The sequence below is a fragment of the Salinivibrio sp. IB868 genome (genome assembly GCF_001995655.1).
GTDB lineage: Bacteria > Pseudomonadota > Gammaproteobacteria > Enterobacterales > Vibrionaceae > Salinivibrio > Salinivibrio siamensis.
Genome location: NZ_MUEW01000008.1, coordinates 1 through 183,569, shown reverse-complemented (window position 1 = coordinate 183,569; position 183,569 = coordinate 1). Strand labels below are relative to the sequence as shown.

General features: G+C 51.0%; 164 protein-coding genes, 6 tRNA genes, 1 rRNA gene, 1 other RNA gene and 1 other annotated feature. Of the genes, 113 read left to right on the top strand and 59 right to left on the bottom strand.

What is annotated here, in order from left to right:
• Positions 1–285: 285 nt before the first annotated feature.
• Together BZG20_RS10520 and arcB are read left to right on the top strand one after the other, a co-directional pair.
• Complete coding sequence (locus BZG20_RS10520) at positions 286–2,079, top strand: diguanylate cyclase (protein WP_077578958.1); 1,794 nt, start codon at positions 286–288, stop codon at positions 2,077–2,079.
• A gap of 9 nt (positions 2,080–2,088) precedes the next feature.
• On the top strand, positions 2,089–4,443 hold the full coding sequence (gene arcB / locus BZG20_RS10515) for an aerobic respiration two-component sensor histidine kinase ArcB (RefSeq protein WP_046074050.1): 2,355 nt from the start codon (positions 2,089–2,091) through the stop codon (positions 4,441–4,443).
• Positions 4,444–4,570: 127 nt separating this feature from the next.
• Here arcB and arcA read toward each other — a convergent pair whose 3' ends face one another.
• Positions 4,571–5,290 carry a two-component system response regulator ArcA gene (gene arcA, locus BZG20_RS10510; protein ID WP_046074051.1) on the bottom strand — a complete coding sequence of 240 codons (720 nt, stop codon included), beginning with the start codon at positions 5,288–5,290 and terminating at the stop codon, positions 4,571–4,573.
• 434 nt (positions 5,291–5,724) lie between these two features.
• Here arcA and BZG20_RS10505 point away from each other — a divergent pair, with 434 nt between their 5' ends.
• Positions 5,725–6,147 carry a DUF3293 domain-containing protein gene (locus BZG20_RS10505; RefSeq protein WP_046074052.1) on the top strand — a complete coding sequence of 141 codons (423 nt, stop codon included), beginning with the start codon at positions 5,725–5,727 and terminating at the stop codon, positions 6,145–6,147.
• Positions 6,148–6,180: 33 nt separating this feature from the next.
• Positions 6,181–6,663, top strand: a complete 483-nt coding sequence (locus BZG20_RS10500) for a putative 4-hydroxy-4-methyl-2-oxoglutarate aldolase (RefSeq protein WP_077578957.1) — start codon at positions 6,181–6,183, stop codon at positions 6,661–6,663.
• Between the two features lie 13 nt (positions 6,664–6,676).
• On the opposite strand, the gene BZG20_RS10495 is transcribed toward BZG20_RS10500, so the two are convergent.
• Both BZG20_RS10495 and aceK read right to left on the bottom strand, forming a co-directional pair.
• A complete protein-coding gene (locus tag BZG20_RS10495) occupies positions 6,677–7,150 on the bottom strand; it encodes a hypothetical protein (protein WP_046074054.1) in 474 nt (157 codons plus the stop codon).
• A 233-nt stretch (positions 7,151–7,383) separates the two neighbouring features.
• Complete coding sequence (gene aceK / locus BZG20_RS10490) at positions 7,384–9,123, bottom strand: bifunctional isocitrate dehydrogenase kinase/phosphatase (protein ID WP_077578956.1); 1,740 nt, start codon at positions 9,121–9,123, stop codon at positions 7,384–7,386.
• 165 nt (positions 9,124–9,288) lie between these two features.
• Positions 9,289–9,405 (top strand) — a sequence feature (Thr leader region).
• A gap of 24 nt (positions 9,406–9,429) precedes the next feature.
• Between aceK and thrA the strand changes: the two genes are divergently transcribed.
• The 3 genes from thrA to thrC are packed head-to-tail and all read left to right on the top strand — an operon-like array spanning position 9,430 to position 14,131.
• Positions 9,430–11,889 (top strand): bifunctional aspartate kinase/homoserine dehydrogenase I, encoded by a 2,460-nt coding sequence (gene thrA / locus BZG20_RS10485; protein WP_077578955.1) that lies wholly within the window; start codon positions 9,430–9,432, stop codon positions 11,887–11,889.
• 2 nt (positions 11,890–11,891) lie between these two features.
• The gene (thrB, locus tag BZG20_RS10480) at positions 11,892–12,851 is read left to right on the top strand and encodes a homoserine kinase (RefSeq protein WP_077578954.1); all 960 of its coding nucleotides are present in this window, start codon (positions 11,892–11,894) and stop codon (positions 12,849–12,851) included.
• On the top strand, positions 12,848–14,131 hold the full coding sequence (gene thrC, locus BZG20_RS10475; protein ID WP_077578953.1) for a threonine synthase: 1,284 nt from the start codon (positions 12,848–12,850) through the stop codon (positions 14,129–14,131). Before thrB ends, thrC begins: the two co-directional genes overlap by 4 nt.
• 96 nt (positions 14,132–14,227) lie before the next feature.
• Here thrC and grcA read toward each other — a convergent pair whose 3' ends face one another.
• On the bottom strand, positions 14,228–14,605 hold the full coding sequence (gene grcA / locus BZG20_RS10470; protein ID WP_046074059.1) for an autonomous glycyl radical cofactor GrcA: 378 nt from the start codon (positions 14,603–14,605) through the stop codon (positions 14,228–14,230).
• Between the two features lie 597 nt (positions 14,606–15,202).
• Between grcA and ung the strand changes: the two genes are divergently transcribed.
• Entirely contained in the window at positions 15,203–15,886 is a 684-nt protein-coding gene (gene ung, locus BZG20_RS10465; RefSeq protein WP_046074060.1) for a uracil-DNA glycosylase, read from the top strand.
• Between the two features lie 73 nt (positions 15,887–15,959).
• Here the strand turns inward: ung and BZG20_RS10460 are convergent, their stop codons facing one another.
• On the bottom strand, positions 15,960–16,139 hold the full coding sequence (locus BZG20_RS10460) for a DUF3545 family protein (RefSeq protein ID WP_046074061.1): 180 nt from the start codon (positions 16,137–16,139) through the stop codon (positions 15,960–15,962).
• 243 nt (positions 16,140–16,382) lie between these two features.
• Here BZG20_RS10460 and BZG20_RS10455 point away from each other — a divergent pair, with 243 nt between their 5' ends.
• Complete coding sequence (locus BZG20_RS10455; RefSeq protein ID WP_077578952.1) at positions 16,383–17,807, top strand: sodium:alanine symporter family protein; 1,425 nt, start codon at positions 16,383–16,385, stop codon at positions 17,805–17,807.
• A gap of 94 nt (positions 17,808–17,901) precedes the next feature.
• Positions 17,902–18,675, top strand: a complete 774-nt coding sequence (gene yaaA, locus BZG20_RS10450; RefSeq protein WP_046074063.1) for a peroxide stress protein YaaA — start codon at positions 17,902–17,904, stop codon at positions 18,673–18,675.
• A gap of 71 nt (positions 18,676–18,746) precedes the next feature.
• On the opposite strand, the gene serA is transcribed toward yaaA, so the two are convergent.
• From serA to zapA, 5 genes are all read right to left on the bottom strand, one after another.
• Positions 18,747–19,979 carry a phosphoglycerate dehydrogenase gene (gene serA, locus BZG20_RS10445; protein ID WP_046074064.1) on the bottom strand — a complete coding sequence of 411 codons (1,233 nt, stop codon included), beginning with the start codon at positions 19,977–19,979 and terminating at the stop codon, positions 18,747–18,749.
• 353 nt (positions 19,980–20,332) lie between these two features.
• Positions 20,333–20,992 carry a ribose-5-phosphate isomerase RpiA gene (rpiA, locus tag BZG20_RS10435; RefSeq protein ID WP_046074066.1) on the bottom strand — a complete coding sequence of 220 codons (660 nt, stop codon included), beginning with the start codon at positions 20,990–20,992 and terminating at the stop codon, positions 20,333–20,335.
• 56 nt (positions 20,993–21,048) lie between these two features.
• On the bottom strand, positions 21,049–21,648 hold the full coding sequence (locus tag BZG20_RS10430) for a 5-formyltetrahydrofolate cyclo-ligase (protein WP_077578951.1): 600 nt from the start codon (positions 21,646–21,648) through the stop codon (positions 21,049–21,051).
• 33 nt (positions 21,649–21,681) lie between these two features.
• A non-coding RNA gene (gene ssrS, locus BZG20_RS10425) (6S RNA) lies at positions 21,682–21,864 on the bottom strand.
• Positions 21,865–21,867: 3 nt separating this feature from the next.
• Positions 21,868–22,173 carry a cell division protein ZapA gene (gene zapA / locus BZG20_RS10420; protein WP_046074068.1) on the bottom strand — a complete coding sequence of 102 codons (306 nt, stop codon included), beginning with the start codon at positions 22,171–22,173 and terminating at the stop codon, positions 21,868–21,870.
• 458 nt (positions 22,174–22,631) lie between these two features.
• Between zapA and BZG20_RS10415 the strand changes: the two genes are divergently transcribed.
• From BZG20_RS10415 to gcvH, 4 genes are all read left to right on the top strand, one after another.
• The gene (locus tag BZG20_RS10415; protein WP_046074213.1) at positions 22,632–23,207 is read left to right on the top strand and encodes a UPF0149 family protein; all 576 of its coding nucleotides are present in this window, start codon (positions 22,632–22,634) and stop codon (positions 23,205–23,207) included.
• A 57-nt stretch (positions 23,208–23,264) separates the two neighbouring features.
• A complete protein-coding gene (ubiH, locus tag BZG20_RS10410) occupies positions 23,265–24,455 on the top strand; it encodes a 2-octaprenyl-6-methoxyphenyl hydroxylase (RefSeq protein WP_077578949.1) in 1,191 nt (396 codons plus the stop codon).
• The gene (locus tag BZG20_RS10405; protein ID WP_077578948.1) at positions 24,452–25,687 is read left to right on the top strand and encodes an FAD-dependent 2-octaprenylphenol hydroxylase; all 1,236 of its coding nucleotides are present in this window, start codon (positions 24,452–24,454) and stop codon (positions 25,685–25,687) included. The genes ubiH and BZG20_RS10405 overlap by 4 nt, the downstream gene beginning before the upstream one ends.
• A 159-nt stretch (positions 25,688–25,846) precedes the next feature.
• Positions 25,847–26,236, top strand: coding sequence for a glycine cleavage system protein GcvH (gene gcvH / locus BZG20_RS10400; RefSeq protein ID WP_321166657.1), 390 nt, complete (start codon positions 25,847–25,849; stop codon positions 26,234–26,236).
• A gap of 98 nt (positions 26,237–26,334) precedes the next feature.
• Here the strand turns inward: gcvH and BZG20_RS10395 are convergent, their stop codons facing one another.
• The 5 genes from BZG20_RS10395 to ygfZ form a co-directional block, all read right to left on the bottom strand.
• Positions 26,335–26,580, bottom strand: a complete 246-nt coding sequence (locus tag BZG20_RS10395) for a DUF1107 domain-containing protein (protein ID WP_077578947.1) — start codon at positions 26,578–26,580, stop codon at positions 26,335–26,337.
• A gap of 118 nt (positions 26,581–26,698) precedes the next feature.
• Positions 26,699–27,235 (bottom strand): N-acetyltransferase, encoded by a 537-nt coding sequence (locus tag BZG20_RS10390; RefSeq protein ID WP_046074073.1) that lies wholly within the window; start codon positions 27,233–27,235, stop codon positions 26,699–26,701.
• The gene (locus BZG20_RS10385; protein WP_046074074.1) at positions 27,235–28,206 is read right to left on the bottom strand and encodes a LysR family transcriptional regulator; all 972 of its coding nucleotides are present in this window, start codon (positions 28,204–28,206) and stop codon (positions 27,235–27,237) included. The genes BZG20_RS10390 and BZG20_RS10385 overlap by 1 nt, the downstream gene beginning before the upstream one ends.
• An 8-nt stretch (positions 28,207–28,214) precedes the next feature.
• Positions 28,215–28,718, bottom strand: coding sequence for a YbaK/EbsC family protein (locus BZG20_RS10380; RefSeq protein WP_077578946.1), 504 nt, complete (start codon positions 28,716–28,718; stop codon positions 28,215–28,217).
• Between the two features lie 3 nt (positions 28,719–28,721).
• Positions 28,722–29,699, bottom strand: a complete 978-nt coding sequence (ygfZ, locus tag BZG20_RS10375) for a tRNA-modifying protein YgfZ (protein ID WP_077578945.1) — start codon at positions 29,697–29,699, stop codon at positions 28,722–28,724.
• Positions 29,700–29,915: 216 nt separating this feature from the next.
• Between ygfZ and BZG20_RS10370 the strand changes: the two genes are divergently transcribed.
• The 3 genes from BZG20_RS10370 (at position 29,916) to BZG20_RS10360 (ending at position 32,498) form a co-directional block, all read left to right on the top strand.
• Positions 29,916–30,179 (top strand): succinate dehydrogenase assembly factor 2, encoded by a 264-nt coding sequence (locus tag BZG20_RS10370; RefSeq protein WP_046074077.1) that lies wholly within the window; start codon positions 29,916–29,918, stop codon positions 30,177–30,179.
• A gap of 52 nt (positions 30,180–30,231) precedes the next feature.
• The gene (locus tag BZG20_RS10365) at positions 30,232–30,540 is read left to right on the top strand and encodes a hypothetical protein (RefSeq protein ID WP_077578944.1); all 309 of its coding nucleotides are present in this window, start codon (positions 30,232–30,234) and stop codon (positions 30,538–30,540) included.
• A 125-nt stretch (positions 30,541–30,665) separates the two neighbouring features.
• A complete protein-coding gene (locus tag BZG20_RS10360; RefSeq protein ID WP_077578943.1) occupies positions 30,666–32,498 on the top strand; it encodes a methyl-accepting chemotaxis protein in 1,833 nt (610 codons plus the stop codon).
• An 81-nt stretch (positions 32,499–32,579) separates the two neighbouring features.
• On the opposite strand, the gene nadB is transcribed toward BZG20_RS10360, so the two are convergent.
• Positions 32,580–34,196, bottom strand: a complete 1,617-nt coding sequence (nadB, locus tag BZG20_RS10355) for an L-aspartate oxidase (RefSeq protein ID WP_077578942.1) — start codon at positions 34,194–34,196, stop codon at positions 32,580–32,582.
• A 332-nt stretch (positions 34,197–34,528) separates the two neighbouring features.
• On the opposite strand from nadB, the gene rpoE reads away from it, so the two are divergent.
• The 11 genes from rpoE (at position 34,529) to acpS (ending at position 43,478) form a co-directional block, all read left to right on the top strand.
• On the top strand, positions 34,529–35,110 hold the full coding sequence (gene rpoE, locus BZG20_RS10350; RefSeq protein ID WP_046074081.1) for an RNA polymerase sigma factor RpoE: 582 nt from the start codon (positions 34,529–34,531) through the stop codon (positions 35,108–35,110).
• A 32-nt stretch (positions 35,111–35,142) separates the two neighbouring features.
• Positions 35,143–35,775: an RseA family anti-sigma factor gene (locus BZG20_RS10345; RefSeq protein WP_077578941.1), complete on the top strand. Its 633-nt coding sequence runs from the start codon at positions 35,143–35,145 to the stop codon at positions 35,773–35,775.
• Positions 35,772–36,755, top strand: coding sequence for a sigma-E factor regulatory protein RseB (gene rseB, locus BZG20_RS10340; RefSeq protein WP_046074083.1), 984 nt, complete (start codon positions 35,772–35,774; stop codon positions 36,753–36,755). Before BZG20_RS10345 ends, rseB begins: the two co-directional genes overlap by 4 nt.
• On the top strand, positions 36,752–37,249 hold the full coding sequence (locus BZG20_RS10335) for a SoxR reducing system RseC family protein (protein ID WP_046074084.1): 498 nt from the start codon (positions 36,752–36,754) through the stop codon (positions 37,247–37,249). Before rseB ends, BZG20_RS10335 begins: the two co-directional genes overlap by 4 nt.
• A 78-nt stretch (positions 37,250–37,327) precedes the next feature.
• The gene (lepA, locus tag BZG20_RS10330; RefSeq protein ID WP_046074085.1) at positions 37,328–39,124 is read left to right on the top strand and encodes a translation elongation factor 4; all 1,797 of its coding nucleotides are present in this window, start codon (positions 37,328–37,330) and stop codon (positions 39,122–39,124) included.
• A 14-nt stretch (positions 39,125–39,138) separates the two neighbouring features.
• Positions 39,139–40,035, top strand: a complete 897-nt coding sequence (lepB, locus tag BZG20_RS10325) for a signal peptidase I (protein ID WP_077578940.1) — start codon at positions 39,139–39,141, stop codon at positions 40,033–40,035.
• Between the two features lie 12 nt (positions 40,036–40,047).
• On the top strand, positions 40,048–40,719 hold the full coding sequence (rnc, locus tag BZG20_RS10320; RefSeq protein ID WP_046074214.1) for a ribonuclease III: 672 nt from the start codon (positions 40,048–40,050) through the stop codon (positions 40,717–40,719).
• The gene (era, locus tag BZG20_RS10315; RefSeq protein ID WP_046074087.1) at positions 40,719–41,624 is read left to right on the top strand and encodes a GTPase Era; all 906 of its coding nucleotides are present in this window, start codon (positions 40,719–40,721) and stop codon (positions 41,622–41,624) included. Before rnc ends, era begins: the two co-directional genes overlap by 1 nt.
• Before the next feature lie 43 nt (positions 41,625–41,667).
• The gene (recO, locus tag BZG20_RS10310) at positions 41,668–42,363 is read left to right on the top strand and encodes a DNA repair protein RecO (protein WP_046074088.1); all 696 of its coding nucleotides are present in this window, start codon (positions 41,668–41,670) and stop codon (positions 42,361–42,363) included.
• Positions 42,364–42,365: 2 nt separating this feature from the next.
• The gene (gene pdxJ / locus BZG20_RS10305; protein WP_077578939.1) at positions 42,366–43,097 is read left to right on the top strand and encodes a pyridoxine 5'-phosphate synthase; all 732 of its coding nucleotides are present in this window, start codon (positions 42,366–42,368) and stop codon (positions 43,095–43,097) included.
• Positions 43,098–43,478, top strand: coding sequence for a holo-ACP synthase (gene acpS / locus BZG20_RS10300; protein ID WP_077578938.1), 381 nt, complete (start codon positions 43,098–43,100; stop codon positions 43,476–43,478).
• Positions 43,479–43,525: 47 nt separating this feature from the next.
• Here acpS and barA read toward each other — a convergent pair whose 3' ends face one another.
• Positions 43,526–46,282: a two-component sensor histidine kinase BarA gene (gene barA, locus BZG20_RS10295; RefSeq protein WP_046074091.1), complete on the bottom strand. Its 2,757-nt coding sequence runs from the start codon at positions 46,280–46,282 to the stop codon at positions 43,526–43,528.
• A gap of 146 nt (positions 46,283–46,428) precedes the next feature.
• Here barA and rlmD point away from each other — a divergent pair, with 146 nt between their 5' ends.
• The 13 genes from rlmD (at position 46,429) to rpoS (ending at position 60,208) form a co-directional block, all read left to right on the top strand.
• Positions 46,429–47,760 (top strand): 23S rRNA (uracil(1939)-C(5))-methyltransferase RlmD, encoded by a 1,332-nt coding sequence (gene rlmD / locus BZG20_RS10290; protein WP_077578937.1) that lies wholly within the window; start codon positions 46,429–46,431, stop codon positions 47,758–47,760.
• Positions 47,761–47,836: 76 nt separating this feature from the next.
• Positions 47,837–50,053: a GTP diphosphokinase gene (relA, locus tag BZG20_RS10285; RefSeq protein ID WP_046074093.1), complete on the top strand. Its 2,217-nt coding sequence runs from the start codon at positions 47,837–47,839 to the stop codon at positions 50,051–50,053.
• A gap of 50 nt (positions 50,054–50,103) precedes the next feature.
• A complete protein-coding gene (gene mazG / locus BZG20_RS10280) occupies positions 50,104–50,901 on the top strand; it encodes a nucleoside triphosphate pyrophosphohydrolase (RefSeq protein WP_077578936.1) in 798 nt (265 codons plus the stop codon).
• A gap of 151 nt (positions 50,902–51,052) precedes the next feature.
• A complete protein-coding gene (locus BZG20_RS10275) occupies positions 51,053–52,687 on the top strand; it encodes a CTP synthase (RefSeq protein WP_046074095.1) in 1,635 nt (544 codons plus the stop codon).
• Positions 52,688–52,763: 76 nt separating this feature from the next.
• Positions 52,764–54,062, top strand: coding sequence for a phosphopyruvate hydratase (gene eno, locus BZG20_RS10270; RefSeq protein ID WP_046074096.1), 1,299 nt, complete (start codon positions 52,764–52,766; stop codon positions 54,060–54,062).
• Positions 54,063–54,220: 158 nt separating this feature from the next.
• Entirely contained in the window at positions 54,221–54,499 is a 279-nt protein-coding gene (gene ftsB / locus BZG20_RS10265) for a cell division protein FtsB (RefSeq protein ID WP_046074097.1), read from the top strand.
• Positions 54,500–54,541: 42 nt separating this feature from the next.
• Positions 54,542–55,258: a 2-C-methyl-D-erythritol 4-phosphate cytidylyltransferase gene (gene ispD / locus BZG20_RS10260; RefSeq protein ID WP_046074098.1), complete on the top strand. Its 717-nt coding sequence runs from the start codon at positions 54,542–54,544 to the stop codon at positions 55,256–55,258.
• Positions 55,255–55,737, top strand: coding sequence for a 2-C-methyl-D-erythritol 2,4-cyclodiphosphate synthase (gene ispF / locus BZG20_RS10255; protein ID WP_077578935.1), 483 nt, complete (start codon positions 55,255–55,257; stop codon positions 55,735–55,737). Before ispD ends, ispF begins: the two co-directional genes overlap by 4 nt.
• Positions 55,734–56,768, top strand: a complete 1,035-nt coding sequence (truD, locus tag BZG20_RS10250) for a tRNA pseudouridine(13) synthase TruD (RefSeq protein ID WP_077578934.1) — start codon at positions 55,734–55,736, stop codon at positions 56,766–56,768. The genes ispF and truD overlap by 4 nt, the downstream gene beginning before the upstream one ends.
• Positions 56,752–57,489: a 5'/3'-nucleotidase SurE gene (surE, locus tag BZG20_RS10245; protein WP_046074101.1), complete on the top strand. Its 738-nt coding sequence runs from the start codon at positions 56,752–56,754 to the stop codon at positions 57,487–57,489. The genes truD and surE overlap by 17 nt, the downstream gene beginning before the upstream one ends.
• An 85-nt stretch (positions 57,490–57,574) precedes the next feature.
• On the top strand, positions 57,575–58,195 hold the full coding sequence (locus tag BZG20_RS10240; RefSeq protein WP_046074102.1) for a protein-L-isoaspartate(D-aspartate) O-methyltransferase: 621 nt from the start codon (positions 57,575–57,577) through the stop codon (positions 58,193–58,195).
• 34 nt (positions 58,196–58,229) lie between these two features.
• Positions 58,230–59,132, top strand: a complete 903-nt coding sequence (locus tag BZG20_RS10235; RefSeq protein ID WP_077578933.1) for a peptidoglycan DD-metalloendopeptidase family protein — start codon at positions 58,230–58,232, stop codon at positions 59,130–59,132.
• A 101-nt stretch (positions 59,133–59,233) separates the two neighbouring features.
• Positions 59,234–60,208, top strand: a complete 975-nt coding sequence (gene rpoS / locus BZG20_RS10230) for an RNA polymerase sigma factor RpoS (protein ID WP_046074104.1) — start codon at positions 59,234–59,236, stop codon at positions 60,206–60,208.
• Positions 60,209–60,334: 126 nt separating this feature from the next.
• Here rpoS and mutS read toward each other — a convergent pair whose 3' ends face one another.
• Positions 60,335–62,881 carry a DNA mismatch repair protein MutS gene (gene mutS, locus BZG20_RS10225; protein ID WP_198531476.1) on the bottom strand — a complete coding sequence of 849 codons (2,547 nt, stop codon included), beginning with the start codon at positions 62,879–62,881 and terminating at the stop codon, positions 60,335–60,337.
• Positions 62,882–63,025: 144 nt separating this feature from the next.
• Between mutS and BZG20_RS10220 the strand changes: the two genes are divergently transcribed.
• The 11 genes from BZG20_RS10220 (at position 63,026) to BZG20_RS10170 (ending at position 69,348) form a co-directional block, all read left to right on the top strand.
• Positions 63,026–63,511: a nicotinamide-nucleotide amidohydrolase family protein gene (locus tag BZG20_RS10220; RefSeq protein WP_077578961.1), complete on the top strand. Its 486-nt coding sequence runs from the start codon at positions 63,026–63,028 to the stop codon at positions 63,509–63,511.
• A gap of 132 nt (positions 63,512–63,643) precedes the next feature.
• A complete protein-coding gene (gene recA / locus BZG20_RS10215; RefSeq protein WP_046074105.1) occupies positions 63,644–64,693 on the top strand; it encodes a recombinase RecA in 1,050 nt (349 codons plus the stop codon).
• On the top strand, positions 64,693–65,160 hold the full coding sequence (locus BZG20_RS10210; protein WP_152794935.1) for a regulatory protein RecX: 468 nt from the start codon (positions 64,693–64,695) through the stop codon (positions 65,158–65,160). The genes recA and BZG20_RS10210 overlap by 1 nt, the downstream gene beginning before the upstream one ends.
• A 128-nt stretch (positions 65,161–65,288) precedes the next feature.
• Complete coding sequence (alaS, locus tag BZG20_RS10205; protein ID WP_077578932.1) at positions 65,289–67,871, top strand: alanine--tRNA ligase; 2,583 nt, start codon at positions 65,289–65,291, stop codon at positions 67,869–67,871.
• A 442-nt stretch (positions 67,872–68,313) separates the two neighbouring features.
• Positions 68,314–68,511 carry a carbon storage regulator CsrA gene (csrA, locus tag BZG20_RS10200; protein WP_046074107.1) on the top strand — a complete coding sequence of 66 codons (198 nt, stop codon included), beginning with the start codon at positions 68,314–68,316 and terminating at the stop codon, positions 68,509–68,511.
• Between the two features lie 199 nt (positions 68,512–68,710).
• A tRNA-Ser gene (locus BZG20_RS10195) sits at positions 68,711–68,803 on the top strand.
• A 24-nt stretch (positions 68,804–68,827) separates the two neighbouring features.
• Positions 68,828–68,904, top strand: a tRNA-Arg gene (locus tag BZG20_RS10190).
• A gap of 8 nt (positions 68,905–68,912) precedes the next feature.
• A tRNA-Ser gene (locus BZG20_RS10185) sits at positions 68,913–69,005 on the top strand.
• A 31-nt stretch (positions 69,006–69,036) separates the two neighbouring features.
• Positions 69,037–69,113, top strand: a tRNA-Arg gene (locus BZG20_RS10180).
• Positions 69,114–69,168: 55 nt separating this feature from the next.
• Positions 69,169–69,245, top strand: a tRNA-Arg gene (locus BZG20_RS10175).
• Positions 69,246–69,271: 26 nt separating this feature from the next.
• A tRNA-Arg gene (locus BZG20_RS10170) sits at positions 69,272–69,348 on the top strand.
• A gap of 100 nt (positions 69,349–69,448) precedes the next feature.
• Here the strand turns inward: BZG20_RS10170 and BZG20_RS10165 are convergent.
• A complete protein-coding gene (locus tag BZG20_RS10165) occupies positions 69,449–69,649 on the bottom strand; it encodes a hypothetical protein (RefSeq protein ID WP_077578931.1) in 201 nt (66 codons plus the stop codon).
• Positions 69,650–69,859: 210 nt separating this feature from the next.
• Between BZG20_RS10165 and BZG20_RS10160 the strand changes: the two genes are divergently transcribed.
• From BZG20_RS10160 to BZG20_RS10110, 11 genes are all read left to right on the top strand, one after another.
• Complete coding sequence (locus BZG20_RS10160; protein ID WP_077578930.1) at positions 69,860–70,114, top strand: OadG family transporter subunit; 255 nt, start codon at positions 69,860–69,862, stop codon at positions 70,112–70,114.
• A 32-nt stretch (positions 70,115–70,146) separates the two neighbouring features.
• On the top strand, positions 70,147–71,937 hold the full coding sequence (gene oadA, locus BZG20_RS10155; protein ID WP_077578929.1) for a sodium-extruding oxaloacetate decarboxylase subunit alpha: 1,791 nt from the start codon (positions 70,147–70,149) through the stop codon (positions 71,935–71,937).
• A 9-nt stretch (positions 71,938–71,946) separates the two neighbouring features.
• Entirely contained in the window at positions 71,947–73,077 is a 1,131-nt protein-coding gene (locus BZG20_RS10150; protein WP_046074111.1) for a sodium ion-translocating decarboxylase subunit beta, read from the top strand.
• Between the two features lie 183 nt (positions 73,078–73,260).
• On the top strand, positions 73,261–74,217 hold the full coding sequence (locus BZG20_RS10145) for an NADP-dependent oxidoreductase (RefSeq protein ID WP_077578928.1): 957 nt from the start codon (positions 73,261–73,263) through the stop codon (positions 74,215–74,217).
• Between the two features lie 93 nt (positions 74,218–74,310).
• Complete coding sequence (locus BZG20_RS10140; RefSeq protein WP_077578927.1) at positions 74,311–74,733, top strand: YqaA family protein; 423 nt, start codon at positions 74,311–74,313, stop codon at positions 74,731–74,733.
• Between the two features lie 10 nt (positions 74,734–74,743).
• Positions 74,744–77,593 (top strand): pitrilysin family protein, encoded by a 2,850-nt coding sequence (locus BZG20_RS10135; protein WP_077578926.1) that lies wholly within the window; start codon positions 74,744–74,746, stop codon positions 77,591–77,593.
• A gap of 97 nt (positions 77,594–77,690) precedes the next feature.
• Positions 77,691–79,268, top strand: a complete 1,578-nt coding sequence (gene gshA / locus BZG20_RS10130) for a glutamate--cysteine ligase (protein WP_077578925.1) — start codon at positions 77,691–77,693, stop codon at positions 79,266–79,268.
• Between the two features lie 14 nt (positions 79,269–79,282).
• Positions 79,283–79,900: a hypothetical protein gene (locus tag BZG20_RS10125; RefSeq protein ID WP_077578923.1), complete on the top strand. Its 618-nt coding sequence runs from the start codon at positions 79,283–79,285 to the stop codon at positions 79,898–79,900.
• Positions 79,901–79,929: 29 nt separating this feature from the next.
• A complete protein-coding gene (luxS, locus tag BZG20_RS10120; protein ID WP_046074117.1) occupies positions 79,930–80,448 on the top strand; it encodes an S-ribosylhomocysteine lyase in 519 nt (172 codons plus the stop codon).
• Positions 80,449–80,751: 303 nt separating this feature from the next.
• On the top strand, positions 80,752–81,798 hold the full coding sequence (locus BZG20_RS10115; RefSeq protein ID WP_046074218.1) for a substrate-binding domain-containing protein: 1,047 nt from the start codon (positions 80,752–80,754) through the stop codon (positions 81,796–81,798).
• A 3-nt stretch (positions 81,799–81,801) separates the two neighbouring features.
• Entirely contained in the window at positions 81,802–84,357 is a 2,556-nt protein-coding gene (locus BZG20_RS10110) for a LuxQ periplasmic sensor domain-containing protein (RefSeq protein WP_077578922.1), read from the top strand.
• 149 nt (positions 84,358–84,506) lie between these two features.
• Here the strand turns inward: BZG20_RS10110 and BZG20_RS10105 are convergent, their stop codons facing one another.
• Positions 84,507–85,793 (bottom strand): CNNM domain-containing protein, encoded by a 1,287-nt coding sequence (locus tag BZG20_RS10105; RefSeq protein WP_046074119.1) that lies wholly within the window; start codon positions 85,791–85,793, stop codon positions 84,507–84,509.
• Positions 85,794–85,894: 101 nt separating this feature from the next.
• On the bottom strand, positions 85,895–86,692 hold the full coding sequence (locus BZG20_RS10100; protein WP_077578920.1) for an inner membrane protein YpjD: 798 nt from the start codon (positions 86,690–86,692) through the stop codon (positions 85,895–85,897).
• A 181-nt stretch (positions 86,693–86,873) separates the two neighbouring features.
• On the opposite strand from BZG20_RS10100, the gene ffh reads away from it, so the two are divergent.
• From ffh to BZG20_RS10065, 7 genes are all read left to right on the top strand, one after another.
• Positions 86,874–88,256, top strand: coding sequence for a signal recognition particle protein (gene ffh / locus BZG20_RS10095; RefSeq protein WP_046074121.1), 1,383 nt, complete (start codon positions 86,874–86,876; stop codon positions 88,254–88,256).
• Between the two features lie 205 nt (positions 88,257–88,461).
• Complete coding sequence (gene rpsP / locus BZG20_RS10090) at positions 88,462–88,710, top strand: 30S ribosomal protein S16 (protein WP_046074122.1); 249 nt, start codon at positions 88,462–88,464, stop codon at positions 88,708–88,710.
• 28 nt (positions 88,711–88,738) lie between these two features.
• Complete coding sequence (rimM, locus tag BZG20_RS10085; RefSeq protein WP_077578918.1) at positions 88,739–89,266, top strand: ribosome maturation factor RimM; 528 nt, start codon at positions 88,739–88,741, stop codon at positions 89,264–89,266.
• A gap of 25 nt (positions 89,267–89,291) precedes the next feature.
• On the top strand, positions 89,292–90,047 hold the full coding sequence (trmD, locus tag BZG20_RS10080; protein WP_046074124.1) for a tRNA (guanosine(37)-N1)-methyltransferase TrmD: 756 nt from the start codon (positions 89,292–89,294) through the stop codon (positions 90,045–90,047).
• 28 nt (positions 90,048–90,075) lie between these two features.
• Positions 90,076–90,429 carry a 50S ribosomal protein L19 gene (rplS, locus tag BZG20_RS10075; RefSeq protein ID WP_046074125.1) on the top strand — a complete coding sequence of 118 codons (354 nt, stop codon included), beginning with the start codon at positions 90,076–90,078 and terminating at the stop codon, positions 90,427–90,429.
• Between the two features lie 230 nt (positions 90,430–90,659).
• Positions 90,660–92,084: a carbon starvation protein A gene (locus tag BZG20_RS10070; protein WP_046074126.1), complete on the top strand. Its 1,425-nt coding sequence runs from the start codon at positions 90,660–90,662 to the stop codon at positions 92,082–92,084.
• Between the two features lie 147 nt (positions 92,085–92,231).
• Positions 92,232–92,621 carry a DUF2799 domain-containing protein gene (locus BZG20_RS10065; RefSeq protein ID WP_077578917.1) on the top strand — a complete coding sequence of 130 codons (390 nt, stop codon included), beginning with the start codon at positions 92,232–92,234 and terminating at the stop codon, positions 92,619–92,621.
• 13 nt (positions 92,622–92,634) lie between these two features.
• On the opposite strand, the gene btsR is transcribed toward BZG20_RS10065, so the two are convergent.
• Together btsR and BZG20_RS10055 are read right to left on the bottom strand one after the other, a co-directional pair.
• Positions 92,635–93,351: a two-component system response regulator BtsR gene (btsR, locus tag BZG20_RS10060; RefSeq protein ID WP_077578915.1), complete on the bottom strand. Its 717-nt coding sequence runs from the start codon at positions 93,349–93,351 to the stop codon at positions 92,635–92,637.
• Entirely contained in the window at positions 93,348–95,045 is a 1,698-nt protein-coding gene (locus BZG20_RS10055) for a sensor histidine kinase (RefSeq protein WP_046074129.1), read from the bottom strand. The genes btsR and BZG20_RS10055 overlap by 4 nt, the downstream gene beginning before the upstream one ends.
• A 179-nt stretch (positions 95,046–95,224) precedes the next feature.
• On the opposite strand from BZG20_RS10055, the gene BZG20_RS10050 reads away from it, so the two are divergent.
• The 4 genes from BZG20_RS10050 to BZG20_RS10035 all read left to right on the top strand — a co-directional run bounded on the left by BZG20_RS10050 (position 95,225) and on the right by BZG20_RS10035 (position 98,548).
• A complete protein-coding gene (locus tag BZG20_RS10050; RefSeq protein ID WP_046074130.1) occupies positions 95,225–96,301 on the top strand; it encodes a 3-deoxy-7-phosphoheptulonate synthase in 1,077 nt (358 codons plus the stop codon).
• A gap of 3 nt (positions 96,302–96,304) precedes the next feature.
• The gene (gene tyrA, locus BZG20_RS10045) at positions 96,305–97,438 is read left to right on the top strand and encodes a bifunctional chorismate mutase/prephenate dehydrogenase (RefSeq protein ID WP_077578913.1); all 1,134 of its coding nucleotides are present in this window, start codon (positions 96,305–96,307) and stop codon (positions 97,436–97,438) included.
• 420 nt (positions 97,439–97,858) lie between these two features.
• Positions 97,859–97,972, top strand: coding sequence for a DUF3800 domain-containing protein (locus BZG20_RS16175; protein WP_241828697.1), 114 nt, complete (start codon positions 97,859–97,861; stop codon positions 97,970–97,972).
• A gap of 66 nt (positions 97,973–98,038) precedes the next feature.
• Positions 98,039–98,548, top strand: coding sequence for a DUF3800 domain-containing protein (locus tag BZG20_RS10035; RefSeq protein ID WP_046074219.1), 510 nt, complete (start codon positions 98,039–98,041; stop codon positions 98,546–98,548).
• 69 nt (positions 98,549–98,617) lie between these two features.
• Here BZG20_RS10035 and pheA read toward each other — a convergent pair whose 3' ends face one another.
• The 4 genes from pheA to BZG20_RS10015 all read right to left on the bottom strand — a co-directional run bounded on the left by pheA (position 98,618) and on the right by BZG20_RS10015 (position 102,370).
• Complete coding sequence (gene pheA / locus BZG20_RS10030; protein WP_046074132.1) at positions 98,618–99,802, bottom strand: prephenate dehydratase; 1,185 nt, start codon at positions 99,800–99,802, stop codon at positions 98,618–98,620.
• Positions 99,803–100,061: 259 nt separating this feature from the next.
• Positions 100,062–100,412 carry a ribosome-associated translation inhibitor RaiA gene (gene raiA, locus BZG20_RS10025; RefSeq protein ID WP_046074133.1) on the bottom strand — a complete coding sequence of 117 codons (351 nt, stop codon included), beginning with the start codon at positions 100,410–100,412 and terminating at the stop codon, positions 100,062–100,064.
• 394 nt (positions 100,413–100,806) lie between these two features.
• Positions 100,807–101,838, bottom strand: a complete 1,032-nt coding sequence (gene dapD, locus BZG20_RS10020; RefSeq protein ID WP_074213325.1) for a 2,3,4,5-tetrahydropyridine-2,6-dicarboxylate N-succinyltransferase — start codon at positions 101,836–101,838, stop codon at positions 100,807–100,809.
• A 223-nt stretch (positions 101,839–102,061) separates the two neighbouring features.
• Positions 102,062–102,370, bottom strand: coding sequence for a YebG family protein (locus BZG20_RS10015; RefSeq protein ID WP_077578910.1), 309 nt, complete (start codon positions 102,368–102,370; stop codon positions 102,062–102,064).
• Positions 102,371–102,453: 83 nt separating this feature from the next.
• Between BZG20_RS10015 and BZG20_RS10010 the strand changes: the two genes are divergently transcribed.
• The 3 genes from BZG20_RS10010 to BZG20_RS10000 all read left to right on the top strand — a co-directional run bounded on the left by BZG20_RS10010 (position 102,454) and on the right by BZG20_RS10000 (position 109,424).
• Complete coding sequence (locus tag BZG20_RS10010; protein ID WP_046074136.1) at positions 102,454–103,137, top strand: DNA-3-methyladenine glycosylase I; 684 nt, start codon at positions 102,454–102,456, stop codon at positions 103,135–103,137.
• A gap of 134 nt (positions 103,138–103,271) precedes the next feature.
• The gene (gene recC, locus BZG20_RS10005) at positions 103,272–106,652 is read left to right on the top strand and encodes an exodeoxyribonuclease V subunit gamma (protein WP_077578908.1); all 3,381 of its coding nucleotides are present in this window, start codon (positions 103,272–103,274) and stop codon (positions 106,650–106,652) included.
• A 525-nt stretch (positions 106,653–107,177) separates the two neighbouring features.
• Positions 107,178–109,424 (top strand): CehA/McbA family metallohydrolase, encoded by a 2,247-nt coding sequence (locus BZG20_RS10000; protein ID WP_046074138.1) that lies wholly within the window; start codon positions 107,178–107,180, stop codon positions 109,422–109,424.
• A 131-nt stretch (positions 109,425–109,555) separates the two neighbouring features.
• On the opposite strand, the gene BZG20_RS09995 is transcribed toward BZG20_RS10000, so the two are convergent.
• Positions 109,556–111,166, bottom strand: a complete 1,611-nt coding sequence (locus BZG20_RS09995) for a methyl-accepting chemotaxis protein (protein WP_077578906.1) — start codon at positions 111,164–111,166, stop codon at positions 109,556–109,558.
• A 247-nt stretch (positions 111,167–111,413) separates the two neighbouring features.
• On the opposite strand from BZG20_RS09995, the gene recB reads away from it, so the two are divergent.
• Both recB and recD read left to right on the top strand, forming a co-directional pair.
• Entirely contained in the window at positions 111,414–114,995 is a 3,582-nt protein-coding gene (recB, locus tag BZG20_RS09990; RefSeq protein ID WP_077578905.1) for an exodeoxyribonuclease V subunit beta, read from the top strand.
• Positions 114,992–116,830, top strand: coding sequence for an exodeoxyribonuclease V subunit alpha (recD, locus tag BZG20_RS09985; RefSeq protein ID WP_077578903.1), 1,839 nt, complete (start codon positions 114,992–114,994; stop codon positions 116,828–116,830). The genes recB and recD overlap by 4 nt, the downstream gene beginning before the upstream one ends.
• A gap of 15 nt (positions 116,831–116,845) precedes the next feature.
• Here recD and argA read toward each other — a convergent pair whose 3' ends face one another.
• A complete protein-coding gene (gene argA, locus BZG20_RS09980; RefSeq protein ID WP_046074142.1) occupies positions 116,846–118,171 on the bottom strand; it encodes an amino-acid N-acetyltransferase in 1,326 nt (441 codons plus the stop codon).
• Between the two features lie 252 nt (positions 118,172–118,423).
• On the opposite strand from argA, the gene BZG20_RS09975 reads away from it, so the two are divergent.
• On the top strand, positions 118,424–118,780 hold the full coding sequence (locus BZG20_RS09975) for a DUF2850 domain-containing protein (protein WP_046074143.1): 357 nt from the start codon (positions 118,424–118,426) through the stop codon (positions 118,778–118,780).
• A 30-nt stretch (positions 118,781–118,810) separates the two neighbouring features.
• Here the strand turns inward: BZG20_RS09975 and BZG20_RS09970 are convergent, their stop codons facing one another.
• A complete protein-coding gene (locus tag BZG20_RS09970) occupies positions 118,811–119,035 on the bottom strand; it encodes a hypothetical protein (protein ID WP_046074144.1) in 225 nt (74 codons plus the stop codon).
• 235 nt (positions 119,036–119,270) lie between these two features.
• On the opposite strand from BZG20_RS09970, the gene mltA reads away from it, so the two are divergent.
• A complete protein-coding gene (mltA, locus tag BZG20_RS09965; protein ID WP_077578901.1) occupies positions 119,271–120,350 on the top strand; it encodes a murein transglycosylase A in 1,080 nt (359 codons plus the stop codon).
• A 75-nt stretch (positions 120,351–120,425) separates the two neighbouring features.
• Here mltA and BZG20_RS09960 read toward each other — a convergent pair whose 3' ends face one another.
• From BZG20_RS09960 to BZG20_RS09950, 3 genes are all read right to left on the bottom strand, one after another.
• Complete coding sequence (locus tag BZG20_RS09960) at positions 120,426–121,397, bottom strand: TAXI family TRAP transporter solute-binding subunit (RefSeq protein ID WP_046074145.1); 972 nt, start codon at positions 121,395–121,397, stop codon at positions 120,426–120,428.
• Positions 121,398–121,539: 142 nt separating this feature from the next.
• Complete coding sequence (locus BZG20_RS09955) at positions 121,540–122,367, bottom strand: 3-keto-5-aminohexanoate cleavage protein (RefSeq protein ID WP_077578900.1); 828 nt, start codon at positions 122,365–122,367, stop codon at positions 121,540–121,542.
• Positions 122,368–122,407: 40 nt separating this feature from the next.
• Positions 122,408–123,733, bottom strand: coding sequence for an aspartate aminotransferase family protein (locus tag BZG20_RS09950; RefSeq protein WP_077578898.1), 1,326 nt, complete (start codon positions 123,731–123,733; stop codon positions 122,408–122,410).
• Positions 123,734–123,832: 99 nt separating this feature from the next.
• Here BZG20_RS09950 and BZG20_RS09945 point away from each other — a divergent pair, with 99 nt between their 5' ends.
• Both BZG20_RS09945 and tcdA read left to right on the top strand, forming a co-directional pair.
• Positions 123,833–124,750 carry a LysR substrate-binding domain-containing protein gene (locus BZG20_RS09945; RefSeq protein WP_198531475.1) on the top strand — a complete coding sequence of 306 codons (918 nt, stop codon included), beginning with the start codon at positions 123,833–123,835 and terminating at the stop codon, positions 124,748–124,750.
• Positions 124,751–124,782: 32 nt separating this feature from the next.
• The gene (gene tcdA / locus BZG20_RS09940; RefSeq protein WP_077578894.1) at positions 124,783–125,598 is read left to right on the top strand and encodes a tRNA cyclic N6-threonylcarbamoyladenosine(37) synthase TcdA; all 816 of its coding nucleotides are present in this window, start codon (positions 124,783–124,785) and stop codon (positions 125,596–125,598) included.
• A 7-nt stretch (positions 125,599–125,605) separates the two neighbouring features.
• Here tcdA and BZG20_RS09935 read toward each other — a convergent pair whose 3' ends face one another.
• From BZG20_RS09935 to BZG20_RS09900, 8 genes are all read right to left on the bottom strand, one after another.
• A complete protein-coding gene (locus tag BZG20_RS09935; protein ID WP_046074150.1) occupies positions 125,606–126,385 on the bottom strand; it encodes a transporter substrate-binding domain-containing protein in 780 nt (259 codons plus the stop codon).
• 38 nt (positions 126,386–126,423) lie between these two features.
• Positions 126,424–127,140: a transporter substrate-binding domain-containing protein gene (locus tag BZG20_RS09930; RefSeq protein WP_158010031.1), complete on the bottom strand. Its 717-nt coding sequence runs from the start codon at positions 127,138–127,140 to the stop codon at positions 126,424–126,426.
• A gap of 179 nt (positions 127,141–127,319) precedes the next feature.
• Positions 127,320–129,143 (bottom strand): class I poly(R)-hydroxyalkanoic acid synthase, encoded by a 1,824-nt coding sequence (gene phaC / locus BZG20_RS09925; protein ID WP_046074152.1) that lies wholly within the window; start codon positions 129,141–129,143, stop codon positions 127,320–127,322.
• Between the two features lie 79 nt (positions 129,144–129,222).
• Entirely contained in the window at positions 129,223–129,570 is a 348-nt protein-coding gene (locus tag BZG20_RS09920; RefSeq protein WP_046074153.1) for a phasin family protein, read from the bottom strand.
• Positions 129,571–129,628: 58 nt separating this feature from the next.
• Positions 129,629–130,840, bottom strand: a complete 1,212-nt coding sequence (locus BZG20_RS09915; protein WP_077578890.1) for an acetyl-CoA C-acetyltransferase — start codon at positions 130,838–130,840, stop codon at positions 129,629–129,631.
• Positions 130,841–130,855: 15 nt separating this feature from the next.
• Positions 130,856–131,596, bottom strand: a complete 741-nt coding sequence (locus BZG20_RS09910) for an SDR family oxidoreductase (protein ID WP_046074155.1) — start codon at positions 131,594–131,596, stop codon at positions 130,856–130,858.
• Positions 131,597–132,100: 504 nt separating this feature from the next.
• Positions 132,101–132,526, bottom strand: a complete 426-nt coding sequence (csdE, locus tag BZG20_RS09905; RefSeq protein ID WP_046074156.1) for a cysteine desulfurase sulfur acceptor subunit CsdE — start codon at positions 132,524–132,526, stop codon at positions 132,101–132,103.
• Between the two features lie 19 nt (positions 132,527–132,545).
• On the bottom strand, positions 132,546–133,757 hold the full coding sequence (locus tag BZG20_RS09900) for a cysteine desulfurase (RefSeq protein WP_077578888.1): 1,212 nt from the start codon (positions 133,755–133,757) through the stop codon (positions 132,546–132,548).
• A gap of 356 nt (positions 133,758–134,113) precedes the next feature.
• On the opposite strand from BZG20_RS09900, the gene BZG20_RS09895 reads away from it, so the two are divergent.
• The 4 genes from BZG20_RS09895 to rlmM all read left to right on the top strand — a co-directional run bounded on the left by BZG20_RS09895 (position 134,114) and on the right by rlmM (position 137,227).
• Positions 134,114–135,019: a transcriptional regulator GcvA gene (locus tag BZG20_RS09895; RefSeq protein ID WP_046074158.1), complete on the top strand. Its 906-nt coding sequence runs from the start codon at positions 134,114–134,116 to the stop codon at positions 135,017–135,019.
• A complete protein-coding gene (locus tag BZG20_RS09890; RefSeq protein ID WP_077578886.1) occupies positions 135,016–135,654 on the top strand; it encodes an alpha/beta family hydrolase in 639 nt (212 codons plus the stop codon). The genes BZG20_RS09895 and BZG20_RS09890 overlap by 4 nt, the downstream gene beginning before the upstream one ends.
• Positions 135,651–136,031: a DUF423 domain-containing protein gene (locus BZG20_RS09885; RefSeq protein ID WP_046074160.1), complete on the top strand. Its 381-nt coding sequence runs from the start codon at positions 135,651–135,653 to the stop codon at positions 136,029–136,031. Before BZG20_RS09890 ends, BZG20_RS09885 begins: the two co-directional genes overlap by 4 nt.
• Before the next feature lie 119 nt (positions 136,032–136,150).
• A complete protein-coding gene (gene rlmM, locus BZG20_RS09880) occupies positions 136,151–137,227 on the top strand; it encodes a 23S rRNA (cytidine(2498)-2'-O)-methyltransferase RlmM (protein ID WP_046074221.1) in 1,077 nt (358 codons plus the stop codon).
• 85 nt (positions 137,228–137,312) lie between these two features.
• On the opposite strand, the gene xni is transcribed toward rlmM, so the two are convergent.
• From xni to queF, 5 genes are all read right to left on the bottom strand, one after another.
• Entirely contained in the window at positions 137,313–138,104 is a 792-nt protein-coding gene (gene xni, locus BZG20_RS09875; RefSeq protein ID WP_108743037.1) for a flap endonuclease Xni, read from the bottom strand.
• 118 nt (positions 138,105–138,222) lie between these two features.
• Positions 138,223–139,578 carry a nucleotide 5'-monophosphate nucleosidase PpnN gene (gene ppnN / locus BZG20_RS09870; RefSeq protein WP_077578883.1) on the bottom strand — a complete coding sequence of 452 codons (1,356 nt, stop codon included), beginning with the start codon at positions 139,576–139,578 and terminating at the stop codon, positions 138,223–138,225.
• Between the two features lie 119 nt (positions 139,579–139,697).
• Positions 139,698–141,254, bottom strand: coding sequence for a GGDEF domain-containing protein (locus BZG20_RS09865; protein ID WP_052708027.1), 1,557 nt, complete (start codon positions 141,252–141,254; stop codon positions 139,698–139,700).
• A gap of 77 nt (positions 141,255–141,331) precedes the next feature.
• Positions 141,332–143,677 (bottom strand): hypothetical protein, encoded by a 2,346-nt coding sequence (locus BZG20_RS09860; RefSeq protein ID WP_077578882.1) that lies wholly within the window; start codon positions 143,675–143,677, stop codon positions 141,332–141,334.
• A 57-nt stretch (positions 143,678–143,734) separates the two neighbouring features.
• Complete coding sequence (gene queF, locus BZG20_RS09855; protein ID WP_046074164.1) at positions 143,735–144,583, bottom strand: NADPH-dependent 7-cyano-7-deazaguanine reductase QueF; 849 nt, start codon at positions 144,581–144,583, stop codon at positions 143,735–143,737.
• Between the two features lie 63 nt (positions 144,584–144,646).
• On the opposite strand from queF, the gene syd reads away from it, so the two are divergent.
• Positions 144,647–145,195, top strand: a complete 549-nt coding sequence (syd, locus tag BZG20_RS09850) for a SecY-interacting protein (protein ID WP_046074165.1) — start codon at positions 144,647–144,649, stop codon at positions 145,193–145,195.
• A complete protein-coding gene (locus BZG20_RS09845; protein ID WP_046074166.1) occupies positions 145,192–145,971 on the top strand; it encodes a Zn-ribbon-containing protein in 780 nt (259 codons plus the stop codon). Before syd ends, BZG20_RS09845 begins: the two co-directional genes overlap by 4 nt.
• Here the strand turns inward: BZG20_RS09845 and BZG20_RS09840 are convergent.
• The 4 genes from BZG20_RS09840 to BZG20_RS09825 all read right to left on the bottom strand — a co-directional run bounded on the left by BZG20_RS09840 (position 145,968) and on the right by BZG20_RS09825 (position 148,758).
• Positions 145,968–146,246: a hypothetical protein gene (locus tag BZG20_RS09840; protein ID WP_077578881.1), complete on the bottom strand. Its 279-nt coding sequence runs from the start codon at positions 146,244–146,246 to the stop codon at positions 145,968–145,970. The two genes, BZG20_RS09845 and BZG20_RS09840, sit on opposite strands and share 4 nt — an antisense overlap.
• A 36-nt stretch (positions 146,247–146,282) precedes the next feature.
• Positions 146,283–146,516 (bottom strand): DUF2789 domain-containing protein, encoded by a 234-nt coding sequence (locus BZG20_RS09835; protein WP_046074168.1) that lies wholly within the window; start codon positions 146,514–146,516, stop codon positions 146,283–146,285.
• A gap of 876 nt (positions 146,517–147,392) precedes the next feature.
• On the bottom strand, positions 147,393–147,716 hold the full coding sequence (locus tag BZG20_RS09830) for a DUF3301 domain-containing protein (protein WP_077578880.1): 324 nt from the start codon (positions 147,714–147,716) through the stop codon (positions 147,393–147,395).
• Entirely contained in the window at positions 147,706–148,758 is a 1,053-nt protein-coding gene (locus BZG20_RS09825; protein WP_077578878.1) for a DUF3549 family protein, read from the bottom strand. Before BZG20_RS09825 ends, BZG20_RS09830 begins: the two co-directional genes overlap by 11 nt.
• A gap of 139 nt (positions 148,759–148,897) precedes the next feature.
• On the opposite strand from BZG20_RS09825, the gene BZG20_RS09820 reads away from it, so the two are divergent.
• Both BZG20_RS09820 and truC read left to right on the top strand, forming a co-directional pair.
• Positions 148,898–149,215 carry a YqcC family protein gene (locus tag BZG20_RS09820; protein ID WP_046074171.1) on the top strand — a complete coding sequence of 106 codons (318 nt, stop codon included), beginning with the start codon at positions 148,898–148,900 and terminating at the stop codon, positions 149,213–149,215.
• Entirely contained in the window at positions 149,212–149,964 is a 753-nt protein-coding gene (gene truC, locus BZG20_RS09815; protein ID WP_241828699.1) for a tRNA pseudouridine(65) synthase TruC, read from the top strand. Before BZG20_RS09820 ends, truC begins: the two co-directional genes overlap by 4 nt.
• 46 nt (positions 149,965–150,010) lie before the next feature.
• Here truC and BZG20_RS09810 read toward each other — a convergent pair whose 3' ends face one another.
• The 3 genes from BZG20_RS09810 to map all read right to left on the bottom strand — a co-directional run bounded on the left by BZG20_RS09810 (position 150,011) and on the right by map (position 153,934).
• Positions 150,011–150,388: a DUF3461 family protein gene (locus BZG20_RS09810; protein WP_046074172.1), complete on the bottom strand. Its 378-nt coding sequence runs from the start codon at positions 150,386–150,388 to the stop codon at positions 150,011–150,013.
• Between the two features lie 78 nt (positions 150,389–150,466).
• A complete protein-coding gene (gene glnD / locus BZG20_RS09805; RefSeq protein WP_077578875.1) occupies positions 150,467–153,085 on the bottom strand; it encodes a bifunctional uridylyltransferase/uridylyl-removing protein GlnD in 2,619 nt (872 codons plus the stop codon).
• 54 nt (positions 153,086–153,139) lie between these two features.
• Positions 153,140–153,934: a type I methionyl aminopeptidase gene (map, locus tag BZG20_RS09800; protein WP_046074174.1), complete on the bottom strand. Its 795-nt coding sequence runs from the start codon at positions 153,932–153,934 to the stop codon at positions 153,140–153,142.
• A gap of 446 nt (positions 153,935–154,380) precedes the next feature.
• Here map and rpsB point away from each other — a divergent pair, with 446 nt between their 5' ends.
• From rpsB to BZG20_RS09705, 19 genes are all read left to right on the top strand, one after another.
• Positions 154,381–155,109 carry a 30S ribosomal protein S2 gene (gene rpsB / locus BZG20_RS09795; protein WP_046074175.1) on the top strand — a complete coding sequence of 243 codons (729 nt, stop codon included), beginning with the start codon at positions 154,381–154,383 and terminating at the stop codon, positions 155,107–155,109.
• Between the two features lie 132 nt (positions 155,110–155,241).
• Positions 155,242–156,084 carry a translation elongation factor Ts gene (gene tsf / locus BZG20_RS09790; RefSeq protein WP_077578873.1) on the top strand — a complete coding sequence of 281 codons (843 nt, stop codon included), beginning with the start codon at positions 155,242–155,244 and terminating at the stop codon, positions 156,082–156,084.
• Positions 156,085–156,166: 82 nt separating this feature from the next.
• Complete coding sequence (gene pyrH, locus BZG20_RS09785; RefSeq protein WP_046074177.1) at positions 156,167–156,895, top strand: UMP kinase; 729 nt, start codon at positions 156,167–156,169, stop codon at positions 156,893–156,895.
• A gap of 53 nt (positions 156,896–156,948) precedes the next feature.
• On the top strand, positions 156,949–157,506 hold the full coding sequence (gene frr, locus BZG20_RS09780) for a ribosome recycling factor (protein WP_046074178.1): 558 nt from the start codon (positions 156,949–156,951) through the stop codon (positions 157,504–157,506).
• 75 nt (positions 157,507–157,581) lie between these two features.
• Positions 157,582–158,352 (top strand): isoprenyl transferase, encoded by a 771-nt coding sequence (locus tag BZG20_RS09775; RefSeq protein WP_046074179.1) that lies wholly within the window; start codon positions 157,582–157,584, stop codon positions 158,350–158,352.
• Between the two features lie 15 nt (positions 158,353–158,367).
• Complete coding sequence (locus BZG20_RS09770; protein ID WP_046074180.1) at positions 158,368–159,219, top strand: phosphatidate cytidylyltransferase; 852 nt, start codon at positions 158,368–158,370, stop codon at positions 159,217–159,219.
• Positions 159,220–159,237: 18 nt separating this feature from the next.
• Positions 159,238–160,434: a 1-deoxy-D-xylulose-5-phosphate reductoisomerase gene (gene ispC / locus BZG20_RS09765; protein WP_077578871.1), complete on the top strand. Its 1,197-nt coding sequence runs from the start codon at positions 159,238–159,240 to the stop codon at positions 160,432–160,434.
• On the top strand, positions 160,431–161,786 hold the full coding sequence (gene rseP, locus BZG20_RS09760; protein WP_077578869.1) for a sigma E protease regulator RseP: 1,356 nt from the start codon (positions 160,431–160,433) through the stop codon (positions 161,784–161,786). Before ispC ends, rseP begins: the two co-directional genes overlap by 4 nt.
• Positions 161,787–161,819: 33 nt before the next feature.
• Positions 161,820–164,252, top strand: a complete 2,433-nt coding sequence (gene bamA / locus BZG20_RS09755) for an outer membrane protein assembly factor BamA (protein ID WP_077578867.1) — start codon at positions 161,820–161,822, stop codon at positions 164,250–164,252.
• Positions 164,253–164,272: 20 nt separating this feature from the next.
• A complete protein-coding gene (locus BZG20_RS09750) occupies positions 164,273–164,782 on the top strand; it encodes an OmpH family outer membrane protein (RefSeq protein ID WP_046074184.1) in 510 nt (169 codons plus the stop codon).
• Between the two features lie 14 nt (positions 164,783–164,796).
• Complete coding sequence (gene lpxD, locus BZG20_RS09745) at positions 164,797–165,822, top strand: UDP-3-O-(3-hydroxymyristoyl)glucosamine N-acyltransferase (RefSeq protein WP_046074185.1); 1,026 nt, start codon at positions 164,797–164,799, stop codon at positions 165,820–165,822.
• Between the two features lie 83 nt (positions 165,823–165,905).
• Positions 165,906–166,358, top strand: coding sequence for a 3-hydroxyacyl-ACP dehydratase FabZ (gene fabZ / locus BZG20_RS09740; RefSeq protein WP_046074224.1), 453 nt, complete (start codon positions 165,906–165,908; stop codon positions 166,356–166,358).
• A gap of 2 nt (positions 166,359–166,360) precedes the next feature.
• Complete coding sequence (gene lpxA / locus BZG20_RS09735) at positions 166,361–167,149, top strand: acyl-ACP--UDP-N-acetylglucosamine O-acyltransferase (RefSeq protein ID WP_046074186.1); 789 nt, start codon at positions 166,361–166,363, stop codon at positions 167,147–167,149.
• The gene (gene lpxB / locus BZG20_RS09730) at positions 167,149–168,303 is read left to right on the top strand and encodes a lipid-A-disaccharide synthase (protein ID WP_077578865.1); all 1,155 of its coding nucleotides are present in this window, start codon (positions 167,149–167,151) and stop codon (positions 168,301–168,303) included. Before lpxA ends, lpxB begins: the two co-directional genes overlap by 1 nt.
• Entirely contained in the window at positions 168,296–168,895 is a 600-nt protein-coding gene (rnhB, locus tag BZG20_RS09725; RefSeq protein WP_046074188.1) for a ribonuclease HII, read from the top strand. The genes lpxB and rnhB overlap by 8 nt, the downstream gene beginning before the upstream one ends.
• Positions 168,896–168,941: 46 nt before the next feature.
• Positions 168,942–172,421, top strand: a complete 3,480-nt coding sequence (gene dnaE, locus BZG20_RS09720; protein WP_077578863.1) for a DNA polymerase III subunit alpha — start codon at positions 168,942–168,944, stop codon at positions 172,419–172,421.
• A 55-nt stretch (positions 172,422–172,476) separates the two neighbouring features.
• Positions 172,477–173,436: an acetyl-CoA carboxylase carboxyl transferase subunit alpha gene (accA, locus tag BZG20_RS09715; protein WP_077578861.1), complete on the top strand. Its 960-nt coding sequence runs from the start codon at positions 172,477–172,479 to the stop codon at positions 173,434–173,436.
• 95 nt (positions 173,437–173,531) lie between these two features.
• On the top strand, positions 173,532–174,842 hold the full coding sequence (gene tilS, locus BZG20_RS09710) for a tRNA lysidine(34) synthetase TilS (RefSeq protein WP_108743411.1): 1,311 nt from the start codon (positions 173,532–173,534) through the stop codon (positions 174,840–174,842).
• A 190-nt stretch (positions 174,843–175,032) separates the two neighbouring features.
• Entirely contained in the window at positions 175,033–176,382 is a 1,350-nt protein-coding gene (locus BZG20_RS09705) for a sodium-dependent transporter (protein WP_046074192.1), read from the top strand.
• A gap of 69 nt (positions 176,383–176,451) precedes the next feature.
• Here BZG20_RS09705 and BZG20_RS09700 read toward each other — a convergent pair whose 3' ends face one another.
• The 4 genes from BZG20_RS09700 to BZG20_RS09685 form a co-directional block, all read right to left on the bottom strand.
• A complete protein-coding gene (locus BZG20_RS09700) occupies positions 176,452–176,640 on the bottom strand; it encodes a DUF4250 domain-containing protein (RefSeq protein WP_046074193.1) in 189 nt (62 codons plus the stop codon).
• Position 176,641: 1 nt separating this feature from the next.
• Complete coding sequence (locus BZG20_RS09695; RefSeq protein ID WP_046074194.1) at positions 176,642–176,845, bottom strand: YaeP family protein; 204 nt, start codon at positions 176,843–176,845, stop codon at positions 176,642–176,644.
• Between the two features lie 62 nt (positions 176,846–176,907).
• Positions 176,908–177,762 carry a GGDEF domain-containing protein gene (locus tag BZG20_RS09690; protein WP_077578858.1) on the bottom strand — a complete coding sequence of 285 codons (855 nt, stop codon included), beginning with the start codon at positions 177,760–177,762 and terminating at the stop codon, positions 176,908–176,910.
• Positions 177,763–177,882: 120 nt separating this feature from the next.
• Positions 177,883–179,013, bottom strand: a complete 1,131-nt coding sequence (locus BZG20_RS09685; RefSeq protein ID WP_077578856.1) for a patatin-like phospholipase family protein — start codon at positions 179,011–179,013, stop codon at positions 177,883–177,885.
• A gap of 165 nt (positions 179,014–179,178) precedes the next feature.
• On the opposite strand from BZG20_RS09685, the gene BZG20_RS09680 reads away from it, so the two are divergent.
• Positions 179,179–179,799, top strand: a complete 621-nt coding sequence (locus tag BZG20_RS09680) for a superoxide dismutase (protein WP_077578854.1) — start codon at positions 179,179–179,181, stop codon at positions 179,797–179,799.
• Positions 179,800–179,865: 66 nt separating this feature from the next.
• Here the strand turns inward: BZG20_RS09680 and BZG20_RS09675 are convergent, their stop codons facing one another.
• Both BZG20_RS09675 and tsaA read right to left on the bottom strand, forming a co-directional pair.
• The gene (locus BZG20_RS09675; RefSeq protein ID WP_077578853.1) at positions 179,866–181,581 is read right to left on the bottom strand and encodes a proline--tRNA ligase; all 1,716 of its coding nucleotides are present in this window, start codon (positions 181,579–181,581) and stop codon (positions 179,866–179,868) included.
• Between the two features lie 44 nt (positions 181,582–181,625).
• A complete protein-coding gene (gene tsaA, locus BZG20_RS09670) occupies positions 181,626–182,351 on the bottom strand; it encodes a tRNA (N6-threonylcarbamoyladenosine(37)-N6)-methyltransferase TrmO (RefSeq protein WP_046074199.1) in 726 nt (241 codons plus the stop codon).
• A 121-nt stretch (positions 182,352–182,472) separates the two neighbouring features.
• On the opposite strand from tsaA, the gene gmhB reads away from it, so the two are divergent.
• The gene (gene gmhB, locus BZG20_RS09665) at positions 182,473–183,027 is read left to right on the top strand and encodes a D-glycero-beta-D-manno-heptose 1,7-bisphosphate 7-phosphatase (RefSeq protein WP_077578852.1); all 555 of its coding nucleotides are present in this window, start codon (positions 182,473–182,475) and stop codon (positions 183,025–183,027) included.
• 413 nt (positions 183,028–183,440) lie between these two features.
• Positions 183,441–183,569: ribosomal RNA gene (locus BZG20_RS09660) — 16S ribosomal RNA — on the top strand; the annotation flags it as partial.

Sequence of the window (183,569 nt, the reverse complement as noted above, 5' to 3'; positions counted from 1 at the left end):
GAATAATATCTATTCGCAATTATGCCATTTTGTTAAATAATTATTAAATAAAAGGCGAATTCGAGTAGATATTCTAGCTTTGATGATGAATAAAGAAGGGTGCGTTATATGCTTTCTCTTTCATAGCAAAAAGCACTGTCAATTGATGTAATAAAATAACAAATGATATTCGCAAAGCTGTGAACAGGACAATCACGCGTTCTATCAAAACTGTGGCAGAATACGTCGCCGGTGAGGTAGGGCGTGAATACGGTCAAGGACAGTAATAAGGCAGACAGGAGTGGCATGGCGTTTTTTAGTTTTAGCTTGGTTTTCGTGTTAGGCGCTTTGCTTGGCTACGGTTGGCGCGCGCGTCGAGCGACATTGGCGTTATCCGATTGGCGGGTTTACATGGCCGGGTTAGACACGCCACATGCGATTGTCACGGCCGATGATGGTGATATCTTGTATGCCAATGCACCTTGTGTGGAGTCTTTTTCGCTGGTAGGTAGCCACAACCGGTTTAAAACCGCCAATGAAAAACAGCAGCAAGCGGTGCGCGCTTTTATTGTGGCGCAGCGTTGGCCTCAGCCATTTTCTAATGTTGAAGCCAAAGTCAGAGCCCCGGGCGCGAATCGGGTGCGGGTTGAGGTGACCTTATCTGGCTTGCCGATCCGCTGTCGCGGCAAGCGTGCCTGGCTCATTTCATTTTCTGCCTCTGAGTCCAACACGCAATGGCACCTGCAGCAACAAGAACAAGGTGTGCTTTTAAGCGTGATTAATTCCTTGGCGGAGCTCGTATGCTTTCAAGATGTTGAGGGAAACGTGGTGGGTACGAACGCCGCCTTTGACCGCTTCTGGCAGGGCCGAGAGCAGGAAGCAGTGCTTTGGCAAGCCGGTGAGCCGCTTTCCGAGCCGCGAACAGTACGTACCTGGGCGACACAACATCATGATCAGAGCTGCTTATTGGAAACGAATATCACAACGCTTAAAAATGATAAGCAGGAAGTGATAGGCACATTGAGTATTAGCCATGATGTGACCAATTGGCACCAGATGCAGGAGCGGTTACAAAAAGAAGCACAACAGCGTCACTCGGTTGAGCAAGTGCTGGAGCAGCGAAGTAACTTGCTCAGTGCGATTTTCCAAGCGAGTGTCGACCCTATCGGTATTTTTGATCAAGACTATTATCACCTAGCGTGTAATCAAGCGTATGCCGATGCGCTTGGTACCACCATTGAAGCGCTCGAGAATGCACCGGCGCAATATGTGGTAGATCCGGAGATATTTGATCAACACAAAGCGCGTGATAAACAGGTGCTAGAAACGGGTGGAACCATTACCTATGAAGATGTCATTTTAACGGATACGGGTGAGCAAACTTGGTATGAGGTGACCAAGTCACGCATTCAAGATCCGGTGACGTTGGCACCGGCTGTGCTGCTGATGGCTCGTGATATCACCGAACGGAAAGAGACACAACAACAGTTAGCCGATGCCATCATGGCACTGCAGGAGCTCAGCTTTGTTGATAGCCTTACTCAAGTGGCTAACCGACGCAGTCTTGACGAGCAATTGAGCACGCTGTGGCGTTCACACGCCAGAGAGCAGACCCCCCTGGCGTTTATTCTTTGCGATATAGATCATTTTAAGCTTTACAACGATCACTATGGCCACCAGCAGGGTGACTGGGCCTTACAGCAAGTGGCCAAGGCGCTAAAATCGTCCGTTCATCGCCCGATGGATATGGTTGCCCGTTATGGGGGGGAAGAATTTGCGATTGTCTTACCACAGACAGGGCTAAACGGCGCGATGGATGTGGCTGAACGGGCGAGGCAAGCGATATTAGCGGCGAACATCGAACACTTGGACGCGGCATCCACCCAGCAACTGACGATGAGCCTGGGGGCGGCGTGTATGATCCCAGCGCCGGATCAAGATTATGGCGATTTGGTACAATGCGCGGATCGTGCGTTATATCAAGCCAAGCGACATGGCCGCAATCGTGTGAGTGTGCTGCAAGGTGCCTCTCATTCTCGCCCATCAAACAAGCAACGAGCCTCGGTGGCTGAATCAATTCACTTCGAATCTGGCGGTTAATAAGCCTATATGAAACAACTTAAAGTCCTTGCCCAATATTACGTCGACTTGCTGGTCAAGTTAGGCATAGTGCGCTTTAGCATGCTACTGGCTTTGGCGCTCGTGGCGCTCGCGGTAGTGGTGCAAGTGGGGATTACCTTAGTCCTTGAGGGCACGGTTCAAAATATTGATATCATTCGCTCTGTTTTCTTTGGCCTGGTGATCACGCCGTGGGCGGTTTACTTTCTGTCGGTGGTGGTTGATCAACTGGAGGAGTCTCGTCAGCGGTTATCAAAACTGGTTTCTAAGCTGGAAGAAATGCGTGCGCGTGATATGCGCCTTAACCGCCAACTCACCGAAAATATTGAGCAACTCAACTCGGAAATAGAAGAGCGTGAGAAAGCGGAGAGTGCGCGGCAGCAGGCGATTAAAGATCTTGAAAATGAAGTTTATCAGCGTGAAAAAGCGCAGTTGGAGCTGGCGGAGCAAACCGCCTTACTCCGCTCTTTCATTGATGCTTCCCCGGATTTGATTTATTACCGCAACGCTGATGGTCAGTTCTCGGGTTGTAACCGAGCGATGGAAGAGCTAACCGGTTATGACGAGAAAACGCTCAAAGGGCTGACACCTTGGGACGTTTATCGCGAAGATATCGCTGAAAAAGTGGTCGAAACCGACCAGCAAGTGTTTGACGCCAATGTGTCGATAACCTACGAGCAATGGCTTGAATATCAAGACGGGCGTAAAGCCTATTTTGAATTGCGCAAAGTGCCTTTCTTTGCCCGAGATGGGCGGCACCTTGGACTGCTTGGTTTTGGGCGAGAAATTACCGAGCGTAAGCGCTACCAAGATGCGCTGGAAAAAGCGAGCCGAGAAAAAACAGCGTTTATTTCCACCATTAGTCATGAATTGCGCACCCCGCTTAACGGGATTGTTGGCCTAAGCCGCATGTTGCTGGAGTCAAACTTGGATGATAAGCAACGTAATTATCTGCGGACGATTTATGTCAGTGCGATCACGTTGGGCAATATTTTTAACGACATCATTGATTTAGACAAATCTGATCGCAAACGCCTTTCTCTGCATCCCACCAGTGTGGATTTAAATGAGTTTGTTACCGAAATCGACAATATTTCAGGGTTGATGGCCGAGCAAAAGGGCTTACGTTTTGAACTTGAGCGAGTGACCGAACTCCCTGACTATGTGGCGGTTGATACGACGAGGCTGCGGCAAATCCTATGGAATCTCGTCGGTAATGCGGTCAAGTTTACCAAGCAAGGCTGTGTGATCATTACAGTCAGTGCGGAAGTAGACGGTGACCAAGCCCATTTATGCTTTGACGTTGAAGACAGTGGTATCGGGATCCCCGCGGATGAACAAGACAAGATTTTTGCCATGTATTACCAAGTTAAACAGGCAGGGGAAAACCTACATGCCGTTGGGACAGGTATTGGCTTGGCGGTATCGCGCAAATTGGCCCGTTTGATGGGGGGGGATATTACCCTCGACAGTGAAGAGGGCGAGGGGAGTACCTTTACGGTTACCGTCAAGGTGCCATTGAGTGAGCCTGGAGAAGACGAAACACCGGCACTCACCCCAGTGGAAAGCAGGCTGCGTATTTTATTGGTGGAGGATATTGAGCTCAATATTACTGTTGCTACCAGCTTGCTTGAGAGTTTGGGGCACCAGGTGACCGTCGCTCGCGATGGGCAGTCGGCGTTAGATGTGTTCTCGCCAGACGCGTTTGATCTGGCGCTGCTCGACATTCAACTGCCCGATATGACCGGTTTTGATATCGCGGCTACTTGGCGAGAGCAGTATGCGCAACTGCCACCTTTAGTTGCGCTGACCGCCAATGTTATTAATGACAAAAATAGCTATCTTGCCAACGGAATGGACGATGCGATCAGCAAACCCATTAGTGTGAGTGCGCTTAACCAGGTGATTGAGCAGTATGCTTTGTCATCAAACATGGTGACAGACGTCGAGAGTGTGAATGAGCCCGCGCCGAGCCGTCCTATCGCGAATGAACAAGCAGAGCGGTTACTCGATATGGATATGCTCACTGGGTATGTGGAGTTAGTGGGTATAGACCCTGTGAAACAAAGCATTGAGATGTTTGAGTCAACCATGCCAGAGTACATCGCCATCCTCGACTCGAATATGACGGCACGAGATCAAGAAGGCATTGTTTCTGAAGCGCACAAAATTAAAGGCGCTGCAGGGTCGGTGGGACTCAAGCATATTCAAAAAGTGGCGCAAAAAGCACAGTCACCCGACCTCCCCGCGTGGTGGGAAAACATTGCGGATTGGATTGATGAAATCAAAGATGGCTATCAGCACGACCTGGATGTGCTCAAAGCGTGGTTAGACGAGCAAGCGTAGCGCTTCTGGCTGGCGAGCCCACTGAGAAACCAGCAAGCGACAAAGAGAAAAAAGGCGCCTTAATCGGCGCCTTTTTCTTGAGTTCGACACGCAGTCTTTAAACCATGCACCGTCTCTCAACGACTCTTTATTGCTCTTCGATTTCACCGCAGAAGCGATAACCTTCACCATGGATGGTCGCAATGATCTCTGGTGTGTCATTGTGCGATTCGAAATGTTTACGGATCCGGCGGATCGTGACATCCACGGTACGATCGTGCGGCTTAAGTTCACGACCCGTCATTTTCTTAAGCAGCTCAGCACGCGTCTGAATTTTGCCTGGGTTTTCACAGAAGTGAAGCAGGGCGCGGAACTCAGAGCGAGGCAGCTTAAAGGTTTCCCCTTCTGGGTTAATGAGCGAGCGACTGTTGATGTCGAGTGTCCAACCGTTAAAGACATACACGTCGACGTTACGCTTTTCTTCGCTGTCGTTGACACTGCTCATGGCACGTGTGAGCAGGTTACGCGCACGGATAGTCAGTTCGCGTGGGTTGAATGGTTTGGTAATGTAGTCGTCGGCACCGATTTCGAGTCCGAGAATCTTGTCGACTTCATTGTCACGCCCAGTGAGGAACATTAGCGCCATGTCACCTTGTTCACGCAATTCGCGCGCGAGCAACAAGCCGTTTTTACCTGGCAAGTTAATATCCATGATCACTAAGTGAACATGATGGTTAGACAGGACTTGATGCATTTCGTCGCCATCGCTGGCTTCAAACACATTGTAACCTTCCGCTTCAAAGATACTTTTCAGCGTGTTACGTGTGACCTGTTCATCTTCTACAATCAGAATTTGCGGGGTTTGCATTGGCGATACCTAATATCTAAATAGAATCCGGTTGCACTTCACAGTCTAGACCGTCTAGCCTGTGAAAAAAATTTACAAAAATGCGAGGAGTGTCTACCGCGAACCTCGCAACTAACATATGGCACGCCATCCATAGAGAAGTGTTCGTCGATGCTAGACAACGCACCGTGAGTTCCAGCTTAAGACGGGGCGTGGCAGTATGAGTGCACCACCAAGCCAATCACTCTGATATCCATTAATTATCGCCAATTGTATTCATTTAACAGCACGCTAACAATATATTAGGATAAGGGTTGATGATTTTTTTCATCCTTTATTGACCCCAATCAAAAGCATGTTAAATGTCAGTTAGCGACGCGTTTTAACTTAACTTTCTGAATAATGACGCATAATTAGTCACTAAGCATAGTATGCGTTACGAGTAGGTGTAAACAATGTGTGATCCTGATAACCAGCAAGAATTGTGGAAAACTTACCAATCTATCGCGTTTCACGCTCCTCAAGCGCCAGATGCCGAAGCATTTGCTATTCTTACCGCATTTAATCCGCGTAGCCAACCTTTATCTGAGAAAGAGAATCAATCGCGTAATGCTCAGCTTGAAAGTGCAATGACACAACAAGGGATACGCTATTGGCCAATGAATGGTGGGGCGCCGGATGGGAGTTGGTATGAGCCGGGTTTTGCGGTTGCTGTGGATAAGCACGAAGCCATGTTATTGGCGCAACAATGGCAACAAAATGCCATCTATTGGGTAGAGAATGATAGTTTATGGTTGTTGCCTGTTTTGATGGATGCGTTCACACCGCAATCACTGAACGTGCGTTTTTCATCCTTGTTTACGGCAGCCACTCGCTAACTCTTTCCCACAACGAAAAAGGAGAAAGGCATCATGGACGATAAATTGCCGGACTTATGTGACAATTACCCGGAGGTGGTGCAATGGATCCCACTGCAGTGGCAGAACTATGGCGCTCATTGCTGCTTTGAAGGCCGAGTTCGTACAGTACGTTGCTATCAGGATAATTCCAAAGTGAAGGCGATGCTGGCTACCCCAGGTGAGGGCCAGGTGCTGGTGGTGGATGGTTCTGGTGCGATGGATAGAGCCTTGCTGGGCGATCTTATCGCACAAAGCGCTGTTGATAATGGGTGGGCAGGCATCGTCATCGTTGGGCCGGTTCGTGATGCGGCGACGCTAGCGACCTTGCCGATCGGTATTAAGGCTCTGGGTGTCTGTCCGATTAAAACGCAAAAACGCGATAAGGGCGATGTGGATGTCGCGTTAGCGTTAAACGGCGTGTCTGTGAGAGCAGGTGATTATCTGTATGCCGATCTAAATGGCGTGATTGTGTGTGCAGAGCCACTGATCAGTTAATCTGGGCGGCGGGTTAAAAGTGCAATCCAACCCCGAGTTGGTAAATCGATTCGGGGGAGGTTTCGGGACGAAACTCGACATCTAGCCCGGCATTCACATCAATTGACTCACTCAACTGGTAGCGACTGCTGACGCCCCACTGATTGATCAGGGTATCGTCATTATCGCGGCTAATTTGGCTCGAAAGACGCAGCTTGTCGGTAAAACGGTATTCAATCCCGCTTAACAACCCTTGTTGCGTGGTGTGTTGGTCGTTTTCGCTTTTCAGTTGCGTGCCCATATAAACAGATACATTACTGAGTGGGTAACGATAGCCTGACTGAATGGTCCAACTGTCAAAACCTTGTGTGGCCGATGGGATAGACTGAATAAAGAAGTGATCAGCTGTCCCAGCTGGCAGCGTTTGCCAAGTTAACGGTTGGCCCCACGCAGGCGCTGCCACAGCTTGTAAGACGAGGGTCAACAGTCCTAGTTGTTTTATACTCAAATCCTGTGCCTCATTGTTCTTTTTAGGCTTAGCTCAGTCTTAGAAGACGCTGATGCGTTGCGATCAGTGTAGACAAAAAATAGATACTACTGCCGAATTTTGTCTCTCTCCTCATGCGTGCCGATAACGGTCGATAGACTAAACTGCCAATATATTGACGATTTGCCACTTTATTGGCGCACAAAGGCGGTAAATCGCCAGTGTGCGGTTAACACATGATGACTGAGCAAATATTAGGCCGTTTTTGGTGAGAGCGTCGCGTGTCCTAACCGGTTTTCTTCACTGTAGGGACGCACATCATGAAAATGCCCGGCCTTTACCTGGCTTTGCAGTTGCTGCCAATAACCAGCTTCAAACAGCTCTGGGTGGAGGCGATCAAACTCGTCGGCAACGGTACGATTAACCAGTAAAAATGTGCGAAATTCTTCTGGGAATACGTCATTGTCGCCCACGCTGTACCAAGGCTCTGCAGCCAGTTCATCTTCTGGGTAGCGAGGTGGCGGAATATGGCGAAAGTTTASCTCAGTGAGATACGCTATCTCATCGTAATCATAGAAAATGACCCGATTGTGACGACTGACCCCAAAGTTTTTAAACAGCATATCGCCGGCAAAGATGTTGGCGGCGGCTAATTCTTTGAGTGCATCGCCATATTCTTGTACGGCTTGGGTGATCGCGTCCGGCTCGGCTTTTTCGAGATAAATATTTAACGGGATCATGCGCCTTTCCATGTAGAGATGGCGAATGCGCACTTCGTTGTCGGTGACGTTAACGCAGGAGGGGGCAACCTCGAGGAGTTCATCAATTAAGGCGTCACTAAAGCGGTCACGGGGAAAAATAAAGTTACGGTATTCTTGGGTATCGGCCATGCGTCCAACCCGATCGTGTTCTTTAACCAGGCGGTACTTTTCCCTTACTTGGGCGTGGGTCATTTGCTTTTGCGGGGCAAACTTGTCTTTGATGATCTTAAACACAAACCCATAGGAAGGCAGAGTAAATACCGACATCACCATTCCTTTGACCCCAGGCGCGATATCAAACAAGTCATCCGAGTTATCCAGGTGGTAAAGAAACTCACGGTATAGCTCGGTTTTTCCGTGCTTCTGGCAACCAATCGCGGTGTAGAGCTCAGCGGGCGTTTTGTTGGGCATCAGCTGGTTAAGGAAGTCCACCAACGCCGCCGGCACAGGGGCGTAGACCATGAAGTACGAGCGGGCAAAACCAAACACGATGCTGACATCATCACTGTCGGTAATACAGGCGTCTATGTATAGCTCCCCTTGCTCGGAGATCGCGAGCGGCAGCACCAAAGGCCGGCGCTGGTTAGCCATATCGAGTCGGCCGATAAGGTAAGCGCCTTTATTACGGAAAAAAGGCTGACGAACCATTTCTAGGGTAAAGCTCATGGTAAGTTGCGGGCCAAACCGCGCTTGGAGTATTTGTGTCACACGTTTGAGATCGCCGCTTTTATCCTGCCAAGGTAGGGTAAACGGGGTGCTATCGAGCATCCGCTCTAAGGTGGCGTAAATGCCGGCTTGGGATTGGAAGCGTCTTAATAAAGGGGTTGGATATTTGGGGATCCGTCCCCCTTGGGAGCTTTGCACGAACAGCTTATCGCGACGGATATTGCGGTGTTCAAAGATCCGGCAATACACAGAGTTAAAGAAACTCTCGGCGATATCGTAACGCGGGTAGTCATCAAGCAAGGTGACATAAGCCGCTTTGACTGCCATCAAAAAGGAGCGTGTGGCGTGCGCTTTGCCGAGCATGGCTCCTAATTGTTGACTGACCAAACCAACATGATGGTCGTAGAACTGGATACGCGTTTTGAGCGCTTGTTGAACACTTTTCCAGTCTTGTTGCTCAAAGCGCTCCTGCGCACCGGAGGTGACATCGAGAAACCGGCCATACATAGCATCCGAGCCTTGTAGTATGGTATTGGCGACTAATTGGGCCATCGCTTCTTGGGTCATTCGCGCTCCTTGCGATCTGGTTGCTCCCTTGTTCAAGCTCGCAGAGTTTTGTTGAAAAAGCAATCAGGATCACTTTTTTGTTGACCTAAGCAACATGATTCGATACACCTAGAGAGAATCAAACAAAACAAATGATATACGCAACACACATGCAACTAACGATCAGCACCCAGACCACCACAACCACCATTATTATTACTGGCACATCATGTGTTGGTGCGGGCTGATACGCACAGAATTTCCAAAAAAGCCCGTACCTTCCCAGGTACGGGCTTTTTTTTATCTTAAAAGAGAGGTCCCAAACGGATGCGAGTTTTAAAATTTGGTGGCACGTCGCTGGCCGATGCTGAGCGCTTCAGTCGCGCTGCCGATATCATTGTCAGTAACCAGGGGCAGAGCGAGGTGTCTGCCGTGTTATCCGCCCCAGCGAAGGTGACAAACATCCTCGTTTCAGTGGTTGAGAACACGGTCAAACATGGTGAAGCGGAATTGCCGCTTAAAGAGCTAGAGCAGCTTTTCGTCGGCTTGTTTCATGGCCTAGCGGAGCGTCAACCCAACCTCGATACCCAGCCACTTTTCGATAAATTAACGCGCAGTCTCGGCCAGCTTCGCCAATATGTGCATGGCATGAGCTTATTGGGCTTATGCCCAGATAGCACCTATGCACGTGTCGTCAGTAAAGGTGAGCGTTTGTCGGTCGCAGCGATGCATGCACTACTCGAGGCGCGTGGGTATGCAGTGTTCGATATTGACCCGGTGGAATACTTTGCCGCGTCGGGCAGTCACTTAAGTGCTGAAGTCGACATCGAAGTTTCATCGCAACGTTTCAAACAATCGCCCATCCCAGCGAAACACATTGGTCTAATGCCAGGGTTTATGGCGGGGAATGAAAATGGCGAGCTGGTGACCCTAGGACGGAATGGCTCAGACTACTCTGCCGCGGTACTCGCAGCGTGTGTACGTGCCGAGTGTTGCGAGATTTGGACAGATGTCGATGGGGTGTACAACTGTGACCCTCGCCTCGTACCGGATGCGCGCTTGCTAAAATCGCTGAGCTATCAAGAAGCGATGGAGCTGTCTTACTTTGGCGCGAAAGTGTTACACCCCAAAACCATCGCACCGATTGCGCGCTTTCATATCCCTTGTTTAATTRAAAACGCGGCGAACCCGCAAGCAGAAGGCACCTTAATTGGTGAGGATAGCGGGGAGGACAAGCTTGCGATTAAGGGCATCACCACCTTAAGCGATTTGAGCATGGTCAACCTATCAGGCCCGGGTATGAAAGGCATGGTAGGGATGGCATCACGCGTATTTGGTGCGATGTCATCGGCGGGGGTGTCGATTGTGTTGATTACCCAATCCTCTTCTGAGTACAGCATCAGTTTTTGTATTCAAAGCCAGGACAAAGAAAAAGCCGACAAGGTGCTGAGTAATCATTTTGAGCTTGAACTGAAAGATGGTCTGCTTGAGCCTGTCGAGTTTATGGATAATTTGTCGATTGTCTCTTTGGTGGGCGATGGCATGCGCACATCGAAAGGTGTTGCCTCGCGCTTTTTCACCTCGTTGGCAGAAGTCAATGTCAATATCGTTGCGATTGCTCAAGGTTCATCGGAACGCGCTATTTCTGCGGTGGTGCCTTCAGAGCGAGTCTCTGAGGCGGTTAAAGCCTGTCATGAGAATTTATTTAATAGCCAGCATCATTTGGATGTGTTTATCGTCGGTGTCGGTGGCGTGGGGGGGGAGCTGATTGAGCAAATCCGCCGCCAACAAGCCAAGCTCCAGCAACAAGGCATTGTCATGCGGGTCTGTGGCTTAGCGAACAGCAAAGGGATGTGGCTTAACAGCCAAGGCATTGATCTAAATAGCTGGCGCGATGAACTCCCCAACCACCTGTCTACGTTCAGCTTAGCGGGGATGATCCAGCTAGTTCAGCGTAATCATATCATTAACCCTGTGTTGATCGATTGCACCGCCGATCAGCAGGTCGCCGATCAATATGCTGATTTCTTGCGTGCAGGCTTTCACGTGATTACCCCTAATAAGAAAGCCAATACCAGCAGCATGGCTTACTATCACCAGTTGCGTCAGGCGGCCCGCGCGACGCACCGCAAATTTATGTATGAGACCACAGTGGGCGCAGGCCTGCCGGTGATTGAAAACCTACAAAACTTGATTGCGGCAGGGGATGAGCTGTCACGCTTTTCTGGGATCTTATCGGGATCGCTTTCCCACATTTTCGGCAAGTTAGATGACGGCGCCAGCTTTAGTGAGGCGACCAAGGTCGCGCGTGAAAACGGTTTTACTGAGCCGGATCCGCGTGACGATCTGTCGGGTATGGACGTGGCACGTAAGCTGTTGATTCTGGCACGTGAAGCTGGCATGGAGCTTGAGCTTGATGATGTTGAGGTCGAACCTGCGCTTCCGCCTGGCTTTGATCAGTCCGGTGATGTGGAAACCTTTATGGCGCGTTTGCCGCAAGCCGATGAATATTTTAAACAATGGTCCGAGGCTGCCGCCAAAGAAGGCAAAGTATTGCGCTATATTGGTGGTATCGAAGAAGGACGCTGTTTCGTCAAAATCCAAGCGGTATCTGACGATGACCCCATGAACAAAATCAAAGAGGGTGAGAACGCATTGGCTTTTTATAGCCGGTACTATCAGCCGATTCCTTTGGTGCTGCGAGGCTATGGCGCGGGAACCGCAGTGACCGCCGCCGGGGTGTTTGCGGACTTAATGCGTACACTGGGTTGGAAGTTAGGAGTCTAGTTATGGCAGTCCGTGTTTATGCACCTGCATCGATTGGTAATGTCAGTGTGGGATTCGATGTCTTAGGGGCAGCGGTGAGTCCTGTCGACGGTAGTTTATTGGGCGATGTGGTGGAAGTGGCAGACGGTGGAAACCACGCTTTTTCATTGCGCTGCCAAGGCCGCTTTATCGATAAGCTACCCGCTAATCAGCAGGATAATATCGTTTATCAGGCGTACTTGGCCTATGCCGAGGCGCTTAAAAGCCATGACTTGGCGGTGAAACCCGTTGCCATGGTGCTTGAAAAGAATATGCCGATTGGGTCAGGACTTGGCTCCAGTGCATGCTCGATTGTCGCCGCGCTCGATGCGTTGAATCGCTTTCATGACCATGCGCTCGATGAGACTCGCATGTTAGCGCTGATGGGAGAGATGGAAGCGTCCATCTCCGGTAGCTTACATTATGACAATGTCGCGCCTTGTTATCTTGGTGGCGTGCAGCTCATGCTGGAAAGCCAAGGGGTGATCAGTCAAGCGGTGCCACACTTTGAAAACTGGTATTGGGTGATGGCGTATCCGGGCATCAAGGTGTCAACGGCAGAAGCACGCACCATCTTGCCCGCCCAGTATCGCCGGCAAGATGTGATCGCCCATGGGCGCTATCTCGGCGGCTTTATTCATGCGTGTCACACGCAACAGCCTAAGCTCGCGGCGAGTTTAATTTGCGATGTGATTGCTGAACCGTACCGACAAAAACTGCTGCCGGGGTTTGTTGAAGCGCGCGAGTATGCCGCCAGTTGTGGCGCATTGGCGACGGGGATTTCCGGTTCAGGGCCAACCCTATTTAGCATTTGTGACGATAGACAGGTGGCAGAGCGTGTCGCGCAATGGTTACGCGAGCACTATATACAAAATGATGATGGCTTTGTTCATGTATGTCGCATTGATGGACAGGGCGCGAAAGAAATAGGAAGTCAGGCATGAAGCTTTATAACATCAAAGATCACAGTGAAACCGTGTCATTCTCTCAGGCGGTCCAGCAAGGTTTAGGTCGTGGCCAAGGGCTCTTTTTTCCCGAGAGCTTGCCCCACTTCGACGACATCGAGGCATTACTGGCCATGCCTTTGGTGGCGCGCAGTAGCGAAATTTTATCTGCATTAATTGGCGATGAGCTGCCTAAACAGCAAGTGAGTGAACTGGTTAAAAACGCATTTAGCTTTGCCGCACCGCTTACCCAGGTGAAAGATAATATTCACGCGCTAGAGCTTTTCCATGGCCCGACGCTCGCCTTTAAAGACTTTGGTGGCCGTTTTATGGCGCAGTCGCTGGCAGCGGTCTCTGATGGCAAAAAGATCACCATCCTCACGGCAACATCTGGGGATACCGGGGCGGCTGTTGCCCATGCGTTCTACGGTATTGATAATATCGATGTCGTCATCTTGTACCCGAAAGGCAAAATCAGCCCGCTGCAGGAAAAACTCTTTTGCACACTCGGCGGCAATATCCATACGGTCGCGATTAATGGCACCTTTGACGATTGTCAAAGCATGGTCAAGCAAGCCTTTGATGATAGCGAGCTTCGTCAGGCCATTGGTCTTAACTCGGCTAACTCCATCAACATTAGCCGCTTAATGGCCCAGATTTGTTACTACTTCGAGGCGGTGGCGCAGCTCCCTCCGCATAAACGCGATCAGGTGGTGATATCGGTGCCAAGTGGTAACTTTGGTAACCTCACGGCCGGTTTGCTTGCTAAAGCGATGGGGCTGCCGATTAAGCGCTTTATTGCGGGTACCAATGCCAATGACACGGTACCGCGCTATTTGGACTCGGGGGAATGGTCTCCGCAGCAAACGGTCGCCACCTTATCCAATGCCATGGACGTGAGTCAGCCTAACAACTGGCCACGTATCGAAGAGCTTTTCCGCCGAGAGCAGTGGACGTTGAGTGAACTTGCCTCAGGGCGTGCTGACGATGAGGAAACGGCTGAGAGCTTAAAATCGCTCTCTCACGCGGGCTATTTGTGTGAACCGCATGGTGCGATTGCTTACCGTCTGCTGGCTGAGCAGCTTGAACCAGGAGAAGAGGGGATCTTCTTGTGCACCGCCCACCCGGCGAAATTTAAAGAGTCGGTGGATGCCATTTTGGATAAAGATATCCCCCTGCCTGGGCCGCTCGCGAAACACGCGAAAATGACGCTGCTTTCTCGTGAGCAAGAGGCGGATTTCCAAGTGCTACGAGACTACCTATTAGACATTAATGGCTAACGGGTAGAAGCAACGCACTCCAGCCTATGCCTGAAAAAAAACAGCCCGCGATAGCGGGCTGTTTCAGTGTAAGCGCTCTTGCGAAAAGCAATGCGCTTATAGTGAGCTGGTAAAGGTACGTGTAATGACGTCGCGCTGCTGTTCAGGCGTCAGTGAGTTAAAACGTACCGCATAACCGGAGACGCGAATGGTCAGCTGTGGGTATTTCTCTGGGTGCTTTGCTGCATCTTCCAGCGTTTCACGCTTCAATACGTTGACGTTAAGATGCTGGCCGCCTTCGTTGACCGCTTGTGTCTCGATATTCACCTCGCGGTAATCGAATTCACCCAAAGAAGATAGGGCAACTTCCTGATCCGCTTCAAAGCCTTGTTTAGCACAAACACAACGCGCTTGATCGGTGTCTTTATCAATCAACCAAATAGAATTAACGAGTTCATCATTGGCCGCTGAGGTTACTTGAATACCAGTGATCATGGCCTATCCCCTTTTATGATAGTGACTTTTATGATGTAAGATTTCATCATTTAGAGTGCCTATATATACCCTTTAAAGAGTGGGGTTTTATTGACCTGAATCAAGTTTACCTCATAATTAACATTATGATATTTATCTTATATCAATCTTTTTTGAACTACAGTGAGGACTGTAGCACGGCTGCTTCCGCACTGCGAGTCTCACGGGGATTTTTTGATTCAAAATGTAGTAATTAAATTACAAATGAAAGTGATGTGTGCGCAAACAAGTGTGCGTAAAAAAGAGGCAAATTTGCACCACTTGTGCTCATTGTGTGACTTAGGGTGATCAGCTTATAGGCTAACACCATGAATTTATTGCTTTTATAAAGTTGGCATTAAAATTTCATTGCTAATGATGAATCCACAATGATGAGGAATGCCCCATGATTAAGCCAACCATGACGCGTGCGAGCTTACCGACCCCTAACCGCGCGGTACAAGGCCGCTGTCAGCGTCATTACCATTCACACACCGAACGAACAAAAGATCGTTGCACACACTGATTTTGCCATGCTGCCTCGTTAGAATAGCGCCAATATAATCAAAAGGAGCAACCATGACTCAGGCGCAAACGTGGCAGCAAGTATTGGCTGATGAGAAACAACAAGCGTATTTCCGAGAAACCCTTGCCTATGTTGAACAAGCACGTGCCAAGGGGGTGACGGTTTTTCCTCCGAAGGAAGATGTGTTTAATGCCTTTCGTTACACCGAGTTGGGCGAGGTGAAAGTCGTGATTCTGGGTCAAGATCCTTATCACGGGCCGAACCAAGCTCACGGGCTGTGCTTTTCTGTGCGACCGGGTGTGAAAACACCACCGTCATTGGTCAATATCTACAAGGAGCTTGCCACCGATATTGAAGGCTTTACGCCACCTTCTCACGGTTACTTGAAAAGCTGGGCGGAACAAGGTGTGTTGTTGCTTAATACTGTGCTCACCGTTGAGCAAGGAAAAGCGCACTCACACGCCAAACTGGGTTGGGAAACCTTTACTGATCGTGTCATCGATGCGGTAAATCAGCAGTGCCAAGGCGTGGTGTTCTTATTATGGGGCGCGCACGCCCAGAAAAAAGGTAAAGCGATCGATCGTCAGCGCCACCATGTGCTCACCGCGCCTCACCCGTCACCGCTGTCAGCGCATCGTGGCTTTTTTGGTTGTCAGCACTTTTCACAAACCAATGCGTTGCTTCAGGCGCAAGGGAAGACGCCCATTGATTGGCAGCCTTATCTCGAGGCGGAGTAGGCGCAGTCGCTGAGGAGCGATGAAAAAAAGGTGCTCGGTGAGCACCTTTTAGCAATCCTATGTTGAGGGTGAGTTAATCGAGGTCCAGTTGAGAGAAATCGCCAAAAATATCGATTTCTTCCAATTCTTTTTTTAGCCGCTGTTTGTCTTTCAGCGCTTCAATTTCTCTCCATTTACGTTTGACTGGTTTCGCGCGTCCGTTGCGTTGTGGCTTGTCTTGCTCGAACAGATCGTTAAAGGCAATGTTTTCCATAGTCACCTCTTTTTCACCTTGCGGTCAGATTTTAAATACCACAGCTACCCCTAACGTAAAATTGAAGTATTTCTCATTTGTGGCAGTCCGATGAAGTTTTTATGAGACCGCAATCACTGATTTTTAAAATGAGTGACTGTTGCCCCAGCCGTGATGGGTTTGAATTGACCTAGAAGGTGGTTCACGCGAAGATTGCGCCGCATTGATCATTATCCTTACTTAATCACGACGAGGGACAGTCCATTGAGCCTACTCACTTTTATTAATGATCTGATTTGGGGGTCGGTGCTCATTTATGTGCTCATCGGTGGCGGGATCTTTTTTACCTTAAAATTAGGCGGCATTCAGTTTCGTCACTTTTCTCATATGTTTTCTGTCATGCGTCATAGCCGACGCCGTGAGGGGAGCAGCATTTCCTCTTTCCAAGCCTTGTGTACCGGGCTCGCCGCGCGTGTAGGGACGGGCAACATGGCCGGGGTGGCGGTCGCTCTGTCATTAGGTGGCCCGGGGGCAATCTTTTGGATGTGGCTAATGGCATTTCTCGGCATGGCCACGGCCTTTGCAGAGAGTACGCTGGCGCAAGTGTATAAGGTACGGGATCCGGACGGCTATTTTCGCGGTGGTCCTGCCTATTACATGGAACATGGCCTAGGAATGCGTTGGATGGGGGTACTCTTCTCCCTATTACTGATTTTGGCATTTGGGCTAGTGTTTAATTCGGTTCAAGCCAACTCTATCTCACAAGCGGCACAAGTGGCATTTTCATGGCCACCGGCCTATGTCGGCGCGGGGTTGGTGCTGGTTAGCGGGTTAATCATTTATGGTGGCTTACGTCAGATAGCGCGCACGGCAGAAGTGATTGTGCCCGTGATGGCGCTGTTATATTTGTCCTTGTCTTTGTATGTGGTGTTAACCCATCTTGATAAAGTGCCAGCGGTATTTTCTTTGATCATAGAAAGTGCATTCGGTCTCCACGAAGCGGCATCAGGCGCTTTGGGCTACACCTTGGCACAAGGCATGATTCAGGGGATTAAACGCGGATTATTCTCTAACGAAGCAGGCATGGGCTCCGCGCCTAATGCGGCGGCTTCAGCGACGCCTTATCCTCCTCATCCTGTTTCTCAGGGTTACGTGCAAATGCTTGGCGTGTTTGTGGATACCTTGGTGATCTGCACTGCTACCGTGGCGATTATTCTGCTATCAGGTGAGTACATTCCCGGCGGCGAAATCACGGGGGTTGAGTTGACTCAGCGGGCGTTAAGCGCACAAGTTGGGGAATGGGGCGAACAGTTTGTGGCGGTCGCCATTTTCTTTTTCGCTTTTACCTCGATCATTGCTAATTATTCGTATGCAGAAACCAATCTGTTGTTTATCAATCATCGGTGTCGTCCGGCATTGCCGTACTTCCGTGCCTTAGTCTTGGGTATGGTCATGTTTGGGGCGCTGGCGGAACTGCCGCTGGTTTGGACTCTCGCGGATGCGTCTATGGGAATGATGGCGCTGGTAAACATGATTGCGATTTTTTTACTTTCGGGCATCGTCAAGCGGCTGGCAAAGGACTATCACACTCAGCGCTCATTGGGGCGGGTACCTGTGTTCGACAGTCGCCGCTTTCCCGAGCTGCACAGTCAGCTTGACGATAAGGCGTGGCCGCTCCCCAAACGTTAGTCACTGATACGCATGATGTGTGGTGGCGGGCGGTGGTTTTTTTATGCGGGAATGATAGGCTTAGCAAAAGATAAATAACAAAAGGGCGAGCAACATGCTGATAGTGGTTTCTCCTGCAAAAACCTTGGATTATGAAACGCCATTGCCGACAGACCGTTATACCCAACCTCAGCTTACTGAACACTCAGAGGCGTTGATTAAGGTTTGCCGTCAGCTTACACCGGCAGACATTGCCTCGCTTATGAAAGTCAGTGATAAAATCGCCAGTCTTAATGCTGTGCGTTTTTCTGAATGGTCTCCTTCTTTTACCCCAGATAATGCACGACCTGCGGCGCTTGCATTTAAAGGGGATGTGTACACAGGGTTAGATGCCAATTCGATGTCCGAGCAAGATTTTGATTGGGCACAAGATCATTTTCGTATGTTATCAGGCTTGTATGGGCTATTGCGGCCGCTCGATCTGATGCAACCGTACCGGTTGGAAATGGGGACCAAGTTGTCGACACCACGAGGCGACAACTTATATCAGTTCTGGGGCGATATCATCACAGAGGCACTGAATGATGATTTGGCGGCACAGGGCAGTGAGCTATTAGTCAACCTTGCCTCCAATGAATACTTTAAAGCGGTCAACAAGAAGGTGCTTAAAGGCGACATCATCACCCCAGTGTTTAAAGATTATAAAAACGGTCAATACAAGGTGATTAGCTTCTATGCCAAAAAAGCCCGTGGCATGATGGCGCGGTATTTGATTGATAAGCGCGCGAGCTCAGTGGCGGACATTAAAGCGTTTAATGTGGCAGGCTATTACTTTAGTGAAGCCGACTCGAAAGACAATGAGCTGGTATTTCTGCGCGACGAGCAATAAGCGGCGCCAGTGATAAAACGCGAACAATTCGAAAAAGCCCCAACAGGGGCTTTTTTCATTTCTGGCTCGAATCAGTGCAATATCCGCGCGCGGATGGTGCCTTCGATCGCTTTAAGCTTTTTCAGTGCCTTGTAGGCATGATCACTGTCTTCAACATCAATCACCACATAACCAATTTGCGACGATGTTTGTAAGTACTGTGCGGCGATGTTGACACCTTCGTCGGCAAAGGTGGTGTTGATTTTGGTCAGCACCCCAGGTCGGTTGGCGTGTATATGCAGTAAGCGCGAGCGGCCTTGATGTTCTGGCAATGACACTTCAGGGAAGTTGACGCACGACAGCGTCGAGCCATTGTCAGAATACTTCACCAGCTTACCGGCTACTTCCAGGCCGATGTTTTCCTGTGCTTCTTGGGTTGAGCCACCAATGTGTGGTGTGAGTAACGCATTATCAAACGCTTGTAGCGGAGAGCTAAATGCGTCTTTATTGGTTTTTGGCTCAACGGGGAAAACATCGATTGCCGCCCCAGCCAAATGCTTGCTTTCTAGCGCGCCGCATAAAGCATCGATATCGACCACCGTACCGCGTGAGGCATTAATAAAGATCGCCCCTGGTTTCATGCGGGCAAAGGCCTCAGCATCAATCATATTCTGCGTGCTTGGCGTCTCGGGGACATGAAGCGAGACAATATCACTGCGATTAAGCAGTTCTGTGAGCGAGTTGACTTGAATGGCGTTCCCTAACGAGAGCTTGTTATCAACATCGTAGTAATACACTCGCATCCCCAAGTTTTCTGCCAAGATACTTAGCTGGGTGCCGATGTGGCCATAGCCAATAATGCCGAGTACCTTCCCGCGAGCCTCAAAGGAGCGATCAGCGGATTTTTGCCATTCACCGCGATGCGCTTTGGCATTTTTTTCGGGGATCCCGCGTAGGAGCAGTAGGATCTCACCTAAAACCAGCTCTGCGACACTGCGGGTGTTGGAGAAAGGTGCGTTAAAAACGGGGATCCCGCGCTTGGCCGCCGCATCAAGGTCCACTTGATTGGTGCCGATACAAAAACAGCCAACCGCGACCAACTTTTTCGCTTTTGCAAAGACGGCTTCCGTTAACTGGGTGCGAGAGCGTAGTCCCACAAAGTGTGCATCTTGGATAGCTTCTTCGAGATCCTCACCGGTGAGTGAGCCTTTATGGTACTCGATGTTGGTGTATCCGGCCTGCTTGAAGGCTTCAACAGCAGTGGGATGGACGCCTTCGAGTAATAGGATTTTGATTTTATTCTTGTCCAGTGAATAGTGTGACATGCGGGCTGTTCTCTTCCTTAGAAACAATAATGGTAGCAATGTTGCGCCTGAGTGCCGGGGCGCATCGTACCTTATTCCCGCGCACGATGGCGACGAGGAGATGCGGTTGATTGACCTGGTCATTAGGTTGATCTTTTACGTCAAAAGACCGCTGGGCATGCGATGTGCCGGTATCAGAACAGTGACCAAGATAACAAAAATTCACATAAGGGGTAAGAATTATCCGTTCTAGGCCATAAAAAAAGCACCTTAAAAAAGGTGCTTTTAACTTATTGATTACACTTAACGCAAACGTTTGGCTTTTCTGGTTACTCACCACCGCGTATAAGCCTCTGATTTGCGGTATTATGCACTCAGTTTGCTACTTTTTTCACACCGGTGTCGGTACCGGTTAACACAATATCTGCGCCGCGATTGGCAAACAGCCCAACGGTGACGACGCCAGGAATGGCATTGATGGCATCTTCTAATCCTTTGGGATCTTGGATTTTCATATTGTGTACGTCGAGAATCACGTTGCCATTGTCCGTGATCACCCCTTGACGGTAACACGGGTCGCCCCCTAGTTTGAGTAATTCACGCGCGACATAAGAGCGTGCCATGGGGATCACTTCAACGGGAAGTGGAAACTCACCCAGCACATCCACATGTTTGGTGTCGTCGATAATACACACAAACTTATCTGCGATCGCCGCGACGATTTTCTCACGCGTCAAGGCAGCACCACCGCCTTTAATCATATGATGACGCGCGTTAATTTCATCCGCACCATCCACATAGATGTCTAAGCTTGCCACCTCATTGGCATCGAGTACCTCAATGCCCAACGCTTTGAGTCGCTCGGTGGAGGCTTCTGAACTTGAGACCGCGCCTTTGATGTGCTCTTTAATGGGCGCAAGGGCATCAATAAAGTAATTAACGGTAGAACCGGTTCCCACGCCGATAATACTGCCCGGCTTGACATATTCCACCGCGGCTTCGCCCGTGGCTTTTTTCTTTTCGTCTTGGGTCATGATAACTCCTGAATCTAGGGGAATGGGCGTGATTATAGCGAAGCCAATAGATGGCGTCAGGGTTTAGGTCGCGAAATACGCGTTGGCCACTGCCAATGTTGGCTGGGGGTTAAAATATGTGGCAAAGGCACATCCCACTGTTCGGTAGGTAACGCTGGCCATTGCTGGCAGTCATGCGCGAGCCCAACCGCGACCGCATCAGGCGCACATAAGCCGAGCGTGCGATCGTAATAGCCTCCTCCCATGCCCAGGCGTTGTCCTTTTGCGTCAAACGCCACCAGCGGCGTCGCAATCACGTCCAGCTTTGCAGTTGGGATTAACGCATTGATATTGAGTGTCGGCTCGGCAATACCATAACCATTGACCCGCATTGGGGTGGTCGGGGTGTAGTGAAGAAACAGTAAGTGACCACAACTAAAGGGATGAATGACGGGCAAGTAGACATTTTTGTTCGCTTTCCAGCACGCCTCAATGACAGGCGTTGTATCTAGCTCGCCATCAAATGAGAGGTACAGGGCGATGTCCGTGGCTTGCTCAACATCAGCAAGCGCCGTAAATCGTTTGGCAACCGCGTCTGCGGCGAACGTTTGTTGCTCTGGAGAAAGCTGACGACGTGCTTCGCGAATAGCATGTCGTATTTGTTGTCTAGGCTGCATAACTGTCCTTGATGCTAGCCGAAGGGTAGAGAAGAAGACCCCGGGGTGCCGTTGGGATCGATGGCCCTTGAACCCGCTGGTTCAAGGCGGGTGGGTAGTATAAGCCGTAGGCTTCTCGGTGCATGCCGAGCTTGCTCAGTAGCCTATAACAACGCACCCTTAGTTTTGCTTATCGGCTCAGGGACGTAGATCCGCTGACAAACACCCCAGGGAATTGGGTTATTCTTGCGATCCTTGCGCTGCCATTGCTTTGTCTAGTTGTGACGTCATCAGGGCGGTCCGTTGCGTGACCTGATCTTGCAATGTCTCTAACGACTGTTTGGCATCATTTAATTCGTGGCAAACATTGAGAGCGGCAATGGCAATTAGCTGCTCTGTATTGCTTACTTTAGTGCGCTCAGCCAGCCGATGCAACCGTTGATCGAACTCGCTTGCTGCATCTTTAAGCGCTTGCTCTTGCCCGGGTGGGCAATTGACGCGAACAAGACGATCTAGAATTTTGATTTCAACCGGTTGTGTGCTCATAGTCCCACGCTGGCTCCTCATCCGGCCCGATTTGTCGAGGGCCCAGTACACAATAATATGGCGCTATTCTAGCAATTATTCTGGTGAATACACTACATCGAAAATCATCTCTGCTACTGGTGCAGGGAATTTGACCAAAACATGACAGCGACATCGCGTCTCGGTAAAGCGGTACCTAGGGCGCAGCGCTAGAGGCGTCGTGAGGTTTGCTCCTTTTCACGACCAAGCGCGCACATTTTTAGACACAAATGTGAGGCGGCTCGCTTGCGACAGTGGCTTCTCGCGGCCAGGGTTGATCCTTGTCATCGTGAGGGCGTCATCTGCACTTATACACTGTCTTGCGTCATCAGTCATGCGTGGTGGGGCATCATACCGTTTTTTATCGCGGTGATTCAGCCTGATGGTGTGAAATGCTAGACTGTGCTTCTTATTTTGATGGCACAGCAAGGGGCAAGATTGTGACTGATACCCGTTTACCCGCTTATGCGACAACAGCAGACACACTGAGGGCTGACAGTTTGGCGGTGACGCCTGCAGAGATGCACGGTTTAATCGCAGGCATGCTCAGTGGTGGACTAGAGCTGGAAGATGGTAGCTGGTTAACCATGCTTTATGATTACACCCACCAAGGGATGGGGTGGCCAACAGAGTCTAAGACGCTTGCCTTGCAAAGCTATCATCAGCTAAAAGCGCAGCTTACCGGCAGTGATCTTGATTTAGATATTTATGTCCCTGACGACGAGCAGTCGGGTGTCGTTGCCCGTGCCGAAGCGCTGGTGGAGTGGATTAACGCGTTTTTAGCGGGGGTGGGACTGATCGGAACCAAAGGGCGTACCTTATCTAAGGATGTGACAGAAGCATTGGGCGATCTCAAAGATGTTGCGCAGCTGGGTGTCGATGAAGATGGCGACATGCAAGAGCAAGCCGAATTACTTGAGCAGGTTGTCGAGCATGTACGCGTATGCAGCATGGTGGTGCACGCAGAACTTGGGGCGCGTCCGGACCGTGACGATACGCCTAAAACATTGCATTAATCTCAATGACGCGTTCAGATTGAGGCGTTAAGTGACTCAGGGTGAGGTAAAAGTGGGATGAAAGCCTATGACATAGTGATCGCAGGCGGCGCAATGGCCGGTGCGACTGCCGCATTGGCCTTAGACACATTGAGTGGCGGCACACTGCGTATTGCCGTGGTCGAGGCAATGGTGCCCGATCACCGCGAACACCCGGGTTACGATGCACGCAGTATCGCATTAGCACAAGGCAGCTGTGCAGCCTTTGCGAGCTTGGGGCTGTGGGACTCACTTGCCCCTTTTGGCACGCCGATTCAGCACATTCATGTGTCTGATCGTGGCCACGCCGGACAAACCCATATTGACGCACAGTCGCAGGGAGTGCCTTATCTTGGCCAAGTTATCGAGTTAGCGGATGCCGGTGCGGTGCTTCACCAAAAGTTACAACACCGCGAGGCGATCGATGTGTTTTGCCCAGATGCCGTGATGGCGATTGAGCGAACGCCGGCGGCGGTAACGGTGAGATTAAAACAGGGGGAGTCACTGACCGCTTCGTTACTTATTGCGGCTGACGGTGGGCGCTCGTCTTGTTGCGCGCAGTTGAAGATGCCATGCAAGCAACACGATTTTGGCCAAGTGGCGGTGATTGCCAATGTCTCGACCGCACTTCCTCATCAAGGACACGCCTTTGAGCGCTTCACGCAAACAGGCCCTGTGGCGCTGTTACCCATGTCGCAAGGACGGTGTTCGTTAGTGTGGTGTGTCACCGCGGAGCAAGCTGATGCGCTGATGCAAATCAGCGATGACGCCTTTCTTCAGCGCCTGCAGCAGGTGTTTGGCTGGCGTTTGGGCAAATTGCTGCATGTTGGAGAGCGCCATGCGTATCCATTGACGCTTAACCAAGTGGTTCGTCCGGTCAGTCATCGTGTGGCCGTGGTGGGGAATGCGGCACAAAGCTTACACCCTATTGCCGGGCAAGGATTTAACCTTGGCTTGCGAGATGTAATGACGTTAGCGCACACGCTGACGGAGGCGGCAAGGCGTGGCGATGATATCGGTGCGATGCCAACATTGATGGCGTACGCCAAACAACGAACACCAGACCGAGATGCCACAGTGGCATTGACATCAGGGTTGGTTCACCTCTTTTCCAATGATAGTCCGCTTCTGGCGGGGGCACGTAATGCCGGGTTAGGGCTGATGTCAGCATTAGAGAGTATGAAGCAACCGCTTGTGCAACGCACCATAGGATGGGTAGAACCGAGATGAAAATGATCAATGCCGACGTGGCCATTGTCGGTGGCGGCATGGTGGGGCTGACACTCGCCGCCTCCCTTGCCGACACGGATTTACGGGTGGTGGTGATAGAAGGTAAAGCGCCTGACACGACCTTAAACGACATACCAGAGAACCGCGTCTCGGCGTTGAGCCGAGCGAGTGAGAACATACTGCGCACCCTGGATGTATGGCCGGGCATCGCCTCACGTCGCGCGGCCAGTTACCAGCAGATGCGGGTGTGGGAGAAAGACAGTTTTGCCGATATTCACTTTGACGCGCAGGCGTTTGGCCAGCAAAACCTCGGCCATATTGTTGAAAACCGTGTGATTCAGTTGGCTTTGCTCGATAAAGTACAAAAGCAGGACAATGTGACTGTGTTGATGCCGGAGCAATGCCAATCCATGCTACAAGGAGAGAGCGAAACTTGGTTACAGCTCGCATCTGGGGGCGGTGTGACGGCGAAACTGGTCGTGGGGGCCGATGGGGCGCGCTCTTGGGTGCGTGAGCAAGCACATTTTCCCTTGGTACAGCGCGACTATGGCCATCATGCGGTGGTGGCGACGGTGCGCACGGTGGAGCCGCACCAGGGCGTTGCGCGTCAAGTGTTTACGCCGGACGGGCCGCTTGCATTCTTACCGCTTTCCGACTCCCATCTGTGCTCGATTGTTTGGTCTATCCCCCCAGAACAAGCGACGGATTATGTCGCGATGGACTCAGCGTCTTTTAACCGCGCCCTAACCGCTGCGTTTGATGCGCAACTTGGCCTTTGTGAGGTGGTAGGCCCACGCGCCAGCTACCCGCTTACCATGCGTTATGCTCAACACTTTGCGGCGGAGCGCCTGGCTTTAGTCGGTGATGCGGCGCACACCATCCACCCTTTGGCTGGACAAGGGGTGAATTTAGGTATGCTCGACGCGGCCGCCTTGGCGCAAACATTGGCCTCACTCGCCGACAAAGGGAAAGACATCGGGCATTATGCCGGTTTGCGCCAGTATGAACGTTGGCGCAAAGCGGAAGCGGCGCAGATGATTGCAGCGATGCAAGGCTTTCGAAGTTTATTTGCGGGCGATAATCCGGTTAAAAAGCTCGTCCGTGGCGTGGGCATGCGCGCCGTCAATCATTTGCCTGGCGCCAAGCAGCCATTTATGGCGCGTGCGCTAGGCCTTGTGGGGACGTTACCCGAGCTGGCTAAGCCGTGTGAGCGAGGCGCGACTTTTTGGTGATTGCGTGATGGCTGAATTGGCGAAAAATAGAGAATATGCTAAATACCACAAAGACCCTCGCCGAGCAGGCAATGGTTGAATGGTGAGTATGATGTTGAATTTACCGACTGACGGTGCGAGTTGTCATTGGGTGTAACAAGGAACAAGACTATGAGTGATATCCCATCTGAATTAAAATTTACCGCGACACATGAGTGGGTTCGCCCTGAAGGGGAAGGCCTATTTACCATTGGTATTTCTGACCACGCCCAGGCGCTGTTAGGGGACATGGTGTTTATCGATTTGCCTGATGAAGATGACACCTTTGATGCGGGTGACGATTGTGCGGTCGCAGAGTCGGTAAAGGCGGCGTCAGATATCTATGCGCCCATCTCTGGTCAGGTCGTGGCCGTCAATGAAGAGTTAGACAGTGCCCCTGAACTGGTTAACAGCGATCCCTACGGTGATGGTTGGTTGTTCCAGATTCAAGCGACAGATGAGTCTGAAATCGATAGCCTGCTTGATGCGCAAAGCTATGAAGAAACGTTAGGCGATCAAGACGCAGACTAAAACGGTCAGGGGTAGCACCTGTGCTATCCGTGTCTTTTTGCTCCCGATAACAAACAGGGGCCCGTCCAACGGGCCCCTGTTTGTATTGTGCGGCCAAGTCAGTAAGTGGTCCGCAACGAGCCAGCTTGTTCTGGTTCTCGCAGCCCTTCTTGATACACATCTCGAATCAAACCGTTAACTTCCTTCACGGTTTGGTAGTGACAGATAGTGGCGTGATCGGGGGCGCTTAACCAACCATTATTAAAATCAAACCGACCGCGTCCGGCGATATATAGGCGCCCTGAGAATAAGCGTGTGACATGTTTGGCGACAAGCTTGGGTGAGTAGCGATTAAAAACGCGCATAACCTCTTCTTACTAATGTTGGTGGTCGTCACCCGGTAGGGGTGTGAAAACGGCACCGATTGTGAAGTGGGTTTATGTCGCGGTGATGACAATGCCTAAAAAAACATTCACTTTATCCTTACCATAAATCCGCCTGGTTGAAGGCATCGACGCAGCACGGTTTGGAGCCTAATGCCGGCAAGTCACTGTCAGTAAGCGACTGGGCCAGCCAACCGTGTGGGTAGCTTAATGTATGTGGTGGCACGATCTCGGTAGGGTCGGCAGCGCGAAACCCTAGCTGGGTGTAGAAAGCAGGATCCCCGTAGGTCATCACCGCCTGATAACCCAAAGTGCGTAGCTGTTGCAGCCCGGCGTTGATTAATGCTTTTCCATGCCCTTGGCGCTGATAATCCGGGTGGATAGCCATCGGAGAGAGCAGCGCTATCTTATCGGTATGCGGGTAGGTCAGCCGTGAGAAAAAGACAGCGCCCACTAAGCTCTCACCCTCAAGGTATCCCCAGCCATGACAGTCTTCACTGGGCGTTTCACCGAGCAGCTTATCCACCAGTTGTCGGATGACTTCACCGGTGTCGGCCCCCTCACTATGCGTGAACGTTTCACTGACCCGTTGCGCCACGTAATCGGGATTAAGGGTCGATAGAGAGACGATGTTCATTAGGTTTCCTTTTGCGAGTGAGACAGGGTTGATGACGTTTTTAGGGAAGCCACGCGCTTGTCGACAATGGTGGTGATCTGATCAATGAGCCACTGCATTTTGGGGTGACCGCTCGCTTGATGTCGCCATGCCAAGCCAATATCAAACCCTGGCACATCAATAGGGGGAGGGCTGAATGCCAGATGGTTAGCGTCGTTAAAGGTATCTAATCGCGCCATAAGCTCTGGGACGGTACAAAGCAGCTGTCGCCCTTTGAGCAGTTGCCTCACCGTGAGAAACCGCTGCGATCCCATCACCACTTGTCGATGATAGCCGAGTGCTGCCAAACGCGCATCTATCGGGCTGGAGAGCTGGCCATATGTGCTAACCAGTGCATGTGGTGTAGCGACAAAATCGGCGAGGGTGATGGGTGTGCCGAGCCCGGTGCTGTGTGGATCAAATAAGCACACATGCTGCTCATGGTATAATACCTGACTATCAAGAATCTCGGTGTTGTCGGGGATCACGCCGATCACCGCGTCGACATCATCGTTTTTAATCGCGTCCAGACAGTGGCGACGGTCAACCGGGCGCAAGCTAAGTTGTGCTAAAGGAAGTTGCTGGTTGAGGGTGTCGAACAGTGCAGGGGCGAAGATAAGCTCAGCGTAGTCGGTGAGCCCAAGGCGGATCTGACCATCAAACAGGACAGGCTCAAAAGCGGGCGGGGTCAGCACGTCCGTGGCGAGGGTGTCGAGTAGCGCCTCAATTTTAGGGGCGATATCTAGTGCGCGAGCAGTGGGTACCATTTGGTGTCCACGCCGCTCAAAAAGGGGATCGTCAAGCATGGTACGCAGACGTGCCAAACTATGGCTCATGGCTGACTGACCCAGAGATAGGCGCTGTGCAGCCCCAGTCACGCTGCGTGTTTCCATTAAAGTGACAAAGGTCACCAACAAGTTGAGATCGTATTTCCGCCAGTGTTTTTGTGCCATCCGTTGGGTCATTCCTTCATTTGATTTGCCCGATTACGACATATCTCGGCACGCAGCGGCTGGCAAAGCGCGAGAAGATCCTTCACGCGCACCCATAATCCGGCATGGGGGTCACCGCTGCTAATAGTGACAGTTTCATAGTCCCAGATCTGCTCATCAAAGACCAAGGCCAGATCTGGTGAGAGCCCTAGTGGCGCGACAGTACCGCGTGCGTAGCCGGTAGTGCTTTGCACTTGTTGGGCACTGGCAAGTGTCATCCGTCGCCAGCCGAGTCGTTGGCGCACTTTGGGTGGGCTGACTTGCTGATCGCCTGGGACACAAGCCACTGCATAGCGCCCTCCCATATCACGCAACACCATGGTTTTGAGCATTTGAGAAGGATCAATACCACGTTGTATCGCGGTTTCCTCAATCGATTGTGTCGCGCGTGACTGCCACAGCACTTGGTAGCGAATATGGGCGCTATCGAGCGCGGCAGTCACCGGGGTTTGCCAATTAGGATCCGCGTACACGGCTCAATCATCGTCCTCAAGTGAATAAGGAAGTGGCTCACGCTGCCATGCGTACGAAGGAGACTCAGCAAGGCGGAAAGCGGTGTCGTCGTCCAAGTTGTTTGGCAGCACGGCTAACACGCTCGCATTGCCGTTAGCATCGCGATAACCAGCGATCACTGTCCCGCCTGCGCGCCAATTATCACCCACCGCACGTTCGATTTTGTCGCCTGCAACAGGTGTGTGCTCGGCGTGGCCGCTGAGCGTGTACATGGCGCGCTTATTCATGCCTCGATACTTGGCTCGTGCCACGGTTTCTTGTCCGGTATAACAGCCTTTGGTAAAACTGATCGCGTCCAGCGCCTGAAGATTTAGCGATTGCGGGATAAATTCACCGCTGGTCGCTTGCTCGATGCGGGGTAATGCCGCGTCAATATCCCACTTGTCCCAATACTCATGGGTGAGCAATGCGGCTGAGTATTGATGGGTAAGCTCTGTGGCTTTGGCCGCGTCAACCACCAGCAACCAGCGATGTGGTTCAATGTATACAGCGGTGCCTTGTTGCCCTTGGCGAACGTCACCGTGCGCGCCAAAGTGATCAGCCACTACCTTGTCTGCCTGTGTACCAATGACACCGAGCAACACGGCATCGACCTTTTCAAACGCAATCTTGGAAAAAATGGCGTACTTTTTTACTTCTTGAAGCTGGGTGGCTTCAATCGACGCCGGTTGCACCATGGCGAGCCCGTCTTGGTAATGGAAAAAACGCAGTACTGACCAAACTTTACCTTTTGGATCGCAATGGGCGGCGAGGGTCGATTTATCTTCTGCGAGGTTCGCAATATCGCAAGTGAGCTGGCCTTGTAAGTAGCTTTTCGTATCATTGCCGCTCACTTTAGTGATTGCCCAGTTATCAAGGGCAACCATCGCCAGTTCAGGTTGTGGATCACTGGGGTGTGTATCCGCAGGCTCAAAGGCTACGGTTTGATACCATTCACTCATAACACTCACGCTCTCTGTTGAGAAAACATAGACTCTGCCCCGTATACTAATAGGGAGCATAAAGCTTGTCAGCCTTTGTCTTGTCGGGCGATTGCTGTATAAACCGAATTAACGCTAGAGAGCTCTCAGATTCGTGGTTTGTTGCTCAGCAAAAGTAGTCGCCCGATAACGGCATTGATAGTATGCGAGTACTGACATCATCGATAGAGGTAAACAATGGTTAATACCGAGGATAAAGCGCGGGTTCGTTGGGCATGTCGTCGCGGCATGTTGGAACTGGATGTGTTGGTTATGCCGTATTTTGAAGCCTGCTACGACACGCTTAATGAAAAAGAAAAACAGGATTTTGTCGCATTTTTGGAAAGCGCGGATCCTGACTTGTTTGCCTGGCTGATGGGGCATGGTAAACCTGACGATCCGAAGATGAAATCTGTTGTCGATAAGGTCGTCGCTTATAACCGCAGTAAGTTACGTACATAGTCACCTACATTGCCCGCGTTATGTCACTGTCTGTCTGCTTTTGCTAGGAACGATGGTGGCTTGGCTGGCCGTGTCGCATGTTTCCCTTCCTTTGAGTGCTCGTGCTGTGCTAACCGTTTGGGCGGTACGAGACTTGCTCCGCTTCCATGCGCACCTCATCGCTAACGAAGGCCCCTTTCGCTTTTCATCTGACGCTTGGGCGGTCATGCCTAATGGGCAGTATCGAAAACTGACCTGTGTTTATGCGACCCCATGGCTGCTGGTGCTCGCCGCGCGTGCGGATGCCCAATACCTTTATATTTGGCGTTATGGCCTTCCAGACTATCATTTTCGTCTGATTTATCGGCATTGCTGTCAGTAAGGCTGGGATAGCATGTGACATATTTGTGACAAACCGATTGCGTGGCTTTACTTTTTCACGTTATCTCCGATATTCAAGGAACACGGGTTCAATCCATTCTGCTCAGATAACGCTGTAGGGTCGCTATGAATATTAAACAAAAACTCTTGTCACTCACCTTGATGTCGGTGTTGGCGCTACTTGCGGTTGCCGCCGTTGCATGGAAAGCGGAAACGCGGCTACAAAAAATGCACAGTCAGCTAACCACGGTCTCTGATCTTGAGGTGATCTTGCTCAATCTACGCCGCAATGAGAAAGACTTTCTCGCGCGCATGGACCCCAAATATCTCTCCCGTTTTGATAACAATGTCGACGCGTTCAATAAGCTGCTGAGTGATTTTCGCGCCCGCAGCGCTTCGTTGGGGCTAGAGACTGCGACCATTGATAAAGTGCAGCGAGCAATGACAGCGTATGCCAACGGCTTTCGCGATCTGGGTAAGGGTTACCAAACATTGGGGTTAACCCCTGAGCAGGGGATCCGAGGACAGATGCAAAACGCGAGCAAGAAAATGGTGGCAGCGACCAAAAATGACATTGTGCTTGAGAGTAGCGCCCGCTTATTAGCCGCAGATGCCAAACTGTTTGTGCAAAGCAGTAACCTTGACTACATCGACGAATATCAAAGCCAAATGCAAGAGCTTGAAGATTACCTTCGCGGTGACCTGCTCGCTTTATTTCAAGCGCATCAGGCGCAAGTGGACAAGATTGTCGCGCAGAAAAAGACATTAGGGCTAGCGGCAGACAAAGGCCTACTGGGGCAAATCCGAGGGAAAACCCACCAAGTTGAGGAAATGTTCGATGTGCTTAGTAAAGAGTATGAGCAGGCCATTTCGCAAGCCTTAAGACAGACCGTGATGATGACCGGATCGGTGGTGGTGATACTGGCACTGGTGATGACAGTGATTTCGTTGTGGATGAACCGTGGCATTCAACAGCGTATTTACCGATTTAGTGAGCAAATGGCCGCCATCACGCAGCAGCGGGATCTGACCTTGAGAGCTGACGAAAACGGTCGTGATGAGATTGCCTTCATGGCGAAAGACGTTAACCAGATGCTCGGCAGTATCCAAACCATGGTTTTGGATGTGAGTCGCGCCATACAAGCGCTTAATCAAAGTGCAGAGCAAGTTGAATCCCGTACTGAAGCCACTGGGGCCGCCATGGCTACCCAGTTAGATGAAACCACTCATGCCGCGACTGCGATGAATGAGATGGAAAGCACCATTCGCGATATTGCGGGTAATACCGATCAGGCCGCGGAGAATGCGCGCACCAGCTTAAGCCGTGCGGAGAACGGGCAAAAAGTGGTGGATGACACTAAAGCGATGATCATGACACTGGCAGAAACCCTCAGTAATACCAGCAACGAGGTGCTTGAACTGAGTAAGCTGTCTGAAACCATCGGCTCAGTATTAGATGTGATTAAAGATATTTCCGAGCAAACCAACTTATTGGCACTGAACGCGGCGATTGAAGCGGCGCGCGCTGGTGAGCAAGGACGTGGCTTTGCGGTCGTGGCTGATGAGGTGCGCCAGTTGGCGACCCGTACGCGTGAATCAACCGATGAAATTTCTGGCATTATTACGTCGTTGCAAGCGCAAACCCAGTCGGTTTCTGAGCGTATGGAGCAAAGCCGAGAAGACGGGGAAACATCCGTGGGTAAGGTGGAAGCGGCTTCGCAAGAGCTCTCGCAGATCATGGAAGATATGCAAAACATCATGGATATGAGCACCCACATTGCCACGGCGATCGAGCAGCAAAGCTCGGTGGCAAAAGAAGTCAATCAAAACGTGCACAATATTCAAGATATTGCGCAAAACAGTACTGAACGCGCCAACCAGAACCGCGAAGCGGCACACAAGGTGGCCGAAGAAGCCGCACACCTTGAGCGTGCGGTGAGCGAGTTTAAAAGCGAATAACCGCGATGATATCCAGTAAAAAGGCCAGCCTCGTGAGGCTGGCCTTCTTCATTTCAGGGCTGAGGGAGCAATCAAAACCCGCTAACAGGGCTGATCTGGCGTTAATACGGTGGGACCGGATTGCTCGTTAGGCTCAGGGTAATCAATGGTGTAGTGAAGGCCTCGGCTTTCTTTACGTTGCATGGCACAACGAACCATGAGCTCTGCCACCTGTAAAAGGTTACGCAACTCCAGCAGATTGTTTGAGACCCGGAAATTAGCATAATACTCATGTGTTTCTTGCTTGAGCAGTTCGATACGGCGTAGCGCGCGCTCCAACCGTTTGGTTGAGCGGACAATGCCCATGTAATCCCACATAAACAGGCGTAACTCATGCCAGTTATGCTGGATCACCACTTCTTCGTCGGAACAAATTACTTGGCTCTCATCCCAAGGGGGTAGCGCAGTATGCGGCTCGATATGGTCTGAGTGCGCTTTAATATGCTCAGCGGCTGACCATGCATAAACCACACATTCGAGTAGCGAGTTAGATGCCATACGGTTCGCGCCATGCAAGCCGGTGTAGCTCACTTCCCCAATGGCGTATAAGCCGGGTAAGTCTGTGGTGCCGTTTTTATCCACCATCACGCCACCGCACGTATAATGGGCGGCTGGGACAATAGGGATCGCCTCTTTAGTCAGATCGATGCCGTATTGCTTGAGCTTTTCGTAGATGGTGGGAAAGTGTTTGATCACAAATTCAGGGTCTTTGTGGCTGATGTCGAGATACATACAGTCGGCGCCAAGGCGCTTCATTTCGTAGTCAATCGCACGGGCAACCACATCACGCGGGGCAAGCTCGCCGCGTGAATCGAATTCCGCCATAAAGCGCGAGCCATCTGGGCGTTTAAGGTGAGCGCCTTCACCGCGCAGTGCTTCAGTGAGCAAAAAGTTGCGCGCGTCTGGATGGTACAGACACGTTGGATGAAACTGATTAAATTCTAGGTTGGCGACACGACAACCTGCGCGCCATGCCATGGCGATGCCATCACCGGATGACACATCGGGATTGGAGGTGTATTGATAAACTTTCGAGGCCCCTCCGGTGGCGAGTACCACATAGTTGGTGCGCACGGTCTCAACCACTTCTTGGTTTCGGTTCCAGATGTAGGCGCCGAGGACGTGGTTTGGACCACCTAATCCGACTTTTTTACGGGTGATAATATCCAGCGCATTGTGTCGTTCAAGCAGGGTGATATTAGGGTGTTGGCGCACATTATCTTGAAGCGAGTTTTGCACGGCCATTCCGGTCGCATCGGCGGTATGCAAGATACGGCGGTGGCTATGGCCGCCTTCACGGGTTAAATGATACCGAGGGGTGTCGTCGTCGCTATCTTCTTGATCGAACGGGACACCGCCATCAATTAACCACTGCACACAATCTTTAGCATTGCGGGCAATAAAGTCCACGACCTGGGTATCGCAGATACCTGCGCCTGCGATTTGGGTATCCTCGACATGAGATTCTACCGAATCTTGTTCGTCAAACACCGCGGCAATACCGCCCTGTGCGTAAAGCGTTGCCCCTTCGCTGAGCGGGCCTTTACTTAATACAATCACCTTGTGGGTCGGCGCTAAGCGGAGCGCCAGTGACAAGCCTGCGGCACCACTACCGATGACTAGCACGTCACATTGATGTTCCTGAGTTGTGGTCGTCATGATCCCTAATCCTCTTTCTGCGCCCCCAATGTTACACCAATTTGACGTGGCTGCGCGCGGTAAGATCAAATCCCGTCTCGCTTGGGTGAAAGTTTGCAACCATGGTATGGTTCGGGCGACAATGCCCTCAGTCAAAGAGACATTCTTTGACCATTCCGTCACAGTAATGTGATTCAACGCATAATAAAACCAACATGGTGAGGAACTTTTCGCCGGCTGGGTTATCGAATCGTGTGCGAAAGCTCGCAAGCGGGTTTAACCGCGCTCTGACAACGTCGGGCCTAGAATTTCGATAATCGGGCGGAAAGATCAACCAAGGAGTAAACGCTCGAATGGGCGAGCAGCTAACCGACCAGGTTCTAATAGAACGTGTACAGAATGGTGACAAGCAAGCTTTCAATCTGTTAGTCGTCAAATATCAGAATAAGGTATGTAACCTTATCGCCCGCTATGTCGGTACACACAGTGGTGATATTCCAGATATTGCGCAAGAGGCGTTTATCAAAGCGTATCGCGCATTGCCGGGATTTCGTGGCGAGAGTGCGTTTTATACTTGGCTGTATCGCATTGCTGTGAACACCGCGAAAAACCATTTGGTGGCACAAGGACGACGTCCGCCAGGCAGTGATATTGATGCCGACGAAGCAGAAAATTACGAAAGTGGGGGTTCTTTAAAAGAAATATCGAACCCTGAAAACTTGATGTTGTCAGATGAATTGAGACAGGTGGTATTTTCGACCATAGAAACACTGCCTGACGACTTAAGAACCGCAATTACCTTACGGGAGCTCGATGGGCTTAGCTATGAGGAAATTGCACAGGTAATGGATTGTCCAGTCGGTACGGTGCGGTCGCGTATTTTCCGAGCGCGTGAAGCGGTTGAAAAACGCATCCGGCCACTGATGAAACGGTAACGAGTTTTACTGGCTGCATGACGGTGACTTGAATGACGGATAGAGAAAAAATTTCAGCGTTGTTAGATGGCGAACTGGTGGATACGGCAGTCATCCACGAGATTGAGCGAGATGATAACGCGCAACAGGCTTGGGGGAGTTTTAGCACCATTCGCGATGTGATGCGTGGTGAGGCACCCAGCTCGTTGCAATGGAACATTGCCGATTCTGTAGCGTCCGCGCTGGAAGCAGAACCTGCTTATCAAGGCGATCACCTTGATAATAACGTGCTCCCCATGCACGAAGCACAGCCGCGTCCTGAAAAGGCGCGTCGTCACTTACCAGGGTGGCTGCAGCAGCTGACACAGGTAAGCGTTGCCGCGTGTGTCTCATTGGCCGTGATCGTGGGTGTGCAGCAATATAATCAGTCTGATGCGAGTTCGCCGGTGGCCAGCACGCAACCCCAGCCGCCAGTACTAGAAACGATTCCTTTTGCAGGGGCTGCGGAGCCGGTCAGCTTAAGCCGTGACGATCTACGTGCCACACCTTCTGAGGCCGAGTTGATGGAGCAGCGTCGCCGCGTCAATGCCATGCTCAAAGACTATGAATTGCAGCTGCGCTTGAATAAGGATAGGCTGTCTAACCATCAGACAATGGCACCGTCGACAAGCAGTAATAATCAATGAAAAAAATTCTGATCGGTGCGCTTGCGCTGGTCAGTTTGATGTCTGCGCAAGCCTCGGCCGAACCTTCTGCCGAGGCTTTGTTACATCAAATGGATACCGCAAGCGACACCCTAGATTATGAAGTGTCCTACATCTTGGTAGGTAAAAATAGTCTCGAACCCCTTCGCTTTCGTCATGCCCAAGTTGGGGATGATGCCTACGGCCACCTCATGTATTTAAGTGGCCCGCCGCGAGAAGTCATCCGTCGAGGCGGTGAAATCAGCTATTTTGAACCAGGCTACGACCCTTTCACCATTGCCAGTGATCATATGGTTGCGCCTTTGCCAACGCTTATCCAAGCCGATATCGATGTGCTGGCTAACCATTATGATTTTGTCTCTATGGGGCACGCGCGTGAAGCGGGGATGGATTGCCAAGTGGTTCGGATTACCCCGAAAGACGGAGAGCGTTATTCGTACGTATTATGGTTAGATGAGAACAGCAAACTGCCTGTCAGGGCGGATTTGCTCGACCGTGATGGCGATCCGCTTGAGCAATATCGTGCGTTGTCGTTGGTCGTCTCTTCACAAATCAGTACCTCAATGCAAAAGCTGGCTGAGCTGGCATTGCCACCGGTACTGACCTTGCCACAAACCACGCAGCGCTCCGACTTAGATTGGCAGGTCACCGCGTTACCCGAGGGGTTTGAACCTGTATACAGCAATCGTCACCGTTTGATGATGACTAAACGTGCGGTCGAGAGTCAGATGTTTAGTGATGGTCTGTTCAGCTTTTCTGTGTATCTTGCCAAAGCCGATGATGTCTCGGTGCGTAAGCAGATTGTTCGCCAAGGTCGGCGCACACTGCATAGCGTGACCAGTGGCAATGCAGAAATCACGGTGGTCGGCGATATTCCTCCTGAGACAGCTAAACGGGTGGCGGAGTCTGTCCGTATTACTGATATGCCTGCGAGCAAGTCAGAACAGAAGGTTGAACCATGATCAAAGCATTGGCAGAAGTTACCAGTTACCAAGATGGTTGGTTGTCATTGGCCTGCCAGCAGCAAACCAGTTGCGGTAGTTGCCAGTCACAAAGTCAATGTGGCACTGGTATTGTGTCCAAAGCCCTTCCTGGTAAGGTGAAACACCTTAAAGTACGTGCCCCAAAACCCCTGCCGGCCGGCACCTTAGTTGAAATCGGCTTAGGTGAGGCGACCTTATTACGCTCCGCGTTATTGGTCTACATGGTGCCTTTAGTCATGATGCTAACGGGGGCACTGCTCGGGCAATTTTTGTTCGCCACGCTCGCCGGCAGCGGGGAGGGTGGCGTTATCGCGCTAAGCCTAGGGCTGGGAGCGGTTGGCGTGGGCCTAGCGCGTCATCTTGCACCGCGTATCGGTACCCAAGAGCAGCAACAGCCTCAACTGTTACGCGTGATGGGGGAGCCCGTCTCTGACTTGGCGGTAATAAATACCACACAGCAGGATAGCGACTAGCCACTATTTTCGGTAGAATCCCGCTCACTTGATCTTAGGATCCCATTCTTATTGATAACGAGTAAGTCACACCAACACATGAAGCATATTCGTAACTTTTCGATCATCGCCCATATTGACCACGGTAAGTCGACACTTTCTGACCGACTGATTCAAGTATGTGGCGGCCTAACTGACCGGGAAATGGCAGATCAAGTTCTTGATTCAATGGATCTGGAACGTGAACGCGGTATCACCATCAAAGCACAAAGTGTGACACTGAACTACAAAGCCAAAGACGGCGAAGTGTATCAGCTCAACTTCATCGATACGCCAGGACACGTTGACTTCTCTTATGAGGTGTCACGCTCGCTCAAGGCGTGTGAAGGTGCTTTGCTGGTGGTCGATGCAGGACAAGGGGTTGAAGCACAGACGCTCGCCAACTGCTACACCGCCATTGATATGGACCTGGAAGTGGTTCCTGTCCTGAATAAGATTGACTTGCCGGCCGCTGATCCTGATCGCGTCGCGCAAGAAATTGAGGACATCGTCGGTATTGAGGCCATTGACGCCACTCGCTGTTCGGCGAAAACCGGCATGGGGGTTGATGATGTCCTTGAAGACATTGTACGCCAGATCCCGCCACCAGAAGGCGATCCTGACGCGCCAACGCAAGCGCTGATTATTGACTCCTGGTTTGATAAATACCTCGGCGTGGTCTCTTTGGTACGCATCCGTGAAGGGTCGTTGAAAAAAGGCGACAAAGTGAAAATCATGAGCACGGGTCAAGAATGGAACGTGGACAGCATTGGTATTTTCACGCCTAAGCGTAAAGAGCTCAATGGTCTGCAAACCGGTGAGGTTGGCTGGGTGATCTGTGGGATCAAAGATATCCTCGGCGCGCCAGTGGGCGATACCATCACCCATGCTAAAAACGGCTGTGAAAAGCGGATTGAAGGTTTCCAACAAGTGAAGCCGCAAGTTTATGCGGGTCTGTTCCCCATCTCATCGGATGATTACGAAAGTTTTCGTGATGCCTTGGATAAGCTGAGCCTTAACGATGCTTCCTTGTTCTTTGAGCCGGAAAGCTCTGCGGCACTGGGCTTTGGTTTCCGTTGTGGTTTCCTTGGCATGCTGCACATGGAAATCATCCAAGAGCGGTTGGAGCGCGAGTATAATCTCGATCTGATCACTACTGCTCCAACCGTGGTGTACGAGGTGACCCAAAATGATGGCGAGGTCATTTACGTCGACAGCCCATCCAAACTGCCACCTATCAATGACATAGAAACCATTGGTGAACCGATCTCGCGGTGTAATATTTTGGTGCCGAGTGAGTTTGTCGGTAACGTCATTTCACTGTGTGTGGAAAAGCGTGGTGTGCAGGTCGATATGGTCTATCACGGCAACCAAGTGGCACTGACCTATGACATTCCGATGGCCGAAGTGGTTCTCGATTTCTTTGACCGGATTAAATCGACCTCACGTGGTTACGCGTCGTTAGATTATAACTTCGAGCGCTATGAAGTATCTGACATGGTGCGGGTGGATATCCTCCTAAACGGTGAACGCGTCGATGCGCTGGCGATTATCACTCACCGTGCGCACGCACAGCCGCGTGGTCGCGAGCTGGTGGAAAAAATGAAAGAGTTTATTCCTCGTCAGCAGTTTGATATTGCCATCCAAGCTTCGATTGGTAATCACATTATTGCGCGCTCGACGGTGAAACAGCTACGTAAAAACGTGACCGCGAAATGTTATGGCGGTGACGTGAGCCGTAAGAAAAAGCTTCTGCAAAAGCAAAAAGAAGGTAAAAAGCGAATGAAGCAGGTCGGTAATGTCGAGCTGCCGCAAGAAGCCTTTTTGGCCATTTTGCACGTGGGCAAAGATAAATAACGACGGATTCCATTATGGCCAATACGTTTTCTTTGATTTTAGTGCTGGTGACCTTGGTCACCGGCATTGTTTGGGCGTTAGATAAATACCGTTGGGCACCGCGCCGCCGCCAAGCGGCAGGGGAAACCCTCAAGGTGTCAGCGCGTGAACTGGATGCCGAACAAGTTGCTAAAGTGGCGCCTCAACCGAGTTGGGTTGAAAATATGGCGTCTATTTTTCCAGTGATCGCGGTGGTACTGGTGTTGCGATCATTTATTTATGAGCCGTTTCAAATTCCATCCGGATCGATGATGCCTACCTTATTGGTCGGGGATTTTATCTTGGTGGAAAAGTTTGCCTATGGCTTACGCGATCCTGCCTTCCACACTGAAATTGTCGAAACCGGTAAACCAGAGCGCGGTGATATCGTGGTATTTAAATACCCGCCTCAACCCAATATCGATTACATTAAGCGCACGGTCGGGCTGCCGGGCGATACGGTTGTGTATGAAGATAAGCGCCTATGTATTCAGCCCAAGGGCGAATCTCAGTGTCAGCCGGTGCCGATTGACGATATTCAGCCGAGCCAGTTTATTCAAGCGGGCATCAACCTTGTGCAAGCGCAGGAGCAGTTAGGGGAGCAGTCGCATCAGATTTTGGTGCACCCTAAAAAGCAAGATAGGGTGAGCGCGTATCAGCCACGTCCGGGCGTCAACCGCTGGGTCGTGCCAGACGGGCACTATTTTATGATGGGTGACAACCGTGATAACAGCGCGGATAGCCGCTTCTGGGGCTTCGTCCCTGAACGCAATCTCGTGGGCAAAGCGGTTGCTATTTGGGTTAGCTTTGAATTTGAGCGCCCCAGTGATAGCTGGCTACCATCGTGGGTACCGACAGGCATTCGCTTTAACCGTATTGGTGGAATTGATTAATTCTGGACTATGATGACAAAACTAACAGATAAGTTGCAGCGTGATATCGGCTACCAATTTAGCAACGCTGCATTACTCGAATTGGCGTTAACGCACCGCAGTGCCAATGGCACCCATAACGAGCGTCTCGAATTTTTAGGCGACTCGATTTTGAGCTTTGTGATTGCCGAGGATCTTTACCACCGTTTTCCGAAAGTGGACGAAGGCGACATGAGCCGAATGCGTGCTACCTTGGTGCGTGGTAACACCTTGGCGGAGATCGGACGTGAGTTTTCTCTGGGCGAAGTGATGCGCCTTGGCCCAGGAGAACTTAAAAGTGGCGGGTTTCGTCGTGACTCGATTCTCGCTGACGCCGTCGAAGCCTTGATTGGCGCGATTTTTTTGGACAGTGATATCAACCGAGTGCAGGAGATTATCCTGCAGTGGTATCAACACCGCCTCGAGACCATTGAGCCTGGCGCGAGTCAAAAAGATCCGAAAACCCGACTGCAAGAACACCTACAGGGTAAACGCAAACCCTTGCCGTCTTACACGGTGATGAAAGTGCGTGGTGAGGCACACAACCAAGAATTTACGGTAGAGTGCCAAGTATCAGGACTGGAGAGTTCTGTGATTGGAAAAGGCAGCAGCCGTCGCAAGGCAGAGCAAGCGGCTGCAGAACTCGCATTACAGAAGTTAACATAATGACTGATACACAGCGCTGTGGCTTTATTGCCATTGTAGGCCGTCCGAACGTCGGCAAATCAACATTACTGAACCGCTTAGTGGGGCAAAAGCTGTCGATCACTTCGCGGAAACCGCAGACCACACGTCACCGCATCATGGGGGTGGATACCCGTGATAACTATCAAGCGGTATACGTGGACACCCCAGGGCTGCACATCGAAGAAAAGCGCGCGATCAACCGCTTGATGAACCGTGCGGCGAACAGCTCATTAACCGATGTCGAACTGGTGTTATTTTTGGTCGATGGCACCCATTGGACCAAAGACGACGAGATGGTGCTCAACAAGTTAGCGCGCTCTGGTCTGCCAACGGTCTTGTTGGTCAATAAAGTCGATAATGTGAAAGAGAAAACCGAGCTCTTTCCACACCTTCAAACCTTGTCGGAAAAGATGGAGTTTGTTGACGTGATCCCGGTGTCCGCGAAACACGGCACCAATATCGATGTGGTTGAACAGAAGGTACGCGACGCGTTACCGGAAAGTGAGTTTTACTTCCCTGAAGAATACGTCACAGACCGCTCTCAGCGCTTTATGGCCTCTGAAATTATCCGCGAAAAACTGATGCGCTTTACCGGTGAGGAGCTGCCTTACTCGGTCACCGTCGAAATCGAGCGCTTTGACTACAACCCAGAAACGGACGGGTTTCATATCAATGGTTTGATCTTGGTTGAGCGCAATGGCCAAAAGAAAATGGTCATTGGTAAAGGCGGCGAAAAGATCAAGCGCATTGGCCGTGAAGCGCGTCTAGACATGGAAGAGCTGTATGAGCGCAAGGTTTACCTTGAGCTTTGGGTAAAAGTGAAGTCAGGTTGGGCCGACGATGAACGCGCGCTACGCAGCCTCGGTTATATCGACGATCTCTAAGTGACCCACTGATTCAGGTACCCATGCCAGGAGGAGAGAGTGAGTGGACGGGTTTCAACGCGGCTTTGTATTGCATACGCGCCCTTACAGTGAATCCAGTCTGCTTTTGGATATCTTTTCTGAGCACGAGGGGCGCGTGACTCTGCTTGCCAAAGGGGCGCGTCGGCCACGCTCGGCGATAAGAGGTGCCTTGCAGCCTTTTACCCCTTTGCTGCTCAAATGGGGGGGACGTGGTGAACTGCGCACTTTACGCAGTGCCGAAGCCACAGGCCTCGCCCTGCCGCTATCAGGCAATGCCCTGTATTCCGGTTTTTACCTCAATGAGCTGGTGATGCGTGTGCTGGAGCCTCACACGCCTTACCCGGCGTTATTTCATGACTATGTGACCGCATTGACCCAGCTGGCTCGCTACAATAATCCTGAGCCAGCCCTGCGTTGTTTTGAACTCGCGTTATTAGAAGCCTTGGGCTATGGGGTTGATTTTCTTCATTGTGCTGGCAGCGGTGACCCGATTAACGATAACATGACGTACTTGTATCGCGAGCAGCAAGGCTTTGTGGCATCGATCATGAAAAGCCAACACCGACAATTTACGGGGGCCGATCTGCGTGCGTTGGCGACGCGTCACTTTGAGACGGTCGCTCAGTTACGTGCCGCAAAGCGTTTTACGCGTATGGCGCTCAAGCCATATCTTGGCCCCAAGCCGCTCAAAAGCAGAGAATTGTTTAGAAGGAAATAATCATGGATAAAATCTACTTGGGTGTGAACATCGATCACATCGCGACAGTGCGCAATGCGCGTGGCACCGTGTATCCGGATCCTGTTCATGCCGCTGAGTTGGCAGAGCGTGCAGGCGCGGCTGGGATCACGGTTCATTTGCGTGAAGATCGCCGCCACATCACTGATCGTGATGTTCGCTTGCTTAAAGAAACCTTGCAAACCCGGATGAATTTGGAAATGGCGGTCACCGATGAAATGGTCGAGATAGCCTTGGAGACGCAGCCTGAGTTTGTATGTTTGGTGCCAGAAAAGCGTGAAGAGCTGACGACTGAAGGGGGCCTCGATGTCGCGGGCCAGCTGGATAAAGTCAAAGCCGCCACGCAAACGTTGAGCGAAGCGGGGATTAAGGTTTCCTTATTTATCGATGCCGACCGCACACAAATAGAAGCCGCTCACCAATGTGGCGCGCCGTTTATTGAACTGCACACCGGGCATTACGCCGATGCCGCCAATGACAATGATCGCCAAGCCGAGTTGAAGAAAATCTCAGCGGCGGCCAGTTATGCGGTCGATTTGGGGATCAAAGTGAATGCGGGCCACGGCTTAACCTATCATAACGTCACGCCGATAGCGGCGATGCCAGAAATGCATGAGCTGAATATTGGTCACGCGATCATTGGCCGTGCCATGTTTGATGGTTTGCAAAAAGCCGTCGCGGATATGAAAGCGATCATGGAAGCGGCGCGTCGCTAAATGGCCATTGCTGGAATTGGTACTGACATTGTTGAGATTGCGCGTGTTGAAAAAGCCCTCGCGCGCCAACCACGCTTTGCTGCCAGGATCTTAACCGAGCCTGAGCAAGCCAATCTGGTGCGCCATCACGCGCCTGGACGTTTCCTCGCCAAGCGCTTTGCCGCCAAAGAAGCCGCCGCCAAGGCGCTTGGAACCGGCATTGCCAACGGGGTAACGTTCCACGACTTTATTATCACCAACCAGGCCTCGGGCCAACCTACCTTGCGCTTGTCGGGCCGAGCCGCGGAACTGGCGCAGGTGCGTGGCATTACACAGTGTTGGCTCACCCTCTCTGATGAAAAAGCGTATGCCATCGCGTATGTGGTGCTAGAAACCGCATAAGCTTACTGCTGTATGGCTGCACCTCACACGGTGTGGCGTTCGATGTTTTATGAGGTACCCAAGTATTGTGGTGCCAATTGTTCAATGTGCGCAATTTCATCTTGCAGCTCTAACAGCTCTGGCTCGATAGCAGCCATATCCGCGCCTGCTTTTAGTTGGGTTTCGAGCTCATGACACAAGCTTTTTAGCTGCGGGACACCGCTATACGCGCAACTCCCATGGAGCTTGTGAATAGCGTGCCATAACTGATCACTCTCTAACTCTCCGGCCAATGCTTGCTCAACGGCCTCTTTCACCGAGTCAAACGAGGCCAATAACATGGTTAGCATCTCTTTCGCCAGATCCGTTTTGCCTGCCGCTTGATTGAGCGCGCGCTGCCAATCTAGGTGTCGCACACTTTGATCTTGGTTGGCTGACGGGCTTGGCGATGGGACGCTTTGCGCTTGAGAGGCCGCTTCATCAAGATGCAGCCAGCGTGCGAGGGTACTCTCTAACATGGCTTCTTCAATTGGCTTGGTCAGGTAATCGTCCATCCCCGCTTCAAGGAGACGCTCACGTTCACCGGGCATCGCGTGGGCGGTCACCGCAATAATCGGTGTTTGCTGATTGAATCCCGCTTTGCGAATTTCTTGGCTAGCGGTGACACCGTCCATCTCTGGCATTTGGATGTCCATCAAAATAATATCAAACGCTTGTTGGTGGGCAAGCGCGACCGCTTTCACCCCATCTTCTGCGGTGATCACCTTCTCGACCCGTTCGGCCAGCAAGGCAGTGATCAGCTTTAAGTTGGCTGGATTATCATCGACGGTCATTACCGTATAAGGCGCTTTTTGTGATGCACTTGGCTTAGGCAAGGGTAAAGGCGTAGCCTCAGGGGACCCGATTAATGCCTCCAGCAGTTTACGTTGAGGGATAGGCTTGGCAATACAGGCGCTGACCCCGGCTTTTAATAGATGCTCAGACGCTTCTAGCTCAGTGGTTGGCAAACACACTACCACTGATTGCGCTTGCTGCTCGCAGACCTGCACCGCTTGTTGCATGGCATCAAGACTCGGCATGCTTCCCGCGTCGAAACAGAGCAAGGCAAAGTGATAGTGACGGTCCGTCAGCACATTGGTGCCAGATGCAGTGTCGACATTCAGCCCCACTTGCGTCAGCCGCTTACGCAAAATCTCGCGAGTGCGCGCATTCGGCTCAACGATCACGATGTCGCGACCCACCAAGGGTTCAATGTCGAGCGGTTGTGAAACTGGCAAATCGGTCTGCGTGAGCTGCAGGGTAAACCAGAAACTTGAGCCTTGGTGAAGGCGACTGGTAAAACCAATGTCACCGCCCATTTGTTGGACCAGTTTCTGTGTGATCACTAGGCCAAGGCCAGTACCACCATAGCGACGCGAAATGCTGGCGTCCGCCTGCCTAAAGGCTTGGAAAAGCTGTGCTTGCTGGCGTTCGGAAATGCCAATGCCAGTATCTTTAACCATTAACTGTAGCTCAACGGTTTCATCGTGAAGCTGCTTGAGATCGACACTGACATCAATATTCCCGCGCTCAGTAAACTTGGCGGCATTCCCAATCAGGTTTATCAGCACTTGTTGGATACGGAGTGGATCGCCCACGGCCCCTGCAGGAATACGCGCATCGGTCCGCAAGGTGAGCTCTAGTCCTTTCTCGTGCGCCATCGGCGCAAGCAGTCGCATCACTTCATCGAGCATGTCTTGAACATCAAACGGGATGTTTTCCAACAGCAGTTTGCCTGCTTCTAACTTAGAGAAGTCGAGGATGTCATTAATGATGGTGAGCAGGTTATTAGCCGACTTTTCAATGGTGAGCAAATAGTCACGCTGGCTGCTGCTGAGCTCGGTTTTGAGCATTTGACGCGTAAAGCCAATCACCCCGTTAAGTGGGGTACGTAGCTCGTGCGACATGTTGGCCAAGAACTCAGATTTAACCCGCGCCGCTTCTTGCGCATTTTTCTTGGCGATATCGAGTTCAACATTCTGAATTTCCAATTGCTCGAGGGTTTCGCGCAGATCACAGGTCGCCTGATCAATACTTTGCTGCATTTCTAAATGGTATTCCGACAACGAAATAGCCATCGCATTGATACCGTTTTTCAAGGTGTCGAGCTCACCGAGTAACTCACCCTCAATCCTGACATCAAGATGGCCGCGCCGAATTCTATCGACTAAGGTCACCATGTTACCAATCGGATGGGTGACATCCGCAATTAAGCGATAGGCAAAGAAGCATGACAATATTCCGCCCAAAGCAACCATCACCAGTGCGGTGATCATCTCCTGGTATTGCTTTAACCGCACCGAGCTCAAATCTAGCTCCATGGCAATATAGCCCAGCGGTCGCTCAACATTGAGGCCAGGGGTAAACCGACCAATCTCCAAAATAGGGGCGCGCAGAATCAAGGTATCCTGCTGTTGGCTTATCTGCAGTTGTGTGGGGATAGGTTGGCCACTGTTAACCGAGAGCATGGCAAGATCGCGGTGATAGTTCGAGGTGACAAATAGCTCGTTACGTCGGTCGAACACGGCAATACTGCGCACAAACTGTGAGTGCTGGCGGTGCGCAAAGCCAATTAGCCGGCGTACGTTTTCACGGCTATCATTTTTCAATCCGACTTCGCTGGCAATCGCCAGTGGCTCGATGATCGCAGAGCCGGTGACCGTCAGTTGCTGTTCAAGATCTTGGTAGCGGGTGCTGGTAAAAAACGCGCTCAGTAATAGGCCGACAATCAACGTTGGGGCAATGGTCAGAACAGAGACACGGGTGCGGAGGCCATATTTGGTCATGCTAGATAAACTATGGGAAAATAATCACGACATTTAGCCGTCAGTGTACATGATTCAATCACAAAATAGTCAGCGAACTATCACAACTCCCACTGGCAGGATCTCTTGACTGGCTTGGCGACAAGCTTTTAACACTGGAATCGATAATGGCGCGCTTTTTTAAGCCTGAGAAAAAGAAAAAGGTTGAGCAAAAGCATCAACTGCTGACCATAGAACGCTTGGACCATCATGGTGACGGAGTGGGTTTTTTGCAGAAAAAACCTGTTTTTGTCCCGGGAACCTTGCCCGGCGAACAAGCCTTGGTGCAATTGACCGAACAAAAGCGTCAATATGCTCGCGGTCAATTAATTAAGTTGGATAACCAGGCCGCGCAGCGTATTGAGCCTGGTTGTCCTCTTTACCAGCAGTGTGGGGGCTGTAGCCTTCAACACCTGGATCACCAAGCACAGGTCGCACACAAGCAGCAAACGCTCAATGAGTTGATGCAAAAATTCGCAGGTGATGAGATAACGCTGTCAACGCCGATAGAGGATGCGGCTTGGCATTATCGTCGTCGTGCGCGGATCAGCTTGCAGGTGGATAAAAAAGGGGCGTTGGCGATGGGGTTTCGAGCCCGTCAACGAAGCGCGATCATCACAGTGAATCAGTGCCCGGTGTTAAGCGCACCACTCAACCGCCTCCTGTCTAGCTTACGCCCTTGTTTAGAAAGCCTGCGTGGCCGTCGTGTATTGGGACACTTAGACGTCATTGACGCTGACAACACATCAGTGGTCTCACTGCGTACCACTAAGGGCTTGCACAACGACGATCGCCACGCGTTAATGGCGTGGGCACAGACGCAAGACTGCACACTGTATTTGTACCAAGGCGACATGGCACCGGAGCGCCTTGTCGGCCCCGCGCCCTATTATAATGTGGCAGGTTGCCAACTGGCGTTTGCGCCCAGTGACTTTATTCAAGTCAATGCGAAGGTCAACCAAGAAATGGTAGGGCAAGCACTTGACTGGCTCGCCCTTGAGCAAGACGATCGCGTGTTGGATCTTTTCTGTGGCTTGGGTAACTTTAGCGTGCCAATGGCTAAGCGTGTGAAACATGTGGTAGGCATTGAAGGTGTGCAAGCTATGGTGGACCAAGCAGCGGATAATGCGGCAAAAAACGGCTGTGAGAACGCCGAGTTTTACCAAGCTGACTTGAACAGTGACGCGCTGATGGGTGAATGGGCGCAACAGGATTTTACCAAAATCTTACTCGATCCGGCACGTGCGGGGGCTGCTGGTGTCATAGACTTTGTGGCACAATCTAAGGCTTCACATATTGTGTATGTGTCTTGTAACCCTGCCACGCTAGCACGTGATGCGCGCGTATTGCTCGATAATGGCTATCAGCTGGTCACGCTTGGTATGTTGGATATGTTTCCACAAACAGGACACATGGAGTCGATGGCTTTGTTCATGCCTGTCACCAAACGGTTGGCATAATACAAGTTTGGCCCTCGTGGCCTGTCGATACGGATACGCCTCTCTTGTCACTCGAGAGATAAGGATAGGAACGGTTATGGTTGCGGTACGAGAAGCCCACCTACACGAAGACGAAGCGTTTGATCTCAATACCTGGGTTCAACGGTTAGGGCAAGATCCCTCAACCACTCAGGCGTTGGTAGATGGTTATCAATACTGCCGAACATTGAGCGACGATGAAGCCGTGCTCAGCCAGCCACTATGGCGTGGCCGGGAGATGATTGAAATCCTCGTCACCTTGAGCATGGATGCTGATACCTTATTGGCAGCCCTGTTTTTCCCCGTGGTTGAGGCGGAGCTTATCAGCCTAGATACCCTTGCGGACGCTTACTCAACCTCTATCGTCAAACTGATAGAAGGGGTACAACAGACGGCGGCCATTCGCCACTTAAATACCCAAACAGAGACAGAAGCGACCTCGTCTCAGGTTGATAACGTACGTCGTATGCTGTTATCGATGGTGGAAGACTTTCGCTGCGTGGTGATCAAGCTGGCGGAGCGCATCTGTCATTTACGCGAAGTGAAAGAGGCGGAGGAATCTGTCCGCCAACAAGCGGCAAAAGAGAGCGCCAACATTTATGCCCCCTTGGCTAACCGGTTAGGCATTGGTCAGTTAAAGTGGGAGTTGGAAGACTACGCGTTCCGTTACCAGCATGCGCAAACCTACAAACAAATCGCCAAGCAACTCGCAGAAAGACGGATTGATCGCGAAAACTACATCACTGATTTTGTCGACGATCTGCAGCAGGCGATGGAAGCGTCCAACATCAATGCGCAAGTCTATGGTCGCCCCAAACACATTTACAGCATCTGGCGTAAAATGCAGAAAAAGAACCTGCAGTTTGACGAGTTGTTTGACGTGCGTGCGGTACGCATCATCGCTGAAGAGCTACAAGATTGTTACGCCGCGTTAGGGGCCGTGCACACCAAATTCCGCCATCTGCCCAAAGAGTTTGATGATTACGTCGCCAACCCGAAACCCAATGGTTATCAATCCATTCATACTGTGGTGCTGGGGCCGGAAGGTAAACCGGTAGAAATTCAAATCCGCACCAAACAAATGCACGATGATGCAGAGCTTGGAGTCGCCGCACACTGGAAGTATAAAGAAGGGGCGGCCAGTGGGCGCAGTGGGTACGACGAGAAAATTACCTGGCTGCGTAAACTGTTGGCATGGCAAGAAGAAATGTCAGACTCGGGTGAAATGCTCGATGAGCTGCGCAGCCAAGTGTTTGACGACCGGGTTTATGCCTTTACCCCGCGCGGCGATGTCGTGGACTTACCCAGCGGCGCCACGCCGTTGGATTTCGCTTACCATATTCACTCCGAGGTAGGGCATCGGTGTATCGGAGCGAAAGTGGAAGGGCGTATTGTCCCGTTCACTTATCACCTTCAAATGGGCGACCAGGTAGAAATCATTACCCAAAAAGAGCCCAACCCCTCGCGAGATTGGCTAAACCCCAGCCATGGCTTTGTGAATTCGAGCCGGGCACGCGCCAAAATCAATGCTTGGTTCCGCAAACAGGATAAAGATAAGAACATTGCCGCGGGTAAAGAGATTTTGGATACCGAGCTGCAAAAAATCGGTGGTACCAGCAAAGACGCTCAACTCGCGCTCAAACGCTTTAATGTGAATACACTGGATGAGCTCTACGCGGGAGTTGGTAGCGGTGATTTGCGTATTAATCAGGTGGTTAACCATATCAATGGCCTGATTAACAAGCCAAGTCTTGAAGAAGAAGAGCAACAGCTTTTAGAGAAGCTGCAACAAAGTGAGCAAAAGCCGAATACGGGCAAGGCGCACCGTGATGCTGTGGTTGTGGAGGGTGTTGATAACTTAATGACTCACCTTGCGCGTTGTTGTCAGCCATTACCCGGTGATGAGATCAAAGGTTTTGTCACCCAAGGGCGGGGTATCTCTGTGCACCGCGCTGATTGTGAGCAACTCAACGAACTGAGTCATCACGCGCCCGAGCGCATTATTGCCACGGTTTGGGGTAAAGGGCACATTGGTCAGTACCATGTGCGGATCCGCTTATCTGCCAATGAGCGTACCGGGTTGGTCAAAGACATCAATACCGTGCTCAGCAATGAAAAAGCACGCGTAGCGGGCATGCAAAGTCGCGTGGATTATAAAAAACAAATGTCTATTATGGATTTTGATTTAGAAATCTCCGATCTCGACACCCTGAGCCGCGTGGTTAACCGGCTTGAACAAGTAAAAGATGTGGTTGAGGCCAAACGTCTTCGCTAATCATCCTTCGCCCTGTCTCGACAGGGCGTTTTTTTAGAAGGAACGCTTTTATGGCTCCTATCGAGCAATTACTGACCATTATGGCGACCTTACGTGATCCCGACAAAGGTTGTGATTGGGACAACGCGCAACACTTCGCCTCCATCGTGCCTCATACGCTAGAAGAAGCCTATGAAGTGGCGGATGCCATTGAACGTGAAAACTGGTCAGACCTAAAAGATGAGCTCGGTGACCTACTTTTTCAAATTGTGTTCTACAGTCAATTGGGGCGGGAAGAAAACCATTTTGATTTTGAGGATGTGGTGCGCGGCATTTGCGACAAACTCATCCGTCGTCATCCTCATGTTTTTGGTCCCAAAGATGCGCAGGGAAAGCCTTTAATGGCACCAGATTGGGAAGGTATCAAAGCGAAAGAGCGCACCGAGAAATCGTCCTCTGTGCAACCGGAAAGTGTGCTCGATGGAGTGACACAAGGCTTACCCGCCTTAATACGAGCGTATAAATTGCAAAAGCGTTGTGCGCGTGTGGGCTTTGATTGGCCGACTGTCGCCCCTGTGATAGATAAAGTGCGGGAAGAGATTGAAGAAGTCGAGCAAGAGCTGGCGCAAACTTCTGTCAATCAGGCGCGTGTGGATGAAGAAGTCGGGGACTTGTTATTCGCGGTGGTAAATTTGGCTCGCCACCTAGGGACAGATGCCGAGCAAGCCCTACGCCGTGCCAACCAAAAATTTGAATCTCGCTTTCGTAAGGTTGAAAACCACTTACGTGATAATGAAAAAAACATTCAACAATGTCAGCTAGATGAACTAGAATCGGCATGGCAGGCCGTCAAAAAGGCGAATAAGTAAATATCCTGTAATTGGCATAATTGATTTGTGACAATTAAAAACACCAGGGTGTGTGGTAGCTTTCACATTGTGGGAGTCAATGGGGTCTGGTATCATAATGTCCCGTCCAGAACTTCATTAATTTCCTCTAAATCCAACTCTCAGGTTTAGCATGACGACGAACTACATTTTTGTTACGGGCGGTGTTGTATCCTCCCTCGGTAAGGGTATTGCTGCAGCCTCATTGGCAGCCATTCTTGAAGCGCGTGGCCTTAACGTCACCATCATGAAACTCGACCCTTATATCAACGTGGATCCAGGGACAATGAGCCCTACCCAGCACGGGGAAGTATTCGTCACGGAAGACGGCGCAGAGACCGACCTTGATCTCGGCCACTACGAGCGCTTTATCCGCACCAAAATGACCAAGCGTAATAACTTTACCTCTGGTCGTGTGTATGCGGATGTACTGCGCAAAGAGCGCCGTGGAGATTACCTGGGAGCCACCATTCAGGTGATTCCACACATCACCAATTCGATCAAAGACCGCATCATCGCCGGTGGTGAAGGTCACGATATTGCCATTGTCGAAATCGGCGGGACAGTGGGCGACATTGAGTCGCTGCCGTTTTTAGAAGCGATTCGCCAGCTGACCGTTGAAGTCGGCCGCGAACATGCCATGTTTATGCACTTGACTCTGGTCCCTTATTTGGCGGCCGCGGGTGAAGTGAAAACCAAGCCAACTCAACATTCGGTGAAAGAGCTGCTATCGATTGGTATCCAGCCTGATGTACTGGTGTGTCGTAGTGAGCGCCCGATCCCGGCTAATGAGCGCGCGAAAATTGCGCTGTTCTGTAATGTGGCAGAAAAAGCCGTGATCACCATGAAAGACGTAGACTCTATCTACAAAATCCCATCACTCATCCGCTCTCAAGGCTTGGATGATCTGGTTTGCAGCCGCTTTGGCATTGAAGCGGCGGAAGCTGACCTGTCAGAGTGGGAACAGGTCAGCTACGAAGAAGCCAACCCAATGGGCGAAGTGACCATTGGTATGGTGGGTAAATATATCGAGTTGCCGGATGCGTATAAATCTGTCAACGAAGCGTTGAAGCACGGTGGGTTGAAAAACCGTCTCACCGTCAACATCAAGTATGTAGACTCGCAAGATCTTGAAACACGTGGCACGGAAATGCTGCAAGACTTGGATGCTATCTTGGTACCAGGTGGATTTGGTGACCGAGGTGTAGAGGGCAAGATCCTAGCGGCACAATATGCGCGTGAGAACAAACTGCCCTATCTCGGCATTTGCCTAGGAATGCAGGTTGCCCTGATTGAATACGCGCGTAACGTCGCGGGTATGGAAGGCGCAAACTCGACCGAGTTTAACAAAGAGAGTAAATACCCAGTGGTGGGTCTGATCACCGAGTGGGTGGATGAAGAAGGCAAAGTGGAAGAGCGCAGTGAAACCTCTGATCTGGGCGGTACCATGCGTCTTGGCGCACAGCTTTGTCATCTTACGGAAGGGTCTAAAGCACACCAGCTTTATGGCAACACGCAGATCCACGAGCGCCATCGCCACCGTTATGAAGTGAACAACTTATTGCGTCCGCAGCTAGAAAAAGCGGGGCTTTCAATCTCAGGCTTGTCTGCAGATAAAAAGCTGGTGGAGATCATCGAGAACCCTGAGCACCCATGGTTTGTTGCGTGCCAGTTCCACCCAGAATTCACGTCGACACCACGTGATGGCCACCCACTGTTTGCCGGGTTTGTTGCGGCGGCAGGCAAAAAACAGCGCGGTGAGCTATAAACGAGATTCGAGCGGTCGCCTGAACGTAGGCAGCCGCTTTTATTTTTAAAAACAATGACAGACGAGAGGAATCACAATGTCTAAGATCGTTAAAGTTCTAGGCCGTGAAATCATCGATTCACGCGGTAACCCAACCGTTGAAGCTGAAGTACACCTAGAAGGTGGCTTCGTTGGTATGGCGGCAGCACCTTCAGGTGCATCAACGGGTTCTCGCGAAGCGCTAGAACTGCGTGATGGTGACAAGTCACGTTTCATGGGTAAAGGCGTTCTAAAAGCGATTGAAGCGGTTAACGGCCCAATCGCCGAAGCCCTACAAGGTAAAGACGCGAAAGCCCAAGCCGATATCGACCAAGTGATGATCGATCTCGACGGCACTGACAACAAATCTAAATTTGGTGCGAATGCTATCCTGGCGGTGTCTCTTGCTAACGCAAAAGCAGCCGCGGCTGCGAAAGGCATGCCTTTGTTTGAGCACATTGCTGAACTAAACGGCACGGCTGGTCAGTTCTCAATGCCTCTGCCAATGATGAACATCCTTAACGGTGGTGAGCACGCGGATAACAACGTTGATATCCAAGAGTTCATGATCCAGCCTGTTGGCGCGAAAACCCTGAAAGAAGCACTGCGCATTGGTGCGGAAGTATTCCACAACCTCGCAAAAGTACTGAAAGCCAAAGGCCTAAGCACTGCCGTGGGTGACGAAGGTGGTTTTGCACCGAACCTAGAATCAAACGCTGCTGCACTGGCTGCGATTAAAGAAGCGGTTGAGCAAGCGGGCTACGAGCTGGGTAAAGACATCACTCTTGCGATGGACTGTGCGGCGTCTGAGTTCTATGACAAAGAGCAAGGCATCTACAACATGAAAGGTGAAGGTAAAACCTTCTCTTCAGAAGAGTTTAACCATTACTTGGCAAAACTGGCTGAAGAATACCCAATCGTGTCTATCGAAGATGGCCTAGACGAGTCAGATTGGGATGGCTTTAAGCACCAAACTGAACTGCTGGGTGACAAACTTCAGCTAGTGGGTGATGACCTGTTCGTAACCAACACCAAGATCCTCAAAGAAGGTATCGACAAAGGTGTGGCGAACTCTATCCTGATCAAGTTCAACCAGATCGGTTCTCTGACCGAAACGCTGGCGGCGATCAAGATGGCGAAAGACGCAGGCTACACAGCCGTGATCTCTCACCGTTCAGGTGAAACAGAAGACGCCACCATCGCTGACTTGGCGGTTGGTACGGCTGCAGGCCAAATCAAAACCGGTTCGATGAGCCGTTCTGATCGTGTGGCTAAGTACAACCAGCTAATCCGTATTGAAGACGCGCTGGGTGAAAAAGCACCATTTAATGGTCTAAAAGAAGTGAAAGGCCAATAATCGGCACTTAAGCACTTTTTGCCAAAAAGCCGTCCCGTTTAACGGGGCGGCTTTTTTCATTTAGGAAAACCATGACACCAGCCAGCGGATCCGCTAGCCTATGCGGTTAGTCAATCAGGGTGTGAATACCCTGAGCCGATATTGGAAGGAGTACAGGTATGAGGCTGCTATCGGTTGCACTGTTTCTCACGCTCGTGTGGCTGCAGTACGAACTGTGGCTGGGTAAAAATGGCGTGACAGACTATTGGCAAATTGAAGCCAATGTCGCCGTACAGCAACAAGCCAACCAAAAACTCGTTAAGCGTAACCAGCAAATGTACGCAGAAATTGCGGATTTGAAGCGTGGGCAAGAAGCGATTGAAGAGCGCGCACGCAATGAGCTGGGCATGATAAAGCCGGACGAGACATTTTTCCGATTAGTCGATAAATCCCAGTAACTGACAGCCGTTGACTGGCGGTACAACCAAAGAAGATAACTTGTGGTCGAACAACCCCCTTTGCAGCATAACACCGCTTTACAGCCCGGAATAAGCGCCGTGGTACCTGCCGCAGGTGTCGGCAGCAGGATGCAAGCTAGCTGCCCGAAACAATACCTCCCTCTAGCCGGCAAAATGTTGATTGAGCATACCGTTGAGCGTTTACTCTCTCACCCTGCCGTGGCTGACGTGATCATCGCCATTGGTGCTGACGATAGCTACTTTGCGCACACTCGCTTGAGTGAACGTCCGAATGTGCGTGTGGTCTTGGGTGGAGCGACGCGTGCCGCGTCGGTGCAAGCTGGACTCGATGTGGTCAATACGCAATGGGTGATGGTGCATGATGCCGCACGCCCTTGTGTGTCGCATGCCGATATCGACGCCTTGATTAGACAGGCGCAATCTCACCCGGATGGCGCCTTACTCGCGGCGCCGGTTAGAGACACCATGAAGCGTGCGGACGCGCAAGGGCAGGTGGCTCACACTGTCGAGCGTGAGGCGCTTTGGCATGCATTGACCCCACAAATGTTTTTAACCCAAACGCTAATCCAGGCACTTAATGTGGCAGGCGATCAGGTGACTGACGAAGCGTCTGCCGTTGAAGCGCTTGGGGGGAAGCCTGTGCTGGTCCCTGCCAGTGCCAGCAACATAAAAGTCACCCACCCTGAGGATAAGTGGCTGGCCGAGTTTTACCTTTCACAACAAGAAGGCAAATCATGATTCGAATTGGACATGGGTTTGATGTACACAAATTTGGTGGTGATGGCCCGGTGATCATTGGTGGTGTGGCTGTGCCTTATGAACAAGGGTTGCTTGCGCACTCGGACGGTGATGTGGCACTCCATGCACTGTGTGATGCTCTGTTGGGCGCGATTGCTGCCGGTGACATTGGCCAGCATTTCCCAGACACCAGTGATGAGTGGAAAGGCGCCGACAGCCGCATGCTGCTGCGCGACGTTTACCGCAAAGTACAAGACAAAGGCTATTGCTTGGGCAATGCAGATATCACTATCATCGCGCAAGCGCCTAAAATGGGCCCACATATCGACGCAATGCGTGAAACCATCGCCAGTGATTTGTGTGTGACGGTGGATGCGGTTAACGTCAAAGCCACCACCTCAGAGCGTTTGGGGTTTACCGGACGCAAAGAAGGCATTGCCTGTGAGGCGGTGGTGCTATTAAACAAAGAGGCCGTATGACAGACTTACTCGCGCCCTTGGCTTACTTACATGACCAACCGACACAGTCAGGAACGTTAAAAGCGTCACCGGACGATTTTATTGTCTCAGAATCCCTGGGTTTCACCCCATCAGGTCAAGGTGAACACTTTTTAGTGCGGATTAAAAAGCGTGGTGAAAATACCAAATACGTCGCCAATGAGCTGGCAAAAGCCTGTGGGGTTAGCTCGCGGCAAGTGAGCTGGGCGGGCCTTAAAGATCGTCACGCCGTGACTGAGCAATGGTTCAGTGTTCATCTGCCAGGCAAAGCGGATCCGGACTTAGCAGCGTTTGTCCAAAATCATCCAGGCGTTGTGAGCATTGAAGGGACAGCCCGGCATCAGCATAAATTGCGTCCTGGCGATCTGACCGGCAATCAGTTCACGCTCTGCATTCGTGATCTGGCGTCGCCACAGGCTTTAGTGCCGCGCTTAGCCGCGATAGCCGATCAGGGCGTGCCCAATTACTTTGGTGCACAGCGCTTTGGCCGTGATGGCAATAATGTTGAGATGGCACGCGCTTGGGGACGTGGAGAGAAAAAAGTCCGTGACAAAAGCAAACGCAGTTTTTATCTCTCAGCAGCCCGGTCGCTGCTGTTTAATCAAGTCGTCTCTGCACGAATAGAGGCGGATGCCTTTACCTCTACCTTGGCGGGTGACCTGTGTCTCGACGCGCAGCAGCAAACGTACTTGGTTGAGCAGGCAGGGCAGTGTCATTCGGCGATCACCGGCCCTCTGACCGGCGATAATGCGTTGCCCACTGAGGGGCAAGCACAGCACTTTGAACAAGCGGTGGTCGATAAAGAGCCTGAGCTATTAGCCGTGATCCGTGATAATCGCATGCGCCATGACCGTCGTGTGTTGTGTTTACTGCCGCAAGAGATGACTTGGACACACGATGCTGACACCTTAACCGTGAGTTTCTTTTTACCCGCGGGCGCATTTGCCACCGCGGTGATGCGAGAGTTAGTCGTCGCGAGCCCACAAGGAGAGCACAATGCGAATATTGATTAGTAACGACGACGGTTACCATGCTCAAGGGATCCAAACCTTGACCGAAGCGTTATCGACCATCGCAGATGTGGTGGTGGCCGCGCCGGATCGTAATTGTTCAGGCGCGTCAAATTCACTCACATTGGAAAACCCCTTACGCGTGCGCGAACTTGGACCTCAGCGTTATGCGGTTCAGGGGACCCCCACAGACTCGGTGCATTTGGCGCTACGGCAATTGGTACCCTGGGAGCCTGATTTTGTGATCACTGGGATTAACCATGGTGCTAACCTCGGTGATGATGTGCTTTACTCGGGGACAGTGGCCGCGGCGACAGAGGGCTTTTTCCTGGGCGCGCCAGCTATTGCAGTCTCACTATGTGGTCACCAACACTTTGAGACAGCTGCGCATGTAGTGAAACAATTCTTAGCCAAGAACCAGCGCCATGCCGCGCCCAGTCACCGCCTCATTAATATTAATGTGCCCGATGTGCCAATCGATAGCCTAGAGGGGTGGAAAGTGACACGTCTTGGCGCCCGTCATCATGCCGAAGACGTGATAAAACAAAGCGATCCGCGGGGCAAACCGATATACTGGGTCGGTGCGCCAGGTCAAACCCAAGATGCAGGGCCGGGAACCGATTTTCACGCCATTGCGGCGCAGTACGTTTCTATTACGCCACTGCAGGTAGACTTAACCGCCCATGATACCCTAGGCGTGTTTTCACAATGGTTAAGTGAGTAGGCGGCAAGTACGTCATCGTTGGTGAGCCGCATTGAGGCGGCAACCGTTTCAATAGACTTATACTCAGTGATAAAGGAAGCAGACGTTGAGTCAAGCGCAATCACTTATTCAATTTTTGCAGCAACAAGGTGTGACTGACACCGATGTGCTAAACGCCATGCAGGCGGTGCCTCGGCATTTATTTGTCTCTGAAGCCATGACCCACCAAGCTTATGGTAACAATGCGTTACCTATTGGATGGGGACAGACTATTTCACAACCTTATATTGTGGCTAAGATGACATCATTGCTCAATTTGCGACGCGATAGTCGCATTTTGGAAATTGGCACCGGATCGGGTTATCAAACAGCGGTCCTCGCTAACTTGGTTGATCATGTTTATTCTGTCGAGCGGATCAAACCATTACAAATGCTGGCCAAACGGCGCTTAAAGCAGCTAGATATTTATAATGTGTCGACAAAACATGGAGATGGTTGGCAAGGGTGGCCGTCGAAGGGCCCTTATGATGCGATCATGGTAACAGCGGCCGCGGCCCACGTGCCCGACGCGCTGTGCGATCAGCTCAATGATGGCGGCGTGATGCTTATTCCGATTGGTGATGATGAGCAAATATTGATGCGCGTCACTCGCCAAGGCACCACTTTTCACACCGAGACGGTTGAATCGGTTAAATTTGTTCCCCTGGTGGCAGGTGAGCTGGCATAAACTGTCTCAGAGATGGAGCTGTGTTTAAAAACAGATGAAAATCGCGCTTTTTCTGTCACTGTTAGTGGTTATATCTGGTTGTTCCTGGCGAGGTCCGGCACCGGTATCCAGCGTGACACCAGACTATACCAGCGTTGATAGAGGCAGCTATCGCGGCAGTTATTACGAAGTGAAGAAAGGCGATACCCTCTACTATATCGCTTATATCACGGATCGTGATATCGACGACATCATCGAACACAACAATCTACAGCCTCCCTATACCATTTATCCCGGGCAGACACTGGCTTTGTGGAAGCCCGCCTACCAACGCCCTGACGTGGCCCAATCCACATCAGGCGCGACAAATGTGGCCTCTGCCACAACGTCAGCTGCAAGCGCGAGCGTGGCAGCAGCATCTTCTAGAAAAAGCGCCAACCCTAGCAAATTCGAGGAAAAAAAGAAGTCTAAAACCGCGACTGAACGCACAAAAGGCGTTGAATCGGGGTCATCGTCGAGGTACAGTCAAACGAAAGAAAAAAGTAAACAAGCTGTTAAAAAGCGGACCGCCAGCCCATCTAACCAACAGATAAGCTGGCAATGGCCAACCAGAGGCCGGATGGTGTCCCGATTTTCTAGCACAGAGCGAGGCAATAAGGGCATAGATATTGCTGGACAACGAGGACAGGGCATTCAGGCAGCGGCAGATGGAAAAGTCGTGTACGCCGGCAGTGCGCTTCGGGGTTACGGTAAATTAATAATAGTGAAACACAATGATGATTATCTAAGCGCCTATGCGCATAACGATAGTTTTTACGTTTCAGAAGGCCAAGCTGTCAAAAAGGGGCAGAAAATAGCTTCCATGGGCAGTTCTGGTGCAAACAGTGTTCGGTTGCATTTTGAAATTCGCTACAAAGGAAAATCGGTCAATCCGTTACATTATCTGCCAAAGCGGTAGCACAGGGTAACCAAGGTGATATCGCCGCAGCCACCAATGTGACGGGGCCGGTATAAGCAGAAATGCGTTCTGCTTAGCTGCTACGTCATAAGGGAGGCGCTATGAGCCAAACAAATACCGCAAAGAAACTGGACGGCTTGAACCAAGACGTTGAATTCGACACCGTGGAAGCTCAAGCTGACGAGGTGCTCGAAGAAGTCGAAGAGGCAGTACAGCAACAAGCGGCCACTTCAAAGGCCTCTGATGCCACCCAACTCTACCTCAGCGAAATTGGCTTTTCACCGCTGCTTACCGCTGAAGAAGAGGTGCTCTACGCACGTCGAGCGCTGCGCGGTGACGAGGTTGCTCGCAAGCGTATGATTGAGAGTAATCTTCGCTTGGTGGTGAAAATCTCACGTCGCTATTCTAACCGTGGTTTAGCGCTGCTCGATTTGGTCGAAGAAGGAAACCTCGGCCTGATCCGTGCGGTGGAGAAGTTTGACCCTGAACGCGGCTTCCGCTTTTCAACCTATGCAACCTGGTGGATTCGTCAAACCATTGAACGTGCCATCATGAACCAAACGCGTACCATTCGCCTGCCTATTCACGTGGTGAAAGAGCTGAATGTGTATCTGCGCACGGCGCGCGAGCTGGCGCAAAAGCTTGACCATGAACCGACCGCTGAAGACATCGCGGCGCAGCTTGATAAGCCAGTGGAAGACGTGAACCGGATGCTTCGTCTTAACGAGCGTATTGGCTCTGTGGATAACCCAATTGGCGGCGATTCAGAAAAAGCCTTGCTAGACATCATTCCAGATGAGAAGCAAGACGGCCCAGAGTACACCACACAAGACGATGACATGAAAAAGTCGATTGTGCAGTGGCTACAAGAGCTTAACCCTAAGCAGCGAGAAGTGTTATCACGTCGTTTCGGACTTTTGGGTCACGAAGCGTCAACGTTGGAAGATGTGGGGCGTGAGATTGGTTTGACTCGCGAGCGAGTACGTCAAATCCAGGTGGAAGGGCTACGCCGCTTGCGCGATATGCTGACGCATCAAGGTCTGAGCATTGAGTCGCTCTTTAACGTTGAGCAATAAACGCGCTGTCAATATCGCATCAGTCATAGCGCGAGACTGACAATCATAGACGCAAATGAAGGGACAGCGATGGCTGTCCCTTTTTATTGGCGGTCATGATGGCTCGCAAGATGACGGCGCGGCTGATTAGCGAGATTGCTGTAACGCCTTGAGGGCATAGAGGGCGTCTAAGGCTTGCCGCGGGGTCATATCATCAGGGTTTAACGCATCGACTGCGTTATCCAGCTCGCTGGGTTCAGGCAGTAAGGCGAGCTGAGCGGGGGCTGGATCACCGACCGTTTGTTCAGCATTAATGGTATGTTGGCCGCTTTGCTCTAGTTGTGCCAGTTTACGCTTGGCGCGCCGAATCACCGGCTTGGGAACGCCAGCGAGGCTCGCCACGGCCAGACCATAAGACTTACTGGCTGCCCCTTCCTGAACCGCGTGCATAAACGCAATGTCATCGCCATGCTCCATGGCATCAAGATGCACATTCACCAAGCCTTCCATTTGCCCTGGCAGTTCAGTGAGTTCGAAATAATGGGTGGCAAACAAGGTCATTGCTTGGATTTTCTCTGCCAACCATTCCGCGCTGGCCCACGCCAAAGATAAGCCATCGTAGGTGCTGGTACCGCGGCCAATCTCGTCCATCAACACCAAGCTGTTAGCAGTTGCATTGTGGAGAATATTGGCGGTTTCTGTCATTTCCACCATAAATGTGGAGCGGCCGGAAGCGAGATCATCAGAGGCACCAATACGAGTGAAAATGCGATCGACGGGCCCAATGGTTGCACGATCGGCGGGCACATAAGCACCAATATGACTCAGCAAGGTGATCAACGCGGTTTGGCGCATATAAGTGGATTTACCTCCCATATTAGGACCGGTAATGATCAACATTCGGCGCTCAGGACTTAAGGCGATGGGGTTGGGAATAAAAGGGTCAGTCATCACTTGTTCAACCACAGGATGGCGACCGGCCTCAATATTGATCCCCGGTTTGTCGCTAAGGGTGGGGCGGTGATAATTGAGTGTATCTGCTCGCTCGGCGAGGTTACATAGTACATCGAGCCCAGAGAGCGCTTCAGAGGCATGTTGCAGCTGGGCCAAGTGTGGCAGTAACAAATCAAACAACTCTTCCCACAAACGCTTCTCTAACGCTAACGCATTAGAGCGAGAGCTTAAGACTTTATCTTCGTGCTCTTTTAATTCTGGGATAATGTAACGCTCTGCATTTTTAAGCGTTTGCCGGCGGACATAGTGTGTCGGCACCCGATCGCTTTGCGCGCGGCTGATTTGGATATAAAAGCCATGGACTTGGTTATAACCCACCTTCAGAGTATCGATGCCATATTGCTCGCGCTCGCGGGTTTCTAGTTCTTCTAAGTAGCGTGATGCGCCTTCCGATAAGTCGCGCCATTCATCCAGTTCCGCGTTGTAACCTGGCGCAATCACACCGCCATCACGGATCACCACCGGCGGGTTCTCGACCACTGCACGGGTGAGCAAATCTTGCAGCTCTGGCATCGGTGTGGTGGCAGTGAGGTAATCGGAAAACGCACCGTGATCCAGCTCGGTGAGCAGTGTCTGTACCTCGGGCAGCTGTGCTAATGCGGTGCGCAGCCTTGCCATATCACGCGGACGGGCGGATCGCATTGCCAAGCGAGCAAGTACACGTTCAATGTCGCCGATAGGTTTGAGTGCTGCACTTAATTCCGAGTGTAGGCCACTATCAAGCAATGTCCCGATTGCATCCAAACGTTGGTTGAGTACATGGCTATCGCGTAGAGGTTGATGGAGCCAGCGCTTCAGTAAGCGACTGCCCATCGGCGTCGTCGTCCGATCCAAAACGTCAGCCAGCGTATTGTCGGTGCCGCCAGCGAGGTTTTGGGTGATCTCTAAATTACGCCGTGTGGCAGCGTCTAACACCACAGCGGTGTCTTGCTGATCTTTGATGATGGCACGAATATGGGGGAGCGCGGTGCGTTGGGTTTCTTTGGCGTATTGCAACACACAGCCAGCGGCACAGAGCCCCAGCGTACAGTCTTCCACGCCAAAACCGACTAAATCGCGCGTGCCAAATTGACCGGTCAGTTGACTGCGAGCAGTGTCGAGATCGAACTCCCAAATGGGGCGACGCCTTGCGCCGCGGCTCACCGCAAGTAAATCAGGGTAGGGAAAGTCTTCGGGGTAAAGCAGCTCTGCCGGTTGCGTGCGTTGCAGCTCAGCTTGCATTTGCTCGTAGGTGGCAGGTTCGGTCAGCACGAAGCGCCCTGATGTGATATCTAGCGTGGCAAAACCAAATTGGTCGTTATGACAGGTCAGTGCGGCGACCAAGTTATCAACCCGCTCGCTAAGCAGCGCTTCATCCGATACCGTACCGGGGGTGACGATTCGCACCACCTGGCGCTCAACCGGGCCTTTACTCGTGGCGGGATCACCTATCTGTTCACAAATCGCCACCGGCTCTCCTAGCTGCACCAGCTTGGCTAAATATCCCTCTACGGCATGAAAGGGCACACCCGCCATGGGGATCGGTTCACCGCCTGAGCTGCCGCGCTTAGTCAGCGAGATATCCAAAAGCTGAGAGGCACGTTTGGCATCGTCGTAAAAGAGTTCGTAAAAATCCCCCATGCGATAGAACAGCAGTTCTTCAGGGTGCTGCGCCTTGAGTTTGAGGTACTGTTGCATCATAGGGGTGTGCTTTTCGAGCGCTTGTACTGTCACGACTAGACCTGCAAAATGGAACATTGAAAAGGGTAGGTAGAATACGTGATCGTACGGCAAAGGGTAAAGTTGCGGTACCGGTTTCTTCACCCTAAACAAAAGGAGTGAATGGTGGAACAGTTATTCTCGCTAGCAAAGCAACTCGGCGACGCCTTATTGGATGCGGGCTTAACGGTGACCACCGCAGAGTCTTGCACCGGTGGCGGTATTGCTTACTGCTTGACGGACGTGCCGGGTAGCTCGCAGTGGTTTCAGCAAGCTTGGGTCACCTATAGCAACCAGGCTAAGCATCAACAGGTGCATGTGCCAGACGATTTATTGACCCAATACGGCGCGGTCAGTGAGCCTGTGGTAACGGCCATGGCAGAGGGCGCACTCAATGAGGCTGCCGCTGACTTGGCGATTGCCGTTAGCGGTGTCGCTGGTCCGAGTGGAGGCAGTGCGGATAAACCTGTTGGCACCGTGTGGTTCGCATGGGCTTGGCATGGCGGCGAAACCGACACTGAAGTGTGTCATTTTGAGGGTGATAGGCGCGCGGTCCGTGAACAAACGGTCGTGCACGCGTTGTCACATGCTCTCACGCGCTTGTCTCCGTAACTGGAGGCGTGTCGCATCACAAAGATTTTTTCTATACAGGGCTAGACACTGTATAAATGGACAGTATACTTAGCCCCAATTACTGATAGCTTTCATCGCATAGCGATAGCGTTTTATTTCCTGGAGACTGAAATGGACGATAACAAAGAAAAGGCGCTCGCAGCCGCACTCGGACAAATCGAAAAGCAATTTGGCAAAGGCTCAATCATGCGTCTGGGTGATGACCGCACTATGGACATCGAAACCGTATCGACCGGCTCTTTGTCTCTCGATATCGCCCTAGGTGCAGGTGGCCTGCCTTTTGGTCGTATTATCGAAATCTATGGCCCAGAGTCATCAGGTAAAACGACGCTGACGCTAGAAGCGATTGCCGAAGCACAAAAAATGGGTAAGACCTGTGCCTTTATCGACGCTGAGCATGCCCTTGACCCTATTTATGCGCGCAAGCTGGGTGTGGATATCGATAACCTTTTGGTCTCTCAGCCAGATACCGGTGAGCAAGCGTTGGAAATCGCTGATGCACTGACACGCTCGGGCGCTGTCGATATGATCGTCATTGACTCGGTAGCGGCATTGACACCTAAAGCTGAGATTGAAGGCGAGATGGGCGACTCACACATGGGTCTGCAAGCGCGTATGTTGTCACAAGCGATGCGTAAGCTCACAGCCAACATCAAAAACAGCAATACCATGATGGTATTCATCAACCAAATTCGCATGAAAATTGGTGTGATGTTTGGTAACCCAGAAACCACGACTGGGGGTAACGCGTTAAAATTCTACGCCTCGGTTCGCTTGGATATTCGCCGCATTGGTGCGATTAAAGAAGGTGACGAAGTGGTGGGGAACGAAACCCGCGTCAAAGTAGTAAAAAACAAAGTCGCTGCACCCTTCAAACAAGCTGAGTTCCAAATCCTTTACGGCCAAGGCATTAACTTGCAAGGTGAATTAGTGGACTTGGGCGTAAAACACAAGCTGGTAGAAAAAGCCGGTGCTTGGTATAGCTACAAAGGCGATAAAATTGGCCAGGGCAAAGCAAACGCATGTAAATACCTAAAAGAAAACCCGCACGTCGCTGAAGAAATCGACACCACCTTGCGTGAGATGCTACTGCAAACCGCGCTAAATAACGAAGCGGTCGACGCGAACGCAGAAGCAGAAACCGAGGACGACCAACTGTAATGGCCGCGTCGTGCCAAGAGGTCGCGGTGGGTTTATTGGCCCGCCGTGACCACTCTGTTCACGAACTGCAGCAAAAACTGTCGCAACGCGGCTTTGACCAAGACACCATCGACATCACGCTGGAGCAGTGTCTGGCGCGTGGGTGGTTGGATGATGCCCGCTTTGCGGCCAGCTTGTTGCGCCAAGGTGTGAGTAAACACCATGGCTGGTTACGTATTTGCCAAGACGCCAAGCGAAAAGGTATCGACACTGAGTTGTTATCACGCGCCGAACAGGAGCAGGAGGTTGACTGGTATGCGCTAGCCAGAGAGACCGCAGAGCGTAAATATGCCGATCTCGATGGTCGCCTTCCGCCTGCCGAGCAAAAGGAAAAAGCCAAACGCATGCGCTTTTTACAGTCACGTGGCTTTAACTTTGATCAAATCCAATACGCACTCAGTCACGACGATCCGGACACGCATTTCTAAACCAATCCCACTCTGTCTCTTTTCCGCACGCGATCGGTTGTTTACAATGGCGTAAATAAAACCATGCTTCCATCGCGTCACGACCATATCTGGTTGCTAACGCAATATTCGATTATCAGGATTAGCCAATGTATATGAGCACTGATGAGATCCGTACAGCGTTTCTCAAGTTCTTTGAAAGCAAAGGGCACCAGATTGTGCCTAGCTCGTCGCTCGTGCCTGCCGATGACCCAACGCTTTTGTTTACCAACGCAGGAATGAACCAGTTTAAAGACACCTTTTTAGGGGTTGAAAAGCGTGACTACACGCGTGCAACGTCAGCACAGCGTTGTGTGCGGGCGGGCGGCAAACACAACGACCTTGAAAACGTCGGTTTTACCGCGCGCCACCATACTTTCTTTGAAATGCTCGGCAATTTCAGCTTCGGTGATTACTTCAAGCAAGATGCGATTCAGTACGCGTGGACGTTTTTGACTGAAACGATTGGCTTGCCAAAAGAAAAGCTGCTGGTGACTGTTTACAAAACCGATGACGAAGCGTTCGATATTTGGCACCAGCAAATTGGCGTGCCTGCGGATCGCATTGTGCGTATTGGTGATAAGGAAGGCGGTAAGCCTTACGAGTCAGACAACTTTTGGCAAATGGGCGATACTGGGCCATGCGGACCATGCAGTGAGATCTTTTATGATCACGGTGAGCATATCTGGGGCGGTCCTCCAGGCACGCCAGAAGAAGACGGAGATCGCTTCATTGAGATCTGGAATATCGTCTTTATGCAATTCAATCGTCAAGCTGACGGTACGATGGAGAACTTACCTAAGCCATCAGTGGATACCGGCATGGGGATTGAGCGGATTGCGGCCATCAAGCAGGGCGTCCATTCCAACTATGAAATTGATGTTTTCCAGCAATTAATTAAGCAAGTCGCGGAGATCATCGGGGTTGAAGATCTGACTAACCAGTCTTTGCGCGTGGTGGCAGACCATATCCGCTCTTGTGCGTATTTGATTGTTGATGGTGTGATGCCATCGAACGAAGGGCGGGGCTATGTGTTGCGCCGTATTATTCGCCGCGCGGTTCGTCATGGTAACAAGCTCGGCAGCAAAGACGCGTTTTTCTACAAGTTGGTTGGTCCTCTCGCCACCATCATGGGGACGGCAGGTGAAGACTTGCGTGCGCAGCAAACCATGGTGGAAAAAGTCCTTAAGATTGAAGAAGACAACTTTGGCCGCACGCTTGAGCGTGGCATGTTGATGTTGGAAGAGGCTTTGGACAAGGTTAAGGGTGACGAGTTGGATGGCGAAACTGTCTTCAAACTCTATGACACTTACGGCTTCCCAGCAGACTTAACTAACGATGTTGCGCGTGAGCGCGGTTATCGTATTGATGAAGCCGGCTTTGAAGCGGCGATGGCAGCCCAGCGTCAGCGCGCGCGGGAAGCCGGGCAGTTTGGCACTGACTACAACCAAGCGATAAAAGTGGAGCATGGCTCGGATTTTTGTGGTTACACAGGGACAGAAGGCAGCGGTCAGATCACTGAGATTTTTGTCGACGGAGACACCGTTGATAGCCTGGTATCAGGCGATAAAGCGGTCGTGATCCTTGACCACACCCCTTTCTACGCCGAGGCTGGTGGCCAGTGTGGTGATACAGGGGTGATAGAAACAGACCAAGGGCGATTTACCGTGACGGATACCCAAAAAGCGGGGCAAGCCATTGCGCATTACGGTAGCTTGTCGGAAGGGCAACTGAGTGTCGGGACACAAGCAACCGCTCGCGTCGATGCAGAGCGCCGTCACGCGGTAGCGATGAATCACTCCGCCACCCACTTATTGCACGCCGCGCTGCGTGAGGTACTGGGGGAGCACATTGCGCAGAAAGGCTCGCTCGTCCGGCCTGATGGTTTGCGTTTTGACTTCTCACACCTTGAACCTGTCACCGCTGACGAACTCAAAGCGGTTGAGCGGATCGTGAATCAGCAAATCCGTGAAAATAGCCCCGTGCAGACTGAGGTGATGGATATCGAAGCTGCCAAGCAAAAAGGGGCGATGGCACTGTTTGGTGAGAAGTACGATGACCAAGTGCGCGTACTGAGCATGGGCGACTTCTCTATCGAGCTGTGTGGCGGGACACACGCAACGCGTACAGGTGACATTGGGATGTTTAAAATCGTCTCGGAAGCGGGTATCGCGGCCGGTGTGCGTCGTATTGAAGCCATTACCGGGCAAGCGGCCATTGATAGCGTTTATCAGCAACAGGCGGACTATGAAGCCAAGCTTGCCGATGCCCAGAGCAAAGCGAAAGCGTTAGAAAAACAAATTCAGCAGCTTAAGCAGAAACTAGCCGCACAAGAAAGTGCTGGGCTGATCAATCAAGTCCGTGAGCTAAACGGGGTAAAAGTGTTGATTAGCCAACTTGATGGCGCGGATAACAAAGCGCTACGTAGTATGGTTGATGATCTGAAAAACCAAATGGGTAGCGGTATCGTGCTGCTCGGCAATGTGGCCAATGACAAAGTCGGCCTGATTGCGGGTGTCACCAAGGATTTGACCGGCACGGTAAAAGCGGGTGAACTGGTCAACCTTGTCGCGCAACAAGTGGGTGGCAAAGGCGGTGGTCGTCCTGATATGGCGCAAGCGGGGGGCAGTGATGTGAGTGCACTGCCTAGCGCGCTAGCCTCAGCAGAGACATGGCTCACTGAGCAGTTGTAATACACTTTTGTTTTTATTGAAAAGTCAAGAGGGTCGCGTATTGCGACCCTTTTTTGTGATCTAGATTAATAATTGCACTTTTTTTCTGATTCTGTATAGTGCAACGCCTTAAGCGCTGTGTCAGCGGTAAGACGTGATATTGGTTAGATTTTGTCGCCACGCTGGCCAATGCAGTACAGATTTCTCTTACACTGTTATCTCAGGTCAATCGCCTCCACGGCTAACGGCATGATGATAAAACAGTAAATTTCTCTGCCCTTTTCTGGATATGGTGTGATAATTCGGCCATAGTGTGGAATACGGACGCGAGTAAGCGCCCGTATTGGCATCATGAGCAGGGAAAGAATCCAACGATCACAGGTAACGGGCCGATACGCTGGCGGGTTATCTGGCTCAGACACTAATTGAATAAGTAAAAGATTGATACTCAAGGAGTAGAAGCATGCTGATTTTAACTCGCCGTGTGGGCGAAACCTTGATGATTGGTGATGAAGTCACTGTCACTGTATTGGGTGTAAAAGGTAACCAAGTCCGTATTGGTGTGAATGCACCGAAAGATGTTTCGGTTCATCGTGAAGAGATCTACATGCGTATTCAGGCCGAAAAAGGCGCGCCTTCAGGTGGTCAGAGCGACTACTAACAAGGCAAGAAGAGGTCGACCACAGGTCGGCCTTTTTTATCGCCGCTTTTCCCATAAAATCAGAATGAAACGGCGATAAATCCAACAATAAAATCGGGCTGTGGGTGATAATTGTCCATTTGTTGGTGGCAAGACGATTTTTGCCAGAAAAGTGTTTGACATATATGTGGCTCAAAGTAATATGTGCACCCGCAGCGACGGTGAGGTGGCCGAGTGGCTGAAGGCGCTCCCCTGCTAAGGGAGTATACGGTTTGTAGCCGTATCGAGGGTTCGAATCCCTCCCTCACCGCCATGTTGTTGCAAGCAAGATAGATGCGCGTCCGTAGCTCAGCTGGATAGAGTACCTGGCTACGAACCAGGCGGTCGGAGGTTCGAATCCTCCCGGACGCGCCACTACTTGCGGTGAGGTGGCCGAGTGGCTGAAGGCGCTCCCCTGCTAAGGGAGTATACGGTTTGTAGCCGTATCGAGGGTTCGAATCCCTCCCTCACCGCCATGATTTACAAGCCTGCCTTGTAGTAAGATGTGCGTCCGTAGCTCAGCTGGATAGAGTACCTGGCTACGAACCAGGCGGTCGGAGGTTCGAATCCTCCCGGACGCGCCATCTCTTCACGGAAGACCCGCAAGATTGTTCATGATGAACGTAAGATTGACGACACGCGCTCGTAGCTCAGCTGGATAGAGTACCTGGCTACGAACCAGGCGGTCGGAGGTTCGAATCCTCCCGAGCGCGCCATCTTCAATCTTAGCCAATCCGTCAGCGCGTCCGTAGCTCAGCTGGATAGAGTACCTGGCTACGAACCAGGCGGTCGGAGGTTCGAATCCTCCCGGACGCGCCATTTTGGCTCCCCTTCGCACATCGCCTCGCGGCATGACTTGTCGCCAATCGGGCAAAACCGACCGTTTTCGCGTCTTCATCCTCGTTTCTGTGACGTCCTCTTATTTAAACACGTTTACCTTCTTGCTGTTTATCATCCCGGAATGTTTGTCGTGCCCGGCTTTCAACGATCTTGGTCGCTTTCGGAAAAACGCTTTTTCCATAAGTGCCACAGTCGTGAAGCTGGCATTGCTTTTCTTTACAGTCGCGCGCTGTCGCTCGCCGTTGTTATTCGCCTGCTGACCGTGAGTTTGCATAAACATCCCGTTGATCCGTCTTTTTTAATCAGTGAGTGAAAATGCCCATTAACGGACGTTATGAGGTAACAAAAACGCAATAGTCAGATTGTCATTTATGCGAATTGTTAGTATTTTGAACGCCGATGATGAATTTGCCACCAAGATAAATGGATAATAACGGGGGCAATCACTGCTTTGATGTAAGCAAGAGTGAGTGTGACAAGGAAGAAAATCATGGATTTAGGCCCGCTTTTAGAACAGGCAATGATGCTGATGTTAACTGGCATGGTTGTTGTGTTTGTATTTCTCTCGATATTAATTTTTTTGGTCCGCCAACTGGAACGTTTTGGCGACCCTCTCCCACCTGCCGCGGCGAACGCGGCCGCTCAGCCCAAAGCCCAAGCTGCACCTGACGCATCACAGCCGTCATCGGATGTGATTGCCGCGATCACTGTGGCTGTTCAGCAGTACCGCCAACGTCACCGTTGAGTGGTCAGGCACATATAAAAAAGGAGTTTGTTATGTCTACGCCGTTAGCTATTACCGATGTGGTATTACGCGATGCCCATCAGTCGTTGTTTGCCACACGTCTGCGTTTGGACGATATGTTGCCAATTGCTGCCGAGCTGGATCAAATTGGTTTTTGGTCATTGGAAACCTGGGGTGGGGCGACCTTTGATGCTTGTATTCGCTATCTGGGGGAAGATCCTTGGGTACGCTTGCGAGAGCTCAAAAAAGCGATGCCAAATACCCCGATGCAGATGCTGCTACGTGGTCAGAACCTGTTAGGTTATCGCCACTACGCTGATGATGTGGTGCACAAATTTGTCGAGCGCGCACATGCAAATGGCATGGATGTGTTCCGAATTTTTGATGCCATGAATGATGTCCGTAACTTCCAAGCAGCAGTGGGGGCGGCGGTGGATGTCGGTGCGCATGCGCAAGGCACGATCTCCTACACCACCAGTCCAGTGCACACCATGGACACTTGGACAGATTTGGCCAAACAGTTGGAAGATCTTGGCTGCCACTCGTTATGTATTAAAGACATGTCTGGTTTATTAAAACCTTATGAAGCGCACGAGCTTGTAAGCCGCATCAAAGCAGCCTGTGATATCCCCTTATCCTTGCACTGTCACGCGACGACGGGGCTATCGACGGCCACGGCCGTCAAGGCGGTTGAAGCAGGCTTGGATGTACTCGATACTGCCATTTCTTCCATGAGCCAGACATACGGACACACGCCGACGGAAACTGTGGTGGCGATGCTCGAAGGCACTGAGCGTGACACGCAGCTTGATCTGAACAAGCTAGAGTCGATTGCGGCTTATTTCCGTACTGTGCGCAAAAAGTACGCGCAATTTGAAGGGCAGCTCAAAGGGGTCGACTCACGTATTTTGATAGCACAAGTGCCCGGTGGCATGCTGACCAATATGGAGAGCCAGCTCAAAGAGCAGGGGGCGGCCGACAAAATGGACGAGGTGTTAGAGGAAATTCCTCGGGTTCGTGAAGATTTAGGCTATATCCCCTTAGTCACCCCGACCTCGCAAATTGTCGGCTCTCAGTCGGTCATTAACGTGCTAACCGGTGAGCGCTACAAGAGCATTACCAAAGAAACGGCGGCCCTTTTGAAAGGGGAGTATGGGAAAGCCCCCGCGCCGGTTAATGCCACCCTCCAGGCTCGCGTGTTAGACGGCGAAGAGGCGATCACTTGTCGTCCTGCCGATAAACTGGCACCGGAAATGGATGCCCTGACCCAAACACTGACCGACAAAGCCGCGGCCGAGAATGTCACCTTGGCGGAGCAGACCATTGATGATGTGCTGACTTACGCCCTGTTCCCGCAGGTGGGATGGAAGTTCTTACAAAACCGAGGTAACCCTGAAGCATTTGAACCGGCACCAACCGGGGAGCCAGCCTATGCGCCCGCCGCTCCTCAGCCATCAGGCAGTGGCGACGTGGAAACCTATAGTGTGCGTGTTAACGGCCAGGTCTATCAGGTAGATGTAGGGCCAGATGGGGCGCTGGGTGACATTCAGCCAGTGAGTCAGGTGTCAGCGTCGGCGAGTGCGCCAGCCCCTCAAGCTGCACCTAGCAACCTTGAGCCGGTAACGGCACCTTTGGCAGGCAACATCTTTAAAGTGATGGTGACCCCTGGTGAGCACGTGCAGGAAGGTGATGTCCTAATCATTTTGGAAGCGATGAAGATGGAAACCGAGGTGCGGGCAGCCCATGCGGGCACGGTCCAAGATGTACAAGTGAAAGAAGGCGATGCCGTGACCGTTGGCATGCCGTTATTGCACTTAGGATAAGAGGGCAGCATGGAAGGATTAATGATCCTGTGGTCGGAAACTGGACTGGCAAACTTCCAGTGGCCACAGCTTGTAATGATTGCCGTGGGCTGCCTATTACTCTTTTTAGCGATTCGGCGCGGCTTTGAGCCCTTGCTTTTGTTACCTATCGGTTTTGGGGCGATATTGGCGAATATTCCCAATGCGGGCTTTAACGAGCCGGGCGGCCTGCTTTACTACGTCTATCATGTCGGGATTGATACTGGCGTGTTCCCCCTCCTGATCTTTATGGGGGTGGGGGCGATGACCGATTTTGGCGCGCTGATTGCTAACCCGCGCACCTTGTTGCTAGGTGCGGCGGCACAGTTTGGTATTTTTGCCACTTTGTTTGGTGCCATTTTACTTAACTTGGTGCCAGGCATGGCGTTTAGCCTGCAAGATGCGGCCTCCATCGCGATCATTGGTGGTGCGGATGGGCCGACGGCTATCTTCCTCGCCAGTCGATTATCGCCGGACTTGCTCGGGGCCATTGCCGTGGCGGCGTACAGCTATATGGCATTGGTACCGATTATTCAGCCCCCGATCATGAAGTTGTTCACCTCTGCAAGTGAACGCAAGATTGAGATGAAGCAACTTCGTCATGTGTCGAAAACCGAGAAAGTGCTGTTTCCGTTGGCGGTACTGATGATGACCATCTTATTTTTGCCCTCGGCAACGCCGCTGGTTGGTATGTTCTGCCTCGGTAACTTGATGCGAGAGTGTGGCGTGGTGGATCGCTTATCGGGCACTGCCCAGAATGAGCTGATCAACATTGTTACCATTTTTCTCGGTCTGGCTGTGGGCTCCAAATTGGAAGCCGACAAGTTCCTCCAGTTTGAAACCCTTGGCATCTTGGTATTGGGCGCAGTCGCGTTCAGCATCGGGACGGGAACAGGCGTACTGATGGCTAAACTCCTTAATCGCTTTAGCCGCGACCCTATCAATCCATTGATTGGTGCGGCTGGGGTGTCGGCGGTTCCCATGGCGGCCCGTGTGGTTAACAAGGTCGGATTGGATGCTAACCCGCATAACTTCTTACTAATGCATGCGATGGGGCCAAATGTGGCTGGTGTCCTGGGGTCTGCGGTGGCGGCCGGTATTTTGTTGGCGCTGGTTGGCTAACCGTCAGTGATTTGACACCGAGCAGATAAAAAGAAAATAGCGGTAGGCATTGAGTCTGCCGCTTTTTTTGTTAAGACTAGAGGTTTACGCTTTGCAATGGCTCTGTGCTTAATCTCTTCGTTAAGGCAAATACCATTACTGTATACGCCAGCATAAGCACAATGGCATGCGAAAGGAGTCAATATGTCGAACAATCTCTCTCTTGCAATCACTGAATTTGGCGCACCAGAGGTACTTACCCCGGTCAACCGTTCGATTCCTTCTCCCTCTGAAGAACAGGTGCTGATTCAAGTGAAGGCTGCAGGCGTTAACCCCATTGATGCGAAAACGCGTGCCGGACTCGGCTGGGCCGCTGAGCATAATCGCGATCATTTGCCTTGGGTGCCTGGCTATGATGTTGCAGGTGTTGTGGTGGCGAATGGCACCAATGAAAGCAAGTTTGATGTTGGGGATCGTGTCGCTGGGATGATTGGCTTTCCGACCGAAGGCGGGGGATACAGCCAATATGTGGTCGCTGATGCCGGATTATTATCAACAGTACCGCCAAGTGTGCCAATGGTAGATGCCGCCGCAGTACCATTGGCTGGGCTGACGGCTTGGCAAGCGCTTGAGCATGGTAAACTGGTGCGTGATGAAAAAGTATTGATTTTAGCGGGCGCCGGCGGCGTCGGGCACCTTGCGGTCCAGTTGGCCGTGCGTCTCGGGGCGCAGGTTTATGCCACTGCCTCTGAAAACAATCATGCCTTTCTACGTCAACTGGACGCGACCCCGATCGATTACCATCAAGCGCATTGGGCCACCGGCAATGGTGAATTTGATCTGGTGATTGATTTGGTGGGAGGGGACACCGCCATTGATGCATTAGCAAGCCTAAAAACAGGTGGGCGTATCGTCACAGTCCCCACCAATACGCGCGATACCATTACCTCCGCCGCTGCCGAGCGAGGGCTGAAGGCGACAGGTATGTTGGTTGATCCAAATACTTGGCAGACCCAGCGCTTGCTCGATATGCTGGACCAAGGTGAACTTAAGATCGATATCGCTGCGGTCTACCCGCTTGAGCAGGGCGCGCAGGCACATTGCGCACTCGAGGCAGGCCATACTCGCGGTAAACGTGTGTTGGAAATGCCTTCGTCTTAACCTCAGGGCTTCGTCTTCCGGCTCTCGTCGGGTTGATGAGGCCGTGGCGTCGTAGAGAGTTCGCGCTGAACCAATGATAATACATGGGGTCGAATGGACGATTGGGTGCTGCTGGCAACGCTGTTTGCCACCAGCTTTTTAGGTGCGACCTTATTGCCAGGTGGCTCTGAGGCCAACTTGGTGTATTTATTAACTCAGCACTCATTCGCGGATGGGATCGTTGTGGCGATTGCCACGGTAGGCAACACACTCGGTGGCATGACCAATTACGCCATCGGGCGTTGGCTGCCTGATTATCAACCGCATCAATCATGGCACCGCCGAGCGCTCGCTGGGCTGCAACGCTATGGTTATGCTGCCTTGCTATTAAGCTGGGTACCGATTATTGGTGATCCGCTTTGCGTGGTTGCCGGTTGGCTGCGCCTTCGACAATCTTGGTGCTGGCTGATTATCTTTGTTGCAAAAGCATCGCGCTACCTAGTGATTGTCATCTCAATCCGTTGGGTAGCGGGTTAGGAACTATCATATGCCACGTTTATTGCTTGCCACGTTTTTCTTTCTATCTGTGTTGTCTGGATGCCAGTTGACTGGCTCAGCCCCAACCCAAACACCTGAGGGCGTCACTTGGATTAAAACCGTCGCGCCTCCGCCAGGGAGTGCGCAAGTCCCGTATCAGCAATTTGAATTAGATAATGGACTGACGGTGTTGTTGCATGAGGATCACTCCGACCCTCTTGTCAACGTTGATGTACGTTACCATGTGGGCTCTGCCCGAGAAGAGCCGGGAAAATCAGGCTTTGCGCATTTTTTTGAACATATGATGTTTGAAGGCTCTGAGCACGTAGATGATCACGGAAAACGTATTAAAGAGGTGGGGGGCTATAACAATGGCTCGACCAATCGCGACACCACCCAGTATTACCAGACCGTACCGGCCAACGAGCTTGAGCGTGTCCTTTGGCTTGAATCTGATCGCATGGGCTTTTTGCTGGATGCGGTCTCTCAGCGCAAATTTGAAGTGCAGCGTGACACGGTGAAAAACGAACGGGCATTTCGGATAGACAATGTCCCGTATGGCCGCGTTAACGAGACCATTAATCAAGCACTCTACCCTGAGGGTCACCCATACTCATGGCCGGTGATTGGTTATGTTGAGGACCTTAACCGTGTCGATGTTGGCGATCTCAAGCAATTCTTCCTGCGCTGGTATGGGCCGAACAATGCCACCTTGACCATTGGTGGCGACATTGATGTTCAGACAACCTTAGCGTGGGTGAAAAAATACTTTGGTGATATTCCTCAAGGCCCATCAATACCAGAGGCGAAACCGCAACCGGTCACGCTGGACGGCTCTCGCTTTGTGACATTGGAAGATAAGGTATCGCAACCGGTATTGGTGATGACCTTTCCTACCAGTGTGCCTGAGACGGACACCACGACGCGCCTGGGGGTACTGGCCAATGTATTGGGGCAAGGGCGTGACAGTGTCCTTTATCAATCCCTGGTACAAACGGGGCAGCTGTTAAGTGCAGGCGCATCGCACCAGTGTGGTGAGCTAGCTTGTACGTTTGAGGTCTACGGTGTCGGTCGCCAAGGTCAATCTCTGGCTGAGATCCGTACCTTGTTAGCGCAAACCATGACGCAGTTTGAGGCAAAAGGCGTCAGTGACGAGGATATCAACCAAATCCAATCCATGGTGGAAGCCGATAATATCTTTGCGCTACAAAGTGTCGACGGTAAGGTCTCACAGCTGGCCAGTGATTATACGCTCTACGGTGATGCAAACCGTATGAATCAGCGCCTTTCACGCCTGAATGCGGTGACCCCTGACAAGGTGATGGAAAGCTATCGGCAGTGGATAAAAGATCAGCCCGCAGTAAACACCAGTGTGGTCCCTATTGGACGGACGGACTTGGTCGCTGCGCCCGCGAATTTTATCTATCAACGTCCAGAATATGAACAGGCACAGACGCAAAGCCAGCACGACACGTTAGCACGACGTGAACCCCCAGAAAATTTCGATCGCACCCAGATCCCGGCTCCTAATGGGAGTGTCACGGTTAATGTGCCACGCATTTATCGGGCCGACTTGGACAATGGGATGCATCTGGCAGGCACAGTGAGTCGCGAGACACCCACGGTCACCTTGCAGCTTCGTTTACCTGCCGGCACCTTGATGGAGCCTAACGATCAGCGAGGTATCGCTAACTTAACGGCAACCATGGTGACCGAGGGCGCAGCAGGTATGTCGGCCGCTGAGCTCACTCGAGCCCTAGACAAGCTGGGCAGTCAAGTCAATATCGACGCGGACAGTTACCATACACAAATCACGGTAACATCACTGAAAAAGCATCTGGGTGAGACCCTGAAACTCGTGAATAAAACCTTGCGCGCGCCGACCTTTGCAGAAGAAGATTTTGATCGTGTTAAAGCCCAGTTGTTGGAAGGTCTGGCATCTCGCGCCGATGATGCAGGCTGGCTAGCCAGCCAAGCGACAAACCAGCTGTTATATCAAGATGCCACCTTCCGAGCGCCAGAGGGAGGCGTCGCGGAAGATATTGCAGCGATGACACTTGACGATGTTAAACACTTCTATCGCCAGCACTACGTATTGCGAGGCAGCCAATTGATTGTGGTGGGCGACCTTTCTCGTGAACATGCGATCAATCTCGCTAACCGGATCACACCTTGGCAAGCGCAAACGCAGCCTACGGCTCAGGTGGCGCGTGCTGTCCCGAAAGACTACGACCAGGCACAAATTTGGCTGGTAGATAAACCGCAAGCCCCACAAACCAGTATTCGTATGGTGCGCCATGGTATGCCATACGATGCCACCGGCCCGATGTTTAAAACCCGCTTGGCCAACTTTAATTTAGGGGGCAATTTTAATGCGCGCCTGAATCAAAACTTGCGTCAAGATAAAGGTTATACCTATGGCGCGCACAGTGGTGTTTATGGAGGCCGGCAGACAGGCACCATAGAAGTCAGTACCGATGTACGTGCTGATGCGACGCATGATGCGATTAAAGCGCTATGGCAAGAGATGGCGCATGCACAAGAAAATGGCTTTTCGGCACAAGAATTGGCCTATCTGCGTCAATCGAGTGGGCAGCGTGATGCGCTGAGTTATGAAACGCCATGGGAAAAAGCAGGCTTGATAGCACATATTGAAGCCTTTGATTTAGACGACAACTACCGAGAGGCACAAAAAGCCTTATTGCAATCAATCTCATTGCAACAGCTGAATGCCCAGGCGGCACGTTGGTTTGATCCTAACGACTATCAAATTATTGTGGTCGGGGATGCCTCTCGTCTTGGTGATAGCTTACGTCAACTTGGCTTGCCAGTGCGCACGTTAGCGCTCGATTACCGATAAGCCTATTTGGATAAACTTACTCCGCTGCGTGATGGCTTTTGAGTAATAGCTTGTTTATATTGACCGCCACGCAGCTTAAAAAAATAAGAGATACATTTTGACTGACTTTACCCAACGGTTAGCGCGTTTAGCGCAAAACCCAGATGCATTAAAGGGGATTGGCCGCGGATTGGAGCGCGAGGCATTACGCATTACGCCAGCAGGTCATTTAGCGCAGACGGCGCATCCAGAGACACTTGGATCCGCGCTGACACACCGTTGGATCACGACGGATTTTGCTGAATCTCTGTTGGAGTTTATTACGCCTGTTAACACGTCGGTGAAAGGGATGCTGGATGAGTTGCAGGATATCCATCGCTTTACCTATCAGCAAATGAGCGACGAACAGTTGTGGCCTATGTCAATGCCGTGCGTGGTGGCATCCGAAGACGATATCACCTTAGCGCAATACGGCAACTCAAATATTGGGCGGATGAAGACCTTGTATCGCCAAGGGCTCAAGCATCGCTATGGCAGTGTGATGCAAGTGATCTCAGGGGTACATTTTAACATCTCTTTGCCTGAGACATTTTGGCAGCATCTGTACCACTCAGACACGGTAAGCCAAGCGTCAGTCACCCAAGGTTACTTTGATCTTATTCGTAATTATTATCGCCATGGTTGGATGATCCCTTATCTATTTGGTGCGTCACCTGCGTTATGTGGCTCGTTTATCAAGCATGCGCAAAGCCAGTTGCCCTTTGAGCATATGCCGTCAGGTACGTGTTACTTACCCTATGCAACGTCGCTGCGCTTGAGTGATTTAGGGTATACCAATAATGCGCAAGCGGATCTGAAAATTGGTTTTAACACCCTAGAACAATACCTTGAAGGTTTAAGAAGCGCGATTCGTACTCCCTCACAGGCGTTTGCCAAGCTAGGTATTCGTGATGGCGAGACGTATCGTCAGCTCAACACCAATGTGCTGCAAATTGAAAACGAGCTCTATGCGCCTATACGCCCCAAACGGAATGCCGAAAGCGGTGAAAAGCCGACCGAAGCGCTTGAGCGAGGCGGTGTCGAGTACATTGAGGTGCGCTCTTTGGACGTCAACCCATACAGCCCGGTGGGGATTGAAGAGGATCAGATCCATTTTCTTGATCTCTTTGTCTCCTGGTGTGCGTTATCGCCTTCTGAGCCGATGACCGACCCTGAACTCAATTGCTGGCGTGACAATTGGAACAAGATTGTACTCGAAGGCCGCAAACCAGGATTAACCCTAACAACAGGATGTGAGGGCGAGACCCTGACGCAAGCAGAGTGGGGGTTACAAGTGATGGGGGAGCTTAAGCAGTTGGCGAAAGTCATGGATCGCGCGGTCGACGACCATCGCTATGAAACCGTATGTGATAAAATGATCGCCTGTTTTGATAACCCAGAACTCACGCTATCTGGTCGTGTTCTGGCAGACGTGATCGCGCAAGGCGGTATCGGCGGCCTAGGGCTAAGCCTTGCCCGTGACCATAAAGCGGCGCTAGCGGATGTGCCTTACAAGATCCACAGTGATGCCGACTTTTTACAAGAAGCCAAAGAGAGCGTCGCGCGTCAAAAAGCGGTCGAAGAAAGCGATACACAAAGCTTTGAAGCTTTTTTGAATGCTTATTTTAAAGACGTGCCCATGGCCGAAAGCTGGTAATTGGACGGACGACGATGAGCAGGAAGCGCTTTTTCCGTCATATTGGCGCATTCTTCACCGTGGTGATGGTATCAGGATGTGCCACGCCACCACCGGATAATCCCAATAACCTCTGTGAGATATTCGACCAACACCCAGATTGGTTTGAAGCAGCGGTTGAGATGGAAGCGGATTGGGGAACGCCCATCCAAGTGGCCATGGCGTTCGTCAAGCAAGAGAGCGCGTTTGTGCATGATGCCCTGCCACCCCGTGATTATGTGTTAGGCATCTTGCCGTGGGGGCGTGTTAGCAGTGCCTATGGCTATGCGCAGGCGCAAGACCCGGCTTGGTCTGATTATCAAAAAGCCACAGACCATGGCGGCTCCCGCACTGACTTTGCCGATGCGTTGCAGTTTATTGGTTGGTATACCGATGCAACCTACCGCCAACTCGGGGTGTCTAAATGGGATGTGTATCGCCAGTATTTGGCTTACCATGAAGGTAGAGGTGGATTTCAGCGCGGCTCGTTTGAGGGGAAACCCGGGTTAAAACGCGTGGCGCGTAAAGTCGAACAACAAGCAAAGGACTACGGTTGGCAGCTAAAAGGTTGCCGACAACGACTCGAGGATAATCTGAGCTGGTGGCCATTTTAAGGGGCACTGCGAGGAATAAAGGAGGTAAGATGCCACTACTAGATAGTTTTACGGTTGATCATACACGTATGCATGCGCCAGCAGTGCGGATCGCCAAAACGATGCAAACACCCAGCGGTGATACGATTACCGTTTTTGACCTTCGTTTTTGTCGCCCTAACGAAGAGCACTTGACGGAAAAAGGGATCCACACGCTCGAGCACCTGTTTGCCGGCTTTATGCGTAAGCACCTTAACAGCGATAAGGTCGAGATCATTGATATCTCTCCTATGGGGTGTCGTACTGGCTTCTACATGAGCCTGATTGGGGAGCCCCAAGAGCCTGAGGTGGCGAAAGCATGGGAACTGGCGATGGAAGATGTGTTGGTTGTGCCATCACAAGACAAGATCCCTGAGCTCAACGAGTATCAATGCGGGACGTATGAGATGCACTCACTCAGCGAGGCAAAAGATATCGCTCGTGCCATCATAGATGCAGGGGTGACCGTGAATAAAAACGATGATCTTTCCTTGCCTGAGTCCATGCTACAAACGTTGCGCGTTGACTAGTGTGCCTCTGTCTTGAACGTTAACGGCAGTCCATATTGGGCTGCCGTTTTTCTTGGTATTCATGGCTTTCTCCCTTTTTTGTCTTGATTGCTAGATAAATGCCTGGGAAGTGTAGGCTTTGTTGCATCTTTTTTGCCTCATCAAGCACGCTTCTCGCTTTTCTCGCTGCGTCCGTGCACGGGTTTCGCTAAGCTGACACTGACTTGGAAACAAAAAGGCTGTGGGATAAAAGTGAGTTTACGCACCAGACACCTAAATGACGCGATCCGTTTTTTCCGTTGGTTGACTGGGCTCACCTTGCTGATGGTGATGTCCAGTGCCCACGGATCACTCAATGGCTTTTGGTCTTACGATGAGTACCTTGCCCTGCACCCTGAGCAAAAAAGCTTAACCACCGAATTGGACGCTCAGGTACAAGCAGAGCCGGTGCCTTTTTTAGGTGCCATGGAGCCAATAAAAATCTCTGTGGTGGTGCCAGGCGAGCAAATATCCGATTACTGGCAACGTAACGTACGTGCCTTCGAGCGGCGGCTGAATGCACTTAATATCCCATATGAGCTCCAACAAGTCACGACGCGCCCCAATACCGATATTCGTGAACAAAGCGCCTCGTTGTATGCGGCGCTGCGTGATGGGGCCGATTACCTCATTTTTACCTTGAACAGTGTGCGCCATCGTAAGTTTATTAACCATGTGTTATCCCAGAACAAAACCAAGCTTATTTTGCAAAACATCACCACGCCCGTAAAAGCGTGGCAAGATAATCAACCATTCTTATATGTGGGGTTTGATCACCAACGTGGTAGCCGTGCGTTGGCAACCTATTACCAAGAGCGATATCCTGAAGGCGTGAATTATTCGGTGCTTTATTTTTCGCAAGGTTATGTCAGTGATGCACGGGGAGATACCTTTATTGAGGCCATGAGCTCGCACGCTGATAGCAACTTGCTGTCTGCCTATTACACCAAGGGTGACCGAGAGTCGGGTTACCAGGCGGCCAAAGCGATGCTAAACAATAATCCAACGCTCGACTTTATTTATGCGTGTGCAACCGACGTCGCGTTTGGCGCTGTCCAGGCCCTCGATGAGCTAGGCCGTGACACGGTTGGACTCAATGGCTGGGGAGGTGGCTCAGCAGAGCTTGACGCGATTGCCGCCGGTCAACTTGATGTGACTGTGATGAGAATGAATGATGATACAGGTATCGCCATGGCCGAGGCGATCAAACGTGACATTGAGCATCAACCTGTGCCTGTGGTCTATTCTGGGCGGTTTGAAGTGGTCACTCGCTACGATGATCCCAAGCGAATAGAGGCACTTAAGAAAAAAGCATTTAGGTATTCGGACTAAAAAATGGCCATATCGGGTTCGCCGAAGCTGTCACTGTCTCAATTACTGACCCGTTTGATCGTGGTCTTTTTCCTCTTTGTGACGGCCGGGGTGTATATACAGAGTTATCAGCTTACTTTGGCGGGGATTAATCAAGAAATTACCCGCACGCTGACGCAGACGTCTCGCCTGTTGCAAAATGTGTTTGACAGTCGTCTCACATCACTACAAATCCACCAAAATACCAATGCGGCCAGTGTGACACTGCAATCAATGGTGGCGAATGAGAACAGCGCGGCGTTGGATGACTATTTTATCGAGCAAGAACAGCAAGACGTGGCCAACACCCCCGATTTTCGTTTTATCGCCAAAGACGATCGGGTGCTGTGGCATGATGGTAGCAGCCTCTTTCATGGTATTGATCGTGAGCAGTTAGAGCAGCTACGCCTCCAGTTAAGGGGGATTAATCGGTGGGCGTTAACCACCATCACCACAGAGATGGAGCAGAGCTACCTGTTAATGCGACGCACACCGATTGTATTTCAATCCAGCGGCAAGCTGGGGGGCTACTTATATGTGGTGGTGATGCTTAATGGCAACTTCTCGTTTGTCAAAAGTTTGCAGCGCGCGAGCGGTACGCAAGCGGTGTGGTTGTCTGCAGATAATGTCACTCTCGCCTCGACGCTGAGCAGCAACGATGAGATTGGGCGCGATCTTACGCTGCCCTCGCCAGGAGAGAGCCAGGCGTTTCGCCACTATTTGGTGAGCCAAGCCAAGTTACGCATCGCCGGTGAGCCTTCAAAAATTGCTCTGTTGTCGGCACAGCAAAATGACAATGTGGTGGCACTGCAACGGCAAATGGGGATTAACCTGCTGCTGACCACGATGGTGATTATCGTGGCAGCGATCTGGGTTAACCGATTTGTGCAAACGCGCATCGCGGATTCATTGGAAAAATTGATGCGTTATACCCAAGGCGCGCGCTCGCGACAGCGCACCTTGCCTTTTGCGGGCTCGGATATTGAAGAGTTTAACCATATCGGTAAGACGCTGGAGTCCACATYTGATGCCTTGTATGAAAAAGAGCGCTCCCTACAAGACCTGTTTGACTATGCCTTGTCGCCCATCATCGTTTGGGACACCCACTTTGATATCACACGTATTAACCCCGCGGCCAAACTAAAGCTTAACTATGACGAGCAAATCCATGCCTCTAGTTGGCTCTACGACCAGTTTATGTATGCGATTACCCCTCATCTACAACGTGCATTAAACGGGACGATTTTAAAAGGGGTGAATATCGAGATTGATCGTCGGGTTTACCGTTGGAACTTAGCGCCGTTGATGGTCGACAACCAAGTGAAAGCGGTGATTGGGCAGGGGCAAGAAATCACTTCTTTGATTGAAGCGGAGCAACAAAGCCAACGCGCTAAAGAAGCGGCAGAAGCCTCTGCCCGTGCCAAGTCTGAGTTCTTGGCTAAGATGAGCCATGAAATTCGAACGCCGCTCAATGGTATTTTAGGTATAACCCAGATATTGAGTGATAAGGCGAAAGAAAAAGAGCAAAAAGAGCTGCTAGGGAGTCTCTATCAAAGTGGTGAGCACTTACTTACTGTGTTAAATGATGTGCTTGATCTTTCCAAAATTGAACAAGGAAAGATGACTATCGAGCACGGCGACTTTTATCTGCACGACATGATTCGCACGGTTGAGAATATCTATACCCCGATTTGTGAGAGCAAACAGATTGCACTGACCATTGATGCTCCCGTCGCCGATGACACCATGGTGTGCTCTGATCAATCACGTCTGACTCAGATCCTGTTCAACTTGATGAGCAATGCGGTGAAGTTTACCCATGTTGGCAAGGTGGGGATGACCATCAAATTAGTCGAGTCGGGTGAGCAAACACGCTTACATATAGAGGTCACTGACACGGGGGTGGGGATGAATCAACAAGCGCTATCATCCTTGTTTGATCCCTTTGTACAAGCCGATTCCAGCGTCACGCGCACATACGGAGGCAGTGGCTTGGGCTTATCTATCGTGAAAAGCTTACTCGACTTGCTCGGAGGAGAGATTGATGTGACCAGTGAGCCGGATAAAGGTAGCCGCTTTATGGTCACTGTGCCTGTGGCTGTGACACACGCTAAACCGGCACAAACCGTAGAGGCCGACCCTTTTGACCCCGCGTCTTTGGGCATAGAGCGGTTGTTGCTGGTCGAGGATAACAAAATCAATGCCATGGTGGCTCAAGCCTTTTGCAAAAAATACCAGATTGAAGTTGATTGGGTGAAAGATGGGGAGCAGGCCCTCGAGCGTCTCCAACAAGCGCATTATGATCTGGTATTAATGGACAATCATATGCCGAAGCTTGGCGGCATTGATGCGACAAAAGCGATTCGTAAAACGTTGGGTCTCGATGTCCCCATTTATGCGTGCACGGCCGATGCGTACGGTCACGTTCATGAGGCTTTTTATCAAGCAGGTGCCGACTATGTGATAGTGAAACCGATCAAAGAGGCCAGCTTTATTGAGGCATTACGGCATTATACCTGTACGGAAAACAGCTCTTCATGATGGCAGTGGTAACGGGCGATCAGATGATGACCTAAAAAGGGCAAGCACAAAAAAGGTGGGGAATGCCCCACCTTTTTTGTGCGTTCATCTCATGGCATGGCTTTTTCAGCGTGCTAGTGCCGTGATATGGCTGATGCGAAGTGGCTCAACTAGCTGTTTACACTCGCTTGTGGTTGCTTAGCCGGCAACACCTTCACTTGCTTAATCATATTGTCTGCGACATCGACAATTTCAATATGGTGGCCATCAATCTCCACACTTAAGCGGTTGTTAGGGATATCTTCCAAATGTTCGAGGATGAGCCCATTGAGGGTGCGCGGCCCATCGGTTGGTAAAGCCCAATTAAGGCTCTTATTCAAGTCGCGAATATTGGCGCTGCCCTCAATCAGATACCCACCGTCGGTTAATGGTGTAATTTCTTCTGCCAAGCTTGGAGACAATGATGTTGTAAATTCACCCACGATCTCTTCGAGAATATCTTCCAAGGTCACCAAACCTATCATGTCGCCATATTCGTCAACGACCAAACCAATACGTTGCTTATTGCGCTGGAACTTCAGCATTTGCACGTTCAGTGGTGTGCCTTCAGGAATGAAGTAAACCTCGTCGGCGGCACGAAGCAGCGTTTCTTTGTTAAATTCGTTTTTCTCAACCATTAAGCGGTACGCTTTGCGCACGCGCAGCATGCCAACGACTTCGTCGATGGTGTCGCGATAGAGTACCATCCGTCCATGCGGAGCATGAGTGAATTGGCGCATGATCGACTTCCAGTCATCATTGATATTGATCCCGGTGATTTCATTACGGGGTACCATAATGTCATCCACGGTCACTTCTTCTAACTCAAGAATCGACAGCAGCATATGCTGGTGACGGCGAGGGATCAGACTCCCTGCCTCATTAACAATCGTGCGCAGTTCCTCGGTGCTTAAGCTGTCTTTGCCATCCGCCTTGGCGCCTAATCCCAGTATCCGTAAAAAGCCATTGGTAATAAAGTTCACCAAGCTGACCAACGGATAGAACACTTTCATCAGAATGGTCAGTACAAAACTGCTGATAAAAGAGACCCGTTCCGGGTAGAGGGCGGCGAGGGTTTTAGGGGTAACCTCAGCGAAGACCAAAATCACCATCGTCAGTACCCCGGTGGCGATCGCAATACCGGCATCGCCATAAAGACGCAACCCCAATACGGTCGCGATTGACGAGGCAAGAATATTTACCAGGTTATTGCCGATCAGGATAAGCCCAATCAATCGGTCTGGCCGAGTGAGCAGTTTTTCGACCCGCTTAGCGCCGCTATGGCCTGATTTAGAAAGGTGGCGTAACCGGTAGCGGTTAAGGGCCATCATGCCTGTCTCAGACCCGGAAAAATAACCGGAAATGACGATAAGCAATACCAAAAGGGAAATTAAAATTCCCGTCGATATGTCGTCCAACGAACTGTTCCTTACGTTTGTTTTAAAATCAGAGCCTATGCTCGAGTGTATACTACCGCCACGCGCAGGGGCCGGTTGCCCTCTGTGATGCGCGCGCTGTCTTAACCCGCGATCAGAATCTCACGGACAAAACGACTGCCAAAATAGGCTAAAGTGAGTAGAAAGGCGCCCACAATACTAAACCAGACCACCCGGCGTCCACGCCAGCCTGATTGATAATGCCCCCAAAGGAGAACGCCATACACGACCCAAGCGGCCATAGAAAGGAAGGCTTTGTGCGCTTTCCCTTGCGCGAACATATCATCGACAAAAATAAATCCTGTCATTAGAGTGAAGGTTAATAGTACCTGACCCACCAAAATGATGTTGAAAAGCTGTCGTTCCACCATCATTAAAGGAGGGACATTGTGATTAATGACCTGGCGTTTTTTATGTTTGAGTTGATAATCCAACCAGGCCAACTGCAGCGCATAGAGCGTAGCGATCATCAAGGTTGAATAGGCGAACAGCGCCAGAGAAATGTGCAATAGCACCTCTGGGTGCGATTCGAGATGGGTAATAAAGGCACCGGGCAGCAGGGTCGCGCTCGCCAAGTTTAGCCCAGCGAAGGCATAAACCACCGGGAGCAAGAACCACAGCCGCAATCGAAAAATTAGCCCTGTGGTCATCATCGCAATGATAAAACTCACCAAGGAGGCGACGTTGAGCATGCTAAGATTCTGTCCTGTGCCGGATAAAATCAGGTCTTTTAACAAATAAGCATGCAGCGCCAGCGCAGCCACGGCGGTGAAAAAGACCGGCTTCGCACTAATTTGATTGTTGCTGGACAAGCCGGGGATGATCTGCAAAATGGCGGCCAGATAAAGCATTGATGCGAATAAGGCTGTCAGAATTTCCATCGTCACCGATCAGTCAGTTAATCAATAAGAATGAAGGTGTGAGTATACCTTGCCTCAATCTTCGTCGCTATCGATACATGCAAGCGATGGGGGGATTGCGGTATAATCTCAGTAATTTCGCGACAGCGATTGCACCCAGATGAAAAATCATGGGCCAATAGGACGAGTGGGCGAGTAACGCATGTTTGAAAACTTATCAGAACGTTTATCCCGGACGCTCAAAAATGTGAGCGGCCGTGGTCGGTTAACGGAAGACAATATCAAAGAGACCCTACGCGAAGTGCGTATGGCGCTGCTGGAAGCCGATGTCGCGCTCCCTGTGGTTCGTGATTTTGTCAAACGCGTCAAAGAACGCGCCGTTGGCATTGAAGTGTCTAAAAGCCTGACCCCAGGGCAGGAATTTATCAAGATTGTCCAAGCCGAGTTGGAAGCGGTGATGGGCGATGCCAATGAAAAATTGGATCTCGCGGCCCAACCGCCCGCAGTGATTTTGATGGCAGGCTTGCAAGGGGCGGGTAAAACCACCAGTGTGGGCAAGCTGGGTAAGATGCTTACCGAGCAAGAAAAAAAGAAAGTCTTGGTGGTGTCTGCGGACGTGTATCGCCCTGCGGCGATTAAACAGCTGGAAACCTTGGCGGGTGAAGTCGGGGTGGATTTCTTCCCCTCGAGTGCTGACCAAAATCCCGTTGATATTGCCAAAGCGGCGGTTGATCACGGCAAGCTGAAGTTCTACGACGTGGTGATTGTCGATACCGCGGGTCGCTTGCACGTTGACGACGCCATGATGGACGAGATCAAGGACGTTCATAGTGCGGTCAACCCAGTAGAGACCTTGTTCGTGGTTGACGCGATGACAGGTCAAGATGCGGCAAATACCGCCAAAGCCTTTAATGACGCGTTGGCGTTAACGGGTGTGGTATTGACCAAAGTTGATGGTGATGCCCGTGGCGGTGCGGCATTATCGGTGCGCCATATCACCGGCAAGCCGATCAAATTTTTGGGTGTGGGTGAAAAAACCGACGCACTGGAGCCTTTCCATCCTGACCGGGTGGCATCCCGTATCTTAGGGATGGGCGATGTCTTGTCGCTTATCGAAGATCTCGAGCGTAATGTCGATAAAGACAAAGCCGAGAAAATGGCCAAGAAGTTTAAGCAGAAAAAAGGCTTCGACTTGGCCGATTTTCGCGACCAGCTTGAGCAGATGAAGGGCATGGGTGGCATGATGGGCATGATGGATAAGTTGCCTGGGATGTCGAATGTGCCCGACAACGTGAAAGATAACGTTGATGATAAAATGTTCTTGCAGATGGAAGCGATCATCAACTCGATGACACCCCGTGAGCGCCAGCGTCCAGAAATTATCAAAGGGTCGCGTAAAAAGCGGATTGCTGCGGGTTCAGGTACCCAAGTACAGGACGTGAACCGTCTTCTTAAGCAGTTTACCCAAATGCAGAAAATGATGAAGAAGATGCAAAAAGGTGGCATGCGCAACATGATGCGCCAAATGAAAGGCATGATGCCACCGGGTGGTGGCCCAGGTGGGCCTGGCGGATTCATGGGCTAATCAGATAGCGGACTTGCCTGTCAGCCCAGTGCTGGCAGGCAGATCAACTCGCTGTGAGGCTTGGGACAACTGGTGGAAATTTGACTAAACCAGTTGCATTCACAGCAATAAAGAGTAAAATTCCCGAGCTTTATTTTGGCACGAGGCCCCGCATTGCTTACGCGAAACGGGGCCAATTTTATTAAGTAATGCAAATGAGGACGATATGGTAACCATTCGTTTGGCACGTCATGGCGCGAAAAAACGCCCATTTTATCAAATCGTTGTAGCTGACAGCCGCCAGGCGCGCGACGGTCGCTTCATCGAGAAAATCGGTTTCTTTAACCCTGTTGCTCAAGGCCAGGAAGAGAAACTACGCCTTGACCTGGATCGCGTAAACCACTGGGTTAGCGAAGGCGCAACGGTTTCTGACCGTGTGGCTAAGCTAGTTAAAGACGCCGCGAAAGCAGCGTAAGTCTCCAGTGTCAGGGTTAAAAGAAGAAATGAGTGAGCAAGATACTATCGTGGTTGGCAAGCTAGGCGCGTCATACGGTATTCGTGGCTGGCTCAAGATTTTTTCTTACACTGAAGAAGCTGAGAGCATTTTTGCCTACTCACCTTGGTATATCCAGGTGCGTGGCGAGTGGCAACGTTTCGAGTTAGAAGACTGGAAACGCCACAACAAGGGGTATGTTGCCAAGCTCAAAGGGCTGGATCAGCGCGAAGACGCGCAGATGCTGACCAATGCTGAGATTGCAGTAGGGACTGAGTCGCTGCCTGCTTTATCAGATGAAGAGTTTTATTGGCGTGAGCTGTTTGGCATGGACGTGGTGAATGCGAAAGGCTACCACCTCGGTACGGTGACTGACATGCTCGAAACCGGCTCTAACGACGTACTTGTCGTCAAAGCCAACCTCAAAGATGCTTTTGGCAAAAAGGAACGCTTAATTCCGTTCCTTGAAGAGCAGGTTATCAAGTCAATTGATCGCACTGCTCAACGGATCGAAGTTGACTGGGATCCTGGTTTTTAAACTCCAACGGTAAGCGAGCGGAAATATGTGGGTTGGCATTATTAGCCTGTTTCCTGAAATGTTCCGAGCGGTCACTGATTTTGGAGTCACGGGCCAAGCGGTAAAAAAAGGGCTGTTAAACGTCGAAACGTGGAATCCGCGTGATTTCACCCACGACAGACACCGTACGGTTGATGATCGACCCTACGGCGGTGGCCCCGGTATGTTGATGATGGTTGAGCCGTTGCGCGATGCTATTCACGCTGCCAAACATGCCGCAGGCGATAAAGCGAAAGTGGTTTACCTCTCTCCGCAAGGGCGCAAGCTCGACCAAGCGGGGGTTGAATCACTGGCTAGCAATGACAAACTTATTTTGATTTGCGGCCGGTATGAAGGGGTAGATGAGCGCATTATTCAAACCCATGTAGACGAAGAATGGTCGGTGGGAGATTTTGTGCTCAGTGGGGGCGAGCTGCCCGCAATGACGCTGGTGGACGCGGTTGCTCGGTTTGTACCGGGTGTACTCGGCGACATGGCGTCAGCAGAGGAAGACTCCTTTGCTAACGGGTTGTTAGACTGTCCACACTACACACGTCCAGAAGTGTTAGACGGGTTGGGGGTACCAGAGGTGCTAAAATCCGGCAATCACAAGGACATTCGTCGCTGGCGATTAAAGCAATCGCTAGGTCGCACTTGGCTACGACGACCAGAGCTCCTGGAAAACCTAGCTCTGACTGACGAACAGGAATCACTACTTGCCGAGTTCATAAAAGAACACCGTGCAAGTGCCGAATCAAATTGAGTTTCAGTTTATTCTAGGGTTATAAACAATGAGTAACATCATCAAGCAGCTCGAAGAAGAGCAAATGAAAAAAGACCTGCCTGAGTTTCAAGCAGGTGACACTGTCCTGGTACAGCTTAAAGTAAAAGAAGGTAACCGTGAGCGTCTGCAGCCATATGAAGGTGTGGTTATCGCTAAGCGCAACCGTGGTCTACACACTGCATTTACCGTACGTAAAGTATCAAGCGGTGAAGGTGTAGAGCGTACTTTCCAAATCCATTCGCCAGTTATCGACAGCATTACTGTTAAACGTCGCGGTGCAGTACGTCGTGCCAAACTGTACTACCTGCGTGAGCGTTCTGGTAAGTCAGCTCGAATCAAAGAGCGTCTTAACAAGAAGTAATCGCCCTCGGCGTTTATTGCTCAAAAAGCCCGTCCACTTGGACGGGCTTTTTTATTGTCCTCAACTAACCGCTCAACCGCTCAACCGCTCAACCGCTTTTACAACCGTTTACTCGGCCAAGCGACCACTCACCGACAAAGCAGATGAATGTGGCGGCTATGTAGGCAAAATGGCATCTGTACCCTACTAAAAGATTGGCAGCTTAGCTGCTAACGACACGGAGAACAGCGATGTCCTGGTTTTTATTATGCGTGGTGACCTTGATTGTGGGCTATTTCACTTACGGCACCTTCATTACCAAAATTTTTGGGCCTAAGCCGCAGAAAGCGACACCGGCCATGAGCATGAACGATGGCGTGGATTATGTGCCGCTGTCGGACAAAAAAGTCTACCTGATTCAGCTTTTGAATATTGCTGGGTTAGGCCCCATCTTTGGCCCGATTCTCGGTGCCTTGTACGGTCCTGTAGCCATGTTGTGGATTGTGTTTGGCTGCATTTTTGCGGGGGCTGTCCATGATTATTTCTCAGGCATGCTGAGTGTCCGCGCAAATGGCGCTTCTGTGCCTTCTGTGGTCGGCGAGCATCTGGGTAACTTCGCTAAACATTTTATGAACTTCTTTGCGGTGTTGCTCTTGATGTTGGTCGGCGTGGTATTTGTGCTCGGTCCCGCCAAGTTGTTGGGTAGCTTGTCAGAGATGAGCGTGGCGATGTGGGTGGGTATTATATTTGCCTATTATGTGCTGGCGACAGTGGTACCCATTGATAAAATCATCGGCCGTTTTTATCCCGTGTTTGGTGCCTTGCTTGTCTTTATGTCGGTCGGCTTGATTATCGGCTTGGCCGTGAGCGATCACAGCTTCTACAGCCAAGGGCTAGACTTTGCGACTAACTTCCACCCAACTGATCTACCACTGTGGCCATTGCTGTTTATTACTATCGCTTGTGGAGCAGTATCCGGCTTTCACGCTACCCAGTCGCCATTGATGGCGCGCTGCATGCAAAATGAAAAGTCAGGGCGTTTTATCTTCTATGGCGCGATGATCGGTGAAGGTGTGATTGCACTTATCTGGTGTAGCCTGGGCTTGAGCTTCTATGAGTCGAGTGAGGCGCTTAATCAAACGCTGGCTAACGGTGGCCCGGCTGCAGTGGTACATGAGGTTTCTACCTCGCTACTTGGCACCGTCGGAGGCATTATGGCGGTCTTAGGTGTGATAGTGCTGCCGATTACCTCGGGTGATACCGCTTTCCGCTCTGCGCGTCTGATTATTGCCGACTTTCTGAAAATTCAGCAAAAACCAATGGTGAAGCGCCTGATGATTGCAATCCCCATGTTTGTGGTGGGCTTTTTGATCACCAAAGCGGAGTTTGGCGTGATTTGGCGTTACTTCGGCTGGGCCAACCAAACCACCGCGATGATCATGCTATGGGCCGCGGCGGCTTACCTGATTAAACGTGATAAATTGCACTGGGTGTGCACGATTCCGGCGATGTTTATGACCGCAGTGACTGTTACCTACTTAGCTAACGCTGAAATCGGGTTTAGCCTACCGATGAATATCGCTACCATCATCGGTGTGGGAGCGACAATTGCTGCCACTATCGCTTTCTTTGTCGGCTACAAACCGAATCCACAGTTGATCGCGGATGAGAAATGATGGTCATGTCATCAGAGCGACTAGCGTGTATGCCCATGGATTGATTTTTATCTAAATGATTGGTCTTACGGCAATATCTGCGCAAATACGCTAAGATCTAAGCCTCAGCTTCTGCTGGGGCTTTTTTATGTAGGGGAAGGGTTTAGCATGATAAAAACGTTTTTAGCACTATGGGGTGTCGTACTGTTGGTCGGATGTGCCGCATCGACTACCCAAGGCTTGGTTGATGAGCAGAACTGGTATGGACTTGGCGAGCAAGATGGACAGCGCGGGTTGCCACAGCGCTCGTTAAGCGATTTGCGGACGTTAGCCTCTGAGGCTGGCGAGACCATCAATGCCAACTATCTCGATTACGAGCAAGGCTATATTCATGGTATTGACGCCTATTGCGATCCCAAGCATGCCTACCAACTGGGATTAGATGGCAACCCCTATATGGGCGTGTGTGAAAGTCGCCCTGGCTCTCAGCGTTTTAGAATGGAGTGGCAGCGCGGCTACAACGACTTTCAAAGCCAAGCAAATGGGCTTTTCTACTAACGCGCGGTGAGAGTTACTGGCATAAGCCCAGCTTGTCTTTCAGTGTTTTGAGATAGCGGCGGCTCACAGGTACCACATAGGCAGATTGCGTGATCACTTCGGCAAGGCCGTTGTCGAGTAACTGGATTTCGCGGATAGTGGCCGGATGCACTAAGTATTGGCGATGACAGCGTATTAAGGGGGTTTTGTCTTCCAAAACCTTGAGTGAAAGGTGCGTGGTAGACTCGCCTTTTGCTGTGAGTAGCGCGACCCCACTTAGCGCGGTACGTGCGACCTCCACCTCTTGGTGAGGGATCAACGTAATTCGATTGTGTCCGGCGCAAGGGAGCAAATCCAACGCGGGCGTGATCACTTGGTAGTCGTGTTTCTGGCTCAGCTCACGGGTGAGTTTTTCCAGTGATTTCTTCAATCGTCCAGTTTCGATGGGTTTGAGCAAATAGTCGAATGCATTTTCCTCAAACGCTTGTACGGCGAATTCATCATAGGCGGTCACGAACACCACCTTGGGCATGGTGTCGGGGTCGAGCATCGCGAGTAGCTCTAAACCGGTCACGCGAGGCATCTGAATATCTAAAAACACCACATCGGGGCGGGTTTGATTGATGGCTTTCAGCGCGTCGATGGCATTGTTGCACTGTCCAACCACCTCAACGCCACCGAGTGCCAGTAACTCATCTTCCAAGGCTTCACGCGCATGAAGCTCATCATCAACAATCAATGCCTTTATCATCCCTGTCTCTCCTTGTTGGGGGCTTGATAGGTTAAGGGCAGAGTAACGGTTGCCCGCGTCCACACATCGGGCTGACAGGTCATTTTCAGCGCGTATTGGCTACCAAACAACCCGCGCACGCGCTTATCGACAATACGCATCCCTAGTCCTGAGTGTTGTGCTGCCGGTTGATAAAGCCCGGCATTATCTTCCACTTGTAAATACAGGCATTCGCCTTCTTGCCAGCCACGGATCACAATTTTACCGCCTGCCATCAATTGACTGATCCCATGCTTCACGGCGTTTTCAACCAAAGGTTGTAAGGTAAAGCTTGGGATCACCGCGTGTAAGATAGCCGGGTCAATCTGCTTTTCAACACTCATACGATCGGCAAAGCGGGCATGTTCGAGCTCTAAGTACGCATCAAGATGACTCAGCTCTTGCTCAAGCGACACCGTTTCGCGATTTTGCTTGAGGTTGCTGCGAAAGAAGGTTGATAAGTGCTGGATTAACTGGCGAGCACGTTCCGGCTCACGCCTGACCACCGCACTAATGGTATTTAAGGCATTGAACAAAAAGTGCGGGTTCACTTGGGCGCGCAACAAGTTTAACTCGGCTTGGGTGAGCAAGCTTTGTTGGCGCTGATAACGCCCGGTCAAAATCTGGTTGGAGAGGAGTCGCGCGATCCCCTCACCCATGGTGACATTGATCGCCGAGAAGAGTTTCCGTTTAGGCTCATAAAGCTTCACCGTGCCTAGCACATAACCATCACCGCCGCGCAATGGGATCACCAGCACTGAACCGAGTTTGCAGTAAGGTGATAACGAACAGCAGTAGGGCGTATCGGCGCCATCGATATAAATTAATTGATCATCGGCAATCGCGCGACGGGTGTAATCTGAGGCAATAGGCGTACCGGGCAGGTGGTGATCATCGCCAATACCGGTAAAGGCGAGGATCTTTTCGCGATCGGTAATTGCGACGGCCCCGACCCCTGTCTCTTGCTGAATAATGGCAGCCACTTGTTCACTGCTTTGCTGATTAAAGCCGCTACTTAAAATACCGACCGATCGTTCAGCAATTTTTAGCGCCTTACTGGAAAACGCCGCTGAATAGCGTTCGAACAGGGTTTTTCGGTCGACAATAATACTCATAAACATCGCGGCACCGACTGAGTTAGCGATCACCATGGGCGCAGCAATCGCGCTGACTAACTCGTATGCACGGCTAAAGGGCTCAGCCACCGCGAGAATAATCGCCATTTGCACCAGCTCGGCGACAAATGTCACCCCTAACACTACGGTAGGGGAAAATAAACGGCTGGTTTGGTTGCGGGACACTAAGTAGCGGTGCATTAAACCACCAATTAACCCTTCGGCGGTTGTCGATATAGCGCAGGCGAGATCGGTAAAGCCGCCTAAACTGTAACGGTGCAGCCCGCCTGTCAGCCCAACCAAAAACCCCACGACCGGCCCGCCCAGTAATCCCCCCATCACCGCGCCAATTGCGCGAGTATTGGCAATCGCATCTTGGATACTTAAACCAAAGTAGGTGCCGAGAATACAAAAGCCTGAGAAGAGGAAATAACAAACGACTTTATGCGACAGCCGTCCTGAGATACTCAGTAGTGGCATAAACGCCGGCGTTTTACTCAGCAAATAGGCGATCACTAGATAAACGCTCATTTGCTGCAAGAGGGAAAGAACCAGGGCCATAACCACCCACACAAAAATCACGGATAGGTTATAGTAACGATTGACGGTTTAAGACTCTATCTTAAATTCTAGTGTAAACTTAAATTTACTAAGTAAATTAAATGATACACTCACTATTGCTTTTAGAATAGAGCCTGGTATTGTCGTGTAAAACCTAATGAACAACTCAAGGCAAGGCTATGCAGCAAGACTCGGTAACCAATATCCACATTCGTGACGAGCAGGTGCTTCTCACACCAGAGCAGCTCCGTGCCCAGTTCCCGATTGAAAAAAGTACTCGTGCGGCGATCAGCCAAGCGCGACAAACCGTGGCGGATATTATTCACAAACGCGATCACCGCTTGTTAGTGGTGTGTGGCCCTTGCTCCATTCATGATGTAGAGGCGGCCAAAGATTACGCGCGTCGTCTGAAAGCCTTGTCGGATGAGCTGAGTGATCATTTGTTTATTGTAATGCGGGTTTACTTTGAAAAACCACGCACCACCACTGGCTGGAAAGGCTTAATCAACGATCCGCATCTGGATGGCAGCTTTGACGTGGAGTCTGGCTTAAAGCAAGCGCGTGGTTTGCTCACGGATTTAGCGCAAATGGGGATCCCGCTGGCCACCGAAGCACTGGATCCGATCAGCCCGCAATACATAGGCGATCTGTTTAGCTGGGCGGCGATTGGTGCGCGCACCACCGAGTCGCAAACCCATCGTGAAATGGCCAGTGGACTGTCGATGCCAATCGGCTTTAAAAATGGCACGGATGGCAATCTGGCCACCGCCACCAATGCGATGAAAGCCGCTGCGTCTGGGCACCGGTTTATGGGGATCAACCAAGCCGGCCAAGTAGCGTTATTGAATACCCAAGGTAACCCAAACGGCCATGTGATCCTGCGCGGCGGCAAGCAAACCAACTACGACTCAGTGTCTGTCGCTGAATGTGAACAGCAAATGGAAGCGGCGGGACTAAATCCGTCTCTCATGGTGGATTGTAGCCACGCTAACTCACGTAAAGATTATCGTCGCCAACCGCTGGTGGCGGAAGATGTGATCCATCAAATTAAACAAGGTAACCGCTCTGTGATTGGCTTGATGATCGAAAGTCACCTCAATGCTGGCAACCAATCAGCGGATCTGCCGAAAGATGAGATGGCGTACGGTGTGTCGATCACCGATGCGTGCATTGATTGGGCGTCTACCGAACAATTGTTGCGTCATGCTCACCAAGAGCTGGCAACCTCTCTTCAACAACGTATTCAACAGGGCTAAATCATGGTGGCAGAACTGAGCCGATTGCGCGATCAAATCGATGATGTCGACAAGCAAATGGTGAGCTTGCTCGCGCGCCGTTTAGAACTGGTCGCAGAAGTGGGAGAGGTAAAAAGCCAACATGGCTTGCCCATTTATGCGCCGGACCGTGAAGCAGCGATGCTCGCTTCGCGTCGTCAAGAAGCACAGTCGCAAGGCGTGCCACCAGACTTAATTGAAGATGTGCTGCGTCGTACTATGCGTGAATCGTACAGCAGCGAAAACGACTCTGGCTTTAAGTGTCTAAACCCGGATTTACGCCAGGTCGTAGTCATTGGCGGTAAAGGGCAGCTAGGGGGGTTGTTCGCGCGCTTGTTTGCGCTTTCTGGCTATCAGGTCACTGTGCTGGATAAAGACGATTGGGAGCATGCGGATACCTTGCTGGCTGACGCGGGTATGGTGGTGGTGTCGGTACCCATTGACGTTACGGAAGCGGTCATTAATCAATTGACCCAACTGCCAGATGACTGCTTATTAGTGGATCTCACCTCCATCAAATCAGGTCCGCTACAAGCGATGTTAGCCGCGCATTCAGGCCCAGTGGTCGGTCTACACCCGATGTTTGGCCCCGATGTGGCCAGCCTTGCCAAGCAGGTGATTGTTTATTGCGACGGCCGACATCCTGAGGCATACCAATGGTTGCTCGAGCAATTTCGGATTTGGGGCGCTGGGCTACACCGGATCAGCGCCATCGAGCATGATGAAGGCATGACGCTGATCCAAGCGCTGCGCCACTTTACGTCGTTTGTTTACGGCGTGCATCTGGCAGAAGAAAACCCCCACTTAGATCAGCTTACCGCGCTAAGCTCACCGATTTATCGCTTAGAGCTTGCCATGGTGGGGCGCTTGTTCGCCCAAGATGCGGGTCTGTATGCGGATATTATTATGTCCTCGCCGCAAAACCTGGCGATGATCAAACGCTTTTATCAGCGTTTTGGGGAAGCGATTGATTTGCTCGAGCAACATGATAAGTCCACGTTTGTCGATGCCTTCGCGCAAGTGGAAAACTGGTTTGGCGACTATGCCCCACGCTTTTTACAAGAAAGCCAAGGCTTGTTGCGACAAGCCAACGACGCCACCCACCGCACCGTGACCTAGTCAAGGCTCACCTTTTCAAGGGGGCAGGAGGGTAGAGAGCCACACAGATAAAGTGAGATAGCGTGTATATCGATATGAGGGACTAAGAACTGGATCGCATGGATAAAGTGATAGGGTATTTATAATCAGGCTCGCACGTGGAAAAGTGAGTCTTTGTAGTAGGCTAAGCGGATTCGAAAGTATTATTTCGTCGCTATGAGATGTACGGTCATTGCGTGTTTGAGGCTACAGCAAGCGGTCGAAAGCGTATTAGAACTATCGTTGCAGAGTCTGTGATTTAGGGATATAGTTATCGAGCGGTTGGAAACAATCTATGGTGTGCTGCCTTGTTGTAGTGCACTGAGCTCGTAGCTCTTTCCGCCGCCTTCTTTCCCCCCATTTCCTTTCGTTGCGACTCTCTATTATCTTAGGGGTTCGTATATGTTTTTGTTGTACGCAGATGAATCCGGCACGCCTGGTGGCGCAGACCAAGAGCATTTTGTTCTCGCTGGCTTTAGTGTGTTCGAGCGCTCTGCACATTGGCTTTCTCTTTAGTTAGATAAAATCGCGGCAATCTTCAATCCACAAGACCCCCACGCTGTTGAACTCCACGGCGCCCCCATGCTTGCGGGGCGAGGCTTTTGGCGGAAGTTTGATAAAGAGTTGCGCCTAGAAGCCATCAAACAGGCTCTTAGCTTAATTGATGGGCGTAAATTTAGAATATTTGCATCAGTTGTAAGAAAAGGTGCCATCTCTCCAAATGATCCTGTTCATTATACCTTTCAACAAATTGTAACCCGCTTCGATCATTTCTTAGCCAGACAACATGTTCACTTCAATAATACCCAAAGAGGTCTGATTCTTTTTGACAAGAGCAGCAAAGAAGCACCGATTCAAGCACTCGCTAAAGCGTTTAAACTCGATGGTCATGACTGGGGGCGGCTGAGGAATATGGCAGAAGTCCCTGCCTTTATCGATTCTGAAGCAACAAGATTGATTCAACTCGCGGACCTGATTGCTTACGCGTTGTTTCGTTATTACGAAAAAAAGGACGGTCAGTTTTTCGACCTTATTGAGCGAAAATTTGACTATTTTGGGGGTGTTCAGCATGGACTTCACACGGTGGTTTAAGCGATATGATAATGATTAAAGCGCCAAAAGCCCACATCGTGGGCTTTTGGCGTTAATGGCTACTCGCGATTATTCGTTGCTGTCCGGCAGCGATACCTCGGTGGGGGAAATGGTCTCTGACGGGTAGCAGCCGAGCACTTTTAGATAACGGGTCAGGGTGGTGAGCTCGTCCAGCGCACTTTGCATCAGGTTGCTGGCCATATTGGCTTCAACATCGACGTAAAACATCTCTTCCCATGGGTTGCCAAGCACGGGCCGAGATTCGAGCTTGGTCATATTGATGCCGCGCTCGCGCAGTACCATTAAACACTCCACCAAGGAGCCGGCTTGCTGCGAGGTCGACATGATAAAGGTGGTCTTAGCAGGGGTCAGTGACGACACTTTAACCGGCTTGCGGGCCACGACAATAAAGCGGGTGTGATTTTGCTGTTGGTTGGCTATCTCGCTCTTAATCGCGGTTAAACCGTAAAACTCACCACTTGCCGCATGACCAATCGCGGCGACGTTGGGCTGGTTTAAATCCGCTACTTGTTGCATGGCTTCAGCGGTGCTGGAGCAATAAATCTTCTTCACTTTACCCAAGGTGTCAATGTATTCGCTGCATTGCTGGTGCGGCTGCGGGTGGGCATACAAGGTATCAATTTGACTTGGGTCTTGGTCACCGACGGTAAGCAGGCAGTGGTCGATAGGCAGCGTGAGCTCACCGACAATCGATAAACGCGTGTGCTGCAGCTGATCGTACACTTCATTGATTGAGCCAGAACTGGTGTTCTCTACGGGTAAGATGCCGTAATCGGCATGGCCGGTTTCTACCGTTTCTACCACCTTTTTAAAGCTGTCGCAGGCCATTTCCACCAGTTCGGTTTGCTTGCGGCTAAAGTATTGGCGCGCGGCGAGATAGGAATATGAGCCTTGGTTGCCCAGGAAAGAAACCCGTGCCACTGGACGCTGATTGTCTGGGTTGGCCAGGTTTTGCAGATAGCGCTGCTGGATAAGTACCGAGTCTTCGATAATGGTGTGAAACAGACTCAATACATAGTGGGCGTCTAGCTGGTGATCTTGCGCTTTGGTCACCAGTTTTTCTAATAAGGCTTGTTCGCGGGCTTGATCGCGAATCGGTTTTTGCACGGCGACTTTGTTTTTGGCGACATCTAGGCTTAAGCGACGGCGCTCGGCCAATAGTGTTAGCAGCTCTTGATCAAGCTGGCTTATTCGCGTGCGTATCTCATCCAGTGGGCGTGGTGTGTCTGGCATACATTATCCTTGTTCTAATACAAAAAAACCTCCCGGTTGGGAGGTTAGTGCGCCAGGCTGATTAGGCTTAGCACGCTTCCTCCCGCGTTGGCGAGATAAAAAAGAAGCGAAAAAAACGAACGAGAATCAGCATTGGGCGTTGTGTTGTTATGTTTGCGTATGGATTAACCATATGGGGCGCAGGCAGGCGTGTCAAGGATCAAAAAGCCCCGCGAGGGCAGGGCTAACATGTTTAGCGAGTTAGGTGTTGCGCTGAGGGTTAGATTTCCTCATCGGCTGGATTTTCTTCCATCGCAACCGTCGCGGCTGATTTATCGTTACGGCGCGCTTCGCCTTTGTGTTGGACCTTATTCAGTTGCTTCTCGAGTTTTTGGCCCACCTCGTTAATCGCTTTGTACATGTCGTCGCTTTCGGCAGAGGCAACCAGTGTTGAACCTGGTAGCCCAGCTTTCGCTTCCACTTTGAACTGGTGGTTTGGCTCCTTACTGATCACAGCATGAGGATTGATGAGTGCCACCTGCCACTTGGCCAGCTTTTCAAAGCGGCTTTCGATGCGCTCACGGATGGCGGGAGTGATTTCGATGTTTTTGCCTGCAATTTCCACTCTCATACTCTTTCCTCTTTGTTCCCCTGTATTAGGTTCATCTTCAGATTACCGCTTTCCATTATTGATAACGTGACTTAGCTCATGTTTAAAGGGGGGAAGGATATCGATAGAAGGATCTGTGAGCACCTGCGAATCCTGACATCGAAAAGGTCGGAAAAGCCTTGAACTCAATGCCAAAAATGCTACGTTGGGAGAGGTCACGAACGCTGATTTACCCGCCAGTCAGGGTCGCCTCGCGCCTGTTTATTTTCCTCGTTTTCGCTTGTGGTTAAAATGTGCCACAAACCTGCTTGTGCTTTTTGGCGTATTGCGGTGACGCGATAGTGATTCAAGCAAAGCGGACATAAAAAAGGCGACCAAGTTGGCCGCCTTTGAACAGAACTAAAATCGGGCTTGATTAGTTATTCGCGTGTAGCTCGTGGTTGAGCTCGACCGCCGTTTTGTTGGTTAAGCATTCAACCGCTCCCGTTTTTGAGTTGCGGCGTAGCAATAGGTCCGACTTACCGGCCAAATCACGTGCTTTGATGCTTTCGACCACATTGCCGTCAGCGTCGAGCATGGTGACTTTGGTGCCTGCGGTGACATACAGTCCTGACTCGATGGTGCAACGATCGCCTAATGGGAAACCAAGGCCAGCATTGGCACCCAACAGTGAGTTCTCACCAATTGAGATCACAATCTGGCCGCCGCCACTTAGCGTCCCCATAATGGATGCACCGCCGCCAATATCGCTACCTTGACCGACCATCACACCCGCAGAGATACGGCCTTCAATCATGCTCTTGCCTTCGGTGCCGGCATTGAAGTTGATAAAGCCTTCGTGCATCACCGTGGTGCCTTCACCCACATGGGCGCCCAAGCGAACACGGGCGGTATCAGCAATACGCACACCGGCAGGCACCACGTAATCGGTCATTTTCGGGAATTTATCCACGCACTCAACGGTCAATGTTTCGCCTTTCAGACGCGCTTCCATCTGACGCTCAGGCAGTTCCGGCAAGTCGATTGGGCCCTGGTTGGTCCAAGCAATGTTGTGCAGCAGGCCAAAGAGTCCGTCTAGCACCACACCGTGTGGTTTGACTAAGCGGTGCGAGATCAGCTGAAGCTTGAGGAAGCCTTCAGCCACCGATGCGGGTTTGCTGTCGTTTTCTAGAATAACCAGCACCAGTGGCTGTGTGGTTTGTTGAGCCTTGCTCGCAAAGTTAGCTGCCTTTTGAGCGCCAGCGGCGGCGAAGGCTTCACTGATTGCAGCGCAGGTTTCTGGTGCAACCTCTAGTACCTGATTACCGGCGCTATAATCGGTTAGCGCGCTTAGGGCACTTACCAGATCATCACTAGGATTAAGCAGGGGCGCTGGGAAATAGGCTTCAATGATTTTACCGTCCTGGTTTTGAGTGGCGGTACCGAGTGCCAGAGCAAAGCTTGCCATTGGGGGGAATCTCCTTGTGTCGTTGGGCTTAAAACATCAAACACTTCATCTTAAAGACAAGCGGCGGTGGTTGGAAGCGCTTAACGGCTGGCGGAGGCAAAAACCGTTACAGGTCAGCGCACCGATTCATTTTGATGCATAGTCATCAGGAGACAGGCATAAAAAAAGCAAGCCAAGTGGGCTTGCTCTTTCGCGGATGCTAAAAGGGTCAGCAATCACAACTTTAGGCCGCATCGGCGTCTTTGTCGTCGCGACTCTCGTCCGCTTTGTTCTCGCTTTTTGCCGGCTTTTTCTTTGCCGCCTTGCGTTTTGCGCCCAGTGCTTCAAGCACCGAGTCTTTGTGTTGAGCAAGGTATAGCGACAAGGCTTCACGCTTTTCTTCGTCGTCTACCAGTTCGCTTTCTCCAATCAGATCGAACATGGCATCCGCCATATCCAACATTCTGTCGTAGGCGTCGGCTTCAGCTTTGGAGGTAAATGTCATCTTTTCTTCTCCCTCGCGTTCGACCACGTACTTGACGATAACGGCCATAATTACCCTCTCTTCGTTGATTTACTGTCTTTTTATACAGTAGGATAAGGGCCATTGTCCACTGACCCGGCCATGATTGTGACATGAGAGAAAAATTTAGCACCATTTATCAACGTGCCGCTGAGCGCAAAGGCGGTCAACGCGAGGTAGAGCGCATGTTGGTGGCACCGCTTGCGCCTCATGCCTTGTGTGAGATACCGGATGATCGCTGGTTAGCGGCGTTTAGTCAGAAGGTGTTTCAATCGGGCATTAGTTGGCAGGTCGTCCGTAAAAAGTGGCCGGGGTTCGAAGAGGTATTCTGGGGCTTTGATATTGAGAAAATGCTGCTGATGCCACCGGAAATGTGGGAAGAAAAAGCCACCAACCCAGCGATTATTCGTCACCTTACCAAGGTGATGACGATTCCGCACAACGCGGAAATGATCCACCGCGTGCAGCAATCGCACGGCAGTTTTAGCCAGTTTGTCGCCGATTGGCCCAGCGAGGATATTGTCGGTTTATGGCAGTATTTAAAAAAACACGGTAAGCGTTTAGGCGGTAATACCGGTGCTTATACCTTGCGCCGAATGGGCAAGGACACCTTCTTGTTCACCCGTGATATCGAGCACTACCTGCGCGCGACTAAAATCGTTGATAGCGGTCGAGAGACCAAGCGGGCGATGCAAGCCGCGCAACAGGCATTTAATGAGTGGCAGCAAGAGTCGGGGCGTTCACTGAACCATATCAGCCAGCTGATCGCATTCAGTGTGGGTGACAATCGCGTGTAATCGCTCAGCGATTTGCCGCATTATCACGCGCTTAACAAGTCGTGTGCGAGGTCGCGGTGTGTCGGTAGCGGTTTGCGCTTAGTACGGCAATCGGCCACAATCGATGCCAGTTATCTTTCCCATGTGAGCGCCTTGTGTTTACTGTTTATCACTCTAATCAGCTCGATCTGTTAAAATCGCTGTTGGTCTCCCTGATCCAGCAGCGTCCGCTGTCTGACCCCTTTCAAAAAGAACTTATTCTGGTGCAAAGCCCCGGCATGGCGCAGTGGTTAAAAATGGCACTCGCCAACGAGCAGCAGATTGTTGCAAACGTCGAATTCCCACTTCCCGCTACCTTTATCTGGCAGTTGTTTGTGCGGGTGTTGGATGGCGTGCCTGAGCGCAGTGATTTCAATAAAGAGGCGATGACATGGAAGCTAATGGACATCTTACCCAGCTGTCTGGATGCGCCAGAGTTCGCTGATTTAGCCGCGTATTTGGAAGATAGCCAGGATCAGCAACGCGCTTACCAGCTGGCCGAAAAAGTGGCCGATATTTTCGACCAGTATTTGGTCTATCGCCCCGAGTGGATGCTGGCATGGGAGCAAGAGCAACCGGTACCCGAGCTTGACGATGTGCAGCCTTGGCAGCAAAAACTGTGGCGTCGCTTATACGATCACACATTGGCGCTGGGCCAATCGCCTTACCATCGCGCTAACTTGTATCAAGAGTTTATCGATACCTTAACCAGCCATCAGCACAAGCCTGCGGGGCTGGCTGATATTGAACGGGTGTTTGTATTTGGCATCTCCGCGCTCCCACCACGCTATCTGGATGCGTTGCAAGCACTGGGCGAGCATGTGGAGGTGCATTTTATGTTCACCAACCCATGCCGTTATTATTGGGGCGATATTCGCGACAAGCGCTATCTGGCTAAACGTGCCGCATTGGCGCGGGATAAAATCAGCCGAATTGAAGACATCCCCGCCGAGAGCCAATTGGCACTGGGGCTTGATGAGCCCGAGCACGGTGAAGTAGGGAACAGCTTGCTGGCGTCGATGGGAAAACTGGGGCGCGATAACTTACTGCTGCTCTCAGAAATGGCCTGTAATGAGATTGATAGCGGCTTTGTTGAGGTCAACCGCGATAATCTGCTCCATCATCTCCAAGCCGATATTTTGGATTTGAATGAGCCGGGCGATCCCAAGCAGACTGAAACCAGTGCGGCGAAAACAGAAATCGAGCCAGATGATGCTTCCATCGCAATCCATGCCTGTCACAGCCCGATGCGCGAAGTCGAAGTGCTGCACGATCAGCTACTCGCGATGTTTGAGGGCAACCCATCACTGAGCCCCCGCGATGTGATTGTGATGGTGGCGGATATCAATGCCTACAGCCCCGCCATTCAAGCGGTGTTTGGTAATGCGCCGAGTGAGCGTTTTATTCCCTTTTCCATCTCAGATCGCAGCGCCGATCAAGAAAGCCCGGTGTTAGCCGCCTTTTTGCGTCTGCTCACCCTGCCTGATAGTCGATGCAGTGCGGCGGAACTATTGGAAATTCTTGAGGTGCCGGCGGTGTCGCGCCGTTTTGCCATCGACAGCCAACAGTTTGATCAGATTAAGCAGTGGGTGGAAGAAACCGGCATTCGCTGGGGGCTTGATACCCATACCGCGAGTCAATTTGCCTTGCCCGAGCAGTATCAGAATACGTGGCTATTTGGCCTGAAACGTATGCTACTCGGCTACGCGATGCCGAGTGAGGCCGGCTTGTTTGCAGACACCGTCCCTTATGATGAAGTCCAAGGGCTTAATGCGGAGCTGGCGGGGCGTTTAGGGTTGTTTATAGACACATTGATCCACTACCAGCAACAACTGGCGATTGAATGCGATGGCAAGGCGTGGGTGGCGCGGTTGACTCAAATGCTGGATGACTGCTTCGCCATTGAAGGGGATGAAGAGTTAGCAGTCAAATTAATCCGTACCCAGTTAGACAGTTGGCTGACACAGCTTAGCGATGCCGCCTTTACCCACACGCTAACCTTGCCCGTGGTGCGCGATTACTTTAATGGTCGCCTCAACAACGAGCGAGTCAGCCAGCGCTTTTTGGCCGGACAGGTCAACTTTTGCACCTTGATGCCGATGCGCTCTATTCCCTTTAACGTGGTGTGTCTGCTTGGGATGAATGATGGCGTGTACCCGCGCACTGTGCCTAGCGTCGGATTTGATTTGATGGTGGGCCGCACGCGGGCAGGGGATCGCTCGCGTCGCGACGATGATCGTTACCTGTTTTTAGAAGCGTTGCAGTCAGCACAGCAGCGTTTATATATCAGTTATGTCGGGCGCTCAGTGCAAGATAACAGCTTAAAAGTCCCGTCGGTGCTGGTTACCGAGCTGCTTGAATATTGTACCCAAGGCTACTGTTTGGCCGGTGACCGCGATTTACCCGAAGTCCAGTCACGTCAGCGGCTGGAAGAGACGCTTATCCAGACGCATCCGCTCACTCCCTTTAGCCCAGAGGCGTTTGCTCATGATGGTAGCTACGCGCAAGAGTGGCTACCGGCTGCCAAAGGGCAAGGGACGCAACTGCCGGCATTTATGGATGATGCATTAAGCCCTGATCCGGATAGTCATATCGATCCTGTGATTGAGTTGGCTGAGTTGCAGCGCTTTTGGCGGTTGCCCGTGCGCTATTTTTTCCAACGCCGCTTGAAAGTCTTCTTTGAGCAGTTAGAAGCGCCGTTAGAAGAATTTGAACCCTTTAGCTTAGATACCTTGCACCGCTTTCAGCTGCGCGATCAGCTATTAGCCCACTTTATTGAGACTGATGACAGCCCCCAAAGTGTGCAGGACTTTATGGCCCGACAGCGAGGACAGGGCAAGTTGCCCTTAGCGTACTTTGGCGAATTGACCTTGGATACGCAAGTTACGGTGATCCGTGATATGTACCAACGCTTAACGCCATTGCTCGCCGCACCGCGCCCCGATCTTGAACTCAATCTGACCCTTCCTACTGCCTTGGGTGAGGTACAACTGCAAGGTTGGCTCAATCGGCGTTATCAAGACTGCTTGGTTCGCTTTCATTGTGGCGATCTGACTGTACGTCATCAGCTTTCAGTATGGATTGATCATTTATGCCAATGCGCAATGGGCGAAGCCGTGCCGAGTACGCTGGTGGGAGTGAAAGAAACCATTGAGTTTTCCCCACTCAGCAAAGATGACGCGCGAGCACACCTACATGCCTTGGTTGAAGACTATCAACAGGGCCTGAATCAGCCACTTACCTATCTGCCAAGCTCAGTCGGGGCGGGGATAAAAGCCCGAGATAGTAAAAAAGGCTTTGATAACAGTGAAACCAGCCAAGACAAAGCGCTGAAATCGATACGCGATGCCTTTGTGGGAGGCTTTAATCCTGGCGAAGGACAAAACCCTTACGTTTACCGTGTTTGGCCGCAATGGCGTGAAAGCCTCGGCCAAGCGCTGTTAGCAACAGGCGATCGCCACTTAATGCCGATGTTAGCGCAGCGACAAAAACACTAGCATGCAGTGAAGTCCGCATCATAGGCGCGATGTGGCCTCTGTCTCTTCCTCTCCACGCTTCCCCCTGTTAGCCAAGTTGATGCTTGGCTTTTTATTGTGCATCGATTGTCTTTAAAAGCATGATTTTTGATGTTCTTTTTGTGTTTTTATTCATTATAGTTGAGTAAATATCTAAATGTGYGCGCTAAATATCATTAAAGAGTGAGCAGGAGGTGCGTCAATACGTCGGCGTTTAGTGCGACAATTGTTATCAATTTGTTGGTCAAAGATTGCGCGACTTGCGCCTCGTTAGGGGTCAATCTATTTGGGGTCTAAATATTTTTTAAACGATCATTTGAATAGTGGGTTTCAGAAAAAGTTATCATAATATCAGTATCTTGTGGTTTTTTAATTTGTTAGTGGACGTATTAAATGTGTGGTTTTGTAGGGTTTTTACGATGTTTTTTATTTGAACGTGTAATTAACTTAACGCACAATGTCATCGAAAATTCACATAACAAACCATGAAAAAAAGGAAGTGCCTTCATGCATAAATTCTCAAAAAGCGCAGTGGCAACCTTAGTCTCTGGCCTTTTGTTGGGTGCCTCAGCGCACGCCGACGTCAGCATTACTCAAGGTAAGACTGCAATCCCAGATGGCGAGGCAACGCATGCCCAAGACATCACGGTAAAAAATGAGCATGTCGCGTTCGCATTGGCGGTTGAGTCTGCGCCACCATGGGGCGTGCCACGTGGTACCTTGGTGGACCTCGCGGCGGTGAAAAATGGCAAAATTGATCTAGACCGAGTCGCTTTTGCAGATTTCATCCCTAATAGCTGGTCGGCTTGGCCGAACGATCGTAAGTCGATTGACATTGTGGAAGACAGCGATGAAAAAGCGGTGATCAAAGTGAGCCGTAACTTCGACAAGGTCGACATTACCACTTGGTACACCTTGGAAGCGGGTTCTGATTCGATTGGACTCAAAACCGTGATGAGCAACCAAGGCGAAGACGACCTTGAGCTAGAATCAGGCCACACGATTTGGCCGGATACGGGCTATCAGTTCGCGGTACCAGGTCTTGAAGGCAATGAAGAAGCGATGGCCGATAATGCCCTAGCCGATCGCATGGTGGCGTATGACCGTGATTGGGCGTTCGCACTGCATGCGCCTTATTTTGATCGCATCAAATATAACGGCCGCGATATGTATTTGGGTCACACGCTTAAAGCGGGCGAGACCCGTACCTTTGACTCAAAGCTCCAGGTTGTTCCCAACGGCGATATGGCACCGATTGTCAAAGCGGAAGCCGAGCGTCATGGCGAAGCGACGGGCACCATTAGCGGCCAATTGCGCGCCGACAACGGTAACGTGCCTGCCGATGCGATTGTGATGATTGAAAAAGACGGTCACCCTTACGCGTGGACGCTTGCCAAAGAGGGTCAATACAACATGGCATTGCCAGAAGGTAAGTACCAAGTGTATGGCACGGCAACTGGCCATGCGAACAGCCAACCGCAATCTATTACCGTCAGTGCCGATAGTGAACAAACACTGGATTTCACATCGCTGAAAAGCCCAGCGACGCTTGCACTTAACGTGGAAGAAGCGGCCTCTGGTGTAGCCAAAGATGCGCGTGTGACTATCATTGAAGGCCAAGCGCCACCGGTTGAATTTTTGGGTAAGCGTACCTTCTTCACTGATTTGCTGCCTGCCGGCCATGCCGAGCTAAAACTGGCACCGGGTGAATACAAGTTAGGCATTAACGCCGGTGCGGGCTTTACTGCAGAATCACAAACTTTGGATGTAACGCTCGAGTCGGGCAAAACCAACCAACAAGTGGTGAAAGTGCCTCAGGTGACTTTCCCTAACCGTAACCATTGGTATGGCGCTGACTTGCACCACCACGGCAATGTGCTGGAAGGGGTAACACCTCCAGAAATCGTGGTGCGTGCTCAGTTGGCAACTGACTTGGATCTGACCTTTATCAGTGATCATGACTCCACCATTAATCACAAAGTGTTTGCTGACCTATCAGCAAAACGTGGCGTACCTTTCATTCCATCGATTGAGATCTCGCCATCGTGGGGACACATGAACCCATTCCCCATCGACAATGGCGCCGCGCTGACGGTCGATCCGGGTACTGATGACGTGCACACCTTGATTGATGCTGCGCATGAGATGGGCGCAGAAGTGGTGCCGATGAACCACCCATATAACGATTATGGCTACTTCACCAATATCGCTAAGGATGCGGTGCCGGGTGGTAAGACCGATCGTTTCGACCTGATGGAGCTCAACGCACGTGTCGATAACGAGCCGACCCTTGAAAAAGCGCACAAGCTTTGGGATCAAGGCGAAGCCATGTACCTCACAGCCGGTACCGATACTCATGATGCGTGGAACCAGCTTACCGGTCGTATTCGTATGATGGCCAATGTTGATGGTGAGCTAACGCCTCTTGCCTTTGCCAAAGCGTTGAAAGCAGGTCACGGCTATGCCACTCAGGGGCCCATTCTGTACCCACAAAACATCATGTTTGGTGAAACCGCCAAGGCTGGTGATAAATGGGATATCAATGTAGTCGCCGCTGATGGTCTCAAAGAAGTGCGCTTAATCGGTCAAGGTGGTGAGGTGCTAAACAGCATCACCATTAACCCCGAAGAGAGTACACAGCGCCTTGAGCTATCACTGCCTATTCCTGCGGATGCAGAAGGTTGGATCAACCTAGAAGTGGAAGACAAAGACGGCAGCACGGCATGGACCAACCCAGTTTGGCTTCAGTCGTAAGCGTTACGTCTCAATCAATGAACCAAGGCCAGCCATGCTGGCCTTTTTAATGTTCGCTTTTTAGGGCGTCATCGCTCACCGCCAAGGAGCCACCAAGTCGTCTTGGTGATCCTTTCACTGTTAGGGCTTTATCAGTGTGAAAATAGCGAGAGACCTTGCTTTACACGCTGGCTGAGTGACAGTGCTTTATCGGTCAGTTCACGGGTATCATCGCTGGCTTGGGCATTTTGATGAGACACTTCGGTGATAGCTGCTAGGTTCTTGGCCACTTCCTCGGCGGCAGCTGCTTGCTGAGTGGTTGAAGTCGCCACTTGGCCATTCAAAGCGGCGAGTTCTTGAACCTGAGTTTGTAACGCGGCCATATCACGACGCGCCGCCTGTGCGTCATTGACACATGTTTGTGTTTGTTGTTGACCATCCGCCATACTGCTGACTGCATTGTCGGCCCGAGCTTGCAGCGTGCCGACAATATCACTGATGCGTGTGGTCGACTCTTGCGTGGATTGCGCTAATTGGCGAACCTCATCGGCAACCACTGCAAATCCACGTCCCGCTTCACCCGCTCGTGCTGCCTCAATCGCTGCGTTAAGGGCAAGTAGGTTGGTTTGCTCGGAAATGGTGTTAATGACGGTAGTCACATCACTGATTTGTTGGGTGGAGTCGGCGAGTTCACGTAAGATCTCAGACGTATCGTCGACGCGTTGCTGCACGGTTTCCATCGCGCTGGTAGCGCGTTGCAAACTGCCATCGACATCGTTGATGAGCTGTGTGGCGCTATCGGTTTGAGAAGCATTCGACTCGGTAAGGTATTGCACGTCACGTACGGCGGTAGAAAGCTCTTCGACGGCACTTGCCACAGAGTCGAGAGTGCGATTTTGTTCTTCAACCGCACGAGCGGTGCTGGCAGCCAGGCTTGCGACTTCTTCACTACCTTGATGCTGCTCGCTTACATTGGTATCTACCTGCGAGATCAGCCGCTGCAGCGCATCCAAAGCTTGGTTGGTATGCTGACTCATGTCGCTAATCTCATCGCGACCATACACGGTCGCGCGTTGAGTAAGATCGCCCTCAGCGAGTGAAGATATGACATGGCGCAGCGCCATGAGCGGTGTCAGCATCGCTCGGGAAAGGGCACTGGCAAGTACAATCATCACCGCGCTAATCAGAGCTGTCACTCCTGCTGCGTTGAGCGCTTGCTGCCACGCCTGTGCGCGTAGGTCATCCAAGTAGAACCCTGAACCAACCATTAAATCCCAAGGACCAAAACGCTTCACCACACTGAGCTTTTCTACCGCTTGATGACTACCGGGCTTTTGAAATGTATACCGCGCGATCCCCCCATTAGCTTGATTAGCGGCCTGGGTCAGAGCGGGTAAAATCGATTGGCCATCGGCATCAACAATTTGCCGCGTGTTTTTGCCTACTGCACTTTCGGCACCAGCAATCATCACATTATTGCGATCGACGATAAAAAAGTAGCCGGCTTGGCCATATTTGAGTGCGCTGACAGCATGAAGAACGGATTCGGGGGGCGTGTCTTGGTTGGGGTATTGTCGGTGCATAGCATCAAGATAGTGCCATGCCATATCGACCTTTTTGTGCATCTGGGCTATGCGCTCTTGCTTGATGGCCTCAAAATGGGAAAAAGAAAGGTAAGCGGCCAAACTGACGAGACTTAATACGGCTAAGCCAACTAAAAGTAAGAGCTTATTACGCACCGAGAGTCGGTGGATGAGTGGCATGGTGATACTCCCTGTATGAGTTTTATATGAGTGATAGTTATAAGCAGTCCATTATTAATAGAATTAAAACTAAATATCAAGTCATGATAATGAGTATTAATATCACTTGAGAGGTGTGAGCATGAATAAAAGTCAATGAGTCGGGCAGGAAAATCTTAGCGAGCTCAGCACGGTTGTCTCGGCCTGAATATGTTTTCCCCCAAGGGGTTGCTACAATAGCGGGCAGACTAGGCGATGAAATAATGATATGGAACCGCAGATCCTCAACCCGCTCACCTTGCCACTTGATGGCGTCCGATTAATCGAAGCCTCCGCTGGCACCGGCAAGACATTTACGATTGCTGGCTTGTACCTGCGATTGTTACTTGGGCATGGCCGCGCAGCGCCGTGTCGGGTCGAGCAAATACTGGTGGTGACTTTTACCGAAGCGGCAACCCAAGAGCTGAAAGACCGTATTCGGCGTCGCATTCATGAGGCGCGTTTTGCCTTTATGCGCGGTGAGAGTGACGATCCTATCATTGGCCCTTTGCTTGCAGAGGTAAGCGATCATAAAACCGCGGCGCAGCGACTGTTAGAGGCCGAGCGTCAGATGGACGAAGCGGCTATCTATACCATTCACGGTTTTTGTCAGCGGATGCTGACCCAAAATGCGTTTGAATCGGGCAGCCTGTTCAGTCATGAATTTGTCACCGATGAGCGACAGATCAAAGCGCGCGCGGCGGCCGATTTTTGGCGTCGTCGTTTTTATCCGTTGCCTAAATCGTTAGCCGGTGTGGTGAGCAGCTACTGGCCCGCACCGGAGGCCTTATTAAAAGAGATTGCGCCCTATTTATCCGGACCGGCTGTCACGGTTAAGGCGCCTGATCTCGGCGAAGATCTCATGGCGGCACACCAAGCGGCGATTGCCAAGATTGATGCGGTGAAGCGCGCATGGCGCGAGGCGGGGGAACAGATCACCGACCAGCTAAGCGCCGCCAAGCTCGATGGCCGCAGTTATCGCAAAGACCATCTGGCGAACTGGCTGAATGCGATGGAACAATGGGCCAATGCCGAGACGCTTGATTACCAATTGCCCGACAAATTGGAAAAATTCGCCCAACAAACCTTGGCGGCCAAGAGTAAAGCTGAGCCACCGAGTCTGGCGCTATTTGATCACATTCAGGCATTGGTTGATCAGCCGCCGACGTTAAAACCGGGATTGACCGCACTGGCGATTAAAGAAGTGCGGCAGCTGCTCCGCCAAGAAAAACGTCGCCAAGGGTGGCTCTCGTTTGACGATCTCCTTTCTCAGCTTGCCAGCGCACTTGACCAAGATAGCCAAGGCCAGTTGGCCGCGCGTATTCGCAGCTTATATCCGGTGGCAATGATTGATGAATTCCAAGACACCGACCCGCTGCAATATCAGATTTTTAGCACTGTCTATCAGCCGCCAGTGGCGGACGATACCCCTGTATTCGAAGATCAAGAAGAAGGGGGGGAGCGCACCGGTTTAATGATGATTGGCGACCCTAAGCAGGCGATTTATGCCTTCCGTGGTGCCGACATCTTCACCTATATTCATGCCCGTGCGCAGGTGAGTGATCACTACAACCTTGCCACTAACTGGCGCTCGACAGATGGTATGGTGCGCGGGGTCAATGCCTTGTTCTCACGTGCGAAGGCACCGTTCGTTTATCAAGACAGCATTCCCTTTTTAGAGGTGGCCTCTTCGCCTAGTGCCAAACAAAAAGCGCTGGTGGTGGAGGGAAACGAGCAGCCCGCGCTCACCTTTTGGCATCACAGCCCGGATGAATTGTGTACCAAGCAAGATTTTGAACAGACCTTGGCGGTGAGTACCGCACAGCATATCACTCAGGTACTCAATCAATCGGTGGCGGGCAATAGTTATCTACAAACGCCTTCCGGCCAAGCCGACATTCAGCCGCACAATATCGCTGTGTTGGTGCGCACCGGACGCGAGGCACAGCTGGTCAAGCAAGCGCTGGCCGAAAAAGGCGTGGCGTCTGTCTATCTTTCCAACCGTGATAATGTGTTCGCCAGCCCCGTCGCCAGTGATATTGAGCGTATCTTAGTGGCGGTGATGCAGCCTGAAAACGAGCGTAAGTTGCGAGCGGCACTAGCCAGCCCCTTATTTGGCTTGACCGCCGAGCAGTTGGCGTTACTCAATCAAGACGAAGCCTTGTGGGAGCAAGAGGTGGTGGCCTTTAGCCATTACCGTGATACCTGGCAGCGCCGTGGGGTGATGCCGATGCTTCGCCAAGTCGCCAGTGCCCGCCAAGTGGCAGAAAACTGGTTGGCGATGCCGCAAGGCGAGCGCTGTGTGACCGACTTTTTGCATATAGCGGAGTTGCTGCAAAGTGCCAGCCAGCAATTGGACAACCCACACGCGCTGATCCGCTGGCTACAAGAGCGAATGGCCGAGCCGGCTCAACAATCGGAAGAGCAGCAGGTGCGGTTGGAGTCGGAGCGTGATTTGGTGCAAATTGTCACCATCCATAAATCGAAAGGCTTGGAATACGATCTGGTTTACTTGCCGTTTGCTTGTCAGTATCGCGAAAGCAGCCAACCGTTTTATCACGATGAACAGTATCAGCCAGTGCTGGCGCTGGATAATGTCGATGAAGGCAAAGAGCGGGCTGAAAAAGAGCGGCTGGCTGAAGATATCCGCTTGCTGTACGTGGCGGTGACCCGTGCCGTGTATGGGTGTTTTATCGGCTGTGCACCTCTTAAACAAGGTAACAGTCGGCAAAAAGACTCGGCCTTGCACCTAACGGCCCTCGGTTATTTGCTCCAGCATGGAGAAGCCGGTGATGCTAGCCTGCTGGCCGAGAGTTTGGCTGGATTAGCAAGCGCGAGCGATGCGGTGGCTGTGGTCGCCCCACCTGAGCCGGATGATAGCCGTTATGCCCCTCAAACAGGCTCCCACGAGGCGCTAAGCGCGCGTCAGTTTGGCGGCAAGATTGACCGTCAGTGGCGCTTAACCAGTTACTCAGGGCTGCTAAAACAAAGCCATCACATCAGTGCCTTGCCAACATTGGCCAGTTATGACTTGGACGCGGACGATGATCTCGCTGACGAGGAGACGGCGGATGTGGCGGTGGATCCTTGGTCGGTTTTTGCGTTTCCCAAAGGCGCGCGAGCCGGTACCTTTTTACACACCCTATTTGAAGAAGTGGACTTTACCGCCGATTTGATGAGTGAAGAAATCGCTGAGCTTATTACCCATCATCTTAGCTTGGAAAACTATGACCCACAGTGGTGCCCGATATTGCAGCAGTGGATGACACAGGTATTGAAACACCCGCTCAATGAGCACGGGTTGATGCTCAACCAAATTGATAATGCCAGTCGATTAACGGAGATGGAGTTCGTGATGCCTTTGGCCGCACTGGACTGCCAGCGACTGAACCGACTCGCCGCACGGTATGATGCATTGTCTGCCCGCGCTGGCCAGCTCACCTTTGACACGGCGCGCGGGATGCTAAAAGGCTTTATCGATTTAACCTTCCGCGCCGATGGCAAGTATTACGTGCTGGATTGGAAGTCGAACCATTTGGGGGATAGCGTGGCCGATTACCATCCTGAGGCGCTCAAAGAGGCGATGATCGCGCACCGATACGACTTTCAGTACCAAATCTATACCTTGGCGCTGCACCGCTTTTTGCGCCAGCGGATCCCAGATTATGACTACGACACCCATGTGGGGGGCGTGTTTTATTTCTTTTTACGGGGCGCCAGCGATAGCGGCGAGACCGGCGTATTCGCGCACCGTCCCGATAAGGCACTGATTGACGCCTTGGACAACCTCTTTGCTGGAGAGTCGGTATGAAGCAAGCATTAATGGCACTTTACCAGCGTGGGGAATTGCGGGCGATTGATGTGCAATTTGCTTGTTTGATGGGTGAAGAAGAAACTCAGTTAGACAAGGCCGCTATCACAGTATGGGCGGCACTGTTGAGTCGCGAAGTGGGCAAAGGCCATGTCTGCCTTGACTTGCACCAGTGGCAGCCACCCAGCGATGTCGCGTGGCAGCCCTTGCTGGAACATATTGATAGCCAAGCGCCAAGCGAGCAATTGGCGCAGGCCGCAGTCGTGTCCGATGGGATGCAGTCAACGCCCTTGGTGCTTGCCGGGCATCGATTGTATTTGCATCGCTACTGGCATGCCGAGCAGCAAGTGGCGGGGCATATTCGCCAGCGCCTCACGGCGCTATCGGTACCGGATGAGGCTAGACAAACCCTAGATAGCTTATTTGCCGCCTCACAGGCGGAGATTGATTGGCAAAAAGTGGCGGCAGCCACCGCGTTGACCCAGCCGTTTGCGGTGATTTCGGGAGGGCCGGGCACGGGTAAAACCACCACTGTTGCCCGTTTGTTGGCGGCGCTGGTGGCGTCGCACCACGCTGAACGCGCAACGTCTGCAGCGCTCACCATCAAACTGGTCGCTCCGACCGGTAAAGCCGCTAACCGATTGACTGAATCACTAGGGCGGGCGATTGCCGCTTTGCCTGTTGATCATGACGTAAAAGCGGCGCTGCCGACCCAAGCCAGTACCATTCACCGATTATTAGGGGCGATTCCGCAGCGGGTGGCGTTTCGCCATCATAAAAATAACCCCGTGCATGCGGATGTGTTGATTGTCGATGAAGCCTCGATGGTGGACTTGCCCTTGATGGCACAGCTGTTCGATGCCTTGGCGCCCTCAACACGCATTATTTTGCTGGGGGATAAAGATCAGCTTGCCTCTGTGGAAGCGGGGGCGGTGCTAGGGGATATTTGTCAGTACGCCGAGGCGGGCTATCCAGCGGCGCAGGCGGCGCGTTTAAGCCAGTTAACAGGCTTTGACGTACCCGAAAACCCAAATGCGCCAGCGATTGCCAGTGCCCTGTGTCTGCTGCGCAAAAGTTATCGTTTTGATGCTCAATCCGGCATTGGCCAGCTCGCCTTTGCGGTGAACCGAGGAGAGATGGCCGAGGTGGGGGCGGTGTTAAAACGCGGCTATAGCGATATTACCCACCATGTGCTGAGTGATGACAGCTATCAGACCCTGATGCAACAAGCGGTGGCAGGATATCGCGATTACTTAACGACACTCGATAATGCGAGGCTCGAAAACCCGTCATCAATGGTGGATGTGCTGAGTGCTTTTAGCCAATTTCGATTGTTATGCGCATTGACTGAAGGTCCGTTTGGCGTCGCTGGGCTCAACCAAGCCATTGAGCAGCACTTGGCGTCGGCAGGGCTGATCGCCAAAGAGCGTGACACCTGGTATCACGGCCGACCAATCATGATTTTGCAAAACGATCATGCTCTGGGGTTGTATAACGGTGATATTGGGATTGCGGTGCAGCATGAAGGGATCACGCGTGTGGCGTTTGAAACCCACGATGGCGAGGTGCGCTATTTGCTTGCCAGCCGTCTGCCTGCCCATCAAACCGCGTTTGCGATGACGGTGCATAAATCACAGGGCTCGGAGTTTGCGCACACAGTGCTGGTGTGTCCGCCCACCATTTCACCAGTGGTAACCCGCGAGCTGATTTACACCGGCATGACGCGGGCGAAGCGCCAGCTTGATCTTTACGCGTCTTGGCCGGTGCTGCGCCACGGTGTGGGCGCACGCACCGCCCGTTATAGTGGCTTGCCGGATGCCTTGTTGGCCCCTTGAGCGTGGCGAAACCCGCTAAAGCGCTAAAGTCAGCACCTTAGAGCGACGCTGATAGTTGTACAGCTCTTGGCGAGTGTTGGGGAGTGCTGACACATCAGAGAGCAAAAAGCCTTGTTCCAAAAACCAATGCAAACTGTGGGTGGTGAGCACAAAAATAGTTTCGAGCCCTTTGGCTTTGGCACGTTGCTTGAGGTGATTGAGCAGCATGACGCCGCGGTCGCCATCACGATAATCCGGATGAATGGCGACGCACGCCATCTCGCCGGTGCGCGCTTCACTAAATGGGTAGAGGGCAGCGCAGCCTATCACTAATCCATCCCGTTCGATGATGGTAAAGCGGGGGATTTCTTGCTCCAATTGTTCTCGCGAGCGGCGCACTAGGATCCCTTGTTGCTCCAACGGGCGGATCAAATCCAAGATCCCACCGATATCGTCAATCTGGGCTTGGCGCACTTTTTCGGCACGCTCCATCACGATCTGGGTGCCGATCCCTTCAATCGAGAACAGCTCTTGGATCAAGGCGCCGTCTTTTTTGTAGCTGATCAAATGACTGCGGGTGACTCCCGCGCGACACGCGGCAATCGCGCCTCGTAAAAAGCGACTGGTGCCAGAGCCAGTATCGCCAGCGGCTTCTCTCGCTTCTAGAAGTGGCTGGGCTTGGGTGGGCAGTAACTCAGAAATCACCTCATTGTCTTGGTTTAAGACCCCTTGCTCGGAGCAAAAACCAATCAATTTGTCTGCGCGTAACCGAATCGCGACTTGAGTCGCCACTTCTTCGGAGGTGAGGTTAAAGCATTCCCCCGTCACTGAGCTGGCAACCGGCCCCATCAGTACGATCGCGTTTTGATCAAGCTGGCGCTGAATGCCGTCAATGTCGATGCGGCGAATTTTGCCACTATGGCAGTAATCAATCCCTTCATCGACGCCCAACGGTTGCGCGATGACAAAATTGCCACTGATCACATTAATTTGAGCGCCCGCCATGGGCGTATTGTTGAGTCCCATGGATAAACGCGCCGTAATGTCGAGCTGCACTTGGCCGGCGGCTTGTTTGACCACTTCAAGCGCGTGGCTGTCGGTGATGCGTATTCCTTTGTGATATGGTGTTTCCAGGCCGTACTGATTTAAGGTGCGATTGATTTGCGGGCGGGCGCCAAACACCAACACCAGTTTCATGCCCAGGCTATTGAGTAGGGCGATATCATTGACGATATTCTGAAAGTTCTCATCCGCCATGGCCTCGCCGCCAAGCATGATCACCGCGGTTTTATCTCGGTGAGCATTGACATACGGCGCCGATTGGCGAAATCCTTTAACCAGGGCGGTACTTCTTATTTTCACGCGCTCATCCGTTTAATTATTCACTAATATTGCCTTTTTATTCTTTTTGTTCGGTGTGTGTCAACCCCCAAGCAAGTAGATAATTGCAGAGGAGAGGCAAGGATGTACTCTGCATCGTGATGTTTTTTGCACTACGTTTATCATTATTCGCGCAATGTTTGGGAACTATCTCTCAAGATTCGCAAGTGGTTTATCAATGTGGGTCAGTTAGTTCGTTAAAATCACAATAAAACCAATAAGTGAGGTTGTAGCGTGCGGTTAACCAAACAATTTATCATGCTGGTGATTGTTCTCGTACTGGGCTGGGTGAGTTTTACCGTGGCCACCCGCCCAGAGCTGTTTGCGCCACATATGACAGACAAACAGCTTTATGGCGAATGGGTAGAACAAGATGTGGCTCCTTATGCAGCCGACCGATTTGAAATACGTCCTGATGGTGTCTACACCAATGGGAGTCGCGCCACCACTGAGTACCAGTTTGATGGTGATCAGCTTAAATACACGATAGGAACGGAAACCTACCTGTACCGGGTTGAAGACGCAAAGACGCTCGAGCGTATTGAACCTGCTCACTACACATCTTTTTTTGCTAAAGATAAACGCTCATAAGAGGAAGTGTTATCCCCAATGCGACCTGGATCAGTAGTGCTGTGATTCCAACGTGGTGAGCAGCTCGTTGACCGAGCACTGTTTCGTCGCCACCTTTCGCAAGAGATCGGCGGTTTGCGCATCACCACCCAGACAACGCTGAATACTGGCATTAATCACTTGGCGTGTGCAGCCTTCGCTGGCCATCATCCGGATCCATTGGTACTCCACTGCATCACTATCAAGTAGCGTTGAACGCCCAACTTTTAAATCCATCGCTGCTTTACTCCTTTATGTTGCACTTTCTATGCAGTTTTGTTGCAAGGACAGTACATAATAATTATATGACACTTTGATGAATGTCGCCTTGGTAAAGGGAGTAAGCTGAATAGGGTCACAATAAATCTGTATTGGTTTGCAGACAGTTACAAACTTAACATTGAGAACTGATTGCGAAGCGGGGCGGTTTTTGCGAGCCTTAGCGCTATTAACTCACTGATTGGAATATGGTGTGAAAAAAGCGTTAGTCGTGATGGCGTGTGTGGCGGCACTCGCAGGGTGTATGCGTCCCACTGACCGGGGCCAACAATATGTGGATGGGCGATTTGAATCGATACTCACCCCGGTACCACAAGTGGTCTCTGAAAGCCCGCGAGACTTTAGTTTATTCAATGAGCAATTAGCGGAGGTGACTGCCAACTCACCCTCGTTAGTGGCGGAGCATCAAGCGGTTTATCAGCGTTTGCAAGCCTGGTTGGACGCGGGAGGCGAGATTGAGGCACTTGCGGATTATGGCTTAGGGGTGAACCAAATGGCAGGGGGAGATGATTTTGGTAATGTGATGTTTACCGGTTATTTTTCTCCTGTGATAGAGATGCGTCACCAACCGGATGCCCTGTTCCGCTATCCTGTCTACGCCAAGCCCCCTTGTGGTGAGGACTGTCCAGACCGTGCTGCTATCTATGCTGGGGCGTTGGATGGGCAGGGCTTAGAGCTGGGCTACAGCGCCTCCCTTATCGATAGTTTTATTATGGAAGTACAAGGCAGCGGCTTTGTGCATTTTGGCGATAACGACCAACTGGAGTATTTTGCCTACGGTGGCAAGAATGGTCACCCTTATGTCAGCATTGGAAAAGTACTGATCGAGAGGGGGGAAGTGCCGCGCGAAGAAATGTCGCTGAAAGCGATCCAAGAGTGGGTGGCTGCCCACAGTAAAGATGAAGTGCGTGAATTACTCGAGCAAAATCCCTCTTATGTTTTCTTTACCCCTAAGGCAGCTGATCCTGTCAGTGGTACGGCAGGTATTCCATTGAAAGCCGGGGCGTCAGTGGCGGCGGATAGACGTTATTTACCCATGGGCACTGTGTTACTGGCTGAAGTGCCTCAGTTGGATGAGCAAGGCAAATGGACGGGCGAGCATGTATTAAAGCTTCTGATGGCATTAGATACCGGTGGCGCGGTGAAAGAGAATCATCTGGACTTGTATCATGGTATGGGCCGTAAAGCAGGCGAGCAAGCCGGGCACTACAAGCACTTTGGTCGGGTTTGGAAACTGGACGCCTTAGCGCCACAAATGGTGAGCCAGCCATAATAACGGGTTAGGTGAGGCCCTTAGAAAATAAAAAAGCGAGCGTCTAACGCTCGCTTTTTGGTAAGCGGGGTTTGATTATTCAATCAACCCGGCTTCACGGTAGTAACGCGCTGCACCTGGGTGAAGTGGTGCAGACAGGCCGTCTTGTACCATTTCTTCTTTCTTCAGGTTAGCGAACGCTGGGTGGAGACGGCGGAAGTCATCAAAGTTTTCAAATACCGCTTTAACCACGTTGTAGATAACGTCTTCTGGAACTTGTGTGGAAGAAACGAACGTCGCACCCACACCAAACGTGGTGACGTCGTTGTCGTTACCGCGGTACATACCGCCAGGGATAGTGGCTTGGCGGTAATAGTCACGATCTTCAATCAGCTGTTTAGCTGCATCGTTCGCGACTTCAACCAATACGCTGTCACATGCGGTAGTCGCTTCTTGGATAGCACCACTTGGGTGACCCACGGTGTACACCATGGCATCAATTTTGTTATCACACAGCGCTTTGGATTGCTCGGCCGCTTTTAGCTCAGAAATTTGGCCGAACTTGTCCATATCCCAGCCCATTTGATCCATCAATACTTCGATAGTGCCACGTTGGCCCGAGCCAGGGTTACCAATGTTAACGCGCTTGCCTTCCAGATCATCAAAGGTTTTTACGCCCGCATCGGCACGTGCTACCACGGTAAACGGTTCTGGATGAATAGAGAAAACGGCGCGAAGCTCTTTGAATTCGCCCTGATCTTTAAATTTGCTGGTGCCTTTGTAAGCATGGTACTGCCAGTCAGATTGGGCGATACCCATATCGAGCTCGCCAGCACGAATGGTGTTGATGTTGTAGATTGAACCGCCTGTACTCTCTACCGAGCAGCGGATGCCGTGGTCATCTTTGCTCTTATTGACGAGACGGCAAATAGCGCCACCTGTTGGGTAATAAACACCAGTCACACCGCCAGTACCAATGGTCACAAACTGGTTCGCTTGCGCGCTTGCCGCGGTTCCTAGTGCGGCAGAAAAGCCGAGCGCAATCAGGGTAGGTTTCATCGCTTTCATGCTTAAGATTCCTTTTTAAGTTAGAGGTTGCTATCCGGGCGCACCCTCGAAGTTGTATAACACTCAATGACAATATGACAAAAAAGTGTCACCGCGCTATTTTTTCAATCTTTTAACAATATTTGCAAGCAATTGTATTGGGTTAAAACGATTGGGTCATGGTTTGCCTTAGTGCTTGTACAGGTTTAGTACAATATCCCAGCTTTTCCAGTGTGTTGCGTAAATCTGTGATCTGAGCTGCGTTATCTATGGCCTGGCGTTGATCAACGCGTTGGGTGTTGTTTTCAAAGCCGATTCGTATGTCTCCTCCCAGGAGCGCGGCGGTCGTTAGACAGCGGATCTCATGGTGGCCAAATGCACAGGCTGACCATCGCAGGTTGTCATGGTCGGGGAGCGCTTGCCACATGGCGATGATGTCTTCTGGGTAGCCAAATGGGGGGCTTTGATCCCGGCCTGCGACGAACAGTAAATGGTGCCCCTTTGGCGGGATAATGCCGGAGTGACGTAGCTGACGATAGCGCGCCACATCTTGGGGGTGATAGAGAATAAACTGCGTGTAAACAGCATGGTGATGTAGCCACGCAAAAAATGTTCTGGCCTCGGTGGTTTCGGAGGGATCAGGTACCAGCTCTCTTAGCGCAATGGAGACGGCCTCAGGCTTAACGGCTTTCACTAACGCGATTTGCTCTGAGGGGCGATAGCGACCCACGGCTTCGGTCGTGAGTTGAATGACCATGCGATCACCGACCGCATCTTGGACTTGCTGATAAAGCCGATGATTGAGAATGGGGTCCAAACTATGCGCGCCAGACTCATCTCGTGCATGAATGTGCGCCATGGCGGCACCGGCGTCAGCGCATGCTTGCAGGCAGTTAATCAGTGATGGCGTATCAATGGGGACGGCATGATGCTGGGAAGGCTGCAGCCGCGCGCCATTGGGGGCAACCATGATGGTGCGTGTATCGGTCATCTTTTCTCCTTAAGCCTGGGTTGAGAGCAAGACAGACTGCTTAGTGTGGCAAACAGGTGTCTAAGGTTATCCTTAGTTTTTCGGCTATCTCATCAATGTGTGGCTGTTTAATGATGTAGGGAGGCGCCAATAAAATATGGTGCCCTTGTTTGCCATCAATGGTGCCGACCATGGGATAGCACATCAGGCCGTTTTCCAGCGCAGTTTGTTTGATTTGTTTCGCTAGCGGCAATGTAGACGAAAAAGGCTGCTTTGACGCTTTATCTGCCACCAACTCAAGCGCGAGAAAGAGTCCTCGGCCACGAATGTCGCCGACAAAAGGATGGGAATGAAAATGATGAGTGAGGGTGGCTTTTAACGCCTCTCCCTGCTGGCCGGCGGCGTCTATTAGACTATCTTGCTGGATTGCTTTTAATGTGGCGAGCCCTGCAGCACAGGCAGTAGGGTGTGCCATAAAGGTGTGGCCATGTTGGAAAAAGCCCGAGCCGTTAGCGATCGCGTTGTAGATAGGGTCAGCCACAAGCGTCGCGCCAATAGGCTGATAACCGGCGGCTAGCCCTTTGGCGATAGCCACTATATCTGGAACGATATGTTCATGCTCAAAGGCGAAAAAGCGCCCAGTGCGTCCCGTACCGCACATTACTTCATCAAGGATCAGCAAAATATTGTATTGGTCGCAGATCTCACGAATACGCGTAAAGTAGCCTGCTTCGGCCGTCAATGCGCCAGCTGTCGCGCCAACGACAGGCTCAGCCACAAACCCGATGACATTCTCCGGACCTTTTTCTAACAGCATGGCTTCAAGTTCGTTGGCCACCCGCTGACCATATTCGTAAGCGGTCTCATCGGGACGCTGATCGCGATAGGCGTAACAGGGAGCAATCAGACTGGTATCCATTAATAAAGGTGCAAAGGGCGCGCGACGCCATGCGTTACCTCCCACGGACAGCGCGCCAAGTGTGTTGCCGTGGTAGCTTTGGCGTCGGGCAATAAAGTGTTGGCGCTGCGGCTGGCCAACTTCCACCCAATATTGACGTGCCAGTTTTAATGCCGCTTCCATCGCCTCTGATCCGCCACTGACCAAGTAGGCATGATTGATCGTCGCCGGTGCTAAGTCAGTGAGTATGTCGGCCAGTGCTTCACTGGTCTCGGAGGTAAAAAAGCCAGTATGCGCATAGGGAATAGCCTCGAGTTGGGCGCGAATCGCATCCAATACCGCAGGATGATGATGACCAAGGCAAGATACCGCGGCACCGCCACATGCATCTAGGTAGCGCTTTCCCTGCGTGTCAGTCAGATACATGCCGTGACCGCTCGCGATAGTAGGAAGCTCGTGATGACAGTGGCGATGAAATACGTGGCTCATACGATTGCCTCATAGTGACGTTTGCACATGAGTATGAACCGATTGTATTTTGCGCGACAAAGGATATATTTTCACCAGGCATGAAAAAAAGGAATGGGAATGGAAGCGCGTTTGCCATCGATGCGAGTGTTACAAGCGTTTGTAGTGGTCGCCCAGCAAGGCAGCTTTTCGGAAGCGGCTAAGGTATTGCATGTCAGTCAAAGTACTATCAGTAAACAAATCCAACAGCTAGAGCAGTGGATTGGACAACCCTTGTTTACGCGGACTGCGTATGGGGTGGTGCTCAATGCCATTGGAGAGACTTATCTTCAATCAGTCTCCTCAGGGATCCATGAAATTGCCAACGCGACGGCTTACGCACGTCAACAGAGTGTCCAGCAAGAGTCGGTCAGCTTGCTGGTGCCGCCATCTTTTGCCAGTCTGTGGTTAATCCCGCAACTACAAGACTTTAAAGCTCGTTATCCGTCGGTATCGGTGACGGTCAGCGCGAGTGATTCTATTCCGCAGGGGAAAGAAAAAGAGGTTGATATCCTCATCCGTTGCCAGCCACATCAACAAGCAGGCTCCCAGTCAACCTGTCTGGCTAATGAACACCTATCTTTATTAGCCGCTGCCGCTATTGTCCCTCAGCCTATTGAGCGTGCGGCGCTACTTGCTACGGTGCCGGTGCTTTCTCACCTGACCAGGCCGACACTGTGGGAACATTTTTGGCAGCAATTTGGCTTAACGGATAGCAACCCGCAGTATGGCGCGGGGTTTGAGCACTTTTTTATGGCATTGGAGGGGGTGCAGCAAGGCATGGGGATGGCATTAATTCCTACCTTTATGGCGACAACCAGTCTACGACAAGGAAAAGTCGTGAACCCTTTGGGGCTAGGTATTGATAGCGGCTATGGTTATTACCTCTACAGTGCAAGCTACAAGCAGCGCGCCGCAGGCGTTAGCCAAGTTGTGCATTGGCTTTGTGACCGCTTTGCGCGGGATCCCGCTAGACAATTATCGAGCAAGTCGGTATAACGCCCCTCGGTTTGATGAACAAAGAGACGGGTATGACACGCCAGTTATCAGATGCCTATTGGCAACGTTTTGGAGGCACCGCAAGGCTCTACGGCCAGCGTGCGCTCGAAGTATTTAGTCAAAGCCACATCTGTGTGATTGGCATTGGTGGTGTTGGCTCGTGGGCGGCAGAATCGTTAGCGCGAACCGGTGTGGGGGCAATGACATTAATTGATATGGATGATGTGTGTGTCACCAACACCAATCGTCAAATTCATGCACTGAAAGAGACTATCGGCCAAAGTAAAAGCGAGGTGATGGCCGAGCGTGTCACGGCGATCAATCCAGAATGCCAAGTGACTGTGATTGATGACTTTATCTCGCCGGATAATATTGCTGAGTACATCGACAAGCGCTTTGATTATGTGCTTGATGCTATCGATAGCATCAAGCCCAAAACGGCTCTATTGGCTCACTGCAAGCGGCACAAAATCAAAGTCATTACCGTGGGTGGTGCGGGTGGACAGATCGACCCCACTCAGATCCAAGTGGCGGATTTGACTAAAACGATTCAAGACCCGCTCGCGGCGAAGCTGCGTAATAACCTTCGTCGTTTTCATGGCTTCACGAAAACCCAGGGACGTAAGTTTGGCATTGATTGCGTGTATTCTACCGAGCAGCTCAAATACCCTCAGCCTGATGGCAGTGTGTGTGAAAGCAAAGTGTCAGCCGAGGGACCCAAACGCATGGACTGTGCCAGTGGTTTTGGGGCGGCAACCATGGTGACCGCGAGTTTTGGTTTTGTCGCTGTCTCGCGCATTTTACAAAAGCTAATCGCTGCTGATCAGCGTCGCGATCAGGCTAGCTGAGTCTGCTTTACTCTGGGGGAAGGGCGCGTAAGCCAAATTCGCCCATACGAAACGCACTCCATGCTCTTTGGTAATCGCCACTGCTTTTGAGTTGATGAATACCACGGTTTAAGCGTTCTACCCAGCGTGTGCTCTCAGGATGCTGGCGACTCAGTAGAACATGAAGGGGGGTGACACGCAGAGGGGTAGGGTGAAAAGTAATGTGCTGACGCGTGTCATCAGGCATCACAGTGCGTAGGATATCCATCACTACATATTGGTTACCAATAATCACATCGGTTTCGCCAGTGAGTAAGCTTCGCAGCTTCTCGACTTCGTTAGGATAGCGGCGTATCACCACGTCGCCACCTTGCTGATTAAAGTTTGCCAGCATGGCATCTTCTATATAGCTCTCGCTGATCCCGACGCGTAAGCCGTTTAGGCTGGCTAACGACTGCCAATCAAAGTGTCGGTTTTTGAGATGAAAAAACACCACGGTTTCGGTATAAATGGGAGCAGAGTAAACAAAGTCATTTTCACGTTTTGGGGTGTAGCCCCAGCCAACGGTCCCATGAACCGCGCCTTCTTGCGCCTTCATTTTTGCTTGCTGCCAAAGTGTAAACGCGATCTCTATCTCTAGCCCTTGTCGCTTCCCTGCCTCTTTAACGATATAGGCAATCACCCCTTGATGCGCTAAGCGATCTGAGAGGAAAGGGGGGTAATCGCCTGCCAACAATTTTAGCTGAACCTGTGCGGCGGCGATGGAAGGTAAATAAAGGAGCAGGGTCACGAGCAGTATTCGCCGCATAACACCTCCAAGATATAAAACGTCGTTACGGCCAAGGCCTAATGATTGTAGTGGGCGTGGCGAAAATGACTCCAGATCATTTGATACCGCCCATCCGCTTTGAGTCGCCGTAATGCTTTGTTAAAGCGCTCTGCCTGATCATAGCTTTGCTTTGTTTGTCGGCTAAATAAAACGTACAGCGGGGTAATTCTTATTGGTCGCGGATGATGGGCAACGTTTTGTTTTTGGCTAGGGGCCACCTCTTGTGCGATCACCCTTTTGAGTACGTCTATGTTGCCTAACGCCAAGTCGATTTGCTGAGCGAGTAGCGCATCGATTTTTGATTTTTCATCAAGGAATTCTTGGATTTTAACGTCGACGCCTGACTTTTGCAGTTCAGTCAGTGTCTTAACGTCAATAAAGCCTTTGGTCACCCCGATGGCAAAGCCATCTAGATCTTGTGGGGACTGCCAATCAAACTCGCGTTCGGTAAGGTAGAAAAAGCCAACGCTTTCGGTATAAATTGGGTCCGAGTAGATGAAGTTATTCGCACGTTCTTGTGTGTAGGCCCAGCCTATGGTGCCGTCCCATTCGCCGGTTTGAGCGAGATTCATCGACTGATGCCATGGGAAATAACCCAGTGATACCGCGATGTCTGCCTCTTGCGCCGCCTGCATCACGATTTCAGTGATCGGGCCTCCATCAGGCACAGTCTGAGTAATAAAGGGGGCATATTCACCCGATGTCAGGCGCAGTGTTTGAGCCTGTACGCTCATCGAAATGAAAAGAAGAGTGGTTAATAGACAGTACCATGCCCATCTCATATTGACGCTACACCGTTTTGCTTCCATGGCTTTGAGTGTAGTTCAATCATATAAAAAAAGGTGCACCTCAGCGTTTACCACCGAGTGTGCACCACTATTCTCAATATTGAGACGCAGGCTGTGACGTTTGATCAGGCCTGTTCTTCTTCAGGGGTTGGCGTTGCCTGAGCTTGCTGAGCCTCCGCTTCAATAGGCAGGACGTGGCGAACATATTCGCCGGGCGCCGTATCAAGCACAGGATAGGTCTCAGAGCCTATAGAGTATGGCTCCACTTGTTCTTCTGGACTGTAGCTACGTAACCATTTTTCCCAGTGGGTCCACCAAGAGCCAGTGTGATGTGACGCATTATCGAGCCACTCATCGGCACTATCAGGCAAGCTATCGTTGGTCCAAAAACCGTATTTTTTCTTCACGGGGTGGTTCACGATACCGGCAATATGCCCTGACTCGCCCAGTACAAAGGTTTTATTCCCGCCAACATTCAGTGCACCACGATAGGTGCCTTGCCAAAGCGCGATGTGATCTTCTTTGGTTGAAATGAAATAGCTGGGCACTTTGATCTTATTGAGATCAATCCAGACACCTCCAACTTTCACCCCCTTGTCCTGCACCAGTTTGTTTTCAAGGTACAAATCGCGCAGGATAAAGTTATGTGTCTTCGCGGCGACATTGGTGCTGTCACTGTTCCAATACAGCAAATCAAAGTCGACAGGACTGTTACCTTTGAGGTAATTCTCAATATAGTAGTTCCAGTACAAGCTGTTTTCACGAAGTAGGCTGAAGGTGACGCTGAGTGAACGGCCATCCATATAACCACGCGCCGTGTTTTGCGCTTCAATGGCTCGAATCAAGCTGTCATTGATGTAGGCACCAATTTCCCCCGGCTGCGAGAAGTCGAGTAAGGTGGTGAAGAAACTCGCCGATTTAATCCGTGCTTTCATGCGCTTCGCGGCATAGTAGGCGATAGTACAAGCCAGAACGGTACCACCGATACAGTAACCCACACCGTTAATCTGCGATTGGCCGGTAATGTCTTCGATGGCACTGACCGCCTTGACGGTGCCTTGGGTCACGTAGTCTTCGAAACCAATTTCGGCTTGTTCGGCAGAGGGGTTACGCCAGGACATCAAGAATACCGTATGCCCTTGTTCAACCAACCAACGAACCAGTGAGTTTTTCTCGCGTAAGTCGAGAATATAGTATTTGTTGATGAACGGAGGCACGACCAAGATGGGGGTGGTATGCACTTTTTCCGTCATCGGACGATACTGAATGAGTTCGAATAACTCATTTTTATACACCACGTCGCCAGGTGTGTTGGCTACATCATCACCCACGCGAAACGCGTTATTATTGGTCATGCGCACTTTAAGAATATCCGCACTAGACTCCATATCCTGCTTAAGCTGTTCCATGCCGCGCAGTAGATTTTCGCCCTGAGACTCCAATGTCATTTTGAGCAGTTCAGGGTTAGTCGCAATATAATTACTTGGGGCCATGGCGTTAATCGCTTGGCGTGAGAAAAATGAGAGACGTTCACGGGTTTTATCATCAAGGCCTTCAATGGCATCGATGGTTTCCATATAGGTACGCCCAAACAGCAGATAGGACTGTTTGATAAAGTTGTAAAGGACATCTTCCTGCCAAGCCTTATCCTTAAAACGTTTATCGTCGCTGCCTTCGCTCACTACCTCTCCCGTGTTATCACGCGCGAGCATGGCGTTCTGCCAGATTTGCATCTGTTGTTCCCACCACTGCATTTGCACTTGTAGAAGTGCAGCGGGTTGTTGAGCCGCGCCTTCCAGCAACTGAGCAGTGTCTTGCAGGCTGACTTCCTGCATGGCTTGATTGAACGGTGTATTTACGGCTGCCTTGCCCTGCTCAAGATCCTGCCACCATTGCTGGTTTTGTTCTTGCAGCCTGGCAAGGTAGTCCGAAAAGAAGTGATGAAACATAGTCTTGCCCTCTTGATCGGATAAGCACTACAAAGGCCTGCCGTCAATGACAGCAGGCACTAGTGCAAAAACCCTGCCTTTATGCTGGGGTGCCGGCTTTCATATTCTCAGCCGTGAGTTTGTCGATATCTTCTTTAAACTCTTTGGCGATGTTTTGCAGCTTGGCGCTGTCATCCATCATTTGCTGAGACAGCTTGGTCAAAGCGGCCAGCTGTTGGCTGCTGAATGACGTCATACTTGAGACATCTTTCACTTCGCTGGCTGCTTTCATTTGCTCTAGACCGAGCTCGCTATAGGTGCGCATAGCATTCATTTGTAGCTCAGTCAGCGTCTCAACATTTTTGGCTACCAACTTGTTGAAATTAACATAGGGAGCCAGGGCTTTTTCAGATTGCTCAGAAAACGCTTTAAACATATCTGTGTACATGGTGTATCTCCTGATAGTGTTGTGTATGGGTTTCTAACCCAAGGTCGCAAGTGTCCGTTTATGCTTGTGTACGCTTAACAATTAAAGCTGTACCCATGCCGCCGCCAATACACAAAGAAGCCACCCCGTGGGTTTCGCCTCTTCGCGCGAGCTCGTGTAGCAAGGTCACCACAATCCGGTTACCTGATGCCCCGAGCGGATGACCGAGTGCAATGGCACCGCCGTTGACATTGGCACGCGCCAATATCGCATCAGGTGTTGTTTTGTGGTGCTCCGCCAATTGGTGTATGACCCCCAGTGCTTGTGCTGCAAATGCTTCATTAAGCTCAAATAAATCAATGGTGTCGAGAGTCAGGTTGGCTTTCTCCAATGCCGTATTGACAGCCCCCACTGGGCCTAAGCCCATGATGCTCGGATCGACACCGTGCTGAGCGTAGGCGGCAACTTCTGCGAGTGGTGTCAGCCCGTGCTCTTTGACTGCGGACTCAGACGCGAGGATCACCGCACTCGCGCCATCATTGATACCCGAGGCGTTACCGGCCGTTACTGAGCCTTCTTTATCAAATGCTGGGCGCAGCTTGCTGAGGCCCTCTAGCGTGGCGTCTGCTTTTGGGTACTCATCGGTATCAAAAGTAATGGTTTGCTTGCGCTGCTTAATCTCAATCGGGATGATTTCATCTTTAAACCGACCCGCTTCAATGGCTGAAACGGTTTTTTGTTGGCTGCTAAGCGCAAAGCTATCTTGTTGCTCACGGGTAATCCCGACTTCTTTGGCAACGTTTTCGGCGGTGACTCCCATGTGATATTGGTTGTACACATCGGTAAGTCCGTCATTAATGAGCAAGTCTTTCATGGCGAAGTTGCCCATTTTTTGTCCAGTGCGGAGGTTGCCCGCTGCCGCAAATGGGATTTGTGACATGTTTTCAACCCCAGCCGCGACGACAACCTGTGCATCGCCGGCTCGGATATGGGTGACAGCATCCATGATACTTTTCATGCCGCTACCACAGACCATATTGATTGAATACGCAGGGACATGGGTCGGGATATCCGCGTAAATCGCAGCTTGACGACCGATCCCCATCCCTTGTCCTGCGCTGACCACGTTACCCACGATGACTTCATCAATCGCGGTTGGGGCAAGTGATGTTTCACTTAGCGCGCCTTTAATGGCGTAAGCGGCCAGTTGCCCCGTTGGGACGTCTTTGAGCGTGCCTGAGAAGGCACCGATGGCGGTGCGTTTTGCCGCCACAATAAAAATACGTTCCATCAATCTATCCTTGATTTATTGCATGTAGAGGCCGCCGTTTACCGACAGCGTCTCACCCGTAATGTAAGCGCCTGCGTCGCTGGCAAGGTAAGCCACCGATGCCGCAATTTCTTCTGGCTTGGCCAAGCGCTTCATCGGGATCTGGTTGGTGATTGACTCCAACACATCGTCGCGCATGGCGGTAACCATTGGTGTCGCGGTATAGCCTGGCGCCACGACGTTGACAGTGACACCGGCCCGCGCCCCTTCTGCCGCGAGTGACTTACTAAAGCCCATCATGCCGGCTTTGGCGGCGGCATAGTTGGCTTGGCCAAATTGGCCTTTTTGGCCATTGACGGATGAGATATTAATGATGCGTCCTCCTCCTTTTTCGCACATGGCGGCGAACAAGGGCTGAGTGACGTTAAAGAGGCTGTTGAGGTTGGTATTAATGACATCATGCCATTGTGAGGCATTCATTTTCTTGAACACACTGTCGCGGGTAATACCAGCATTGTTTACCAGTACATCCACCGTGCCTTCTTCCTCGAGTAGCTTAGCAATCCGTGAGGCGCATTGTTCGGTATCGGTGACATCAAGCTCAAACAAACGAACTTGGTCGTGGTTAAATTTCTTTTCGTCAAACCACTCTTGGGCGCACTCCGCTCCCCCTGTAAAGTGGGTCGCGATGACGCGGTATCCATCTTCCACCAATTTCTCGGTAATTGCTGATCCTATCCCGCCTTTCGCGCCGGTTACTAATGCCAGTTTTTTCATTTATGACTCCATTCACTACAACAAGCAAACTAAACGAGATGCCTGAAGCCGCATCTGGAACCACTTCAAACCAGAATTACAGTCATCTTTTTCTCACAGCAGCAATAGTTGTGCCAAAAATCAACTTATCATGCTGCCGATATTGTTAGGCAGCCTAACGGATTGGTGTGACCCTTTTATGACTGCCTGCTTCTAAGCTAACGAATCTAGACAAATACGCAAAGTATAAAAACCCCATGTTCCGCATTCGAGATCTTGGTCATACTAATGAGGAAATACTGCAATCAATTGTTAAAATAATGTTTGTTTTGTGTTTGTTTTTGTTGGTTTTAAATCGAATTGCCCACTGCTTGACTAAGTCCATGAAATGGATTGCATTAGTGGTCAGGTTGGTGGGTTTATGTTGAAGTCTGCCTTTTTAAATGGACAGGGTGGTCAGAAAATGATCACTGCTTGTGCGTTGAGTGGAGAGCGGTGGCGACACGCCACCACGTGGATAAAGAACTAACGAGTGACCTGATGAATGTATTCAATGATAGCGTGCAAGCCATTGGTGCGTGACTCACTTAAATGGTGCGCCAGTCCCGCTTGCTGGAAAATGCGGTCTATATCGAGGGTATGAATGGCATTACCGTGTTGACCGTGAACACAGGCAAGCACGATCGCTAATAAGCCTTTAACAATTCTGGCGTTGGAGTCGGCGGCAAAGTAATGGGTGTCCCCCTCTGCCTGATGGAGAAACCAAACCGCGCTCTCACAGCCGTGTACTTGGCTTGCTGTTTGTTTTTGTGCATCAGTAAAGGTTGGTAGCCGTTTTCCCCACAAAATCAATTGTCGGTATTTATCTTCCCAGCTGGTGTGTTGCGCGAGCATCTCGGTGACCGTCGCTTGGTTAAGCTCGGTGCCAAAAGGGTGATGGGGTAACGCCATTGTCTATCCTGCCTTATGATTAAATGTCGAGTAGATCCAGGGTCTTATCTAATGCTGCAATAAACTGTGCGATATCCTGGTGTGTATTGTAGGCCGCCAGAGAGACCCTGATGGTGCCATCGACCCCAAGCGCCTTAATAAAAGGGTGGGCACAATGATGGCCAGAGCGAACAGCAATACCTTGCTGGGCCAACAATTCAGCTACATCGGCATGATGCTCGTCACGCACGACAAAAGAGACCATAGAACTGGTCGCCTGTGGCGCGATTAAATGAATGCGCGGCCTCGTGCGTAAAGCTTCTATAAGTTGTTGGTAACAGCTTGCTATGTGTGCCTCCACTGCTTGGCTGTCTTGTTGTTGGAGCCAATGAATAGCAGCGGCAAGGCCAATTGCGCCGGCGGTGTTAGGCGTGCCTGCTTCAAAACGGGCGGGAATGGGGGCGAGACTATGATGGTCAAACGACACGTCTGTGATCATCTTCCCACCCCCGTGGAAAGGCGAGAGCGCGCTCAGCGCTTCTGATTTTCCATACAAGACGCCAATTCCTGTGGGACCATAAAGTTTATGGCCCGAAAAAACATAATAGTCAGTGTCCAGTGTTTGCATACTGATAGGCTCATGGACGATACCCTGTGCGCCATCAATGATCACGGTTGCACCAACTTTGTGCGCCAGCTGGGTCATTTCCTCGATAGGATGGCGGGTGCCGGTGACATTGCTGACATGACTGATCGCAACAATGCGTGTCCGTGCGGTTAAGCGTTGCTGATATACCTTCATATCTAAGTGCCCCGTGCGAGGGCAGCAGGGGATTTTTACCAGTTGAGCGCCCGTGCGTTGTGCCATCAATTGCCAAGGGATCAGGTTGGCATGGTGCTCCATTTCGCTGACCAGGATCTCGTCTTGTGGGGTAAGCGAGTGGCTTAGGCCATAGGCGATCAGATTAATGGCTTCTGTCGCGCCCCGGGTCCAGACGATATTGTGTGGGTTGGCACCGATAAAATGTGCTACATCTCGCCGCGCTTGCTCAAACTGTTCGGTTGCGGAGAGGGACGCTTGGTGCTGGCCTCGATGGACGTTTGCAACCGGCATCATATAGCTGCGACTGATCGCATCAATCACTGACTGCGGCTTTTGGGCAGTAGCAGCACTGTCTAGATATACCCAGCCTGGCGTATCAAAAGCGGGAAACTGGGCGCGTAGGAAATGGGGATCAAAACCGTCGGTCATAGTTATCGTCCGAAATAAAATCCCGTCTATGATCGCTATCTCGTGGATGTAACTCAAGTCTGTTGTTGGTTCGCGCCTTATTACAGACAAAAAAAAGCACTGAGCGACGCTCAGTGCCAACAAATATGTAATGACAGACAATGTCAAAATACAGGAAGTTAAAAGTGGTAGATACGACTACCTGTCTAACCAGTGTTAGACAAATGCAAACACAACATCGCAACCACGGAAACAGTCTAAATAGAGAGACGTCACAAGTGGATGCGGGGAGCACTATAGGAGTTTGCTGGTATATCAGCAATCGACAATTTATAATGCCAACGATTAGAAAAATTAATGCATAGAGGTGTCAGCATATGGCGAGGCGTCTTCCCCCACTCAACGCGCTGCGTGTGTTTGAAGCAGCCGCACGACATTTGAGCTTTACGCGAGCGGCAGAAGAGCTGTTTGTGACTCAAGCGGCAGTCAGTCATCAAATCAAGGCATTAGAGGAGTTTCTTGGTTTGAAGCTTTTCCGCCGGCGTAACCGTTCGTTACTATTGACCGAAGAAGGACAAGGGTACTTTCTTGATATAAAAGATATTTTCTCTGAGCTTTCCTATGCGACGGATAAAGTGCTGGAACGCAGTGCCAAAGGGGCGCTGACGATTAGTTTGCCGCCCAGTTTTGCGATTCAATGGCTAGTACCTCGATTAGCTGATTTTAATACAGCGCATCCTGATATTGATGTTCGGATAAAAGCGGTTGATTTGGAAGAAGGGTCTCTGACCGATGATGTCGATGTTGCCATTTACTATGGCCGGGGACACTGGACGGGATTGCGCTGCGATCTTTTGTATCAAGAATGCTTGTTGCCTGTGTGTTCTCCACTGCTACTGGAGTCAGGGCAGCCTCTACAAACCCCAGATGATTTGGTTCATCATGTTTTATTGCATGACCGCTCGCGTAAAGAATGGAAAGCATTTGCGAAAGCCCATCAACTTAGTGAGGTGAATGTTGAGCATGGGCCGATTTTTAGTCACTCATCCATGGTGTTGCAGGCGGCGGCACATGGGCAAGGTGTCGCGCTAGGAAACAATGTGCTTTCTCAACCAGAGTTAGCATCTGGGCGCTTGGTTCAGCCTTTCGAGCAAGTACTAAAGAGCGATAATGGCTTCTACTTGGTCAGCCAGCAACGCGATGCTGATACCGGACGTATTACCGCATTCCGAGAATGGATGTTGGCGACGGCAGCGAAAGAACAAGAGAAAATGAATTTATGACAGGTTTAGAGGTTGACGGGCCGGAAACGGCAACAGACTGGGTGATTTTTGCCCATGGTGCGGGCGCTGGAAAGGATCACGAGTTCATGGCTGATATGGCCGCGCGGATAGGGAAACACTGCAAAGTGGTGCGATTTAACTTTCCCTATATGGAAAAGCGCGATCAAGAGGGAAAAAAGCGCCCGCCCGATCGCGCTCCAAAATTACTTGCCCATTTTGAGTCTGTGATTGAGCACGTGGATGGTTTGCGCCCTGCTGGGAGCCGATTATGGTTAGCTGGTAAGTCGATGGGTGGGCGTATGGCGAGTCATTTGACTGATCATGCCTCTGTCAGTGGGGGGATTTGTTTGGGCTTTCCATTCCATCCCCCAGGGAAGCCGGAAAAGTATAAAGGAGCGCATCTGGCGACCGTTGAGCGTCCACTGCTGATTATACAAGGTGCACGCGATACGTTCGGCCGTGAAGACGAAGTGATGCATTATCCGCTGTCTCCCTCGGTTCAAGTGATTGTTGTCCCGGATGGCGATCATAGCTTTAAGCCTCGTAAAGCCTCAGGGTATACAGAGTCAGGCAATCGCCAGTGGGCGGTGGATAGCCTACATCGGTTTATTGAACAACAAGGTCAGCAAGGATGAAATTACATCATTGGGTGTGTGTAGCGGCGATCGGCGCAGGGTTAGCCGTGGGGCTAGGCGCTTTTGCCGCGCATGGATTAAAAGCGGTGCTGTCAGATTATCAGTTAGCGATTTTTAAAACGGGCGTAGACTACCAAATGTGGCACAGTCTCGCCTTATTGGGGATTTGCGGTGTCGCCTCCCAGGTTTCTTCTCGCTGTTTTGCCATTGTGGCTTGGGCTTGGCTTATCGGTGTTGTGGCGTTTAGTGGTAGCTTATACCTCCTGGCGCTGACATCTTGGCATTGGCTTGGGCCCATTACCCCAATGGGAGGTGTGAGCTTTCTGATCGGCTGGGTGGGGCTAGCCATAGGAGCCTGGCGTTCTTATCAGCGCTGAGTCCGCTGACATGAATAAAAGCCTCGCGGGCATTTCTTTCTGGTCTGGATGGCAGATATAATGCGCAGCTTATTTTTACCGCCACACAGCGTGGTGATATGTTCGAGCCAGAGGGTGTTATGAATCAGGTTCTGCTTTATTGTCGTGCGGGGTTTGAGAAAGACTGTGCCGCAGAGATCCAACAAAAAACCACCGACATGGGGGTATATGGGTTCCCGCGCGTGGTCAATAACAGTGCGTATGTCCTGTTTGAGTGTTACCAAGAGGGCGATGCCGAGCGTGTTGTTCGTGATCTCCCGCTAGACTCACTGATTTTTGCCCGGCAAATGATCGCTATCACCGCGTCTCTTTCTGAGCTCGACCCTGACGATCGTATCTCACCGATTTTGGCAGTGGGCGAGCGCTTACCCAAAGGCGGCGACTTACGGGTGGAAACCCCAGATAATGATGAAGCGAAAGCCCTGTTGAAATTCTGTCGTAAGTTCACCGTGCCATTGCGTCAGGCGCTACGTAAGCAAGGCGTGATGCTGGCAAAGGATAACCCGAAAAAGCCGGTGATCCACGTGTGCTTTACCGCCCCAGGCACCTGTTTGATCGGCTATTCACTGACAACCAATAACTCCCCGCATTATATGGGGTTACCACGCATGAAGTTTCCGGCTGATGCGCCGAGTCGCTCCACCTTAAAATTGGAAGAGGCATTTCATCACTTTATTCCCAAGCAAGAATGGGAGACGCGTTTAGCGCCCGGCATGTGGGCGGTCGATTTAGGTGCGTGTCCGGGAGGTTGGACCTATCAATTGGTCAAGCGCTCGATGTTTGTCCACGCGGTGGATAACGGGGCGATGGATGAACAGCTCATGGATACAGGGCAAGTGTTTCATCACGCCGAAGATGGATTTAAATTTGAGCCTACGCGAAAAAATGTCACTTGGCTGGTGTGCGATATGATTGAAAAGCCTTCTCGTGTGGCCCAATTGATGGGTGAGTGGCTGATTGAAGGGTGGGCAAAAGAAGCAATATTTAATTTGAAATTGCCCATGAGCCGCCGCTATGAGCAGGTGACGGAGAACCTCGACACCTTAGGTGCATTTCTTGATGACTACAAGGTGGCGTATGAAATGCGCGCGAAGCATCTGTACCATGATCGCGAGGAAATCACGGTGCACTTACGGCGGGTAAAACGTCAGCGCTAGATGCAGCAGTGTGGGCCTATCTTAGCACCGCATACCGGCTTTATACTTATTCATCACCACTGAACTTCATCACCACTGAATACGGTTACGAGGGTTGGCCCTCAGCGGCAGGTTCAAAACGGATATCTTGTAGGTTAAAGCCTAGTGGGATATCCGTTTTTAGTTGCGCGACCTTTTTACAACGTTGAGCCAGCTCATAATGACCGTTGAGTTTTTTTTGCCACTTTGGTGCCAGATCCTCAGCAGCGAACACTGCATCGATAGTGGCATAGTCGCTCAGCAAGCTGGCGGCCGTTTTGGGACCGATCCCTGGCACGCCACTTATCTCACTACTGCTGATCCCTGCGAGCCCCCAAAAATCGCAAAGCTGCTCTGGACGAACGCCGAATTGTGATTGGACGAAGGCGAGATCTAACCAGCGCTGCTGAAAGTAATCGCGGATCCTGACTGTCGGTTGCAATAGCTGACAGTAGCCTTTGTCAGTCGATACGATTGTGACATCTTGCCGGCGCTCGGCCACTTTTAAAGCCAGGGTGGCAATCATGTCGTCAGCTTCATCGCCTTGAGAAAGCAACGAGTCGACGCCGTGCTGCCAAAATGCATCTTGAATCGCATCTAACCCTTGCTCGAGTACTGCAGGCATTGGTTTACGGTGTTGTTTGTATGCCGGCAAGATCTCTGCGCGCCAGCCACGATCATTACCCAGGTGATCAAAGACAGCAATAATATGGCTCGGCTGGCTATGATTGATGATTTTATTGAGGGTTTTGAGGCAGGCATTCACCGTGGTGTCGATGGCATCGCCTTCAGGCTGAGCCGCGTGGACACGGCGAATGAGGTTCATTGCATCGATAATGACAACATGGAGGTTAGACATAATAAAAACCAGTAATAACGCGCAGCATGAGCCGCGCATTATACCTGTGTTAGTGGCATAACGCAGTGTGCGAGATGCAGGTTATCGATAGCTCGCCGGCTCAGTGCGCGCGTTAAGGCTAGGAAACAATCTCATAGCACGGCACATAGGCGGTGCCTGGCAGCTTCATCCGTTGTTGGTCGACGAAGCTTTGTAACAGTTTGTCCATTTTTGCCATCAAATACTTGTCCCCATCAATTTTAAATGGGCCGTGTTGCTCGATATTGCGCATCCCCTCGTCTTTAACATTCCCTGCCACAATGCCCGAGAATGCCTGACGTAACGCTGAAGCGAGTAACTCTGGGCGCTGATTCATGTGCAAGTTGAGGTTAGCCATGTTTTCGTGTGTTGGCGCAAAGGGATGTTGGAAGTCCGGCTCGATTTTCAATGACCAATTGTACGAGTAGGCATCGCCGGTGGCTTTGCGATGCTCTTTGACGGCAGGCATGGCATTTTTCATTAATCGTGCGGCTTTGGCTGGATCGTCAATCACGATTTCATAATATTGGGTGGCTTCCTCGCCCAATACATCACGAATAAAGGCATCGATATCGCGAAAGTAATCTTCACTTTCTTTCGGGCCGGTTAACACGATAGGCAAAGGCTGTGAGCGGTTATCAGGGTGCATCATGATGCCAARAATATACAGCAGCTCTTCCGCTGTCCCTGCGCCACCTGGGAAAATGACAATCCCATGCGCGATACGGACAAATGCCTCTAGGCGCTTTTCAATATCTGGCATGATCACCAGCTCGTTAACCATGGGGTTCGGCGGCTCAGCAGCGATAATAGAGGGCTCGGTTAAGCCAATAAAGCGGCTGTCATACGTGCGCTGCTTGGCATGGCCGATGGCTGCGCCTTTCATTGGCCCCTCCATCGCACCAGGGCCACACCCCGTACAAATATCTAGTTCACGCAGACCAAGTTCATGACCCACTTCACGCGTGTATTGATATTCGATGTCGTTGATTGAATGCCCCCCCCAGCAAACCACTAAATTAGGATCGACTCGCGGGCGGAGCGTTTTCGCATTACGCAATATACCGAATATTAAGTTAGTGATATGTGGTGAGCTATCGAGGTTGAGGGCAGGACTATGCTCGAGCTGCACATTGACGTGAATAATGTCGCGTAGTACCGAGAACATATGCTCTTGAATGCCGCGAATGATCTTACCGTCGACAAAGGCATGATCCGGTGGATTAACCAGCTCGAGTTTGATGCCCCGCTCTCGGCGCAACACGCGAATTTCAAAGTTGGCGTGTTTTTCAAGAAGTGCTTTGGAGCTGTCTGTATGGCTGCCTGAATTTAAAACGGCCAATGAGCAGTTGCGGTATAAGCGGTACAGATCACTGCTGGCGCTGGCTTTTAAACGATCGACCTCTATTTGAGAAAGCAGATCCATCGTTCCAATCGGACTAATGTGTGTGATCATAGCGACAACCTCTTACACGCCGACATCCTGTTTAACGCAAGCCAGGCTGTCGAGCGGTGCTATAAAAATCAGTGTGTTAATTAAAAATACACACGCTAGCCACAATTGACCAGTAAAAATTAACACCAGATGATTTGGTTGCGACCACTGTTTTTCGCTTGATAGAGGGCTTGGTCAGCACGCTCTAGCACCGGCGTGGGGGTGTCCTCACCTTGGAAGAGGGTGGCACCAATTGAGACGCTAATTGAAACGCGCTCGTTTTTAAACTTCAACGGGAGTTTGCGAATGGTGTGGCTAATATTGGCCAAAATATCGGTCCGCGTTTCATCATCCGCATCAGGTAGTAAAATGACAAACTCTTCGCCACCAAAGCGGGCAATAAAGTCGGTGTCGCGCAGACATTGGTAGATGCTGCGCGCGATAATTTTCAACGCTTTATCACCGACTTCGTAGCCAAATTGTTGATTCACTTGTTTAAAGTGGTCAAGATCAATGACGGCAAGGCAAAACTCACGCTGGTACTTTTTCCATAACCGGTACTCATGCTCCAAACGATCGTTAAGGGCGGCACGGTTGTAGACGCGGGTCAGCGGGTCTAACAGGCGTTTACGTTCTTGGTCGCCGACGCGACGATGTTGATCGAGGGTTTGCTCTGCTAAGGCGCTAAGTTGGTTCTGATTGTGTGCCAACTGCTCTTCCAAGGCTTGTTCGCGATTTTTGAGCGCTTTGTTTTCTTGCGCGATCACTTTCAGCTCTGCAAGCGCTTGGGTTAATGCGGCTTCTGGGTTGGCTTTTGCCGCGCCTTTCCGTTTGAGTTCGTGTTCAATATCGTTAATGGTGCGGTCGAGGCGCTGATCGACACCTTGATGTGCCAGCCGTAGTTGTGTCGCATGATCATGCGCACGGGTATTTTGTTGGCTTATTGAGACGAGGTCATCATTGACTTGACTGAGAAATTGCTGCGAAGCCCGCCGCTCAGATTGGGTAGCTTCCAGAATCAGCTTGAGTGCCGCCAACGTCAAAGACACCACGGTAGCCGGTGATATATCGGTCAGCAGTTCACGGCGGATTTCAAGCAACTTATCGCCTGCTTGACCGTTGATATCGAGCTCTGTAATCAGGTTTTGTAGTTCATCAGCGACGCGACGTATCTGATCGTTGTCGATGTCTGGTGTTTGTTGGGTGCGGGGCCTAGCAACTTGCAAGGTCACGGCGCGTTCGTAAAGCTGAAGTAACTTAATGAGGTGTTGTGTGCGTTCGGTATCACCGTTCGCCGGTTGCGCTAATAGATCTCGCAAGTCACGTTTCAATTGAGCGGGGAGACCTGTCACTCGCTGTAGTGTTTCACCACTGGTGTGAAATTGCTCATCGAGGTGTGACTGTGCTTTTGCTTGTGTCATGTTTTGATGACCCACCATGCGTTCAATAACGGCTAAACGCGGAAGCAACGCGCTAACATCCTGCGTTGAATACAATACGTCACGGAACTCGGCCAGTTTTTGGTCGACCAAGTTATTTTTACCCGAGCACGTGGCGATAAAGCGCGAAACCAGCCGTTTAAGGCTATGGATTTCTCGACGCGACTTAAGCGCCAGCTCCCGATACGTTGAGGGCGACGCATTATTACCCGCCTGAGCGGGCTGGGCCGACAACGGTGATGGGGTGGACTTAGTCATTTTATCGAGGAAATACCTGATTATATTCGCGTTTTGGCGCCATTGGTAGCGAAAACAGTTTCACTAACTACCTGTAGCTATACCGACTTATTGCTCTGATCATCAATAACTGACGATGGCTTTTTATCAGATTCGTGATCCTTCTGCCAGTTCAATAAGTCGTTCGCTGAAGATTTAACCTTTACCAATCCAGAGTCAATCCCTTTCAAGCAAGCATGACGTAAGTTGGTGTTCACGAAGCTCGCGGCGGGCGCTGTGTTAATCGCGCTAAAGTGTACCCAATGACTTTCTCCGGTCTGTTGCGCGAGATCACTGGCTTGATGAGTAGCCGTTAATAAAATCTCGATTAACTCTTGGTCATTAATCGATGTGTACGCGCGCGGTAAAAAAGGGTATTCCGCGAGACCAATGGCGACTTGCGGCGTGAGCGCTGGAGGTTGGTCACCTGCATTCACCGTTTGTGCCTGACAGCTTTGGTAGTGGCTGACAAAGTCTGCGATCAAAGACTGCACAAAATGAGCAAGCGCGTCAGGCTGGGTATCTTGATCCCAATTGGTCTCGATATAAATAAACAAGGTATCAGCGAAATGATATAAGCGGCCAGATTGAGTGACTCGTTCGGACAAATAGTCGCCAAGCTGACGCTCGATATCTTGCGCCCTTTGATAACCGAGACGCAAAAATAACGCTTTTAGAAAGGCGACATCGAACATGGCAAAGCGTAGCCGATCACTGAGTGGCTGGTGGATCATGTCGTTCAGATACCATTGCTCAAAGTTGGCGTTACTTTTTTCCAACGAACGCGGTAACTTGGCATTCAGCATGCGTAAGTTCCTCAGCCCGGTGCGTGGGTGCGTATAAAAGTCATCACGCAGCTCTTCGAGTTCTCCTTGACGCATCACCGCGGCACGATGACGAAGGTAAACAATGGCCACCAACACCCCAAGGCTGCCTAGTAGGAAATAGTTGACCTTTTGTAGGTGGAGCTGCTCTTGGTGTGCGCTATCTAGCTGGCGCTGCAATTCATCCATCTGTAGCTGTCGCTCGACCACACGCTGTTGTTGTTTAAAGGTATCGGCTTGTTGCTGTTGCTCTGATTGCGTTTGCTGTGCGCGCAGCTTTTCATAATCACGTTGCATCATCAGAGCCGCTTGATACTTGCCTTGCGATTCCAAGGCTTTGGAGAGGGCGTGATGCGCCATCGTCATGGTTTTGCGGTCTTTTTCTACCTCTGCTCGCTCCAGTGCGGTGCGAATTTCTTTCTCTGCTTGCTTTGGTTGAGACAGTGCAAGATGAATACGTCCTTGTAACAACATTGCCTGTGTGGTCAGCGGCGAGTTGGGTAGGCTACCGACCAGTCTTAACGCATCTTGAATGTATCTGTCACTGAGCGGGAAATGCTCTAGCTGATAATAAGTGCGAGCGATGGCTAAGTGGACTTGCGCAAGCGGTTGGAGGCGACCGAGTGCTTGCTCAATTTCAAGCGCATTAAAATAATGCACCAAGGCAAAATTATAACGGGCTTGCTGCTCATAAATGGTGGCTAATAGGCGCTGTGACGCTGATAAACGTCGGCTTAATGAGAAGTGCTCAAAAAAGGCAGCGGCTTGGTTCGCGTGCTCAAGGGCTTGATTGAGCACGCCTTGCTGGTTATACAGCTTGGCCAGCTTCATATTGGCATCCGCAATCAATGCCGTGTATTCGTTCTCGCTTGCTATCCAGAAAGCACTGAGTAACTCGGTAAGGGCACTTTCATGTTGCTTTTGGTCGAGTAAAAAGCCGCCCAACGAGAGCTGAAACTCGACTTTATCCCGCAAGTCTTGGGGATCATTGCTAAGCTGGCTTCGCGCATTCTCATAGGCGACAAGCGCGGTTTCACTGTCTGCGGTCGCCGCGAGAATATTGGCACGCAGTAAAGCGCTTTTAAAGCGGCTTGCTTGGCCGTTTAAGCTGTTTTCCGGCAAGGTTTCAATCGCTTTTTGGGCGGCATCGAGTGTCGCTAAGGCGCGCGTCGAGTCGCGATCAAGGTGCCAGACAAGAGAGGCCTCGGTCAGTAAAACTTGCACTTGTACGTGTTTTAAGTCGTATTCATCGACCACTTGATACGCTTTTTGTAGCGCGGCTTTAGCCTCTATGGGTTGATCGAGATACGCATAGGCTCGGGCACTGATCAAATAGGCATACACGGTATGCAATGGCGTGCGAATCGAGCGATCCGTGTCGTTATTGACGTGTGAGCGGTTGGCACCTGTGGTTAGGCGGCGTTGGGCTAAAAACCGATTGCTGATTTCCAACGATTGCGCTGGAGAGGTCTCGAGAAGCTTTTCGGCATTGGTTAGCACAGGTGAGGAGTGGATAGCGGCAAACGCCGTTATCGACGTTAACCAAAAAAGCAGGCCTACGAGTAGTCGGCTGATGCGCATGCGCCATCCTCTAAATAAAGCGATGAGAGAAAGGCTGCCCGCAGGCAGCCTGTGGTGTTATTGTCTTGCCAAACGGTTGTTTTCGCTTGGTGTTTTACCCATGTTCGTACGGTATGGATTAATATCTAAACCACCGCGACGCGTGTAACGGGCATAAACGGTGAGCTTTTCTGGCTGGCAAAAACGCATGATATCCATAAAAATGCGCTCCACACATTGCTCATGAAACTCATTGTGCTCACGAAATGACACCAAGTAGCGAAGCAGCTTCTCACGGTTTATCTTGTTGCCTTTATAGGCGATTCTCACCGAGCCCCAGTCTGGCTGATTGGTAATCAGGCAATTTGATTTGAGTAAATGGCTGTGAAGGGTCTCAGACACAACCGCGCCTTGAGCGGCACCGTCGAGCCAGTCTGGGTTAAATGTGTAGTCATCGATGCTGATATCTTGGTGATCGATGCATTCACCCGCTAGGCCAGCGATGGTTTCTCCCTCTAACTCACTGAGCGGTGATAAGGTGACATCCACCTCTTCGCCCGCACAGGCGGATAAATCGGTTTGCAATGCGTTAGCTACCTGTTGCCAGTTATCAAAGCGGGTTTGATTAAAGCTATTGAGGTACAGCTTAAATGATTTTGACTCGATCAAGTTGGGGCTAGAGGCCGGTAGACGGACTTCGCCAATCGCGACCTGGGGCAAACCATTTTTGTTGAGCCATGACAGCTCATACAAGGTCCAGGTGTCGTAACCGGTAAAGGGCATCGGCGCATTATCTAGTCCGATGGCCTGACGATTTAGCGCGCGAGGGACCGCACGCAGTTGTGACGGATCGTACTGGGTTGGATAATCTGTTTTTTCGCCAAGTGATAAATTGGCGAGGGCATCGGCATCTTGATAATTGCTCATACGGATCTGCTATTGATTCAAGTAGAATGGGTAAAGTTTACTGAATCTTGCTATAGGTTGCGAATGGAGAACACAGTACATCGTGCCCTTTGGGCGCTAACACAGAATTATATGGCGGTATGGCAGAGTCATTATCAACATTTACCCTGTACAGATGCCTACATTGGCTTGCCATCTCCCTGTGTTGTGAGCGAAAACGATCACCAACTACAATGGCAACCGGTCAAGCGCGACGCTTTGGCCGACTTTGCCAATGTAGAACAAGCAATCGCGTTGCGTTTGCATAGCGATATTAAAGATTTTTACAACGCATTTTATTGTGCAGATTTATCGGTTCGTTATCAGGGGGAGTCGATAAGCTTGCTTCAGGTATGGAGTGATGATGACTTGGCGCGCTTACAAGAAAATATCTTGGGGCATCTGATGATGCAGCGTCAGCGCAAGCTTACGCCGAGTGTCTTTATTGCGACCACAGCCGATGAAATGGTGATCATTGCAATTGATAACATGAGCGGAGAAGTGATCAGAGAAACCCTTAATAAAGGGACGCGTGATGTGATTGCCCCCAACCTGGAAACATTTCTCGCGGCATTAGAGGTTGATGTGGCATGATTCTCACGGAACTGACCTTTGAGTGCTTTGATAATACCACCGTTAGTGCGGTCGACCGTACTATCAACGGCCTCATGGATGCATTACGTTATAATGGCCAGGTGCTTGGACGCGAGTTTCCGATCTTGATGCAAGAGGGCCAGTTTCAGCTTCGTGTTGTCTGCCCAGATGAAGACGCCTTGCACCCACGCTTTCACAGCCCACAAGTGAAACGGGCCTTACAGCAGCTAGCCGATGCGTGCTTAACCCAACCGAAAGTGCGTGTGCTTGGGCGCGATTTGAACTCAGAACAAGCCGCTCCAAGTGTCTCACCGACCTGGCAAGTGCTCTACACCACCTTTGTTCACACGTGTTCGCCGCTGCGTTGTGGCGATACCCTGCTCCCCATCCCGCTTTATCGCTTACCCGCCACCTTTAACGGTGATCACAAAGCGGTCATCAAATGGCAAACAGAATGGCAAGCCTGTGATGAGTTACAAATGGCCGGTGCCAGCGATGCCGAATTTGCAGGCTTGAATGAAATTGGGTGTCCCAATACGCGCCTATTTCAGCGCGGTTGGGATTTACGTGGGCGGATAGAGTACTTAACAGGCACGCCGACTTACTACTATCAATATCGCGTTGGCGGTAAAGATAAAGAGAGTGAGCTTCATCGCCCATGCCCTCAGTGTGGCGAGCCTTGGCGGCTTGAGGCCCCGTTACACGATATCTTTCTGTTTAAATGCGACCGTTGCCGGCTAGTATCCAACCTTTCTTGGGACTTTAAACTGGCTTAGCGGCTTGAATACTGGGCTTCTAGCGTCGCTAATCGCTCGCTCAACTCGGCCACGTGTTGTTCGAGCTGGCTGATACGCTCAGCATCAGATAGCTTGATGTCATCGACGGGTATCTCGGGTAGCGGTGTATTGGTCTTCGCGCTCTTCACCGCTTGAATAATCAAGGGGAGGGGGACTTGCGTTGTCAATTGGGCTTTCACCTTTGCCACGGTGACGGTTTGCCCTTTTGCGTCGAGCACCTTGAGTGCTCGCGCCAGCTCAGCTTGATAGCTCATCAGTTAATCCTAGCGACATAACAGGAGAGAGAAAGATTAGGGCTTTCTCAGCAGCGCATCAAGCATATCAACCTGTTCCGCCCAATCCGCGTCTTCCTTTATGGCTTCATCAATAAACGCCCGTTGTGCCGCGTTCCAAAATGGGGCATCGACCAGTGTTTGCCCTTCAACCAAACAGTGGCTGGATAGGAAGTGCTCAATTGAGGCCTTATCGGTTGCTAAGCCCAGCTGCTCAAAAAGGTGCTGTAAGTCGTGTTGAAAGGTTTCCATTGTCCCTCCTGGCTGCTCGATACGCGTCTATACTCACTATAGTAGCAGCCTCCGCCCCATGTTGTGATGAAAGCGGTGCCTGTGAGCATAGGACAATGCATAGAAAAGATCCCTGCTCCGTGTGAGATATCTCTTACAAGAGCGTGGGATAAAAGCAGAATCTTGCTACGAAAATTGACCCCCTTGTTTTTATTTTTTCTTCTATTACAAGTGCTTACTGTTTATTCTTTGGTTTAAGATAAAAAATGAGAGATTGAGCAGGTGAGAATGGCTTGTACCAAACGCTCAGTCGCGTAATCTTGTCGGTGTCGGAAGGGAACTGACACAGGGAACAGGAATCACCAAGGACTTGGTACCTCAGGATGAGGCAGTACTTCAGGAAGAAGCGCTGGCATGGATTGCAAAAAGGACAACGGATGGAGCCGTTCTCTACAAGCAGGAAGCTTGTACGTCAGGAAGACTTAGGACAACCCAGGATGGGGGCTTAAGGACTACTTCAGGACGAAGTCATGGACACCTCCAGGATGGAGAGCTTATCGAAAACGGGAATTTCGGTTTGTCAGGATGACGAAAGGACACCTCCAAGACGGAGAGACATGGAACGACGCTGAAGGATTCGGCGACTGATCAAGGAATGATGCAGGGAGCACCTTTTAGTAGCAGGATGGCTGCAAGTAAAACTCTAGGGCGCGGCGCAAGCTGCGCCCTTTCCTTTTTTCTGGCCGGTTAAACCGACACCGGTGACTCCCTGTCACGCACCGTTAGCACTAACCTTGCGTGTGCACCATACTTCTAATCTAGTACAGCTTTTCACGTCGCGCGAATAATTATCCCCGCCTTTTTAGTATCAACATGGTTGGCGTTGTCGGGTGACATCTAACCGTCGGTTTGGCCTGCTCTTGGCATCGCATGAACCGGTGTGTCTATGGCCTTTAATCTTAACCCTCGAAGCTGAGCGTGACCGATATAATGATCATCCCCGGTGGCAGAAAACTCGAACCAGTATTGAGTGAGCCATTGCCACCCTTGCTCGGTTCTCCGTATGGTGTGACGGCCTCGTGCGATAGACAATAATTGCAACTCCATCCGCTGGCAGTATTGGCGAATGTACTGGTGCGCTTGCTCGGATTGTCGCCGCTGTTGCCAGAACAGTAAAGCGGCGACAACAACCAAGAGAATGGTCAATAGATCAGTGATCATGGTGGGTTTGCTTCACCGCTTGCTGCATGCGTGCCATTGCTTGAGTCAGGGCGGGTGATGTATGGCCATGTAAACGACCCAATAGCGCGCCACGAAGGGGAGGTAACATCACCAGATCCGCATAAACCTGTTGAAATAACGTCGCATCGTGCTGATCGGCGAGAGCAATCAAAAAGCGATCCAGAGCAGCATCATCGGTCAAGTGATGCCAGCAGCGACCGGCTATCGCGACAAAAATCTCGCGATGGTGTAATTCAGCGCGATCAAGTACCGCATCAATCAGTTGATGCCGAGTGGCTGATGGGGCGCCCGCATGTGTGCGGATTAATGCGCTGACCAAAAAAATATCAACCTCTTGCGTCTGACACATTTGCTGAAACATATCGCGCAAGCTTGCCGCGAGTTTGTCATTGATTTGGCAGTGCTCCAAGCACCCGAGAAGGGCGTACAATGGCGTGGTCGGTAGATGATTGAGCGCTTTGCGGACGCGAGTGGCATTGTTTTGCTCGGCCATGCGTACACAGGTATCAGCGAGCCCTTGTAGGCCCACCCCTTGCCAATTATCCCAGCCAAGCTCGCCATTTAAATAATGCTGTGCATGATCATAATACTGGCTAGCTGGCCGGCCCAGTTGATAGGTCAATGTGGCATGAAACATCGCCATTTTGTCGTCGGTGGGCGTAAACGTATAGGGGTTATTGGCCAGTTTCTCACGCTGCTCTTTATTCGGTGTCGCGGTTAAGCGCTCTCCCATGGCCGCGCTGACATACTGTAAAAAGTCTCCCATCGCGGTGTGATTGAGGAGGCCGCGTTCATCGAGAGGCATTTTTAAGAACCATACCCAAGGAGCGCCGCCTGACGGCCAAAAGGCGATAGCCATATGCGCGTGTTGACGCAAGGGGTAAGGGTAAGGTTGTTGATTGGCCTCAACCGCACGAAAGGCCGTTTCATCCAGTTGACAAACACGACGGCCTAGGTCGTAAATACTGAATTGACAACCGGCGTGGTCGAATAGGGCGCTGAGGGCGTGAACCGTTTCCATGATGTCCGCTCTTAGTTATCGCTTGATGCGCGCGAGTATATCAGTTTTTCCCGGCTAGATGCTTGTCTTGTTGATGTTGTCTTTGTCGGGATCATGCTATGCTTCGCGGTTTCTAATTTGAGTAATGATGGGACTGTCAATGACACTTTACCAACAGTGTGAGCAACTTCTGGATGAGCTTGAGCAAGTGTTAGATGCGTGTGACCTACTCCAGTCCGAGCCACCATCACCTAAACGACTGGCCAGCCGCGAGCCTTTTGCGGTGGATACGCTTGATTGCCATGAGTGGTTACAGTGGATATTTATACCCAAAATGCGTGCCTTGGTGGTTGCTCGCCAGCCGTTGCCAAGAAATTTTGAAATCGCCCCCTATGTGGAAGAAGCGATGAAAGAGCAGCAAGGGGCGACGGCGGTGGTCAAAGTGACTTATCGTATTGATGCGCTTTTAACCCAATGATGAGTGAACAACCATTATCCATTTTATACCGCGATGAGTCATTGGTTGTGGTGAACAAGCCTGCAGGGATGCTGGTCCATCGTTCGTGGCTGGATAAAGGGGAAACGCGTTTTGTTATGCAGACACTAAGGGATCAGATTGGTCAGCATGTTTACCCTTTACACCGACTCGATAAACCGACGTCTGGTGTGTTGGTGTTTGCGCTGTCGAGCGAGGTGGCGTCCTTGATGATGCCTCAGTTTGCGCAAGGGCAGATTAAAAAAGCCTACTATGCGGTGGTCAGAGGCTGGATCACAGAAGCCAGTCGACTCGATTACCCACTGGTGGAAGAACAAGACAAAATAGCAGATAAAAAGGCGAGCCAGCCGCCCACGGCCAAACCGGCCGTGACGGATTATCAACCGCTGGCATCGGTGGAGCTGCCTATCGCAACAGGACGGTATGCGACCAGCCGCTATAGCCTCGTGGCGATGCAGCCGCAAACGGGAAGAAAACACCAATTGCGTCGCCACATGCATCACCTCAGTCATCCGATTATTGGCGATACTACGCATGGCGACGGAAGGCACAATCGTGTTTTCCGCGAGCATTTTCACTGCCATCAGCTTTTACTTCATGCCAATGAGATGCAGTTTATCCATCCCGTTAGCGCTGAGACGGTCAAGATACAGGCGCCGCTCGATACCACGTGGCAACGTATCCTGTCGGCATTGGAGTGGGATGTGCCTTGCACAACCTCCTTGGCGTAAACAGCCCTCTGCAGGCCGCACCTTGCAGGCCGCACCAATATACGTGTTAGAGTTTATCTAGCTCGGCTTCGATTTCGGCAATCTTACTGGCGACCACTTTTTCCAGATGACGGAGATCGGTGAGTACTTTTTGCTTCACGTCTTGTTCGGTGTGCTCGTGCTGAACGATACGATCCAGTTCATCGATCACCAGAGACAAGCTGCGGTTGATCTCAGTGACCTCTCGAGAGCGTCCGGTGCCACTGTCGACAACCACATTTTTCCGCTGGCGTGGATACTTAAATTTCATGCTTCGCGCAAAAAGGTCGCCCTTTTGCTTGCTGAAGTACACTTTGAGCGTGTCATAACTGGCTTCTTGACGCAGAGAATAACGCTCAATCTTTTCCGGATGTTCAATACCGATATTTTTCAACTGCTGATACATAGCCACCTCATGGTTGAATGTTTTCTCTATTAAGCGACGAACTCATCGTCGCTTAGCATAGTTGATGGGGGTTGCTTGTTACTTGGCGCGAGCGAGCGCTTTCTCCAGTGCCGCTTTTAACTGTTCCTGATGCTCGGAAGTTAATGCTTGGTTCTCTGCGTCGGTGACGATAAAAAAGTCTTCGGCGCGCTCGCCAATGGTGGTGATTTTAGCGGCATGGACACTGACATTTTGGCGCGCAAAGACGGCCCCGACCCGAGCTAGTAGTCCAGGTGTGTCGAGTGCTACTAGCTCCATCAATGTGCGACGACCGTTTTTCGTGGGTAAGAAAAGTACCTGGGTTTTAACCGAAAAATGCTGAAGTTTTTGCGGTGCTCGCCGTTTGGGGATAGTCATTGTCCCGGTTTCTCCCAGCGCCTTGCTGACCCCTTTGATTATGCTCGGGTGACGGTCAAGAGGAATGGCATCGTCATTTTGGTCTAGCACCATAAAGGTATCGAGGGCGTGACCATCTTTACTGGTCATCACTTGTGCATCATGGACGCTCAGGTTTTTCTTATCGAGAGCCGCTACCACGCGCGCAAACAAACTGGGCCGGTCTTGGCAGTAAACAAAAATCTCGGTCCCGCCACGGGTTGCTTTTTTACTTACCAGCACCAGTGGGGCGTCGCCGGTGTGATGAAGGAGATGCTCACTGTGCCAAGCAATTTGTTTATGGGTATGGCGCAGAAAGTAGTCCGCCTTGAAACGCTGCCATAACACTTCTATATCCCTCGGGCTATGGCCTTGTTTACGTAACATTGCAGCCGCTAAATGTTTGTTATGACGAATGCGTTCACGCACATCTGGTGGGTTTTCTAAGCCTCGGCGGAGCGCTTTTTGTGTAGAGTAATACAGCTCTGCGATCAGTGTGCGCTTCCAACTGTTCCATAAGTCTGGGTTGGTGGCATTAATGTCTGCGACGGTGAGACAAAGGAGAAGGTCCAGTCGTTCTTCGTCGCGCACTTCTTTGGCAAAATCGGTGATAACATCAGGATCGTATATATCGCGGCGCTGTGCGGTGACGGACATCAATAAGTGATTACGGACGAGCCAGCTAACAATATTCGCTTCTGGTTTTGACAAACCATGCTCTAAACAAAAATCATGCGATTCAATGGCGCCAATTTCGCTATGATCCCCGCCACGTCCCTTGCCAATGTCATGGAAAATGGCTGCAATCAATAAAAGCTCACGGCGTGCTAAACGGGGGAAGACATCACAACAGATCGGATGGCGGTCTCGGTTGGCTTCGTCATCAAATAAGCGCATATGTTTGAGCAGTCGGATCGTGTGCTCATCAACCGTGTAGACATGGAACAAGTCAAACTGCATCTGCCCAACAATTTGACTCCACTGTGGTAAGTAGGCTGACATCACCCCGTGGCGATGCATTAAGCCAAAGGCCTTGTGCAGCGCATTGGGGTGACGAACCAAGGCCATGAATTTTTCGCGTGCGTCTTCTTGCTGACACAAAAAGTGATTGAGTCGACGTCTTGCTGTACGCAACTGCCGCAGGGTAGGCGCTGCAATCGCTTCAATCGACGTGTCATTGGCAATATGCAGCATCATGTCGAGAATGGTTTCCGGTCGCGCTTGAAATAGCGCGGGTTTGCGCGCTTCGATGGTGCGTCCGCAGCGCTGAAAATCATCACTTAAGACGTCGGTTTCTCCGGCGCGACCATTATCGATGATCACTTGATCAAAGATTTGTAGCAGCATTTTGTTGAGCTCACCGACCCGCCCAAGCGTGCGGAAGAAGTCTTTCATCATGGTTTCGACCGCACGATTCCCTTCACCGCGGTAACCGAGTAGTTCCGCGACCGATGTTTGATGCGCGAAGGTGAGGCGATTGTCGTAACGGCGCAGCTCAAGGTGAAGCGCAAAGCGAATTCGCCATAATACATTTTGACACTCATTGAGCTCGCGATATTCCGCGTCGGTCAAAAAGCCAAAATCACTCATCTCTCGTAAGCTGGTGGCACCAAAGTGACGGCGCGCAATCCACGATAAGGTGTGAATATCGCGCAGGCTGCCAGGACTGAGTTTCAAATCAGGCTCAAGCTTGTAGGCGGTGTCATGATAGCGGCGGTGGCGGGCTTTTTGTTCTTCAACTTTGGCTTGATAAAACCGTTCGCTGGGCCAAAAGCTGTCATCATGCACGCGCGTTTCAAGCGCATCAAAAAGCTGCGCGTCACCACATAATAAGCGAGATTCTTGTAAGTTGGTGGCGACAGTCAAATCGTCCAGCCCAACCCGAATGCACTCGTCGACGGTGCGTACACTGTGGCCGACTTCGAGCTTTAAATCCCATAAAAGAGTAAGCAGATCGCTTAAACTTTGTTGCTGGTGAGCATCTAATGGGGCCTGGCAGAGCAGGAGTAAATCGATATCCGACAGAGGGTGCAGTTCGCGCCGACCATATCCCCCCACCGCGACTAAGGCAAGTGAGGTGTGTGCGAACCCAAAGTGATGCCACAAGCGTGCCAGTAAGGCATCCATATAATCGGTGCGCTGGTACACCAATTCCGCCACAGGAACATTGGCCAAAAAGTCCTGTTTTTGCTGTTCAAGCAATTGCTGAAATTGGGCTTTGAGGGTGATGGGGTCGAGCTGATCATCCTCAAGGTGTTGTGGCGTAATCACTGTGTCTGTCATGGCGATCCTTTGCGCAAAAAAAAGCCGGAGCGAAGCCGGCTTTTAAGGGTTGGATTAGTGGTTGATGTAACGCGGGAGGTTTTCTTCCTCTCTCAACGTTAATACCTCGACGCCCGTCTCGGTGACCAACAGGGTGTGCTCCCACTGGGCCGATTTTTTACCGTCGATGGTGTATACCGTCCAGCCGTCGTCTTCATCAAGCACGGTACCGTATTTACCTGCATTAATCATAGGCTCAATGGTGAAGCACATGCCAGGTTTGAGTACAGTGCGATCATTATTTTTGTAGTGCACCACTTGAGGGTCTTCATGGAAGCTCGCACCAATGCCATGCCCACAGTACTCTTTCACGATAGAGTAGCGTGTATTGCTATTTTTAATGAATTTTTGAATGGCGGTCCCGAGCTCACCCACGGTAGCCCCCGGTTTTACCTTTTTGATCGCGTGATAGAGACTTTCTTGTGTCACACGACAAAGACGTTTGTCTTCCAAAGAGACCTCTCCGACTAAAAACATCTTTGAGGTATCGCCATGGTAGCCATCTTTAATCACGGTCACATCGATATTGACAATATCGCCATCCTGCAACACATCATTATCATTCGGAATGCCGTGACAAACCACGTGGTTAATCGAGGTGCACATTGACTTTGGAAAACCGTGGTAGTCCAAGGTAGCCGGCGTGGTGCCTTGCACTTCAGTCATGTATTGGTGGGCAATGTCATCCAGCTCACGCGTAGTGATACCGGGTTTTACATGGTCGCCAAGCATGACGAGCACGTCGGACGCCAAGCGGCCAGCGACGCGCATTTTTTCAATTTCTTCTTCTGTTTTAATCGGGATTGTCATTTTGCTTTCTCACTTTAATTTGGGTCGCTCAATGATGACGATAAGAACGAGAGCCGGATCTTTTCACGCTCGGTATCATCGAGCACAGCCGCCCAGACCTGCTACGCTTGTCGCAGTGACTGAGGTGATCAGCCGTATGATGTGGCGCTATGGTACCAAGCCATCTGCATTCTGGAAACCAAAAGGGGCAGGATCCCGATGAGATGCAGTGGCAACCACGCTTGACCGAATGCGCAATATTGCTGGATTTTGCTGGTGTTTTTGTGGTATAAAGCGCGCCGAAAACCGTCATTGTGATCAATCTAGCCGAGCTGGGTTTCAGTTTGATGGTCTTCACTCAATACTTTTTATTTTAAATCACACACATATCGACACATTAACCGGGGTGCCCTCAAGCGGGTCGGTGAATGGGATATGTGGAGGCCTAACCCCAAGAGGAAATTATCATGGCTACTGTTTCAATGCGCGACATGCTCAAGGCGGGCGTACACTTCGGTCACCAAACTCGTTACTGGAACCCAAAAATGAAGCCTTTCATCTTTGGTTCACGTAACAAGGTGCACATCATCAACCTTGAGAAAACTGTACCAATGTTTAACGATGCTTTGGCTGAACTGTCAAAAATCGGTGAGCGTAAAGGTAAAGTCCTGTTCGTTGGTACTAAGCGCGCAGCAAGCGAAGCGGTAAAAGCGGCAGCAGAAAACTGCGAGCAGTTTTATGTAAGCAACCGTTGGTTGGGCGGCATGCTCACTAACTGGAAAACCGTTCGTACATCTATCAAGCGTCTGAAAGACCTGGAAACTCAGTCTACTGACGGTACGTTTGAGAAGCTGACCAAGAAAGAAGCACTGATGTACACCCGTGAGATGGAAAAGCTCGACAAATCACTGGGTGGTATCAAGAACATGAACGGCCTGCCTGATGCAATGTTCGTTATCGATGCGGATCACGAGCACATTGCCATCAAAGAAGCGAACAACCTGGGTATCCCAGTATTTGCAGTGGTAGATACTAACTCTAACCCAGACGGCGTTGACCACGTCATTCCAGGTAACGATGACGCAATCCGCGCTATCCAGCTTTACCTGAATGCCGCGTCTGACGCTTACAAAGAAGGCCGTAGCCAAGACATCGTTGCGCAAGCAGAAGACGAGCTGGTTGAAGTCGCTGAATAAGACGACAGCTCCTTGTGAGCGTTCTTAGCCATCAGCGTGTCATCTTTCATGCTGTAAGCTAAGTATGGTTAGCAGGGGCCGATTTCGGGCCCCTGTTTTTTACCCAAATAGTTTCGAATCGAGGATTGAACAATGGCAACTGTTACCGCTGCCCTGGTTAAAGAACTTCGCGAGCGCACTGGCGCTGGCATGATGGAATGTAAAAAAGCACTGGTTGAAGCGAACGCAGATATCGAAGTGGCAATCGAGAACATGCGTAAGAGCGGTGCGGCAAAAGCAGCGAAAAAAGCTGGCCGTGTTGCTGCTGAAGGTGTGATCCTAGTGAAAGAAAACGAAGGCAAAGYAGCGATCGTTGAGATCAACTGTGAAACTGACTTCGTTGCAAAAGACGCAAACTTCGCGGAATTTGCTGATCAAGTTGCTGAAACTGCACTGGCTGAAGGCCTTGAAATCGACGCGCTGAAAGAAAAATTTGAACAGCAGCGTGCTGATCTCGTCGCGAAAATCGGTGAAAACATGGATATTCGTCGTGTTTCATTCATCGAAGGCGAGAAAGTGGGTTCTTACCGTCACGGCGGTCGCATCGGTGTTATCGTTGCGGCAAAAGCGGACGAAGAAACCATCAAGCACGTGGCTATGCACATTGCAGCGTCTAAGCCTGACTATGTTAACCCTGAAGATGTACCTGCCGACGTGGTAGAGAAAGAGAAGCAAATTCAGGTTGATATCGCAATGGAATCAGGCAAGCCTGCTGACATCGCAGAGAAAATGGTTGCTGGCCGCATGAAGAAATTCACCGGTGAAATTTCTCTGACGGGTCAAGCATTCGTCATGGATCCATCACAAACTGTGGGCCAAATGCTGAAAGAGAAAGGTGCCGAAGTGACCGACTTCATCCGCTTTGAAGTGGGCGAAGGCATCGAGAAAGAAGAAGTAGACTTTGCTGCAGAAGTTGCTGCGGCACAACAAAGCTGATTTTTCTGACTCAGACCGCGGTGCTCGCCGCGGTCTTCCATAACCTTCTTCCCTAACTAGTGCCTAATAGAAAGGTAGTGAAATGACTACAAATCCTAAGCCAGCTTATCAACGAATTTTACTTAAACTTAGCGGTGAAGCCCTGCAGGGCGATGATGGATTCGGGATTGATCCCGCCGTGCTAGATCGCATGGCACAAGAAATCAAAGAACTGGTCGAGCTGGGTGTTCAAGTGGGTTTGGTTATCGGCGGCGGTAATCTATTCCGTGGTGCTGGTCTTGCTGAGGCGGGAATGAACCGTGTTGTGGGCGATCACATGGGTATGTTAGCCACCGTGATGAACGGATTGGCAATGCGTGACGCACTTCATCGTGCCTATGTGAACGCGCGAGTGATGTCAGCCATTCCCTTGAATGGTGTGTGTGATAGCTACAATTGGGCAGAAGCGATTAGCCAGCTTCGCAATGGTCGCGTGGTGATATTCTCCGCCGGGACAGGTAACCCTTTCTTCACCACGGATTCGGCGGCGTGCTTACGCGGTATCGAAATTGAATCTGATATCGTGATTAAGGCAACCAAGGTTGATGGTGTTTACAGTGATGACCCAACCAAAAACCCGGATGCAACGCTTTATGACTCGCTGACATATCAAGATGTTTTAGAAAAAGAGTTGAAAGTGATGGATTTGGCCGCATTTACGTTAGCACGCGATCATAAGTTGCCACTTCGTGTCTTTAATATGAACAAGCCAGGTGCATTGCGCCGTGTCGTGATGGGCGAGGCAGAAGGCACTTTGATCACTAACAGCTAAGCCGGTATTGGTGGCATAATCTTACAAACTAATTCAATCGCAAGGATACTCCCGTGATTAATGACATAAAAGACGACGCGAAAGCGCGTATGGATAAAAGTGTAGAGGCGCTAAAACACACGCTAGGTAAATTGCGCACAGGCCGTGCTCACCCCAGTTTACTGGAGGGGATTACTGTCGAGTATTATGGGGCTCCAACGCCACTTAATCAGCTCGCCTCTATCGTGGCTGAAGATGCGCGTACGTTGGCGATCAGCGTATACGACAAGCAAGTGACTCAAGCGGTTGAAAAAGCAATCATGACCTCAGACTTGGGTCTCAACCCAGCCTCTGCCGGCACCGTGATCCGTGTCCCTTTGCCGCCGCTGACCGAAGAGCGTCGTAAAGACATGGTGAAAGTAGTGCGTGCCGAAGGCGAGCAAGGCCGTGTGGCCATTCGTAACATTCGCCGTGACGCTAACAATGAGCTTAAAGCGCTGCTTAAAGACAAAGAAATCTCTGAAGATGACGAACGTCGTGCGCAAGATGATATTCAAAAGTTGACTGACGAAGCGGTCAAGAATGTTGATGCACTTCTTGATGCAAAAGAAAAAGAGTTGATGGAAGTCTAAATCTCATTAGACTTTACCGCCGATGCTAAAGCGCTGTGCGTGCAGTACAGCGCTTTTTATTTGCCAAGGAGAAACATGAGTTCCCAGTCTCTTGATGCGCAGCTCGAATCTGCCGCTTTACCGCAGCACATTGCCGTAATCATGGACGGTAATGGACGCTGGGCCAAGGCACGAGGCAAAGCCCGTGTGTTTGGACATAAAGCGGGTGTGAAAGCGGTGCGTAAAACGGTGAAAGCAGCGTCTGAAATCGGGGTCAAAGCCCTCACCTTGTTTGCATTTAGCAGCGAGAACTGGCGTCGCCCTGAAGACGAAGTGAGTGTATTGATGGAGCTGTTTATCAATGTGCTTTCTCGTGAAGTCAAACGACTCGACAGTCATGGGGTGCAACTACGCATCATCGGTGATACCTCTCGCTTTAGCCCGTCACTGCAAGCCAAAATAGCCGAAGCCGAAGCCCTAACGGCCGACAATGACCGTTTAGTGCTCAATATTGCTGCCAATTATGGTGGGCAGTGGGACATCACTCAGGCAACACGCCGTGTGGCTGAAGAAGTCGCGGCAGGACAGTTGCAGCCCAATGATATTGGCGAACAAGATATTGCGCGCCATCTCATGTTGGCCGACTTGCCGGATGTGGACTTGATGATCCGCACCAGCGGGGAGTGTCGCATTAGTAACTTTATTTTATGGCAAGCCGCTTATGCCGAGCTGTGTTTCACCGAGCAATATTGGCCGGACTTCAACGAACAGAGTTTGTATGATGCTGTGGCTTGGTACGTCAACCGGGAGCGACGGTTTGGTTGCACGGGCGAGCAAATCAAAGCCATGATAACAACGGATAAGTAACCACGAGGAATCAGTTTGCTCAAACAACGAGTTTTAACCGCGGCTTTATTAGTCCCGTTAGTGGTCGCGGGCGTCTTCTACTTACCCTTTCCTGCCTTTGTGGCAGCGATAGCGGTCGTCACGCTTATTGGGCTATGGGAGTGGACGCAATTTGTTTCAGCGTCTTCACGCCTGCTGACTTTTATCATTCCCGCTGCTGCGTTGGCATTGTCTCTGTTTGCTCTCCCTTTTGATGCCATGGCATTGGGGCACGTACGTTTTCCGCCTTTTGCGGTTGCTGCTGCGGGGGCGGCGTGGTGGCTGTTTGCCACCGTTTTAGTGCTCGCGTTCCCGCGCTCGGGTAACTATTGGACTCATAGCAAGCTACTCCGTCTTGTCTTTGGCCTGCTTACTATGCTGCCGTTTATGTGGAGTGTGTTGTTATTGCGGGCGGCGGACTATCAGTTTTCGACCTATTACGGTGCGAAGCTAGTCTTGCTGGTCTTTGTTTTGGTGTGGTGCGCCGATAGTGGCGCTTACTTTGCCGGAAAGAAATTTGGCAAACACAAAATGGCGCCGGCGGTAAGCCCCAATAAAACCCTCGAAGGGTTGCTGGGTGGACTTTCCGCAGCGGTTGGTGTGACCTGGCTTGGCGCCCATGTCCTCGAGCTTCATTTTGCCAACCTCGGTATCTTGTTGGCGATTGCAATGGTGACGGCCCTTGCGTCGGTATTGGGGGATCTCGCGGAAAGCATGTTTAAGCGTGTGGCAGGGATTAAAGACAGCGGGAACCTGCTGCCCGGTCACGGCGGCATTCTCGATCGTATTGATAGTCTGACGGCGGCATTCCCTGTTTTTACCGTGTTGTACTTCGCGTTTGCGAATTAAGTGAAACGAGTCGTTGAAATGCAAAAAATCACCGTGTTAGGCGCGACAGGTTCGATTGGTTCAAGCACATTGAAAGTGGTTGAAGCGAACCCTGAGCAGTATGAGGTAGTGGCACTGGCTGCCCATACCAATGTGGAAAAAATGACCGCTTTGTGTCTTTGTTGGCAGCCCGCTTATGCGGCGATGGCCGACCACGATGCGGCTCAGCAGCTCAGGAAAAGACTCGCGAGCAAAGGCCTAGCTACCGAGGTGCTTGCTGGAGAGGAGGGGCTGTGTCAACTGGCTTCGCTACCTGAGGTAGATATGGTGATGGCTGCCGTGGTCGGGGCGGCAGGGTTATCCTCGACCATGGCGGCGGTGAAGGCGGGCAAACGTGTTCTGCTTGCCAATAAAGAAGCCTTAGTGATGTCTGGACAGTTCTTTATTGACGCCGTTTATCAATATGGCGCCGAGCTGCTCCCTATCGACAGTGAACACAATGCCATTTTTCAATGCTTGCCGCAGGCGGTTCAACACACGCCTGGGCGTTGCGATCTTCATGCCGCGGGGGTCAGCAAAATCCTGTTAACCGGCTCTGGTGGCCCGTTCCGTTATCGCGATCCGCAAAGTCTTGCCAGTGTGAGCGTCGAAGAGGCAGTCGCACATCCGAACTGGTCGATGGGTCCTAAAATCTCAGTCGACTCAGCCACCATGATGAATAAAGGCTTGGAATACATAGAAGCGCGTTGGTTATTCAACGCCAAGCCTGAACAGCTGGAGGTGGTGATCCATCCTCAGTCAGTGATCCACTCCATGGTGCAAATGTGTGACGGCTCGGTGTTAGCACAATTAGGGACGCCAGATATGTGTACCCCTATTGCTCATGCGATGGGGTACCCTGAGCGTGTTCATGCCTCCGTTGCGCCGCTGGATTTTACCCAAATTGGCGAACTTACCTTTATGGCACCGGATGCTCGACGTTATCCCTGCTTATCGCTCGCGATCGCGGCCTGCGAGCAAGGACAAGCGGCGACGACGAGCTTGAATGCGGCCAACGAACAGGCGGTAGCAGCCTTTTTGGCAGGAAAAATCGGGTTTATGGATATTGCGCGTATCAATGAACAGGTTTTGACCCAGTCCTCGCTTCCTACGCCAACAAGCTTGGATTGCTTATTTGAGCTGGATAGAATAGCGCGCATCACTGCAAATGAGCAGATTGCTAAGGTGACACCATGAGCGGGTTTCTATGGAATGCAGCGGCGTTTATCGTCGCGTTGGGCATACTGGTTGCGATTCACGAGTTCGGCCATTTTTGGGTGGCTCGCCGTTGTGGCGTGAAAGTGGAGCGCTTTTCCATTGGTTTTGGTCGCGCATTGTGGCGAAAATTTGGTAAGGATGGCACCGAATATGTGATTGCCGCCATCCCCCTTGGCGGCTATGTCAAAATGCTGGACGAGCGCATCGAAGCGGTGCCGGATGCCGATAAACCACGCGCATTTAACAACCAGCCTTTGTGGCAGCGCAGTGCTATTGTTGCCGCTGGCCCCATCGCTAATTTCGTATTTGCCGTTTTTGCATACTGGCTGGTGATGATGATAGGTGTTCCTGCCGTCAAACCTGTGATTGGTGAAATTGCACCCAATTCGATCGCGGCAGAAGCGGGAATTGAACCAGGTATGGAACTAACCCAGGTTTCAGGCGTCGAAACCGCTGATTGGCAAGCTGTTAATTTTGCGTTGATTGGTCACATTGGTGATGAGAGCATGACCCTCACCGCCAAACCGAGCCCAACGTCTAGTTATGGCAGAGACTATCAACTGGATTTACGCCAATGGCAGTTTGACCCAGAGCACCAATCACCTCTGACGACGCTGGGGATCACCCCCTATCGCCCTGCGATTACTTTATCGATCGCGCAAGTGGTAGAAGGAAGCGCGGCAGAGCAAGCGGGTCTCAAGCAAGGCGACAAAATTATTGCAGTGGCTGATACCGAGCTGTCGTCATGGCAGCGCTTGGTCGAGGTGATTAAAGCGAGCCCAGACCAAGCCCTGTCGCTGACAATATTGCGACAGGGGCAGCGTCAATCTGTGGTATTAACGCCGGATGCGCGTCGCAGTCATGGTGAGGTCACAGGCTATGCTGGCATTGCGCCACAAATGGGCGAGTGGCCCGAGTCATATCGATTCACCCAACAGTATGGACCATTCGCAGCGATACCGGAGGCAGTGGGGAAAACAGGCCAAGTGATCAGTATGACGGTCAATATGATCAAAAAACTGATTACCGGCGATGTTGGGGTGAATAATTTGAGTGGCCCAATATCGATAGCAAAAGGCGCGGGGATGACCGCGGAGATCGGGCTGATCTCATTTTTAGGGTTTATGGCACTGATTAGTGTGAACCTAGGCATTATCAATTTACTCCCTCTGCCCGTATTGGATGGCGGCCATTTGCTGTTCTTTGGGATTGAGGCTGTCACACGGCGACCGGTATCGGAGCGTGTGCAGGACTTTGGGTATCGAATCGGCGCTGCCGTGTTGATGATGGTAATGGCAGTGGCATTGTTTAACGACTTCGCCCGACTTTAAACGGTTAGTATTCAAGGATAAGTCAGATAGCAGATGGCGATGAAAAAACTATTAATAGCGTCTCTTTTAGTAAGCAGTAGTATGGCGCATGCTGACACATTTCAAGTCAGCGATATCCGCTTTGAGGGACTGCAACGAGTCAGTCTAGGGGCCGCTTTGTTGTCAATGCCAGTGCGTGTCGGCGACAAAGTGGACGACGACGATGTGGCTGACATTATCAATGCACTTTTTGCCTCTGGTAACTTTGAGGATGTGCGAGTTTACCGCGATGACGAAGCACTGCTGGTCAAAGTGGTAGAGCGTCCGACCATTGCCAGTATTTCCTTTTCAGGGAATAAGGCGATTAAGGAAGAGCAGCTAAAAGAGAACCTGACATCGTCAGGCCTTCGTGTCGGTGAAGCGCTCGATCGCACCCAACTGAGCAAAATCGAAAAAGGTCTTGAAGACTTTTACTACAGCGTCGGTAAGTACAGTGCGTCGGTGAAAGCGGTGGTTACTCCCTTGCCGCGTAATCGTGCCGATTTGAAATTTGTTTTCACTGAGGGCGTATCGGCCAAAATTGAGCAAATTAACTTTGTCGGCAATGACGTGTTCAGTGATGAGCAGCTGCGTGATAATTTTGATTTGCGTGCCGACGTGCCGTGGTGGAACTTCCTCGCCAACGAAAAGTACCAAAAACAGGTTCTTGCAGGCGATCTTGAAAAACTACGCAGTTTTTATCTCAATCGCGGTTACCTTAAGTTCCGTGTTGAGTCGACACAAGTGGCTATCTCACCTGACAAAAAAGGGGTCTACATCACCTTGAATGTCAACGAAGGCAAGCCTTATCAGGTCGCTGATTTGGACTTTCGTGGTGATCCACAGAATGAAGAGATTTACCGTTCATTAGTCACCTTCACCCGTGGTGATACCTATAACGGTGATAAAGTGACTGCACTTGAAGAGGCGATCAAACGCCACTTAGGCGAGACAGGCTTTGCCTACCCCAAAGTGAACACCTTACCCAGCTTTGATGATGACAATCAGCAAGTGTCGTTAACGGTCAATGTCGAGCCAGGTAAGCGTATTTACGTGCGCAATGTCCGTTTTTCAGGCAACACCACCACCAAAGATGAAGTGTTGCGCCGTGAAATGCGACAGCTTGAAGGCACTTGGCTTAACTCAAAAGCGGTCACCCGCGGTAAAGAGCGTCTCAGTCGAACCGGCTTTTTCCAGAATGTTGAAGTGGACACTCAGCGCGTACCAGGCACTGATGATCAAGTCGACGTTAACTACAAAGTTAAAGAAGCTAACTCAGGTAGTATCAACTTTGGTATCGGTTATGGCACCGAGTCAGGCGCAAGCTTACAGCTCGGCTTACAGCAAGATAACTTTGCGGGCACTGGGAACCGGTTTGGTATCAACGCCATGGTCAACGACTATCGCAAAAACCTGACGCTTGAGTACCGTGATCCTTACTTTACGCTCGACGGTGTGAGCCTGGGCGGTAAGGTATTCTATAACGAGTTTGAAGCCCGTGACGCTAACATCGTTGAGTATACCAACCAAAGTTACGGTACCAACCTCACCTGGGGTTTTTGGACTGATGAGCTGAACTCGATTGATTTCTCGCTAGGGTACACGCATAACAAGATTGAGAACCTCGGCCGTTATTATCAAATTGATGAGTTTTTGGAGCGTCATCAGGATAACCTGAATCACAATGAAGGCCTGGAAGTTGACGACTTTGATATTTCAGTATCCTGGACGCGCAATAACCTCAACCGCGGCTATTTCCCAACCGCAGGTAACTACCAACGTGCCTCGTATCGGATGACGGTACCCGGCTCGGATGTACAGTACTTTAAAATGCAGTATGACATCCGCCAATACGTGCCGCTGACACAAGAGCACGAGTTTACGCTGTTGATGCGTGGCCGACTTGCGTATGGTAACGGTTATGGGCAAACCAATGGCCAAGATCACATGCTGCCGTTTTATGAGAACTATTACGCGGGGGGCTTCTCGTCACTGCGTGGCTTCCGTTCGAACTCTGTAGGCCCTAAAGCGGTGTATGAGAACGGTGGTTCCACGCAGCCTGGTAGTGACGATGTTGAGAAAAATGAAGGAGATTATGGCTCTTCAGACTCCGTCGGTGGTAACGCTATGGCACGCGCCAGTGCTGAGCTGATTGTGCCAACGCCGTTTGCCTCAGAGGAAGCGCGCGAACAAATCCGTACCAGTGTGTTTATTGATGCTGCCTCAGTGTGGGATACCGAGTATGACGTATCCGCTGCTGCTAATTACAGTGGCCGAGATAACATTAAGGATTATTCAGATCCATCCAATATCAGTGCCTCTTATGGTATGGCACTGCAGTGGATGTCCCCGATGGCACCTTTGGTATTTTCCATCGCAAAACCTATTACAAGCCAGCCTGGCGACGATGAAGAGTTCTTTACCTTCACGATCGGGCGCACATTCTGATGATCAGAAAGGAGACTATTGTGAAATCATTTTTGAAAGCAGCGGGACTGAGTGTCGCGGTATTGACGACGTCCATGTACGCATCAGCGGCTGATGCTGCACAGAAGGTGGGCTATGTATCAACCGGGGCCGTGATGTCGCAATTGGCGAAGAAAAACAACCTCAATGAGAAGCTACGCGGTGAGTTTAAAGACCGAGTGGCCGAAATTGAGCGCTTGAAAGAGAAGCTCTCTGAAGGCGTGGAAAAGCTCAAGCGTAATGGTGAGTTGATGAGTGAAGACGAGCGCGTAACGCTTCAGCGTAAACTCCAATCAATGGAGTCCGATTACAAGCTGAAAGTGAAAGCGTTACAAGAAGATCAACGCAAGCGTGGTGGTCAAGAAGAGTCTAAACTGGTCAAAAAGCTGAAGACAGCGGTCGATCAAGTGGCTGAGCAAGAAGGCTACGACATGGTGATTGACGCCAATGCCGTTTTATACGCCAACCCAAGTGATGACTTGTCTGAAAAAGTGATCAACGCAGTTAAATAACAGTCGAGGAGCCCATGGTTTCGATTACTCTCGCTGAATTAGCGGATAAACTGGATGCACAGCTCCACGGAGATGGCGCTGTAACGATAACCTCGCTTGCAGGGATGAATTCAGCGGGAGAAGGGCAAATCACCTTCTTATCCAGCCCTAAATACCGTAAAAATTTGGCACTCTGCCGCGCCAGCGCTGTGATGCTAAAAGAGGGCGACCTATCGTACTGCCAAGGCAACGCCTTGGTGGTGTCAGACCCCTACTTGGCTTATGCCCACGTCGCGCAAATTCTCGACTCGACGCCAGCTTGCGCCACCGACATTGCCCCATCCGCGGTGGTGGCCGATGATGCAGTGTTGGGAGAAGGTGTGGCGATTGGACCGAATGCGGTGATTGAATCCGGCGCGCTCATTGGTGATGGTGTGCAAATCGGTGCGGGTTGCTTTGTCGGCAAAGGGACAAAGGTGGGCGCTCGGACCAAGCTTTGGGCGAATGTCACCCTTTATCATGAGGTAGTGATAGGGCAAGACTGCTTGATTCAAGCGGGTACCGTGATCGGTGCGGACGGCTTTGGCTATGCCAATGACAAAGGCAAGTGGGTTAAAATCCCTCAGCTTGGCCGCGTTGTGATTGGGGATCGGGTCGAAATTGGTGCGTGCACCACCATTGACCGGGGCGCACTGGATGATACCGAAATTGCCGATGGGGTGATTATCGACAACCAGTGTCAGATTGCGCATAATGTGTCGATCGGTGAGAACACGGCAATCGCCGGCGCGACTGTCATGGCAGGCAGCCTCAAGGTAGGTAAACACTGCATCATTGGTGGCGCCAGCGTGTTTAATGGCCATATGGAAATCACAGATAACGTGACCATCACGGGAATGGCGATGGTGATGCGGCCAATCACTGAGCCGGGCATGTATTCGTCCGGCATTCCGTTGCAGCCCAACCGCGAGTGGCGGAAGACTGCCGCGCGTGTACTCAAAATTGATGAGATGCACAAGCGGCTCAAAGAGCTGGAAAATCAGCTCGAAAAACAAGATTAACGCCGAGATGACAGGCCCGCCTTAGCAACGCGGGCCGTTTTGCGTTAATGAAGTCAGTATTGGATTTGAACGGGAATACTACCTTGACTCGCGAAAACAAAGTTCTACATATCAACGAAATCAAAGAGCTGTTACCACACCGCTATCCTTTTTTGTTGATTGATCGCGTTATCGATTTTGAAGAAGGGCAATACCTTCACGCGATTAAAAACATCACTGTCAATGAGCCTCAATTTACGGGTCATTTCCCGCAATTGCCTGTTTTCCCAGGCGTACTCATTTTAGAGGCCATGGCGCAAGCAACAGGCTTGTTGGCGTTTAAGACCTTCGGTAAGCCGAAAGACAACGAGCTATACTACTTTGCAAGCATTGATAATGCGAAATTCCGCCGTCCGGTCTCACCGGGTGACCAATTGGTGCTTGAGGTGGAATTTATTAAAGAGCGTCGAGGTATTGCGGCCTTTAATGGGGTGGCGAAAGTAGACGGCGAGGTTGTCTGCTCGGCGGAACTGAAGTGCGCAAGAAGAGAGATCTAATTGTGATCCACGAAACGGCTTACATTCACCCCACTGCGGTTGTCGAAGACGGCGTCGTATTGGGCGAAAACGTAAAAATCGGCGCTTTTTCTTATATTGGCGAAGGGGTTGAAATCGGTACAGGTACCGAGGTGATGACACATGTTGTGATCAAAGGCCCGACCCGTATCGGCGCAGACAATCGCATTTATCAATTCGCTTCCATTGGTGAAGCGTGCCAAGATCTTAAATATGCTGGGGAGCCAACCACGCTAGAAATCGGTGATCGTAACACCATTCGTGAAAGCGTGACGATGCACCGTGGTACGGTCCAAGATAAAGGCGAAACCAAAGTTGGCAGCGACAACCTGTTTATGATTAATGCCCACGTCGCCCATGATTGTGTGGTCGGTAATCATTGTATTTTTGCCAACAACGCTACCTTAGCGGGCCACGTTCATGTCGATGATTATGCGATTGTCGGTGGCATGTCAGCCATTCACCAGTTCTGTGTGATTGGCAGCCACGCCATGCTCGGCGGTGGCTCGATTGTGGTTCAAGACGTCCCCCCTTATGTGATGGCACAGGGCAATCATTGCGCGCCATTTGGTATTAATGTGGAAGGCCTGAAGCGACGCGGGTTTGAAAAATCAGCGATTCGCGCCATTCGGGCGGTATATAAAAATATGTACCGCTCCGGTAAAACGTTGGAAGAAGTGAAAAAAGAGCTTGCAGAGCAAGCCGAGAGCGAGCCGGCGCTGGCTCTTTTCATTGACTTCTTTGAGCGTTCGACGCGAGGCGTTATTCGTTAATGTTACCGAGTGAACGTCCATTACGCGTTGGAATCGTCGCCGGAGAAATCTCCGGCGATGTTTTAGGTGAAGGCCTGATCAAAGCGATGCGAGCTCAACACCCTAATGTTGAGTTTGTCGGTATCGGTGGCCCAAGAATGATGGCTCAAGGCTGTCACAGCTTGTTCGATATGGAAGAGCTTTCTGTGATGGGGCTGGTGGAAGTGCTAGGACGACTGCCACGTTTGCTGAAAGTAAAAACGGCGTTGGTCAAGCATTTTACCGTCAATCCGCCGGATGTGTTCATTGGTATCGATGCCCCAGATTTTAATTTACGTCTCGAGGCATCATTAAAAAAAGCGGGGATCAAAACCGTTCACTATGTCAGCCCATCAGTGTGGGCATGGCGGCAAAAGCGGATTTTTAAGATTGCTGCAGCCACTGATCTGGTTCTGGCTTTTTTGCCCTTCGAGAAAGCGTTTTACGATAGGTTTAATGTGCCTTGTGCGTTTGTTGGCCATACCATGGCCGATAGCATTCCGATGCAGGTGGACAAACTCGCCGCGCAGAGTGCTCTTGGGTTAGATAGCCAAAAACGTTGGTTAGCAGTGCTGCCTGGCAGCCGTGGCAGTGAAATGTCGATGTTAGCTCCGCCGTTTTTACAAGCGTGTCAGCAACTAGCGGCGCGATATCCGGACTTGGGGTTTGTGGTCGCGCTCGTTAATGAAACCCGGCGACAGCAATTTGAGCAGGCTTGGCAAGCGATCGCGCCAGAGCTTTCATTTACCCTGGTTGATGATACGGCACGCCAAGTGATTAGCGCCGCCGACTCGGTGCTGCTCGCTTCTGGCACCGTAGCGTTAGAGTGCATGTTACTTAAACGCCCGATGGTGGTGGGATACAAGGTCAAGCCGGTCACGGCATGGCTTGCCAAACGCCTGCTTAAAACGCAGTATGTTTCCTTACCCAATATTCTCGCTGACGCGCCTTTAGTGCCGGAACTGCTGCAAGAAGAGTGTGAGCCAGGCGCACTGGCTGACGCGGTCAGTGCGCAATTAGACAGTGATAACCAGGCATTGTTGACCACCTTTACTGAGTTGCATCACACCATCCGCAAAGATGCGGATACGTCTGCAGCCAATGCCGTATTAAATTTATTAGATAGCCATGACTGAACACCCTTTTCACTACCCTGACGCACAGCTTATCGCGGGGGTCGACGAAGTCGGACGTGGGCCCTTGGTCGGTGCCGTGGTCACTGCCGCGGTGATTCTCGATCCGGCTCAGCCTATTGCGGGTCTAACGGACTCGAAAAAGTTGAGCGAGAAAAAACGGCTCGCGCTTTATGATCAAATCAAACAAAAAGCATTGGCTTGGTCAGTGGGGCGCGCAGAGCCTGATGAAATCGATTCGCTGAATATCTTAAATGCGACCATGCTGGCGATGCAGCGTGCGATTGATGGCTTATCGGTCACCCCTGATTACGCATTAATTGATGGCAACCGGGTACCATCCTTGCCGATGCCGGCACAGGCCGTGGTAAAAGGTGACCTGCGGGTAGCAGAAATTAGTGCCGCCTCGATCTTGGCGAAAGTCGATCGCGATCATGAAATGGCCATGTTGGATGCCGCTTACCCGAACTATGGGTTTGCTCAACACAAAGGCTATCCCACCAAGGTCCACATGGCGGCGTTGGCCGAGCATGGCGCTCTGCCAATGCATCGTAAAAGTTTTAAACCTGTTAAGCGCGCACTGGGCATTGACTAGTGCGTGCGGCGAATTCCAGCCCTATTACCGTTAAGTAACGAGCCGTATGTCTGAGCCACGTTTTGTCCATTTACGCATCCACAGTGACTTTTCCATGGTAGATGGGTTGTCCAAAGTGCCGCCACTGGTAAAAAAAGTGGCGGAAATGGGCATGCCCGCCATGGCGCTGACCGATTTCAGTAACCTTTGTGGGTTGGTCAAATTCTACAACACGGCCAATAACGTTGGTGTTAAGCCGATTATCGGCGCTGACTTTCTGGTCCAGTCTGACGCCTTTGGCGAGGAGCTTTGCCAGCTTACCTTGTTGGCGACCGATAAAGCCGGCTACAAGAACTTGACCTTGCTGATCTCCAAGGCCTACCTCCGAGGCCATATTCAGCACCGCCCAGTGATCGATCAGCAGTGGTTGGTTGAGCATGCACAAGGATTGATTGTGTTGTCTGGCGGCTGCCGCGGCGACTTGGGGAAAGCCTTACTCAAAGGCAATCAAACACTGGCTAAGGAATGCGCCCGTTTCTATCAAACCTATTTTCCCGATGCCTACTACATGGAGCTGGTGCGCACCGGGCGGCAAGATGAAGAAGTGTATCTCCATTTTGCGGTTGATTTCGCGACCGAGCATGACTTGCCTGTGGTGGCGACCAATGAAGTCTGCTTCATTTCATCTGAGGAGTTTGATGCGCATGAGATCCGAGTTGCGATTCATGATGGTTTCACTCTCGATGATCCTCGCCGTCCCAAGAAATACAGCGCCGAACAGTATTTGCGTACCGAGCAAGAGATGTGTGAGCTCTTCGCGGATATTCCCGAGGCACTGACCAATAGCGTAGAAATCGCCAAGCGATGTAACGTCCCGGTGCGGCTGAATGAGTACTTTTTGCCTAACTTCCCGACTGAGGGAATGGAAATTGATCAATATTTGGTTAAGCGCTCACAAGAAGGCTTGGAAGAACGTCTCGCTTTTCTCTTTCCTGACGAAGCGGAAAGAACGCGCCGACGCCCCGACTATGATGCTCGGCTAGAGCGCGAGCTTGGGGTCATCAACCAAATGGGGTTTCCCGGCTACTTTTTGATCGTCATGGAGTTTATCCAATGGTCAAAAGATAATGATATCCCCGTGGGCCCAGGACGCGGCTCAGGGGCTGGCTCTTTGGTGGCGTACGCCCTAAAAATCACCGATCTCGACCCGCTACAGTTTGATCTTCTGTTCGAGCGCTTTTTGAACCCCGAACGCGTCTCTATGCCTGACTTCGACGTCGACTTCTGCATGGACAAGCGGGATCTGGTGATCGATCACGTCGCTGAAATGTATGGCCGTGATGCGGTATCTCAGATCATTACTTTCGGTACCATGGCTGCGAAAGCCGTGATCCGCGATGTGGGCCGTGTGTTGGGCCATCCTTATGGTTTTGTGGACAGGATTTCCAAGCTGGTGCCACCAGACCCAGGTATGACCCTCGAGAAAGCCTTCGACGCCGAACCTCAGCTGGTCGAGGTTTATAACAACGATGAGGAAGTCAAAGCGCTGATTGACATGGCGCGGATGCTTGAAGGGGTAACCCGAAATGCGGGTAAGCACGCGGGCGGGGTGGTGATATCACCCACCACGATCACCGATTTCGCCCCCCTTTATTGCGACAGTGAAGGGCATCATCCGGTCACGCAGTTTGATAAAAACGACGTTGAAACCGCCGGTCTCGTTAAGTTTGACTTCTTGGGTCTGCGGACGCTGACCATCATCGACTGGGCGCTGGGGATGATAAATCCGCGCTTACAGCGTCAAGGGAAAGATCCTATTGATATCGCCGCGATTCCCATGGCGGACCAAGCGTCATTCGAGATGCTGCGTAAGGCAGAGACGACTGCGGTATTCCAGCTTGAATCACGTGGCATGAAAGAGCTGATTAAGCGCCTTCAGCCTGACTGCTTTGAAGACATGATCGCATTGGTGGCCTTGTTCCGGCCTGGGCCATTGCAATCTGGGATGGTGGATAACTTTATCGACCGTAAGCATGGCCGTGAAGTCGTGTCTTACCCGGATGAAAAATGGCAACACGACTCGTTGAAAGAAACGCTTGAGCCGACCTATGGCATCATTCTCTATCAAGAGCAGGTGATGCAGATTGCTCAGACACTCGCAGGCTACACCTTGGGTGGGGCGGACTTGTTGCGCCGGGCAATGGGTAAGAAAAAGCCAGAAGAAATGGCCAAGCAGCGAGACATCTTTGAAAAAGGGGCGATTGCCAACGGCATTGATGGCGAGCTGGCAATGCGGATCTTTGACTTGGTAGAAAAGTTCGCCGGCTATGGCTTTAACAAGTCGCACTCAGCCGCATACGCGCTGGTCTCTTACCAAACCTTGTGGTTGAAAGCTCACTACCCGGCGGAGTTCATGGCGGCGGTAATGACCGCGGATATGGATAACACCGATAAAGTGGTTGGCTTGGTCGAGGAGTGTCGGCGAATGAAGTTGACGGTGTTACCGCCGGATGTGAATGCGGGACTGCACCATTTCACCGTCAATGAACAAGGGGAAATTGTTTACGGTATTGGGGCGATAAAAGGGGTCGGTGAAGGCCCTATCGACACCATTGTCGCCGCGCGAGAGCAAGACGGTTATTTCCGCGACTTGTTTGATTTTTGCGCCCGCATTGATACCAAAAAAGTCAATAAGCGCGTGATAGAGCGCCTGATCCGCGCTGGTGCCATGGACAAACTCGGCCCTCATCGTGCGGCGATGATGGCCTCGGTCGATGAAGCTATTCGTGCTGCGAGCCAACATCACCAAGCGGAAGCCTACGGGCAAACCGATATGTTTGGGGTGTTGACCGATGCCCCCGAAGAAGTCGAGCATGCCTATGCGCATGCCAACCCGTGGCCAGATAAAGTATGGTTAGAAGGGGAGCGGGAAACACTGGGCTTGTATCTGACCGGTCATCCGATCAACAGTTACCGCAAAGAGCTAAAAAACTATATCACGTGGCGGCTCGAGGATGCTCATGCAACGAAACGCGATGTGGTGTCGACGGTGGCAGGATTAGTGATCGCAGCTCGGGTGATGACCACTAAACGAGGGTCTCGATTAGGGATCCTCACACTAGACGATCGCTCAGGGCGTATGGAAGTGATGCTTTTCTCTGATGTGCTCGACAAATATCTCGATTTAGTGGAGAAAGATCGAATTTTAGTGGTCTCAGGACAGGTCAGCTTTGATGACTTCAACGGGGGGCTTAAAATGACCGCCCGTGAAGTGATGGACATTAGTCAGGCGCGGGAAAAATATGCGCGTTGTTTAGGGATATCGATGACATCTGAGCAGGTCGATGCGCCCTTTTTTGAACGGTTTCATGATGCACTGGCACCCTACCGATCCGGTACCGTTCCTGTGAATCTTTACTATCAGCGCGACGATGCGCGCGCGCGGTTACGCTTAGGCGCAGAGTGGCGCGTAACGCCAACCGATGAATTAATCGACACCTTGAAAGGCTTGCTCGGTAACGAGCAGGTCGAATTAGAGTTTAACTAAGCCAGGCTGGTGACGTAACGCGTACACTGGCGGTGACCAATAGGATTCTCTTGGTATGAGTCTTAATTTTTTAGAGTTTGAACAACCTATCGCAGAACTAGAAGCCAAAATTGAGGCCCTTCGCGCTGTCTCTAAGCGGGGTGGAGAAGACGCGGTTAACTTAGATAAAGAAATTGAGCAACTGGAAACAAAAAGCCTTGAGCTGACGCGAAAGATTTTTGGTGATTTAGGCGCATGGCAGGTGGCACAACTGGCGCGTCATCCTCAACGTCCTTATACCTACGACTATCTGGATCGCATTTTCCATGAATTTGATGAATTGGCTGGCGACCGCGCCTATGCTGACGATAAAGCATTGGTGGGAGGAATGGCGCGATTAGAAGGGCGTCCAGTGATGGTGATTGGTCATCAAAAAGGACGAGACACCAATGAAAAGGTTAAGCGTAACTTTGGTATGCCCAAGCCTGAGGGCTATCGAAAAGCGCTGCGTCTGATGAAAATGGCCGAGCGTTTTAATATGCCGGTGATTACCTTTATCGATACCGCAGGCGCTTACCCAGGTGTCGGTGCCGAGGAGCGAGGCCAATCAGAGGCGATTGCACGTAACCTCAAAGAAATGGCGGGCCTAACCGTGCCGGTAATTTGTAATGTGGTCGGTGAAGGTGGTTCAGGTGGCGCGTTGGCGATTGGCGTGGGTGACTATGTCAATATGCTGCAGTACTCCACCTACTCGGTGATCTCCCCCGAGGGTTGTGCATCTATTTTGTGGCGTGATGCTGCAAAAGCGCCGCAAGCGGCTGATGCGATGGGGATAACCGCCCCACGCCTCAAAGAGCTTGGCTTGATTGACAGTGTGATCACTGAGCCACTGGGGGGCGCACACCGCGACATTAACGCGATGGCTGAGAGCATTAAGCAAACGCTGCTTACCCAGCTAAGCGATTTAGACAGTCTTGATATCGAAAGCTTGCGGGATCGCCGCTATCAGCGCTTGCTCAATTACGGTTACTGCTAATCGTGATGGAATGAACTGCGATAAAGGGCCTGCGGGCCCTTTTCTTTTACGTAAAGGGCAGTAACAATGACACATTATATCAATGATGAATGGCTATGCTTTACCATCAACTGAGTGACACATTAGCCCCGCTGACATCGGCACCGCGACAGGTGGTGCTAGCGCTCAGTGGCGGGTTAGACTCTCGCGTGTTGCTTGAATTATTAACGCAGTATCGCGACCAGCACCCCCAACATGATTACCTTGTGGTTCATGTTCATCACGGTTTGCATCCCGACGCAGATAGATGGGCGGAACAGTGCCAAACGTGGGCGGACAACGCCGGATTTCGCTGTTGCGTGGAAAGGGTAAGATTGGATACGTCGCTCAGTGTGGAACATGCGGCAAGACAAGCAAGGTATCAGGCCATCGCGCACCTGCTTGAGCCCAATGGACTGGTGTTAACCGCTCAGCATAGCGATGATCAGGTTGAAACCTTTTTCCTCGCGCTAAAACGCGGCAGTGGTTTGGAAGGTTTAGCAGGGATGCCAGCGGTGCGAGCTCTCGGGCAAGGCTATCTGGTGCGTCCTTTTTTGACGCAATCACGGGCGAGCCTCGAGGCGTATGCGCGCCAACATCAACTCGATTGGGTAGACGATCCGAGCAACCAAGACACGCGATTTGATCGCAATTTTTTGCGTCAGCACTGGTTACCGCAAGCGGATACGCGCTGGCCAGGGTTTCGTAAAGCGGTACAACGGACCCAACTTCTGTGTGCCGAACAAGCTTCGTTATTGGCACGTTTGATTGAGCCTATGGTGACACAGGCGGAGACAGAAGCAGGTAGCCTGCCTATTACCGCATTACCACAAGACGATTTAGCACTCACGCAGGCCATGCTGCGCCATTGGCTAAAGCGTCACAGTATTACCTTAACGCAAGCACAGTTACAGGCATTGCTCTCAGATGTCATCAACGCTAAATCGGATGCCAACCCAAGCTTGAGCGTGGGAACGGTGAGCATTCGCCGCTTCCAGCAACAGCTTTATATCGTGATGCCTTATGCAGATTTATCTCAATGGCAGGGCACATTGACGTCAGAATCGCCGTTAGTGCTGCCAGATGGACTGGGTACCTTATACTTACTGCCTTATTCGTCGACAGCGAAAGGACTCGCGCTGGGAGATCTCGCGTCGCGGGCACTGCATGTACACTTTAACCCTCGTGGCTTATCGATTCATCCTGCTGGCCGACAAGGGCGTCGAAAGCTGAAAAAACTTTACCAAGAAGCGGGGATCCCCAGCTGGTTGCGCCGACGCCAACCGATTATTTGCGATGGCGAGACAGTGGTGGCCATTGCCGATAGGTATGTTAGCCAGACCGCGAGCGGTAAACAATGGCGGCTTATTTGGCAGCAAGAGTCTTAGTCTCCTTGTCACCTGTGCGATTTGCTCACTGAACATCGCTCACAAGGTGCCAGAGCAAACGTCGGGCGAGCTGGATGAGATCAGAACACTGAGCTGGTGATGATTAATTGAGCAGTTAGGCTATCTTGTCTTGCTTAATCGTGACGAATTACTTAATGTACTAGTCTAATGATACATAAGGTAAGCAGTAATGGCATCAAGTCGCGAATTATTTGGTACTAGGATTGGCTTTGTTCTTGCTGCAGCAGGTGCTGCAGTTGGACTGGGTAATATTTGGGGATTTCCCACTCAAGCGGCCAGTAATGGCGGAGGCGCCTTTTTACTCGTCTACTTGTTGATGATTTTGCTGGTTGCATTTCCCATGCTGGTGGTGGAAATGGCGATTGGCCGTCATGGGCGTGCGAATCCACTGGATAGCATGCGTGCACTGAGTGATAATCCTTTGATGAAGCGCTTAGGAAGCGGTGTGGGTTTAGTGGGACTGGCCGTTCCTTGTATGGTGCTGGCGTTCTATAGCATTGTTGGAGGCTGGTTAGTGTCATTCCTCCTCGCCGCGGTTGCAGAGATCTTGCACTTTACCGACGTGGCAGCATGGTTAAAAGGCTTCTCGGCTTCACGTAACTTGTTTGGCGCCATCCTCTTTTATGTGTTGACGATCTTTATTGTGCAAGCAGGTGTGAAACAAGGTATTGAGCGTTGGTCAACCCGTTTGATGCCAGCGTTATTCGTGCTGTTTGCCGCGATGTTCCTCTACATCATGACGTTACCTGGGGCGACAGAGGGTTTAAAGCACTACCTTATTCCTGACTTCTCCAAGATCATGGACAGAGATCTGCTCTTGGCAGCGATGGGGCAAGGCTTCTTCTCGTTGACCATTGGTGGATGTTCGATGCTGATCTACGGCTCTTACCTGAGTCAGAAAGAAAACCTGCCTAAGATGGCATTGAGTGTCACGCTGGTAGATACCGCGGTGGCAGTCATTGCCGGTCTAGTGGTTCTGCCCGCGATGTTCGTGGCGATGAATCAGGGCGTCGAAATCTATGCTCAAGATGGCAGCTTGCTGAGTGCCGATACACTGGTATTTACCGTGTTACCTTTGTTGTTTGAAAGCTTGGGCGCTGCAGGGCCTTATGTCTCTTTGGTCTTTTTCTTGTTGATGACCATTGCGGCGCTGACTTCTTCTATCTCGATGCTCGAGTGCCCGGTCGCGCTCGCCAGTGAACGGTTAGGCTCAAGCCGTAAAATCACCAGTTGGGTACTGGGTGGACTGATTGCTGCATTCAGTGCCGTTATCGTGTTTCATTTTGGCACTTTATTTGGACTTGTAGCGAAAGTGGCAACACAGTACTTCCAGCCTTTTGCTGCCTTGCTATTCTGCTTGTTTGGTGGGTGGATTTGGTCGCGTGACCGCAAATTGTCAGCCTTGCGTGAAGGGTACGAGGATATTGAGCAGGGGATGTTTTGGAAGGTATGGCCTGTCTACGTCAAGTTCGTTTGTCCTGTCTTAGTGGCAACCGTCCTTTGGGTTTCGTTGGGTTAACAAGCGTACTGGGAAAGTCAATGCAGACAAAAAGCGGACCATGTGTCCGCTTTTTCCGTAGGTATGGGCTTAGCGAAATTGGTTGGCGTCTTCGATATACGTAAAGCCTGCTTCTTCGAGCCGCGTGCACAACACGGCTTTGTCGATATCATAATAACGAACCAGATCCTCTAAGCTGTCAAACTCGTCACGTAGTTTCATATTGACGATGCTCATCAGCATGACAGGGTCCATGGTGGCGTAATTGTTTAAATCCATCTTAGTCCTCGTGATCGCTGATCAACAAGTTGGCCGCGGCAAATGCGGCTTGCTCTCGACGCGCTTGCTGGATCTCAGTGTCTTGTGCAATATCGTTGAGGGCTTTTAATGCGCAATGGATCGCCGCCGGTATATAGCCTTGTTCGCCACTGCCAATTTCTGCATAGCGTTGGCGAATTAAGTCACAGCAGTCTGCTATTTTCATGGTGTTCTCCTCAAGTAATGATGAGGATCACTATACCCAATCTCGTTAGGGAGAGGAAAGCGCTAACGTGCGCGTTTTTGCCGGTACATACTTTGGTCGGCGCGCTCATAGAGCGACAAGTTATTATCACCTTGTCGATAGACAGAGAAACCCACTGACGCGCTGATCTGGTGACTTGATAACAAATGATCTTGGCTAACTAAGCTCTTCACTCGTGAGGTCACGTGTTTCACTGAGCTCTTACTGGCAGGTTGCAAGATAACGGCAAACTCATCGCCACCGAGTCGATAACAACGATCGCTGCCACGCACGGCTTCTTTGACCAGCAATGAAAAACGACGTAGTACCTTATCACCATCCAAATGGCCATAGGTATCGTTGACTTGTTTGAAGTTGTCCATATCGAACATCACCATGACCAGACCAATATTTTCCCGTTCACAGACTGCGACGGCATGCTGAAGGTCTTGTTCAAAGCTGGTGCGGTTATGTAGGCCAGTGAGGCCATCGAGCAATGCCATGTTTTTCACTCGCGTATATTCAACGGCATTATTCAGCGGGCCGGCGAGCAGCTTGTGATAGGTATGGAGCAAGCTGATTTCATCTGGGTCGAGCTTGTAAGGGGTAGAGTATTGCAACACACCCAATGGCTGCTTATTGAACTTGATGGAAAACGTCTGACGAAATGTGTGTTGTGCGCCACGACGAATGATGTTGGAGATATCATCATGCTCCCAAATAATTCGCCCAATATCGATCTGCTTTTCTAGTTCACGCGCATACACTTCAAACAACACTTTGATATCAAGGTGGCCTTGCAGCTTTTGTAACAACAACAAACGTTGATCGGCACCGAGCGGGACAATCCGCGGGGCGCGATCAGAGTTTGTATATTGTTTGATGTGCGAGGCATTCATGCGTGATCAACTACTCAGTAACAACGTCGGTTTCAATCTATGAAGCAGGTATCGTGCCAGTCTATATATTTTTGCGAATGGCGATGGGTGGATGCGAGTGAGGATACTGTTTTAAAGTAACTAATCTGTCAATAAAGAAAGGATCTCAGACTGGTGATTGTGTGCATCACGGTAACCAATGTCAATCAACTGGCGAAGGTATGCCGGCTCAAATAATAGATAACTGGCAAAGGTGGCATCTTGACTGGCATTAATCCCCAAAAGTTTAAGCAAGCTGCGCAATGCGAGTGGCATATGGCTGTAGTAGCGGTTCGCCATGGGTTCAAATGGCTCTGAAGGCCGAAGGTGGAGAACATCAATGTGGCGCAGCCCTAGACGCTCTTTTTGGTCGGGAGATAAAGCGCTGGCAACATGATTAAGCCGTTGTAAATGCTCTAAGTCTGCCGAGAGCGTATCGGCAAAGATCGCATTCATTAAATGACCGCCGAGCATCGCTAAACCTGGCGCGGTGTGTTTAATTTGTTCAGGCCGCCGTATCCCTGTGGTCAGATCCAGAATTAAAATCCGCTCCGCGTCCATTTTGACAGCGGGACGCAACGGGGAAATTTGGTGAATGGCGCCATCACCATAAAATTCGTGACCAATCCTGGAGGCGGGAAAAATGAAAGGAATGGCAGAAGAGGCCAGTAAGTGTTCGGTGGAAATTTGACTTCGTTTTCCCACTGCACGGGCTCTTTCCCATGGTTTGATATGTGATGCGCCTTGAAAGAAGCTCACCGATTGCCCCGTTTGGTAGTTTGAGGCCGTGACAGACAAGCCATTCAAATGCCCAGCCAGTAATTGATAGTTAAGCTTGTTAAAGCTGATCGTTTGATTCAGTAACTCTCTTAATGGCCGGTTATTGAGCAACCCGAAAGGCTGAGTGGGCTGGTAGTGAGATTGAAAGCGTTGCCCGGTTTGCGACAAAAGATGGCCGATAAGTGCACTGGGCTGACTGGCGAGCACCCGAGAGGTGTTCAACCGATGCCATAGCCAAGACAATTTTTTGACGCCTAGTCGAAAACATGACGCATAGCTTGCCAAAGATACCGCGTTGATAGCACCGGCGGATGTGCCGCAATAAATGGTAAATGGACTCGTGTGCACACGCGGATACCAGTGAGCGATGGCCGATAAGACACCCACTTGATAAGCCGCTCGTGCGCCGCCGCCGGTGAGTACCAAGGCAATTTTAGGTTTGTTTTTTGACATAGGGCTACCATTATTACCGCGCTAACAGTTTGATTATAGATGCTCTTTTATCTCACGCGCGGCGGTATATCACAGACCCTAAATATCATTAATGATAATTAGGTTGAAAATTGTTATCAATTCGATCTAGGCTGGTGGTGTCTTAATCATCAATGGAGTGACACTATGACTTATCCTTTTCCGGATCTTCCTTATGCCTACGATGCGCTAGCGCCCCACATTGATGAGGCGACGATGCGCATTCATCATCAGCGTCACCACAAAACCTATTACGATAAATTTGTTGCGGCGATCGAAGAGACGGCGCGTAATGGTGAATCGCTTGAGGCTTTGTTTGCTGAGATTTCAACGCTGCCTGCTGCCATCCGTAATAATGGCGGTGGTTATTACAATCATTTGGTGTACTGGCAATCAATGACACCTAACCCTAAGGGGGCACCAGAAGGGCCGCTCTACGATGCCATTGTAGCGACGTACGGCTCACTTGATGCGTTTAAAGAGGCCTTTAGTCAGGCGGCCATTGGTCAGTTTGGTTCAGGCTTTGCGTGGCTGGTGGTGAAAGAAGATGGACAGCTTGCGATTACATCGACACCTAATCAAGACAATCCATTGATGGATGTTGCTGAGGTGAAAGGGGAGCCTCTGCTAGGTTGCGATGTGTGGGAGCATGCTTATTATCTTAGTTATCAGAATAAGCGGCCAGATTATGTCAATGCTTGGTGGCAAGTAGTCAACTGGGATTTTGCTGAAAAGGCATACCAAAAAGCGCTTGAGACGATTAGCTGATGCAACATTAGCTAATATAAAATGCCCCGCAGAGCGGGGCATTAAAATGGTACTGTCAGTTCCGGCTTAGCTAAGCTTGGATTGAATAAACGTCAGTGCATCGTCGATAGCAAAAGGCACTTTTTCGCCCTCTCGACGGTGTTTATATTCGAATACACCGTTGTCCATGCTGCGTTCACCAATCACTACCGTGTGAGGCACGCCGACAAGCTCAATATCAGAGAACATTACACCTGGACGCTCTTTACGGTCGTCAAAGAGTACATCGATACCTGCCGCTGAGAGATCGGCGTATAGCTTTTCAGCCGCTTCACGCACACGTTCAGATTTGTGCATGTTCATGGGGACAATGGCCACCTTGAAAGGCGCGATAGCGTCAGGCCATATAATTCCGTTTTGGTCATGGTTTTGCTCAATGGCTGCAGCCACAACACGCGTAATACCAATACCGTAACAGCCCATTTCTAACAAGGCGTTCTTACCATCTTGGCCTAGCACGCCTGCATTCATCTTTTGTGAGTAATTATTGCCCAGCTGGAAGATATGGCCCACTTCGATGCCACGCTTAAACATCAATGTGCCGTTACCACAAGGGCTAGGATCGCCTTCAATGACATTGCGCAGGTCGGCGACTTGACCCAGCTGTACATCGCGTTCCCAATTTATTCCGAAGTAGTGTTTGTCGTCGGTATTTGCACCGGCACCAAAGTCACTCATCACTGCAACACTGCGATCAACGATGAAAGGTGCGGGTAGGTTTACCGGGCCCAAAGAGCCAGGACCGGCACCGACAAGTGCACGTATCTCTTCTTCGGTGGCGAAAGTCAGCGGGGCGGCAACCTCTGGTAGGTTTTCTGCTTTCACTTCGTTGAGTTCATGATCACCACGGATGATTAGCGCGATAAGATCAGACTCGACCTGTTCAGACGCTTTGACGAAAAGCGTCTTCACCGTTTTTTCAATGGGAAGATCAAACTGCTCAACCAGTTCAGCGATGGTTTTTGCATTTGGCGTATCGACCAATTCCATCGCTTGGGTTGGCGCATCAGCCTGATCTTTGGGCGCGAGCGCTTCAGCTTTTTCGAGATTCGCTGCGTATTCAGACTCAGTCGAGAAAGCAATCAGGTCTTCACCACTGTCTGCCAAAACATGGAACTCGTGTGAGGCGGAACCACCAATTGCGCCGGTATCAGCCAGCACCGCGCGATAGTCTAATCCCATACGGTCAAAGATGGCGCAGTAAGCGGCACGCATCTTTTCGTAGCTCTGCTCCATGCCTGCTTTATCAATATCGAAACTGTAGGCATCCTTCATGGTAAATTCGCGAGAGCGCATGACGCCAAAACGTGGGCGTACTTCGTCACGGAATTTGGTTTGGATTTGATACAGGTTGAGCGGCAGTTGCTTGTAAGAATTAATTTCGTTACGCGCCAAGTGCGTAATCACTTCTTCATGCGTAGGACCCAAGACAAAATCGCGTTGATGGCGGTCAGCGATACGCAGTAACTCAGGGCCAAATTTTTCCCAACGTCCCGTTTCTTGCCATAAATCTGCTGGTTGCACGACAGGCATCATGGTTTCGACGGCACCGGCACGATTCATCTCTTCGCGGACAATACGCTCAACATGTTGAAGGACGCGAACACCTGTGGGGAGCCAAGTATAAAGGCCTGAAGCGAGTTTTCGAATCATACCCGCGCGCAGCATCAGCTGATGGCTGACAATTTCTGCGTCGCTAGGGGTTTCTTTCAAAGTAGAAAGCAGATATTGACTGGTACGCATGTAAAGTTATCCGTTGATATTGGCGATCAATAAGTTCAAGCATATTAACAGCGTGGGGGAGTTTCGACAAAAGCTTCTATGGAAGCCACTTCGATTTGCTCGTTTTGAACGTAAAACGTGACGTTAAAGTCGAACAGGTGAACCGCATAGCGGCGATTATCCGGTTGACCTTTTCTGTAAGCCGGGCGTGGATCTTGCGCTAAGACTTCAGCAATCACGCTTTGATAGTATGCTTGCTGAGGGTATGGAGATAAGGCCAATAAGGCTCGGTCAGAGAAATGAACATCGAGCGGAGTAGGTTTGGTTTGAGCAAATCCGCCTTGGGCGTCGGCAATACTGTCAGAGTAAGGAATATATGGCTTAATATCGACAATCGGAGTTTGGTCAACAAGATCACACCCTCGTAATACCAAGATGACTTGCCCGCTATCTTGAGTGACATCAACCAGCTCTACGGCTGACATACCAATGCCATTAGGACGAAATGTAGCTCGGCTAGCAAACACACCCATTCTCTCATTCCCCCCCAGTCGAGGTGGACGGACGGTAGGGCGCCATCCCCTATCTAGGTTCTGATCAAAAAGAAAAAGTAACCAAAGGTGGGAGTATTGTTCAATGCCTCGCACGGCGTCGATCTGATTGGCATCCCCCTGCAAGTAAAGATAAGCGAGTGCGTTAGGCGCTAACCCAGGTTGACGAGGTACCGCAAATTTCTCTTTAAAAGGAGAATGAAGTGTGCCAATCGGCGTGATAGAAAACTGGGAACACATAATCAAATAAACCGAAAATAAAGTGGGTATACTTTAGCATGTGATAGAAGAGGGGAGTATGGATGCAAGTCAGTCTTGGGCGTGACATAATCCCAACATTATTTACCGAGGGGAACAACGCGTGAGTCTTCCAGCCGTTTTTATCGATCGTGATGGTGTCGTTAATGTCGATCACGGTTATGTGTCTAGTATCGATAGCTTTGAATATATTGAGGGCGTGTTCGACGCATGTAGGGCGCTGAAAGAAAGAGGCTATTTACTCGTCCTCGTGACCAACCAAGCCGGTATCGCGAGAGGTTACTACACTGAGCAAGATTTTTTGCAATTGACTGAATGGATGGACTGGAACTTTGCTGACAAAGGTGTCGATTTTGATGGGATATACTACTGCCCCCATCATCCCAGCGAAGGAAGCGGGAAATACCGCATCGAGTGTGAGTGTCGCAAGCCTAAGCCTGGAATGCTTCTAGATGCAGCGAAAGAGCTCAATATCGACCTCGTCCACTCTGTCATGGTGGGAGATAAAGCAGATGACATGATAGCGGCAGAGGCTGCGGGCATTACTACGCGTTTTCTTGTTCGCTCTGGTAAACCTATCACCGAGCAGGGCGTCGCATTAGCCACTGAGGTGGTTAATTCGATCGCGGATATACCCACGTTAATCTCTCGCCGCTAAAAAGCTGTCTTTATAGAGTGAGTTGGCGATTATTTGCTCGGTTAGATTTTTTTGAACAAAAACGCTTGCATCCAAAAATCTACCCTCTATAATTCGCTTCTCGTTGGCACGGCAAACCGCGCTAACAACGGCAAAACAAACGAGCAAAACAAAACGCTTGACTCATTGCCGAGGTGGCGTAAAATGCCACTCCCGCTCAAGATTGAGCGGCGCTCTTTAACAATTTGACCTATGCAATCTGTGTGGGCACTCGTTGAGAATAGACAAAAAGATTTATTCGATGAACTGAGTGACCAAACGACAACTTTAATAGTTGTTCAGCACAGTCAATTCGTTTGTCTCGTAAGAGACGAACAAAACAGTATTTATCGAGCCGTTTGTCTTTCCTTTTGGGAAAGCAAACACCAAAACTTAAATTGAAGAGTTTGATCATGGCTCAGATTGAACGCTGGCGGCAGGCCTAACACATGCAAGTCGAGCGGAAACGGCAGTATTGAAGCTTCGGTGGATTTACTGGACGTCGAGCGGCGGACGGGTGAGTA

Bases quoted from the DNA above. Each gene is read 5' to 3' on its own strand.
- BZG20_RS09860 (WP_077578882.1), bottom strand. From the start codon at position 143,677: ATGCGCATCAGCCGACTACTCGTAGGCCTGCTTTTTTGGTTAACGTCG.
- tcdA (WP_077578894.1), top strand. From the start codon at position 124,783: ATGACACGCCAGTTATCAGATGCCTATTGGCAACGTTTTGGAGGCACC.
- serA (WP_046074064.1), bottom strand. From the start codon at position 19,979: ATGTCACACTATTCACTGGACAAGAATAAAATCAAAATCCTATTACTC.
- BZG20_RS10035 (WP_046074219.1), top strand. From the start codon at position 98,039: ATGCTTGCGGGGCGAGGCTTTTGGCGGAAGTTTGATAAAGAGTTGCGC.
- lpxB (WP_077578865.1), top strand. From the start codon at position 167,149: ATGTTACCGAGTGAACGTCCATTACGCGTTGGAATCGTCGCCGGAGAA.
- BZG20_RS10390 (WP_046074073.1), bottom strand. From the start codon at position 27,235: ATGAACATCGTCTCTCTATCGACCCTTAATCCCGATTACGTGGCGCAA.
- truC (WP_241828699.1), top strand. From the start codon at position 149,212: ATGATGAGTGAACAACCATTATCCATTTTATACCGCGATGAGTCATTG.
- zapA (WP_046074068.1), bottom strand. From the start codon at position 22,173: ATGAGCACACAACCGGTTGAAATCAAAATTCTAGATCGTCTTGTTCGC.
- rpsB (WP_046074175.1), top strand. From the start codon at position 154,381: ATGGCTACTGTTTCAATGCGCGACATGCTCAAGGCGGGCGTACACTTC.
- recA (WP_046074105.1), top strand. From the start codon at position 63,644: ATGGACGATAACAAAGAAAAGGCGCTCGCAGCCGCACTCGGACAAATC.
- relA (WP_046074093.1), top strand. From the start codon at position 47,837: ATGGTTGCGGTACGAGAAGCCCACCTACACGAAGACGAAGCGTTTGAT.
- rpoE (WP_046074081.1), top strand. From the start codon at position 34,529: ATGGGCGAGCAGCTAACCGACCAGGTTCTAATAGAACGTGTACAGAAT.
- BZG20_RS10275 (WP_046074095.1), top strand. From the start codon at position 51,053: ATGACGACGAACTACATTTTTGTTACGGGCGGTGTTGTATCCTCCCTC.
- rpoS (WP_046074104.1), top strand. From the start codon at position 59,234: ATGAGCCAAACAAATACCGCAAAGAAACTGGACGGCTTGAACCAAGAC.
- ispC (WP_077578871.1), top strand. From the start codon at position 159,238: ATGCAAAAAATCACCGTGTTAGGCGCGACAGGTTCGATTGGTTCAAGC.
- BZG20_RS10460 (WP_046074061.1), bottom strand. From the start codon at position 16,139: ATGGAAAACATTGCCTTTAACGATCTGTTCGAGCAAGACAAGCCACAA.
- BZG20_RS09900 (WP_077578888.1), bottom strand. From the start codon at position 133,757: ATGACCGACGGTTTTGATCCCCATTTCCTACGCGCCCAGTTTCCCGCT.
- BZG20_RS09825 (WP_077578878.1), bottom strand. From the start codon at position 148,758: ATGGAAACGGTTCACGCCCTCAGCGCCCTATTCGACCACGCCGGTTGT.
- csdE (WP_046074156.1), bottom strand. From the start codon at position 132,526: ATGGCGTTACCCCATCACCCTTTTGGCACCGAGCTTAACCAAGCGACG.
- BZG20_RS10430 (WP_077578951.1), bottom strand. From the start codon at position 21,648: ATGCAGCCTAGACAACAAATACGACATGCTATTCGCGAAGCACGTCGT.
- alaS (WP_077578932.1), top strand. From the start codon at position 65,289: ATGTATATGAGCACTGATGAGATCCGTACAGCGTTTCTCAAGTTCTTT.
- ffh (WP_046074121.1), top strand. From the start codon at position 86,874: ATGTTTGAAAACTTATCAGAACGTTTATCCCGGACGCTCAAAAATGTG.
- BZG20_RS09950 (WP_077578898.1), bottom strand. From the start codon at position 123,733: ATGAGCCACGTATTTCATCGCCACTGTCATCACGAGCTTCCTACTATC.
- BZG20_RS09690 (WP_077578858.1), bottom strand. From the start codon at position 177,762: ATGAATGCCTCGCACATCAAACAATATACAAACTCTGATCGCGCCCCG.
- BZG20_RS10360 (WP_077578943.1), top strand. From the start codon at position 30,666: ATGAATATTAAACAAAAACTCTTGTCACTCACCTTGATGTCGGTGTTG.
- truD (WP_077578934.1), top strand. From the start codon at position 55,734: ATGACAGACTTACTCGCGCCCTTGGCTTACTTACATGACCAACCGACA.
- BZG20_RS10140 (WP_077578927.1), top strand. From the start codon at position 74,311: ATGGACGATTGGGTGCTGCTGGCAACGCTGTTTGCCACCAGCTTTTTA.
- pyrH (WP_046074177.1), top strand. From the start codon at position 156,167: ATGACTACAAATCCTAAGCCAGCTTATCAACGAATTTTACTTAAACTT.
- BZG20_RS09695 (WP_046074194.1), bottom strand. From the start codon at position 176,845: ATGAAAATAGCAGACTGCTGTGACTTAATTCGCCAACGCTATGCAGAA.
- lpxD (WP_046074185.1), top strand. From the start codon at position 164,797: ATGGTTTCGATTACTCTCGCTGAATTAGCGGATAAACTGGATGCACAG.
- era (WP_046074087.1), top strand. From the start codon at position 40,719: ATGACTGATACACAGCGCTGTGGCTTTATTGCCATTGTAGGCCGTCCG.
- BZG20_RS10395 (WP_077578947.1), bottom strand. From the start codon at position 26,580: ATGCGCGTTTTTAATCGCTACTCACCCAAGCTTGTCGCCAAACATGTC.
- arcB (WP_046074050.1), top strand. From the start codon at position 2,089: ATGAAACAACTTAAAGTCCTTGCCCAATATTACGTCGACTTGCTGGTC.
- surE (WP_046074101.1), top strand. From the start codon at position 56,752: ATGCGAATATTGATTAGTAACGACGACGGTTACCATGCTCAAGGGATC.
- BZG20_RS09995 (WP_077578906.1), bottom strand. From the start codon at position 111,166: ATGCCACTCATCCACCGACTCTCGGTGCGTAATAAGCTCTTACTTTTA.
- ubiH (WP_077578949.1), top strand. From the start codon at position 23,265: ATGAAAGCCTATGACATAGTGATCGCAGGCGGCGCAATGGCCGGTGCG.
- thrB (WP_077578954.1), top strand. From the start codon at position 11,892: ATGGCAGTCCGTGTTTATGCACCTGCATCGATTGGTAATGTCAGTGTG.
- BZG20_RS09955 (WP_077578900.1), bottom strand. From the start codon at position 122,367: ATGACCGATACACGCACCATCATGGTTGCCCCCAATGGCGCGCGGCTG.
- BZG20_RS09920 (WP_046074153.1), bottom strand. From the start codon at position 129,570: ATGTACACAGATATGTTTAAAGCGTTTTCTGAGCAATCTGAAAAAGCC.
- BZG20_RS09830 (WP_077578880.1), bottom strand. From the start codon at position 147,716: ATGATCACTGATCTATTGACCATTCTCTTGGTTGTTGTCGCCGCTTTA.
- mutS (WP_198531476.1), bottom strand. From the start codon at position 62,881: ATGATGCAACAGTACCTCAAACTCAAGGCGCAGCACCCTGAAGAACTG.
- tsaA (WP_046074199.1), bottom strand. From the start codon at position 182,351: ATGTGTTCCCAGTTTTCTATCACGCCGATTGGCACACTTCATTCTCCT.
- yaaA (WP_046074063.1), top strand. From the start codon at position 17,902: ATGCTGATAGTGGTTTCTCCTGCAAAAACCTTGGATTATGAAACGCCA.
- arcA (WP_046074051.1), bottom strand. From the start codon at position 5,290: ATGCAAACCCCGCAAATTCTGATTGTAGAAGATGAACAGGTCACACGT.
- rseP (WP_077578869.1), top strand. From the start codon at position 160,431: ATGAGCGGGTTTCTATGGAATGCAGCGGCGTTTATCGTCGCGTTGGGC.
- recD (WP_077578903.1), top strand. From the start codon at position 114,992: ATGAAGCAAGCATTAATGGCACTTTACCAGCGTGGGGAATTGCGGGCG.
- BZG20_RS10125 (WP_077578923.1), top strand. From the start codon at position 79,283: ATGAGCAGGAAGCGCTTTTTCCGTCATATTGGCGCATTCTTCACCGTG.
- BZG20_RS09930 (WP_158010031.1), bottom strand. From the start codon at position 127,140: ATGAGCGTACAGGCTCAAACACTGCGCCTGACATCGGGTGAATATGCC.
- BZG20_RS09890 (WP_077578886.1), top strand. From the start codon at position 135,016: ATGACAGGTTTAGAGGTTGACGGGCCGGAAACGGCAACAGACTGGGTG.
- thrC (WP_077578953.1), top strand. From the start codon at position 12,848: ATGAAGCTTTATAACATCAAAGATCACAGTGAAACCGTGTCATTCTCT.
- xni (WP_108743037.1), bottom strand. From the start codon at position 138,104: ATGTCTAACCTCCATGTTGTCATTATCGATGCAATGAACCTCATTCGC.
- BZG20_RS10100 (WP_077578920.1), bottom strand. From the start codon at position 86,692: ATGGAAATTCTGACAGCCTTATTCGCATCAATGCTTTATCTGGCCGCC.
- BZG20_RS10405 (WP_077578948.1), top strand. From the start codon at position 24,452: ATGAAAATGATCAATGCCGACGTGGCCATTGTCGGTGGCGGCATGGTG.
- BZG20_RS09910 (WP_046074155.1), bottom strand. From the start codon at position 131,596: ATGAAAAAACTGGCATTAGTAACCGGCGCGAAAGGCGGGATAGGATCA.
- BZG20_RS09700 (WP_046074193.1), bottom strand. From the start codon at position 176,640: ATGGATTTAAACAATTACGCCACCATGGACCCTGTCATGCTGATGAGC.
- tilS (WP_108743411.1), top strand. From the start codon at position 173,532: ATGCTTTACCATCAACTGAGTGACACATTAGCCCCGCTGACATCGGCA.
- BZG20_RS09840 (WP_077578881.1), bottom strand. From the start codon at position 146,246: ATGAGCTATCAAGCTGAGCTGGCGCGAGCACTCAAGGTGCTCGACGCA.
- BZG20_RS10000 (WP_046074138.1), top strand. From the start codon at position 107,178: ATGCATAAATTCTCAAAAAGCGCAGTGGCAACCTTAGTCTCTGGCCTT.
- lepB (WP_077578940.1), top strand. From the start codon at position 39,139: ATGGCCAATACGTTTTCTTTGATTTTAGTGCTGGTGACCTTGGTCACC.
- BZG20_RS10365 (WP_077578944.1), top strand. From the start codon at position 30,232: ATGGTGGCTTGGCTGGCCGTGTCGCATGTTTCCCTTCCTTTGAGTGCT.
- BZG20_RS09865 (WP_052708027.1), bottom strand. From the start codon at position 141,254: ATGACTAAGTCCACCCCATCACCGTTGTCGGCCCAGCCCGCTCAGGCG.
- dnaE (WP_077578863.1), top strand. From the start codon at position 168,942: ATGTCTGAGCCACGTTTTGTCCATTTACGCATCCACAGTGACTTTTCC.
- BZG20_RS10385 (WP_046074074.1), bottom strand. From the start codon at position 28,206: ATGGCACAAAAACACTGGCGGAAATACGATCTCAACTTGTTGGTGACC.
- accA (WP_077578861.1), top strand. From the start codon at position 172,477: ATGAGTCTTAATTTTTTAGAGTTTGAACAACCTATCGCAGAACTAGAA.
- BZG20_RS10165 (WP_077578931.1), bottom strand. From the start codon at position 69,649: ATGTTTATGCAAACTCACGGTCAGCAGGCGAATAACAACGGCGAGCGA.
- BZG20_RS10370 (WP_046074077.1), top strand. From the start codon at position 29,916: ATGGTTAATACCGAGGATAAAGCGCGGGTTCGTTGGGCATGTCGTCGC.
- rpsP (WP_046074122.1), top strand. From the start codon at position 88,462: ATGGTAACCATTCGTTTGGCACGTCATGGCGCGAAAAAACGCCCATTT.
- barA (WP_046074091.1), bottom strand. From the start codon at position 46,282: ATGACCAAATATGGCCTCCGCACCCGTGTCTCTGTTCTGACCATTGCC.
- btsR (WP_077578915.1), bottom strand. From the start codon at position 93,351: ATGATAAAGGCATTGATTGTTGATGATGAGCTTCATGCGCGTGAAGCC.
- BZG20_RS10345 (WP_077578941.1), top strand. From the start codon at position 35,143: ATGACGGATAGAGAAAAAATTTCAGCGTTGTTAGATGGCGAACTGGTG.
- rnc (WP_046074214.1), top strand. From the start codon at position 40,048: ATGACAAAACTAACAGATAAGTTGCAGCGTGATATCGGCTACCAATTT.
- rimM (WP_077578918.1), top strand. From the start codon at position 88,739: ATGAGTGAGCAAGATACTATCGTGGTTGGCAAGCTAGGCGCGTCATAC.
- BZG20_RS09935 (WP_046074150.1), bottom strand. From the start codon at position 126,385: ATGCGGCGAATACTGCTCGTGACCCTGCTCCTTTATTTACCTTCCATC.
- map (WP_046074174.1), bottom strand. From the start codon at position 153,934: ATGACAATCCCGATTAAAACAGAAGAAGAAATTGAAAAAATGCGCGTC.
- mazG (WP_077578936.1), top strand. From the start codon at position 50,104: ATGGCTCCTATCGAGCAATTACTGACCATTATGGCGACCTTACGTGAT.
- grcA (WP_046074059.1), bottom strand. From the start codon at position 14,605: ATGATCACTGGTATTCAAGTAACCTCAGCGGCCAATGATGAACTCGTT.
- BZG20_RS09970 (WP_046074144.1), bottom strand. From the start codon at position 119,035: ATGGATTTAAAAGTTGGGCGTTCAACGCTACTTGATAGTGATGCAGTG.
- lepA (WP_046074085.1), top strand. From the start codon at position 37,328: ATGAAGCATATTCGTAACTTTTCGATCATCGCCCATATTGACCACGGT.
- BZG20_RS10520 (WP_077578958.1), top strand. From the start codon at position 286: ATGGCGTTTTTTAGTTTTAGCTTGGTTTTCGTGTTAGGCGCTTTGCTT.
- recB (WP_077578905.1), top strand. From the start codon at position 111,414: ATGGAACCGCAGATCCTCAACCCGCTCACCTTGCCACTTGATGGCGTC.
- ftsB (WP_046074097.1), top strand. From the start codon at position 54,221: ATGAGGCTGCTATCGGTTGCACTGTTTCTCACGCTCGTGTGGCTGCAG.
- BZG20_RS10070 (WP_046074126.1), top strand. From the start codon at position 90,660: ATGTCCTGGTTTTTATTATGCGTGGTGACCTTGATTGTGGGCTATTTC.
- BZG20_RS10500 (WP_077578957.1), top strand. From the start codon at position 6,181: ATGGACGATAAATTGCCGGACTTATGTGACAATTACCCGGAGGTGGTG.
- BZG20_RS09810 (WP_046074172.1), bottom strand. From the start codon at position 150,388: ATGTATCAGCAGTTGAAAAATATCGGTATTGAACATCCGGAAAAGATT.
- acpS (WP_077578938.1), top strand. From the start codon at position 43,098: ATGGCCATTGCTGGAATTGGTACTGACATTGTTGAGATTGCGCGTGTT.
- rlmD (WP_077578937.1), top strand. From the start codon at position 46,429: ATGGCGCGCTTTTTTAAGCCTGAGAAAAAGAAAAAGGTTGAGCAAAAG.
- glnD (WP_077578875.1), bottom strand. From the start codon at position 153,085: ATGACAGACACAGTGATTACGCCACAACACCTTGAGGATGATCAGCTC.
- BZG20_RS09845 (WP_046074166.1), top strand. From the start codon at position 145,192: ATGATTCTCACGGAACTGACCTTTGAGTGCTTTGATAATACCACCGTT.
- BZG20_RS10160 (WP_077578930.1), top strand. From the start codon at position 69,860: ATGGATTTAGGCCCGCTTTTAGAACAGGCAATGATGCTGATGTTAACT.
- rnhB (WP_046074188.1), top strand. From the start codon at position 168,296: ATGACTGAACACCCTTTTCACTACCCTGACGCACAGCTTATCGCGGGG.
- BZG20_RS10210 (WP_152794935.1), top strand. From the start codon at position 64,693: ATGGCCGCGTCGTGCCAAGAGGTCGCGGTGGGTTTATTGGCCCGCCGT.
- BZG20_RS09945 (WP_198531475.1), top strand. From the start codon at position 123,833: ATGGAAGCGCGTTTGCCATCGATGCGAGTGTTACAAGCGTTTGTAGTG.
- rpiA (WP_046074066.1), bottom strand. From the start codon at position 20,992: ATGACCCAAGACGAAAAGAAAAAAGCCACGGGCGAAGCCGCGGTGGAA.
- BZG20_RS09895 (WP_046074158.1), top strand. From the start codon at position 134,114: ATGGCGAGGCGTCTTCCCCCACTCAACGCGCTGCGTGTGTTTGAAGCA.
- BZG20_RS09885 (WP_046074160.1), top strand. From the start codon at position 135,651: ATGAAATTACATCATTGGGTGTGTGTAGCGGCGATCGGCGCAGGGTTA.
- BZG20_RS09705 (WP_046074192.1), top strand. From the start codon at position 175,033: ATGGCATCAAGTCGCGAATTATTTGGTACTAGGATTGGCTTTGTTCTT.
- trmD (WP_046074124.1), top strand. From the start codon at position 89,292: ATGTGGGTTGGCATTATTAGCCTGTTTCCTGAAATGTTCCGAGCGGTC.
- csrA (WP_046074107.1), top strand. From the start codon at position 68,314: ATGCTGATTTTAACTCGCCGTGTGGGCGAAACCTTGATGATTGGTGAT.
- raiA (WP_046074133.1), bottom strand. From the start codon at position 100,412: ATGAGAGTGGAAATTGCAGGCAAAAACATCGAAATCACTCCCGCCATC.
- BZG20_RS10010 (WP_046074136.1), top strand. From the start codon at position 102,454: ATGAGAGAAAAATTTAGCACCATTTATCAACGTGCCGCTGAGCGCAAA.
- pheA (WP_046074132.1), bottom strand. From the start codon at position 99,802: ATGCCAGACACACCACGCCCACTGGATGAGATACGCACGCGAATAAGC.
- BZG20_RS09960 (WP_046074145.1), bottom strand. From the start codon at position 121,397: ATGAAAGCGATGAAACCTACCCTGATTGCGCTCGGCTTTTCTGCCGCA.
- ygfZ (WP_077578945.1), bottom strand. From the start codon at position 29,699: ATGAGTGAATGGTATCAAACCGTAGCCTTTGAGCCTGCGGATACACAC.
- BZG20_RS09775 (WP_046074179.1), top strand. From the start codon at position 157,582: ATGAGTTCCCAGTCTCTTGATGCGCAGCTCGAATCTGCCGCTTTACCG.
- BZG20_RS09835 (WP_046074168.1), bottom strand. From the start codon at position 146,516: ATGGAAACCTTTCAACACGACTTACAGCACCTTTTTGAGCAGCTGGGC.
- oadA (WP_077578929.1), top strand. From the start codon at position 70,147: ATGTCTACGCCGTTAGCTATTACCGATGTGGTATTACGCGATGCCCAT.
- BZG20_RS10135 (WP_077578926.1), top strand. From the start codon at position 74,744: ATGCCACGTTTATTGCTTGCCACGTTTTTCTTTCTATCTGTGTTGTCT.
- BZG20_RS09680 (WP_077578854.1), top strand. From the start codon at position 179,179: ATGACTTATCCTTTTCCGGATCTTCCTTATGCCTACGATGCGCTAGCG.
- BZG20_RS09685 (WP_077578856.1), bottom strand. From the start codon at position 179,013: ATGTCAAAAAACAAACCTAAAATTGCCTTGGTACTCACCGGCGGCGGC.
- dapD (WP_074213325.1), bottom strand. From the start codon at position 101,838: ATGGCAAGCTTTGCTCTGGCACTCGGTACCGCCACTCAAAACCAGGAC.
- ung (WP_046074060.1), top strand. From the start codon at position 15,203: ATGACTCAGGCGCAAACGTGGCAGCAAGTATTGGCTGATGAGAAACAA.
- BZG20_RS10145 (WP_077578928.1), top strand. From the start codon at position 73,261: ATGTCGAACAATCTCTCTCTTGCAATCACTGAATTTGGCGCACCAGAG.
- BZG20_RS10055 (WP_046074129.1), bottom strand. From the start codon at position 95,045: ATGGCCCTGGTTCTTTCCCTCTTGCAGCAAATGAGCGTTTATCTAGTG.
- BZG20_RS10505 (WP_046074052.1), top strand. From the start codon at position 5,725: ATGTGTGATCCTGATAACCAGCAAGAATTGTGGAAAACTTACCAATCT.
- BZG20_RS10065 (WP_077578917.1), top strand. From the start codon at position 92,232: ATGATAAAAACGTTTTTAGCACTATGGGGTGTCGTACTGTTGGTCGGA.
- rseB (WP_046074083.1), top strand. From the start codon at position 35,772: ATGAAAAAAATTCTGATCGGTGCGCTTGCGCTGGTCAGTTTGATGTCT.
- tyrA (WP_077578913.1), top strand. From the start codon at position 96,305: ATGGTGGCAGAACTGAGCCGATTGCGCGATCAAATCGATGATGTCGAC.
- luxS (WP_046074117.1), top strand. From the start codon at position 79,930: ATGCCACTACTAGATAGTTTTACGGTTGATCATACACGTATGCATGCG.
- eno (WP_046074096.1), top strand. From the start codon at position 52,764: ATGTCTAAGATCGTTAAAGTTCTAGGCCGTGAAATCATCGATTCACGC.
- BZG20_RS10015 (WP_077578910.1), bottom strand. From the start codon at position 102,370: ATGGCCGTTATCGTCAAGTACGTGGTCGAACGCGAGGGAGAAGAAAAG.
- phaC (WP_046074152.1), bottom strand. From the start codon at position 129,143: ATGTTTCATCACTTCTTTTCGGACTACCTTGCCAGGCTGCAAGAACAA.
- BZG20_RS10335 (WP_046074084.1), top strand. From the start codon at position 36,752: ATGATCAAAGCATTGGCAGAAGTTACCAGTTACCAAGATGGTTGGTTG.
- BZG20_RS09675 (WP_077578853.1), bottom strand. From the start codon at position 181,581: ATGCGTACCAGTCAATATCTGCTTTCTACTTTGAAAGAAACCCCTAGC.
- rlmM (WP_046074221.1), top strand. From the start codon at position 136,151: ATGAATCAGGTTCTGCTTTATTGTCGTGCGGGGTTTGAGAAAGACTGT.
- syd (WP_046074165.1), top strand. From the start codon at position 144,647: ATGGAGAACACAGTACATCGTGCCCTTTGGGCGCTAACACAGAATTAT.
- nadB (WP_077578942.1), bottom strand. From the start codon at position 34,196: ATGACGACCACAACTCAGGAACATCAATGTGACGTGCTAGTCATCGGT.
- queF (WP_046074164.1), bottom strand. From the start codon at position 144,583: ATGAGCAATTATCAAGATGCCGATGCCCTCGCCAATTTATCACTTGGC.
- BZG20_RS09915 (WP_077578890.1), bottom strand. From the start codon at position 130,840: ATGGAACGTATTTTTATTGTGGCGGCAAAACGCACCGCCATCGGTGCC.
- BZG20_RS16175 (WP_241828697.1), top strand. From the start codon at position 97,859: ATGTTTTTGTTGTACGCAGATGAATCCGGCACGCCTGGTGGCGCAGAC.
- pdxJ (WP_077578939.1), top strand. From the start codon at position 42,366: ATGGATAAAATCTACTTGGGTGTGAACATCGATCACATCGCGACAGTG.
- ispF (WP_077578935.1), top strand. From the start codon at position 55,255: ATGATTCGAATTGGACATGGGTTTGATGTACACAAATTTGGTGGTGAT.
- BZG20_RS09820 (WP_046074171.1), top strand. From the start codon at position 148,898: ATGACACTTTACCAACAGTGTGAGCAACTTCTGGATGAGCTTGAGCAA.
- BZG20_RS10150 (WP_046074111.1), top strand. From the start codon at position 71,947: ATGGAAGGATTAATGATCCTGTGGTCGGAAACTGGACTGGCAAACTTC.
- BZG20_RS10235 (WP_077578933.1), top strand. From the start codon at position 58,230: ATGAAAATCGCGCTTTTTCTGTCACTGTTAGTGGTTATATCTGGTTGT.
- bamA (WP_077578867.1), top strand. From the start codon at position 161,820: ATGGCGATGAAAAAACTATTAATAGCGTCTCTTTTAGTAAGCAGTAGT.
- BZG20_RS10115 (WP_046074218.1), top strand. From the start codon at position 80,752: ATGGTGATGTCCAGTGCCCACGGATCACTCAATGGCTTTTGGTCTTAC.
- BZG20_RS10050 (WP_046074130.1), top strand. From the start codon at position 95,225: ATGCAGCAAGACTCGGTAACCAATATCCACATTCGTGACGAGCAGGTG.
- rplS (WP_046074125.1), top strand. From the start codon at position 90,076: ATGAGTAACATCATCAAGCAGCTCGAAGAAGAGCAAATGAAAAAAGAC.